Genomic DNA, 230,686 nt, shown 5'->3' with positions numbered 1-230,686 from the left:
TCTAATTCTTTGATTACGCCCACCGTTGCAGGACGAGCTACGAAAAATTGATTATCGTCTGTGCGGTATTCCCCAACGAAAGCATCTGTTTTTAGCTCCGGAGCAGAAATACGTGCATAGCGGTACATTTCTCTGTCTCCTTTTGGATATTGAAACGGCTCGTTTCCTATTTTCTCCACCTGACCTTCTGCATGAGATTCATCTCTTACATTGATGGCCTTAGCTCCTTGTTGGAAACTCAACATACCTATTGATAATTTTTTATCTGGAGCAAGGGTTGGATCAACCTTAATAATTCCATCTTGAAAATCAACAGTACCGTGTACCTCCATGTTGTTCTTTAAATCAAACGCCATTTTCTTGGTTGCGTTATTCAACTCCACATCGTGAAATTCTGACATTTCCGATCCGCTGATGAGCTGAGCTCCTTGTCCAGCTTCTCCAGTATAACGCGTGAAAATAGCTTTTCCCGTTTTGCGGTTGCTGGTAAAAGAATAATACCCATCGTTATTAAAATCGCGATAGTAATAAGCGGTTCCATCGTTGTGTACTTTTGCTCCTGCTTGGTTATCAAAATCGTATAAGGTTGAGATAACCCCACCAGTTGCTACGGATATTTCGCCTTGGTTGACAAAAGAACGTTCCTTCTCTTGTGCGACTGCTACTACACTAACTCCTAAAATACTTAGGAAAAGTAAACGGTGGTTGTATATTTTTTTCATAGCTTATAATTGCTTAACCTTTTGATAAATCATTGGATTGGTAATTAATAATCCACTTCCCTCTAAACGAACATACGTGTGGAATGATTTTGTAGCATCCCATCCTGGATCTCCTTCTTTATAAGGCGTTGGATCAGTTGACTGCTCATTTACTGTACGTTCTGATCGAGGTAAACGACCAACTCCTGTAACTGTTGCGCGGTTATATACCCCTTGATTGACATAAATATCATCCTGTGTTACTTGATACGAAACGGTAAACGTCCACGTTTCATTTCTATTCAAGACTCCATTGTTGTTGTTATCTCCTTCTAAAGTTACACCTGCTTGTATGGGTTGATGTGTCGTTTCATCTAACTTAATATTAAATCCAAACAATGGATCGTTAATATCAATATCGTAAATATCCATATCTCCCGCATTTTTCACTTTGAAAGTATACGTAATGGTTTCTCCTTCTTCTGCGAATGTGTTGGCATTCTCATCTGCAAAGACTCCATCTTTTTCCAACGTACAAGTTTCACACTCTTTTTGTTGTAAACCGTATCCGAAACCATACATCATCGTTTGTCCAATTACGTTTTGGGTAACATCCACTTTATTTACTTCCATTCCCGTTCCTTCCGAAATCCAGTGTACCACTTGTAAAGGAACAACGACATTATTATTATTTCGATCGTAAACTTCTAACTCTTCTAATGCGGCGTTAGTCGTTCTTTTACCTTCCAATTTCACATTCCCCCATTTGTCAATACTTACGCGAATAACAGGTGTAGGGTTGTTCAATCGATCTTCTAAATCCAAATTCGTAATATCTGATTCAACTCCATTTGAATGTTTATTCACATTCCAAACGGCACTTGTTCCTGTCTCTCCAAATCGCTTCCCATCTGATTTAAAACGCACATTTCGGTTAGCATGTCCTGTTTCAAATTCCAACTCTTCTCTATACAAAGGTACTCCGTTGATTACCATATTGAAAGAATTGTCTAGACGGTAAATATCCACGATGAAACCTCCATCAGTAGCTGGTTGTTCGAATTTCTCTACTACATTACTTCCTTCAGGTCTAGCTCCTGCACTATGGAACCATCCAAATCCTTTACCTACTACATCTTGATAACATTCATCTGCACACGTAATATTAGACACGTGGATTCCACAACTTTGATTCGCTGTACGTTTAGAGAAAGTAATATTATCAATTAACGTATGTCCAAATCCTTTACTTGTTTCTAAGGCTCTATCTTGACTTCCGCGAATGGCAATTTTCACTTCTCTTCCTAAAACATCCACACATTCTGCATCGGCAAACGTAAAACTAGCGGTTAATGGTACCCATCCTAAGCTAAATCCTTCTGGTGAAGCCCCTTCTGGTAAACCAGGTCCTGGGTATTTTAAAGGTACAGACGCATAGATATGTCCTGTTTGTTTATCCACTACATCCATCAACATATAGTCTTTGTCGTGGTAGGTTACATAGGAATAAATATCTAAGGTATAAATTCTGTCTTTTTCAATTCTTCCGCTTACTTCAAACTCGTAGAATGGCTTAATACTTTGTGCCGCTGAACTAGCTCCACGAACTAAGAAAGCCGAACCATTTACCGCTCCAGACATATCGCGAATTGCATTCACTTTGTCCCAAGCGGGTGTCCAGTCGAAATTACTGTTTGGCAATGTAGGATCATTGGTTGGCGCATTCGGCACCCAAATTCCTTCATTCCAAGAATCCGTTGTTGGAATTCCCATCTGTACGTATCCTGGAGGGTTTACCGAATAGTATCCGTTTTTGATACGCGCTACAGAAATCTCTTGACTGTGTGGCAATCCATTTGCACTAGCATAACGGCTATCGTTCATTCCTGGTGCAAATAGGTAGGTTGCTGTTGCTCCTCCTATTGGGCCTTGTCTCACGACTCTTCCATTCCCATCGGTCATAATAGCTCCTGTAGTCGGATTTATGCTAATCGACGCTTTATTCATCCAATCCGTTCTTCCAGAATTCACATTCCAGTACCCGCGATCAAAGTCTTCAAAATATAAAATCTGATCCACACATTCACCCAACGCCATGAATACCGCTTCTTTGATGTTGTTACAGCCAATCGATCCACTACTTCCTGGTAGATTTCCTGAATCGTTGTTGTAACACTCGTAGTGAGGATTCGTTGGTCTAACCGATGGATCTCCATTGGTTGCATCTGGATCTGAAACGTCTGCGGGTCTCATGATGGTAGATTCTGCCACCATAGATCCTGTCATTCCGTTTAATATTCCAGTTACTTTATAGGTAACAGTACAATCTTTTGGAATTTGCAATTTTGAACGAAAGGTACGCGTTGCTGGATCATAGACTAATTCAATCGATTCTTTAGCAATCTTTGATCCTGACGTACAAGACGATACCACACTCACTTGTGATGGATTTACAACATCCACCCCTGGAGGTAGCGTAAAACTAAAAGGTGCTCCGTGAATACCGTTAGGAATATCAGCGATCACATCATCAGGTCCTTTATTACCCGCTACAATCGTATATTCTACTGTGCTTCCTTTACGTCCACTTGCTGTAGTTCCACTACCATTAATCTTTTGAGTAATTTGTGTATATAAATCGGCTTCTTTAATTACTACCTGTGTTCTTTCTTCTTTTTTATTTCCCATTCGAAACGTCCAGGTATCCATAGACTTTTTATCTCCGAAGGTATTATTTCCTCCTGAACCACCTTCTCCCCATTTGTGTCCGTTGGAATTACTGCTAATTCCATTATTTCCAGGGGTTAAATGACTGTTGATTTTAGGACTAACATTTGAACCATTCGAAACATTTGGAATATTGGCATCATCCCAAAAGACTAGATCTGAAATAGCAGGTCCAGTTAAATTATTGTAGTTCAACAACTCAATAATGATTCCTCCTTTGTTGTATTCCATATCAAAGAAAGGGAAATGCACTTCAGCTCCTTGTAGTTGGATTTTTAAATCTACAGGTACTGTTCCTCTTAACTTTTGTCCACTCGCTCCAACACCATTCCAGTAAATCTTATTATGTCCTACTGTTGTACTTCCTTCTATGGCTTTAAAAACACTCCCGTTTACTACAATTTCAATCGTAAATTGTTGTCCTGCTACTGGTGCATCGAACTCGATATAGCCTCCTTTATGTCCAAAAACACCAGAGGTTCCTTCTGCACCAACTACTTTTACGTTGGTTACTTCAGGTTCTTCAACTCTTGGATTCAACCAGGTTGTTAATCCAGTTGTACTGCCTGAACTCACATTGACCTTCGCACTAGCTGGCATGTCATCAGCAGGTAAAGTATAATAAATTTTATGGGTAATATTGGATGCATCATCTGGTGTATTGGGGTTGTGAATTTGATCTCTTACACCACTCGCCTCACTATTCATACTTTTGTACAACGCATTTCTTGTCGTTTTATCCACAAACCCTTTGTTGTTGACAAAGAAAGCCCAAACAATACCTGAAGTTCCATTGTGTTTTACGCGATAGGTAAATCCATCATTCGTACGTACATAAAACTGTCCATTAAATTCTACATTTTGATAATTTGATCCACTTGAAAAATTCCCATTTGAAAAATTTAAATTTGTCGCATAAGTACGACCAGGTATAAAACTAGTCCTAGCAGAATTTAATACTGAAATATCCCATGCAGTTATACTAAAAGTATTTTCTTCTTTCCAATTTATATCAGCAACTTGAGTATATCCGGTTTCACCAATATAACCATCCCCAGATGTTCTTCTACCTGTAAATTCTATGCGATAAATCCCTGTCTCTTCTACCTTATGATAAATCGGAACATAACCTCCACTTCCATTTTCTGTCTTTTTGGGTCCTGCTAATTCTGCTGTACGATTAGGAATATTTCCAAAATATACTCTTCTACTTCCAGAACCAGTATAAGTAGTTAATTCAATAGGATTACCATTGGGTGCATATAATGCAATTCGCTTAGTAATACTATTATCATAACTCTGAGCAGAAGAAGCTAACGTAATGATCTCTCCCACCTTTGCATACACATAATGAGCACCTGCATTAGCAAAAGGAATTGCTTCTGGAGAAGAGTGTTCTTTTCCTAATAACATTGCACGATATCCGCTTGCTCCAGTTGGATATAAGTTTTTAGAACCATCTGCCAACACAGCCGTACTTACCCCTAGTACTAGGACTAAAGTAAGTAAAGCTTTTGTTGTTATTTTATTTATAATTGTATATATCATTGCTGTATTCGTAATTATAATTCATTTTAGATTTTGAAACTTTTGCTTCAAAATACCTCCATTATGATTCGTTACTTGATTACAAAAACGATATTCATATACGAAGCGGGTGTTGCTGTTCCGACAATATCGTATTTCAACTCTCCATTTGCATTGATGCTAATATTAGCGAATACATTTTTATCGTAATAGGTAACATAGTAGTGTAACTCTCCTCTTCCGTATACCTCCATTACAGCAGGTGCACCATCACTTCCAATTACACCTCCATCATATGCAAGACTTCCTCCATTTGCACCATGTGCAATATTATAGGCTGTACCGCTAGCTGTAGTGAATTGATTCACATAGTCTTGGTATAAATCTCTAGTTAAACCAGTTCCTCTTGTTTTCGTATTGAAAATCACCGCTGGCATATAGAAAAACTGAGGTGCCATTTTTTTGCGCTCCACGGTTTTTAATACTCCCGTTGCATCTGCTACTACCAGGTTATCTGTTGCTCCCCCTTTGAAGGCTGGCGTGTTGATGTTAACAACCTGAACGCCTCCATCAGCTTTTAGGGTCATAATCTTTTTTTCAACTGCTGATCCTGTTGCCCAATCGTATGTAGTAAAATCAATGTTTTTTAAATGTTCAGTACCAATCCTTAATCCTTTATCAGAATTAGCGATAATTTCAGATAATTCATTATCATGTTTTAGCTTCAATTTCGACTCCATATTATTCGATTTGACATTTGAAATCAAACCTATGGAAGATGTTTTGTCACCAAACATATTGATTCCCGTATGATTAGCATCATACGTAAACTGATGACTTTGCGTAGCCTTCTTAAACGTCATATTAATCAATGACCCGAAATCAACTGTTCTGGTTGTTCCTGTAGCGTGCACTAACGTACCATCATGTGTATAGATATTCTCATGCGTTGCAGGAGCTTTCCACTCTACACTTGGTGTAGTTGTACCTGCTTTTGGTGGAACCGTTGTCAATACTTGACCTTCTGTACCTGGAGCAATTTGCCCTGGATTTAACGATCCGCCAATCAAAGCTAAATTTAAATTTGCCTCTTCTACGCCTACCGTATATTCTGTATTGTTTACAGTTGTACCTACGCCGTTCGTTACTACAGACACTTTATTGTTTTTTGCTACTACAGAAGTTGTTTTTTGTGCCGCTTGAATGTCCTCATTCGAAACGTTCACTTTGTATTCTGTTGTATTACTTCCTGCAGGGTTTACTGAAGAAGTAACCGTTGTATTTACACCATCAACAACCGTTGTGATTTTTTGTCCGGCTTGAATGGCATCTTTTAGATCCACTGATGCTGAAACGACACCGTTTACCGTGGTTTGGATTGTTGTTCCAGTGATTGTATTGCTTACACCTTCAACAAGTGCTACTGAAGACTCTACTCCATTTACTTTAGAAACTAGGGTATTCCCATTTGAATTTGCTTCCTTAGTCAATTCATTTGTAGTGGCCGGTGCAATCGTTGATTGATCTACCCAAGTGGTTCCATTACCATCTGCATTAGTTACCATGACAAAGTTAGGTTTACCTGGCGTAATCGCTAATGTTACATCTTTCAATGTAGAATTTGCTCCATTTGTTTCTCCACCTACTGTAATTCCAGTTCCAGTAATACCTTTTGAACTTGTCAAGTTATTTTCTGTTAAGCTTACTGCTTTCCATTTTCCTTCCGTTGCATCGAACGTCAACACTTGATTAGCCGTTGGATTTACATTCGATACTTCAATACCTTGAATTGCTCCAACTATTGTTGCATTCGTTGGTCCTGTTACGTCCCCCTCTAAGTTAATCGCAGAAATATCCCCTTGTTGTGCAAAGCGAACCCAACGATCGGTATCCCAATAGTAGTATCCTGGTGTTACCCCTGTAGCGGTTCCTTTAGCATTCGTAGCTTGGTTATACACCATTAACGATTGCTTTGGGTCATTGATTGGAGTTACACCATTCGTTGTTGCCACTAAATCCACACGCGGAATCAACAATCCTCGTTTTGAGGATTGTATGTCTACTGCTGCTGATTTTGCAGGTTTATCTGTACCGAAACCTTGTTGTGCGTGAACTTGTTGCGTACCTAACGCCAATACTAAACCAAGCCCTGCAAATCCAATGTATCTTTTTTTCATCTTTGTTTTTGTTTTTTGTTAGTTACGACCTACAACGATCCATTTCGTTCCATTCGATTTGATAATCCATCCTTGGTGAGGCATTGCTCCATACGCTAATACTTCAGTTCCTGATTTGATGTTCAAATACCCTGCGTGATTTTCGTTTAGATTTGCGATTTTCACACTGATGGTTTGTCCTTCAGTACCGTCTACCACTGGTAAACTTAAGTTTGTATCTGTGTCAACTAAAGTAACTTCAATTACAATTTCACTCATTGAAGGGTGGTAGTTGTTTACTACTGAATTATCTGAAACAGAAACAGGTCCACCTTGGTTGATTGTCACATTTCCAGCTGCTGTATCAATCGTAGCTAATTTTCCATCTGCCTGAACGACAACTGTTTTATTTGTTTGATTTTTTGCAGCAGTTCCCAATCCAGTGATTGCTAAAGAACCTTTTGTATTGTCAATCGCCAATGTTGTTGGTGTATCAATTGCACCACCTAAAGTGATGTTATTTGTAGCAGCGTCTTTTGTTAAACCATTAGAAGCTGTTACTGTATTTCCTAAACTTTCTGGAGTTACCCATTCTGTAACATACGTAGTAGTAGTACCATCTATTACTTCTTTTGTAACTAATACTTGTCCTTTTGCAGTACCACCTTGAATATCAATTGTAGTTCCGTCTAATACCGCTTTATTTCCACCAACTACGCTAATTGATCCTGTTGGAGAAGTTAAGGCTTTACCGTTTAACAACTCTCCTGTTACTTGTTGGTATGTTACTCCACCATTTCCATCAGCTACTGGAATTTGTCCTTCTCCCGCAGGAGTTGCTGTTCCATTCGCAGTCGTATTTGATGTCATTTTATCCGCAGAAACCACTTGACTTCCCAAATCAACATTTGCAATTGTTCCGTCTGCAATTTCATTTGATGTAATACTTCCTGTTTTGATGCTTAAATGAGTCTCAACTAAAACAACACCTTCTGCAAGTTGTACAGCAGATGCATTATCTCCAATTACAATCTTACCATCCGTTTTTAAATCTTTACCGATAGCAGAAGATACACTTTGGTACGTCACTGTTCCATCCGTATTAGCAACAGGAACATAACCTGGAGTTACATTATTAATATCAGCAGCCGTATTTTTAGCTACCATTTTATCTGCTGTTACTGCTCCTGCACCAATTTTGCCATTGGTAACCGCTCCATCTGCAATTTTACTTGTACTTACCGCTCCTTCAGCAATACCTAAAGTCACATCTTTTAATAGAGCGTTCGCTACTGCTAAATCTGTTCCAACAACTCCACCAGCTGTAACGGTAATTCCGTCTCCTTTTAATGCTTTAGCATCAAGTCCACCATCAATCGCATCTTCGATTAAGTTCTTTGCTGAAGTTTCTTTTAATACTCCATCAGCGCCTGCCATAACAACATTGTTACCTGCCAATTTCGTTTTATCTAGTTCTACTAAACCTTCAATTGCTAACGTATTTGTTGGAGTTGTTTTAATAGCAGTCGCTTTACCTAAATCACCACCTAAAGCGATATCATTGTTTGTATCTTTCGTTAAACCGTTCGATGCTGTTACTGTATTTCCAAGATCTCCTGGAGTTACCCATTCTGTTGATTTAGTTCCATTATCATCTTTTGTCACTAAAACTTTTCCAGCTGTATCACCAGGGGTAATTTCAATATTCACGTCTTTTAAAAGTGATTTAGCTCCATTGGCTCCAATTGTAATTGAACCAGAAGTCAATGCTTTTCCATCGATTTCACCACCTTCAATTGCTTTATCCAACAATTCTTCTGGTGTAACTACTTTTAGAATTCCATCTGCCCCCATAATCACAATATTTTGTGTAGTTGCGTCAAATTCTTTTCCAGTAGAACCATCTAATTTTTCTAAACCTGTAATTGCTAGGGTGTTTCCTGGTTTTCCATTTGCATCAACTGTTGTTTCGATTGTTGTAGCTGTATTTAAAGCTCCACCTAATCCAACAGTTACAACCTCTTTACCATTTACAGTTTGGATATCAGTTGTAATACCGTTTTCACCAACTACCGATCCGTTGATAAAATCCTGTGGGTTTACCCATTGCGTTGTGTGAACAGTCTCACCATTAATTACCTCTATTTTCGTAACTAATACTTGTCCTGCTTCAGCACCACCTTTTACGCTTACGTTATAATCTGTATCGTGTCCGTTAGATGTAGGAGTAACCGTAACATTTGTTCCTGCTGAAACCGTTACTGCACTTCCTGAGTTAGAGGATACAAAACGCACCCATCTACCTAATCCTTGTTCTTTAGCGTTTGCTGCAGTCGATGCTTCCCAGTAATAGAAACCTGGCGTTACGTCATTCGCTGTTGCTTTATTGTATACGAATAATGCATTCTCTGGTTTAGAAACTGGTCCCGCTTCTGTTGTTTTTGTTAAATCAATTCTAGGAATCAATAAACCTCTTTTGCTAGACACGATATCTACAGCAGCGGAACGGTCCGGTGTGTTGGTTCCAAATCCTTGTTGAGCCACAACGTTTGTTGTTGTTAATACTGTAAAAGCTACTGCTGCTGATAATATAATTTTTTTCATGATAAATTTCTGTTTGAGTAAGGTGATTAAAATTTGTTAACGATTTGCCATTGTGTACCATCTGATACGAAGTCCCATCCTGAGTATGGTAAGCCTGTTTCTAGCTTTTTACCGTTTAATCCTCCGATGTTCCCTGCAACAACCACATAACCGTCTTCGTTCGTGTCTAGTTTTTTAATAGTGTATTTTTTTCCTTTGTTATTTGCGTCTGCTGTTGGTAGTGTAATGACAATACCTTCTGTTGGTGCTTGATCTGCATCGACCAATATCACGGCGTCTGCTGCTGCTAATGCGGTTGCGGTTGCTACTGTTTTCACAGCGTTTGCCACATCTACTTTCCAAATCGTTTCGTTTGGATTCGCTGCATCTACACGGCTTGATACTTTCGTATTGATACCATCTTCAAGTACCACTGTTTTTTGTTCTGCTTGCACCACCGTTTGTAAATCTTGGTAGGTTACGTTTCCATCTTGATCTGCGATTCCAACACGTGGTGCATCTGATGTACTTGTTCCTGCGTCTAATTTACCTGCGGTTACCGCTTTGTCTGCAATACCTAAAGTCACGTCTTTTAATAAAGAACTCACTACTTCTGTATTCAAATTCGTACCCGCATTTTCACCAGCAGTCACGGTAATTCCTACCCCTTTTAGCTTTTTAGCTTCTAGATCACCTTTTGTAATCACATCTTCGATCATGTTTTTCGCCGAAGTTTGTTTTAATACCCCAGAGGCATCTGCAATTACTAAGTTGTTTGCTGTTGGATTTGTTGTTACGTTGTCTAATCCTGCAATTGCTAAGGTATTAGTTCCAGTTGTTGTAATTACGGTTGCCGCATCTAAAGGCCCTCCTAATCTAAACTCACTGTTTCCAGCCGCATCATTCACTACTGTAATACCATTCTTCGCAGTTACGGTAGCAGCAACCACTTCTTTTGGATCTTGCCATTCTGTTACTTTGCGATTTTCTATGATATCATCACCATTTGAATCTTTTCCTATAACAACATCTTTCGTTACCGTCACTAATACTTGTCCGTCTTTCGCTCCTCCTTTAAGGTCTAATTTCGCATCTTTCAATAAAGCATCTGCTCCACCATCTACATAAATAGACGCTGACGTTAAATCACCTTTTGTCCCCTCAACCGCTGTAATTTTGCTTAGCAATTCAACTAAAGCATCTTGCACATTGGTTGACGTAAAGTTTATATCTCCGAAAGCAATTGCATTGGCATTGGCGTCAATTTCTCCAATTACATCTCCGTTTGCGTTTTTGAACTCGTATACATTGGTTGCTGGATTTAAAGCAACCGATACTTCTTTTGGATCAATCGTTACGCCTGTCGCACCAGATAAAGGTTGACCATCTGTACCAATTTGCTTTTCGTTATAGTACGTAAACGTTCCGTTTCCGTTTTTAACTAATACCGTTACCGTTTCGTTTGCTTTTACTACCGTATCAAGCAATTCATAGGTTACATTTCCATCTGCATCAGCAACACCTACACGTCCGTCTAATCCTTTTCCACCATCTAATTTAGCTGCGGTAACTCCTAAATCAGCGATTTCGATTCCAGCGTCTGCTAATAATTTAGCTGTTCCATCTGTTCCTCCTGTGAAGGCTAATCCACCTGCTACAGTTAAATCACCTGTTGTTCCTTCAATCGTTGTGATTTTTTCTAACAACTTCTCAATCGCTCCTTGTACGTTTGTAACGTTTAGGTTTGTTGTTGAGTCATCGAAAGTAATTGCATTAGCGTTAGCGTCAATTTCTCCGATTACATCTCCGTTTGAGTTTTTGAACTCATAGATGTTAGTTGTTGGATTTAAAGCAACTGATACTTCTTTTGGATCGATCGTTACACCTGTCGCACCAGCTTTTGGTTGACCGTTTGCATCAATCTCGCTTTCGTTGTAGTATGTAAACGTTCCGTTTGTATTTTCAATTAATACCGTAACTGTTTCGTTTGCTTTTACTACTTCGTCTAGTGTTTTGTATGTGATAGTTCCATCAGCACCCGCTACACCTACACGTCCATCAACTCCTTGACCTCCATCTAATTTAGCTGAAGTAACCGCTTTGTCTGCAATTTTATCGGTTGATACTCCACCATCTGCAATTTGGATTCCAGCGTCAGCTAATAATTTTGCTGCTCCATCTGTTCCTCCTGTGAATTCTAATCCACCTGCAATAGTTAAGTCTCCTTTTGACGTTGCAATTGTATTGGCTAATTCATCTAAAGCGTCTTTTACATTCGTTGATGTTAGACCTGAATCTGTATTGTCGTAAAGAATATTATCTGAATTGATGTCAATCGTTGCGATTTCATTTCCTTCAGAATCTTTAAAAATGTATTTACCTTCTGATTTAGACTTATCTTCTACAATAACTAAAGCTGGATCAATCGTTACACCTGTCGCACCAGCTTTTGGTTGACCGTTTGCATCAATCTCGTTTTCGTTATAGTACGTAAACGTTCCGTTTGTATTTTTAACTAATACAGTAACCGTTTCGTTTGCTTTTACTACTTCGTCTAGTGTTTTGTATGTGATAGTTCCATCAGCACCTGCTACACCTACACGTCCATCAACTCCTTGACCTCCATCTAATTTAGCTGAAGTAACCGCTTTGTCAGCAATTTTATCTGTTGATACTCCACCATCTGCAATTTGAATTCCAGCGTCAGCTAATAATTTTGCTGCTCCATCTGTTCCTCCTGTGAATTCTAATCCACCTGCAATAGTTAAGTCTCCTGTTGTTCCTTCAATCGTTGTGATTTTTTCTAACAACTTCTCAATCGCTCCTTGTACGTTTGTAACGTTTAGGTTTGTTGTTGAGTCATCGAAAGTAATTGCATTAGCGTTAGCGTCAATTTCTCCGATTACATCTCCGTTTGAGTTTTTGAACTCATAGATGTTAGTTGTTGGATTTAAAGCAACTGATACTTCTTTTGGATCGATCGTTACACCTGTCGCACCAGCTTTTGGTTGACCGTTTTCATCAATCTCGTTTTCATTATAGTACGTAAACGTTCCGTTTGTATTTTCAATTAATACCGTAACTGTTTCGTTTGCTTTTACTACTTCGTCTAGTGTTTTGTATGTGATAGTTCCATCAGCACCCGCTACACCTACACGTCCATCAACTCCTTGACCTCCATCTAATTTAGCTGAAGTAACCGCTTTGTCTGCAATTTTATCGGTTGATACTCCACCATCTGCAATTTGGATTCCAGCGTCAGCTAATAATTTTGCTGCTCCATCTGTTCCTCCTGTGAATTCTAATCCACCTGCAATAGTTAAGTCTCCTTTTGACGTTGCAATTGTATTGGCTAATTCATCTAAAGCGTCTTTTACATTCGTTGATGTTAGACCTGAATCTGTATTGTCGTAAAGAATATTATCTGAATTGATGTCAATCGTTGCGATTTCATTTCCTTCAGAATCTTTAAAAATGTATTTACCTTCTGATTTAGACTTATCTTCTACAATAACTAAAGCTGGATCAATCGTTACACCTATCGCACCAGCTTTTGGTTGACCGTTTGCATCAATCTCGTTTTCGTTATAGTACGTAAACGTTCCGTTTGTATTTTTAACTAATACCGTAACTGTTTCGTTTGCTTTTACTACTTCGTCTAGTGTTTTGTATGTGATAGTTCCATCAGCACCTGCTACACCTACACGTCCATCAACTCCTTGACCTCCATCTAATTTAGCTGAAGTAACCGCTTTGTCAGCAATTTTATCTGTTGATACTCCACCATCTGCAATTTGAATTCCAGCATCAGCTAATAATTTTGCTGCTCCATCTGTTCCTCCTGTGAATTCTAATCCACCTGCAATAGTTAAGTCTCCTGTTGTTCCTTCAATCGTTGTGATTTTTTCTAACAACTTCTCAATCGCTCCTTGTACGTTTGTAACGTTTAGGTTTGTTGTTGAGTCATCGAAAGTAATTGCATTAGCGTTAGCGTCAATTTCTCCGATTACATCTCCGTTTGAGTTTTTGAACTCATAGATGTTAGTTGTTGGATTTAAAGCAACTGATACTTCTTTTGGATCGATCGTTACACCTGTCGCACCAGCTTTTGGTTGACCGTTTTCATCAATCTCGCTTTCGTTGTAGTATGTAAACGTTCCGTTTGTATTTTCAATTAATACCGTAACTGTTTCGTTTGCTTTTACTACTTCGTCTAGTGTTTTGTATGTGATAGTTCCATCAGCACCCGCTACACCTACACGTCCATCAACTCCTTGACCTCCATCTAATTTAGCTGAAGTAACCGCTTTGTCTGCAATTTTATCGGTTGATACTCCACCATCTGCAATTTGGATTCCAGCGTCAGCTAATAATTTTGCTGCTCCATCTGTTCCTCCTGTGAATTCTAATCCACCTGCAATAGTTAAGTCTCCTTTTGACGTTGCAATTGTATTGGCTAATTCATCTAAAGCGTCTTTTACATTCGTTGATGTTAGACCTGAATCTGTATTGTCGTAAAGAATATTATCTGAATTGATGTCAATCGTTGCGATTTCATTTCCTTCAGAATCTTTAAAAATGTATTTACCTTCTGATTTAGACTTATCTTCTACAATAACTAAAGCTGGATCAATCGTTACACCTGTCGCACCAGCTTTTGGTTGACCGTTTGCATCAATCTCGTTTTCGTTATAGTACGTAAACGTTCCGTTTGTATTTTTAACTAATACAGTAACCGTTTCGTTTTCAGTAACAATCGTTTGGAATTTGCTATTATCTACATTTACCCATGAATTTGTAGAAGCATCCCATTCTTGAAAAATCGCATCTCCTGTTGTTTGATCGTAAACAATCTTGGTAAATCCACCCGTAGTTTCTGTCAAATACGTGATGTAATCGTTAATTGTAGGATAAGTACGTCCATCAACTGTGATTGGACCGTTCTTTACGATCTCTTCAAAGTTATTTACAACACCTCCTACTACATCTATCGCATAAATACCTGCTGGTAAGTTTGTAGGATCTACTGTTGTAGGAACTACTCCGTCATTTGCAGCTAAATAAGCCTCTGATACGTAATATTGTTTACCATTTACCGTAATGATTTGCGTTTGGCTCTCATTATCTGTAATGATTTTTTTGAATTTGCTGTTGATTACATTTACCCAGCCACCTGTAGCTTCATCCCATTGTTGGAAACTTGCATTTCTATTTTGGCTGTCGTAAACGATTTTTGTAAATCCACCAGTACTTTCCGTTAAATAAGTAATATAATCGTTTACTGTTGGATACGTACGTCCATCTACAGTAATAGGTCCGTGGTTAACAAACTCTTGGAAGTTATTTATCACCCCTCCTACTACGTCAATCGCATATACTCCTGCTGGTACAGTCCCTGCAGTCCAAGCGTCAATTGTCGCTTGTGTAGGCAATTGATTTGCTTGTAAATAGGCTTCAGAAATATAGTATTGTTGTTTCTTTAATGTATTAGAAACAATTACTGTTTTACTCTCATTATCTGTAACAATCTTTTTGAATTTAGCATTGTTTACATTTACCCAACTATTTGTAGCTTCATTCCATTCTTGAAAAATAGCATCCCCCGTTGTTGGATCGTAAACAATCTTAGTAAACCCACCTGTACTTTCAGTTAAATACGTGATGTAGTCATTAATTGTAGGGAACGTACGTCCGTCTACATTAATAGGACCATTATTTACAATTTCTTCAAAATTGTTAACAACACCTCCTACTACATCAATCGCATACACACCTGCTGGTATAGTACCTGCAGTCCATGCATCAATTGTTGCTTGTGTAGGAGTGTCGTTAACTTGTAAATACGATTCTGAAATATAATACTGTTGTTTCTTTGATGTATTAGAAACAATAACAGTTTTACTTTCATTCTCCGCAACGATATCGCCAAAATTGATTTCAACCTTGTCTCCATCGGCATTGATGTAATATAATTTATCCCCTTCATAAATTACATTACCTTCCGTATTTCTAACAATATTTTTGATAAGGTTTGTCACCTTATCACCTTCCATATTTAAGATATTTTCAAAGTTATTTACAACAATAGCAGGTATGTCATTTGCTGTTGTCAAACGCTCCCACTTATCGATATACCAATAGTAATACCCAGGCGTAACGTCTTGTGCTGTATTAATATTGAATACTAATAAGCTATTCACGTTTCCAGATTTAATTGTTCCTTTATCTTTTGTATCGGATAAAGACACACTTGGAATCAACACCCCACGATCTCCATCTTTTGCATGAACAGTTAATTCTGCAGACTTATTCGGTGTTGCTGTTCCAATACCTACCTGTGCATTTGCTGATATTGCACCCATTACAAGTGCAATTGGTATTAGTCTTTTTTTCATAACTTAATATTTTGTGTCGTATTAATCTTATTCTGTATATTTTCAACAATTGAAGCTATAAAGTATTCCTAACGTTTATTACTTCAATTTGTCAACTTTACTTTTACTATTCTCAAAACATCCCTTTCATTTTTTATTCGTCTTAAAACAAAAAAAACCTGAAGTCACTAGACGCTTCTCACGCTATTATTTTTCTATAACAAAAATCCACATTATATATATATATTGCGTTTCATTTTATTAGCAAGGACGACGTTCCAATAAATTGAATCCAATCTAAAAACATAACAATCAATACTTTACAAAAAACAAAAGACATTTGTTGTTTCATTTTCTATACGCACTAAAAAAAAGTGCTAAAACATGATATAAATCATATAATTAAATTCTCCATTGTCCTTTTTACTTATTCAAAAGAGTAGCAGAGGAGAACACATGCTCTTTTTCATTGACAAAAACAGAATACTAAAGCGGTAAACATGGACAATAACTGAATATTATTCGAAAATCACCTCTTCTTCCATTTGCATAAAAAACCATCCATTCACTTTTTCTTTTCCACTGTCTTTTTAACCCCAAAGTAGCATTTAATCCGCTCCTACTAAAAAAACAACCTTCATATTTACCCGTTAAGCGACTTTCTTATTTTTTTAAACACTAGACACATTTAACCACCTAATACTCTTATAGCGCGCTTTATTGTGCGTATTTTTCATTTGAGTCGTGTTTACTAAACTCCTATTACGTCAAAACAAATAGTATAGTATGTCGCATAATGTGAAGTGGTGAGGTGGTGAGGTGGTGAGGTGGTGAGGTGGTGAGGTGGTGAGGTGGTGAGATGATGAGATGGTGAAATGATGAGATGGTGAGATGGTGAGATGATGAGATGGTGAGATGGTGAGATGATGAGATGATGAGATGATGAGATGATGAGATGATGAGATGATGAGATGGTGAGATGATGAGATGATGAGATGGTAAGATGATGAGATGGTAAGATGGTAAGGTGGTGAGGTGGTGAGGTGGTGAGATGATGAGATGATGAGATGATGAGATGGTGAGATGATGAGATGATGAGATGGTAAGATGATGAGATGGTAAGATGATGAGATGGTAAGATGGTAAGGTGGTGAGGTGGTGAGGTGGTGAGGTGGTGAGATGATGAGACGATGAGATGGTGAGATGGTGAGATGATGAGATGATGAGATGATGAGATGATGAGATGATGAGATGATGAGATGATGAGACGATGAGATGGTGAGATGGTGAGATGGTGAGATGGTGAGATGGTGAGATGGTGAGATGATGAGATGGTGAGATGATGAGATGATGAGATGGTGAGATGATGAGATGGTAAGATGATGAGATGGTAAGATGATGAGATGGTAAGATGATGAGATGGTAAGATGATGAGATGGTAAGATGATGAGATGATGAGACGATGAGATGGTGAGATGATGAGATGGTGAGATGATGAGATGGTAAGATGATGAGATGGTAAGATGGTAAGATGATGAGATGGTAAGATGATGAGATGGTAAGATGATGAGATGGTAAGATGATGAGATGGTAAGATGATGAGATGGTGAGATGGTGAAATCGAAACGAAGTGTAGATTCATCGAACTCCAAAATAAAATATAAAATAGGAAAGAAGAAAGAAAGTGAGAATTCTAAATATTGAGAATTTATACAAAAAAGCGAAGAAGCAAAAAAACAAAAAAGCCCTTACAAAAAAGCAAAAAAAAAGAAACACAGCGTGTGCTAAGTGTTGCTTTTAGGTAAGCTTTGAGTGTAATTCCATTAGCCTGAAGGCACCTTGGACATTCCTTGGACAAGCCTTCGACAAAAAGGCTGTTTTTCCCCGTATTCTCCAGGGAAAGTCGAGGATAGGTCGAGCAAAAAGAAAGAGGAATCAAAACTTGGTACTAAGGAAACGCAAATAGGGAGCTAGTAACAAGAACAGTTATTCACAGCTATATCTTAGATAAAGCCAAAAAAAAACCACGTCGAAACGTGGTTTTGTCTAAATTCTTCTAAAGGAAATTATTTTTCGATAGTTTGATACACTTTCAAAGCTTCTTTTAAAACTTCGGCTGAGCGAATCAAATCTTCTTTCTTTAATACATAAGCCATACGCGCTTCGTTTAATCCTACGCCTGGTGTAGAATAGAACCCAGCTGCCGGAGCAATCATTACCGTATCCCCATTTAGGTCGTAGTCTTCTAGTAACCACTTCGCAAAATGATCGGCGTCTTTCACTGGGAATTTAGCCACACAGTAAAAAGAACCATTCGGAACGGTTACTTCTACTCCATCGATTTCTTGTAGTGCTTTAATAAACACATCACGGCGCGCTCTGTACTCTGTGATTACTTCATCAAAATACGATTGAGGGGTATCTAAAGCTGCTTCTGCGGCAATTTGTTCAAAGGTAGGAGGAGAAAGACGCGCTTGAGCAAATTTCATTGCTGCATCCATTACCTCTTTATTTTTAGAGACAATACATCCGATACGAGCCCCACACATGCTATAACGCTTAGACACTGAATCAATCATAATCGCGTTATTGGCTAATTCTGGCATACTCATTACAGAAATATGTTTAAATCCGTCATACGCAAATTCACGGTACACTTCATCGGCAATTAAAAACAAATCGTGCTTAATAACCAAAGCAGCCAATTGCTTCATTTCTTCTTCTGAATACAAGTATCCCGTAGGGTTGCCTGGATTGCAAATTAAGATTGCTTTTGTTTTGGGCGTAATCAATTTTTCAAACTCACTAATAGCCGGTAGAGCAAATCCTGTATCAATCGTCGACATCACCGGAACAATGGTAACACCATTTGAAATTGAGAATCCGTTGTAGTTAGCATAGAAAGGTTCTGGAATAATAATTTCATCACCGGGATCCATCGTGCTCCCCAAAGCAAACATCAAAGCTTCTGACCCACCCGTTGTGATGATAATATCCTGGGCATTCACATCAATTTGGTGTGCTTGATAATACTTTGCTAATTTGATTCTATAACTTTCAAAACCTGCAGAATGACTGTATTCAAGAACCTTAATATCTGCATCTTTTACTGCTTGTAAAGCGTCGACTGGCGTTTTAATATCAGGTTGACCAATGTTTAGGTGATAAACATAATGTCCTTTTTGTTTTGCTTTTTCAGCAAAAGGAACCAATTTTCTAATCGGAGACTCAGGCATGTCGATGCCTTTTTGAGAGATTTTTGGCATGGTTAATTTTTTATTAATTCACTAAATAGCGACCAAACCTTGTTGATTTTTTAATCATCGATCACATGAGGTAAAGATCTGTGCAAATTTAATTTTTTTTACGCATAAAAAAAGTTATTTTCAAACCTAAATAATAAGTTAAATATACCCATTTACTGGGCATTTTGGTTATTTTTGTTCCATTATAAAAACAACGTATCAACAACTCATGGATAAAAAAATCATATCTTTTTTTTCCTCAACCCGATTAATGGCTGTTCTTTTCATTGTATTTGCAGTAGCCCTTGCCCTGGGAACTTTTATTGAGGATCGCTACAATACGACAACCGCTAGGATTCTTATCTATAACACCAAATGGTTTGAGTTAATTATGTTCATTTTCCTACTTAACTTTATAGGAAATATCAAGCGCTACCGCTTATTGTCCAAAGAGAAATGGGCAACCCTTATGTTACACGCCGCCTTTATTTTAATCATGATTGGTGCCTTTATTACGCGCTATATCAGTTTTGAAGGTATGATGCCTATTCGCGAAGGGGAAACGGCAGATAGCATATTCTCAGATAAGACGTTCTTAACAGTTATGGCTGATGGGGAATATGAAGGAGAAACAAGAAGACGTACTTTTGAAATGGATCAATACTTCTCTCAAGTAACGAACAACCACTTCAAAATGAAAAAAGACTTCAATGGTATTCCCTTTGAAGTTGAATACAAAGACTTTGTAATGGCTGCTGAAGAGGTAATCGAAGCAGATCCAAACGGAACAAACTTCTTGAAACTCGTTGAATCTGGTGATGGTGAACGTCATGAACACTACCTAGAAGAAGGAAAAGCAGCGAGTATTCACGGTATTTTATTCGGCTATAACGCTCCTACAGAAGGCGCCATCAACATTACCTCCGAAAATGGTGAATTCTTTATCAATTCTCCTTTTGAAGGAAATTATATGGTCATGGCTGATCAATCTACAGGAAATGTAACAGCCAATGAGAAACAACCTTTAAATTTCCGTTCTCTTTACACCATGGCGGGTACGCAATTTGTATTGCCTGAACTACCGATGAAAGGAAAAACCACTGTTGCTTCAAATGGTGATTTCAAAGATCAGATGACTACGGATGCTTTGATTGTGACTGTTCGCGCTCAAGGTCAAGAAAAAGACGTTGTATTAAAAGGAAAAGCAGGAAGAATGGGCGAACCTCAAGCGATTCAACTGGGTGATTTAGAATTCACCTTGCTGTATGGTAGTAAGGTTTACACAACTCCTTTCCAAATACGCCTGAATAAATTTATCGCAGACAAATATCCAGGTACTGAAAAGAGCTACTCTGCTTTTGAAAGCCAAGTAACGGTTTTAGATGGCGAAAACTCTTTTGATGCGCGTATTTACATGAACAATATTTTAGATTATCAAGGATACCGCTTCTTCCAAGCGCAATTTGACCCAGATGAAAAAGGAACAATTTTATCTGTAAACCACGATTTCTGGGGAACTTGGATTACATATATCGGTTACTTCTTCTTATATGTAGGTTTAATTTGGATTTTATTTGACAAAAATTCGCGTTTCGCTGATTTGAGACGCAAATTAGATAAAATTAGAGAGAAGAAAGCAGGAATGCTAACGGCTCTAGTTCTCTTATTCTCTTTAGGAGCTTCTGCACAGCACTTACACGCACCTGCTAAACCTTCTGCAGCAGTTATTGACTCCATTATTCACGCCAACGTCATCGACAAAGAACACGCCGCTAACTTTGGTAATTTGGTGATTCAAGATTACGGTGGACGCATGAAACCCATCAATACATTCGCTTCAGAATTGTTGAGAAAAGTGTATAAAAAAGAAAACTATCAAGGATTAACTCCTGACCAAGTTTTCTTGTCTATCACCCAGTTTACAATCGCTCAACAAATGGAAGGAGCACCTAACTTCTGGTACTTCGCACCCATTATTGAATTGAAAAGAGGAAATGATAAAATTGTTGAAGTTTTAGGTTTAGAAGCTGGTAGTAAATACGCTTCATTTGTTGACTTTTTTGACGACAAAGGAAACTACAAACTTTTAAAATACGTAGAAGAAGCCAACCACGCTAGCGTAAAGAACCAATTCCAAAAGGATTACTTGGATCTTGATGGCAAGGTCGCTTTATTAAATGCAGCTTTTACAGGGAGAATTTTAACCATCTTCCCTATCCCTCAACACGACAACGACAAATGGATTTCTCCTTTGGAGTTAAATGAATCAGGGATGACGGGAATGGATTCTACCTTTACAAAAAACATTCTTTCTCGCATGTATGTTCCTGCTTTATTTGAAGCAAAACAAACACAAAGTTACGCGAAAGCAAACGAGTATTTAGAACACATCAATACGTTCCAACACTCGTATGGAAAAAGTGTTATGCCGTCAGATAACAAAATTAAATTTGAGATTTTATACAATCAATACGATATTTTTAAAGCCTTGTATAAATACTATATGTTGGCTGCTGTTCTTTCGTTTATCTTTATTATTTGGACGATTTTAAAACAAAGTAAGTTTGCCAGTAAGATGATCAAACTAGGTCATATCTTAACGCTTATCCTCTTTGTTACTCACACCTTAGGTTTAGCTGTACGTTGGTATGTTTCAGGACACGCTCCTTGGAGTGATGCCTATGAATCGGTAATCTATGTTGCTTGGGCAACTACTTTATTTGGACTTTACTTTGGTAGAAAATCAGAGCTTACCATTGCCTCTACAGCCTTTGTTACAGGTATGATCTTATGGAGTGCACACTTAAACTATATGGATCCAGCAATTTCCAACTTACAACCGGTATTGGATTCGTATTGGTTAATTATCCACGTAGCCATTATCGTTGGTAGTTATGGTCCTTTTACTTTGGGGATGATTCTAGGGATTGTATCGTTAATTCTAATGATTCTAACCAATAGTAAGAACAAGAAAAAAATGGATCTAAACATCAAGGAAATCACGTATATCAATGAGATGGCCTTGACTGTAGGTTTAGTACTACTAACCATCGGAAACTTCTTAGGTGGACAATGGGCCAACGAAAGTTGGGGTCGCTATTGGGGATGGGATCCAAAAGAAACCTGGGCTTTAATTAGTATTATGGTTTATGCTTTTGTTATCCACGCTCGTTTAGTGCCTGCCATGCGCGGTACTTGGTTATTCAACGTATTCAGTGTATTCGCCTATTACGCCATTATGATGACCTACTTTGGAGTTAACTTCTACTTAAGCGGATTACACTCGTACGCTTCTGGTGATAAAGTAATTACTCCTGCTATCATCTGGTGGTCCTTAGCATTTGTAACGCTAATCAGTGTGCTATCCTTTATTCAGTATAGAAAACACTTAAAAAAATAAATCCCTTTTTATATATAAAAAAAAAGCTACTCCTTATCGAGTAGCTTTTTTTTGCTTTTTACCTTATTGCTTTTGTATTCTGTTGGGGTACTTGATCAATTTCTACTGTGCTAAGTTTAACAGCGGATTCAAAATGAAAGAAAATGCCTTTTCCTCACAACACAACAATCACGCCTAATGCCCTATATATCCTACTGAATACAAAAGATACATGCAGTTACATTTCAGCCAAAGTTGAAGTATAAAGCTATTCTTGTACAGTACACACACAAAACACAAGACAATGTTAAATAACACTACTTAACATTTCTTTATTATTCCTACAGTTTCCTATCCTAATAAGGATAAAATTCAAGCATTCTGAAGAATAAAAATACTACTATTTTTTATTTCTAAAATATCGTACCAATTACACAACTACACCTAAAATAACATACAGATAATTTAATTTAATTTAGACCAGTTATAAATTAAATCAATTGTATTTATTATGAAGTACCCCAAACGGATTGGTACTTGGCTTATTGTTGCTGCATTAACAATACCAAGTGTAGTATTCTCTGAAACCTTTTCAAATTTATTTATCCCCTCCATTACTCCTATAGATGAATCTACAGAAATTGAACCTCCCCCAAATACGACAAGGAACTTACCTAATATCATAGTACACGAAACCTTTGAAAACAATGCTGTTGGATGGGAATTTGCTAATTCGCATACCAATAAATGGTGGGTAGGTTTTCCGAGTGCATTACGCGCTGAAAATGAACCTAATCACGGCTTATACCTTAGTAATATTGAAGGCCAATTTTCATATACGCGTGAAACCAGAGCAGTTTCACACGTATATAAAACAATCCAATTACCCGCTAACATAAACGATATCACAGTAAGCTTTGATTGGTTCTGCGAAGGATATGTTGACACAGATTGGATGTTAATGATCGAGGAACCGATGGATTATATGCGTGTTTGGATTGTTCCTAGTTCGTACACCCCTCAAGCAGATCAAGCGATTACGGTAGCAAATAGCGGGGGTATTAATTTAAATAACAATCGCTATGTTTCAAATTGGAATCTCTTGCATGAAAATCTAACTATTAACTTAGGAGATTTAGCAGGTGAAGAGATTAAATTTGTGTTTGAATGGACCAACGGTATAGTAGGTTGGCCTATGAGACCCGCTGCTATTCGAAATTTAAAAATAGATGCGATTCCCTGTAGACCCGTAACGCAATTTCCATTTGTAGAAACCTTTTCCCCTACCTCTACTACGCGAACTTGCTGGACAATTACCAATCAAAATGAAGATAATCGCAGCTGGTTATTCAAACAAGATCACACAAGAAATGAGGAAGATGAACGCATTACAACGGATGTTGTTTCATTGTATACATTGGGAACTGAGGGAGCTAACGACGATTGGTTGATTTCTCCACAAATTAACTTAAATGGAAACCAACGGCTGAAATACACCTACAAAGTAACGGATGCTAATTTACCCAATGCAATGTCAGTTAAGCTAGCTACGGCAGGGACTAATCCGACTAACTTCACTCATACCCTTGTTGCTTCTCGTTTATACAACAATACGGATTTTAGAGAGGATGTAATTGAACTACGCGATCCTCAAGGCAATTTATACTCTGGCGCAGTCCATATTGGCTGGCACGTTCCACAGCAAGATACAGAAGGAAAAGAAATTATGATTACTAACGTAATTATTGAAGATATTCCCCTGTGTTCCCCTCCTACTTCATTTAGTGTAACATCGTCCTTCATTCAATGGGACACGACTCCACATGCAGAGCATTGGGAAATCGTAATTCAACCTCTAAATACTGGTATTCCTACAACAAGTGGAATAAACTGTAGCGAGCCTAAATACAACATTGAACATTTGACTCCAAATACAGCTTTTGAATATTATGTTCGAACAAGCTGTATAACTTCAGCAGGTCAGTCTATTGTTTCTGATTGGCAAGGGCCAAATCACCTACGTACTCCAATGATTCCGGTAGTCTTACCTTTTATTGACAACTTTGAAAACACACAGGATTACGGCATCATCAACGATTCCATCAACAAATGGACCATAGGCAATGTAGTCAATCACGGTGGTAATAACGCTTTGTATATTACAGGATATAGTGAAGATTATAATTCTTATGCAACTACAATCAAACAAGCTTCTCATCTCTATAAAGATTTTATTGTTCCTGCTACAGTACAAGATCTATTAGTAACCTTTGATTGGAGAAATATGGGAGAAAGGGAAACAGACTTCTTTACTGTTTGGTTAACACCTACCTCTTTCACCCCAACAAAAGGACGCAAAATACAGCCACTTACTAGTGAATTTATTCAATTAGACGCCAATGCTTTTTCAAATTCATCAGATTTTCAATCTGCCGAATTACTGCGAAATATACAATCGTTAGCTGGTCAAAACCTACGTTTAATTTTTGAATGGGTAAACAATCATCGAAATGGTATTCAGCCTCCTGCTGCAATAGACAACCTCAAGATTAAAGCTACACATTGCGCAAGACCAGACAACGTACAACATTCAACAATCACACAAGAAACTGTTTCGCTTTCCTGGACAAACGCAACGGACATTGATCTTTATGACCTATATATCTCTACCTCGCCTACTCCACCCGCAGACAATACTGCTGCAACACATTCTCAAATAACCAACCCTTATAGGGTAACAAATTTAGAATCAAACACCCGTTATTATGTCTGGGTACGCTCCTCTTGTTCGAATACTAACAAGAGTTTCTGGATAGAAGGGGGAAATTTTATCACACAACAACAACCCGCAACCTTGCCGTTGAATGATGGCTTTGAAGCTCGACTAAATTGGAGCACGGATATAAAAGCAATTAACCAATGGTACAAAGGCAATGCAACGGCAAATAACAGTCGTCATGCTATTTACATTTCTTCCAATGAAGGTATCACCAACGAATATCATGTAGAAAAAGCAGCTGTTGCACATATTTATAGAGATATTGTTATACCAACAGATGTGGCAGAACTGACCATCAGTTATGATTGGAAAAACAAAGGTGAAATTTCAAGAAATAATCCCAAAGACTATTTTAGACTTTTACAAATCCCTATCGATTCAATACCACAATCAAATAGTAAAATAGAAAACAATAGCATCATTGCGACAGTAGGTAGAACCCTTCATGTAAATTCAACTGGATGGGAAACTACCCACACAACATTAGATGTTCAGGAATTTCAAGGCCAAACAATTCGCCTAGTATTCGAATGGATAAATGACGATAAACAGGGGGTTCAAACTCCTGCTGCTATTGATAATTTTAATGTACAAGCTTCTACTTGCTTAAGTGTTAAAAACCTGCAAGCAAACCGTGTACGACATACGGAAAATGTTAGATTAACCTGGACTCCTCAAGGAGGCGAAACAAAATGGGAAGTTTATACCATTGAACAAGGTGCTCCTGCTCCTACAGGCACAACAAGAGGGATTATCGTTGAACATACTCCCACATTACTGCTCGAAAATGTAGAAGCAGGTCAGTACTTTGAATACTATATCCGTGCAATTTGCGAGGGTGAAACAAACGCCTCACTTTGGACAGGCCCTGCTAAATTCTCCTATTTTATTCCACCGATGTGTGTGGATTTAGAAGGTGGAATTTCGGATATGCCTGTGTCAGAAAACAATACATACATTATTTGTGAACAAGGCCCTGTAACCAAACAGCTTGAAGCCCGTTATACTCCCATCAAAACAACAGATGATTATGTAGTTGAATCGATTGATTACGCTCCTCCATTTCCTTTCTTTGGTGGCGATTTGATTGATTTAACACAAGATGATTATTGGTCTCCAACCATAGACCTAGGTTTTAACTTTTGCTTCTATGGCAATACGTATGATAAGGTCTTAATCGGAGCAAATGGCATGATAACTTTTAGTATTGCAGGAGAAGTAGAAAATGGTCGTTATGCACCAGAAAGCCACACTCCTTGGTCATTTAATCAAAATATTCCTTTTAATCCAGAAGGAAATCGAGGTCCCTTTGTCAATACTATATTCGGAGTTATGCAAGATTTGGCACCTAATTATTCTCCTGAAGACTATTCGGTAAACTACCAAGTATTAGGTACCTTTCCTTGTCGCGCACTTGTATTCAATATCTACCACATGGGCTTGTTCTTTAATTCCTATAACCCTAGTGATATTGAAGGAAGTACCCAAACTTCACAAATTGTCTTATACGAAGGAACCAATATTATCGAGGTTTACGTAAAAAACAGACCAATCGCTGAGGATTTAGGTTGGGGAGCACACAATGGTAGTCGTGGTTTATTAGGCATACAAAATGAAGATGGGACTCGAGCTCATTATCCTGGAATGTACCCTAATGATACTATTTATCGAAATACAGGAGCCTGGACAGCCACCAATGAAGCTTGGCGTTTTACCCCCAACGGTGAAGTTGCTGTTGACTTTAAATGGTATAAAAATGGAGAAATTTATGCAGAAGAAGAAGTCATCAACGTTGAAATAACTGAATCAACCAATTACACTGCTAAAGCGATTTACAAAGCTTGTGAAGGAAACGAATTGGTTATTGAACGCGTTTTTAACTTTCTTAAACAGGATTTTAATTTAGAGGATATATCCGATTTACACTTATGTAACAGTAAAGGGAAATCAACGCATATTGAAGTTGAAACCTTACGAAACCATGTTCTCTCTCACTTAACCAATTTTAACCCCGAAGCCTTTACAATTGAATTTTACAAAGATGAAGATTTGACGCAAATAGTCAAAGGCAGTATCCCTTTACAAGCAAATCAACGATTCTATGTTAAATTAAACCATATTATTACTTCTTGTTTTCAAGTGAAATCTTTTGAAGCTATTCGCATTCCTGCATTATCCATAACTGCACTATCTGACATAACGGCTTGTGAACAAATCGTTCTCCCTAATTTAAAAGAAGGAGAAGGTTACTTTACGCAAACAAGCGGACAAGGTAAGTCTTATCAAGCAGGCACTACTTATGATATTACTGGAAAATCAACCTTGTACATTTACAAAAAAAATCAACAAGGTTGTGAGGCAGAAACATCCTTTAACATTACACTGTACCCTACAATCACAGCAAATACAATTGAAAATCAATTTATCAATTGTGATGATTTTTTCATCCTACCTGAGCTCTCAGAAGGAAATAAATATTTTACACTTCCCAATGGACAAGGGGAGGAATTATTTCCTGGAAAGGAAATAATAGAGCCTACGACACTCTATATTTATGCACAAAATGGAACTAAACAGGCATTTTGTTATGATGAAACTAGTTTTACTATAAACTTTGAAAACTGCAACATTCCAAAGGGAATTTCACCAAATGGAGATGGATTAAATGATTCATTTGATTTGAGTAACCATGGAATTGCAAAAATCCAAATTTTCAACCGCAATGGAATTGAGGTTTATTCTCATGGTTTAGGTTATAAAAAGCAATGGATGGGACAAGATAAATCAGGCAATAAATTACCAGCTGGAACTTATTATTATATCCTTATTTCTCATGGAAAACAACGTACAGGTTGGGTGCAAATTAATTATTAAAAGCATAGTCAACTGTGTGTAAAAACACACAGTTGGCTTTAACTAGATCAAAATTTAAATCGTATATGAAAAGAATATATTTAACAGTAGGGATGCTGAGTTTACTTAGTTGTCTTGAGGTGCAAGCGCAGCAGAATCCGCAGTATACGCAGTATATGTACAACATGAGTGTTGTAAATCCTGCTTATGCTGGCTCAAAGGATGCTGTTTCAATGGGAGCATTGTACCGCAAGCAATGGGCCGGCTTTGATGGGGCACCTGAAACGGGAACTTTTTTCATCAACAGTAGAGTAGGAAAAAAAGTGGGTGTAGGTTTGTCTTTTATCAATGATCGCATCGGTCCGGTTACGGAGAACAACATTTACGGAGATTTCTCTTATACTTTAGAGTTAGGAGGAGTTCACAAGTTAGCTTTGGGAATCAAGGCAGGCGCAACGTTCCACAGTGCCAATCTATTTTCTGATATTGGCGATGGTTATACGATTGACGCGGGTGACCCTGCATTTGGTCAAGACAGCAAATCGACCTTATTCAATGCTGGAATTGGAGCGTACTACTATACGGATAAATACTTTATCGGATTAGGGGTGCCCAACATGATAAAAGAATACTATTTGAATTACGATGGGAAGAACTTTGGTCAACGCGAGATTCACCTGTATTTGAACGGAGGATATGTCTTTGACTTGGATCAAGATTGGAAATTAAAACCCTCAACGATGATCAAATACGCGATGAATTCACCAGTATCCTTTGATTTGAATATGAATGTGATGTACCTGAACAAGATTGAAGCAGGAGTTAGTTACCGCTTAGAGGACGCTGTTGGAGGAATGATTAACTACCGCGTTACCCCACAGCTTCGCGTCGGTTATGCATATGATTACATCACATCGGATATCAACAAAGTAGCCAAGGGTTCTCACGAGTTTATAGTGTTATACGACATTTTCTTGTCTAAGAAAGTATCCAGTTCCTCTCGTTATTTCTAATCGAATAAAAAGTACAGCATGAAAATAAGAAAGGTTTATTTAGCACTGTTATTGGGTGGATTTTTATTCACTCAAAATGTTAGTGCCCAAGAGCCAATAAAAACTCCTTTAGAGATTGCAGATGAGCATTACAAGCACTACGAGTTTGTAGATGCAGCAAAGGTTTATCAGAAGTTAATCCGCGGGGCGAAGACAGATAATTATATTTATTTACAATTAGCGGATTGTTATTACAATGTGTTTAATACGGTCGAGGCAGCAAAATACTATGGCAAAGCTTTAGAAAAGAACCCAGATTTAGATTCTGAGTTGTACTATCGCTACGCACAGATGTTAAAAGCTAGTGGACGTTATGATTCGTCCAATGCGGCAATGCGTAAATTCTCAGAGCGCAATCCCGAGGACCAACGCGCTATCGCCTTTATGCGTGAGCCGGATTATATTCCTCGCTTACGCGCACAAGAGGAGCTTTTTACCTTTGAAGAGTCTGGAATCAACGACCGTCAAGGGAATGATTTTGGCGCCTTTTTAACGGTAGGAGATACGCTTTATTTTGCCTCTACGCGCAAAGGCAATAAGTCTAAGAACAAATACGGCTGGGACAACCAAGGGTATTTAGATATCTTTCAAGCGAAATACAAAAACGCTGAAGATCCGTTGTATGATGTAGAACCCGTATCGGAGTTGAACACGAAGTATCACGATGGACCAGCTACAGTAACAGGAGATGGTCAGACGATGTACTTTGCTACGGAGAGTTTCCGCGCCGGAAAGTTTACCAAGAACAAAGCTAAGTTGGTAAAGCTTGGTAAGGTTAGCGTATTTAGAGCTACGAAGAAAAAGGGTAAATGGACGGATTTCGAACCTGTACCGTTCAATGGCAGCGATTACTCGGTAAGTAACCCAAGTGTGAGCAAAGATGGACGTACGTTGTACTTTTCATCTGATATGCCAGGCACCATGGGTAGCACAGATATCTGGAAAGTGGATATCGATGAAGAGGGTAACTATGGAACACCCGTGAATATGGGTAGCCAAATCAATACAGAAGGACGCGAATCGTTTCCTTTTATCTCCGAAGAGGGCAAGTTGTACTTTGCTTCTGATTCCCGCAAAGGGTTTGGAGGATTGGACGTTTACGTAGTAGACTTGGCCATTCCCCAAGCAGAACCGAAGAATTTAGGATCGCCGATCAATACGGCCAAAGACGATTTCGCCTTTTCTTTTTACCCCGGTAAAGACATTGGATTCTTCTCAACGAACCGCATTGGTCGCGATGATATTTACAAAGCCAAACCAGTTTGTAATACGGAGATGTATGTGACGGTAACACACAAGGATACCGGACAGCTTTTACCAGGAGCTCGCGTAGATATTTACGACGATCGCAAGAACTTAGTTGAGACGAAGTTTGCAGATCAGCGTGGAATTGTGGAATACGTTGTAGATTGTGGTAAATTTTACCACTTACAGGTAGACATGGATGACTTTGAAGGGAAGTCGGTAGAGGTTCCATTGAACCGCAAAGGAGGTCGTCAATTAGTTCAGGTTGGCTTGAGACCTATTGAAGTACTCGTGACCAAAGACGAGATCATCCTAGGAGAGGTTTATTTTGAATTTGACCGATTCAACATCACCCAACAAGGTGCTTTGGAGTTGGATAAATTGGTAAAAGTAATGAAGCGCAATCCACAGATGCGCATCAAGGTAGGTTCTCATACGGACAATCGCGGAAGCGCGACGTACAACCAGAAGTTGTCTGAGAATCGCGCGAAAACGACGGTTCAATATGTGTTGTCAAAAGGCATTGAAGGCTATCGTTTAGAATCACAAGGCTACGGACCAAGTGTACCGAAGATTGATTGTAAAGCGAACTGCACCGAAGAAGACCACGCCATCAACAGACGCAGTGAGTTTGTAATTTTAAAATAGTTTTAGTTAGTTTTTTTTAAAAGTCCTTATCGCTTTTAGTGATAGGGGCTTTTTTATTTATAGTTTCCGCATTATTATCAAAAATAAAACATTAAGCCTACCTATTCAAACCTTTTTAAGGTCTAAAACCAAACAAAAAAAACAAGAAAACACATTTTTACTTTAATTTATGAAAAAAACGAGATTCTGAGTCATTCCCTATTTTCATTAACAACAATTACCCCATAATTAATCAAAACAGATGATATCTATACTGTTTTTAGACCAAAACCATAAAAAAAATACCAAAAAATCACAGAAAAATGATTTTAGACAAGAAGCACACCTCTCAACTTGTTAATTTTTTTTACAAAAAAACATATATTTGAAAACTAACAAACAGTAATCTAACTAACATGAACAACATCAAAGTATGTTTTTATTCTCTATTATTTTCTTTGTTTCTTTTTGGACAACAGATTGTTATAGGGAAGGAAAAAGATCCGCATCCAACTTCGTCTAATTCTTTAAGACCATTAACCATCCCCACATTCACTACCGACAGAACACCAAAATCTTTACCCTATTCTGAGGATTTTGAAGGTGATATTGATTTTGGCTATTCAAATACGACAGTAAATAAATGGACTGTAGGAAATGCTATAAACAATGGAGGGAATAAGTCAATGTATATCAGTAATGACAATGGAATTAGCAATATATATGACCTCTCGGGTACTCAAGTCACTCATGCCTATCAAGACCTTATTATTCCAGCAGGTACAACTAATTTAGCGATTTACTTTGACTGGAGATGTTTAGGTGAAGGTTATTCTATCCGCAGATACGATTTTTTTAGAGTTTGGGCAGTTCCAGCTGACTTTACTCCAGTAGGTGGAAGTCAAATTACTGCTACTACCAATAGAATTCGACTGGGTCAAAGCGAATATAATAATAGCGCTAGCTTTACGCATGCCTATATTACCATGGAAAATGCTGCTATTTTTGCGGGTCAAAATATGCGTTTAGTATTTGAATGGAGTCAAGATAGTCGCAATGGAAACAACCCTCCTGCAGCAATAGACAATCTTGAGGTTTCTATTCTTGAATGTGCTGCACCTCGTGATTTAAGTATTACCGCTACGGGAGAATCTAGTCTAACTGTTAGTTGGACACCGGCTACCAGTCAATCTACATATGAAATCTTTTATAGCACAACAAATACACGTCCTGGTACTAACAGTACAGGTAGTGTACAAACAACAAACATTCCATATACAATCGAAGGGTTACAACCGAATACCGTTTACTATATTTGGATACGAACGCGTTGTAGTAATACAAATAAAAGTACGTGGATTCCTATTTTAGGACAAACAGATCAAGCCCCTGCAACGACACCTTTTCAGGAGGGTTTTGAAGGAGATAATAATTGGACCATTATCAGCAATGCGGTGAACAAATGGACCATCGGTACTGCCATCCACAATGGTGGAACCCAGTCTTTGTATGTTTCAAAAGATGAAGGACAAACGCACAGCTATGATATTCTTCAACCTGCTGTAACACATGCCTATCGCGATATTGTAATCCCTCAAACTGCCATTGAAGGTACCTTTAAATTCGATTGGCTTGCCACTGGAGAAAGAATTCAAGATTACTTTAAAGTCTGGATTGTACCACATAGCTATAATCCTCGATTAGGTCAGCAAATAATACCAGGTTCAAATCGTTTACAACTAGGCGATACTTACGCTCTACAAAATTCATTTATAACCCAACAAACGCAAATTGACTTACTCCCTTACGCAGGTACAACCATTCGAATTGTCTTTGAATGGAGGAATAATGCTAGTAGAGGAACTCAACCTCCTGCTGCCATCGATAACATCCAATTGAGTATTTCAAGCTGTCTAAGGGTTACAGGGGTAAACGCTTGCGTTGCTGCAGACCGCATTAACTATGGCTGGGATTCTCAACAAGGGATAAACCAATGGGAAGTTGCCCTAGAAACGACCAACCTTCCTGAACCCAATGCTGATAACATCATTCTCGTAGATCAACCTAACTATTCTTTTACAGGACTTACTGTAGACACTACTTACTATTTCTATGTACGAAACGTTTGTGATGCCGACAATAAAAGTGCTTGGAAAAAATTAATTAGCACAACAAACAGTATCAATATTCTTGACGCAGCTCCATTCTGTGCTGGCAGTGAAGGTATAATTTTCCCGAACACCAATACCAACAGCGGTGTGGAAGAATTTCCTTATGGTGAAAATTTTGAAATTGCTTGTTTAAACTCCGTTCCATACCCAATTTGGTATTTCTTAAAAATAGACCAACCTGGTGATCTCGTCTTTGATATTATACAAAGTGAATCTTTTGATGCGAATGGCAATCCAACGGGCAGAGGAATAGATGTAGATTTTGTAGCCTTTGGTCCTTACGACAACCTAGAACAAGCGTGTATAGAATCAAAATTAGAGCCTTGTCCATTAAATGTAAACTGTGAAAATAACACAAACAACCCTACTTTTTACCCGTATGGCAACATCACCGATTGTAGTTATTCTAGAAATAGCACGGAAACTTTCACCATACGCAACGCGCAGCAAGGGCAAATTTACGCGGTTCTCATTACTAATTTCCGCGGAATCCCAGGCTTTATCAAATTAGTTCAAAAAAACATTGGAGAAGAAAATGCAGGTTCAACCGATTGTGATTTTTTATGTGAACTAGACTTAGGAGAAGATCAATATTTGTGTCCTGGAACCAATTCATACGAAATTACAGCTGTAATTTCTACTGTTGGGTCTACAGAAGAAATAGAATACACTTGGTTTAAAGACAATCAACTGTTAGACCCCACCGTGTTTAATACCAACAAATTAATTGTTTCTGAAACAGGAAGATACCGTGTCAAAGTGACAAAAGATGTCTGTGAGGAAAACCCTGAAGATGAAGTTTTTATTCAATTCTATGAAGAAATCGAACTTAACTTACCAAAACAGATCTTTTTATGTGATTTAGAAGAGGTAGGATATGCTTTATTCGATATTAATTCAGTCATTGAACAAGCGCTAATTGAACATCCTGAATCAGAAACTTTAAAGGTAAAATACTATCATTCTCTAGAAGATTTAGAAGCAAAAACCAATGCATTTGAACCTGGTGAATCCTATAAATCCTCAGGAAATGAAACTGTTTTTATCGCTATTTATCGCACTAACAATGAGAGTTGTTCCACGTATTACACCCTTGATTTAAAAATAAGAGAGAATTCAAAGCCTACGGTCGATTTTTCTTATGATGCTCCAGTTTGTATCAATAATTATAACGATCTACCTATTACTGCCGACCCTAATTTTACAAGTGGAGGAACCTTTAGTTATCAAGTTATTCACAGTACTGACCACAATAAAGCGGGTGAATTGGTATTAAATGAAAATACAGGAACAATAGATGTCGCTTTTAGTTCACCAGGTACATATGAGGTTACTTATTTGTATAAAACACCAGAAGGTTTCTGTGGTAGTGATAGTAGTCATACTACTACCCTAACTATTTTCGATCGCTTGGCTATTGATTTCACGGGCTCTTGCTCTAATGAAAGTTACCAATTGAAAGCTATCGATGTGTTAAACACAATAGAGGAAAAAACAACTCTATACAATTGGACTGGTCCAAATGGTTTTACTGCTGATACGAAAGAAATCACAGTATCCTCGGAAGGAGAATACACCCTTTATATCAAAACAAAAGACGGTTGCTATGAAGAAGAAACGATTCGTATTCAACAAGGTGAAATTAATTGTCTAATACCAAAAGGAATATCTCCTAACGGTGATCAAGTGAATGATAGTTTTGATCTTTCTAACTATGAGGTAATGAGTTTAAAGATATTTAATCGATACGGAAGTGAAGTCTACTCCCATGGTTTAGGTTATAAAAAGCAATGGACGGGTCAAAATAAATCGGGGAATCAATTACCATCAGGAACCTATTATTATGTGATCGAAATAGCACAGCAAACCCTGACAGGTTGGGTACAAGTTAATTATTAATACACACAGGCAACTAGGTGTACGATTACATCTAGTTGCTTTTAAAAAATATACCGTATATGAAAAAACTATATTTAACAGTAGGGGTGCTGAGTTTACTTAGTTGTCTTGAGGTGCAAGCGCAGCAGAATCCGCAGTATACGCAGTATATGTACAACATGAGTGTTGTGAATCCTGCTTACGCTGGCTCAAAGGATGCTGTTTCAATGGGAGCATTGTACCGCAAGCAATGGGCCGGCTTTGATGGGGCACCTGAAACAGGAACTTTTTTCATCAACAGTAGAGTAGGAAAAAAAGTGGGTGTAGGTTTGTCTTTCATCAATGATCGCATTGGTCCGGTTACGGAGAACAACATTTACGGAGACTTCTCTTATACTTTAGAGTTAGGAGGAGTTCACAAGTTAGCTTTGGGAATCAAGGCAGGCGCAACGTTCCACAGTGCCAATCTATTTTCTGATATTGGAAATGGCTATACGATTGACGCGGGTGACCCTGCATTTGGTCAAGACAGCAAATCGACCTTATTCAATGCTGGAATTGGAGCGTACTACTATACGGATAAGTACTTTATCGGTTTAGGGGTACCCAACATGATAAAAGAATACTATTTGAATTACGATGGGAAGAACTTTGGTCAACGCGAGATTCACCTATATTTGAACGGAGGATATGTTTTTGACTTGGATCAAGATTGGAAATTAAAACCCTCAACGATGATCAAATACGCGATGAATTCACCAGTATCCTTTGATTTGAATATGAATGTGATGTACCTGAACAAGATTGAAGCAGGAGTTAGTTACCGCTTAGAGGACGCTGTTGGAGGAATGATTAACTACCGCGTTACCCCACAGCTTCGCGTCGGTTATGCATATGATTACATCACATCGGATATCAACAAAGTAGCCAAGGGTTCTCACGAGTTTATGGTGTTATACGACATTTTCTTGTCTAAGAAAGTATCCAGTTCCTCTCGTTATTTCTAACAACAAAAAACAAAGACAATTTTATCAAAATGTAGAACAAGCCTATTCCCTCTCGGTAATAGGCTTTTTTTGTGCTTCACCTCTATCCTCCTTCCCTTCATTTAGACACAAGATAAAAATCACCTATTTTATCTTAATATTCAAAACAAAAAATAAACAAAAACCCAATTAAACTATTAAAAAAACTATATTTTTACAAAACAATATGTTATTTTAATAAAACACCTCATAATGGCATGTGTTTTGTCTGTATACGGGATAAGCGTAGGAGAATATCAGCATTCTAATCGAATTCTAATCTAGTTTTAATATGCTATTAATGCGACTCCAAAGCCCTTATAATATGAGAAATGTAATTTTGAACCTTAAATTATGAGTACAATGTTTAAACGTATACTAACACTATCCATTTTAGTTTTTTCTACTTGTATGCTACAAGCGCAAGAAAAAGGACAAACAATAAAATTGAGTAAACAAGAAATAGAAGGCATATTCCTGGAACAAAATTTAGATTTACTAGCCAAAAGACTGGAAATTTCTCAGGCTGAAGCACAGCTTATTCAAGCGCGCCTTTGGCCCAATCCCACTTTTGAAATTTCAGAAATAAACCTTTGGCGCACAACTGACATAGAAGAACAGCCCCTTATTTTTGGCAATTGGGGAACTTCGCAACAGATTTCGTTGCATTTGGAACAAGAAATAGAAACGGCTGGAAAAAGACGCAAGCGAATAGATCTACAAAAATTGACCATTGCAGAACGTCAAACGGATTTTGAGATCGTTTTACGCGAATCTAAACTTGCCTTGCGCAATACCTTAACGAATATTCAAATGTTGCAACAACAACAAGAAATTTACCAAAAACAAATCGACAATACCCAACGCTTACTTGCTGGATATAAAAATCAGTTAAATCAAGGGAATATTAGTCAAAGTGAATATATCCGTTTAAAAGCGGCTCAACTCCAATTCAAAAAGGAATTAGTTGATCTTTCCAAAGATTTAGAAGAGGCGATGAAGGAATTAAAAAACTTCATCAATATTGGTGCTAACACGCCCATTTACATAACCAATAACCTAGAGGCACCCATCAAAATGATTAGCGAATTGCAAATTGAAGATTGGATCATTCACGCCCAAGAAAACAGACCGGACGTCTTACTCAACGAAAACCTGATCAATCAGGCTAAAAAACAAGTAGAAATAGAAAAAGCAGAACGTACCCCAAACCTTACTGTAGCGGTTGATTATGATCGTGCAGGAAATATCATGCGCAACTTTGTCGGTTTAGGACTATCGTTTGATCTTCCCCTCTTTGATCGCAACAAGGGCAATATAAAAGAAGCGAAACTCGGGGTTCAAATTGCCGAATTAGAAGCAAAAAACAAGCAAAACGAAATTGCCAACGACATCATAGAAGCACTGAGAAACTACATGCAAGCCAAAGATTTATACGATCAGATCGATGCGGATTACGAAACTCAATTGGATCATTTACTCGACGCTTATGTCAAAAACTTTCAGAAGAAAAACGTCAGTATGATTGAGTATTTGGATTTTGTCGAAGCGTATGTAGAAAACAAAAACATTCTACTAGAAACAAAAAAAGAATTAAACGAACAAGTGGAAAATTTACAATTCGCTATTGGAAAAGATATTTAATATGAAAAGAATCAAAACATTCTCAAAACATACAATTGGTTATGCTGTTTTAGCTGCGCTAACCTTATCAGCTTGCAAACAACAAGAAAAAGAACCTCAAACTCCAGATTCATACTGTATTCCAGAAGAAATTGGCAAAGGCTTGAATTTCGCTAAAGTTACACAACGCCCCATTCAGCGAACCATGAGTTTAAATGGAACGGTAGAATACAACCAAGATAAAACCATTCCTTTTTACAGCTTAGTTGAAGGTATTGTCGTTAGTGCTAAATTTTCACTGGGCGATTTTGTCAAAAAAGGACAACTACTCGCTGAGATTAGAAGTACAGACCTCAATGAATTCAAAACAGAACTGCGAGCAACAGAAGCTGAATTAAAGGTTGCTAAGCGCGAATTAGAATCTGTTTCTTCCATGTATCAAGATGGTATTTCCTCCCAAAAGGAACTGCTAGAAGCACAAGAAGATGTTCAGGTATTAGAAAGTAAACTCCGTTCTGCTAAGAGCAATTTATCGATGTTTAATGGTCAAAATAAAGAGGGAATCTACCAAATTATCGCTCCACAAGATGGTTATATTGTTACCAAAAGTATTGTAACAGGTATGACCCTTACCGATACAGACGAACCGCTATTTACCATTGCAAATTTAAGTGACGTGTGGATTTTAGCCAATGTATATGCTACCTCCATGCGTTATGTCAACCTCCATGCAGAAGTACAAGTAAGTACATTAGCTTATCCAGATGATAAATTTCAAGGTACAATATCGAATATTTCTCAGGTTTTTGATGCAGAAGAACGCGTACTGAAAGCGCGTATTGTATTAAATAACAACGAGATGAAATTGCGCCCTGGCATGTCTGCAGAAATTCACCTCTTGATTGATGACAACCAAGGAGATGCATTAGCCGTTCCGAACAATTCGATCATCTTCGACAACAATCAAAACTATGTTGTGGTATACACAGATGCTTGTCATCAAGAAATTCGCCAAATTACACCGCTGACCAAAAATAAAGAGTACACCTATATTTCTGGAGGTGTACAAGAAGGTGAAACGGTGATTACAACCAATGAATTATTAATTTACGAGCAATTGAACAATCACTTGTAATTCAAAAGAAAAGTAACACATGCAAAAATTTGTCAAAAATATTGTAGCCTTTTCCCTCAAAAACACGTTCATCGTTCTTTTTGGTGTACTGTTATTGTTGTTTGGTGGAATTTACAGCTACATACACACGCCCATCGAAGCCTTTCCGGATGTAACCAATACCCGTGCGCGTATTATTACCCAATGGCCTGGACGTAGTGCAGAAGAAATAGAAAAGTTTATTACCCTCCCGATTTCCAAAGAGATGAATACGATTCCCAACAAAGCGGAAGTGCGTTCCATCTCCCTTTTTGGTCTATCGGTAGTAACGGTAATTTTCAATGATGAAATCGATGATTTTTACGCCCAGCAATATGCGTCAAACCGCATGGGAAATGTCAACCTACCGGAAGGTGCTGACTTTGAAATTGAACCGCCATCGGGTGCCACAGGGGAGATTTTTCGCTATATCATCCAAAGTGATTTACCCATCAAAGAAGTTACTTCTATTCAAGATTGGGTAGTAGAACGAGAACTCTTATCTGTGCCAGGTGTAGCCGATGTGGTGAGTTTTGGTGGAGAAGAAAAAATCTTTGAAATTCAAATTAACCCAACGGAATTAGTCAACTATGGTCTATCCCCTTTGGATGTTTACGAAGCGGTAGAAAAAAGCAATATCAACGTAGGTGGTGATGTCATCCAACGTGGTGATCAAGCCTATGTGGTACGCGGGGTTGGACTATTAGACAATGTAGAGGATATCGAAAATATCTTGATTGAAGTGAAAGGCAATACCCCTATTTTGGTGAAACACGTAGCCAACGTAGAAATCAATGCCAAACCGCGTTTAGGGCAAGTGAGCTATCAAGATGAAGACGATGTTGTACAGGGAATTGTCGTGATGCTTCGAGGTCAAAATCCAAGTGAAGTAATCAGTAACCTAAAACTAAAAATAGACGATTTAAACAATCGTATTTTACCAAAAAATGTAAAAATAGTACCGATTATTGACCGTACAGATTTAGTCAATACAACGGTGCATACGGTAACTAAAAACCTAATCGAAGGGGTTTTACTCGTTTCGGTGATTGTGTTTATCTTTTTGTACAATTGGCGTACTACTTTTATTGTAGCAACCGTAATTCCACTGTCTTTCTTGTTTGCCATCATCATGTTGAAAATTCAAGGATTGCCGGCGAATCTGATTTCTATGGGAGCCCTAGATTTTGGGTTATTACTAGAAGGAACCTTGGTTATCGTAGAGCACGTCTTTGTTGGGCTAGAGAAGAAAGCCCAGCTCGTCGGTATGAAGCGATTCAACAAAATGTCTAAACTGGGAACGATTAGAAAAAGTGCAGGCAGTGTAGCAGGGTATATTTTCTTTGCCTTACTCATTCTCATCGTCGCTTTAATGCCTATCTTCTCTTTCGAAAAAGTAGAAGGAAAAATGTTTTCTCCTTTGGCTTTTACCTTGGGATATGCCTTGTTAGGTTCATTAATATTGAGTTTGACCTACGTTCCTGCTATGTGTAAATTATTGCTAACCAAAGACATTCAAGAACGCGAGAATTTTATATCTAGATTCTTTAAGAACTCCATTTACAAGATGTTCAACTGGAGTTTCTACCACAAAAAACTGACGTTTGCTCTATTTGGTTTAATCTTGGTTATCTGCGGAGTTCGCTTCCATTATTACGGATCCGAATTCTTACCCAAATTAAACGAAGGAGCAATCTATATACGCGCAACCTTACCGAGTAGTATCAACCTCAACGAATCCGTTCGTTTAGCCAAAGAAATGAAAGGAATTTTGCGTGATTTTGAAGAAGTAGAATTTGTTCTCACCCAAACAGGACGTCCCAATGATGGAACCGATCCAACGGGATTCTTTAATATTGAATTCCACACCCAATTAAAACCTGAAAAAGAATGGAAACGCTCTGTTTCAAAAGATGAGTTACTCGAAGAAATGAGAGTTTCCCTAGAAAAATACCCCGGAATCAACTTTGGATTTAGTCAACCTATTCAAGACAACGTAGAAGAATATGTAGCTGGAGTTAAAAGTGCCTTGGTGATTAAAATATTCGGGGATAACCTCTTTGATTTAGAGCAATATGCGGCACAAGTGGCGCAAAGCATCAAAGATGTACCTGGTATTACAGACTTGAATGTCTTTAAAAACATTGGTTTACCAGAATTGCGCATTTCTTTGAGCGATTCTAAAATGGCAAAATACGCGGTTACTACCGCCGATGCTCAAGCGGTAATTGCCATGACGATTGGAGGCCAAGCAGCTACCACCTTTTATGAAGATGAACGCATGTTTGATGTCGTGTTGCGTTTTGACAAAAACTACCGCGATTCGGCAGAGAAAATTGAAAATATTTTAATCCCCAGTTTAGATGGCAAACAAGTGCCTCTAAAAGAGATTGCAACGATCGATTATCACACCGGACCTGCATTCATCTATCGCGAAGGAAATAGTCGTTATATCGGTATTGGTTTTAGTATCGAAGGGCGCGATTTGGGAAGTACCATTGCAGAAGCACGAGCTAAAGTAGACAAAGAAGTCCATTTACCTGCTGCTACAAAAATGGAATGGGCAGGAGAATTTGAAAGTAAAGAAAGAGCGGCAAAACAGCTTATTTTAGTAGTTCCTGTTTCTTTGATTTTAATTTTAATTCTCTTGTACTTTAACTTTGGGAATGTAAAAGATACAGCTATTGCTTCGCTTACCTTGCCATTTGCCTTTATTGGTGGTTTTATCTCCCTTTGGATTACTGGTACTACCTTTGGTATTTCGGCTGGAATTGGATTTATCATTCTCTTTGGGGTTTCTACCATCGATGGTATTGTACTCATTGGCGTGATGAAAGAAAACCTCAGGAAGCGCATGTCTTTGGAAGAAGCCATTCGAGACGGAGTGAAAAGTCGTATACGTCCTGTAATCATGATTGCCCTTATGGGATCCATGGGATTACTTCCAGCTGCATTATCTAATGGAATGGGATCTGAAATTCAGAAACCGCTAGCCATTATGATTGTTGGGGGGTTAATCATCGGAATGATCTTAGCCTTCACTATTTTACCACAGGTATTCTATTGGGCCTATAGAGGGGAAATGGAAAAGAGAAAGAAGAGAGAAGAAAGAAGAGAGGAGTGAACGTCCCTAAATATGGTTGACCGTTTTTAAACATTAACTTCATTATTAAATATAGTAATAAATGGTTTGGAAAAAGTACTTTTTCCAAACCATTTGTTTTCAAATTCAACTGGCGTCATTTTAGCTATTGAATTATGAGGTCTGGTATTATTATAGTGGTTGACTGCTTTTTTAATTAATCTTTTGAGTTCACAGAAGTTTTTAGGTTTCCAATATTCTAAATAATCATTTTTAATGGTTCTATTAATACGTTCAGCATAGGCATTATCTTGTGCAGAAAGAGCCATACTAATATTTATTCCTTTGTTTTTAAGCAACTGAACATATCCCTTATAAGTATATTGACTTCCTCTGTCCGAATGATGGATCAAAGGAGGAGTATTGTTTTTAAAAGCCATGTTTAAGGCTTTTATATTGGCTTGTGCTCTCATATTATCAGAGACGTGATAACCTACAATTTTCTTTGTATAAACATCTATAATAAAGACAGCATAATAAAAAGTTTCTCCTATTCTGATATAAGTTATATCTGATTGCCATATGGTTGAAGGAGCATTTACCTGCATGCCTTTAATTAAATTTGGATAGTGTATAGTAGAAGCTACTGTAGTTTTGATATAATTCTTGCGTTTGTGCAAACGATACCCTAAGCTCATAAAAATCTCTATAAACTTATCTCTACCTAAAAAACTGGGTTTTAAAGTATAGTACATCTTCTCAACCCCACAACCAGGATGTTCGCCTCGTAAATCATCCACCTCTAATACAAGTTTAGATACTTCTGTATCAAAAACAACTTGTTTCTTAGCATATTGATTTACGGCTTGTTTACTAATTCCAATAGTCCGATATAAACTATTTAAAGAATAGCTTATTTGTTCCTTTTCTTGGCGGAACCAGTTGATTGTGGGGTGTTTGAGTTTTTTAATATGTCATAATCTAACTCTTCACTAGCGATTTCTATAAGTTTAGAATAGAAATCTACCTGAATTTGTTTCTGACCAACCATGCGCTCTAGTTCTTTAACCTTAGCTTCTAGCTCTTTTACTTTGTTTGTGTTACTTGCTTTCATCTCTACAATTCTTTGTCCTGGTTCATTAAAGATAGAAAATTTATAAATCCATCGGTAAATTGCAGAGTTAGGAATTTTGTATAAACGACTTATTTGAAGGACACTATAGGTCCCTTTTTCAAATAAACTAACAATCTCGCGTTTGAATTCTTCAGAATAAACACGACTCTTTTGAATTTTTTTAACGTTTACTTTCATAGGAAAATTGACTTTTTTATGGTCAACCTATATCAGAGACGTACAGAGTGAATGATCTAAATGAGGAGATACACTTTAAAACAATGATTTTCACTATATTATATAAAATAAAAAAGGGGAATTGCAAAGCAATTCCCCTTTTTTTTGGCACTATATAGTAAAGTGATACGTTCAAAAAATGAAGCTTGGTTCGGTTTTGTGAAGATAATTTCCTCTCTTCTCTCCAATTCATTAATCAATAATTATCGGCACTGTCATCATGTGAAATCTCTTTGAAAGAATATTTCCTTACTAAGAAAAATTCACCCCTTTCCTCTCTCTTCTCTCTTCTCTCCAATTCATTAATCAATACTAATTGGTATTATCATCATGTGAAATCTCTTTGAAAGAATATTTCCTTACTAAGAAAAATTCACCCCTTTCCTCTCTCTTCTCTCTTCTCTCCAATTCATTAATCAATAATTATCGGCACTGTCATCATGTAAAATCTCTTTGAAAGAATATTTCCTTACTAAGAAAAATTCACCCCTTTCCTCTCTCTTCTCTCTTCTCTCCAATTCATTAATCAATACTAATTGGTATTATCATCATGTGAAATCTCTTTGAAAGAATATTTCCTTACTAAGAAAAATTCACCCCTTTCCTCTCTCTTCTCTCTTCTCTCCAATTCATTAATCAATAATTATCGGCACTGTCATCATGTAAAATCTCTTTGAAAGAATATTTCCTTACTAAGAAAAATTCACCCCTTTCCTCTCTCTTCTCTCTTCTCTCCAATTCATTAATCAATAATTATCGGCACTGTCATCATGTAAAATCTCTTTGAAAGAATATTTCCTTACTAAGAAAAATTCACCCCTTTCCTCTCTCTTCTCTCTTCTCTCCAATTAATTAGTAAACAATAACTCACGGTATTTTGTCAAGGTCCACAATTCATTATCAACCATCATTTCCAATTTATCACTGTGGTAACGAATGATATCGAAATAAGGTTTTACGATATGGCAATACATTTTTGCTTGTTCTTCAACGTCTTCAATCGCATTGGCAATCTTGCGTTGATCAACCATTTCCGCTACTTTGATATTTACTTGCGCAATGTGGAAGGATATTTTCTTTAAAATGCGCAATTGTTCTTCTGCGTACTCTTTATATTCTTCCTCACCAAAAATTTCTTTCAATCCTTTTACGTTTTCAATCACCAAGTTTTGGTACTTAATTGCGGTTGGAATCACGTGATTTTTCGCGATATCACCTAACACGCGTCCTTCAATTTGGATGCGTTTCACGTACTCTTCTAACTCGATTTCGTAACGTGCTTCTACCTCAACCTTCGTCATGACTTGCATTTCTTCAAATACAGCAATAGATTCAGGATATACTTTTGCTTTTAAGGCTTCAGGCGTTGTTTTGTGGTTACTCAATCCGCGTCGTGCCGCTTCTTCCTCCCACTCTTTGCTATATCCATCTCCTTCAAACAAAATACGCTCACTTTGTTTGATGTATTCACGTAAAACATTGAAGATTGCTTCGTCTTTTTTCAAACCATCTTGTTCTACTAAGCGATCTACTTCAATTTTGAATTCTTTTAATTGTTTAGCGACAATCGTATTTAAAACCGTCATAGGCCCTGCACAGTTCGCTGTTGATCCAACGGCTCTAAACTCCCATTTGTTTCCTGTAAATGCAAAAGGAGATGTTCGGTTACGATCCGTATTATCTAACAAGACGTCTGGAATTTTTCCTACGACATTTAACTTCAAATCTGTTTTCTCTTCAGGCGATAATTTACCATCTGTTACTTCTTTCAACTCTTCTAACACTTTCGTCAATTGTTGACCGATAAATACAGATACAATCGCTGGAGGTGCTTCATTTGCCCCTAAACGGTGGTCATTACTTGCTGATGCAATCGCTGAACGCAACAACTCTTCGTTGTCATTTACCGCTTTAATGGTATTGATAAAGAAGGTCAAGAACTGTAGATTGCTCTTTGGTGTTTTACTCGGGCTTAATAAATTAACTCCTGTATCAGTTGCCAAAGACCAGTTGTTGTGTTTTCCTGATCCATTTACTCCTTTGAAAGGTTTTTCGTGGAATAACACTTTGAAATGATGTTTCTCAGCCACTTTCTTCATCACATCCATCAACAAGGAGTTGTGATCCACCGCTAAGTTGATTTCTTCAAAAATAGGCGCTAACTCAAATTGATTTGGTGCCACCTCATTGTGTCTTGTTTTTACGGGAATACCCAATAAGATACAGTGATTTTCTAAATCGTGCATATAGTTTAATACACGTGTAGGAATAGAACCGAAATAATGGTCATCCAATTGTTGTCCTTTAGCCGCTGTATGTCCTAATAAGGTTCTACCTGTTGTCAAGATATCAGGTCTTGATGCAGCTAAAGCAGCATCCACAAGGAAATATTCTTGTTCCCAACCCAAAGTTGGGGTTACTTTTTTTACGTTTTTGTCAAAATAACGCGCTACTTCTGTTGCGGCATCATCAATGGCGTTGATGGCTTTTAACAGTGGCGTTTTATTGTCTAAGGCTTCTCCTGTATAGGAAATAAATACGGTTGGAATACACAAAGTCGATCCAAAGATAAACGCTGGTGATGTAGGATCCCATGCTGTATATCCTCTGGCTTCGAATGTATTTCGAATCCCTCCATTTGGAAAACTCGAAGCATCGGGCTCTTGTTGCACCAATTGACTTCCGTTAAATTGTTCTACAGGATCACCATCAAATTGTGTTTCAAAAAAAGCATCGTGCTTCTCTGCTGTTGTTCCTGTTAACGGTTGGAACCAGTGTGTATAATGTGTCACTCCTTTTGAAAGTGCCCATTCTTTCATCCCTAATGCGATGTAATCCGCTAATCGACGGTCAATTTTAATGCCCAATTGTGCATTCTTTACCGCCTGATAAGCTTCGGGTGTCAAAAATTGGCGCATCGATTTGTCATTAAAGACATGATCGCCAAATATTAATGATTTTCTACCCAGTTCTTCTACCTTCACAGCACTTCTTGAGGCTGCTTTTTCAATTGCTCGAAAACGAAATGTTGACATAATTACACTTTTTAAAGGGATACCCCCTATTTTTACTATGCAAAAATAATAAAAAATAGAAAAACAACACACATACCCCCTAAAAAAATCATACCTAATGCAAAATTAAACACCTTACCCCTTAAATCCACCTCCTCTATTACCTTGTAAAACAAAAAAAAGCTCCGAAAATTATTTCGGAGCTTTTTATATGCTAGTTTACAACGATCTACTCGTCTCTTTCTTCTTTAATTATTTAGAAAAAGGGAATTAGTACTTTTTGTGTACTTCTACTTTTTGTAAATTGTATTTTACTACAGCTTCGTCATAGCTTAATGGCGTTGCATCTGTACTTGTTGCTTGAGTAGCATTTCTATTTACTGGATCTAAAGCTGGTACAAATACTACGCGAAAAATACGATTTCTCAAATGATTAATTGGTCCATTCTCTCCTCTTGCATTGGCAAAGAAATCCAACATTGTACTACCGCGTGCAATAATTTCGAAATCATCTGCACTAAAATTATAAAAATATTCTAACTCTTCTGTTCTACCACTTGCCTCATCACCCACAAAATAACGAGCTGGTAATGGAACCCAAACCGGATTACCATTCTTGGTCTTGCCATCTTCTATAAAAATCAAAGCTACATCGCCAATATGAAGTTCAAAAGGATTTTTGACAACTTGAGACGCTATATCCACATTTAAGTTTCGATCAAAGCTCAAGCTGTATTCTGCTACATAAGGATATTCATATTCTCCCTGAGGTCCTTCAGGTCCAGGAGTGCCTTGAGGTCCACGAGGTCCTTCACAGCTTATTGTAAATAAACCTCCTAGAACTACTGCGCATAATAACATTATTTTTTTCATATCATTTCTTTTTTATCTTTTCAAATGTATTGTTTAAATGATGAGTTGATTCTTTTATTAAGACATTTTTAGCACTTTACGCTATTTTTCGAACTAAATCATCTTTTCTATTTCTAAAACTAAGATTCTTTTAGCAAAGAAAAAAACAAATCCCTAAAAAACGCATTTAATCACTTCAATCTTGTATTTTTATAGTATAATTCGTTTCAAATTGAAAGTACTACACCCATGAAAAAACTTGCTTGTATTTGTTTTGCTTTTTTAGGTTTATCTTCTCTTGCACAACAATTAAAGCCCACTGCAGATAAGTTAGAGATCAAACACAGCTTGCATTTGGCACAAGATATTCAAAAACCGTATGCGGCCGATACGCTGTATCAACTCACCCATTACACAAACATCTATCGCTCACCTGAAATGGGATTAACCAATCAATGGGGGTTATATTATAATGAGGAAAAGCAAGTAGCCGAGATTGTAATTCGCGGATCTGTAAATCGCGGCATTAGTTGGTTGGCCAACTACTACGCAGCCATGGTCCCTGCCAATGGAACAATATATCTCACCCCAGACCAGCCCGTTACGTATCAATTCTCAGCGGATGAAAAAGCGAGTGTTCACGCAGGATGGACCATTGCCTCTGTCTATTTACTGCAAGACATGAAACCCAAAATTGACAGTTTATATCAAGCGAATCACAAGGAAATCATCATCTCTGGTCACAGTCAAGGGGGTGTAATCGCTTACTTGATTACCGCTCAATTCAAACAGTGGCAAAAGCAAAATATACTTCCGCGAGACATCCAGTTTAAAACCTACACTTTAGCAGCACCTAAACCGGGGAATCTCTATTTTGCTTACCAATATGAGAAAGAAATGAATCAATGGAGTTATTCTGTAGTCAATACTCAAGATTGGGTTCCTGAAGTACCTCCTACTACACAGCGTTTTTTGGACTTCACCCCTATTAGTCCATTCAGTCAAGAAAATATAGACCATAGCATCAAAAAAATCAGTTGGCCTAAACGATGGTTTGCTCGTGGAATCTACAATCGCGTCAATAATCCGGCTGAAAAAAGCGTGAAGCGCTATGCCAAATTACTAGGTCCTTTTTTATTCAAGCAAATCAAAAAAACTTTACCTGACTTACAGGAGCCGAACTATCGTCAAGAAAGCAACTACAACCGCTGCGGAAACCCGATCGTTTTAGATGGTATCCAAAACGAAACGTATCAAAAGCAATTTAATAAACCCGAAAATACAATGTCGCATCACCTGCCTAATGCGTATTTGTACTTATTGGGAGAATAATATCATTTTAACCCTTGATAACCGCACTAAAACCGCACTAAAAATAGAATAACAAAAAAAAATATGTAAAAAAAATTAATTTAATTTACTCACAGTTTACACAATGATAATTAAAAATTAACGCTAAAAAAAACAGCTTCCCTTCTTGTTCGTGATAAAAAACAAAAATTTCTTTAGTAATTTAACAGATTAAAACCAACATATTGTCAGTTTTCAATTTGGAATCTTGAGAAAATCTAACTAAACTAGCGTTGAAATTACATTTACTACAGTCTTGTAATTTTAATCAAACAAACAACACGAGCTAACCTTATGAAACTTGAATTATTTGAAGAAGTACAACATACGCTTCAGCATTTTGTGCGGCATTTTTCTAAAATTGCCCCCTGTGGGAATTTAAATTCCCTTGCTTTTCAGCACTATCACTTTAATAATTTTAAAGCTATGACCTCTACTTTATTTGAAGCTTTATTGCATATTAATTATGCTCAACTTCAAAAAAGTGAAAATAAAATTACCTATAGAACTCCATTTTCTATCACGTTAAATCACGCATGCGAATTAATACGCGAAATTGAATTTTCGAAAATAGAGCAAGACAAACGAGAAAAAATACTCGCTGCGGTACAACAAGAGATCAAAGATAAGTATCACCATCTGCCAGTCAACACTTATACTTGCATTCACTTTAACTGTCTAGACCGAACCAAGCAGATGTGCTCTTTAGTTGGAACGATTCACCTCTCAGAAAATAGGGAATTCACAGTCAACTTGTTCTATTTAAAAATTGAAACTCAACTAGAAGACTTACTGTTGGACTTTAATTTTTACCTCAAAGACAAAAACAAACATCAAACCATTTATCACCACTTAGTAGAAACAGAAACTGCCGATGATATAAAACTACTTTCACTCTTACAACAACACAACTTATCGCTAGAAGATTTTAAAAACAATATCGTATATTTTTACGGCGATACCTTGGCAAACTATCAACGAAAAGAACGCTTCTTAAAATCACTTGAACTACTTCTTTTCTCTCCCAATTCTATGGAAGAGATTAATAGAACATGTGAAAGAACGCAATCACCTTATAGCTTAACTCAGTTTTTTAACAGCCCAAGAAGCGCTAAAAACAATGCAGTTATTCGATATAATGTTGGTTAACGGTTGACAGTTTACGGTTGACGGTTTGAACTGTCAACCGTAAACTATTTCCCTTTTTTGCAAATTATTACACCAATTAAGAGCAACTTTACTATTCAGAAGATTTGAACTGTAAACTGTAAACCGTAAACTATTTCGTTTTTTATCTCACTAGGTTTATACTTTGTTTTGGCGTTCGATGAATCTTCACTTCGTTTCGATTTGTATTTTTGTGTTTTCGCTTTTTCGCAAATTATTCCACCAATCAAAGGGCAATTTAACTATTCAGAAGATTTGAACTGTAAACCGTCAACTGTCAACCGTAAACTATTCCACCAATCAAAGGGCAATTTACCTATTCAGAAGATTTGAACTGTAAACCGTCAACCGTCAACTGTCAACCGTCAACTGTCAACCGTAAACTATTCCACCAATTAAGAGCAACTTTACTATTCAGAAGATTTGAACTGTAAACCGTCAACTGTAAACTGTCAACCGTAAACTATTCCACCAATTAAGAGCAACTTTACTATTCAGAAGATTTGAACTGTAAACCGTCAACCGTCAACTGTAAACCGTAAACTATTCCACCAATCAAAAGGCAATTTACCTATTCAGAAGATTTGAACTGTAAACTGTAAACCGTCAACTGTCAACCGTAAACTATTCCACCAATCAAAGGGCAATTTACCTATTCAGAAGATTTGAACTGTAAACCGTCAACTGTCAACCGTCAACTATTCCACCAATCAAAGGGCAATTTACCTATTCAGAAGATTTGAACTGTAAACCGTCAACCGTAAACTGTCAACCGTAAACTGTCAACCGTAAACTGTCAACCGTAAACTATTCCACCAATCAAAGGGCAATTTACCTATTCAGAAGATTTGAACTGTAAACTGTAAACCGTCAACTGTCAACCGTAAACTATTCCACCAATCAAAGGGCAATTTACCTATTCAGAAGATTTGAACTGTAAACCGTCAACCGTCAACTGTCAACCATAAACTATTCCACCAATCAAAGAGCAATTTACCTATTCAGAAGATTTGAACTGTAAACTGTAAACCGTCAACTGTCAACCATAAACTATTCCACCAATCAAAGAGCAATTTACCTATTCAGAAGATTTGAACTGTAAACTGTAAACCGTCAACTGTCAACCATAAACTATTCCACCAATCAAAGGGCAATTTATTTGAACTGTAAACCGTCAACTTCAGAAGATTTGAACTGTAAACCGTCAACTGTCAACCATAAACTATTCCACCAATCAAAGGGCAATTTACCTATTCAGAAGATTTGAACTGTAAACTGTAAACCGTCAACTGTCAACCGTAAACTATTCCACCAATCAAAGGGCAATTTACCTATTCAGAAGATTTGAACTGTAAACTGTAAACCGTCAACTGTCAACCATAAACTATTCCACCAATCAAAGGGCAATTTACCTATTCAGAAGATTTGAACTGTAAACCGTCAACTGTCAACTGTCAACTATTTTTACTTTTCTCCGTACACTCCTGTTGCACAACCAAAAAAATAAGATTGATACGTTGTTTTTAATCCTACGGCTTGAAAAGTTGCCTCGACTTGTTTTGCGTTTTTAAATCGATTGGTATATTCCCAAAGCATTTTGTATTCCCTTACACCTCCAAACAGCATTTTTCCCAATAAAGGAATAATCTTACTTAAATAAAAAGAATATAAAAATTTCAAAATAACACTATTTGGTTCAGAGACTTCAATAAAAGAAAATTGACCTCCGGGTTTCAAAATTCGCTTTACTTGTTGAGCTAAAATTTGAATTTGTTCTTCGTTTAGTGTTTTCAATCCAAAAGCACAGGTTACTCCATCGTAAAAATCAGAAGGCAAATCGTTACTTAATACATTTTGTAGCGTCACCTCTACTTGTGCATTAAATTTCTTTTTATTTTTAGTTTGCGCATACTGTAGCATTCCTTCTGAAAAATCCAATGCGGTAAGTTTAGCTTTGGGAAAAGTACGATGAATGGCTGTCCATGTTTCTCCCATTCCCGTCATTAAATCAATAATCTGCGCATTTTCAGCCGTGAGGTGTATTGGCTTTAGAAACTGTTTTCGCCAACGCAAAGAAAAACCAAAAGACGATAAATAATTCACTCTTTCATACGAACTACTCATTCGATTAAAAAGTCCTTGTATATAAACTTCACTATAAATATTTTCCTTCATTTTTCTTGAATTAAAAACAAAACGAATTAACTGAATAAATAAAAAAAAACCTAATCAAAAGAAAGTAAACCACTTGTTATTCCTATTAGACTAAAAAATGATATCTTTGTGTAATCGGTACATCACCTCTTTTAATCATTCATTCCAATTAATGAAGAAATTTTTATCCATCCTATTACTCTCTTTATCTGTACTGGTTACGGCCAATCCAATTATTAGTTGGAATTGCAACGACATGAGTACAGTTATGGCTGGTTGTATGGAAATGGAAGAAGATGTGATGCCTTGTTGTGCTGCGGAAGGTATGGATAGTCATACGAACATGGCAGATATGATCTGTTGTTCACCAATGGCGCGTATTCATACTGTTCAATCTAATTTGCAAATTGAACAAACCGAAGCAACACCAAAAACCAAAGAAAAAAGAGCAGCGATTCAAGTAAAATGGTTTAATTCCAACTACTTGACCGATCTTCAAACTGTTGATCCTACCGCTTCTTATTCTATTCCTTTTGCTAGTGATGGATTAAAATTTAATTCCGTCGACCGGCTTTCCTACATTTGTATTTATCGTATATGATACTGCTACTTCTTTGTTAGCGCTTATTTCTATGGAAACTTCTTTTCCTTTTTCTGCGCTAACTCAGATTATTTTATCCCTTTTTCGAAACACTGATTCTGTTTAGTTCACACTAAAAACAGAGCAACAACTGATTTATATTCAATCATTTGCGCTTACTTTTTTAGTATCTTTAACTAAAAAGATTGCTCAAATCGCATGGAATATTCTTCCTTGTGCGATATGCTCGGTGTTTCCTATAGCGTATTATTAACACTTTAAAGATATCCATATGCTTAATAAAGTCATTAAGTATTTCTTACATAATCGATTAATTACGATGTTAATCCTAATTATCGTTATCGTATGGGGATTAATCACAGCCCCATTTAATTGGCATCAAAATCTATTGCCAAGTGATCCCGTTCCTGTAGATGCCATTCCCGACATTGGTGAAAATCAACAAATTGTCGCAACGGAATGGATGGGACGCTCACCCAAAGACATACAAGAACAAATTACCTACCCGCTAACCACTTCTTTATTAGGAGTTCCTGGGGTAAAAACCATTCGAAGTAGTTCGATGTTTGGTATGTCCTTTATCTATATTATTTTCGAAGAAAATGTGGAATTCTACTGGAGTAGATCGCGTATTTTAGAAAAATTAAACTCCTTGCCCTCAGGAACTTTACCTGAAGGTGCTATTCCTACTTTAGGTCCTGATGCTACAGCTTTAGGTCAAGTATTTTGGTACACCTTAGAAGGTAGAAATCCTCAAACCGGAGAACCTACTGGGGGTTGGGATCCCGACGAATTGCGCACCATCCAAGATTTCTACACCAAGTACAGCTTAGCAGCTGCAGAAGGGGTATCGGAAGTAGCTTCCATTGGAGGGTACGTCAAAGAATATCAAGTAGAAGTCAAACCCGATGCCATGCGTGCGTATAGTGTTTCCATTATGGACATCATGAGCGCCATTCAAAAAAGCAACTTGGATATTGGTGCAGAAACCATCGAAATAAACAAAGCAGAATACCTCGTTCGCGGTTTGGGATACATCAAGAGTATCAAAGACTTAGAGGATGCTGTTGTTACCGTTCGAAACAATGTTCCCGTTAAGATCAAAGATGTTGCTTTTGTCAATTTAGGTCCTGCTACTCGTAGAGGGGGTTTGGATAAAGAGGGAATTGAAGCCGTTGGAGGGGTTGTTGTAGCTCGTTATGGCGCCAATCCGATGGAGGTAATCGACAATGTAAAAGGCAAAATCAAAGAAATGGAAGCGGGTCTTCCACAAAAGACATTAGCCGATGGCACAATTTCCAAAGTAACTGTCGTTCCTTTTTACGATCGCTCGGGATTAATTAAAGAAACTATCGGTACACTAGAAACGGCTTTAGCACATGAAATTTTAATCTGTATTATCGTCGTTATTGTTCTGGTCATTAACCTTAGGGCTTCGGTCATAATTTCTAGTATTCTCCCCATTGGAGTATTGGCGACCTTCATTATCATGAAATACATGGGGATTGAAGCCAATATTGTAGCCTTATCGGGAATTGCCATTGCCATTGGTGTCATGGTAGATGTCGGGGTCGTCTTTGTAGAAAGCATCATCCGACATATGGAAGAAGAGCGGGAACGCGGGGTCGAAAGCCGAGGACAAGCCTTTGTCAACCTGATTATTAAAGCGGTTTCTGAGGTTTCTGGTGCTTTGTCAACCGCTATGCTAACGACCATTATCAGTTTCTTACCTGTTTTTGCTATGGAAGCTCAAGAAGGGAAGCTCTTTAAACCTTTAGCTTATACAAAAACCTTTGCCTTAGTTTCTGCTTTTTTATTGGGAATCATAATTCTCCCAACCTTAGCCTACTACATCTATTCCATCAAAACAGACAAGGCCAAAGTACGTAAAATTGCCAACTATGCGTTGTGTGTTTTAGGTATTGCCCTGTGGATGTACACCGGTGTATTCACAGCAGTTGCGCTAACTTTCATTGGGATTAACAATCTGTATACGCCCACATGGCGCAATGAAAAAACGGCCAACTACATCAATGTTGGAATTACGCTATTTATCGCCGTATACTACCTTGCTATCGAATGGTTACCCTTAGGTACTCAAGCAAGTACAAGTCTTAACTTTGTATTCGTAATCTTGGCTATTGGCGTTATTTTAGGCATTTTATGGTTATTGGTCATTTACTATGAACAGATTTTGCGATGGGCTTTGGCTAATCGATGGAAGTTTATGGCCCTTCCTATCATCACCGTTATCTTTGGAATGCTGGTTTGGTTGGGCTTCAACACGTCGTTTGGATTTGTTGCCAAAGGGTTTGAGACGGTAGGTTGGAAATCCTTTCGAGAGACTGCTTTTTGGCAAAAATCATCTGAAACTTTTCCAGGGATTGGAGAGGAATTCATGCCGAGCTTAAACGAAGGTTCTTTCTTATTAATGCCTACAAGTATGCCTCATACAGGAATTGAGCAAAACTTAGCCTATATTCAAACCCTAGATAAGCGCATTCAAAATATACCCGAAATAGAACTAACTGTCGGAAAATGGGGACGTGTAAATTCTGCTCTTGACCCTGCTCCTACCCAAATGTTTGAAAATACAATTAATTATAAACCCGAATATTTTCTAGATGAAGATGGTCATCGAGAGCGTTTTAAGGTTACCAAAAGTGGGGATTTCGAATTACTCAATGGTTCAACATACAATGTAGCCCATGGTTATCGTCAAATTTCCAGAGACAGTTTAATTCCGGATAAAAACGGAAAATTCTTTAGACAGTGGCGTCCTGAGATTAAAAATGCAGATGATATATGGCAACAAATTGTCAACGTATCTCATCTTCCGGGATTGACCTCAGCACCGAAGCTTCAACCCATTGAAGCGCGTTTGGTGATGTTGTCAACGGGAATGCGTGCTCCTATGGGATTAAAAGTTTCAGGTCCGGATTTAGAATCGATTGAAGAAGGAGGTAAAGCGTTAGAAACTGCGTTAAAAGACATCCCTTCTATTATGCCGTCTACGGTATTTTACGACCGCGCAGTTGGAGCACCTTATGTTGAGGTTCACCTCAACCGAAACAACATGGCCCGCTATGGCATTACGGTTGCCGATTTACAAGAAGTACTAGGGGCTGCTGTTGGGGGAATGCAATTGACCACGACTGTTGAAGGACGTGAACGCTTTCCGGTTCGCTTGCGCTATCCTAGAGAATTAAGAGATAGCCCCGAAGCACTAGGTAAATTGTTGATTCCTACCGCTACGGGGGTACAGATTCCACTAAGCGATGTAGCAGATATTACGTATGCCAAAGGTTCACAAATGATTCAAAGTGAAAATACCTTCTTATTGGGCTATGTCATTTTTGATAAGATTAGTGGAAAAGCGGAAGTAGATGTAGTTCGAGAAGCGGATCAACTCTTAAAAACTAAACTGGAGTCGGGCGAATTAACCCTACCCAAAGGGGTTACCTATGCTTTTGCAGGAAATTATGAACAACAAGAACGCGCAACACAGCGTTTGCTCTTTGTAGTTCCGATGAGTTTATTAGCTATTTTATTGATTTTATACTTCCAATTTAAAACCATCACCGCTTCTTTGATTCACTTCTCTGGTGTATTTGTAGCCTTTGCAGGGGGATTCATCTTGTTGTGGTTATATGGACAACCGTGGTTTATGAATTTCGCTATTGGGGATATGAATATGCGGGATTTATTCCAAATGCACAGCATCAACCTGAGTATTGCCGTTTGGGTAGGATTTATTGCCTTATTTGGATTGGCAACCAATGATGGGGTATTAATGGGAACGTATATCCACGATACCTTTGAAGCGAGAGACCCCAAAACCAAACACGAGATCCGTGAGGCTGTTGTTTATGCGGGACTCAAACGTGTTCGACCAGCGGCCATGACTACAGCAACGGCCCTGATTGCCTTGCTCCCTGTTATGACCTCCACAGGAAAAGGAGCTGAAATTATGATCCCTATGGCCATTCCTACTTTTGGTGGAATGTTAATTCAATCGATGACCATGTTTGTGGTTCCAGTATTCCAATGCTGGTGGAGGGAATGGGCCATTAAAAAAGAACAAAAATCAACTGAAAAAACCATTGAAAATGAATAAGATATATGCGATACTTTTCGTTATTGGAGGATTATTTCCTTCTGGAACGACACTGTGGGCACAAGAAAGTAAAATAGATTCATTGGCCTACTACACCCAATTAGCTTTAACACATAATCCTGGATTAAAATCACAGCGCTTAGCTTATGAAGCTTTTCTTGAAAAAATTCCACAAGCGGGTGCTTTTGAAGACCCTGAGCTATCGATGGGATTTTATACGAAACCGATGGATATTGTAGGTGGGAGACAAGTTGGAGATCTTACGCTCATGCAAATGCTTCCTTGGTTTGGCACAAAGAAATCCGCCAAAAAAGAAGCCAATCACATGGCGAGTATGCAAATGCAACAATATAGAGAAGCAAGAGAGATGGTTATTTTACAGGTGCATACCCAATGGTATGTCCTTCAGAAATTGCAACAGCAAGTAAATAATGCCAAGCAAAATAAAGCACTCTTGGAGCAAGTAGAGCAATTGGCAATCCAAAAATTCTCTGCTCCTTCAGGTGCATCCGCCTCCAATAGCATGGCAACAAGTGCACCAACTGCTCCAACTAGTACAAGTAGTAGCGGTATGGGCGGAATGAATATGGGCGGTAGTGCAACAGCAAATGCGAATGCGCCTACCGCTACTCCATCTAGCAGTAGTGCCATGAGCGGCATGAGCAGTGGCGGAAGCGGTTCAGGAATGTCTGATGTATTGCGCATCCGATTGGAAACAATTGAACTTGAAAATACGATTGAAAGCCTACAAGCGCAAATCAAAGCAGAAAAAGTAAAATTCAATGCCCTCCTTGATCAAGAAGCACAAGCTGATGTAACGGTGTCTCAAAACATTGAAAAAGTACCCTTCTTTTTCACAGATGAAGAAGTTCAAACGATGATTGAAGCAAATAATCCCATGTTAGCTATGCTGACAGAAGAAGGATTGGCGTATCGCGCTAAATCAGAAATGGACAAGAAAATGAGTTATCCCATGATCGGAGTAGGCGTTCAATATATGATTATCGGAAAGACAAATGATCCCATGCTCGCTATGGGAGATATGAATGGAAAAGACATGATCATGCCCATGGTTACGCTCTCCCTTCCTATCTTCAGAAAAAAATACAAAGCCCAACAAGAAGAAGGTAAAAAATGGTGGAAATCCAGTGAGGAAAAATACAAAGACACCTATAATACGTTACTTGCTTCTTATTACAGCTTTAAAAATCAAGTGGAAGATGCGGCACGCACCATTGCATTGCTAGAAAAACAAACCACGTTGGCAGAGACAACCTTTAACCTGATCGTCAAGGAATTTGTAACAGGCAAAAGCGATTTAACGAATGTCATCCAAGTACAACGTCAGCTGTTGGATTATCAGCTAAAAAAAGCAGAAGCCATCGCCAATTACAACACATTTGTAGCTTCTATTGAAAATATTACAGCTACACCTAACGATTTATAAGACAGAAATCATGAGTAAACTAAACGATATATTTAAAAATAACGCAGTAAAATACGGAGCTATTTTATTGGTTGGACTTCTTTTGGGCTGGTTGATATTTGGAGGATCAGCTACCCATGAACACAATGGTGAAGAAGCCCCAACAGAAGAAGCGGCAGTAGTTTGGACTTGTTCCATGCACCCCCAAATTAAAATGGACAAACCCGGTAAATGTCCGTTGTGTGCCATGGATTTAATTCCCTTGAAATCAGCTGGAGGTGGCGATGACGCAATTGACGATGATGCGATTCAGATGTCCAAAGAAGCTGTGGCTTTAGCGAATATTCAAACGACTGTAGTTGGCCGTCGAGATGCCATCAAAGACCTCCAACTCTACGGAACCATCCAAGTGGATGAGCGTTTACAGCAATCGCAAACCTCACACGTCAATGGTCGTATTGAAAAATTATTCATCAATTTCACTGGAGAATCTGTCAAACTGGGACAGTTAATTGCAACGATCTATTCACCGGACTTACTCAATGCGCAGCAAGAGCTTTTAGAAGCGCAAAAGTTGGCTAATTTCCAACCGGCGCTTCTTGAGGCGGCCAAGGAAAAGTTGAGGTTGTGGAAGATGTCTGAGACGCAAATCAACAAAGTATTGTCCACAGGTAAAGCATCGCCTTATGTGAGTATTTTTGCCAACACTAGTGGTATTGTAACGGCTAAAAATGTCAATCAAGGCGATTATCTTACGCAAGGATCGGTTTTGTATACTATCGCTAATATGAGTAAGCTTTGGGCTGTTTTTGAGGCTTATGAAGCTGATTTGCCTTTTATTAAAGAAGGAGATATCGCAGCATACACCCTTCAAAGTGTTCCTGGAAAAGTGTACAAAGGAAAAATCTCATTCATTAATCCAATTCTAGACGCCACTTCTCGGACAGCAAAAATTCGCGTGGAGGTCGACAATAAAGACCAGGTATTAAAACCAGAGATGTATGCCACTGCAACGATTCAGGCACCTATAAAAGGAGGCAATGGTCAACAAATAACCATTCCAAAGTCAGCGGTTTTATGGACGGGAAAACGCTCGGTGATTTACGTCAAACAACCCAATACAGATACGCCTGCCTTTAAAATGAGAGAGATTGTACTAGGGCCATCCTTAGGAGATCATTACGTGGTAAGTACAGGCTTACAAGAAGGAGAAGAGATTGTAACACATGGGGTATTTACCGTGGACTCTAGTGCGCAATTGGAAGGAAAACCAAGCATGATGAATAACAATACTCCGACTGTTGCAAAAGCAGAAGACGAAAAACATGTGATGTTTACTGTTTCGGGTAACTGCGATATGTGCAAGGCGCGTATTGAAAAGGCGGCAAAAAGCGTAGCAGGGGTAATCCGTGCGACATGGAGTCCGAAGGACAAGATGTTACATCTTAATTTTGACAAAACGAAAACCGATCAACAGAACGTGAGCAAAGCCATTGCTGCGGCTGGTCATGATACGGAGCTACACAAAGCTACAGATAAAGCCTACGATGCGCTACCTTCTTGTTGTCTATATAGTCGAGAGCAAGCCAAGTCAACGCAACCCGTGAATCACGGTGATCACGCTACACACAATCAGCAACAAACAACTTCAGCACACCCGGTGACCAAAGAAGGTCATCAAGGGCATGCCATGCTCAAAGTAAAAGGCAATTGTGTGATGTGTAAAGAGCGCATCGAGACCGCTGCCAAAAGTGTAGCGGGCGTTTCTACGGCTACTTGGGATGTCAATGCAAAGGTATTGCACCTCAACTTTGACCAGACTAAAACAGATGAAAAAAAGATTAGCAAAGTCATTGCCGCAGCTGGACATGACACCGCTTTGGACAAAGCGCAGGACAAAACCTACAACAGTTTACACGGGTGTTGTCAGTATGAACGCTAATTTGACATAGAAACCGGAGATAATCGCCTAAAAAGAAAAGATACAATTTTCTAATTGTCAGTCAGTTATTTGATAATTTTCATTTTTATGCGATTATCCTTGGTGTTTCTGTAAAAAATAGAATATATTTGCACCATCAAAAGGAGAAAGTACAATGCTTTTTCATTTTGATGGTTTAAATCACTGGATGATTTAATGGTCCAATAGCTCAGCTGGATAGAGCAACTGCCTTCTAAGCAGTAGGTCTCAGGTTCGAATCCTGATTGGATCACAAAAGAAAAGCCTCAGCACATGCTGAGGCTTTTTTGTTTTTTTGTCGCTTTGCTATTTTGTTTTATTCTATCGATTAAAAATATAGCCTTCAAACAGAAAACTCTTTCTCAATTAATAGACTGAAGTGACTATACCTTCTTCGGAGGAAGATTAAATGCAACTGCTTCATGTTCAAAATGCCCTTTGTGTGCTCCGTCGCAAAACGGTTTATTTTGTGAAAGTCCACAACGACAGATTGAAAGTACGGTTCTACCTTCTAATCCATATACATTTCCATCTTTATCTACAATTTCAAAATCACCTTCTACTTTGACTGATCCGTTATTGTTAATTGTTAGTTTTGTTTTTGACATCTTTATTGTTGTTATTTAGTTTCTAACAAAACTAGACTATTAAATCAAATCCTATACGACTGCATTTCTATTTAGAAACATTCCTTTTAGCATTAGCTCTCTACGATAATTCACTGCTTAACTAAGTGCGCTCCCTCCATAGCCTACACCTCTCTTTTGATTTGATCACCTTTACACCCCTCCTACACCAACAATACACAGATAACCAATAACTTATGCTAATAAAAACATTTCACCTTAAGACTTCTAACTTCGTTTACTTCTTTACGTTTGAATCCGGATAGAACCACGAGAAAACCATTCTAGTCCTAAGAAAAGGCTTTTATTCTTTTTAACTCATTTCATTGCACACATAGCGCAATATATTTATATTTGCACTATGCATGCAATAATTGATTTTTTGCATGTATAGCGCAATAAAAACACTTCATCGAATAGAATTATGAAATATCCTATACTAATGGCTGATATCATTGACAGCAGAAAGGCAGATCAGACTTTACTCCTCAAAGAGTTTATACTCGCAGTAAACTATATCAATACTAAATGGAAAAAGGAAATCCTATCTCCATTAACCATAACTTTAGGAGACGAATTTCAAGGCATTCTAAAGAATATGGAATCTTGCTACAAATTGGTATTCGATCTAGAAGAATTTATCATAGTAAATTCCTTAAGTATAAAACTAAGATACGTTATGAATTACGGTCATATCGAAACTCCAATCAATAAAAAGATCGCTTATGCCATGTTAGGTAATGGATTAACTCAAACAAGAGAAGCCCTAAATATCTTAAAATCAAGCTCTAATAGATTTATGGTTCTAACAGAAAAGACGGAAAATGCAACCAAAATAATAAATGATTTATTTTTTCTGTATGGAAGCTACCTCGATTCTTGGAAACTAAATGAATATCAAATTATATCTGAATTCTTAAATGATAAAGACTATAAGGTAGTTGCTGATAAATTAGATATGAATAGATCGAGCACTTGGAGACGATATAAAAGTTTAAACATAGAGCAATACAACACAACAAAGAATCTTATTTTAACCCTAAGCAAAATCTTATGATCGCTAAATATATCCTATTTATATTAATCTTTACATTTGGTGAAATACTAATTAACAAAACCTGGTTCAAGTATCTGAAAAAAGTGTTTAACGAAAAGGATTCTAATAATGAACAAAATACTGCGACTACTATAGGGGGACTAAATATTTCTACATTCAAGGGTAGTATGGAACGATGTATTATAGCAATATGCTTAGCCATTGGCATCACTCCAATTCTCATCGTATTTGGAGCGCTAAAAATCGGGACAAGATTAAAATCTCCTGACGATAAAATCCAAAACGACTACTTTTTGATTGGAAATCTAAGCTCTATATTTATATCCGTAATCTACGTGTATATTTTTGAAAAAATAATACTTCTACAAAATATAAGTGATTAAAATTTAATGTCAGACCTCCTTTATCCATAGCCTATCAACTCATTCAATCGAAAATTGAGGACTACAAAAAAATGTCGGGGGTTGAGGTTGACAGTCGGGGTTGTTTCGGCATTGAATATCGAATAAAAAACAAACTTCCGATTCTTCTTCCAATCCCTCAATATCCAAATAAAATCCAATAAACTTATTTTTATTCAAAAATAACTTCTGTTTTGGAAAGTGTGTCTTTACTTTTAAAAAGAAATAAGATTTGCTTTGCTATAAAACTGTTTCAAAAACTTGATTATGCCAAAAACAAATTCGAACTTGCTCTTTCAATAGTAAAAACCAGCTGCGAACTTTATGCAACACCTTGACTCTATACTCCAGACCTACGAAGATACAGCACTGGGTATTTCAGCAATAAGAAAACTTATATCGCTTGATATCAATGCTACATTGTCGGAAGAAGAAGCCAAAACATATGAACCTTTTTATACAGGAACGACAGCCTTAATGTTGGCTAGCAATTTTGGTTATGAAGCACTTTCAACTGCGCTTATCAAAGCAGGTGCTGATGTGAATCAGGTGAATAGTCGAGGTTTTACGGCGTTGAGAGGAGCGTTACGCAGTGGTTCCCTTGATCTAATTAAGACGTTACTCCAAGCAAAAGCAGACCCTAATTATGTTGATTTTCTTGGAGAGACTCCCTTACATTATGCCTGTGCACAGCCTGACCCTGCTATTTTGAGTGTAATTATTCAAGCAGGAGCTCATCTCAATGCACAAGCAAAAGACAAACAAACCGCTTTGTTCTTACCTGCCTATACTGGTCGAATCGAACTCATTCAGCTGTTACTTGAGGCGGGAATTAATCCCAACATCAAAGATAAAAACGGATTTACAGCTTTAGCATGGGCGGCACAACAAGGACAAGCAGCAAGTATACAAGTTTTACTTGAGGGACAAGCAGCGGTTAATGTAAAAAGCAAGAAGGGTATAACCCCATTAATGTCCGCCTCCATCAAAGGAGATATCGAAAGCGTTAAAATCCTCCTTGCTGCTGGAGCTGATGTAACAGCGGAAGAAAAAGGGGGCTATACTGCTTTAACCTTTGCGATAAAAAACAAATGGGACGCCATTATTCAATTATTGACAGAAGAAGGGAAATAAAATCATTTTCTCCCCCTTCTTAATCGATACATATCATAAAAACAGCAATAAACAAGAATTAGAAACCCTATTCCAATAGCGTATTTATAATGGCCCATGCGATACCATAACAAGCCAACTTTATCTTCTACTACTTCTGTTTCTATCGTACCATCTTCTAACTCAAAAGGTGGATACATTTCTTTTAGTTCCTCTCTACTAAAATTGAGATTCATAGATTTTTCATCATTAGAGAACTTTATACTATCTGCATACATAATGACCTGTTTTCTGTGTTTCGATAAGAGCGTTAATACCTTAATATAGGTCGAATAGGGAACTGTTTCGAAAGTAAAAACTAAACCTTTTTTTTCTTTATCATATGAAAGAATCGTCTCTATTTTATCTTCTGCTAGTTGTAAAAGCTTTTCATCTTGTATCGACTCACCTGTAAATTCTAAGGTTTCAAACACTACACCTTCAAATAATCTACCTTCTATACAGGTAATATAACCTGTCTCTTCAAAATTCACTTCTATCATTCTATAATCTCGAGTAGGTATCGTTTTTTGGATATACCAATAACATAGTAGAGGCAATAACAATAGGGTAATCATTCCGGGAACGTAGTATTTTCTCATTTGTTAATGGGTTAGTGAGGTCTTGATCTAAATGAAATTTTATTCTTCTTTCTAAAGATAAGAATTTCAAGATGATCTATGGAGTAAGGCAAACAAGTTTTGAGTAAGTTACTAGGTTTCCTCATACTCGTTTTTTGCACCATGAATTAAAAATTTGAACCGCTTTCCCTACTAAATCTTCCGTGAGCTGTAAACTGTCAACTGTAAACCATCCCCCCTATTCTTCTTTAATCCAATAGCAAACCAAATACAAGATGTGACACACAAACAAAGCAATTCCCGTTAAGATCAGCAAATCTAATGGAATGAGATTGGTCATGGCTGAGATTATAAACGTCAACATCAACTGTAGGGAACCGAGTAAAGCAGAGGCCGATCCGCTATTTTCAATAAAAGGCTCTAAGGCTAATTTGGTTGTAGCGGGAAATAATACCCCTAAAGTAAAGATGATAAAGAACAAGGGCATCAACAGCCATTCGATGGGTTGTTGGGTAATACAGAATCCCAAGAATACCACACTACAAAGGAGTCCTAGGATTGTGGTGTAGAAGATAATCTGACGAATGGACCACCAACGGGTAAAGCTATTGGAAATCCACGCCCCAGCCATTAATCCCACGGCGTTAAACGCAAAGATATAGCTAAAGGTTGCAGAAGATAACTGACCATATTCCATGATTAAATAAGGTGCATTCGCCAAGTAAATCATCAAAATACTGTAAGTCACACTACCAATGAGGGTGTATTTCAAAAAGGTTTTCACCTGCAAAACGTCTTTAAAATCTTGGATGAGGTTGCGTTTTTGGGCGGTAATTGCTGTCTTTACTTTGGTTTCCGGCAAGAAGAAAATCACCAAAAGCAAGGAAATCACACCTAAAATAAATAGCGTTACAAAGGTCGATTGCCATTCAAAATGAGACACTAGGAAATTTCCAGCCACGGGCCCAATGATCGGTGCCACTCCAGCAATAATTGCCAAAAGTGAAAATACACGCATGGTATCGTCTTGTTCAAAATACTCATTGACAATCGCACGGGCGATCACCACACCTGCACAACCTGCAAAGGCTTGAAAGAAACGAGCCACCCAAAATTGTTCGATACTAGTCGCGTAAATACACGCCATTGTTGCTGCGATAAAAAGCAACAACGAGGCGATTGTGGGCCATTTACGACCATACTTATCCGATATGATTCCCCAGAACAACTGTCCTACAGCAAATCCCGCTAAAAAGGTGGAAATGGAAAACTGAACAGCCTTTAAATCCGTTTGATAGTATTGAGATATTTTTAAAAATCCCGGTAAATACAAATCAATGCTAAAAGGTTCTAAAGCGGATAAAAGCGCTAATATAAATACAACGACAAACTGTTTTTTCTTTAATTTACTCATCTTATTTTTCTAAAAGTGCAAAAATACTTCGAGAGAAAAGATACCTCCTTATCTAAATGAGACTTATTCTTGGACTTTTTTCACCTGTTCGCGAAACGCTTTGGGTGTTTGATGCGTTAATTTTTTAAAGAAACGATTGAAATACGATACTTCTGAAAAATTCAATTGATTGGAAATCGTCTGAATATTGTCTTCACTATAGCCTACTAAGCGCTTCGCCTCTAACAACAATCGCTCTTGAATCTGTTGCTTTAGGGTCTTGCCGATAGCGCGTAACAAAATTTCGTTCATTCGCTTAACGGAAAGCGACACCTGATCGGCATAAAACTCATTTTTTCGCTGGGTGATATAATGCTCTTCAATAAGTTGCAATAGTTTGTGTAAGCGTTCATCTAAAGCTATATGTGGTTCTTCTGTTCGCGGTAAATCTTGTAAATGAACAATACACAACTGTAAATATTGTTCTAAGACGGCAGGTCTTTTAAACGTATTAAATTCAATCTCGATGAGCAAATGTAAATATTCTAAGCGTTGGATTTCTGCTGTTGTAACTTCAAATTTCAACTGATTGTGCCCCGTAAAGAACTTTTGTTTTGCTTCTTTAAAAAGCACACTATTAAAATAATGCTTATCAATGACCAAGCAATAGCCCTTGCTATATCGTGGATCAAAATGGTGGACTTGGCCGGGATATACAATCCAAATTTCATTGGGGTGAACAGGATAAGAAATGAAATCAATTTCATGCGTATGCGGCACTAAAACGTCAGTGAACCAATAGATTTGATAAAAGTCGTACTGGTAATGCCCCTCAAATTCAAACAGGTCAATCGTATCTTCAATGCGGTAGAATTCAATAGGAATATTCTTATCCACTTGATGGACTTGAACGACTTTCATTTTTGCTTTCATACGTTATAGTAAATGGACTAACAACCGAAAAGAAACTTTGCTTCTCATTTGTACCACTAAATCGAAACAAAGATAGTTCTTTTAAAAAACAAAAAGACCCGAATAAACGAGTCTTCTGTTACCTTATAATTGCGTCATGCTAACGATATTGCTTGATGGGACTTTTATGTGTTGTCTGCCATCGCTAAAAATATAGTGTTTGACTTGCTGTTGATCCGAATAATCTAAAGCAATAAGTTTTTTATCACTTTGTACTGCTTCTTTCTTTTCCTTATTATTTTCTTTGTATGCAATTCTAAACCTTTTTCCTACTAATGCGCAAATGCTAGTGGTATCTAGCTCCAAAATCTCACTTGAGGTCATATTTGTAAATTTTAAATGATATAACTTGTAAGATACTAAAAATTAACTAGATAAAAAAATCACACTATGGTAAGTCCTAATAAAACAGGTAATTTGATTCAAAAAATACCCCCTATTATCGAACGACATATCGCTTATTCTTGTCCTTTTATCCACCAATTATCCTTGATCATTATATCTAATAAATAAACTATCTTTATTTTCTAATTCTAAATATCGATGGATAAGTCTCCTTCTCTTCAAATTGAATTCCAACACACAATAAGTCGATATTCAACAGATGAAACTCTCATACAATCTTATTGGCTTGAAATAAAAAGACAATACGAAACAGCTGGACGTTATTATCACAATTTAACCCATCTCAAGAATATACTCATGGAGCTAAATGAGATAAGCGCCGAAATAAACGATTGGGAAGTAATTCTATGCTCTGTTTTTTATCATGATATCATCTATGACGCCCGTGCTCAAGATAATGAAGAACAAAGCGCCCAACTTGCCAAAGCGCGATTGTCCAAGTTACAACTACCAGAATCAAAAATAGACTTGGTTTTCAATCAAATAATAGCAACCAAAAAACATCAGAAATCTACAGATTCCGACACCAATTACTTTTTGGACGCTGATCTTAGTATTTTGGGGAAAGACTGGGAGCAGTACAATAGTTATGGTCAAAATATCAGAAAAGAATATGCTATTTACCCTGATGATCTATATAACCAAGGTAGAAAAAAAGCACTTACTCATTTTTTAACCTTAGAAACTATATTTAGTACCCCTCATTTCCAATCAAAGTACGAACGTCAAGCGCGACTGAATCTGACAAGAGAGATTAATCTTTTATAAACTCCTTTTTACTTAAACTAGAAAGATGCTATTCCTTCTAGTTTAAATAAAAAAGTCTCTGGGAAACCAGAGACTTTTTTATTTATTTTGCTTGAATCAATTCATCTAAAGTCACTCTAAACTTGGAGCTATTCCAATCTGCGGCTCTAAATTTCTTCACTACAATATTACCTTTCTTGTCAATGACGTAAGAAGCGGGTAAGGAAGTCGAATACAACGCTGCAGGTGGAGCATCTTGTTGAAAATAGGTTGGTAACGTATACCCGTGTTTTTCTTTAAATGCTTTTACTTTATCTGCATCATCTGTTGTTACAAATAGAAAAACTACGTTGTTTTTATAATCGTCATATAAGGCTTGAAAGCTAGGTTTCTCTGCAATACAAGGAGGACACCAAGTGGCCCAAAAATTGAGAATTACCACTTTTCCTTTCGTTTGTGCTATATCAAACACACGTCCCTCTTCATCTAATAAAGTCCATCCATCCAAGCTTACTTGCTCGATATCTTCTTGCTTCTCTAAACTGGGACTCATGGCTACCAATTGATTCACCCATACTTTTAACGTTGTTCCTAGGGGGGTGAATAACAACACGAAAAGAATGACGATAAAAATCAGATTGCCTATCCATCCTTTTCTCTTTCTTTCTCCTTTATTAAACATACCTAAATTTATTTAGCATAAATATATAAAATTTACACTCTCAATGCCAAATAAAAATTATTAATTTTATTTTTAATATATTTTAACCTTTTTTATCCAATATATTCACAATATTATTCTTTAAACATATCATCAAAGGTAATTTCTTTCCTTCCTGGCAATACAATATTTAAAATTATACCGATAATGGAAGCCAATGCCATGCCTTCAATAGACATTAAATCACCAATATGAACCGCAGCACCGCCTATTCCTATAATTAAAATTACAGAAGAGATAATTAAATTGCGTTTTATTTTAAAATCGACTTTGTTTTCTACTAACATACGCAGCCCACTGGAGGCAATAATTCCGAACAACAAAATCGAAACTCCTCCCATAACGGGTGAAGGAATGGTTCCTAAAAGCGCGGTTATTTTGCCACAAAACCCAAATAAGATGGCAAAACAGGCTGCTCCAATAAATACGTAGATACTAAAGGCGCGTGTAATGGCTAACACGCCAATATTTTCTCCATAGGTTGTGTTAGGTGGACCTCCAATCAAAGAGGCAAGCATCGTAGCTACTCCATCGCCTAGCATAGAACGATCTAATCCTGGATCGTTAATTAAATCTTTATTCACTACCTTACTCAGCACCAATTGATGTCCGATATGTTCAGCAATAGGTACAATCGCTACGGGTAGCATAACAAAAACAACATATAAGGTTACTGTTGGAGTATAATCTACAAAGGGAATCGTAAAGTTGGGTACTTGAAACCAAGAAGCTTCCATCACAGGGGTGAAATTCACCACTCCCATAGAAGCAGAAAACAAATAACCACCTATAATTCCGACCAAAATGGGGATCACACTCAAAAAGCCTTTGGTAAAAATGGCGGCAATAATTGTAACAGCCAAGGTCACTAACCCAATGGTCACATACGTAATATCGTATGCTCCTGTGGGATTATTCGTCACCATTCCCACAGCCGTACTTGCCAAGCCCAATCCGATTACCATAATTACAGGGCCTACTACAATAGGAGGCAATAATTTCATCAACCAATTGGTTCCCGCTTTAGCAATTAAAAGGGCAACTAAAGCATAAACCACCCCCACTAAAAAGCTTCCTACTAAGAAACTGCCAACAGGTACTTCATTGGTTGTGACTTGCTCCATCGCTTTAATTGCAATAATGGGATTGATAAAAGCGAAAGAAGATCCTAAATACGAAGGGACTTTACCTCTCGTAATAGCAATAAAAACGAGTGTACCTATACCACTTGATATCAACGCTATGGCCGGATCCATTCCCGTAAGTGTAGGAACCAGTACTGTTGCTCCAAACATGGCAAATAGATGTTGAATACTCAACAACAACCACTGTCCTACTTTGGGTTTTTCATCAATGGCCAATACAATTTTTTGATCTATACTTTCGTTCATGTTGTCATTTATTTAAAAACAGGTACGAAAATAGAGCATTTTCACACAAAACGAAAACAATAAAGGTGTATACTTCTTATTTAGCGGTTCTACTTCTCGTTGTAGCATAAGTAGATAGCAAGGCAATAGAAGCTAAGGCGATAAGGGCAAGAAAAAATCCTCCCCAATTGTCGTTGTTAATAAAAAATCCCGTTGAACTTCCGATTAACGTAGACCCCATATAGTAGAAAAACCAATACAAAGCAGTAGCTGAACTCTTGGCTTTTCCCCCTAATTGGGTTACCACTCTACTCGCAATGGTATGTCCGCTGAAGAAAGCCACCGTAAAAAGGGTCAATCCCAATAGGATGACTAGCAAATTCGATATATACATCAAGCCCAGTCCCAAGAGCAATAAACTCAACGCCAATAAGAGGATGTTTTTTGCGGCATAGCGATCCGATAGTCGACCCGCTACTAAATTGCCGAAAATTCCAAAGGCATACATCAGGAAAATCAAGGCGATAATATAATGCGGTAAATTATAGGGTGGCGCTTCTAATTTGAATCCTAAATAGTTGTAAATACTGACAAAAGCTCCCATCAAACAAATAGCCACCACATACATCGCTAAGATTTTTTTATTTCGAAAAATACGCTGCATTTGACGCATTTTCTTGTTGAATTTTACTTTTTGTGGATGGAAGAATTGAGATTCAGGAAAGAGAAAATAAAACACAATTGCGATACCCAAAGCCAATATTCCAATGGTTAAAACCGCTACTTGCCAATTGAACCATCCGCTGACTAAGGCGGCAATAATACGGCCAAACATACCTCCAAAAGTATTTCCTGCGAGATAAAAACTAATCGCTGTCCCGATGGATTTAGCATCAATTTCTTCCGCCAAATACGCTAGCGTAACAGCAGAAACTCCTGATATACAAATCCCCTTGATAAAATTGATGTTAATCAACAAGGAGAATTCATGAACAAAAACAGAGGACAACGTCAATAAAGTTGAAGTAACCAACGAAAATAACATAATATCCTTACGGGGGTAACGATCGGCAATAAAAGCGAATAAAAGCAACCCTATTGCCATTCCAAAGGTAGAGGCTGAAACCAAATAGCTACTTTCAGCTGGGGTAACAGCAAAAAAATGCGTAATTTCTGACAAGAGTGGTTGGTAGTTATACAACTGTGCGAACACCGAAACTCCGATTAAAAAGATTCCCCATTTGATTCGCTTGTAGCGCACACTGCCTTTGACTGCTTTTTCCGTTTCCCTAAAGTCAATATAGGTGGTTGTTGCCATTTTTATGTTGAAATTTGAAGTAAAGTTAAGCTTAAGTTCTAAATTTGTAAAATGGTATTTTTCTATAACATCAATCGATAAAACCGATTAACTATGGAACTAAGGCAACTCAAATATTTTTTAAAAGCAAAAGAACTGCTCAATTTTACAGAAGCAGCAAGAGAATTATTCATCACACAAAGTACTTTATCACAGCAGATTAAACAATTAGAAGAAGAATTGGGTATTCCCTTATTTGATCGAATAGGCAAACGGGTGTCCATCACAGAAGCAGGTGAACTCTTTGCAACCTATGCAGAAAAAAGCATCCAAGCCTCAAATGATGGGAAATTGATTTTGGATGATTTAAAACAGGTCAACACGGGTACATTGAGTATTGGATTGACTTGGGGATTAAAATCCATTGTCATTAATTCGTTTAAAAATTTCATTGCGCAATTCCCTCACATAAAACTACAGGTCACTTTTGGTACAACTACTGAACTCATTGATGCTTTACTAAAGCAGGAGATTGATTTTGCTTTAACTTTTTATGAGGGGAAACACAGTGAGGAATTAATTCACGAGCCTATTATGTTTTCAGATATGGCGGTTATTGTAGCAGAGACGAGTGCTTTGGCGAAAAAGGAAAGTATCAACTTCAAAGAAGTAGAACAATTGACTTTAGCACTTCCTGTCAAAGGATTTAGTACCCGTGATTTCCTCGACAGGCAATTTGAAAAACACAAAATACGCCCCAATATTATTGTAGAGGTGAATTATACAGCAACCATTATCGACTTAGTGCGTACGGGTGCTTTTGAAACCATCTTAACCTTAGCCACGGTTCACGGAGAAAAAGACTTATGTGCCATTCCCATCCGAGGAACAAATATGAAACGAGAAGCGGTTACCTTGCGTTTAAAAGATAGTTATCAGAAAAAAGCAGCAATTTATTTTATTGATTTATTGAAAACGGAAAATAAGGAGGAGTATAATCAGTTGTGAATTGGAAAGAAGAGAGAAGAAAGGAGAAAGGAGTGAAATTCTGCTTTTCTGTGTTTGCGCTTTTTTGTGTTTTTGTAAACTTTCGTTTTTAAAAAAAGTCAATCTTATTTAGGGACGTTCACTCCCCTCTCTTCTAACAACAAACACCTAACAAAACAAAAAAAGGACGAGTGTAACTCGTCCCCTGTTTTTATACTAAGTAGAAACGGGTTTAAATTGAAAAATCACTCCTCTCTTCTCTCCCTTTTCCTCTCTCTTCTAACAACAAACACCTAACAAAACAAAAAAAGGACGAGCGTGACTCGTCCTTTTTTTATTAAGTAGAAATGGGTTTAAATCGAAAAATCACTCCTCTCTTCTCTCCCTTTTCCTCTCTCTTCTAACAACAAACACCTAACAAAACAAAAAAAGGACGAGCGTGACTCGTCCTTTTTTTTATTAAGTAGAAATGGGTTTAAATCGAAAAATCACTCCTCTCTTCTCTCCTCTTTCTTCTCTCCAATACGCTATTTACCAGCTGCAATTAGATTCAAGGCAGATCCTGCTTTAAACCATTTCACTTGGCTGGCATTGTAGGTATGATTAGCTGCAATCACATCTTTAGATCCATCTGCATGAACGAATTCAAGATGCAATTGTTTACCTGGTGCAAATTCAGTTAAGTCTAAGAAATTGATGGTATCGTCTTCTTGTACTTTATCGTAATCTGCTTCATTGGCAAACGTAAGGGCTAACATTCCTTGTTTTTTCAAGTTTGTTTCGTGAATACGCGCAAATGATTTCACCAATACGGCAGTAACTCCTAAATGACGTGGTTCCATTGCTGCATGTTCACGCGAAGATCCTTCTCCGTAGTTTTGGTCTCCCACTACAATAGAAGGGATTCCAGCTGCTTTATACGCACGTTGTACTGCTGGAACAGCATCGTAAGCGCCTGATAGTTGGTTTTTCACTTTATTGGTTAAGTGATTGAATGCATTTTCAGCTCCAATCAACATATTGTCTGATATATTGTCTAAGTGTCCACGGAAACGCAACCAAGGACCTGCCATAGAGATGTGATCGGTTGTACATTTTCCAAAGGCTTTAATCAATAGTTTTGCTCCTGTAATATTTTGTCCGTTCCATGGGGTAAAAGGCTCCAATAATTGAAGGCGACTTGAGGTTGGAGAAACGATTACTTCAACACTTGAACCATCTGCTGCTGGCGCTTGATAGCCTGGATCTTCCACATCAAATCCGCGTTTTGGCAATTCATCTCCCGTTGGAGGTAATAATTTTACTTCTTGTCCTTCGTCATTGATTAAGGTATCTGTAAGAGGATTAAATCCTAAATCACCTGCAATCGCTAAAGCCGCTACCATTTCTGGAGAGGTTACGAAGGCGTGTGTATTTGGATTTCCATCGGCACGTTTAGAGAAATTTCGGTTGAACGAGTGTACAATGGTGTTTTTCTCCTCTTTATCCGCTCCCGCACGATCCCATTGTCCAATACAAGGCCCACAAGCATTGGTAAATACTTTGGTTCCCATTTTCTCAAAGGTTTCAATAATACCATCTCGTTCGATGGTATAGCGAATTTGTTCTGACCCTGGATTAATTCCGAATTCTGCTTTTGGTGTAATTCCGTTCTTAACGGCTTGTTCTACGATTGAAGCGGCTCTTGACATATCTTCGTATGAAGAGTTGGTACATGATCCGATTAATCCCCACTCTACTTTTAAAGGCCAACCATTTTTCTCTGCATCTTCTCTCATTTTAGATACAGGTGTTCCTCTATCTGGTGTGAATGGACCGTTGATATGTGGTTCTAATTCCGATAAGTTGATTTCGATTACTTGATCAAAGTATTGCTCTGGATTTGCGTATACTTCCGCATCAGCTGTTAAATGTGCTGCTACTTTATCTGCAGCATCCACTACATCTTGACGTCCTGTGGCTGCTAAATAACGACGCATGGAATCGTCATATCCAAATGTAGATGTTGTTGCGCCAATCTCAGCTCCCATATTACAGATGGTTCCTTTTCCTGTACAAGACATGGATAAGGCACCTTCTCCAAAATATTCAACAATAGCGCCTGTTCCTCCTTTTACCGTAAGAATATCCGCTACTTTTAAGATAACATCTTTCGGTGCAGTCCACCCGTTTAATTTACCCGTTAACTTCACTCCGATTAGCTTTGGAAATTTCAACTCCCACGCCATACCTGACATCACATCCACGGCATCTGCTCCACCAACTCCGATGGCCAACATTCCCAATCCACCTGCATTTACAGTATGTGAATCTGTTCCAATCATCAAACCTCCTGGGAAAGCGTAATTCTCTAAAACAATTTGGTGAATAATACCCGCTCCTGGTTTCCAGAATCCGATGCCATATTTATTTGATACCGACGACAAGAAACTAAATACTTCTGACGATTGTGTTTCTGCTACTTTTAAATCGGTTGCTGCTCCTACTTTTGCCTGGATCAAGTGATCACAGTGCACCGTAGTAGGTACTGCTACTTTTTCTTTTCCGGCGTGCATGAACTGCAACAAAGCCATCTGTGCCGTTGCATCTTGACAAGCGACGCGGTCTGGTGCAAAATCTACATAGTCATTTCCTCTTGTAAATGTTTGCGAAGGCATTCCTTCCCACAAGTGCGTATATAAAATTTTCTCTGTAAGTGTCAAAGGACGCCCCACTAATTCACGTGCTTTCGCTACGCGATCAGGCATCTTTTCATACACTTTTTTAATCATTTCAATATCAAAAGCCATAATAACAATTCTTTTTAAATGTTTGATTTATAACACAATTTACCGATTTTCGTTCAGATAAAAATTATGAAAATGTTAAAAGCAAATATTTAAAATCATTCTATTTTATTGGAGAGAAGAGAGAGGAAAGAGGAAAGGGGTAAATTCTCGATTAAAAGAGTGTCCTTTTTTTAGAATTTTTCTCTCTTCTCACTTCTTTCCTCTCTCTTCTTTCCTCTCTCTTCTTTCCTCTCACTTCTTTCCAAAAAAAAAGCCCTTCAAAAGAAGGGCTTTTTAAAAACTATTTAGTAGAAATAGGTTTGAACTTTGTTAAGTTAATTCCTTCCACAGAAGCTTTGTATTCTTCCATTGTTGGAACTCGACCTAAGATTGCAGAAAGTACAACTACTGGAGTAGAAGCTAATAAAGATTCTCCTTTTTTGCGTTCTGAATCTTCTACTACACGTCCTTGGAACAAACGCGTTGATGTAGCCATTACCGTATCTCCTTTTGCTGCTTTTTCTTGGTTACCCATACATAAGTTACAACCAGGACGTTCTAAATACATGATATTCTCGTATTCTGTACGTGCATCGTTTTTAGGTAAAAGGTCGCTGAATTCGAAACCAGAATATTTTTGTAAGTATTCCCAATCTCCTTCTGCTTTTAACTCATCGATGATGTTGTATGTTGGAGCTGCAACTACAAGAGGTGCGTTGAATTTCACTGAACCTGTTTGTTTTTCGATATTTCTCAACATTTGAGAAACAATTTTCAAGTCGTCTTTGTGAACCATACATGAACCTACGAATCCTAAATCTACTTTTTTATCTCCACCGTAGAAAGAAAGTTCTCTAATAGTATCGTGTGTATAGCGTTTAGAAACGTCATCGTTATTTACGTCTGGATCGGCGATCATTGGTTCTTCAATGATATCAAGATCAACCACAACCTCCGCATAGTATTTTGCATTTGCATCTGGCATTAAAGCAGGTTTATCTCCTGTTCTAATTTCTTCGATACGCTTGTTTGCTTTGTTGATTAATCCTTGTAACACTTGGTTTTTGTTGTCCATTCCTTTGTCGATCATGATTTGGATACGGCTCTTCGCAATTTCCAATGATTCGATTAGGGTATCATCTTGCGAGATACAGATAGACGCTTTTGCTTTCATTTCAGCTGTCCAGTCTGTGAATGTAAACGCTTGATCCGCTAATAAAGTACCGATGTGAACTTCGATAATTCTACCTTGGAAAACGTTTTCTCCACCAAATTGTTTCAACATTTGCGATTGAGTAGCATGAACAACATCACGGAAATCCATGTGTTCTTTCATGTTTCCTTTGAACGTCACTTTTACAGACTCTGGAATTGGCATCGAAGCCTCTCCTGTTGCTAAAGCTAAAGCTACTGTTCCTGAATCCGCTCCAAAAGCCACTCCTTTAGACATTCTTGTATGTGAGTCACCTCCGATGATGATTGCCCATTCATCCACTGTAATATCATTCAACACTTTGTGGATAACGTCTGTCATTGAATGGTACTCTCCTTTAGGATCGCGTGCGGTAATCAAACCGAACTCATTCATAAACTTCATCAATTTCGGGATGTTTGCTTGTGCTTTTTTATCCCAAACGGATGCTGTATGACATCCTGATTGATAAGCACCATCAACGATAGGAGAAATTACAGTTGCAGCCATTGCCTCTAACTCTTGAGCAGTCATCAATCCAGTTGTATCTTGAGATCCAACAATATTAACTTCCACACGAACGTCAGAACCTGCGTGTAATACTTTTCCTTTTGTTACACCTACTGCATTTCTGTTGAAGATTTTTTCAACGGCTGTTAATCCTTGTCCTTCAACAGAAATCTCTTTTGAAGGAGCAAAAACTACAGGAGCTTCAATTCCCAATAGATTCGCTGCAAATGTTTGGATTTTTTTACCAAATACGATAGCATATGATCCACCTGCTTTGATAAATTCCATTTTTTGTGGAGTAAGTGCTTTCGAAATATCGATTAACTCTTGCTCTCCATTGTATAATTTTTTTGTTTTTGTATTAATTGTCAATACCGTACCTGTAGCTACTGAGTACACTTCTTCTAACACAGGCTCGCCTTTTTCATTGCGAACTACTTCCCCGTTAGCATCTGTTTTCTTCACCCAGTTTTTAAGGTCAATACCGATACCTCCAGTTACGTCAACTGTTGTTAAGAAGATTGGAGAAATACCGTTTGTACCTGCAACAATTGGAGCAATATTTACGAATGGAACATACGGACTTGCTTGTTTACCTGTCCAAAGTGCCACGTTATTTACTCCTGACATTCTTGAAGAACCAACACCCATTGTTCCTTTTTCAGCGATTAACATCACATTTTTACCTGGATGTAATTCTTGTAAGGCCTTAATTTGTTGTTGTGCTTCTGTACTGATCATACACAATCCGTGAAGTTCACGGTCTGCACGTGAGTGAGCTTGGTTTCCTGGAGAAAGTAAATCCGTAGAAATATCTCCTTCACCAGCGATGAAAGTAACCACTTCAATTTGCTCTGCAGCTTCAGGAAGTTTTGTAAAAAATTCTGCTTTCGCGTAGCTTTCAACGATTTCTTTTGCAATCGCATTTCCAGCATTAAAGGCAGCTTTTAAGCGATCCGTATCTGCATCGTATAAATACACTTGTGTTTTCAATACGTTTGCTGCTTGTTGAGCAATTGCTACCTCGTTTCCTAAAGCTAAATCCAATAGTACTTCGATCGAAGGTCCTCCCTTCATGTGTGACAGCAATTCAAAAGCAAAAGCAGGTGTGATTTCTGCTACTACTGTCTCACCTAAAATAATTTCTTTTAAAAACTTAGCTTTAACTCCAGCAGCACTCGTTGTACCAGGTAAAACATTGTAAATAAAAAGCTGAAGAGAATCTGCACGGTGTGCATTCGCTGCATCTTTAATCTGTGCTATAATTTCACTTAATAGCTCAGCTCCATCAATTGGCTTAGGGTTAAGTCCTTGATTTTTTCTTTCTTCAATCTCGTTGATGTAATCGGTATAAAAGCTCATAATTCAGGTCTATTACTTACAGGTTATTGAAAATCAAAGATCTCCCCTCTCCCATAACTGATTATTTTGTATTAGTTATTTTTTTATTGTACTTCTTCTCTCTCTGTTCTATACATTGTATGATTCTCGTTCTACTTCGAAATTATCACTTCTTTCTTTGTGTTTCACTTTTTAGGCACTTGGTCAAGGTGTTCTATTTTTCAACTAGAACTTGTGTAAACCACTCTTGAAGTGACAAATTTTAAACCTTCAATCTACTGCTCAAAAGAGAGAATTTGACTTGTATTTTATTTTTTGTCCTCGCAAATTTAATCAATCTAATTAATTTTCAAAAGTTTTTAATATTTCCCACAAATCCAAAAATTATTATTTATAAACATTCTACTTTAATGAAGAAACAACAGTACTTTTACTGTTTTTCATCAATTAATCTGAAATAAATTATTTTTTACCTTATAATTTTAAGATATTTCAATTTTTCATTCTTATTTAATAAAAAAACGACATTTTAGTCTATTGCTAAAATGTCGTTTTCAATCGTTTAGATTGTTATTTTCTTATTTTTTGAGCCAATTATTATGGAATTGACAGTCTCTATATTCTCCTTGAATGTTAATATAGGCATCATTTATCTTCTTTGTGATCCATTTTTGGAGTTCTCCTTCTTGTTTTTTGTTCAACGCCATGTTTTTAACCTTGGTATAATCGTCAACAAAGTCAATTTTATGTGAAGCAATCTTTTTGTTAATTGTCACGATGCGATAACTTTTTTGCTCTCTATAATCCGTTTTCAAAGCAACAGGAGAAATTTCTTTTTCTTTTAGTGAATTCACTAAGAAATACAATTCTCTATCTTCCATTTTGTTTAAATCAAAACGCGGATCCATTGTCATGGGGTCTCTTAAAACACCTCCGTTTTGCTTGGTGTCCTTATCATCCGAAGAGGCCGCTGCAGCTTCAGCAAATGTAATTTCGTTATTTACAATTTTTGCGCGAATATCTTCTAATTTTTTCTTCGCCTCATCTAGTGCTTCATTGGTCGGTTTGGGAACGAGTAAAATGTGGCGCACATCTAAATGTTGTCCTCTAATTTTCTCTAAATAGATAATGTGGAATCCGAATTCAGTTTCAAAAGGAGCTGATATTTCACCTTCTGCTAAACTAAAAGCTACCTCTTTAAATTCTTTAGCAAATGGATCTTTTTTTGTGATGGAATAAAATCCTCCATTAGCCGCTGAACCTTTATCATCTGTAAATAAAACAGCCTTACTAAAGAAACTCGCTCCATTGTTCAATACGTCACTACGCATTTCATTTAAGCGATCGATTACTTTTTGTTTTTGTTCTTTCGAAATTTCTGGTTTCACCACAATTTCGGCAATTTCTACTTCATCTCCCACTGTGGGTCTTTCGTCTTCTGGAATTGCTTTAAAGAATTGTCTTACTTCTTCGGGTGTGATAGTAACCTTCTCAACAATGTGCTTTTGCATTGCTTGAGTCAATTTGTTTTGCTTTACAATATCAAAAAAATACTCTCTAAAGTCTTCTTCTGTTTTTTTGTTGTAAAATCCTAATATACGTTCAATCCCCCCAACTTCTTCTACCATTCTATTGATTTGATCATTCATGAATCCAGTAACTTCTGCATCACTTACTTCGATACTGTCCTGAACCGCTTGGTGGGCATATAATTTATCTTCTAATAAACGCTCAAATAAATCACATTTTGACAAATTTTCAATAGGAATACGCTGTGCTTTTAGCTCCAACAAGGTTTTATCAATTTCTGATTCTAAGATTACATAATCTCCAACAACACCTACTACACCATCGATTTTTCGCTTCCCCGTTGAATTTTGTGCTTGCATACCTCCTATCATTACACATGATAACCCAAGCACAAACATGACCTTCTTACTGATAAATTTCATAATTTTTATCTTTTTTTGCATCTTTTAAAATATCTTCTTCTATCTGTTTTAACAATTCCATCTTTCGATTATTTAAAACCATTAATCGCAAGGACGGTTCTAAATAGGCATAAGGAACTATATCACCTTTTCTCAACACTTGTTTGATACGCACAAAGTACGTACTATTTTCATCCTTAACCTCAAAATAGGTATTATTTTTTAAATATTGTTCTCTGTTTTCTGAATTAATAAAAGGTAGTTTCTCATAAATTTGAGCAACATTCACCCAAAGCGAATCGTTTAATACATAGGATTTCATTTGCAACGACAATTGATCGAGCAATTCATACTTGACATCCTTCCCTCCATTAAATCCACTCTTTACTTTATTAAAATGGGTATTGGAGTTTAAGATATTGACATACGCTAGTTTAACTAACATATCATCAACGCGAAATCCTGCCTTAACTTGATCGTAATACGACTTGAGATCACTTGCATGAACTACTGTGTCTATGGATTGTTGAACTAGTTTCTCCAAATATCCTTTGATTAACAACTCCGATTTAAAGTTCGAAACCAACTCGTCGATTTCCTTCTTTTTTTCATCAGATAAATTAAATGCTGCTGCATCCATCAACAATTGTTTGGTTGCCCATTTGTTTATAAAAAGCTCTACCATGGCCACACTGTCCTTTACCGTACTTTGCGGAGGCACAATATTTTGCAGTGAAGAACGCTCTAAATATTTATTATCCACTCGAGCAACATATTGATCTCCATCGAGTTTCTTTTGCTTGTCACAACTAGTATAGCCCAAAAGTACCGCTAGTAAAACAACGCTGTATTTGATGAATCTAATTTCTTTAAACTTCATTACCTATACTTACTTTACATTTCTTAATCGCTAACAAAAATAACATTTATAAGCCATAAATGAGATTATTTTTAAAAAAACGAATCAAAATACACTTAAACAAACACGTTTAAAAACGCAATTAACAATATTACTAATACCTCATTTATTTACCTTAAGGATTAACATTCTATTGGGTATTTTCGATTCGATTTACTGTTTTTCACAACTATTCTTTCTTCAAAATAAAGTTAATTAGTCGTTATTTATATTGGATAAACTAGGCTCCAAAGAAACGATTACACTTAGCGATTATTATTTTCAGCAAATAATGAGTATTTTTGCCTTCTAATTTTTTTAGAGATGAGTTTTTTAACAGAAATAGAACGCAGAAGAACATTTGGTGTAATTGCTCACCCCGATGCTGGTAAGACAACCTTAACGGAGAAATTGCTACTTTTTGGAGGAGCAATTCAAGAAGCTGGTGCAGTTAAGAATAATAAAATTAAAAAAGGAGCTACCTCCGATTTCATGGAGATTGAGCGCCAAAGGGGAATCTCAGTTGCTACATCTGTATTAGCCTTTAATTATAAAGACAAAAAAATCAACATCTTAGATACACCTGGTCACAAGGACTTTGCGGAGGATACCTTTCGTACCTTGACAGCAGTTGACAGTGTAATTGTAGTTATTGACGTTGCTAAAGGGGTTGAGGAACAAACGGAAAAGTTAGTTGAAGTATGTCGCATGCGCAACATTCCGATGATTGTTTTTATCAATAAGTTAGACCGTGAAGGACGCGATGCTTTTGACTTAATGGATGAAGTAGAGCAAAAATTACAATTAAAAGTGACTCCTTTGAGCTACCCTATTGGAATGGGGTATGACTTTAAAGGTATTTACAATATTTGGGAGAAAAACATCAACTTATTTACGGATGACAGCAGAAAAAACATCGATGATGTGATTCGTATTTCCGACTTAAATTCGGAAGAATTAGATCAATTGATCGGCAACAAACCAGCTGGTAAATTGAGAGAGGAATTGGAGATTATCCATGAGATTTATCCTGATTTTGATCGTGAAGCTTATGTAAAAGGGGAATTACAACCGGTGTTTTTCGGTTCCGCTTTGAACAATTTTGGGGTTCGAGAGTTATTGGATTGCTTTATTCAAATTGCGCCATCTCCGAGAGCCAAAGAATCAGACACAAGAGTGGTTGAGCCAACAGAAAAAGGGTTTAGTGGTTTTGTATTCAAGATTCACGCGAATATGGATCCTAAACACAGAGATCGCTTGGCATTTATCAAAATTGTATCGGGTACATTTGAAAGAAACACCCCTTATTTACACGTTCGTCAGAATAAAAAATTAAAATTTTCAAGTCCAAATGCCTTCTTTGCGGAGAAAAAAGAAATTGTTGATATTTCTTATGCGGGGGATATTGTCGGACTACACGATACCGGAAACTTCAAAATTGGAGATACCTTAACTGAAGGAGAGATTATGAGTTTCAAAGGAATTCCTAGTTTCTCTCCAGAGCATTTCAGATACATCAACAATGCAGATCCGATGAAATCGAAGCAATTGGAAAAAGGGATTGACCAGTTGATGGATGAAGGGGTAGCTCAGTTGTTTACCTTAGAAATGAATGGTCGTAAAGTAATCGGTACCGTTGGAGCTTTACAATATGAGGTAATTCAGTACCGCTTAGAACACGAATATGGCGCTAAATGTACGTATGAGAACTTCCCTGCATACAAAGCGTGTTGGGTACGCCCTGAAGATCCAAAAAATGAGGAATTCAAAGAATTTAAACGCATCAAACAAAAATTCTTAGCTATCGATAAATCAGGTCAATTGGTTTTCTTAGCAGATAGTGAATTCTCCGTTCAGATGACACAGAGTAAATTCCCCACTGTAAAACTAGGCTTTACTTCAGAAGAGATTGACAAATAATTAGTTATATAGATACGCAAGTATTGTTCAAATAGAAAGAGGGTGTTTTTACATCCTCTTTATTTTTTTGTGCGGTTCGCTTTTTTATCGCACTAGGTTTATGTTTTATTTTGGTGCGCAATGAATTTCCACTTCGTTGCGATTTGCTTTTTTGTACCAATTCTCGATGACCCCACATCCTCCCCCCCTCAAATAATCAAATCATTCTTCTTCCTTTAACTGTTTCAAGCTGCGGTTTAAACTTCGAACCGAAATTCCCAAATAAGCGGCCATATCTTCCTTCGTTAAGTTGAGCGCTTGTTTTTTTTGCATTTCTACTAATTGATGTAAGCTGTATTCTATGGTGTATAGTTGTTGATACGAAGCTCTGCGTGCTGTATTGACAATGCGAGCGGCAAAGGCATCCAAGAGCAACGCATTCAGGGCAATATCTTTTTTCAATAGCGATTGAAAAAAAGAATACGACAAGACGTACGTTTCTACAACATCTAAGGCTTGTACATGACACAATCCATCAATCTTTCGGATGTATTCAATATCGCCAATAATTTCTCCTTTACCCAAAAACTCTACAATGTATTCTTTTTCATTTTCTTCTTCAAAGAAAACTTTAGTTACTCCCTTCTTGATCAACAAAACACAAGAAGCTTTTTCATTTTGAAGAAATAAATAATCTCCAGGGGCATAAGTCACAATAGCAATAGCATCATTGGGATAAGTATGTTGATGGTAAAGTTCATTGATATAATGCAAGAAAGTGTCGTTGGTTCGTATCATAGGGTTCTGAGACAATTGTCCTTTTTACTAATTTTTATTTGTAGAAATTTACCGCATAAATTGCAAAAATACAACTGATGCAGCTACAAAATAAAATAACGACCATTGCCTTTGACGCTGATGATACACTGTGGGTGAATGAACCCTATTTTCAAGAAGCAGAACAGCAATTCATCTATCTTTTACAAGAGTACCAAACAGCCGAACAACTATCTAAGGCATTATATCACACTGAAGTAAAGAATTTACCGCTGTATGGTTTTGGTATTAAAGGATTCATCTTATGCATGATTGAGACTGCCCATCAAGTAAGTCAGCATCGGGTATCCTCACTAATTTTATCAAAAATCATTGAGATGGGGCACGATTTATTACAACGTCCCATTGAACTTCTTCCAGGCGTTGAACAAACGCTTAATGCACTAAACGGAAAATACAATTTAATTCTCGCTACAAAAGGAGATTTACTCGATCAAAAGCGAAAAATAAAAAATTCCGCACTTGGAGGTTATTTTCATCACATCGAAATTATGAGCGATAAACAAACTGCTGATTATCAAATTTTGTTACATCGTTTGTCGTGTAAACCCGAACAGTTTTTTATGGTAGGCAACTCCATGAAGTCTGATATTCTACCAGTATTAGACTTGGATGCTCATGCTGCTTATGTTCCTTATGTTGTTACTTGGTCACACGAACAACTGGAGGCTCCCTTGCATCATGACAAATTAATTAGCTTACAAACTTTACCTGATCTCTTACAATTTTTATAGTTTATGAAATATCTTCTTTTACTTTTTTGCCTTTTTTGCTTTTCTGTTTTTTTATCTCCCTGAGTTATTATATTATTTTGGTGCGCAATGAATTTCCACTTCGTTGCGATTTGCTTTTTTGTACCAATTCTCGATGCCCCCACATCCTCTCATCCTCTCATCCTCTCATCCTCTCATCCTCTCATCCTCTCATCCTCACAACACACCTTCACCGCTCCTCAAAAAAAAACCATCCCTACAAAGGATGGCTTTCTTGTAACTGTAAGTATGCTGTAAACCGTTAACGGTAAACGGTCAACTGTTTCCTATCTAATTCCCGATTGATTCAACCAAGCGCTGTATTTTCTACTATTTTGGTTGTGTTGGGCTAATGTTTCTGCAAATTCGTGATATCCCATACGATCAACGCTTGCGCAGAAATATACATAATCGTGTTTTTCTGCATTTAGCACTGCATCAATGGTTCCCTTATCTGGCATAAAGATTGGACCAGGAGGAAGTCCAACATTTTGATACGTATTATACGGAGAAACAAGTTCTGTATCCTTATGGTACACTCTTTTAATCACTTGACCAAAATCATGGGTATATAACTTTTTCGCATAAACTACTGTTGGATCAGCTTGTAGTGGCATTCCAATACGCATGCGGTTCAAATAAACCCCTGCTACTTTAGATTTTTCGTCATTTTTACTTGTTTCTTTTTGAACAATAGATGCTAAAATTGCCACTTCAACAGGAGTTAATCCTAATGCAGTAGCCTTTTCTTTTCTTTCTTCGTTCCAGAATTTCAAATACTCTTTATGCATTCTGTTACGCATCTTCATAGGAGTAACTGTCCAATAAAACTCATATGTTTCTGGTAAGAACCCTACCAAAACACTTTCTTTCGTAAAACCGTTTTCTTCTAAGAATTGAGGATCATAAAACACCTCCATCATAGCGATACTATCCGCCTCGACTTGAGAAGCGATTCTTCCTGCCAAATCTTCAATGCGCTCTTGATTATTAAACGTCAAACGAACAGGGACATTTTTTCTCAACGCTTCAATTAAGCTATAACTATCCATTCCGTTGGTCAATTTGAAACGCCCCGCAATCAAATTACTGTTAAAACTTCTTTGACTGGCGATTTCTTCAAACCCTTCTGTATCATTAAGGTAAGGCTGTAAGGCTTTCAGTACATCCTGAAAGTTTTCTGACGTGCGAATATAAAAATACTCCTTCTCATCCCAATTTTTTAAATTAGGTGAAAAAGCTTTTTTATACCATACGTACAAATAACCAAAAAAGGCAAAAGCCCCCACAACAGAAAGTGCAATTAGTATGTTTTTAAATTTCATGTTCTATTAAAATATTAACTGGTACATTATTTCATCTTTATACGTTTGTCCCACTCGAGTCCACGCTTTTTTTATTCCGATTATTCTAAAATCGCATTTTTCAAACAGCTGAATGCTCGCTTGATTATCAGCTGCAATATTAGCATAAAGTTGATTCAAATACAGATATTCTCGGCTATAATTTATCACTAATTCCAAAGCCTGAGAACCAATCCCTTGTGCTCTATTTGTTGGTTCTTGAATTACAATTCCCACGCCTGCTCTTCCATTTTTAGGATCAAAATCAAACAAATCAATCAATCCCACTGTTTTTGCTGTCGTTTTGGAGCAAATGACCAAACGCAACTGTTTGGCTTCATATATATCCAGATGAGCATTTTCTAAGTATTGATGAATCAGAAATCGACTGTAGGGCGTTTGTGTATTACTCACTTCCCATAAACTCAAGTCGTTTTCTATTTGATAGATAAATTCTAAATCTTCTGGTTCTAAAGCGCGAAGATAAATGGTTTCACTTTCTAATCTAATCATATCTACTCCTTAATTGATCCTTGAAAAACTAAAGTTGCTGGTCCCTTCAAAAACACCTTTTGATACGTATCATTTACATAGTCAAAATGAACGGTAAGTTCTCCCCCTTCCACTTCTATTTTTACTTCATTATGATCTACTTTTCCCAGCGCATGCATAGCTAAAGCTACTGCTGTTGCTCCTGTCCCACAAGAGAGTGTTTCATCTTCTACTCCTCTTTCAAAGGTGCGAATTCTAAAGTGATTAGGACCTTCTTGCTCCACGAAATTGACATTTGTACCCTTTGGAGCATAAATGGCACTAGTTCGAATCTGTTTTCCTTTCTTATACACATCGAAATAGGCTAAGTCGCGGACAATTTCGACGTGATGGGGTGAACCTGTATTGAGGAAAACACCTTTTCCTTGAGGCAGTACTTGTTGCACATCAATCATCTGCAAAGCTACGATACCCTGCCCGTCAATTGTTGCATAATGTAATCCATCAACTGCATTAAAACGACACTCTTCTTGTATAATTCCCAATTGTTTTGCAAAGGCGACAATACAACGACCTCCATTTCCACACATCGTACTTTCTTTTCCATCCGAATTGAAATACACCATTTTAAAATCTACTTGTTCATCTTCCTCAACTAGAATTAATCCATCTGCTCCTATTCCAAATCGACGATCACATAAATAGGCGATGAGCTCTTGATTTGAAGCATCAAACCTTTGTTGACGATTATCTAGCATGACAAAGTCATTTCCCGTTCCTTGGTATTTCCAAAATGACAACATATACGACTGTTTTTTGTGTTTGGAACCAAATTTACAAATAATCCCTTGCATTTTATACTTTGTTCTCTCTTGGTTAAACACTTTTTAATTCCCTTCTACCATTTTTATTTTTACTTGAATCACTTTTTTATGCCTTTTATTATGAAAAAAAATCCTTTCCTATCAAGGAGAACTAGTCGATGTTATTTTACTTGCTATCAACGGTCAAAAAACAACCTCCATGGATCAAGCAAAAACGCTATTTAGTCAATTACGTAAAAATCAACGCATCAAAATGGATATTTTATCATCTAAGGGTAAACTAATTAAGGTTTATTTGTAAAAATGGGTTCGTTTAATTCAAAATTTAACTTTTGTTTTATTCATAAAAAAAGTGGACTTTTGCACTAATTTTATACAACACAATCTAACACAATATGAAAGATACAAGTTTATACGAAAAGGAATTGGCTTTTCAAGCAGACAGAAGAAAAGCATGTGTAGAGTTTATCAAAATCGTAAGTGATTTATGGTTTGATAAATCTATTGAATTATTAATGTTCCGCAATCAATTAATTGACCGTAGCGTTAGTGATATCATCAATTTACATGAATATGCTGCTAAGTTTGTTGAGAAACCGATTAACATTTTTGATACGGTTGAAATAGCGAAAGCGATTCAACAAGCTGATCTTCCACCTTCAAGAATCGACATTGGTCGTCTAACGTATGAATATCATTTAGAAGACAACAAGCACAGCAATGCGTTAGGTTTTGTTGTAAGCAAATTAAAAGATGCTAAAAATACAGGAGAAATTGTTCCTAAAGATGTAGTACTTTACGGTTTTGGACGTATTGGTCGTTTATTGGCTCGTGAGTTAATGAACAAAATTGGAAAAGGACAACAAATGCGTTTAAGAGCGATTGTTACCCGTGATAAAAATGATGCGGTATTATTAGAGAAGCGTGCTTCTTTATTGAAATACGATTCAGTACACGGAGACTTCGAAGGTTCTGTAATTGCAGATCCTGCAAACAATGCTTTAATCATCAACGGAACAACGGTTCACATGATTTCTGCTAGTACTCCTGAAGAAATTGACTATACGGCTTTTGACATTGACAATGCATTAATCATTGACAATACAGGAGCATTCACAACAGAAGAAGCGTTAAAACGCCACTTATCTTCAAAAGGAGCTTCAAAAGTATTATTGACAGCACCTGGAAAAGGAATTCCCAATATTGTACACGGAGTAAACCACACAGAATACAACCCTGCGGAAGTTAACATATGGTCTGCAGCATCTTGTACAACTAATGCGATTACACCTATTTTAAAAGTTATGGAAGATAACTTTGGTGTAGTAAAAGGGCACTTAGAAACCATTCACGCGTATACAAACGACCAAAACTTGGTTGATAATATGCACAAAAAATACCGTCGTGGTAGAGCAGCTGCTTTAAACATGGTAATTACAGAAACAGGAGCAGGAAGTGCTGTTGCAAAGGCATTACCTTCATTAGCAGGTAAATTGACTTCTAATGCAATCCGCGTACCCGTTCCAAACGGATCTTTAGTGGTTTTAAATTTAGAGATTGAAAAGGAAACTTCTATTGATGCATTAAATGAAGTAATGCGCAATGCAGCCTTAAATGGCAATTTAGTAGAGCAAATCAAATATTCATTAAACAACGAGTTAGTATCATCTGATATTGTTGGAACATCCGCACCTGCTATCTTTGATAGTAAAGCAACGATTGTTTCTGCTGATGGTAAAAACGTTGTACTGTATGTTTGGTATGATAACGAATATGGATACAGCCACCAAGTTATCCGCTTAGCGAAGTACATCGCACAAGTAAGACGTTACACGTACTATTAATCGATATAAAAATCCCGCTAAAAGCGGGATTTTTTTTATACAGCAAGATGCCGTTGTGGTACATTATACCCTATCAAAAACAAAAGAGAGCCCTAATAAAGCTCTCTTCTTTTTAACTAACTGTAACCAAAACCTACTTTTGTATGAATATTAACCTTTATACTTCCTGCATTTCAACTTGACTTAGTTTTTGATGTAAAATGGGCTTATCTGCTACATATTTTTCAACCCACTGCTCTAATCGATCTACATCATAGGGAACTAATTGTACGAGTGCTTTATTAAATTCTTTTACAAATAATTCGGAATCAAAACTTACATTCTCTAGTATTCTCGTTGTAAAGTCAAATCTTAATCTATTTTCCATTATTACAATTATTTTTCCCATTAAATTACATTCAAAAGTAATCTATTAACAAATAAAAAACAACTTCATTATTATTTTTTACATTTTTTTAAACTAAAATCAATATTAATAAAACATACCGTTACTTCTAATAGGTTAGCACTTGATTTGGTTGCTTTATTTTAATGAATTCTTCATTATTTCTAAACAAAGAATAACTGACCTGATTTTATTTTATTTGTTTGAATGCTGTAATCAAGTTGTTAAAAAAAAACAGAGGGAGTTTTATAGGCTCCCTCTGTTTTTTTTAAACTTTGCTATTGAACATTGTAATCTACATCTGTATGTTCTTGAACATATTTTATAGCCCAAGTAACGGCATTCGCATACATGATACTGTTATAGACAGTCACTCCTCCATAGTACGCTTTACTTATTGGCGCTCCACCTACTGCAGTCATTGGGGCTGGCCAAATGGTAGTAGAAGTATTGCTCGCATCACCAGCAATCCATCCTGAATCTCCACAATAAACATAACCTAACGATTCATGTTTCAAGAACCAAGAACGGGATGTATTTCCCTCTTGATGTGAGAAACTAGTAAATTCACTCGAATACCCTGTCACGTAGTAGGAGTTGTTCACATCACTTCCACTATGCTTATTACGAATATCTCCGAAAGGTCCATTCAATATAGGATCATCTACATTTAGAATTGGATTGACATAGGTTGTACCTGTTCCTGAAACAGCAGTAGCTGACGAATGAGCAATTGCATTAATTAAATTTCTGGTTCCTGGTGCATCATTTTCTTGCGAATGAAGTAGCACTCCTTTTTTATTCTTCACGAAGTCCGCTAATATTGCAATTGAACCCGCGTCTGGCTGATAATTATACCCAATAATAATCACATCAATTTTTTTACTATTAATATGATTTCTCAATGTCGCTCCTACTGAATATCCCCCATCAAAAATAATAAGACCATCTACTTTTACTTTTCCATTCGGGCCAAAATTAGCTGCAGCTTGTAAAATACCTCTAGAGGAATATGTAGCTGCTGCAGAACCTGGTTGATATCCCCCACCCCCTAATCCAAGGATATTAATTTTACGGTAAATAAACTCTACGTTTTTATTACATGTATTAGCTCCTAATGCACTATTGGTTGTAAGGGTATAACGATGTGTTCCTCCACTTGTTGGCGTACCGGAAGCTGTCAGTATGACCTCTTGTGTCCCTGTTAAAGCAAAACTACCGGATGCTGAGAATGTTACTCCATTAACGGTGTTCGTCGTTATGGTATACGCACCTGGATATTGTACATTAACGCTTACTTTCATAGTATTAGCAGCATTCATTGGGATGTTTGGTGCATACGTTCCGGCTATAGTTATTGTAGAACACGTTAAACTATACGCCACAGGCTGAGCTGTTATTGGTACATCAAAGGAACAAGTCGCTACCATACCTACTGCCAAATCTAACGTATACGTTTGATTACCAGCAGTTGTTGGTGTTCCAACGGCTGTTAATACCACATCTCTTTCTTCCAGTGTATCAAAAGATAACGGCCCTGAAGTAAAGTAAATTCCCGCAACGGTATTCGTTTTAATAGTCGTTTCCCCTGTCGCCTGCACAGTGGCTTTAATCGTCACTGTATTAGATGCTGTCATGGCTTCATCTTGTTTGTAAACGCCAGCAACAACAGCTTGAGCACAAGCTACGGTATATTTAATTGGCAGTACCGTCACCTCAATGTCTGTACAAGATCTTCGAGTATCGGTATCTGAATTCGTTGTAAAATTAAATTTATTTACTCCCGAAGCTAACGGTGTACCCGTTCCCAGTAATTCGATGGTATGAGCACCTGTTGTACTAAAAGTACCCGTTCCTCTAAAGGAGTATCCATTGATTGTGTTGGTTGCAATGCTCCAATAGCCTACCGTAGTAACAGCTACCTTGAGGATCATTTTATTTGCAGGAACTAAAGCCCTTCCAATCATATATTCTCCCTCCACAACGGTCTGTGGACAATCAACCGTATAACTCACATTTGCATTTTCAACAAAAACACGTTTTTGACACGTTGAGGGTTTATTGTTTAATGTAATGGTTAATAAATCACCTGGATCCGTAGAAGGATATCCCGTATTTGGCGTACCTACCCCATTTAGAATAATCGTGTATGTACCTGCTAAAGGAAAGGTTCCTTTGGTAGTAAAATAATACCCGTTGTCAGTTAAAGCAGTTACTTCATAGGTTCCTGCTTGCGTTACTGTAACAGGAATAGTCAAATAATTAGCTGTATCTAAATTTTTTCCTTGTTTGAATGTCCCACTAACCGTTATAGCACTACATTGAATGGTGCTAATATCGAATACAGCAGGCGGTGGAGTTCCACATAAACTCAACCAGGTGTCTTGAGCTTCACTCCAATAGTTAAAACAGCCTGTTGTTTTATTGTAAATTAACAATCCATCGGTTCGATTTACTACGGCAATTGCGTCGCGCTGTTGGGTAGTTAATCGCGGAGCTAGAAACCCTTTATTGGCACTTTCTAACTCCAAGATAACGCCTGGATTAGGCGTAGGACTGGTACCTGATAGGGTACCATCTTTTATTTTTGTCATATTGGTTTGTGCAATTCCTGAAAACACCCCAATACAAAGAATCAATAGGAAGGAAAGTATAGACTTCATTCTCTTATATCTTGTCTGATTATACTGCATAATTAATGGTTTTAAAAAGTTAGTTTTTTTGCATGAATTCCTGAAGCATAAGCTCTAATCGATCTACTTTTTGTAAAATGTCCTGATTGGCTTGTTCTAATTCTTTAATCCTAGCTTCTTTTTCTTCGAGTTCTTTGTTTTGATCGATCACGTGCAAATACAACTCTTCTGTTTTCTCTAAAAGTTGTATCGATAGTTCAGACACATTAATCGCATATCCCTCTTCCGTTTTATTCAACTCGTGAATTGGCGTAATTCCAGGTAAATGGCGATTTGTTTTGATAAACTCTTCTACTACATCCAAACTCTTGAAGTTGTAATCATACTTCAAAGCAGAATAGCCATCAAAGTAATTTTCAAATACATAATCGGCATAGTAACTATTTACTGCTGTGATACTACCATTGACTCTTAACTTTTCACTTGGTGCATTGGAAGGCTCTGTAAATCCGATGCCCACCCATCCTTTAGTATAAATATTAGCCGTATTGGATGTTGCTATTTTTTGTGTCGCTGAATCATACCAAGGATGCTTATTAATAGACTCTAAATCAACCGTATGAATAATCTGTTCCTCATCCGTAAACAACAGGGAATTCGTATTAGCATCAAATTCTAATTTGGTTAACGATTCACTACCTCCTACTAAATCTGTTAGCTCTAAAACGGTCTTTTCTCCTTTCTCATTGGTGTAGGTTAAAATATGAGCCGCAGGATCATAAACCAACGTGGTTAACGTTTCTGTTCCTTTTACCAATACTTTAATATCAATTGGATGTAAATCTCCCGCTTCATCTTTATAGGTTAGCGTATAAATATCAACAATCTCTCCACTCTCCTCGCTCTCTTGCGTTACTATATTTTCAAGAACCGTTAACGTTTCATTTGCCTTTACTAAAGTAGGAATGTTTAATTGCGTTGCTGTATTATCCTCACTTGTATACGTGAATACACTATTTACATTCGTAAATGTAGTTACCGTTTCTTTATCCTTTACTAATGCTGGAATATCTACACTAACAGCTGTATTACCCTCATTGGTATACGTAAGTACGCCATTGACATTGGCTAAAGTAGTTACCGTTTCATGCATTCTGACAAGATCTCCAATGTTTACCATCACAGATTGCCCATTCCCATCAATATAAGTGAAATATTCTCCATCAAACTTAACATAGCCGTTAACCGTGATAAACTGTTTTAATAAATTCTCGACATTGGTATTTTCTATAATCGTCTCGAAATTCTGAATCACATCTGCAGGAATGTTAATCACAACTGGAGTGCCTTTCTCGTTATTATAGGTATACTTACCATTACCTGATGCGTCTTTGACTAAGGTAGTTTCCGTTTCATTTGCCTTTACTAATGCTGGAATATCTACAGTAACAGCTGTATTACCCTCATTGGTATACGTAAGTACGCCATTAACATTGGCTAAGGTGGTTAGCGTTTCATGGTCTTTAACTAATGTTTCAACCGTTACAGTAACTGGATCCTCATTCGCATCCAAATAAGTAAATGCATTTCCATCAAATTGAACTCCTCCGCCATTAACGGTAATGAATTGTTTTAATAAATTCTCGACATTGGTATCACCTATAATTGTCTCGAAATTCTGAATTACATCTGCAGGAATGTCAATCACAACTGGAATACCTTTCTCGTTATTATAGGTATACTTACCGTTACCTGATGCGTCTTTGACTAAGGTAGTTTCCGTTTCATTTGCCTTTACTAATGCTGGAATATCTACAGTAACAGCTGTATTACCCTCATTGGTATACGTAAGTACGCCATTAACATTGGCTAAGGTGGTTAGCGTTTCATGGTCTTTAACTAATGTTTCAACCGTTACAGTAACTGGATCCTCATTCGCATCCAAATAAGTAAATGCATTTCCATCAAATTGAACTCCTCCGCCATTAACGGTAATGAATTGTTTTAATAAATTCTCGACATTGGTATCACCTATAATTGTCTCGAAATTCTGAATTACATCTGCAGGAATGTCAATCACAACTGGAATACCTTTCTCGTTATTATAGGTATACTTACCGTTACCTGATGCGTCTTTGACTAAGGTAGTTTCCGTTTCATTTGCCTTTACTAATGCTGGAATGTTTAATTGCGTTGCTGTATTATCCTCACTTGTATACGTGAATACACTATTTACATTCGTAAATGTAGTTACCGTTTCTTTATCCTTTACTAATGCTGGAATATCTACAGTAACAGCTGTATTACCCTCATTGGTATACGTAAGTACGCCATTGACATTGGCTAAGGTGGTTAGCGTTTCATGGTCTTTAACTAATGTTTCAACCGTTACAGTAACTGGATCCTCATTCGCATCCAAATAAGTAAATGCATTTCCATCAAATTGAACTCCTCCGCCATTAACGGTAATGAATTGTTTTAATAAATTCTCGACATTGGTATCACCTATAATCGTCTCGAAATTCTGAATCACATCTGCAGGAATGTCAATCACAACTGGAGTGCCTTTCTCGTTATTATAGGTATACTTACCGTTACCTGATGCGTCTTTGACTAAGGTAGTTTCCGTTTCATTTGCCTTTACTAATGCTGGAATATCTACACTAACAGCTGTATTACCTTCATTGGTATAAGTTAATACGCCATTGACATTGGCTAAGGTGGTTAGCGTTTCATGGTCTTTAACTAATGTTTCAACCGTTACAGTAACTGGATCCTCATTCGCATCCAAATAAGTAAATGCATTTCCATCAAATTGAACTCCTCCGCCATTAACGGTAATGAATTGTTTTAATAAATTCTCGACATTGGTATCACCTATAATCGTCTCGAAATTCTGAATCACATCTGCAGGAATGTCAATCACAACTGGAATACCTTTCTCGTTATTATAGGTATACTTACCGTTACCTGATGCGTCTTTGACTAAGGTAGTTTCCGTTTCATTGGCCTTTACTAAAGTAGGAATGTTTAATTGCGTTGTTGTATTATCCTCACTTGTATACGTGAATACACTATTTACATTCGTGAATGTAGTTACCGTTTCTTTATCCTTTACTAATGCTGGAATATCTACACTAACAGCTGTATTACCCTCATTGGTATACGTAAGTACGCCATTGACATTGGCTAAGGTGGTTACCGTTTCATGGTCTTTAACTAATGTTTCAACCGTTACAGTAACTGGATCCTCATTCGCATCCAAATAAGTAAATGCATTTCCATCAAATTGAACTCCTCCGCCATTAACGGTAATGAATTGTTTTAATAAATTCTCGACATTGGTATCACCTATAATCGTCTCGAAATTCTGAATCACATCTGCAGGAATGTCAATCACAACTGGAGTGCCTTTCTCGTTATTATAGGTATACTTACCGTTACCTAATGCATCTTTAACTAAGGTAGTTTCCGTTTCATTTGCCTTTACTAATGCTGGAATATCTACACTAACAGCTGTATTACCCTCATTGGTATACGTAAGTACGCCATTGACATTGGCTAAGGTGGTTAGCGTTTCATGGTCTTTAACTAATGTTTCAACAGTTACAGTAACTGGATCCTCATTCGCATCCAAATAAGTAAATGCATTTCCATCAAATTGAACTCCTCCGCCATTAACGGTAATGAATTGTTTTAATAAATTCTCGACATTGGTATCACCTATAATCGTCTCGAAATTCTGAATCACATCTGCAGGAATGTCAATCACAACTGGAGTGCCTTTCTCGTTATTATAGGTATACTTACCGTTACCTAATGCATCTTTAACTAAGGTAGTTTCCGTTTCATTTGCCTTTACTAATGCTGGAATATCTACACTAACAGCTGTATTACCCTCATTGGTATACGTAAGTACGCCATTGACATTGGCTAAGGTGGTTAGCGTTTCATGGTCTTTAACTAATGTTTCAACCGTTACAGTAACTGGATCCTCATTCGCATCCAAATAAGTAAATGCATTTCCATCAAATTGAACTCCTCCGCCATTAACGGTAATGAATTGTTTTAATAAATTCTCGACATTGGTATCACCTATAATCGTCTCGAAATTCTGAATCACATCTGCAGGAATGTCAATCACAACTGGAGTGCCTTTCTCGTTATTATAGGTATACTTACCGTTACCTAATGCGTCTTTAACTAAGGTAGTTTCCGTTTCATTTGCCTTTACTAATGCTGGAATATCTACACTAACAGCTGTATTACCCTCATTGGTATACGTAAGTACGCCATTGACATTGGCTAAGGTGGTTAGCGTTTCATGGTCTTTAACTAATGTTTCAACCGTTACAGTAACTGGATCCTCATTCGCATCCAAATAAGTAAATGCATTTCCATCAAATTGAACTCCTCCGCCATTAACGGTAATGAATTGTTTTAATAAATTCTCGACATTGGTATCACCTATAATCGTCTCGAAATTCTGAATCACATCTGCAGGAATATCAATCACAACTGGAATACCTTTCTCGTTATTATAGGTATACTTACCGTTACCTGATGCGTCTTTGACTAAGGTAGTTTCCGTTTCATTTGCCTTTACTAATGCTGGAATATCTACAGTAACAGCTGTATTACCCTCATTGGTATACGTAAGTACGCCATTGACATTGGCTAAGGTGGTTAGCGTTTCATGGTCTTTAACTAATGTTTCAACCGTTACAGTAACTGGATCCTCATTCGCATCCAAATAAGTAAATGCATTTCCATCAAATTGAACTCCTCCGCCATTAACGGTAATGAATTGTTTTAATAAATTCTCGACATTGGTATCACCTATAATCGTCTCGAAATTCTGAATCACATCTGCAGGAATGTCAATCACAACTGGAATACCTTTCTCGTTATTATAGGTATACTTACCGTTACCTGATGCGTCTTTAACTAAGGTAGTTTCCGTTTCATTTGCCTTTACTAATGCTGGAATGTTTAATTGCGTTGCTGTATTATCCTCACTTGTATACGTGAATACATCATTTACATTCGTGAATGTAGTCACAGTCTCTTTATCCTTTACTAATGCTGGAATATCTACAGTAACAGCTGTATTACCCTCATTGGTATAAGTTAATACACCATTGACATTGGCTAAGGTGGTTAGCGTTTCATGGTCTTTAACTAATGTTTCAACCGTTACAGTAACTGGAACCTCATTCGCATCCAAATAAGTAAATGCATTTCCATCAAATTGAACTCCTCCGCCATTAACGGTAATGAATTGTTTTAATAAATTCTCGACATTGGTATCACCTATAATCGTCTCGAAATTCTGAATCACATCTGCAGGAATGTCAATCACAACTGGAGTGCCTTTCTCGTTATTATAGGTATACTTACCGTTACCTAATGCGTCTTTAACTAAGGTAGTTTCCGTTTCATTTGCCTTTACTAATGCTGGAATATCTACAGTAACAGCTGTATTAGCCTCATTGGTATACGTAAGTACTCCACTGGCATTGGCTAAAGTAGTTACCGTTTCTTTATCCTTTACTAATGCTGGAATATCTACAGTAACAGCTGTATTACCCTCATTGGTATAAGTTAATACGCCATTGACATTGGCTAAGGTGGTTACCGTTTCATGGTCTTTAACTAATGTTTCAACCGTTACAGTAACTGGAACCTCATTCGCATCCAAATAAGTAAATGCATTTCCATCAAATTGAACTCCTCCGCCATTAACGGTAATGAATTGTTTTAATAAATTCTCAACATTGGTATCACCTATAATTGTCTCGAAATTCTGAATCACATCTGCAGGAATATCAATCACAACTGGAATACCTTTCTCGTTATTATAGGTATACTTACCGTTACCTGATGCGTCTTTGACTAAGGTAGTTTCCGTTTCATTTGCCTTTACTAATGCTGGAATGTTTAATTGCGTTGCTGTATTATCCTCACTTGTATACGTGAATACATCATTTACATTCGTGAATGTAGTCACAGTCTCTTTATCCTTTACTAATGCTGGAATATCTACAGTAACAGCTGTATTACCCTCATTGGTATAAGTTAATACACCATTGACATTGGCTAAGGTGGTTAGCGTTTCATGGTCTTTAACTAATGTTTCAACCGTTACAGTAACTGGAACCTCATTCGCATCCAAATAAGTAAATGCATTTCCATCAAATTGAACTCCTCCGCCATTAACGGTAATGAATTGTTTTAATAAATTCTCGACATTGGTATCACCTATAATCGTCTCGAAATTCTGAATCACATCTGCAGGAACGTCAATCACTACAGCATTACCCGCCTCATTCTTATAGGTGTACTGACCGTTACCTGATGCGTCTTTGACTAAAGTAGTTATTGTTTCATTGGCCTTGATTATCGGACCTAAATCTATCGTATGTGTACCCGTCGCATCCACGTAAGTGAAACTCGTTCCGTCATAGTGAACATTCCCTCCTACAGTGTTGATGATCGTATTTAAGATTTCTTGAACATCTGTATTGTTCAGAATATCTTCAAAGTTGTTGATCACATCGGCTTGAACGTCAATCATCACAGCATTACCCGCCTCATTCTTATAGGTGTACTGACCGTTACCTGATGCGTCTTTGACTAAGGTAGTTATTGTTTCATTGGCCTTGATTATCGGACCTAAATCTATCGTATGTGTACCAGTGGCATCCACGTAAGTGAAACTCGTTCCGTCATAGTAAACGTTCCCTCCTACAGTGTTGATGATCGTATTTAAGATTTCTTGAACATCTGTATTGTTCACGATATCTTCAAAGTTGTTGATCACATCGGCTTGAACGTCAATCACTACAGCATTACCCGCCTCATTCTTATAGGTGTACTGACCGTTACCTGATGGGTCTTTGACTAAGGTAGTTATTGTTTCATTGGCCTTGATTATCGGACCTAAATCTATCGTATGCGTACCAGTCGCATCCACGTAAGTGAAACTCGTTCCGTCATAGTGAACATTCCCTCCTACAGTGTTAATGATCGTATTTAAGATTTCTTGAACATCTGTATTGTTCACGATATCTTCAAAGTTGTTGATCACATCGGCCTGAACGTCAATCACCACAGCATTACCCGCCTCATTCTTATAGGTGTACTGACCGTTACCTGATGCGTCTTTGACTAAGGTAGTTATTGTTTCATTGGCCTTGATTATCGGACCTAAATCTATCGTATGTGTACCAGTGGCATCCACGTAAGTGAAACTCGTTCCGTCATAGTGAACGTTCCCTCCTACAGTGTTGATGATCGTATTTAAGATTTCTTGAACATCTGTATTGTTCAGAATATCTTCAAAGTTGTTGATCACATCGGCCTGAACGTCAATCACCACAGCATTACCCGCCTCATTCTTATAGGTGTACTGACCGTTACCTGATGCGTCTTTGACTAATGTAGTTATTGTTTCATTGGCCTTGATTATCGGACCTAAATCTATCGTATGTGTACCAGTGGCATCCACGTAAGTGAAACTCGTTCCGTCATAGTGAACGTTCCCTCCTACAGTGTTGATGATCGTATTTAAGATTTCTTGAACATCTGTATTGTTCAGAATATCTTCAAAGTTGTTGATCACATCGGCTTGAACGTCAATCATCACAGCATTACCCGCCTCATTCTTATAGGTGTACTGACCGTTACCTGATGCGTCTTTGACTAATGTAGTTATTGTTTCATTGGCCTTTACAAGTGTTGAAATGTTAATGGTTTCTGTTGTACCATCTGGTTTAAGATAAGTAAAGGAATTTCCATCAAAGTATACATTTCCCCCAACATTTTTGACAATGGTATTAATAATTTCCTGTACCTCTGTATTGTTGATAATTTCTTGGAAATTATGAATGACATCTCCCTTTACATCAATTATAACCTCATCGCCTACTTCATTCGTATAGGTGTATTTTCCATTACCTGAAACATCTTTGATTAAAGTAGTCACGATGTTTAATTTTTCAACATCGATCGATACAAAATCATCATTTTCATCGTATAGCTTTAGCAAGCCATTTTCTACAATAAAACTCTTGTTTTTTGTACCGCTCCATTCTTTCCCTTCTAACTCCGTCAACAATCGATTCCATGCTCCATTTTTCCAAAAATAGTACCCTGGTATTAATACTCCATCACTGGTAATATTGTATACCAATAAACTTTCAACATTTCCATTGTCTATTGTTATATCGTCTGTCAGGTTTTTTAGTGTTATTTGAGGGATTAAAACCCCTCTTTTATCAGAAGATATCTCAAGTTGAGAGGATGGATTAGGGGTAGTGGTTCCTATTCCAACTTGAGCGTAACTTACTGCCCCAGTGCAAAAAGCACCGAGTAAAATCCATCTCTTTTTCATGTGATTAGCTATTTAAATTATGTTTTTCTGTGTATTACATTTCGAGTATAATAAATTCACTTCGTCTATTTTCTTGGTGTTCTGTAGCTGTACAGGGTACACCATTACTACATTTGTTTAACAATTGACTTTCACCATACCCTTTTCCTGTCAAGCGACTTGGGTTAATACCTTGTTCAATCATCCACTTCATCGTAGATTTTACACGACGATCCGATAGCGTTCGGTTATACTCGTCATTACCTCTACTATCCGTATGAGAACGAACATCGATTTTTATCGAAGGATATTCTTTCATTACCTCTACTACTTTCATTAGCTCAATCGAAGCATCTCTACGGATATTCGATTTATCAAAATCAAAGTAAATGGGTTGTAATTGTAGTTTTTTAAATAAATCATCTTGTAAGCCAATTGGTTTTTCTGCTTTTTCTAAGCCGATATTCACTGTTTTAACCCCTGGTTCGCGGTTTAAATTAAAGGCTACTTCAACAGTATTATACAATTCTTTTCCTGCTTTGATGCGGTATTTATACCCACAATCTAGGAGTGAAGTGATATAATATCCTTTATTATTCGTATAAAGTGTATCTGATTTTTGATATAAAGCATCGGATATAACAATTAAGGTATTTGCTAATACTTCGTTGGTATCTTTATCATACACCATACCTTCAATCGTTTGCTTACAAGCTTTTTCTGCTAGGAAGTAAATATCATCTGCTCCTTGTCCATCCGCGCGATTAGAACTAATGAATCCTTTATTTTGTTTTGGATCTAAGTAGAATCCAAAATCATCCATGTTACTATTGATGGGCGTTCCCATATTCACTACTGGACCAAAACTTCCGTTGGGATACAGTTTAGCAACAAACACATCCAATCCTCCTAATCCAAGATGGCCATCGGACGAAAAATACAATTGATAATCGGACGAAATGAAAGGAAAACTCTCTCTTCCTTCGGTATTGATTGTATGTCCTAAATTTTCAATGGAACCATATCCTCCATTTTCATAAAGAGCCACGCGAAATAAATCGGATTGACCAACCGTACCTTTTCTGTCCGATACGAAATACAACCATTTATCATCTGGTGTTAAAGCGGGGTGGGCAGTATTGAAATTATCTGAGTTAAACGGCAATTCTACTACTTGTCCCCATCTTCCATCTTCCTGCTTTTCTGCCTTGTATAATTTCAACAAAGAGGTTTTATTTTTATTTTTTTTAATATTTCCGCTTTTCTTGGAATTATTTCGCGTAAAATACATGGTTTTTCCGTCCTGAGTAAAGACAGCAGTAGCATCATTTACTTTCGAGTCAATCTCTGGTGCAAACAGAACAGGTTCTTCAAAACCATTAGGTCCTATGGTTGAACGATACAAACTAGTATAGCTTTCATTGGTCCAGGTATGGATGTAATTATCGTTGAGTGAATCGGTTGCAGTTGCTCTTGCAGAGGTAAAGACAAACTGATCGCCGACTATTGTTCCCCCATAATCGGAATACGCTGAATTCCAATCCAAAACTGTAATATTATATCGATCGGCTTGATTTTCAATATGCGTTAAATAGTCGCGATTTTTGTTATACAAATCAGTTCGAGAATCTTCTTGCTCTAAAGAAGCAAACTGATCCATCATCTGTTTTGATTTTTTATAGTCCTGTACTGCTTTTAAAGTTTGCGCATAACGATAATAGTATTCTGAAGGTAATTTAGCAATGTTCTTATCCTCATATTCTCCTTCAAATAACTTAGTATACCATTTGTTGGCTTCTACTAATTTTCCATTAAAGTAATACGCATCTCCTAAGTTTTGTAAAACAGAGACATTGATATATCCTTTTTCTGCAATGCGTTCGTATACTTTGATTGCATCTACATAAGCCAGGCGATCAAAACTCTTATCGGCTTGTTTCTCTTTCTTTAGTTGACCGTAGCTTGAAACGCTGAAGCTTAATGCCACAGACAGAACTCCTACTTGTATTATTTTTCTTACCATCCTTATATCTTTTAGAAGAACCTTGGCGCAGCAACGCGCTTATAGCTATTAAACAAAGTAAATCGCATAAAAACTTCATGAGACCCTGAATTATAACGGGCCAATTTGGATGTTTCCGCATCATAGCTATAACCAACCATAATATTGTCCGATACTTGAAACCCCACTAAACCACTCACTGCAGCATCCCATCGATAAGCAACTCCAGCTGTAAACTTATCTACAAACATGAAATTTGCAGATACATCCATTTGCAAAGGTGATCCTTGTTCCATTTTCACCATTGCTGCAGGTTTGAACTTGATATCTCGATTCAAATCAAACACATATCCCCCTGTTACATATAGGTGCATTTTCTCGCGCATTGTTTTCACACTATTATCGTCATAGCGTGAACGAGTTAATAACGTAGGCACAGAAACTCCTACATACGCCTTTGTTGAATACAGGAATAATCCCGCTCCTATATTGGGTGTAAATTCATTTGTAATATCATCTTCTACCACAGGATCTGTTGGATTGTAAATATGTAGTTTGCTGTAATTAACATCCAACAAATTGGCAGACCCTTTCAATCCGAAAGCCAATTTATACTCATAGTTTAAATCCACTGCATATGATAAATCAACAGACAAGGTATTATCATCCATCACCCCTAAGTGATCATTGACAAAACTCACCCCTAATCCCAATCCTGACTCACCCAAAGGAGTATTCACCGACAAGGTAGCTGTTTTAGGAGCCCCTTCTAGCCCAACCCATTGGGTGCGATACAAACCAAAAATATTCAACCCTTCGCTACTTCCAGCATAAGCCGGGTTAATGTTCGAATGATTGTACATATACTGTGTATATTGTGGATCTTGTTGTGCATAGGATTGTTCTATACAAAACAAACCTACCCCTCCAAGAACAAATGTCTTTATTGTGTTTTTTAGTCTCATCTATTTTGGGATTTAATTGGTCTCTAAATGTAAATTAGCAGCCTTCTTAATCATGCGACTACCATTCGCATCTTGGTATTCGTAAGTCACTACATAGTAATAGGTTCCACTTGGTAATTTTTTACTTTTATCCACCGTAATTTTACCTCCTGAATATCCTGTAAAAACGTTTGAACTTCCATCGCCATTCGGATCATAGCCTGTTGTTTCATATACCTTTACTCCCCAACGGTTATAAATCTCTACCCGGTTATTCGGATGTTTTTTGATGTTCTCAATAATGAAGTAGTCATTTTTACCGTCGCCATCTGGTGTAACCAAATTATAAATCACAACATCGCCTTCTATAATCCAATCTCGTTTGACCGTCGCTAAAGTGAAATATCCAAAATCTTTAATTTCCGCTACAGTAGTAACTCTTTTCAAAGACATATCCACGACTCCCCCTTCATCTACCCATATTTGTTGTTTAGCATCCCAGCGCACAATGTGTAATTCTTCTTCTGCATTTTCGAGTAATTCAGAGGGCGTAATTTCCTCATTCCATTCTAAACTCAACACCACCATATTGGGTTGCTTCAAATTTCCTTCCAATCGCCAGTACTCTTTTTCGTTTAAAACCTTAATTAGCCCACTTGTATTCTTATGTGTAGCAAAAAAAGAAGCATCTTCTAAATAGTATTGCCCTACAATTGTTGCATTAATATTATCTGGTGCACTAATCAACGCTGGACGGAAGTTATTTTTATCCCCAATAGGGTACTCAAAGCGATCATTGCCCTTTTTCTCTACCGCACCTTCCACAAAACTCTGATTGCCAACATTCTCGTGTTGAGCCCCAGCAAGGAAAGTAACCATACCATGAGACAGTGAAGTGGTCTCATTTTTTGTTGGATCTACCTTTACAATACCATTTTTAAAATGAGCCATCCCCGCAATGTCAATATTGCTTTTTAAATCAAAAGCAACTCCATTTAACTCACTATCAAATTCCACATTGTAGAACGAGGCTAAATTATTCCCTGAAATGCGTTTAGCCTGCGTAGCGTTACTTAAAATAAAATAAGTAGAGGAACTTTTCAGTGACGAAGAAATCCCATAATAACCATCATTCGCAAAATCCTTATAATAATACGCACTTCCATCATTCACAAAACTACCAGAGGCTGTATTTGTAAAATCAAACCGAGTAGATAAAATGGTTTCTGGACGAACAATGAATAAACCTGTATTAACGAGCTGGATGTTCTCCGATCCCTCTTGCCCATAGGATAAGCTGTGAACACAGACAAGTAGTAATGAGGTTAATTTTAAATAATGCTGACTCATATAAATTTTATTTAATGGTTGGTATTCAGGTCTATCGCTTAGTATTGCTGTACTTTTCAATATATTGAATCACTAAATCATATCATAATTTTAATATATAAATACTAAAATTTACATAAATTTAAATAAAAAAATGAACAAACCGACAATCTAACAAAATAATAAAGTCAAGTTAATTTAATAATAACATTAAAAAATACCACCTATTTAACCAAAAAATAACACAAATTCATTAAAATACACGATATTTAACAAATTAAACAATGCTTTTACTCAAAAGCTAATTTTATGATAATTTTATTTTTATTTAAAAAAGCTGATTTTCTACCTATAAAAAAATTAAAACATCAAAATCAACAGAGTATCTTTATTTCATAAAAAAAACCACTAATAAACAAGTTTGTTTCTAGTGGTTTTCGATAGGTCTATGTTTTATTTTTTATAAGCGAGAAGCATTTCTCTTTTCCCAGGAGGCCCTGGTACAATTTCGATGGTAAATCCAGCCGTTTTCATATTTCGCTTAATTGGGTTTCGACAAGCATACGTTACTAAAACTCCGCCTGGCCTTAAACTGTCATACGCTGTTTTAAAAATCGCTTCAGACCACAAATGAGGCTGAAATTGATACCCAAAAACATCAAAATAAACGACGTCAAAATCGCATTTTTGTATTTTTACTGTCTCGAATGTAGCATTGAGTTTATGCACATTTACTTGCGGATGTAATGACACCTCCCTATTCCAAGGCACTCGATGCAACGCCTTAAATAGATCTTCTCCTTCTTGAAATTCTGGTAAAAGTGAAGGAAAAGTCAACAACTCATATTCTTCATGTAGTAATGGAAACGCTTCAATGGAGTAATACACTACTTTTTTTTGTTTGGGCACTGTTGTTGCCATGGTTAAAAAGGCATTCAACCCCGTTCCTAAACCGAACTCCAGTATTTTTATTTCTTCTTGGTCCATAAACTTCATCAGTCCTTGTTCGATGTAGACATGGTTAGATTCTTGTATCGCCCCATGAATGGAGTGATAGGTTTCTCCCCATTCTTCAACTTCTAAGGAATGAGATCCATCTGAAGTGACTATAATCTTTCTCTTCATTATTCAATTAAGGAATCAATAATTTTTTTATTCTCGGTATAGGTCCACCGCATTTCTTTTGATGACAATTTAAACAAGCTTCCACAATGGCATTGAATTTGTCTTTGGTCTGCTCCTTGGGATCCGCATAAAACTCTTCTTCTACGCGAATAAAAGCTTTCGCTTGCGTTTCGAAAAACAAATCTTTATCAGACGGATCCGTCATCACTGCAGTAAACAACCGCTGATGAATACTAGGCATCTCCCCTTCAATGGCTAATCCCTTGACAATACGCTCTCGAATACGTTGATTATCCACATACATCTGTTCCATTAAAGCTGCCATTTCTGACATCTCATACAGCTGGAAGGTAGTCTCTGTTTGCGGTGTTTTTACTTGTTCTTCTACTCGTTGTTCTTTTTTACAACTTACACCAAGCAAAAGAAATGACAAAACAAGTCCCAATCGAATCATAGCTCCCCTATTTAACAATTGCAATACCCTCTGCCTCGAAAGAATATGTCACCTTAGGTTCCGTAATGGCTGCAATTTCAGCTTCACTCTTTCCTGCATCTTTAGCATAGTGCTTTAACTCATCAATAGACACTACAGATACAAAAGCTTTTCCTTGCATAACTACTTCATGCCCTGCTGCGTTCATAGGTGCAAAAAAACCATAATCTTTAAAGCGAACAAAGCTACTTTTCTCCTGATCCAAAGCTACTTGCATCCAACATCCCTTTTTCTGACATACTTCTTTAATAGTAGAGGTAAAAGCCACGTGTAAGGTATCTCCCTCTTTTAAATGGTCATATTTTTTCCACATGTCTTCTTTAGACAAAACGGTTTGTTTTGCATCCAAATCTTGTCCAAAAGTTTCATATTCTTTTGCAAGAACAGTCGCTACTTCTTGATCTGCCTGTTTTTCTTGTTTCTTTGTACAACTAGTTGTTGCTAAAGCTAATAATCCTAAAGTTAATACGAAGTATTTCATCTGATTGTGTTACTATATAATTCGATCAAAGATAATTAAAAAATAAAATGAAAATATAAAGTTCAACATCCCCTTGCGCTTAAACTAGTTCTTTACTCCTGCTGACACAATCCTATTCAAAGTCCCACAAGGCTCTTTCATTCCTGTTAATCACCTAAACAAATAGCACAAACGAGTCTTTAACCAACAATTCATCCTTTATTAGATTTAAATGAGAATAAGACAACTATTACTCCTAATAGTAATGCATGTGAAAATAAAAAACGGTTTTGATTGGATATCAAACTACAGCCAGTCTAAGTAAATCAAAAAAATAAACTAAAAACGAAGAGTTTACACAAACAAATTGAAAGTATACTAAATTTTCTCAAGTTTTTTTTTGATAATATAATATTTTATTCAGCTACATAAATAATCTACAAATTAAATTGATAAATAGCGACTTTTTTTGCTATTTTTGTAAGGCAGTAAAAAAAACTGCTGGAACGTTTTATTTAATACAACAACAACTTTTAAAAAAATACTATAAAATGAGTTTAGAAACAAAATTTGAACTTTCTATTGACAAGATAGAAAAGTCTAGAGTCGATTCAATTGATTTCGAGAATGTAAAATTTGGATCTATTTTCACGGATCATATGTTGGTTTGTCATTATAAAGATGGTAAATGGGGAAAAGTGGAAATCAAACCTTATGGACCAATGAGTTTCGCACCTTCAATTAACGTGTTCCACTACGGACAAGCAATTTTTGAAGGGATGAAAGCGTACAAAGACAGCAACGACGACGTATGGTTATTCCGTCCACGCGAGAACTGGGCTCGTTTTAATAAATCTGCAGAACGTATGGCTATGCCACACATCGATGAAGAAAGATTTATTGATGGTTTAAAGGCACTTTTAAATTTAGATAGAGAATGGGTAAGAAAAGGAGAAGGAAACTCGTTATACTTACGTCCATTTATGGTTGGTACACACGAAGGTGTTGTTGCTGGTCCGTCTAGCGAATTTATGTTCTGCGTAATTTGTTCTCCTGCTCGTACTTACTACTCAGGAAAAGTAAAAGTACAAGTTGCAGAGCACTATAGCCGTGCAGCTAACGGAGGTGTTGGTTACACTAAATGTTCAGGAAACTACGGTGGACAATTCTACCCTACTCAATTGGCTCAAAAAGAAGGATACCAACAAATAATCTGGACAGATGATGCTACACATACAAAATTAGAAGAAGCTGGAACAATGAACGTATTCTTCAGAATTGGAGATACTTTAATTACAGCTCCTACTAGCGAGCGAATCTTAGATGGAGTAACAAGAAAAAGTTTAATTGACATTGCTAAAAGCAAAGGAATTAACGTTGAAGTTCGCTCTATCGTTGTTCAAGAGTTATTAGATGCTCACGCTAAAGGTGAATTACTAGAAATCTTTGGTGCTGGAACTGCCGTAACAATCGGACAAATTGAAGGTTTTGCTTACCAACAAAAATACTGCGAACTGCCAAATGTGAAAGATGAAGATTCTTACGCTATCATGTTGAAAACAAACTTACAAGGTATTCAACAAAAAGCAATTGAAGACACTTTCAACTGGACAGAAAAAATATAATGATCCTTTTAGGATACTATTTCAAAAACGGCGGGCTTCCTGCCGTTTTTTTATGCGCTATATTGGAGGTTTTTACTTATTTTTGCTAAAATCTTTATTATGTTTACACCAGGGCAAATCCAATTCGCACTTTTTTTTATTGTTACTTTCACGATCATCCTAATTATCATGTATCGTAAGGATCTTAATCTTCATCGAAAATATTATAAAAATAGATTGTGGATTTTGCTCGCTTTTTTAGCCTTTATCGGTTCTCTATTCATCTTAAAGAATGTGCTTAAATAATTTTTAACCTAAGGTGTCTACTGCTTACTATGAAAATTCTCAAGTATTTCCTTCTGCTTATTACCCTACTATGCATTTCGCTTATTGTTTTTGTATTAACACAAAGTGGTAATTTCAAAATAACGAAATCCTTTGAATTAGATGCTCCTCAACCCATTGTTTATCAATACATCCAAAACTTAGACAACTGGAGCGATTGGATTGCAACTGAAAAGCTAGCCAATGGGGTATACGCAATTGATTTACCCAATATAGGCTCTTACCAAATTAAAAAAGAATACGAGAAACTCAATGATAGTATTTCTCAAGATATTCTCTATGACAATAAATTATCTAATATTATCTGGCGTTTTAGCAGTGTAGGACAAAAAACAAAAGTCGATTTTTCCTTTGAAGGATCTATTGATCTTAGAACCAAGATTCTTACCTTTTTTTCAGGCTCTCCAAATAAAGTAGTTGGTGAAGCCATGGATAAAAATATCAATTCTTTGATTGTATTCTTTATAAAACAATACAAAGAATACGATTTAACTACCACAGGAATTAGCACAAAAACTACGTTGCGTTATATTTACCTCAACGGAACTTCAGATTATACAGAAATCAAACCTTCTATAGAGGCTTTAAACGCTAAATTAACGGAATTTTGTACGGCTCATCAGATTACAGTTGACAAAACACCATTACTTATTTTTGACAATACCCCACTGACACAAAAACTATCCTTTCAATATGGATTTAAATTACAAGATTCTATTTTCTTAAATGAAGAAGAACAATTTAAAACCGCCACTTTAGAGGCTAATTCTTATTTTGAGAGCACTGTTTCTGGTTATTATTCCCATTTGCCTAAAGCACTTAAAGAAATAAGATCCATCGTCAGTAAATCAGAAGTATTTACGAATAATCCAAACGGAAAAATGATTATTGAATTAAATCAATCGTCTTTTGACAATCGTCTACCTTCCGCTTGGAAAACAACCTTACTGATTCCCATCCTACAAAATCAACAGCCAACGACGGTCAATGATAGCATAAGACGCACGTATACGCGTACTTACTCCGCAACACCTAAAGAAGAAAATACAACAGATACTCCTCCAACAACGACAACGACAAGAGAACAAGAGGAAACCAACGGATAAAAAAAAGAGAATCTAAATTAGATTCTCTTTTTTTTATCCTTCACTTGCCAATAAAGCTTTGGCACGTTCTAAATCTTCTGGTGTATCAATTCCGACTCCAAGGTGATGTGAAATGGCCATTTTAATGCGCTTTCCATATTCCAAATAACGCAACTGCTCCAGTTTTTCTGTTGCTTCTAGGAATTTCATCGGCCAAGTTGTAAACGCTAACAAAGCTTCTCTTCGAAAAGCATATACCCCTATATGTTGATAGTATTGTACGGCTGTTTCTTTATCTCTGGGGTAAGGAATAACGGAACGAGAGAAGTACAACGCCATCATATTTTCATCAATTACAACTTTTACATTGTTTGGGTTTTCAATAATCGCCCAATCATCAATGGGAGTCATCAAGGAAGCTAAATCAACTTGTTTTTCGCTGTCTTCTATAAAAATTTGAATCAGCTGTTCTAGATTTTCTTTGTTGACAAACGGTTCATCGCCTTGTACATTAATCACAATGTCTGCTTCTATAGCTGCAACAGCTTCAGCAATACGATCACTGCCACTTTCGTGTTCTTTTACACTGCGAACCACTTTACCTCCGTGTTGTAGAATCTCATCAAAAATCAAAGGTGAATCCGTCACTACAAATACATCATCAAAAAGCCCTGTGGCTACAGTTGCTTCATACGTTCTTCGAATAATGGTTTTCCCTCCCAATTCCTGCATTAATTTCGCAGGAAAACGCGTAGAGGCATAACGTGCCGGAATAACCGCAATTACTTTCATACTCGTTGTATTAATTTCATTCAAAGATAAGAGATTTCGAGAATCTCTAACAAAAATATCCTGTCGTTTTATTGCTTTTACCTAATCCATTTCTTCCTCAAAATACTCCTCTTGAAAACCAATGAGATACAATTTACTCTTTGCACGTGTCATCGCGGTATACAACCATCGCACGTAATCTTGATTAATTCCCTCTGGCAAGTAGGGTTGTTCAATAAAAACCGTATCCCACTGCCCACCTTGTGATTTATGACAGGTAACTGCATAAGAAAATTTCACCTGCAAAGCATTAAAGTATTCGTTCTCTTTTACTTTTTGGTTCTTTTTGTACTTAGAAATCTCATCCTCATAATCCAACAATACTTCTTGATACAAGCGATTGCTCTCTTCATAGGTCAAGGCTGGTGACTCACTTGTCAGGGTATCCAATAGAATAACCGTATCAAAAGGAATCATCTCATCGTAATCAATCATGCGAATGCGCACTGAGGCAAATCGGAAACCATAAAGTTCAATCGTTTTGTAAATCTGTAAGATTTCAATGATATCTCCATTGGCTAAAAAATCAGTCACTGTCGAATCTTTTAACCAATAGTAATTGTTTTTTACTACCATCAACAAATCGCCTGCTGCTATTTCACTTTCTCGATCTAAAATGCGCATTCGAATTTGCTGATTATACGCATTGGCACGTTTATTTGATCGAACAATAAACATCGTTTCTTCTGGTCCAGCATTAGAATAAGACGAATAAATAGCATCTTGGATATCATAACTATCCGTTAGGCGAATTATATCTTTAAAACCGTATAGATTAAATTGAAACGTATCCATAAAATGAGAGTCCAACAACATACGCAATTCCGTTGCATTATAAAGAATACCCGAATCTTCCTCTTGACGCATTACCTCATCCAATTCAATATGATGAATGGGCATATTGTAGTGAAAACTCAATTGATCGGTATCTAAAGCAGGACTCACAGTCATATTGATGGGAGGAAGCTGCGCAACATCTCCGATTAAAACTAACTTGCAGTTTTGGCCTGCATATACGTAGTAAATCAAATCATCCAACAGCGATCCATGCGGATACATGCTACTATCTCCCGCAGATCCATCGCCAATCATCGAAGCTTCATCCACAATAAAAATTGTGTTCTTATGCTTATTTTGACGCATCGTATATTGCATGCCTCCGCCATTTTTTAATGGTTTAGGGTAGTAAATATACTTGTGAATAGTAAACGCTGGACGTTGTGCATAGCTGCTAATCACCTTCGCTGCACGTCCAGTTGGTGCCAGCATAACTGCGTATTTCTGAATCGAACGCAACTGATTGACTACGACAGATAATAACGTCGTTTTTCCCGTACCTGCATATCCCTTTAAAACAAACAACTCATCTTGCTGATCTGCGGTGATAAATTCCGCTATTTTCTGTAAGAAAATATCTTGTTTTAACGTCAGTTCGTACGGAAATTGATGTCGTAATACCTTGTAAAATTCAGTTCCTCTCATGTTCTTATTCTCCTAAATACACCTAAAACATCAAAGATACTAAGCTTTTTAGCCCAAGACTAATATACTCCCTTAAAATTGCTTAAATTTGTCCTTCGCATTCGCTAGTAGAAATTTAGCGCTAAAAAACTATGGAGCAAAGCTTACACAAACTTATCATTCAGGTTTCTCTTCAGAAATTTACGTTTATCGTTCAGCATATTGAATCGAAACAAGTTCTCCATTTTGTCTCAGAAGGACTCAACCAAAACAGAACAATTGAAGATCAGTTACATAGTCTCTTTGCTAAACATGAAATCTTAGCTTCTTCTTTTGAGGATATTTTAGTTTTACACGACAGCAATCTCAATACATTTGTACCTACCGCTCTGTTTGATGAACAAGCCTTAGGATCGTACTTACAGTACAATACCAAAGTATTTTCTACCGACTTCTTCGCCTTTGATGAGTTGACAGATAAAAACATCAACAACGTATATATTCCCTACGTGCAAATCAACAATTTCCTGTTGGATAAACTAGGAGAATTTACCTATCAAAACATCAATACCGCTTTAGTTCATTACGTATTAGATTTGTCTACTATACCGAAAGAAATGGAAGTGTATGCACACGTGCAAAAAGATCACTTTGAACTCATCGTTGCACAAGAAGGAAACTTAATTTTATTTAATTCCTTTTTATATAACACGGCTCAAGACTTTATCTACTACTTATTATTTGTATACGAACAGCTCAAATTAGATCCAGAAACAGTTGCTTTAAAACTGTTAAGTCGCATTGACAAAGATGACAGCTTATTTGAACAAGCCTATACCTATATTCGACATGTGGAAATTTTGGAGGAACAAGCAACCCTTGCCCCTTCTCTCCTATTGCATTATCAAGTACCCAAACAACATTATATTTTATTCCATCTATGAGAATTATTTCAGGAAAATTAAAAGGAAGAAGACTGAGTCCACCTAAAAACTTACCTGTTCGCCCTACAACAGACATGAGTAAAGAAGCTTTGTTTAACATTTTAAACAATCACTTTAATTTCACTGAACTACAACAAGTCTTAGACTTATTTGCAGGTACAGGAAGTATTAGTTATGAGTTTGCTTCGAGAGGTGTGGAAAATATTGTCAGCATTGATGCGGATTATGGTTGTGTCAATTTTATTAAGAAAACAGCAAAAGACTTTGAATTAAATATCGTTCCTTACAAATCGGATGTCTTCAAATTTCTTGAAAAACACCAAGGAACCTATGATATTGTTTTTGCGGATCCACCTTATGATTTCACTCAAGAACAATTTGAAAAAATCATTACCGATATCTTAAACAACAACATCTTAGACGAAGAGGGAATGCTGGTAGTAGAGCATTCTAAATTCACTAAATTAGAGCACTTGCCTCATTTTTCATTTGAGAAAAACTACGGAGGTTCTGTCTTTACTTTTTTTGAATATACAACTGAGGAAGAAGATACAGAAGACTAAAAATACAGAAGAGACTATTCTATAGAATAGTCTCTTCTGTATTTTTATCATTTTTACTTAACTCCCTACGAGAAAGATATATAAATATCTAAATCTCAAGAGACCTATTGCTTTTTTCAGACAGCTTCTTGTCTTATCTACTCATTCTTTACTGCATAGGAGGTTTTCCTGTTCCATCCCAAAGCGGTTGCTCTCCATTCAATTTTCGTTCTAAATTATCGCGTTCTAATTGAGTCATTAATGAATTATCACTTTTATAAACTCGATCATCAATTAAAACTCTTGTCCCATTTGGATTACTTTTGTACGGAATATAATATGTATTAACATAGCTCCTATCTAATTCGAACAATTGGCTATTATCGTAAAAAACGGAACCATCTTTTTTAGTGAGTATAGGTTGTCCATTTACACTAAAGGCATAGGAATCATATAACATAATTGAATTAAAATCAAATGCTCCAAGTGTCAAGTAGTTTTGGGTTACTCGATCAAAATTATGTCTATTTTCATTGGCTATGTTCGCAACATTTACATCAATATACGTATCTCGATCGGGTCTAGATTGCTCATGAAATAAACCTAAAGCATGTAAAATTTCATGCATTATCGTTTTCGAATTAAAGGATACTAGATTAATTATTTGTTGTCCGCCAACACTGCCTATTTGAGAATTATTGACATTACTACTATAAAAAGTAATATAATTATAATTAACACCTAGACTAGGATTACCTGTAGGTTCTCCTGTTGCGTTATAAAATCTAATATTAGTTAATTCTTGCAATTCATTCATCGCCTGCTGAATAGCGGCTATCTGAAGTGTATTCAGGTTAGAATCAAAAGTAAATCGAACCATTGCCCAATGGGTTCCTTGTGGCAATGCAACAACTTTAGTGTCATAAAAATCTTCCAGTTGCTTTCCGCTTTCCAATGGTAATCCCAAAGGAACTATTCCATATTCAGGTTTAAAAACTCCCTTATATCTTGGTTTATTTTTAAATGCAAAACATCTCCATATTGATCTAAGCCTTGTAGTTGCTTATCTGACAACACTAAATCCCCTAAATAAATATACTGATTATCCGTTTTTTCAACACGGGCTCCTGATGTTAAAGTCAAAACTTTTGTATTTTCATTTTTGTCATAAACTAGATGCTTCTCTTCTTCGTAAGTTGAGCAACGAACATAAACGAGAATCAATAAAAAAAGTACAATTATCTTCTTCATAACTCATTATTTTTTAATGTTAATATTTTTCTTTTCTAAAAATAGAACAAAAAAACACAACACCTTGAAATACAATTGAATAAAGTAAGGAATAGGTGATTTATATTTTATTTTTAAATACTTTTTTTAGACTTAAGTAATGTGTACATCAAAATCTCAAGTATACACAAAAAAAAAGATTGACTTGCATTCAAGTCAATCTTTTTATTCTTATACATTGATTTAAAAATAAATGCAGATCTATAAGCCGGATTCTGTATGCACCGAAGTGCACCCTTATCATTTATCCAGGCCATCAATTACTCAATGGCTCTATCTGCCTACCCCTAAAGCATCGGGCGAGCAGCCCTCGAACGCTAAATATACATGACATTTCACCGTATAGAGTTTACCTGATTTCACTACAGCCTTACCTGTACATCCTTTCTGTTGCACTTGTCCTCACGAATTGCTCCGCGGATGGGTGTTACCCACTATACTGCCCTATGGTGTCCAGACTTTCCTCTCGTTTATTGCTAAACCAGCGATAAGGCGATCTGCATAAGAATGCAAAAGTACAGCTTTCCACGAGAATGTAGATAAACTATTTACTTTATTTTTTATCTATTATGGAATCCACTTTTTAGGGAAATTTGGCTTGCGTTTCTCTAAAAAGGCATTGCGCCCTTCTATCGCTTCTTCTGTCATATAAGCTAAACGAGTCGCTTCTCCTGCAAATACCTGCTGTCCTACCATTCCATCATCTGTCAAGTTCATCGCAAACTTCAACATTTTAATCGATGTTGGTGATTTAGCCAATATTTCTTGTGCCCATTCATACGCTGTATCTTCTAACTCATCGTGTGGAATCACAGCATTGACCATTCCCATTTCAAACGCTTCTTGGGCAGAATAATTTCGTCCTAAAAAGAAAATCTCTCTGGCTTTTTTCTGTCCTACCATTTTAGCTAAATACGCCGATCCGTATCCGCCGTCAAAACTTGTCACATCAGCATCAGTCTGCTTGAAGATAGCGTGTTCCTTACTCGCTAAGGACATATCGCAAACCACGTGTAAACTGTGACCACCTCCAACTGCCCACCCCGGTACTACCGCAATAACAACTTTTGGCATAAAGCGAATTAAACGCTGTACTTCTAATATATTTAAACGATGCATCCCATCTTCTCCTACGTATCCTTGATGCCCTCGTGCCTTTTGATCTCCTCCACTACAAAAAGAATAAATACCATCTTTTGGAGAAGGCCCTTCTGCCGAAAGCAACACTACTCCTATTGACGTGTCTTCTTGCGCATCGTAAAAAGCACGATACAACTCACTCGTTGTCTTAGGTCTAAAAGCATTTCGAACTTCTGGTCGATTAAACGCAATACGAGCTACTCCATCACACTTTTTATAGGTAATGTCTTCAAACTCTATTGCCGTTTTCCATTCTATCTTACTCATATCTTTTACTATTTGCGAGTAAAATTACTGTTTTTTTACTTCATATCTAAACAAAGCTCCAGAGAATCCCTCTCCTCTTCTATCCACTCCTCTCAATAAAATTAAATCTTCAATCTTTCATTTAGCTTTTTTCAAAAAGAAGAGAAATTCCCCCTAACAAATGCCCCTTTTTTTGGGGAATATCTAAGGCCAATCGTGTACTTCCAATTTTTTTATGTTCAAATTGAAAGTTTAGCTAGATTTTCCTTTGATATTCGATAACTTTTACTAATTTGGTTTTTTCTAAAAAAAATCCCTACAAAGACAGCAAGACTAATGAATACCAAACTCGCAATCGCTTTAGTTAGCCTAGTAGCTCTCGCTTCTTGCAAAAAGCAACAAGAAGCCTCTATGGATTTAGCCTTGAACATGCCTATCATCAAAGAACACAATGTTTTTATTGATAAGCCATATGAATCGTCATTTCAAGAACTAAAACCCGAATACATCCTTGAAAAAGGACAACAAATTGAAGATTTCTACAATCAATATATCAAAAAAAGCGGATACACCGGAAGTTTTTTAGTAGCACAAAACGGTAAGATTTTATATGAAAATTACTCGGGTTATGCTAATAAGAGACAAAATGAAGCCATTACAGAAACCACTCCTATTCACGTAGCTTCCGTAGGTAAAGTAGTTACAGCTGTAACTATTTTGCGCTTAGTACAAGAAGGCTTATTGAGCTTAGATCAGCCCGTTTCGGAAATTATTGATGGCTTTCCGTATGATAATATCACAGTGCGTACCTTATTAAGTCACCGCAGTGGTTTAAAATACTACGGTTATTACCCCAACAAATGGTCCAATCAAAATGTGATTACCAATGACCATGTGATTGAAGTAATCAACAGTAAAACCGTATCCTTAGACTTTAAACCTAATACGCGTTTTACCTATAGCAACACCAATTATGTTGTACTTGCCTCTATCGCTGAAAAAGTGACAGGCAAAAAATTCAAACAAGTGGTACGAGATCTAATCTTTGACCCTCTAGAAATGAACCACAGTTTTGTCTTTGATGACATAACACACAAAAATCAAGTAACCCAATCTTATAATTCAAACTATCGCGAAATGCATTGGGATTATATGGATGGAACCTATGGAGATAAAAATATCTACACTACGCCAAGAGATATGCTCAAATTAGATACAGCCTTATACTCAGACGACTTTTTAAATGCTGACCTAAAAATGCAGATGACAGAAGGATATAGCTTTGAAAGTAAAGGTACACGTAACTACGGTCTAGGTTTGCGTTTAATCAAAATGAAAAACGACAAAAACTACACCTATCACAATGGTTGGTGGAGAGGGAATACTTCTTCTTATATTCGCTTAGCTGATTCGAATGCTTGTATTATCCTATTTTCAAACAAATATTCGAAATTAACGTATAAGACTATCGATTTATCTCATTATTTAGGAGATTATCCTGTCGGAAATGTTGAGTTGTAATTTACATTACAACTCTTTTTTTTACGCTATGTCACATTGTATATTCCATGCAAAAGTAAAAGGTCATCAAGGGCGAATTACCTTCGTCCCTACTAATCATTCAAAATGCGCTTGATATCTTTATTATCCCCGTAAATAACCATGATATCGCCTTTATGCAATACCGTATCATACGAAGCTATTCCTTGTACTTCGTGTATTTTACGCTGAGCGCCAAAGAAATTGCGCTCTTCGCGGACTTTTAACGTGGTAAGTACTACTAAGTTGTAATTGGTTCTAAAACCAATCTCTTCAAGTGTTTTGTTAGCAAAACGATCTGAGATTGTAATTTCTACAATACTATAACGTCCATTGATTTCATAAGAATCTACGACTCCTTTGATGCATAATTTTTTTGCCCAACGTTCGGCTGTTTCTTCTTCTGGATGTACAATCTCATCCACGCCAATCGCTTGTAGTACATTTTCGTGCAAAGGAGTAATAGCGCGACTAATTAGTCGTTTGACATTCAGATTCTTCAATACAGCGGTCGTCATAATATTTGCCCCTTGATCTTCTCCAATTGCAACAATCACGATATCCGTATTGGCCAAAGGCAATCCTGCAACCAAGTACTGATCGGTTGAATCGAGACAAATTGTATGCGATACTTTGTCTTTATTTGCATCTACACGAGCCATGTTTTTATCAACTCCGATGACTTCATTTCCTTGTTCGGTCAACTTCTGGGCTAGAGATGCACCAAAATTTCCTAATCCGATAATTATATATTTCATCCTAATCTTTTCTCTTAGTTAATCAAAATTTCTTCCGTTGGATACCTGTAATTGGTTATCGTTTCTTTTTTGCTAATCGCTATTAAAATAGTCAAGATACTTACTCGACCAACAAACATCAGCATAATCAAAGTCACTTTACTTGGGTCAGCCAATTTCGCAGTAATTCCCGTACTCAATCCTGCTGTACTATAAGCAGAAAAGGCCTCATAAGATAGGCGAATAATATCAATATTCGGTTCAAAAAAAGTCAAAGCAAATAAGGCTATACCAATAATAAACAAAGATAAAAAGATAATAGCAAAAGCTCGTCTCACAGCAGATTCATCTACCTCTCTTCGGTTAACTTCGATTCTGGTTTTCCCCTTCATTAAAGCCCAAATATTCAATAGCGCAATGGCAAATGTTGTTGTTTTAATTCCCCCACCAGTAGAAATTGGAGAAGCACCAATCCACATTAAAAGTATGAGGATTAAAAACGTCGGAACGGTAAATAGATTATTATCCACAGAAGCAAATCCGGCAGTACGCGGTGAAGTAGCCGTAAAAAAGGCCACGACTACCTTTCCAAACCCTTGATGTTCAGATAGCGTATTGTTGTATTCTAAACAGTAAACAAGCGCTGTTCCTCCTACAATCAAACCCGCAGTTGTGATTAAAATAATTTTCGTACTTAGATTAATAACCCTAGGTACATAAAAACTAGCTTCTTTTAAACTAAAGGGAAGTAATCGATCAACAATTAAATGTTTAATGTATTTGTATACGTTATAGACAATAGGAAATCCCAATCCTCCCATAATAAACAACCCCGCAATAATCAATTGCAACGGATAATTAAATCGATACTCTAACGTGTAGAGGTTTTCAGGTAAGGTTGAAAATCCAGCATTACAAAAAGCAGAAACTCCGTGAAAAATCGCAAAGAAAATGCGTTCAAATAACGAGTCAAACACCTGATTTCGAATACTGATAAAAATAGCAATCATTCCGATGAATTGAATAATTCCCGAAATAATCATAATGCGTTTTAATGTACCGAACACATCCCCTAATTTATCGATAGACGACATATCTTTTAGTACCAATTGATTGCCATAAGAGGCTTTTCCTCTAAAGAAATAGCTAAAGTAACTGGCGATTGTCATAATTCCCAATCCTCCACATTCCATTAAAAAGATCATTACAGTTTTGCCAAAAAAAGTAAACTGACTTCCAATATCTACTGTCGATAACCCCGTAACACATACGGCACTTGTCGCAGTAAACAAAGCATCTATATAGCGTAAACTCCCTGGAGTTACTGTCGCTTTAGGAAAAGAAAGCATAAAGGCTCCAATGAAAATAATCAATAAAAAACTGACAATAAACAGTTGTGGTGGCGTAAGTTTGGTCTTCTTCAGATTGAGCTGTAACATAGAAAATTCACGCACAAGCATAATGAATACAGCAAAGAAAATAACAGCATTGCTATCAAAAAAACGATTCGTATGTTCGGGTTGCCAGCGAACAACAACTAACGTCAAAAATAAGAGTATGCTAAATATATCAAATAATTTAACGCCTAAACTAGGGAATTTCTTTTGTCGAAATGCTTGGTAATAGCGATAAACGATAATAACCATACCAAACGTTAAACACACATTGTATAAATGGTGTAAATGCTTGTGGTAATCATTCAATGTATTGAATCCCAAATCGAAAATCAGGACAAACAAAGAGATAAAGCTGAGTAAAAATGGCAAGCGAACTAAAAAGTACTTAATTTTATTTAGAACGACATCCTTGATATAAAACAATGGCATAGCTACAAGACTAATTCTTCAAAAAGTTGATTAAATGTTTGCGTTGCATCTACTGTTAACCCGCAATGGGTAGGCGAAACCTGAAGGCATGAGCTCTTTGTAGCAGCCAACCATCGAAAGCGCTCAGCAGCGTCAAACCCACTAATGGGACTTGCTTCTGCTTCTGCTTGGGCAATCGCAATAAACGCTTGAATGTGTTTTTCTAATACATCCATGTCAATTTCTGTAGTAAAACACGCTAGTTTTTCGCGGTTTAAAGCATACTGTCCACGTAGCGTTCGCTTCTGCTTACAAAAAAGTAGAAGTCCAATATTAATAAACTCCTCACGTTCTACTCGAGGAACAAAACGAATTACTGCATACTCATACACCACCATGACGAACCTTTTTTGCTTCATTAACAAATAGCATCGCATGATCGCGTCTTACTTGTAAGAACTGATAATAAACGGCTCTTATTTCTTCTGGATTGAACTCCGATTCTTCCCACGTCAACCAATCTACAGGAATTTGTTCTACAATACCTTGTAAAACCTCATCCGTCAAAATACGAGTAAACACCTCGTTTACTTCGTCTAATTGAGAAGCTTTCGTCAAAAGCACATGATCCTTAATCAAAGTAAAGGGAGTCAAAGCACTTTTCTCCCAATTGGTAAACGAATGATGAAAATAAAAAGAAGCACCATGATCAATCAACCATAATTCTTTATGCCAAACTAACATATTGGTATTGCGAAAGGTACGATCAACATTGGTAATATAAGCATCCAACCAAACTACCTGAGAAGCCAAGGTTTCCTCTACTTCATAAGCTTGTGGATCAAATGTCAATGCCCCCGATAGAAAATGTAATCCCAAATTCAATCCTTGACTAAACTTGAGTAAATCTTGTATTTCCTCATCAGCTTCTGTACGTCCAAACGCTTCATCCAACGTAGCAAAAACCAATTCAGGCACCGGCAATCCTAAGGTTTTAGCCAATAGTCCACCTAGCAATTCGGCGATTAACGCCTTTACACCGTGTCCGGCGCCACGAAACTTAATGACATATTTAAAGCCATCATCGGCATCAGCTAAGGCAGGTAAAGAACCTCCTTCTCGCAAAGGAGTTACATAACGTGTAACCATTACACTTCTCAAATCAAGCGATTCTTTCATCAATTTATGTTCTTATTTATTCAAAAGACTTGTTCAACTAAAAGTAAGCTTTCTGTTGGGTTTTGCCAAATCCCGCTTATTCTAAAAGTAAAAAAGGGATAAATCCCTTCTTTCTATTCTGTCGTAAACGATAACGTTATTGCTGTTAATCAGCCCTATTTCATTGTTATTTTGGCGTTAGTCAAAATCTTTCTCAATACCCCTTGCTGCTCTTTTGTCTTTAAGTTGAAAATCTCTCTCACTTTGCCATTATTCAACTTCACTACTGCTTTTGTAGCTAAGCCCTTTGGCATTTTCACATACTTAATTGCAACCTTATCCAATTGCTCTGCCGCTGTTTTAGTCAAAAAGTTTTTATAAGCTAAAAACAAAAATACAGCCGCAATAATACAAAAGACGTAATCCATTTCTTTAGGGCTCTTCCAATCCGCCATAAATAAGCGCACCAAAGACATGCCCAATATAACAGCAGACATCAAACGAGAAGATGTCAGTCTTCCTTTGTAATTATCCTGAATAATCAGTTGTTTAGTCTCATTATTAAATGACAGCATAAGTATATTTTTTTTATTGTATTCAATCTGACAAAGTTAAGTATTTAACTTTGAAATTGCGCTTTTTTAACCTTTTTACAAGAGATTCTCTCCGCTGTACCTACCGGTGAATTACACTTAGTATTCCTTGGTAAAAATAGCGTCAAAAATAGGCAGCGGCCTATCGTCATTTTGTTCTAATAATTGCTTCAACAACGGAACATACCCCTTGTACAATTCCGCATATTCAAAGACAATTTGCTTGTTTTTCATAATGTAACCATCGTAAAAACACAGATGGGTCTGCCCTATCTTATTGACTACTCCAATTTTTAAATACGGGTGTTTACGGCTAAACGACGCTATTTTATCCTCCAAAAAAAACACAGAAACATTAAAACCGGTCCAGCATATTTCGTCTACATTGACAGATAACAACAACAGCGAATTCCCTTCATAGGCGACAACCTCCATCGTTGCGAAGGGAAATAAAACATTTAACTCATCCGTAAAAGCTTGCTTATTTTCTGCATGTAATACGATAACAACATAAAGGATTTCCATAGACTAACATCTTTTACTTAAAGCTAAACAGTAAAAATGTTAATTCCTTATTTTTAACCTTATGAAATGGTTATTATTTTATTATGGAAAAGAAAAAAGGGAAAGAAGAACGTTTTTCACCTCTCTTCTCTCCCTTTTTCTCTTTCCAATCAGTTATGTATTATCGAACTAATTTCTTGTATTTCAAACGCGTTGGAGCAACATCTCCTAAACGCTTCTTGCGGTTTTCTTCATATTCAGAGAAAGATCCTTCAAAAAAGTACACTTGAGAGTCTCCTTCAAACGCCAAAATATGCGTACAAATACGGTCTAAGAACCAGCGGTCGTGGGAAATTACTACCGCACATCCTGCGAAATTCTCCAACCCTTCCTCTAATGCACGCAGTGTATTAACGTCTAAGTCGTTCGTAGGCTCATCCAGTAACAATACGTTTCCTTCTTCCTTTAAAGTCATCGCTAAGTGTAAGCGGTTGCGTTCTCCTCCTGATAAAGTAGCGACCTTTTTATTTTGATCTGATCCACCGAAGTTAAAGCGACTTAAATACGCTCTTGAATTTACTTGACGACCACCCATCATAATCAATTCTTGACCATCACAGAAATTTTCCCAAATTGATTTTTCAGGATCAATATTAGAATGCGACTGATCGACATAAGCGATTTTCACAGTATCTCCAATAGCAAAAGTACCCGCATCTGGTGTTTGCTCGCCCATCACCATACGGAAGATTGTTGATTTACCAGCCCCGTTTGGTCCAATAATTCCAACAATTCCGGCTTGCGGTAATGTAAAGTTTAGGTTGTCATACAACAACTTATCTCCAAAAGCCTTCGCTACACCTTTTGCTTCGATTACATTCGTACCTAAACGAGGTCCATTTGGAATATAGATTTCTAAATTCTCTTCCAACTGTTTTTGATCCTCATTTAATAATTTATCGTAGTTCTGTAACCTCGCTTTTTGTTTGGTTTGACGTCCTTTTGCTCCCTGACGTACCCAGTCCAATTCGCGTTCTAATGTTTTACGGCGTTTTGATGCTGTTTTTTCTTCTTGCTCTAAGCGTTTTGATTTTTGGTCTAACCAAGAAGAGTAATTACCTTTCCAAGGAATACCTTCTCCTCTATCTAGTTCAAGAATCCATCCCGCTACATTATCCAAGAAATAACGGTCGTGCGTTACGGCAATCACCGTTCCTGCATATTGTTGTAAGTGTTGCTCTAACCAATGTACGGACTCTGCATCCAAGTGGTTGGTTGGCTCATCCAAAAGTAATACATCTGGATTTTGCAACAACAAACGACATAAAGCTACACGACGACGCTCTCCTCCTGACAACACTTTAATTGGTGTGTTTGGATCTGGAGTACGCAAAGCATCCATCGCAATTTCTAATTTCGTATCCAACTCCCATCCCCCAACAGCGTCAATCTTATCTTGTAGTTCTGCCTGTCTATCCATTAGCTTCTGCATTTTATCTGCATCTTCATAAACCTCTGGTAAACCAAACATATCGTTAATCTGATTAAATTCATCGAGAATAGCCACAATCTCCGCAGCACCTTCTCTAACAATCTCGATTACCGTTTTCTCTTCATCTAATTCTGGTTCTTGCTCTAAATACCCCACAGTATAACCGGGTGCAAATACTACATCCCCTTGGTAATTCTTATCAACACCAGCGATGATCTTCAATAACGAAGATTTACCTGAACCGTTAAGACCCAAAATACCAATTTTAGCCCCGTAAAAGAAGCTCAAATAAATGTCTTTTAAAACTGTTTTGTTTGTAGATGAGTACGTTTTGCTCACCTTCGACATGGAAAAAATTACCTTTTTATCGTCTGACATAAAGTAAAAAATTGATTGAATAATGATATGATGACGATATTGCTACTCACCCCGAGCAACAATAAATCCATCGAATACCCCAAAAATACACAATAATACGGAGATAAGAAATATTTTTCCTTATAGTGAAAAAACATCAACACTCCTAAAAAAAACAAAGTGCTCCAATTGTCTTACTTTTTTCGCGCGCGCCCCCCTACATCCAACATCAATGTTCACCTCTCCTACTTCTTTTTGCCCTTTACTTTTCTTCTCGCCCCTGCATCTAGCGAACTTATTTAGTTGCATTTCTGCCTTATTTATTTACTCCCTTTTCAAAAAAAACAAGAAAACAAACACAAAGAACTGAGTAACAACAATATAAAATCTTAATATTTTTATCAATATTTAATCTAAATAAAAATAATATAGAATACATTTGCGATATCATTAAATAATCAATTATGTTTATCAAAAAAATTATCAATTCAGCAGTTATTTTACTGCTTAGCGCTTTTGTTTTCGGTTGTAGTAGTGATGATTCAACAACAGAAGAACTAACCTTAACACTTAAAGCGAGTACTGAACGCATTTTACTTGGAGAAGACGTTTCTTTTGTTGTTTCTGACAACAAGGGGAAAGTAATCACAGATGCGACTATTCTAGTTGACAACAAAGCTATTGTGGGCTATACGTATAGAGCACCTGCAGCTGCAATATACCAAGTGGTAGCGACGAAACGCAACTATCAAAACAGTGCTCCTATTAGCATCACCGTTGCAAAAGAAACATTAACCATAAAAGCCAACAAAGAGGTGGCAAAGGTTAATGATATACTTACGTTCTCTGCTCTTAATAGCGAGCAAACAGACCTGACAACAGGAGTTATTTTTTACGTTAATGCTAAACCTATTACAGGCAATACCTATACCGTTAAAGCAACAGACATCCCTCTTCTCAAAGTTTACGCAGAGCGAACGAATAGTAAATCCAATGAAATTGCCATTCAAATAGAGCAAGAGCAACACAACCTAGCGCAACTAATCCATGGAAAATGGAAATTAGAAAATGCTGCTTCACACGATATTATCTATAATTTTTATGCTGATGATACGTTCAACTTTGTATACTTCGGTACATTAATGCAAGGAGAATACAGAATACTTGGAGATAAAGTTCACTTAGATGTGATTTCTTCTGGCATGAAAATGACTGATTATTCTATTATTGAGGTTAAAAAGTATATTTCTACTAATGAATTGGATGTACAATTAACCGTATCTGGCATTCATGAACAGGGACAAGCGGGTCGTTTAATTCGTCAAAAAGAAGATGTAGCACTAGATATCCAACAGCTTATTGGTACATGGAAAGCAGAGCTCAATGGGCAAAAAGTCTTTACCGTCACATTTAACGAAAATGGATCTTGTTCTGTGATACAAGCAGAAAATACGCAGGGTATTCCCAATATTGAAACAGTTCAATATATGAGTAAATATGCTAAATATTCTGCTAATACAGTGATATTAGAAAATCGAAATGGCGCTTATACTTATTATCTAACCGTTGAAGAGTTTGTCCATTCTAATGAAATGCAAGCAACTTTATTCGAATATGTACTATTTCCACAAAAATCAACGGCATTGATTTTAAAGAAAATGTAAATCGAAGCTAATCTATATTTCGAACAAGAAGCTACTTCATTTAGCTTCTTGTTTTTTTTAAAAACAGTACCAACCGATAAGGCTTTAATTAAAGAGAAACCACATGGATGCGGTACAAAAAAAAACAAAAGCCGTAAACATGACAAAATTATGATAGCGATTAACAGGAATCGGGTCAACACCCCATAAATTAAAAACGCTAATTCCACAAGAGACAGCGAGGATAACAAGTAGAACAAGTGTAAAACCATTAAAACCAGAAGCTAGTAATTTTGTATAATCTCTCGAAGGGGTTTTAATGTCAACAATTTCTTTAAACAATAACGTACGCTGTATTGTAACCTGATCTCCACGAATGTAATCCTTATTGATCGAAAATTTTGTTCCTTTATCTGTAAGATATCGATACCCTACCACTTCTTTTGTATTACCTTGGGTCAAAAATCCATAAGACTCGATAGTTTCTTCCGTTTTTTCATGGGGCAAAAACACCAAATCCACAACGATCAAAACGCTAAAAACCAATAGCGCGATCATCACCCAGATTGCGTATTGTCTATATTTTATATCAAACATACTACTTCACTTCTTTACTACTAGCATTAACTTCTTAAAGCCTCTAAATTTCTTAAAAAAAGTTAAACCAAACAAATCTTAAGATATCAAGTGCCTTAATATGTTAAAGTTTTTTAAAATAACAACTAATAATTCAAAAACACCCAAAATAATCAAATATTTTTCACTATATTTAAAGTAATTAAAATCACGTTAAATTGTATGGAAAAATTTTTTAGAACGATCCGTTTTAAAGACCTACAAGAGCAGGATGTAGAAACAAACCCAGCTGTAGGCGAAAACTTAAATTACCCGCTGAGCGAAGCTGAAATACCAGCAGGACTGTACGTAGAGTTAGAGAAAGAAGAAATAGAGTATTACGATGAGTACGAAGAGCACTTGGGAATTTAAGCAAATAGGATCTTGTAACTGATTCTTCGTTTTGAACCAAAACGACAATCAATTACAAGATTTTTTTATTTTTACTCCTCTCCTAGATTCCACTAGTTTTCTAGCTGTGAACTCCGTTAATTGAAAGTAGAGATAGCCCTACACACGCCCTTTTAAGGCATTAAACACCCAAGCAATGGCCAAGAAGCCAACGCCAACTGCTGCAAACCCCCAACCCGCTATTTCATAGTATTTTAATGTTCCTAAGGCAATTAACACAATTCCCATTAAAATCATAATCAAGGTAGCATACCCTAATATTTTATTCTTATTTAAATTATTTGCCATTTTGTTTCTTTTAATTAAAGATTTTCATCAACATTTCTTTTAACAAATCACCTTGTGGTAGTTGAGCAGCCCCTACTCCCTTCCCTTTCAAATCTACTTCCTTTAAATGCGCAATAATTTGACTGACGCGTTTCATTGGATAGGTTCTAAACCCCAACTCATAGTCTTTGATTGCATACTGAACGACTTTCAAATTCTTCATCGCATTTTGTGGTGATTTATCCGAAAGCCCATGATACAATAAAAGCTTAGAAAAATAGGCATAAACAATTCCAATAGTCACGACAAAAGGGTTATTCTTAGGATTTTGTGCAAAGTGATTTGCAATTTTATACGCCTGTAATTGATTGCGATCGACAATCGCTTTCATCAATTCAAAATTATTATAATCCTTACTGATTCCGATATTCTTTTCGATAACTTCTGCCGTAATGGGTTGTCCCTTAGGCAGAACAAGAGTCAATTTATCCAATTCCTTGACAATTTTAGACAAGTCATTTCCCAGAAATTCAATCAACATAGCTGCCGATTTCGGATCAATACTATACCCGCGTTTTACTACCGTTTGTTGCAACCACCCTTCGAGTTTATAGTCTTTCAAGCGATTACTCTCAAAGAGAACGGCGTGTTTTTGCAAGCTCTTGTATAACTTTTTACGCTTGTCAATCGTTTTGTATTTATAACAAAATACCAATACAGTAGAAGGTTGCGGTTGATTGACATAATCGTCCAATTGCTCAATCGTCTTGGCCAAATCCTGAGCTTCCTTAACAATAATCACTTGTTTATCTGCCATTAAAGGGAAGCGCTTCGCATTCGACACGATATCTTGAATAGTAACATCTCGTCCGTAAAGTATCATCTGATTAAATCCCTTTTCTTCTTCCGTCAATACATTATTTTCGATATAATCCGCAACGTTATCAATGTAATAAGGCTCATCTCCCATCAAAAAATAAACAGGTGCAATAGTCTTATTTTTAATATTCCTTACGATTTCTTTGAGTTGTTCCAAAATATAATTTACTTAAAATTGTACTATCCGCTTAAACAAATATCTTTGTAAGATGCAAAGATTAAACTTTCCATCTTTTAATTTCCGATTCAAAAATAGTGAAAATAAGATAGCTATTTTTGATGTGATCCGTAAAAAATTTATTCTACTAACTCCTGAAGAGTGGGTAAGACAACACGTCGTTCGCGATTTGATAGAGCACAAAGGCTATCCTAGCTCGCTTATCAGTGTTGAAAAGATTGTCAAGATTAACGGCATGAACAAACGCTATGATGTAGTGGTTTTCACTCCCAACGGAAGCATTGCTATTCTCGTGGAATGCAAAGCCCCTACTGTTGCTATTACACAAGAGACCTTTGATCAAATTGCACGGTACAATTTTCAGTTGCGTGCAACGCACTTGTATGTAACCAACGGATTACAGCACTACTTCTGTCAGATGGACTATGAGAAAGAAAGTTATTTCTTTTTACAATCACTGCCAAACTACACTTCATTCACCATTGAATAAACGAAAATTATGGGAAAACAATTTGCCTTAGTGGTCCTAAATTGGAACGGGAAAAAACTTTTAGAAACATTTTTACCTGCTATGGAGCAGTTTTCACCGCAAGCAAATTTGTACGTGATAGACAATGCTTCCACAGATGGGAGTCAAGCGTTTATACAGGATAAATTTCCCGAAGTAAAAATCATTCAAAATAAAGGAAACTACGGGTATGCTAAAGGATATAACGAAGGATTAGCTCATCTAACAGAACCCATTCTCATTTTAATAAATTCAGATATTGAAGTAACGGAAAACTGGTTAACTCCAATTGCCGATTTATTTCAAGCAGATCCAACCTTAGCTCTTGTGCAACCCAAAATACTCGATTACAAAAACAAAGCGTATTTTGAATATGCAGGTGCAGCAGGTGGGTATATTGACAAATATGGTTTTCCTTATTGTAGAGGGCGTATTTTTAACAGTATTGAAAAAGATGAAGGGCAGTATAATGATATTGTAGATATTTTTTGGGCTAGTGGCGCTTGTTTATTCATCAGAAATGAGGTTTTTCAGGCCTTAAAAGGATTTGACGAAGATTTCTTTGCCCACCAAGAAGAAATTGATCTATGTTGGCGTGCCAAAAACAAGGGCTATCGCATTCAATATTGTGGTTTCTCGACGGTTTATCACGTAGGTGGTGCGACATTAAATTACGACAATCCAAGAAAAACCTATTTAAACTTTCGCAATTCCTTGATGATGTTGTACAAGAATTTACCTGCTCAACATAAATTCAGCACCCTTTTCACTCGGCTTTGTTTAGATGGAATTGCGGGGATTCGCTTTATGCTTCTATTCAAACCCCAACACTGTTGGGCGATTATTCGCTCTCATTTTGCCTTCTATAAACGCATCCCTAAACTCAAAGATAAAATAGAATTTACGAATATTAACAATTATTTCACAGAAAAATCTGTAATTTTTTCGTACTTTGTGTGTAGAAAAAAGAATTTTATCACAATTCAAAAGAAACAATAAATATTTTTTACTCGGATATGCTAGAATCTCAATGCTTTTGGTATATTTGACTCAAAATTCAATCATTTTTTTATTTATGAAAAAAGTAGTTTTAGGTTTATCAGTTTTGGCTCTTACACTTACGTCGTGTGGTACAAAACAAAAAATTGCTGATTTAGAAGCAAAGAACAAAGAAGTACAAGATTTATTAAACACTTGTACAATTCAATTGAACTCTGCACTTGCTGAGAAGAAAGTTTTATCAGACCAAGTGCACGACTTAAAGAAAAACACATCTGATTTGATCAGCAACGTAGGTAACTTAACCATGTTATCTTCTAAAGGAGCTGATAACTTAGAGAAATCTTTAGAAAGTTTAAAAGAAAAAGATTTAAAAATTACAAGATTACAAGACGCCCTTACAAAGAAAGACTCTGTGACTTTAGCTTTAGTTAAGAGCGTGAAAAAAGAAGTTGGGTTTGACGATCCAGATATCGAAGTTAACGTAGAAAAAGGAGTTGTATATATTTCAATTGCCGATAAGTTATTATTCAAATCTGCTAGTTACCAAGTAAACGATAAAGCGAAAGCTGTATTAGCGAAAGTAGCTAAAATCGCAAAAAGCAAACCTGATTTTGAATTAATGGTTGAAGGACATACAGATAACGTGCCTATCAAAAACACAATGTTTGAAGACAACTGGGATTTGAGTGTTAAAAGAGCGACTTCTATCGTTAGAGTGTTACAAAAAGATTTAGGTTTAGACCCTAAACAACTAGTAGCTTCAGGACGTGGAGAATATGTGCCTCTAGTTGATAATGATTCTGCTGATAACAAAGCTAGAAACAGAAGAACTAGAATCATCTTGATGCCAAAAATCGATCAATTCTATGACATGATCGAAAAGGAAATGAAAGAAATGAAAAAATAATCATTCTTGATATTTTTAAAAGCCACTTGTTTACACAAGTGGCTTTTTTTATTTCCTACATTTTCAAAAATATCAGCTATATATTTGTTTATTTCCGTAAAAAACAGTATTTTATTCCTCATTTTAAACCAAGTATTAATCTTATTTCTCATACTTACTGCAACTATGAACCAAATTCCAAAAAACTTTAACAATTTTGATATCATTGGTGATATACATGGCCATAGCAATGATTTAAAAAAATTATTGGGCGCTTTAGGCTATAAATTAAAAGGTCATTACTACCAACATCCCGAAAGAAAAGTGTTGTTTCTTGGCGATTACATTGATCGAGGTGTAAATGTTGTTGAAGTCTTAGAGATTGTCAAAAATATGGTGGACAACGGAGAAGCAATCGCTTTGATGGGGAATCACGAATACAATGCCATCTGCTATAATACGATGACAGCTGAGGGAACCTATTTGCGAGAACACAGCAAAAAGAACTTCAACCAACATGCCATTACCATGGCAGCCTTCATGCAGAAGCCCAATTTGTATAAAATGTACATTGAGTGGTTTAAAACACTACCTCTTTACTATGAAAATGATTCCTTTCGCGCCATTCACGCTTGTTGGGACGAAGCAAGTATTGCGTATTTAAAAACTCGTTTACTGGATCATTGTTTGACAACAGATCTCTTAGAAGAAGCAAATACCGAAGGAACTCCTTTATATGACGCAGTTGAAATAGCACTAAAAGGAAAAGAAATCGACCTACCAAACAATCAATCGTTTATCGATAAGGACGGCATCATTCGCCATTCTTTTCGAGTGAAATGGTGGGAAGAACCGCAAAAACCACATACAGTAAATACTATTAGTGCCGCTGTAATCAAACACCATACCGATGAAGCCATAGATATTCAAGCGATCAACTTCTATGCTAAAGAAGCAAAACCCGTATTCTTTGGTCACTATTGGATGAAAACAAACATCAATCAAGCACCACTTATACTAACCCCCAATACCTGCTGCTTAGATTACAGTGTTGCTAAAAATGGGCACTTAGTATGCTACCGCTATAGTGGTGAGCAGCATCTAAATTCCTCAGCCATCAATTTTATTAAAGAATACAACTAATACACAGAAGGATTCAACAAATCAATCAAATCATATTGAAAGATTTTTGGATCCTTTTTCATTGAAAATCGCTTCGTTACAAACAAAGAAAAACTTTTACTCGATAATTCGGTGGTATATCCTTCTACTTTATCGAAGTACATTGCACTTAATGAAGATCGTATACCTACGCCCCATTCTTCTCCTTGGTAGGCTAAATTAAGCGTACTCGCTATTTCTCCATTAACGTAAAAAACCGTGTTTTTAGTCTGTAAGTTTTCGTCGAAAATAGCGTTTATTCCCACACTAAAAGATGGAGAGACTAAAAGCTTGCGCCAGAGTACCCAATTGTAGGCATAGCCAATTGTAGGGCCAAAACTAAAACCGCGTCTATCATTTCCCTGTATACCTTCGAGTAATTCGGGTGTGTTTTTAATCACAGTTAAAAAACTAGATCCACCAAGTAACAAGGCTCCAGCTGATTTTTTTTGAATGTTGTTTTTATTGTTCGCTGCTCCGATAGAAAACTTATCAGAATTGAATACATACGTAAATTTCCCACCATACCTATTAATTCTCAAATCATCGAAACTAAAGTATGCTTTACGGTCTTCATCAAAGCGATAAAATCCCTTATACTGTTGAAAGTAAAAATCGACCATAAACTTCTTTCCAACTAAATGATACTGTAAATCAACAGTGGTACTTTTCCCCTTTTGTTTATCTCGCATACCTGAAAAACCCTGGTTATAACTCAGGGATGAATTTTTCCACGAGAAAGCCAATCCTATGTTTAATGGCCGATTAGGTTCAAAATTAAACTCCTTCTTCTCCTCTTGGTAGTTTAGAGATAAAAATTCTTGCATCAAACTCCCAGTTACCCCATAGGTATGTTTGTATTTTCCGATATACAACGAATCGACTTGAGCCATGCTCCAAGTACACCACAATAAGCTAATGCTTAAAAAACACATGCACTTCTTCACAAATATTGGGTTGTTTACTAGGTGAATAATTCCTCTATTTTCTGAATACCATCGCGCTGACAAATAATGCGATAGCGCTTATATTCCGTATAATCTTCGTATTCAATTTGCGAGATAAAGTTAATGTAATACACCTTATCTGCATAAAATTGAATCACTTGTTCATTTTGTTCATCCAAGCTCAATACAGCAACTTTAGGATTATCCATGCGCTGCATCATGCGCGTTAAATTAAATCGAAATATATCGTGAACACCTTTAAAAAAATAGGTGCTATTCTTCATCACTTCGCCTCGATCAAGAGATACTTTTTTGCGATACAATAAAATCTTCTCGTTGTGAATGCGGTTTTCAACCTCTAATAAGACCGATCGATTTCTAATATTGAGAATTTCCGAAGGAACTTTATCATCTGTAATAAAGTCAACCGCTTCTTTAATCCAACCTATTGGCTTTCCCTTAATACTAATAGAAGTCTTGTTGTCAAAATATTTCCCTCCCAATTTCCCGGCAAAATAAAAGCGCATCAAATCCTTTATTCGATCTTTCAGCATATACCCCACAACCAAAGCGACAAATAATGGCATGGTAAAATTGCCGTATTTTTGTTGAAAAGAAAAAGCAACTATCGTAGCGAATATCATCGAAATTCCTGCAGCTAAACTATAGTACACTTGTTGAACAAAAACACCATCACTATCTTTTTTCTTATTCGATTCTAAGAGTAAATCCGATTCCACATATTTATTCAACATGGCATAACGATAAATAACGGCTTGATTTACAGCTTTCTCATTCGCCTTAATAAAGCTATATCCCTCGCTTTTCATATACGCTTGTTCAGACAAAATCAATTGCTTCACTTGATTTTGTAATAACTGAAATCGTTCATCTGAAATCAATATCAATTGATCTAACAACAAAAAACTATACCGCAACAAAGTATAAGACAAATATTCATCTGCAAAACTGAAGTAATTCAAATATTCCTTGCCTGTCACTTGTTCGTTTTGATGGAGTTCTTCTTTTAATGCTCTGTATTTATCGCGAATAGCTATACAGGAATCCACATAAGACTGTACTAAATCAAGAGGTTGACTTTCTGTTACTTGCTTAAACTCTGCGACTGAATTTCTCAAAGCACTTCTAAAAATAGCCATAAACATCTTTAGCTGAAACTCAATTTCATAAACATGCAATTCACTTTCCTCTCGAAGTAAGTCTTGAGTAGCAGCACTTAAATTATTAAATGGAATTGCTCCTTCATCAACAATTGCCCCCAATTTGTAAATAGGAGTAATAAAGCGAACTTTAGATTTTACATCAGAATAAAATTGATCTTTAGAATACGTTGTTTTATTTAAATCAAGGGTATTGGGAACAAAGATCCAAGTATTGATAGTAAAATCACTTTTATGTTGATTTTCGCCTTTAATAAAGCCCACTTTCATTTCTAAAGTAAAGGCATCATGCGATCGAACTTTAATATCTAGCATTTCAACAGTGTTTAAATTTAGCTTCCCTTTTTTTACCGCAGGCTATCACGGTCGTTACCCCACAGGGATTTAAACAAATTTAATTATAATAACTACATAATTATACCTTTAATCAAAACAAAGTTTAGCACTAAAAAAGTGCAGTACAGAAGAGAGTGGCCTCCAACACTGAATGCAAGAGAGAAGAAAATCACAGTTAAATTGGGGCAAAGTTTTTGTTTCAAACCCATCCTAAACAAAAATCTTTACTTATCTTTCAACCCTCAATGGGATTCATTTACCGTGATTTAAAAAAACGAAATACTATGAAGGGAATTATATTGGCCGGTGGTTCAGGAACACGATTACACCCACTTACCTTAACTATATCGAAACAACTTTTACCGGTTTACGATAAGCCAATGATTTATTACCCTTTATCGACCTTAATGTTAGCGGGAATACGCGATATTTTAATCATCTCAACGCCTAGGGATTTACCTTTATTTGAAGCCTTATTAGGCACTGGTGAACAATTGGGCATTCAGCTTTCCTATGCTGTTCAACCCCAACCTGAAGGAATCGCACAAGCCTTGCTTATTGCAGATGATTTTATTGGAAGTGATTCGGTTTGCTTAATTTTAGGAGACAACATTTTCTATGGCAATGATTTGAAAAACAAATTACAGCACGCGATTACTTCTGTACAAGAAGAGAAAAAGGCTGTTGTATTTGGGTACACCGTTAAAGACCCTCAACGCTATGGAGTGGTAGAATTTGACGCAAATCACAACGCCATTTCAATTGAAGAAAAACCAACAAACCCCAAATCTACCTTTGCTGTAGTAGGGTTATACTTCTACCCAAACAGCGCAGTGCAGTATGCCAAAACCCTTCAACCATCTGAACGAGGAGAACTAGAAATAACAAGCTTGAATAACCTTTACCTTCAAGAGGACAATTTATTAGTTCAACCTTTAGGACGAGGGTTTGCCTGGTTAGATACGGGTACGCATGAATCTTTAGTAGAAGCTACTGAATTTGTAAAAACAGTAGAAAAGAGAACCGGACTTAAGATTGCTTGTTTAGAAGAAATTGCCCTATACAAAAAGTGGGTTTCCATTGATGCGTTAATGCAACACATTGCCCCTTTTAAAGGAGAATACTACGATTATATTCGAGAGAATATTCGCTTCATTCAGCAAAAGTAAATCCTTTATTTTCGCTGCTCTAGGGCAGCAATCCAAGCTTGATTGGCTAAATACCAATCCACTGTTTTTTGCATGCCTTCTTGAATATTTTCAGCTGGCATCCACCCTAGGGCTTGTAGTTTTGTTGCATCTATCGCATATCTAAAGTCATGTCCTTTTCGATCTTCTACGAAGCGAATCAGCTGTTTACTCCTCCCTTTCTCTTGCTCCAATCGCTCATCTAGGATATCGCATAAAAGGTGAACAAGCTCAATATTTTTCACTTCATTAAATCCCCCAACGTTATAGGTTTCTCCACACTTTCCATGCTCTAGAATGAAGCGAATAGCTTCCGCGTGATCTTCTACATACAGCCAATCGCGAATATTTTCTCCCGTACCATATACAGGAATGGGCTTCTGTTGTATAATGTGTTGAATTGTCAAAGGAATCAGTTTTTCTGGGTATTGATTAGGCCCATAATTATTAGAGCAATTACTAATCAAATAAGGCATTTGATACGTTTCTCCATAGGCGCGAACAAAGTGGTCTGAGCTTGCTTTAGAAGCAGAATAAGGCGAATTAGGTGAATAGGCTGTGCGCTCTGTAAACAAACCTTCACTGCCCAGGGTTCCATATACTTCATCTGTACTGATGTGGTAAAACACCTTTCCTTCCCAGTTGTGTTCCCACAACTTTCGAAAAGCATTCAACAGCACAACAGTTCCCAATACATTGGTTGTAACAAAAGCCAATGGATCAGCGATGGAACGATCCACATGAGATTCGGCTGCTAAATGCACAACATGGGTAAATCGATAAGAATCAAATAATTGATGTACAAAAGACTCCTCTCGGATATCCCCTTGTACAAACTTGTAGTTGGAAAAATGAGCTATATCTTCAATGTTCGCTAAATTTCCCGCATAGGTCAATGCATCTAGATTGACAATGACCGCCTCAGGATAAGCCATTACAAATTTGCGTACCACGTGGCTTCCTATAAAGCCAGCTCCACCTGTAATTAAAATGCATTGTAAAGATTTCATTTGCTCAGATATTATCAACAACAAACAAATATAGCTATAAAAAAGCTACGCATACCTAGGTATGCGTAGCTTAATTTAAACAAAAAAGGTCTATTTACATAGACCTTTTCGTATTAGTTATTTAGCATAACAGGCATTACAAGCATCGTAACTGCTTCTCCATCTTCTAAACCATCTACTGGTGTTAAGATACCGGCTCTGTTTGGCAATGACATTTCTAATTGAATCTCATCCGATTGAAGGTTATTCAACATCTCCAATAAGAATCTTGAGTTAAATCCGATTTGCATATCGTCTCCTTGATAATCACAAGTCAAACGCTCATCTGCTTTGTTTGAGTAATCAATATCTTCTGCTGAGATATTCAACTCTGTACCAGCAATACGCAATCTAATTTGGTGTGTTGTTTTATTTGCATAAATAGCCACACGGCGAACTGAATTCAAGAATTGAACTCTGTTCAACAATAATTTATTTGGATTTTCCTTAGGAATTACTGCTTCGTAATTAGGATACTTTCCATCGATTAAACGACAAGTTAACGCGTAATTATCAAAGGTAAACTTCGCATTAGAATCGTTGAATTCAATTACTACATCTGCTCCTGAAGCCATTAAAATATTTTTCAAAATATTAAGTGGTTTCTTCGGCATGATAAAACTTGCCTCACTAGGAGAAGTAATATCTGTACGAGAGTATTTAACTAACTTATGTGCATCAGTTGCAACGAAAATTAATCCTGTTGGAGCAAATTGAAAAAATACGCCAGACATTACAGGTCTTAAGTCATCGTTTCCTGCAGCAAAAATTGTTTTGCTAATTGCTGTTGCTAATACTCCTGCAGACACTTCCGTTCTTGATGGATCTTCTAAGCTCTCTGCTTTTGGAAACTCATCCCCTGCAGAATACGCTAAAACGTACTTTCCAACATCTGAACTAATTTCAATCGTATTGTTTTCCTTTACTGAGAAAGTCAATGGTTGCTCAGGAAATGTTTTCAATGTTTCCAACAATAACTTAGCAGGAACAGCGATACTTCCTTGACTAGTTGATTCTATCTCTAGGCTAGCAGACATTGTTGTTTCTAAGTCAGAAGCTGAAACTCTCAAGATATTATGATCCAATTCAAACAAGAAATTGTCTAATATATGTAAGGTATTACTACTACTAATAACACTTCCTAACACCTGTAATTGCTTCAACAAATAGGAACTCGATACTATAAATTTCATATTAAAAATATTTTTATATGTAAAAGGCTTTACACCTACAAATATATTCGTTTAACTTCAATAATAAAAGCAGAATTTACACTACTTTTTAACAAAAGCCCTTCTTTTGAAGAAAGAAAATAAAAAACCGATCACTAATAGGACGACAATAGGAACAACCAACACGATAATTTGAATGGTTGAGTGCTGTTCAAAAACCTTCATTTTATCTAATACCGGAATTTTAACTTCCTTAGTACGAAGGTTAATCAGTCCAGAATCATCCAATAAATAATTTACTGCATTAAATAAAAACTCTTTATTTCCGTACAATTTATTGGTCCATTTATCATACCCTAACTCCATCGGTTGGTAGTTCTGATCCAGTTGATTTTTGATCATATCACCATCACTTATCACAATCATTTTGGTCTCCTCACTTTGTTTTTTCGCATTTTGTAAAGCAAATGGCAGAATTCTATTTTCAAAAACGGACTTAAATTGTCCTTCTAACAACACCCCCAACACGTAATTCCCCTTTCCCTCATAATGTTCAGGAGCAGTTTCTTCATTGAGAATATCCAAAGTAATTTCTGCTGGAGTACCAACAGTTAAGGAATATTGAGAAGATTGCAACAAGACCGTTTTTCGAATGTTATTTTTCAAGGTATCGATAGGCGAAACAAAATCCATGCGAACTCCTTCGATATTTTTCACAATAGGGTGATTTGATTCAGGATACACAAAAGGTGCAAACTTCCAAATAAATTCGCCGTATTGGGTTTCACTTCCTTGACGCCCCAGTGCTAATTTGATTGGTGTTGCTACCTCATCTTTCACCAAAAGTGGATTAATACGCACGCCATACTTGAACAACATTTCTCCTAATGATTGATCTTTAGGATAGGCTAACATATTGCCTTTGGCGCGTAAACTATCAAAATCAGCCTGTACTTGATCCAACAACCACAGCGTTTTTCCACCATTCATAATGAATTGATCCAAAACTTCTATTTGCTTTTCATCAAAAGCCTTTGTCGGTTTCGCTATAATAGCTAAATCAAATTCCCTGAGTTGAGCAAGTGTTTGCTCTGGTGCTTTTGCAACAGAGTCCAACGTAAATGGCGCAAGGTGATAATTATCCTTTGCGGACATTAAAAAATCGGCGATATATTGATCCTCTAACTGTCCATTGCCCTTTAGAATGGCTATTTTTTTTGATTTTGGCGTATTTATTTTAGCAATTGCTTCTGTAAAAGCATATTCTAAATGTTGAATAGACGTCAATACTTTTTCTTCAGTATTAGCGCCAATTCTATTTTTCAATAATTGCACTTTGACCATTTGCTCCCCTCTACTGACAAAAGCCCAAGGAAACACTAAGGACTGTGATTGAATCCCTTTGTCGTTAACAGTCAAGGTAACAGGTTTGGCCCCTAATCCATAAAGGTTGTTTATAATTTGTTCTTCTGTTCCGCCACCTTCCTCTAAAGGATTGACAAAGCGAAATAGGATATTTGAATTCTCAGCACTAAACTCTTCCAACAATTGACGAGTTTCACTTTGTAATTTGACAAATTCTTGAGAAAACTGACCTTCGAGTAGCACCTCGATTAAAATAGGTTCATTTACGTTAGCTACAATTTCATTGGTAATAGAAGATAAGGTATACCGCTTGTCTTGTGTCAAATCAAAACGGTGATACACAAAAGCCCCAATACTATTTAGCAGCACAATTCCAGCAATAAAACTTCCGAGCTGAACAATATTTTTCTTTGTTTCTCTTTTCATTATTTGCGCAATTGATTAATTCGGAATACGGTCAAACTTAAAAATAAAGCAGAAAAAGAGATAAAATAAAGTAAATCTCTAGTGTCAATCACTCCTCTTGATATACTGCTAAAATGAGCATTAATTCCCAATTTACCGATACCCTGTAGCGCTTGTACGCGGTCTAATAAGGTTAATCCATAAGAGGCAACCACACAAAACAAAACAGCTAGTATAAAAGACACCACTTGGTTGCTAGTTAAAGCAGAGGCAAAAAGCCCCATAGCTACATAAGCGGCTCCTAAGAAAAGCAATCCTAAATACGAACCAATCACGCTTCCCAAATCAAAGGTTTGCCCTGCTAAGAGGTACTCTTGTAGTACCCATACATAGACCAAAGTGGGTAAAATAGCTAAAAGTACCAATACCAATACCCCAAAAAATTTACCCAAAACAATTTGCCAAGGAGATAGCGGTTTGGTCAAAAGCAACTCGATGGTTCCTTGCTTTATTTCTTCGGAAAAACTTCTCATTGTTACTGCGGGAATTAAGAATAAGAATACCCAAGGTGACAAAAAGAAAAAAGGTGATAAATCGGCAAATCCACTTTGAGGAATGTTATAATTTCCATCCAAAACCCAAAGAAAAACTCCATTAATAATCAAAAAAACAATGATAACTAAATAGCCGATTGGCGATCCAAAAAAGGATTTAATCTCACGCAAACACAGTGCTTTCATATAATAAATGCGATTATTTTAAAGTAGCATATTTATCCACGCTCCACGCCTCAGCCTTTTCTTTGAATAGTTTTTTAAAGTAAGGCCAAACTTCTCCAAACAGCGTTGATTTTTTATAGGTTTCTAGATCGGACTCTTCAGACCAATAGCTATAGGTAAAAAACACATTCGGTTGTTGTTTATCTCTGTAAACCTCTAAGAATTGACAACCGGGAAAGTTTCGAATTTGATCCTTATATTTTTCGAAATGATTTAAAAAATCATCGACTTTTTCCTCTTGTAAGGTAAGTTTTACGATACGTACAAACATTTTTTTTTACTTTAGATTACTCTTCACTAAATTCTATAAACAACTGATCTTCTAGATGAACACCTAATAGCGTTCGAATAGAACCACCAGGTTCATTGGTTGTTGAATACATAATCGCCACAACCAATTGTCCAACTTCATTAAATAAAGCAAGTAATTCTCCTGCTTTATTAATTAGTTCACTTGGATCATTGACGTTAAAATCGGCGTAGTATTCATTTATTTTTGTAATTGTACGATTTTTTATTCGAATACCAAAGTTTCTCCCTCTTCCTACTTGTTCAAACAGTTCTCTCGAAATATTTGTCACTAGATTTCCGAATTTATCCTCATACACATAAGTTCCGATAATAAGATTAGGTTTAACCGTGAGATTGTCGAGCAATAAATTCATTTTATATAACGCATCGATAGGTTGTCCGATTGCTTGAAGTTCTTTTCCTTCACACAATTGATAAGCACAGTAGACAAAGACATCATTTGTACTCATCCCCTCTATGTGGTTAATGGCGACGGCTTCTTCAAATTCGTGTGTTCCCAATGCAACTGCGATTGCTCCATTATCCGTTCCAATAAAGTAATGATCTTGATATTTCACACAAATAGCAGCCGAAAAAGGCAAGATAGCAGAAGCAACAGATAAAATATGAATGCTTCCTTTAGGAAAGTGACTATAGGCCATGGAAAGCACAAAACCAGCATCGGCTACTCTATAATTTCTCACTCCATGGGAAATATCAACTACATTACAATTTTGAATATTAGAATATATCTTTCCCTTTAAAACCCCCACATAATAATCTGTATATCCAAAATCAGTTGTTAATGTAATTATTCGCTGCATTATTTTTTAGTCTCTATTTTTATAAGAAAAATCAATTTTTTATAGTAGATTTGAAATACAAAATTAGACTATTTTTTTAATTAATTCGTATTAGTATTGAACGAAAGAATAATAGAACTATCGGAAATGAGTCCTAAAGAGTTTTGGGGACCTCAAGACATTCACTTAGACGTTTTAAAAAAGCTTTATCCTCGTGTAAAAATAATTGCAAGAGGGTCTCTAATAAAAATTTATGGAGAAGAAGAAGTTTTAGATGAATTTGAACGAAAATTTGTCCGTTTGGTCAAATATTTCACTCGATATAATAAGATTGATGAGAATGCGATTGAGCGCATCGTGCTGGATAGCGACTTACAACAAACCACAGCATTAGATGATGTTTTAGTGCATGGTGTTGGAGGAAAACTCATCAAAGCGATGACAGACAATCAGCAAAAGTTAGTCAAATTTGTAGAGAAGAACGACATGGTTTTCGCCATTGGTCCCGCAGGTACAGGAAAAACCTATACAAGCGTTGCTTTGGCCGTTCGCGCCTTAAAAAACAAAGAAGTCAAACGCATTATTTTAACGCGCCCTGCGGTTGAAGCTGGTGAAAATCTAGGTTTTTTACCTGGTGATATGAAAGAGAAGCTAGACCCTTACATGCAGCCTTTATACGATGCCTTGCGCGATATGATTCCTCCTCAAACTTTAGAGGACTATCTCTTCAAGGGCGTTATCCAAATTGCTCCTTTAGCCTTTATGAGAGGTAGAACCTTAGACCATGCGTTTGTTATTTTAGATGAAGCGCAAAACACTACGCATTCGCAAATGAAAATGTTTCTAACGCGTATGGGAAAAAATGCCAAATTCATCATTACTGGAGATCCTGGGCAAATCGATTTACCTCGAAAAGTTTCTTCTGGATTAAAAGAGGCAATCGACATACTAAAAGATGTCGAGGGAATTGGCATGTTGTATTTAGATGACAAAGACATTGTACGTCACAAATTGGTGAAGCGCATTGTCAATGCTTATAAAGTTGTAGAAGATCGAAGAGATGCGATCAGACCAGACGATATAAAAAAGGTTGAAAACAATTAAGTTTTCAACCTTTTTCAATATTCAATTATTTACTCTCAAGATTATACATTATAAGTATCTCTGAAGAATTGCAGTTTTAATTCTCCACCTATAAACAAATTCAAATCATCTCCATCTAATTCATAACGATCACATTCTTCAAGGATTTCCAACAATTCTTTTTCTCTACTTTCATTTAAAGAAACGTAATCAGGAGATAATACAATTTTAAAAGCGACACTGTCTCCTTCACAACGAAGGTCACCGTAAATCATATGATTTCCACCACTTCCAGAAAAACTACGTGTATTGACATCAATACACACCAATGGAATTTGATTAATTCCCAACTCTTCTATTCGCTTGCTTTCAAAAGATTTAAACACCCAATTACCCGATAAGTTCTTATCGTATAAATAATGTCCAAAACAGGCAAAATCTGTCTCAACTCCATCTTTTTTACACAAGCTAACAGCAACAGAATGATCAAATCTCCCATCCAAAAATGAACGAGCACTATCATCCTTGTAAATGACAATTTCAATTTTTTCGTTTGCTGTAGCTGAACGATACACCCTACCTTCTCCTTCAATTAAAGGTTCTTCATAAGGAAAAACAATTTTTATATTCGGTTTCATACTAGCGTAAACAATACCTTTTTTACTAATTGTTATTGTTTGTAAAGAATCCTGCGCCAATATCTTAAAAAAAACCCCTTCTGAATCCTCTTTTTTCAAGAGGTCCAGTTGTTTTGTATCATTTTCTTTTTGTCCCTTTTCAGTTAAATTATCGCTTCCACAAGAGGGAAACAATGAAACAGTTAAAGCCAATATCATATTCTCAATCTTTTACGTTACAAAGATAATCCCAAACAACATACCAAAAAAAACGAACTTTTTTTATTTAGTAATAATTTAACTTTTATTACTCATTATTTTAGAATTTCAATTATAAATTTAAATAAATAATTGATAACAAAAAAATAATATAACTTAAAAATCAAAAGTAAAATCAATAATTTAACAAATACTAACAAACCAAGGTAAAATATTTACATTGAGACCAATTAACATTTTTAACTCCTCTTAACCTCAATCCCCTTAATAAAAACAAAAAACAAAAAAGCAATTCTTATATTTCTACTTCACTACCTCCATTAACTTCTACAAAAAGGAAGCTTATTTGAGGCCAACCTCCTCATTTTGGGGTAAAAAAAAACTGTTAACACCAAAAGGGTAAACAGTTCTAAACTAATGAATCAGTAATTTTAAAATGATGGGGCACTTCCATTTTTATAACAAGGCCGTTTTATATCCTGTTTGACGCAAGCAGAACATCAAATCCTCTTCATTATTACTTATACAGTATACGCGGATTGACGAATTATCTTTTTTCTGAAAAATCGGCTTGAAACTTTTAGGTAAATTCGCATAAAAAGAATCCATATCCTTTAATTCGTATTTTGGATCTACATCAACGGTAACCAACACTACGAATTCATTTGCTTTTAATACAATTGGTAATTTCATATATCTTATTTTTTTTATTTCTACTCGAAATTTAAAAAAAAATTTAGACAAATCATATTTCGTCTTACAAAATAGTTACTACTTGTCCAGTAAAAACACAAAAATAAAGGTATACTTCTAAAATAGAATTTGTTTTTTCTTATTATTTCCAGTAAATAAATAAAGAATCCGTAATTTAAAAAAGAATAAACACAGCTATCTTCCATTTGTATTATACTATTAAATAAATGTTATATACCAATACTGTTCGCAATTTTACCTACTTTTGTTTGATCTAAAAACAGTAAGAGAACATAACAACTTAGAAAATGCAAAACATTCCTAGTGTTAACTTACGTGATTTCCTATCGGATGACCCGGTACGTAAACAAAAGTTTGTAAATGAAATCGGCCAAGCCTACGAAGAAATTGGATTCGTAGCATTAAAAGGACACTTCTTAGATGATCAATTAGTTGAGAATCTATACACGGAAGTCCGCAATTTTTTCAACCTTCCCCTAGAGACTAAAGCGAAATACGAAATCCCTGGCATTGGTGGCCAAAGAGGATATGTATCCTTTGGAAAAGAGCATGCCAAAGGACGATCAGAAGGGGATCTAAAAGAATTTTTTCACTTTGGACAATATGTTGAAAACAATCCTGAATTAGAGAAAAGCTATCCTGCCAATGTAAGTGTTGATGAATTACCTCAATTCAACCCTATTGGTAAAGAAACGTATCAAATGTTAGAAAAAACAGGTGTTTACGTCTTGCGTGCTTTATCGCTGTACTTGGGACTTGACGAATTTTACTTCGATAAATTTGTCAAAAATGGAAATAGTATTCTAAGACCTATTCACTATCCACCAATCACAGACGAACCCAAAAATGCTGTTCGCGCAGCAGCTCATGGAGACATCAACTTGATTACCTTACTTATGGGAGCGCAAGGAAAAGGATTACAAGTACAGAATCACAAAGGGGAATGGATCGATGCGATTGCTGCAGAAGACGAATTAGTAATCAACGTGGGAGATATGTTATCTAGACATTCAAATAACCGCCTGAAATCAACAATTCACCAAGTGGTTAATCCTCCAAGAGAATTGTGGAGTACTTCTCGTTTTTCTATTCCTTTCTTTATGCATCCTATTAGTGAAATGCCTTTGAATTGTTTAGCGAATTGTATTGATGAAGCTAATCCTAAAAAATTTGACGATATCACCGCTGGTGAATTTTTACACCAACGCCTGGTTGAGTTAGGTTTGATTAAATAGCTAATTGGAGAGAAGAGAGAAGAAAGAAGAGAGAAATCGGAGCGTAGCGAAAATCGAAACGTAGTGAAGATTCATTGCTCACCAAAATAGCATATAAGTCTAATGAGGTAAATTTCTCTCCCTTTTTCTCTCTTCTCTCTATTAAAAATTCTTTCAACTCAAGGAGTAAATTAGTATCTTTGAGTTAGCCCAATACAATTTAAATCCATAAATCCAATTTACAATAATGGCAAAAAAAATCAGCAGTTTAGAAGACTTAGGAGGTTTTGTTTTTTCGACGAATAAAGATTTTGAATTTACTCAAGAAGAAGAAATGGAGACACTTACTCCGGGTAAACAACAACTGGAAGCTCATTTAGACAAGAAAAACAGAGGTGGTAAAATTGCTACGATTATCAAAGGTTTTGAGGGAAATGAAGATGATTTAAAAACATTAGCTAAAGACTTAAAGACGCTTTGTGGAGTTGGGGGAAGTGCTAAAGATGGAGAAATTATCATTCAAGGTAATTTTCGCGATAAAATCATGGAGTATTTACAAAAAAAAGGCTACAAGGTTAAGCGTGTAGGCAGCTAAAAAGAAAAAATATGAAAATAAAATCATCTGAACTTATTTTAAATCCTGATGGTAGTGTATACCACTTGAATTTAAGACCAGAACACCTAGCGGAGAATATCATCTTCGTTGGAGATCAAAATCGAGTAGATCGAATTTCAAGACATTTTGATACGATTGAATTTTCAACGCAAAAAAGAGAGTTCAAAACACACACAGGAACTTATAAAGGCAAGCGTTTTTCTGTTATTTCTACAGGAATTGGCCCAGACAATATTGATATTGTAGTAAACGAAATTGATGCATTATTCAATATTGACTTAGAAACTAGAGAAATTAAGAAAGAACTTACTTCAGTTAATATTGTTCGTATTGGTACATCTGGATCTTTACAAGCCGATATTCCTGTAAATAGTTTTGTTTTATCTCAATACGGTTTAGGATTGGACAATATGATGCGTTCTTATCGCATGGATGACATTACAGATTATGCTATGGAAGAGGCTTTTATTGCTCATACCCAATGGGATTTGAGAAAAGGACGCCCCTATTTCATTCAGAATAGCCCCTGGTTAGAAGAAAAGCTAAGCAGTGAGCAAACCTTCAAAGGGATTACGGGAACTGCAGGTGGTTTTTACGGACCGCAAGGACGCGTATTGCGCTTGGCGATTCAAGACCCTGAGTTAAATCACAAAATCGATAATTTCAAGTTTAATGACTACCGCATTACTAACTTTGAAATGGAAACCTCAGCCATTTACGGTTTAGCGAAATTGCTAGGTCATCATGCGGTTTCTTTGAATACCATTATTGCTAATCGAGCGAATGGTACTTTTTCGGAAGACCCCTATGCGGCAGTAGATCAATTAATCGTCTACACTTTAAATAAGTTAAGCGTAATATAGCCTTATCTTCTTTATATTAAGAAAGCTCAGCCTAGCTGAGCTTTTATCTTTTATAGTAGGCTCGAAGATCGAACCCCAACAAAGCATTGTATTTTTCATATTGCTCGTCTATGGTCGCCGTTAAGTGAATTAACACTTGCGTAATTGGATGCTCAAAAGTTAATTCGACAGCATGCAGGAGCATAGCCGAAAGTCCAAACTGATCTAACCACAGCTTATTTTGCTTATTACATCCGTGCGGCCTACTCCCTAAGATAGGATGAAAAATATGCTTAAAATGTTTGCGCAATTGATGTTGTCTACCTGTCTCTGGATAAGCTTCTACCAACGAATAACGCGAAGTAAGATGCTTGCCGAAAGGAATAGCAACTTCTACCTGTTGTAGCGTTTTATAGTATGTCTTTGCTTCTTGTAATTGTCCGTTATCATTGGTTAGTGCATAATCAATCGTCTCCTCCTCCACTGTATAACCTCGTACAATAGCCATGTATTTTTTCTCTACTTGTCGCGTGGCGAATATCTCGTTCAGTTGTTTTAGGACTTCTTTATTTAATGCGAATAATAGAACACCTGATGTCTTGCGATCTAATCGATGCACGGGATAAACATATTGTCCAATCTGATCGCGCAAAATCTGAATAGCATACTCTTGAATGTCACTGGCAATAAAAGATTTATGAACTAATAAATCACGGGGTTTATTAATAGCGATGATATATTCGTCTTGATACAAAATTTCCAACATTTTGCAAAGATACGGTACTGAAAATACTACAAAAGCCTTTTGTATAATTTATACGCTGACTGCTAAATAAAAGAATACCTTTACGCTCTTTTTAAACTAGATATGACCTTTCAATTCCGTAAAGTAACAGCAATTTTAGCACTTATTAAACAATCATTCTCCAATGAAAGTCTTGATTTAACGAAACTATCAACGAATAAAGCGGTACTGTTACTAGCCATTCCCATGATGTTTGAGATGCTGATGGAATCTGTTTTTGCCTTAGTTGATTTGTATTTTGTAGGTCACCTAAAAGAGAGTGCTTTTGCTATACAAACAGTGGGTTTAACGGAGTCAATGCTGTCGATTATTTATGCTATTTGTATCGGTATTAGCATGGCGGCTACAGCTATTGTAGCGCGAAGAATTGGAGAAAAAGACAAAGAACAAGCAGCTATATATGCAGCTCAAGCGATCTCAATCGCTACAATAATCACTATTCTTTTGAGTGTTTTTGGTTTTATCTATGCGAAAGATTGGTTGATATGGATGGGTGCTTCTGAAGAATCGGCTGAATACGGTTATGGTTATACGCGCATATTATTAGTGAGTTGTGTTTCCATTATGATGTTATTCTTGATTAATGGTATTTTTCGCGGTGCTGGAAATGCGGCAATTGCCATGAAAAGCTTGTGGTTTGGTAATTTATTCAACATTATCCTCTGTCCTATTCTAGTGCGTGGATGGTGGATATTTCCAGAAATGGGACTGGATGGTGCGGCTTATTCTACCGCAATTGGACGAAGTATGGGGGTTTTATACCAAATCTATTACCTCACGCGTAAAGACTCTCTAATTCAACTAAAATTCCACTACTTCAAGATGCAGTGGAATAAAGTATGGCATATCACTAAAATAGCGGTACCTGGTATGGTTCAGTATATGATTGCAACGTGTAGCTGGGTGATTCTAGCACGTATTGTAGCACAAAGCAGTGGTGAAATTGGTTCTTCTGGTTTCTTAACCTGCTTGCGCTTGATGATTTTCTTTATTCTACCTGCTTGGGGATTGAGCAATGCTGCTTCTACTTTGGTAGGGCAACACTTAGGAAATAAAGACCCCCAGCGCGCAACACAATCCGTTGTGATTACCCTAAAATACAACGTCATCTATATGCTCATCGTAACGGTCATTTTCTTTACCATGGCCAACCTATTAGCTTCAATATTTACTACTCAAGAAGATATTAAATCCGTGGCTATTCTCGCCATGTATATTGGTGCTAGTGGCTTTATCTTTTATGGAATCGGAATGACTTTAATGAATGCTTTTAATGGGGCAGGTGATACACTAACACCTTCTTTAATTAACTTTATTGGTTTTTGGGTGTTCCAAATCCCCTTTGCATATGCTATGGTTTATTACTTTAACTGGGGAGCTGAAGGAGTATTTATCGCCATCCCAGCCGCAGAAACGCTGATTGCCCTTTTAGCTTTTATTGCCTTTAAAAGAGGGAAATGGAAGTTGAAACAGGTGTAATAAATAGTTAACGGTTAACAGGGAACGGTTAACAGAAAATATGCAATGACTAGAAAACAATCCTTTGTAGCAGTTGTTTTTTGTACTTAATTAACCGTTAACCGTTAACCGATAACCGTTCACAGAAAATATGCAATGAATAGAAAACAATCCTTTGTAGCAGTTGTTTTTTTGTACTTAATTAACGGTTAACACCGTTAACAGTTAACAGTTAACAGTTAACCGTTCACAGTTAACCGTTCACCGTTAACGGATTTCTAATCATATCCACGTGTGGAATTCCATCTTCTACATATTCTGCTGAAGCAGGTTCAAATCCAAAGGACCCATAGAATTTCTTTAGATACGTTTGAGCGCCAATCTGAATGGGTTGTGCTCCAAATTCTTCTTCTATTTTCTCTAAGGTAAGGTCAATTAAAATTCTTCCTAAACCATCTTTTCTGTGATCTGCATGAACGACAACTCGACCAATTGAAATTTCTTTATAGCTCAAACCTGGAGGAACAATTCTAGCATATGCCACTACTTGTCCGTGTTGGGTAGCAAATACGTGTAAACAGTTTTTATCTTTTCCATCTAATTCTGGATAAGGGCAATTTTGTTCTACCACAAAAATATTGGTGCGCAATTGCATGATATCATACAACTCGTCTAACGTCAATTCTTCAAATGCTTTTGTATGCCAGTGAATACTATTCATAACTTCAATTATTTGGAACAAAATTAAAAAAATATAGGTATTTGTCTACCATTCCACATCATTTTATTAAATGAGTTTATCATTATTGCAGGAGTAAATAAATACTAACAGCAAAGCCATTATTTAAGACGTGAAATAGGTAGCCATACCAAAACCCAAAGCGCAGACGCAAATACCCCATTCCCAATCCCAATACAAATTGAGGTAAGGTAATTAAAGGCGCAAGGAGAACAACGCGCAAGGGAAATTCCTCAAAATTAAAAATGTGAATCAAAGCGAAGGAAACAGAAGCGACATAGAAAACAAGAGGAAAATGAGCAGTCCACCAATTCGCTAAAAGAGAAGGATATTTGGTACACAAAATAAGAAATCCGACCAAAAGCAGACCAGAAAAAGTATAGAGATATAATGTTCCATTAGAACTCATCTTTTCAGCAGGATAAGATGCAGCTTGAGTCATATAAGCTATAAAGGCAATAACACCCACTATCACATTTCTCAAACGGAAACGCATAGCCAAACGAAAAGCAATTTCTTCCAAAAAAGGGCCTAAAATAACTGCGAATCCAACGAATCCCCAAATACCTATTTGCTCCATGACCTCTTCAAAACGGTCATGCATAGGAATATCCACAAGAGAATCCAAAAACACTCCTCCAAAAATGATGAATACAAAAAGGTAAAGCCAAAGCTTAAAAGATAAAAACAGTGCTTGCTTTTTATGATGAAAAAGAGGTTCTGTATGAGGTTTTCTCAGAAATTGTAAAAAATCGAATAATAGGGCTTGGGTTGACATCATGCTTATTTATAACTCTTCAAGATAATCAAAAAAGGTTATTCCATGTGGAATAACCTTTTTATTATTTTTATTTGATCCTAGAACAATCCTTTTAATGCATCAATAGCTCCTCCTAACCCCTCTTTTCCTCCGGTAAGAGAACCGAGCATATCTTTTAATCCTCCGCCATTTCCGTTACTTAATCCTCCGATTAGATCGGTCAGTTGAAAACCACTCTCTCCTCCTTGTACTTTCGAAACAATCAGTTCAATAACAGAGGGAATTACAGTACCTGCAAAATTTGAGGCTACTCCTTCTGGTAATCCTATTTTCTCTGTCAATCCTGAGACTAAGTTTCCGATCATTCCTGACACCATTGGATTGGAAGTTAAATTACCTACACCTCCACTTAAAAGGTCTGTTAATCCACTGATATTACCACTGCTGATACTATCTTTAAATCCGTTGATGATGCTGTCTCCTGTTTCTTTTGTAACAGCCGAAGTTAAGTCGTTAGAAATTGCTGATCCACTGATTTCTTTTGCACTGACTTGCTCAATTAATTTTGTAATTTGCGCTACCATAGTTTTTATTATTTCAAATAAAACTAAGCAATTAATTCAACAATTCTTTTATTTTAACAGTTATTTCAGACCATACTTGGTGTTGACTTTCATGAGTCGCTGTTGCAATATTAGGTGACAATGAAAAAGCAGGTTGCATCAGAACTTGAATCACGGGATGAGGCTCTTCTTCAAAGCGATCTAATCCTGCAAAAAGAATAGTTTCTTTGTTTACCTCATCGACTAAATCTACTTCATTAATCGCTTCAGGATAGGCACAATTGATTACCCCAATAAGGTTCTGCGCTTTTTCAAAAGACTCTTTATTGACAACATAACGCTGAAAATATTTTGTGTGTACCGAGATAAAATGAGACTGCTCAAGTAGTGTATCCATCGCGATTGATTCCATATTGATTGGAAACACTAGTCCATTTGGCAATTCAAACTCTGTTTGCACTTGGGGTGTTGCTGTATCGGTATACACCACATGCATCCCTAATCCCAAGGCCTTTTGTGCTAAAAATTGCCCGGCTAAATTCATGCCGATAATTCCAAGCGTTTTCCCAGCTATTTCAATACCTGAACTATAGGATTGCTGAAGGGATTTAAACATCGTATCCCCTTCTAAAGGCATATTTCTATTGGCTTCTTGTAGCAATCTAGCACCGTTAAATAAATGAGCCAATACCATTTCTGCCGTTGCATTGGCCAACGATTCTTCGGCCCAAAGTACGGTTATCCCATTACTCTTGATGTAATCAATCAACTCTAAATTCACCACAACCCCTGCAAAAACAATGGCTTTTAAATGCTTTAATTCATCAATCATCGCTTTGTTCAACAAAGTTCCTTGCTGTACCAACAAAACGTCGATTTCATTTTTTTGAGTATACGCTACTACTTGCTCATGCGCTACGCGTACTTCCTTTATTTCAAATCCTAACGATTCTAATGCTTGTTTACTATGTTCTGGTATACCATCATTGGCTAATACTCTCATTATTCTCTAATTTAGCAAGTTAGACTAAAGTCTTCATTTGGTGTAATACTGAAGTTAGTACTTCTACACTTTGGAGGGATACGGCATTGTACAAAGAGGCACGATATCCTCCCACCGAACGATGTCCTTTGATATTGGCAACTTGAGCCTCCATACAAAGTTGATCGAAGATTGTATTCATTCCCTCTTCTTTAAACGTAAATGTGGCGTTCATTTTTGATCGATCTTCGATGGCTGCCGTTCCTGATACAAAATCCAATTCATCTATTGTTTGATATAACAGGGCTGCTTTTTTATTATTGATACCTTCAATAGCTGCAACACCTCCCTGTTGTTTAAGCCATCTCAGGTTTAACAAACAGGTGTAAACCGCAAATACATTGGCTGTATGATACAAACTATCTTTGGCGATGTGCTCTTGGTAGTCTAACATTTGCGGAATAGCTCGTTTTGTTTTTCCGAGAATTTCTTCCTTAACTAGAATCAAACTAACCCCTGCAGACCCAATATTTTTCTGAGCTCCCGCATAAATTAAATCAATCTTGTCGCAGTCAAATTCGCGTGAAAAAATATCCGAACTCATATCACAAACTAATGGAGCATTGGTTTGAGGGATATAAGTAAACTGCGTCCCATAAATGGTATTATTCGACGTAAAATGAACGTAATCAACAGCCTCCTCTACGCGCACATTTTTGGGAATATAGGAAAAATGCTGATCTTCCGAACTCGCAATAACCTTTACTTCACCAAGCATTTGTGCTTGTTCAATGGCTTTACTAGACCAGGTACCTGTATTGATATACGCTGCTTTTTGTTGCATTAAACTATAGGGAACACGTAAGAATTCCATACTTGCTCCCCCTTGTAAAAATAAAGCGACATAACCTTTTTGCTCTAATCCCAACAGCTCTAAACTCAACTGCCTCGCTTCTTCAAGAACGGCAATAAATTCTTTACTTCGGTGAGAAATAGACAAAATAGACATTCCCGTATCTTCAAAATTGAGAACGGCCTGAGCGGCTTGTTCGTATACCGTTTGAGGCAACAAACTAGGTCCCGCACAAAAGTTATGTACCTGTTTCATGGGGTTATAATTTTAGCAAAAATTCAAGGGTATCCACCTGATCGGCATAATCCCACAGCTGCGGATGTTGTGTTTGCCCAAAAGCAATACTATCCTCTGTTAAGTCATTGGACACAATACACTGTATCTTATCCTGATCCTTACGCAATTGATCCACCACCTCATCAAGTGTATCATAATATTCATAATATACAGAGGAGATTGGCGATGCATAAGAAGCATCTTCTTTTATCGTTAAAAAGCCATTATCTAACAATTTAAACTCGCTCATCAAGAAAACCGCTTTATTATAATCGTAATTATTGGCATATCTTTCGTATTCAATAACTTCTTTATACGCATACATTCCCTGGAAAAAAGCATCAAAATTATAGTCTTTTGGCACAAATAGTTTGGATACATTTCGACAACCTAATCCATAAAAAGTAAAGATATCTTTTCCTAGGGCAGTTAGTTGTTCTGGCGTTTCTGCTCCCGTTAATAGAGCCACTGAATTTCGATTTTTGCGAATCACGTGTGGAACACTACTAAAATAATAATCAAAGTAACGGGCTGTATTATTACTTCCTGTAGCAATTACAGCTTCAAAACCTTCCATTTTACCTTCTATAAAAACAATGCGCTCTTTCAATTGCGGTTCAACAGCAATAAGATAAGCAGCAAGAGTAGGTAAAAGCTTTTGATCATTGGATGACAACTTAACCAAGGCGATATTACCTGAAAGCAAGACTGACAAGAAATCGTGAAACCCTACCAAAGGAATATTACCAGCTAAAATTAGTCCTACTTTTTTACGGGGTTCCCTTGAAAAATCATACATCGAACACCACGTTTCAATATTTTCAGCTGTTAATGCATCAGCCCAAGATTTAACTGCGACAATAACTTGCTCTTTAATAAACCATCCGTTATAGTGTACTGAAGATTCAATTAAAGCTTCAAATGATGAAAAAAAAGCGTCATTATATTCAACTTCTTCACTTTTTACGAATTCGTTATTAGCAAATTGTCTTAAAAAATCTCCTAACGTTATAAATGCTTTTTTTTTAGCTTCTAAATCCATATTGATTTGTTTGTGAAATGTTTTGGGTGTAAATTTGTAGCAAAGTTAATACATATAAAACAAAATATAAGCTATGGCAATCATTATAACTGACGAATGCATAAATTGCGGTGCTTGTGAACCTGAGTGCCCAAACAATGCAATATACGAGGGAGCTGACGACTGGAGATATAAAGATGGTACAGCCTTAAGAGGAAGTGTAGTTTTACCTGATGGTACAGAAATTGATGCAGATGCAGCACAAGATCCTGTTTCAGATGAGTTCTACTATATTGTTCCTTCTAAATGTACAGAGTGTAAAGGTTTCCACGAAGAACCTCAATGTGCCGCAGTTTGTCCTGTTGATTGTTGTATTCCTGACGACAACCATGTTGAAAGTGAAGAAACACTCTTAAACAGACAAGCTTTCTTACACAATCATTAATTGATGTAGACTGAAAAAATCACAGCAATCAGCTGAGATATTTCATAACTAAAAAGAGATTTGGACCCTTTCCAAATCTCTTTTTTTGTTCGTTTATTTATTTTTACTCGGTGTTAGTACAAAATAGATCACATAAATCCATCCTAACAATCCGTGAATAATAGCCCAGAGCACAGATTTATTCCGCGACCAAGAAGCTACAATTGCAATAATAGTTCCTAATCCAACACCTCCTAAAATTCCTGCATTTCCGCCAGAACTGGCAAAAGCTTGTGTCCCTACTAACAAGAAAAACACAAGTAACAATAGATACTTTTTCATCGGTTTTGTTTTTTAATTTGCTTTAAATTAATTATTTACAATTAAAAAAACAAAAAAAGAACTACAGAACCTAGTTCGATTTTTGATGCTGGTTGATGCTCTTGTAAATTTCTACTGTTTTCATCACCGTATACGCTTGCATTTTATGCTGTAAATAAAGAGCATGACTAGACGAATTATCCCCTATTTGTAATTTTCTCTTTTCTTGGTTTGCCCAAGTATAATAATAGGGCTGATTATTTTCAATGGCAATAGCTCCTTTATCATCTGCAATAAAGTTATAATCATTCAATGCAAAGCGATGCTCTACCGCTGGATCAAAAAGATCATCACCCGTATAAAAATAAGAGGCATCAGACAGCGCTAAATTGAAAATAGTAGGAAAAATATCTTTGTGTGAAGCCAATACATTGGCATCAAAAAAGGCCGGTTTATACTTTTCAGGAATATACATCAAGATCGGTACACTTCTTTTCAAAAACCCTTCCTCTGGGGTATACTCAAAAACTTGACGGATATTATGATCTCCAGAAGCTACAATAATTGTATTTTCTCCTAAAGGAGAATTGCGAATTTCTTTAATGAAACGAGCCAATTCTGAAGCTGCATATTGGTGCGAATAAAAATTAGCATAGGCTGTTTGTTCGTCTACTCTAATTTTTTTCTTCATCTCTTCACTCATCGTAATCTTTTGCTTTTTATAATAAGCAGGCACTTCAAAAGGTGTGTGATTACTGATTGTCAATCCAAAAATAAATTTAGGCGTTTCGGACTCTTTCAATGTGGCTTGAATATAATCAAACAAATACCCATCGTGAATCCCCCAGGCAAATTCTGCCGCTTCTGGGAATTTCTCTTGAATGAAATTTTTTCCTTGAATCACATCAAACTTTTGCTTCTTAATCATATTATCAATATTTCTCCACGAAATACTGGCACCTGTTAAAAAGTACGTTTCATATCCACTTTGTTTAAAAGGCAAAGCAATTGAACTAGCAAAAGGGGTATCAAAATAAACCGATTGAGAGATAATCGTTTTTGGGGTACCCAAGATAAAATCCTCTAAGGTTTGAATCGTTCCGTTATAAGCAGATAAACTATTTTTAAAGTAGTAGAGATTCGGCAATTCTTTGCTTAAATCTCCAAGTAAATTTAAAGTCTCATTATTCAAATCAAAGTAATGATTACTCATACTTTCCATTTGTAAAAACACAACATTTGGTGGATTTTGAGCTAAGAATTCCTTGTGTTTTGTTTGAGTAAACAACGCTTGATTGAACAATTCGCGTTCACTCTCTGCTTTATAACTCAACTGTGCTTCTTCCGCACTAGCAAAGCCACTGGCTTGTAATTCACGCTCAATATCAGGATTAATTGCATTTTCTTTTCGTTCTGAATTAGCAAACTTCAAGGAATATAAAGCATTATAGCACAACGAATTGACAAATTCATTTTTTGAGATATTGGTATGTTCTCTTCTCAGTGTAAATACACCTACACTTCCTCTCATTCCAACGAAGAACAAAGGAAAAATCAACAATCCGATTAAACCATAGATTTTTGCACGAGATTGAGCGGGTTGAACTACACTTCGCTTGATACGCTTACTCCAATACAACCAAGCTATAAGTACAACGAGGTAAACCAAAGCAATAGATAACAAAGGATAATCTGTCCAAACGGAAGTTAATACAGCCGTTGTATCATCAGCAAAGATTCCAAAGAACAGCAAGTTGATGTGCGACTGAAAAAACTGATAAAAAAAGTAATCGACAATAATCAGTGTTAAGAAAACCACGGCAACAAACAACAAATAATAGCGAGCAAAACCAGCATAAACTTTACTGAAGCCCAACTCGTATTTTTTGGGTACAAATAACGAACTCAACCAAAAAAGCACAAGTGGCAAAAAACCATAACAGATAGCAGATACATCAAAACGCGCACCTACAATAAATGCTTCTACAATCTTTCCTTTTTCATTTTCAAAAACTTCAGATGCTCCATAACTCAAGAGAAACACGAAGCGACCCAGTGCAAATAAAACAACAAAAAACAAAAAATAACGCAGTCCATTCCAGACTGTTTTTCGGAAAAGATTAAGATTCATATACCTTTTTTTCAAATATTCTGTTCGCAAAAGTAAGGATTTAATAACAGTTCGTTCATCTATTTACAAAGAAATAGACACATATTGTCACAATCGTCTATTACTTTTTCTGCTCACTTCTCCATCTATCACAAAAAAGGATTCCTTTTTTAATTGTGCGGTTTAAATTATTTACCTTTTAAAGGTTCGTGCGAAAAATAACTATAATTAGGGATTTCGCAATTAGCGAAAATATGTGAATTTTGACTTAAGTAAGATGAAGTAAAAATTGCGCTGAAAAAAACTATATTATTACTTACAATTTTGTTCTGAATCGCTCGTAGTTTACTAGGAGCGATTTTTTTGTGCTATCTTAGAAGAATGGAATTGCTCCTCTTTTCACTAACCTTGTGAAAACAAACCGCGTCATATTCCCCTATAATTAGGGATAAACGCACCCAACAATTTAAAGTAATTTTATACTCATCAAAAAATAGAATGATGACAATAGAAGAATATAAACAAACATACAACGAAGAAGATGCTGTGGGATGGGATTGCATTACAGCCACATTGGATCAACTATACGGAAATCAAAAACCGCAACATTTTGGCAATCGATTACCTTTCTCCTTAGGAGGAGAAAATCCTTTAGATGGATTAAGCGTTTACCAAAGTGCACAACAAGAAGATCACTTTCACTTAGTGAGCTATGGTTTTTCTAATTTGTACTACGATGAAGAAAAATTAGGTGCGGAATACAGTGGCTTTGGTTTTGAATTGACATTTCGCTTCAAACAGCAGGGCGATGACAATATCCATTGGGCGATGAACTTGATGCAAAATCTCGCTAAATACGTTTTTGATTCGGGTAAATGGTTTGAAGAATTTCACTTCATCCCTACCAATAGCCCTATCCGATTAGAATACAATACCGATTTAGTTGGTATCGCATTTGTTCAAGATCCGGAATTAGGTTTCATTGACACCCCACACGGACGGGTAGATTTTTTGCAAATGGTAGGTATCACACAAAAAGAACTGGATCAATTATGGGGAAATCCCAAGCTATCAGAAACAGAAAAATTAATTATAAACTTACGTCAAAACAATCCGCTACTACTTACGGATTTAGATCGAAAATAAAGAATAACAGCATGAAATTGTTTTGTATGTCTTTCTTTTTCTTGGCACTTATAGGATGTAGCTCTTCTCCTTTGATGCTCACTCCTACGCAATATACGTACAGTGGAAAAGAACAGACGAAACAGCTCGACAAGGAGAACCCTCAGTTAGAGCCTACGATTAAACTTCTCGAAATAAGAAACTCATTTTGGGGACGTCAGGCTATTGTAGCAATACAAGGTTGGTATAGTTCTTCTGGACTAAGGGCAAGAAAATTAAACCGCATTCAAATGATTGAAGAAATTGAGGGAAATCAACTAATACTAACTTGTTATGTTGAGCCAAAAAGTGGTTTTGGAAAAGAAGGTAATTTAATCTATGGATACAATTACCGACAAACAATAAAACTAAAGATTCCTGCTGAAGTTGATCAATTGCATTTTAAATTAATTGAACAAACCTTAACACAAGAAACCACTTTAAGTTTTAAAGCAACTGTACCTTTGATGAATAAAGAAGAATAAAAATGAGTTGAAGCAAACGACACAGGAGGAATGAATACGAAATAAAATGATAGATAAGGAGTCATCCCTCTGGAGGATAGTTGCTTTTGTCAACTCTTTTTTATTGTGTGGCAACTCCAACTTCTGTTACAGAAAAAAGAAAAGTAATCGGGTAAAACACGCGAAAATACTTTGTTTTTTTTCTTTTTTCATTATCTTCACGAATCATAACTCAATCAATATGAAGCCTTACACATTTAGATTAAATTATTCCTTATTGACATACTGTCTTGCTGCAATAATAGGAACCTTGCTCTTTTTTTTTAATAATGCCGATCCCCGGTACATGTATATTTTACTATCATTGGCCTTTATATTCATTTTAACAGCTAGTTGTTTCAATGCTTTAACATTTAAAAGATATCACACGGTACTATGGCCTTTCTTCCTCAATGTACTGCTATTATTTACTTTTCTCGTTCTCAATGGTGGAATAGGTGATGTTCCTTTTTTCGGATCAGATTATACCGCTTTAACCGTGTTTTTTCTGCTTACGGGTTTTAATTCTCATTGGTATACGTTAGTCGAATCAGCAGCCCTTTCTGACTTTAGTTTTTTATTGATCAATAGCCTCCTTTCTTTTATTATTCCAAGTTTAGGCTATGGAATGGGGTATTTATATGCGTCTAAAATCAAACAAAACAAAACAGCTTCTTGTTCTAATTAACAATAGAATATGTTGTTTGGTTCCATATTTTTCAACCACAGAAATTGATGTACCTAGTTAACTATCGCGCTAAACTTTGTGTTAATCGCGAACAAACAATAGTTTGTTGATTTTCAGCATAAGTTGGATTGTGCTTCTTGTTGGGATGAAGCCAAAAAAATAAAAGCGCGATTCAGAGTTGAATAGCGCTTTTTGTCTTATCCTTTATAATGTTCAAAAGATTGCCAATATTTATCTTTGTAAATAACATAATCCATTTGAAATGCGTCACTATACTTGTCTTTCAGTTGATCTAAGGTACGGGCTGGACCCCTAAAATCTTTACACGCAAAGAAAACATCTCGATTTCCATCCACTGTTTCCCTACCAATATTTAAATAGCCTTGTGCATCTGGTAACATTTTAATCAACTCATCTTCCACTTGATTTAGTAATTGATAAGTTTTTTCATCCGGAAAACCACTTTCATTGGCTGGATAGGTAATTTCTACACGTACAATCCAAGGGTGTGATGCTTTAGCATCCCAATCTAAAAGTGTTCTATTAATCATAGCAATTAAAGGCATTCCATTTTCTATAGTCGTCTCAAGCCCTATATACGAATCATTTGCTGTATTGTAACGTGTTCCTTCGTATTTTTCAACAAACTCTTTCTCTCTCCAAACTAGGTAATCTTTTAGCTTATCAATGGGAATCAATGTTCCTTCGGCAGTATCAGGTCCGATTACTTTTAACGTATCAATCGAAGTAATGGCATGTAGTTCTCCAAGATAATTATCTAAAAAAATCCATATACCATCTCCAATTGATGCCTCGTCTTGTTGTACAAAATCGTCATAAACAAGCATCAAATCGACTTCATCTGGGTATGTCGGATTTTCAATTGCATAAAAATTAATTTTCTCTTTAGAGAATCCATAATTATTCATCTCAATATTAAACGATTCAATATCTACTGCTGGTTTTAACGCTGTGAACTTCCAATTAGACAAATCTGGAGCTGCCGCCACTAGATCCTCAACAAAAGCAACATTTTTAACACTGCCATCTGGCGTAAAGATTAATTCAGCAACTTGATCATTCATCATTCCGCATAAAAAGTAAATTTCTTCTTTCACTTCTTTTAGCTTAGGACCTAAACGACTAAAAAAATCGGATTCAATTCTCTTGTGTTCTTTCACCACCTTGTAAAAAGCCTGTTCATTTTCTAGAAACCAATTCCAGAATTCTTCAGGCGTGTTAATGTGTGTTTCTTTTTTAGCAAAAAATTTTTTTAATATACTCATGTAACTAATATTATAATACCTCGCTTATACTAACACAAGCAAGGAGTTGTTATGATTCAATTTTAGCTTGTATAGCCTCAAGCCATAGTTGCGGTTGATTGACTATCAATTTATGCCTCATTTTCCCTTGAGTTTGAATCAAAATGCCATGATTAAACAAACCTAAGAATTTGTAGATTTCGACATCTTCAATGTTTTTCCAATCGAGTGTCCAATTACTCGATATAAATTCTTTGGTATTGGGTTCAAAAATCAATTGCTTTTCTGTGCCATACAGCATTCCCACAACTGCTGATGTTTTAATCATTTGATGTGCTGCTCCGTAGAAGGAAAGGGATGATTCATCTACTGAATCAGCAGCAATCTCTTGTTTCTTTCGTATTAATCGAAAGAAAATAAAATACCAAAAACCAGTAAAAAAAACCACTTGAAAAATCACTTGAAAAAAGTGAATTGGTTCTCCACTCGCTATTCGAAAAAAACAATGAACAAGTCCATAAATCAATCCAGACAACAAACTGAAATACACTTGATATTTCAATTCTAATTCTACCGTATTTCCTCCTATTTTCATCCTATTAGTGTCAATTCGTTTAAAGATACCTAAAAATAAAATAACTGTAACCGTCTCTTATTTCTGTTTCTTCATTTTAGCTTTGATAAATTCGAAAATAATAGGTAAAATGGAAATAAAGATGATTAATAAAGCTACTTTAGAGAAATTATCTTTAATAATCGGCAAGTTACCTAAAAAATAGCCGGCTAAAGTCAATCCTACGACCCAAACAATTCCACCAATAACATTATACGTCATAAAAACGCGGTAACGCATACTTCCGACACCTGCAACAAAAGGTGCTAAGGTGCGAACGATAGGAATAAATCGCGCAATAACAATGGTGCGTTCTCCGTATTTTTCATAAAACGCATGTGTTTTATCTAAGTGTTCTTGCTTAATTACTTGTTTGCCAAATAAGCGAATATTTGTCATGCGCATTCCGACTTTTCTTCCGATGTAGTAATTGAGTGAATCTCCCAAAATAGCGGCAATTAACAGCAGTACAATAGCTACAATAATATCTAGTTCGGACGATTGAGCTACAAGCATTCCTGTTGCAAAGAGCAAAGAATCACCCGGTAAAAAAGGCATAATAACCAAGCCTGTTTCTACGAAAATAATTAAAAATAAAATAGCGTAAATCCAAGCTCCATAGTCTGCAATAAGCATATGTAAGTATTGGTCAATGTGAAAGATAAAATCTAATAACTCCATGTTTTCTTTAAAGTGAGTATAAAATTGAACGATTTAGTTTGTCTCACAAAGATGTAAAGATTATTCTAATTAGAAAGAAAAAAATCAACCTTTCTACCTTCTATTTTTTTACAATCAAATCCCTTCATTTTAACCTAGAATAGGCTATTTTTACATTGATTCCATTAAATTAAAATCCTATTTACCCCTACTAAAGATGAGTATAGTATTCTGGCAATTATTTCTAATCAGCCTTCTTCTCTTTACGATATACAGCTTATACAAAGTGAGTCAATCAAAAGCAAGCTCCAGTCAAAAGCTTTTGTATGCCTTTCTAATTTTGTTTTTTCCCCTTTTGGGAAGTCTCTTTTATTTTTTTATAAGTCGAAGTCAATCAAGAAACAAATAACACCTAATTGCCTTCTTTTTTTCTGTTTCCGTGATTGATTGGGAAAAATTAAATATTTTTATATATTCAATAGTAGATTAAAATCGGAATCATGATGTTGTTATCCCTTCTTACACACACAATCCTAGGAACAAATCTCGCTTCGCTAGAGGCGATTACGGCTATGTTACACCTTTGTTTTTTGATTGCTTTTTTAGTTATATTTTTGCGCTTTTGTCGGGATTATTTCCTGTATAAACACCGTTTTTCACAAGCTATCCAAAGGAGAACCGCCCCTTTCATTGTGTTGGCCATCGTTTATGCCGTGACGATGTTCGCGATTTATTTTTTATGGTAAGGGAGATGGAGAGAAGAGAGAAGAGAGAAGAGAGAAGTGAAAAAATAAAACTCATCATCTCATCGCCTTACAACCAACAACCAACAAAAAAAGGAAGACCTATCAGCCTTCCTTTATATTTTTTTTGCATTATTTACTCTCTAGTATTACGTGACGTTCACGTGGTTTAGACCTTGTAAAATAATTGATAAAGTTTTAATTAAAGCACTTATTTCTTACAAGAAAACCATTAACTGTAAACCAACTAATCTTCGTCTTCTTCGTAAAAATCGAGCCATTCTACATCTTCACTCATTGTTTTATCAACGAACATATCCAGTTGTTCAATGTAATCAGTTCCAAGATAAACGCGTTGTGTTTTACCGATACTCTCTGACAAGCGATATAAGCGTGGTTCATGTCTATTTCTCAATTGTTGATCTACATCGTCAATGACATACATTTTCAATTGATTCACATCAAATCCTGCCCCACTAAACATTAGATTTAGTCGTTCTGCAGTTCCAATCAAAATATCATTACCTAAAGACATTTGATTTTTATCGTCATCGAGATCCGTAAAATCGTGAACACCAAATACGCGGATATCCATTTTATCGCCAATGCGATCAAATTCTTCTACTAAGCGTTCTACTTCAAATTTGTCTTTTACAACAATTAAAACACGAGTTGAAATCATATCGTCAACAGGAGCTTCCACACGCTGTAAAGCGGCTATAATGAGTGCTGTAGTTTTCCCTTCTTCTTTGGGTGCAATCAAAACGAAATCTTGTCCACTTTTTATACGTCCAAAAGTTGATTTTTGTAAGGTAGTAGGTTCTTCAAATCCAAGTTGACTCAAGTTGTTTTGTAGAACTGGGTGTATTTTTTTTAATTTCATATTATTTTGTAGCAAATAGCTTTACGTCTTCTAATGTTACTTCGTTTCCTCCTAAGATAATCAATCGTTCAATGACGTTGCGCAACTCACGTATATTTCCGCTCCAATCATATTGTTGCAACAAAGCTACAGCCTCTGCCGTAAATTTCTTAGGTGCAGTTCCTTGTTCTGTGGCAATTTGTTTGACAAAATGCTCCAACAGCAAAGGTATGTCATCTCGGCGTTCATTCAAAGCGGGTACGTTGATTAAAATGACAGCTAATCGATGATATAAATCCTCTCGAAAACGTCCTTCTTCAATTTCTTTGCGCAAATCTTTGTTGGTAGCTGCCAATACGCGAACGTCAATCTTTTGATCTTTTTCTGCCCCAACACGGGTAATTACATTTTCTTGTAATGCGCGTAAAACTTTAGCTTGAGCGGGCAAACTCATATCGCCAATTTCGTCTAAGAAAATTGTTCCCTTATCTGCTAATTCAAACTTTCCTGGACGATCTTTAACCGCTGAAGTGAAGGCTCCTTTTACATGGCCAAATAATTCACTTTCTATTAATTCTGCAGGAATAGCTGCACAGTTTACCTCAATCAACGGTTTTACTGATCGTGGACTTTGTGCGTGAATTTGATGAGCCACCAATTCTTTTCCAGTTCCATTAGGTCCTGTAATTAACACACGAGCTTCTGTCGGTGCTACTTTTTCTATCATGGCTGTAATCTGCTCAATCCCCTCGCTTTTTCCTATTATTTCGTATTTCTTAGAGACCTTCTTCTTTAAAATTGTATTTTCAACAACCAATTGACTTTTGTCTAAGGCATTGCGAACCGTAGTGAGAAGGCGATTTAAATCGGGTGGTTTAGAGATATAATCAAAGGCCCCTAATTTCATGGTATTAATGGCTGTTTCCAAATCCCCATGCCCTGAAATCATCACGAAAACAGTTTCTGGTTTGATTTTCTTTGCCTCCACTAATAATTCATCTCCACTCATTTTGGGCATTTTAATATCGGAAATAACCAAGTCGTAATCTTCTTGGCTAATCTTCTTTAATCCCTCCGCTCCATCTTCTGCGGTATCTACTTTATACGATGGAGACTCATCTTCTAAGATACGAGTCAAAACGCGTCGAATCGCCGCCTCATCCTCTACAATTAAGATTTTAGATTCTTTACTCATCAGCTTTTATTTTAGCGTGGGAATTTAATATTTTAACCACTTATACAACTCTTTCCACGACGGGCGTTTTCCGTACATCAAAATACCGATTCGATAAATTTTTGCAGCTAACCACACCGTTAAGATAAAGGTAGCAAATAACAACACAATAGACAGAATTATTTGCCAAATCGGAACACCAAAAGGAATGCGCATTAACATCACAATCGGAGATGTAAATGGAATCATAGAGAATACGGTTGCAACCGTACCATGCGGATCTTTAATTACGGTGAAGAAACCGATGTATACACCTAACATCAATGGCAACATTACTGGAAACAAGAATTGTTGTGTATCGGTTTCATTGTCTACTGCGGCACCAATTGCGGCATATAATGAGCTATATAAAAAATAACCTCCAATAAAGAAAATGATAAAATATACAAACCACGTCAACAAAGGTAGGCTCATAATTTCAGTTATGTAATTCTGTATATTACTCATTACACTTGTATCTAGGGTCGTTGCCATTTGAGCGGCTTCTAAATTCGGCGCCCCCGCATTTAATCCAAAAACGGAAGTTGCCACCAACATCAAAATTCCACCTACAACACCCCAAATTAAGAACTGTAACAACCCCGCCATTGAAGTACCAATAATCTTCCCCATCATCAGCTGAAATGGTTTTACCGATGAAATAATTACTTCGATAATGCGATTGGTTTTCTCTTCAATTACCGAACGCATCACCATATTTCCATAAATAATAATAAACATCATAATGCAATAACCGAATAAAGATCCGATGAAGATTTTAATTTCATTCAATCCCTTTACCGTTTGTTCACCGGAAGCTTTCTCTAAATGTAGATTTACCTCTGCTTGATTTTCTTTGATAATTTCTGGATCGATTCCCTTAGCGATTAAATTCAAACTAGAAACTTTATTTTCGATGGTTGATTCAATCTTACTGATAAAAGCAATGCCTGGACTTTCGTTCGAAATATAGTAAATCGAATTTTCATAGGCAGTTATTTGATCTTGTTTGGGAATATACAACAAGCCATCGTACTTTTCTGCCAACACGCTATCCTTTATGATTGCAATAGGCACAGCAGATAAATTCTGATATTCATATTCTTCTGAACTTTCGAAATCCCCACTAAAAATTCCACTTTCATCGTGAATAGCGATTACCTTAGTAGCAGACTTCATGGTGCTTAAATAACCGATAAGTACAGCAATTGCTACGAAAAAAAGAGGCGCTAAAAAAGTCATGACAATAAAAGCTTTATTACGAGCTTTTGCGATAAATTCTCTTTTTATAATTAGTTTTAAAACACTCATAATTATTTACTTACAGTTTGAATAAAAATATCATTTGCCGTTGGCAATTTTTCGATAAAATGGGTTACTTGTCCATTGTTGGCTAAAATATGCAACAACTCATTTGGCAAGGCTTGTCCAAGATCAATTTCCAATTGTAATTCGTCATTTAAAGATTTAAAAGACGTCGGTTGCACGGTAAATTTTTGAGATAATTCAAACATCAATCGGTGTACATCGCTAGAAAGGATTCCCACTTGATATAAATTCGTGCGAAAATCTCTTTTCACATCTACTAGCCGTCCTTCGATTAGTTTATTTGATTTGTGAATCAAAGCAATATAATCACACATTTCTTCTACGCTTTCCATACGGTGAGTAGAAAAGATAATTGTCGCTCCTTTTTCTTTGAGTTCTAGTATTTCATCCTTAATGATATTGGCATTTACAGGATCAAAACCAGAAAACGGCTCATCAAAAATCAGCAATTTAGGTTTGTGTAAAACGGTGACCACAAATTGGATTTTCTGTGCCATTCCCTTCGATAGCTCTTGGATTTTTTTATCCCACCATCCTTTGATATCTAACTTATCAAACCAATAGTCCAATTGTTCTTTAGCTTCGGCTTTACTCAATCCTTTTAATTGAGCCAAGTAAAGCGCTTGTTCTCCCACTTTCATGGTTTTGTACAGCCCTCTTTCTTCCGGCATATAACCGATGTCTTTAATATGATGAAGACTCAAAGGCTGACCATCTAAAATGATTTGTCCTTGATCGGGATAAGTGATTTGATTTATGATTCGGATTAGGGATGTTTTTCCTGCCCCATTAGGGCCCAATAAACCGTAAATGGATCCTTTCGGCACGGTTAGAGAAACATTATTTAAAGCTATTTTGTCAGAATATCTTTTTTCTACATTCTTAACTTCTAAGATAGGTTGCATCAATGGATCTTTTATATTTCTTGTAAAAATATATCTTTTATTTCAACTTGCGAAGAACAAGGGATATTTTGATTGGAATAGGCATAAAAAAACCCAACCTTATATTGCTATAAGGTTGGGAAAAATTGCTATGAAAAAGAAAATCCACTGTTTAATAAGTGTGCGTCAAATGTATGACTTCTTTTCTAATTATGAAAACATTTCTTTGACTTTTTCGAAAAAAGATTTATCCCCTTTTCCAGGAGTTGGTTTGAAGTTAGAATCTTCTTCCATTTTTTCGAAAAACTCTTTTTGTTCTTTTGTCAATTTCTTCGGTGTCCAAACATTGATATGAACCAATAAGTCACCACTGCCGTAACTATTTAAATGCGGCAATCCTTTTCCTCTTAGGCGAAGAATTTTACCCGATTGGATTCCTTCCTCTAATTTGATTCGCACATTACCTGTTACGGTATAGATTTCTTTATTTCCTCCTAAAGCTGCTTCAGAGAAGTTAATGTAAAGGTCATAATGTAGGTTGTCTCCCTCTCTTTTTAACGTATCGTGTTCCAATTCTTCTACCACAACCAATAAATCACCTGGTACACTGTTGTTTCCTGGTGCTTCATTTCCTTTACCTGCCACTTTTAGTTGCATGCCTTCTGCTACACCTGCAGGAATTTTGATTGATACCGTTTCTTCCTGCAAAATCATTCCTTCTGCATCGGATCCCGTTGGTTTTTGGTCGATCATTTGACCCGTTCCCTGACAAGTATGACAAGGGGATGCAGTTTGCATACGTCCAAATACGGTATTAGCAATCTTGGTTACTTGTCCGGTACCGTTACAAGTGGCACAGGTTTTATAAGTAACGCCAACTGCTTTTATTTTTCGTTTTACTTTTACTTTCTTTTCAACACCATTGGCGATGTCTTCTAACGTTAATTTTACTTTTATACGCAAGCTCGTTCCTTTGGCTCTGCGTTGACCGCCACCACCGAATCCGCCAAAGCCACCAAAACCGCCGCCGCCGAAAGCACTGCCAAAAATATCTCCAAACTGACTGAAGATATCATCCATATTCATGTGACCGCCACCAAATCCGCCACCGCCTTCAAATGCAGCATGACCATACTGATCGTAACGCGCTTTTTTATCTGCATCACTTAACACTTCGTATGCCTCTGCCGCTTCTTTGAATTTTTCTTCCGCTTCTTTATCCCCTGGATTTTTATCTGGGTGAAATTCAATCGCTTTTTTGCGGTATGCCTTTTTAATAGCAGCAGCATCTGCTCCTTTGTCAATACCTAATATCTCGTAATAATCTTTCTTCATTTGGATTCTGAGTTTCTATTAATAAATGGGCACAACAAGTTGTCTTATTGTCCAATAACAACTTTTGGAAAACGAATAATCTTCTCTCCCAATTTATACCCTTTTTCTACTACATCAACTACTTTTCCTTTTAGCTCGTCACCGGCTGGAATTTGTGTAATCGCTTCTGACACATCCGCATTGAAAACATCTCCATTTTGAATAACGACTTCTTCTAGGCCTTTAGCCGCCAAAGTGTCAATTAACTTAGTAGAAATTAAACGCACTCCCGTTAGATGATCACTTTCTCCTTGTTTTTCTAACTCAGATAAGGCACGACTGAAATCGTCTAAAATAGGAAGCATGGCTGACATCACTTCCTCATTTGCGGTTTTAAACAAGTCTAAACGCTCTTTTGAAGTTCTGCGCTTGTAGTTCTCAAACTCAGCGAATAAACGCAAATACTTGTCTTTTTCTTCTTCAATTTTTGCATTCAACGTCTCTTCAACTGACTCTACATCTACTGTTGCTGTTTCAGTTTCTTGCGTATTCTCTGTGTTTACATCCACTTCTTCCTTGTTTATATCTTTATTTTCCATACTGATCGCATACTTTTTATATGCTATCGTTTAATCAAATCCTTTGCCAACTGTGTATTTATGTCATAATGACAGTTTTTTTGTTTTTTGTGAGGTTTGTGCTTTGTGAGGTTTGTGCTTTCTTCGCTTCGATTTCTTCTTACACATAAAGATTTTCAAGTGCTTGAGGTAAAGTTGAAAAATGAAAAGTAAAATTTAATTTCAATAATTTACTACAGCTAATGCGTTGTCCTGTTGTAACAAGCATGGCTTTTTCTCCCAAAACGAGACGCAAAACAAAGGAAGGAACAGCAGGTAAAATCATTTTTTTTCCTACTGCCTGGCATAAGGATTTTGTAAACTGCTTATTGGTTTCTGGATTGGGGGCAACTGCATTAAACACACCTTGTAAGTGGTGATCCTTAACAAAAAGGAAGATTCTTGCCAAATCTTGTAAGTGAATCCAAGAATAATACTGCGTACCTCTACCTAAGGGGGAAGCTAGATAATAGTTTGCCATCTGTTCGATATGAGGTAAAGCTCCTCCTTCGCGAGATAACACTAGACCAATGCGCAAAAGAGCAACGGAGATTCCCAGTTGTTCAAAACGCCTATTTTCTCCTTCCCATTGTTGAACAACTTGTCCTAAAAAATTGGTTGCAGGCGTATAATCTTCTTCTGTTTGTATATCGTCTAGGGTATCATAAATACCCACTGCCGAAGCACAAATGATTTGCTTTACTTTGTGCTTTTGTTCACTGAGGAGTTGGTACAGGGTTTGAGAAGCCTCTACCCTGCTATGAATAATCATCTGCTTCCCTTGTTTGGACCAAGATCCGTCAATAGAACTACCTGCTAAGTGAATGATAACCTCTACATCAACGAGACAATTGGAATCAATCTCCCCTGTTTTAGGGTTCCAGTAATAGCCTTGGCAATCTTTTAAAACATTCCGTTTATCTTTGTCTGTAGTCAAGAATACAACTTCATCTCCTTTTGCTTGCAATTGCCTTAGCAACTCCCGTCCTACCAATCCTGTTGCTCCTGTAACTAAAACTCTCATATCTTGTTTTTTACTTTTATTTTTTTACGCGCACCTTTAGTGTCCATTCAAAATTAAATACAGATACCTCATCACCTTTTTCATCTATTCCTGTTGATTTCATCCAAATTGTAACCCCTTCATTTGTGTCGATCGCCTTTTGAATAGCTTCATCCAATAGCTGGCCATCCACACAAGTAAACGAGATTTTTCCCGTAGCTTTTTTGACAAAAACTGAATTATTCTGAGCAACTAACATCGAAATACGAGCACCACGCTCCTGAATCTTTTTCATGACCAAAGCACCTGTAGATAATTCTGCAGCCATCGCTTGTACTGCAAAATACATCGAGCGAAACGGATTTTGATTCACCCATTTGTGTCGAACCGTTGTAGTAGCCGTTGTAGCTGAAATACTGCTTAAACGCACCCCCGTCCAATAGGCTGAAGGCAACTTAAAGAATAAAAACTTATTGATGGATGAAACTGAAAATTCCATAGTATGTCTATTTTAATTCCCCTAAATATACAAAATTATACCGTTGTATGCCGCCTTAATTAAAATATCCGCGCCATTTCTCCCCCTTCTACTTCCTTACTTACATGACAAACACCTTTAACAAACCCATGCGAGATTCATTCAAAAATAAACACAAACCACTACAAAACAATAAATTACAATAAATATTCATTTTTTAAATTGTTTTATACTTGTTAAAATAAAGTTAATAATTAGTACTTTGCAATACATAGTACATGCTTTTAGCCATATCTTTGCATAAGATAAATCATTGAACCTATGAATAGTGAAAATACAAAAGCTCAAATGCGCAAGGGTATCTTGGAGTTCTGTATTCTATCCATTCTAAAAGAACGCGATTATTATACCTCTGAAATATTAGAGGAGCTTAAAAAAGTAAAGCTTTTAGTGGTAGAAGGAACGGTTTACCCTTTACTAACAAGACTCAAAAATGGAGATTTGTTAACCTATAGATGGGAAGAGTCCAACGCAGGACCACCGAGAAAATATTACAAATTGACCGAAAAAGGCGAATTGTTTTTAGAAGAACTAACAGAGACATGGCAAGAACTAGCAAATGCTGTTCAAGAGATAACCACAAAAAATCAAGACAATGAATAAGACATTAACAATAAATATCGGTGGTTTAGTTTTTCACATAGAAGAGCAGGCTTACCAACGCTTGGATCAATACATCAAAGCGATCCGCAGATCGATTGCTATTGAAGAACAAGATGAAGTTGTTCAGGATATTGAATTGCGCATTGCAGAAATATTCAACTCAAAAATAACAACCAGTAAACAAGTAATCACTTCAGAGGACGTAGATGAAGTAATTCAGATCATGGGTCGCCCAGAGGATTATTCGATAGATGATGAGGCTACTTATCAGCACACAGAACAAACGTACTATAGAGAGAAAAAGTTATTTCGAGATACGGATAATCGCATTTTAGGGGGTGTTTTGGCAGGTTTAGCTCATTACTTTAAAATTGATACGATTTGGGTTCGCTTACTTTTTATCTTTTTAATTTTCTTTTATGGAACGGGTATTCTATTGTATTTTGTCCTATGGATCATCATTCCCAGTGCTAAAACAACCAGTGAAAAACTGGATATGATGGGAGAACCGGTCAACATAGACACCATTGAGCGCAAGATACGAGAAGGGGTGGATTATACGACTAGTAAAATTAATTCCATTGACTATGATAAGTTCAAAACCCAAACGCAAAGAGCCACCAATCAAGGGACGAAAGTCATTCGCTATATTTTGGGTATTGGTTTCATTATTGTGTCTGTCATAGGGATGTTGGTCAGCTTTTTTGTCAACTTGATGATTATTGTCAACACCAACTTCATGATCAATGAATTGGACATTCCTACTGAATTACTTGACCCCAACATTCCGAAATGGATCTTCCATACGTTTATAAGCCTCATTACGTTTTTACCCTTTATCATTATGTTGTTGTTGGGGTTAAAATTGCTATACACCAATATGAAGTACATTTGGATTACCGCCATTACTATATTCATTTTGTGGATTGGAAGTTTAATTGGATTATCCGTAATTATTATCAATGGAGATGCGAGTAATTTCATCAAAACCGAAAAGGAATACAGATACAGTGTTACCTATTCTTCTGATGATAAAGACCGTAGACTTGAAGAGGCCTTTTTGTTTACGACGAGCAAGGACATTGTTTTAGAATTAAGTGATTCTATCACCACGGAAGAGGGGCTTACTAATAAGATAGAAATTGTTCCTTCTTATCAAGAGGAGATTTACGGAAAATTAGGTAATACAGGACATCAATATAAAGATGTACTACAAACCAAAGAAGGAGAAAACTTTACTCTTGTTGTGACAGAAGAGCAACTGAATCTTGATCCGACCTTTACGTTATACTTGCCTATGGGGAAAAAAGTTAGGATGGATGACAAGGTAAAACCTTATTTATTTTATGGACTTCAATCCAGCATCAAACCAGGTACACACTGGTATGAAATGCGAGATGATTTTAATTTACACTGCGTGGATTGCAACTAAAAAGAGGGAGCCAAATGGCTCCCTCTTCTATTTTTAGTGATGATTACATTGTTGCAGCTTCGTTTTGCGCATCGATAATCATTTGTTCGTTTGCTTTAATTGCAAATTCTACGCGACGGTTTTTTGCTCTTCCTGCATCTGTATCATTACTTGCAATTGGATCTGCAATTCCCATTCCTTCTGTAGCTAAACGTTTATTAGACACACCATTTTGCATTAAATACGTTTTCACAGCATTGGCGCGTTGTCTTGATAATTTCAAGTTGTATTCTTCTCTTCCTGTATTATCAGTATAACCAAAAATACTAATATTAGTATTTGGATTTTCTTTGAATACAACGATTAACTTATCTAAGTTTTGTTTTGCTTTATCTGTTAAAGTTGCTTGATTCAAGTTAAAGTTAACTGAACTTTCTCCCAGTGTCAATTTGATTCCCTCTCCTACGCGCTCTACTTGTGCACCTGGAACGGTTTGTTCAATTTGGCGGGCTTGTTTGTCCATATTGTTTCCAATAACACCTCCAGCAGCACCTCCGATAACACCTCCTAATACAGCTCCTAAAGCACTGTTGCCTCCTTTTCCGATATTATTTCCTAATATTCCTCCAATGATAGCTCCTCCAGCAGCTCCAATTGTAGCTCCTTTTTGTGTATTATTCGCATTTTTTACAGCATCACAGCTAGTCAGCGATAAAGATCCTGCTAGCAAAGCTCCTGCTAATAGGGTTGTAGTTGTTTTTTTCATAATATTATACCTTCTTGTTGTTCCTTAATTCTTTACAAAGTGATACGTTACATCATACCCTTGTCCATCTACATAAAAGTTATCAATCAAATCAAAACTAGTAGCCGTTTGATTTTTAACTTTCATCTTATAACCTGTAGACACATTTTTTGCTTTTAAGCCAGCATCTACAAATTTAAATTCAAATTCACCATTGGGATTAACAAACCACTTGAAGTTACTTTCAAACATTGGACATGAACTTCCCCCCATTAAACTCACTACACCTGTGTTGTTGTTTGAAACAAATTTCCATTGGCTTCCATTAAAACAATGGGCATCAGCAATATTAAAGGAAGTTACCTTTACAAACTCTCCTCCAATATGAGAAACAGAAGTCAACGTCCAATCTCCTTTAATTCCGTATTGGGACTGTTTATCCATCGTCGGTTTACACGAGGCTAATGCTAAGCCTATAAAACTTAATAAAACTAACTTTTTCATAATAATTCTTCTATTTTTTACAATAATACAAACTTTCTAGTTATTATAAGATTTTACTGCCCAAAAAGAATCAAATGACAAATTGACATCTATCTTCAGCTTGGTATCTTTTTTGTCTAGTATCTTGTACATAAATTTATTAAAAATAATAATACCAAAATAAATATGACATCTGGAAAAATTAATGTTACTGTAGAGAATATCTTTCCTCTGATTAAAAAGTTTTTATATAGTGATCACGAGATATTTTTAAGAGAATTAGTTTCAAATGCAACTGATGCTACATTGAAGTTAAAACACCTAACTAGTATTGGTGAGGCGAACGTAGCATATGGCCATCCGATTATTGAGGTTAAAATCGACAAAGACAATAAAAAACTTCACATCATTGACCAAGGATTGGGAATGACCAAAGAAGAAGTTGAGAAATACATCAATCAGGTTGCCTTCTCTGGTGCAGAAGAATTCTTAGAAAAATATAAAGATAGCGCCAAAGACACGGGAATCATCGGACATTTTGGATTGGGATTCTACTCTGCTTTTATGGTAGCAGACAAAGTGGAAATCATCACCAAATCATTCAAGGATGCACCTGCTGCACACTGGACGTGTGACGGTAGTCCAGAATACACCTTAGAAGAAGCGGACAAACAAGAAAGAGGAACAGAAATCATTTTGCACATTGCAGAAGATTCACTTGACTTCCTAGAAGACTATAAAATCCGTGAGCTTTTAACGAAATACAATAAATTCATGCCGGTGCCAATTAAGTTTGGAACACATGAAGAAGGTGAAGGCGAGGACAAAGTAGAGGTTGATACCATCATCAACAACCCTACTCCTGCTTGGACCAAACAACCAGCAGACTTAACGGATGAAGACTACAAAAACTTCTACCGCGAGTTATATCCGATGCAGTTTGAAGAGCCTTTGTTTCACATTCACTTGAATGTAGACTATCCATTTAACTTGACAGGAATCTTATATTTTCCTAAGTTGAGTGCAGATATGCAAATGCAAAAGGACAAAATTCAATTGTACCAAAATCAAGTTTTCGTAACGGATAACGTAGAAGGAATTGTGCCTGATTTCTTAACGATGTTGAAAGGGGTAATTGATTCGCCAGATATTCCGTTAAACGTATCTCGTTCTTACTTACAAGCGGATGGTAACGTAAAGAAAATCTCCAACTACATCACGCGTAAAGTTGCCGATAAATTAAAATCGTTATTCAACGAGAATCGCGCTGATTTTGAAAGCAAGTGGAACGACATTAAAGTGGTGTTGGAATACGGTATGTTGTCTGAAGAAAAATTTGCTGAAAAAGCAGGTGCTTTTATGCTATACCCAACAACAGACAATACTTATTATACAATAGAGGAATTACAAGAAGCAACAAAGGATCTACAAACCGACAAAGACGGAAACCTGGTTGTTTTATATACGTCGAATAAAGATGCGCAACACAGCTATATCAGTGCGGCAAAAGAAAAAGGATACCAAGTAATTGTTCTTGATTCTCCAATTGTTTCTCACTTGATTCAGAAATTAGAGAGCGAGAATGAGAAAATGACCTTTGCACGTGTGGATTCAGATCACATCAACAACTTGATTAAGCAAGAGGAAAACGCAATTTCTAAGTTATCCGAAGAAGAGCAAACGACATTGCAATCGTTCATTGAACAAGTGGTACCAAAAGAAAAATACACGGTAAAATTAGAATCCATGGACAGCCAAGATGCTCCATTAATCTTGACTCAACCGGAATTCATGCGTCGTATGAAAGAGATGAGTCAATCAGGTGGTGGTGGAATGTTCGGTATGGGTAATTTCCCAGAGATGTACAATTTAGTAGTAAACACCAACTCGGAATTTGCTTCTAAAATCTTAAACAATACCAATGAAGCAGAACGTACAACGGCTTTCAGTCAAGCCTTAGATTTAGCGAAATTATCGCAAGGTTTACTAAAAGGAGAAGAGCTTACAGCTTTCGTGAAAAGAAATTTTGAAAAACTGTAAGTAGTTGAAAAACTATTTTTAAGTATACTTCATTAAAAACCCCGTCCAAAATTGGACGGGGTTTTAGTTTTCTAGGCTTTTTAAACAACCTTATTTATTTTATGAATCTTTTAAAGCTTTACACTCACTTTTGATAGAACTTCGATTGCTTCGCAGTAAAAACCAATGCAGTCATTTTCATTCTCTTCAATTTGAAAATGGATATTCTCCCAACCATTAGCTGAAACAGCTAGGATATCGAACCCAAAAGCAGGTTGCAAGGTATCACCTTCGAAATTCAATTTGAACTGTGTACAATTTTTAAATTGTACTTCAACGGCAACAAATACCTCTTGTCGATTGGGCCATCCCTTTTCTTCTTCCTTTTCTTGACAAAAAAATGTAATGGTTACGTCTTTTTTGGACCAGACAAGAGATTGAATAAAAGCTACGGTTGTTGGTTGCCAATTGTTATTTTTAAATGTTATCATTTTAAATGAACTTAAATCTATCTTTATTCTCGATTCACTGTACTTATATAACTCAAAGCTTGATACAAGCCTTGAAACGGTTTTCTTTTTTCTACTTGTATGATATAGTCAACGCCTAATCTAACTTTGACTAACATAAATCAACACCGATTAAACCACCTAAATTAACTATTATAAACTAAAATTTAATAAAAGCAGAAGAACAAAAACTACATTTACGCTGTTTTTATCTTTAACCACCCCTAGACATTTGTCCTAGACCTCCCCAAAAATAATACCTACCTTTGCCCCGTTAAAATTTGAGCAATGAAAGAACAAAATTTGATAAAAGGCGTCTTTTTAGTAGCCATTGGAGCTTCTAGCTTTGGGATGTTGGCTTCCTTTGTAAAATTGGCCTATTCTTACGGTTATACGACAGCCGAGGTTACCTTATCTCAAGTGCTATTGGGGTTAATTGGCATGTTTATTATTAACCTAATTCGCAAGAAACAACCCCATGAAGTAACGGCAACAAAGAAAGACATCCGCAACCTAGTTCTAGCGGGTACATCCATGGGATTTACTTCTGTATTATACTATATGGCAGTTAGTTATATTGATGCCTCTATCGCGGTTGTGTTGTTGATGCAGTCGGTATGGATTGGCGTAGTCATTGAAAGTGTGGTAACCAAACAATTTCCGAGCTTGCTTAAAATTACCGCAGTTGCCCTTATTTTATTCGGAACAGTCTTAGCAACCAATGTATTAGCCAATGAAATTGAGTTGGATTACAGAGGGGTGATTTTCGGATTCCTCGCATCTTGTTCTTTTGCAATGACTATGTTTGCCTCAAATGTCGTAGCGAATCATTTAGCTGCACCTAAACGAAGCTTATTCATGTTATGCGGTGCCACAGCCATCGTTCTACTTTTTTGCTTTATTACGCAAATAGGTCCCAACAATTCAGATGCCATGCTGTCTTTTTATCAGCTATTTACAGATAATACGAGCGGTATTCGCGCTTTCGATTGGAGTATTTTTTACTCTTGGGGGTTATTATTAGCCCTTTTTGGTACCATCCTCCCTCCTATTTTCTTAAATATGGGATTTCCCCATACGGGAGTTGGATTGGGAAGTATTGTTGCCTCCATTGAATTACCTGTTTCCGTTACCGTTGCCTTTATGGTGCTACAAGAACAAGTAGTCTTGGTCCAATGGTTGGGTATTCTACTGATTCTAAGCGCTATTTTCTTAATGAATAGTCGATTAATCTTCAAGAAAAAAAACACAATTGCCTAGTTGTCCTACAACTGAAAAAATAACCTAAAAGTCTTTGTATCAAACACAAAGACTTTTTTTATACGCAATGCTGAAATATTTTACATTCACTAAAAGTAGTGATATTGTTTTTCTGTGGTTTTATCTACATTTGTTGTACAATAAAAACAAACAGGAAGATGTATAAAAAATTATTACCTATTGCCTTGTTATTCTCTTCTGCTATCTACAGTCAGACAGCAAAAGATACGTTATGGGTCAATGCTTATGATGAAGTAACCACCAAAGCGTTAGCTTCTTCTTTTAGGCTTTCAAAACCAACAAAGAAGAATGGTTTGGAAGAAATCACAACCTATAACAAAGACACAAAAGCCATTGAAATTAAAGGTTTAGGAAGTTTTGATAGTCAAAAAACAATTACCTACGACGGTAAAGTAACCTACTACAATGCAGATGGATCGATTAATTTCGATATGTTTTTTGAGCAAGGTAACGCAATAAAAATTACGTCTACTGACCCTTTTACGCAAGAGGAATACATCTTAACGTATGAAAATGGTTATCCTTATGACGGAACCATGGTTCAGTTGTATAAAAACGCCTATTTCTACTATGCGATTAGTGAAGGTGTTTATTTATCTTATATCTATGTCAACAAAGACAATGCAAATGAAAAATATATCTTTGCGTTTAATGAGGACAACAATATCATAGAAGAACAGTTTATCAATGCCAAAGGAGAAGTTGTTTATACGGCTACTTATGACGATGGTATCGTTCAAAATGGAACTGCGATTATTCTCGATTACGATACTTTCCGTCCAAGTACAACAAGCACTTATGTTGATGGAGTCAACACTGAAACCATTTCTTACTTTAAATCGGGACAACTAAAACTTAAAACAACAGCTACTGCAACCAAAACAACCACTGTTTTCTACGATGACAAAGGAAAAGTATTGGGTACATACAAAGCAGATTTAGATGATTATGGTACAGAATCCAATCAAGAGGGAACCTATCTATTCTACAATGAATATGCAGATACTCCAGACGTACCAACGAGTCAATCAGAATACAAAAAAGGTAGCTTAGTTAAGGAAACTATTTTCTATGAACAACCTACAGCTTTCGTTCCTAAATCAACAAAATTCTACAAAGGAGATTATTACCTAGAGAAAATTGAATACTTCAACGAAAATGGAAGTAAAAAAGGAGAGTTAATCTACGACGAAGATGGATATACCCCTCAAAATGGAGTTTTATATGACGATGACTCTGTTACTACCTATAAAAATGGAGTTCTAGTAGAGAAAAAAACATTTTATTCTACAGGAGAAATTTTTGAAGATGCGACTGAATTCACTTCTACTTACTACAACAAAAAAGGAGTTGTAATTGGTAAATTACAGTCTAAAAAAGGGACTTACGGCTATACAGAACCTTTCAATGGGGATTTTATTACCTTGACTAATGATGAAATTGGAACAAAGGTAAAATATGAAGCTGGTCAAAGTGTTTATTCAGCAACTTATGAAGCTTATCCTTCGTATGACAGTAAACCTATTTTAAGAGACGAAATTTTTACACCGACGACTGGAACAGCGAAACGCGTACACTATACCAGACAAGGAAAAAAAAGCAGTGAGGAGTTATTCAATAAGAACGACTATGACCAAAACATCTTAAAAGTAACCTACTTTGATACTAAAGGTAAAGTAACAGGAGTTTTTGACAACATTGAAAAAGAGGGAACACATTATACGTTCTTTGACAATGATGCCATTGAATCAACAAGCACCTACAGCAAAGGAGAATTGATTTACAAAAAAGAGTATGTAAATAAAAATGGAATGTACAGTACCGAAGTTGATCCCTATTTAGCTTCTGAGATCAATTACAACAAAGAGGGGGTTTTCTACGATATGGAGGGCAATCAAATTGCAAAAGCTTCGTATAAAGCAGGAAAACCATACACCGGAACGGTTAGTGTGTACGATGGTTATGCTACAACGGTTACCACCTATGAAAAAGGATTAAAAGAGGGAATCGAAACCTTCAAAAGTGATTATGCAGATTATATAGCAACGAAAACCTACTATAAAGCAGATGAACTTGTAAAGGAAGAAAACTATATAGATAATTATTTACAATCGTCTAAACTGTATGAAAATGATGAATTGCACGGCCCTACAACATTTTACGATGAAGAAGGAGAAGTAATTGCCACGTTAGAATATAAAAATGGGAATGCACTTAATGGTACAACCATCTCCTATGGGTATGACAGCAATGCGTACACAACCTATAAAGATGGGGTAATTACCTATGAAAAAACGGTAAGTACATATACTGGATTATTGCTTTCTGAAGAAAGTATACTAACAGATGGTTCGATGCAAAAAAACATTTACGATGAGAATGAAGCTTTAGTTTACCAATATGGCATGAAAGATTACGTTTTGCACGGTACCTATACCTATTATGAAAACGGCAAAGTAAAATACAAAAGTACCTTTAATGAAGGTCGCCTTGTGGAGGGAGCGGTAGCTCTAAGAGCATGGGGAGATCCTTATAGCTATTACGACCAAGATGACAGCTCTTACTTTGTGTGTACGATTCAAAAGAACAGTATGACTATCCAACGCTTAGCGACGGATACCAATAAAGTTATTTTTGAATTAACCAGTAAGCTTAAAAAGGGCAAGATGGAAGACAATCCAATTTTCCAAAATAAGATTGACAGCAGCAATCTTTACCCCTATAACGAAAATAATTCATCCTATTAAAAAGAAAGAGGCTGTCAAGTTTGACAGCCTCTTTCTTTTTGCTTTTTTGTTGTTTGTTTTTTTGGTTCAATACCTCATTCAGCAAAAACGTTTTTCTTTTATCAGAATAAATAATGTTCTATTGAGAAGTTAATCAAAGTGCAAAAAAGCCCTTCCCATTACTCCTATACTCTAAAAATTCTTTGATGAATTATAATAACCATAGGTTCTTTTCTCATTTAATTCTTTTTGTTCTTCAACAAATTCTTGTGGAAGAACTTTTAAGAAAGAGGGATGTTGTTCGATAGCCATTTCAATTTGTTCTACAATTTGATCAATACTATCATTTTCATAATCAATGTGCAAGGGTTCTTTGATTACCATGGACTGCAAGATGCCTTTCTTTTTCAGGTGTAGTCCTTTTTTGTCAAATGAGCGACGAAATCCGTCAATAACAATTGGCACGACAATCGGTTTATAATTCTTGATGATGTGAGCTGTTCCCTTTCGAATAGGCTTGAATGATTTGGTTGTTCCTTGCGGGAAGGTAATCACCCAACCGTCGTCCAACGCTATTTTAATACTTTCTACTTGCCCTTGATCTACTTCTCTTTTCTCATCTATATCTACCCCTTGGCTTCTCCAAGTACGATCTACCTTCACTGCCCCGACATAAGCCATAATACGCGGTAAAATACCCGATTTCATTGTTTCTGCTGCCGCAACATAGTATAGATTCAATTTGGGTTTCCAGATATACATGATATTCTTAATCGAATTATCTCGTCCCTTTAAACTGGCGTTAAACACGTGATACATCGCTACCACATCCGCAAAATAGGTCTGATGATTGGATATAAACAATACATTTTTATCCGGTAAACGGCGTAAAATATCGGAACCTTCGATTTGTAAGTCGTTAAATCCTCTATAACGTTGATGGGTTAAAAATCCAAACGTTCTAATGATCCACTTTTTTAGCCATAAAATATGTCCAAATGGATTCCTCTTAAATAATCCCATACTCCTTCATCCTGATTTAATGAACCACAAATTTAATGCTTTTACTTCTTTTACTAAGTTAAAATTTGCTAATTGCGTTTTACATTTCTGTTTTTAGTGCTTTTTTCAAGGTTTCTTTCAGTTCACTCAACATCATAGCCGTGGCTCCCCAAATGGTATACTCCTTGTAAATAAAAGCAGGTACTTCCGTCCAAGAAGCATAACTCGTTTTCATTTGAACTTCTTGCACCAATTGATCTTGTAGTAAGATATCCAAGGGCAGTTCTATGATATTGGCGACTTCAAAGGCGTCAGGCGTAAAAGAAAGTTCCTTTTTTGAAATACCTAAATACGGTTGTACATAGAAATTACTGGGTGGAACATAAATTTTAGTATAGGGTTGAATGATTTGTATGTCGTGATCTACGATGCCCACTTCTTCTTGTGTTTCTCTCAAAGCCGTATGTTGTAAATCGACATCCTCTTGCTCATACTTCCCCCCTGGAAACCCCACTTGCCCTGAATGAATCCCTTTGTAAGTAGCTCGTTCAATGAGCAGTACATGTGTTTTCAACCCTTTGGGATACAGCAACATCATCACAGCGGATTCTTTGGGATTGCGTTGTACAAAATCTTCTGCATACAAATACGGGATCCTTTCTACGGGGATCATCAATCGATGCGCATCAATACCCACAGGAGTTGCACCTTTAATTTGTTCTATCTTATGCAAAAAAGAATCAAATGTCATAGATTTGCTTTATCAAATTAACATGTACCTAAATTTACGACTTTATCAATTATGTATAGTAAAGAAGATGCTAAAAGAATAAAAAAAGAATTTTGGATTCAATTTGCCACTGAATATCCGAGAAAATGGTTGTTGCACAATACGAAAATCAAAGACGTTTCTTTTAAATTTTATGCAGACAATAAAAAGGCAGCAATACTTCTTGATATTGAACCAAAAGATGAGGAAAAGAGAACCATCTACTATGAGAAAGTCGAATCTCTTAAAACAATTTTACTAGAAGAACATCTCCCAGATGCCATCTTTGAGCGCAATTATTATCTCGAAAACGGCAAGTTAATCAGTCGTATCTGGGTCACTATGGAAGGCGTTTCTATTAACAATCCAAAGACATGGGAGGATATTTATTATTTTTTCAACGAAAAAATGACGGCTTTCGAAATTTTCTTTTACGAATACGAAGATTATATTCGAGATTTAGAAATAAATACTTAACTTTTCCGTTAGAATAATCTAATTTCTTCGAAAAGATTCAATGCTACGATTCATCTACTTTTTAATTTTCGCTTGTCTTATGGTGCAATTCACTTCTGCACAAGTCAGACCTATTCTAAAAGTGGATACCGTAGTTCCAAAATTCGACAGCATTTACTCCAATAAACTACCTTTTCAAGTAGAAAAAGACACGACGCAAATTTTCTCCAATTTAAAAGAGAAGAATAAAGGCAGTAAGGTAGGTCGTTTGTTCAACCGTTTGGTATATAAGAGCAACAAACGCCTTGTAGCCCATGCACCTGAAATCCAAATAAATAGACACTTGGATCAAGGAGAAGGAAAGATTATTCGCAACATCAATATTACCACATTAGATCCTTTTGGTTATTCGGAAAAAGACACGCTCAAAAAACCGACAAAATCATTGGAGATCTGGGGGAATCGCGCGCACTTGAAAACGAAGAAATTCACGATACGCAACTTTTTACTCTTTACAGAAGGCGATGTTTTTGACTCGTTAAAAGTCAAAGAATCGGAGCGTTTGATTCGTACACAACGCTATGTTCGCCGCGTAATGATAACGGCAGTTCCGACCACTTCTCCAGATTCAGTTGATATTGCTATCCGAGAGTTAGACTCGTGGACGATATACCCTAGTGGATCTATTTCTACCTCTTCTATGCGCATTAAATTAACGGATCGAAACTTTGGTGGGTTTGGACATGATGTGACCCTACAATACGTTACGCGTTTTAAGGAAGACAAACAGGGGGCATATTTTAGCTATTCTGTCAATAACATTCAAAATACCTTTATTCGCTCCAATATTTTGTTTAACCAAGACCCGTGGGGCAATTATGTCAAGGGAATATCCCTCAATCGTCCGTTCTATTCTCCTTATGCGAAATGGGCTGGAGGTGCTAGCGCACAACAGCGTTTTAGACGAGATTCACTCCCTGATCAAAACATGAAATACAGCTTGGAATCTATCAAATACAATACGTATGACTATTGGGCGGGCTATTCTATCCCTGTAGCGACTAAGAGTCCTATTATAACGAATTTGCGCACCTCGCTTCGCTTTGTCAAAGAAAACTACCACACGACACCGGGAAAGGAATACGATCCATATGATTACTACCGTGATCAGCGTTTATATTTAGCATCTGTTAGTTTAAGCTCAACGAATTATATTCAAGATCGCTTTATTTTCAACTACGACATCATTGAAGACGTTCAGGTAGGTAAGACACTAGCCTTAACTGGAGGGATGCGCGATAAGTACAACAAGAGACGCGCTTATTTTGGTGCGCGATTTGCCATGGGAGGCTATACTAAATTGGGATATTTTGCTGGTAATATCGAATGGGGGAGCCACTTTCACGGCGGAAAAACAGAACAAGGAGCTTTCCGATTGGAAGGGACCTATTTTACCCGACTTTTTGTATTGGGAAACTGGAGATTCCGACATTTCTTCGTTCCACAGCTAGTCATCGGATCACACCGCTACGACCACATTGGAGATGAATTAAAAATAGAAGGGATCATTCAAGGCATACGAGCCCAAAAGATTACAGGAACAAAGCGACTTTCCCTGGCTTATCAATGGCAATCCTACGCCCCTTATGAGTGGAAAGGATTCCGCTTCAATCCGTATTTTAGCTTTGAAGGTGCCTTTATTGGTGATAGTAGCAACCGCTTACTCGATCCAAAACTGTACTCTCGCTTTAGTTTAGGTCTAGTAGCCAATAACGATTACCTCGTATTTAGTAAAGTAACAGTTTCTTTGGTGTTTTATCCAACGATGCCCGATTCAGGAAATAGTGTGTTCCGCGCCAATTCTGTACAATACAACATGGATTTACCTAACTTCAACTACGACAGACCGCAAACGGTTTCGTATTATTAGAAAGAAGAGAGGGGAGAGAGGAAAGGAGTGAATTTTCAATATTTAGAAATATTTATTCTTTGCCTTTTGTATTTTTGCTTTTTGTGTTTCCGTATATTTTCATTTAAAAATGGCCAATCCTATTTAGGAACGCTCATTCTTTGCCTTTTGTGTTTTTGCTTTTTTGTGTTTCCGTATATTTTCATTTAAAAATGGCCAATCCTATTTAGGAACGCTCATTCTTTGCCTTTTGTGTTTTTGCTTTTTGTGTTTCCGTATATTTTCATTTAAAAATGGCCAATCCTATTTAGGAACGCTCATTCTTTGCCTTTTGTGTTTTTGCTTTTTTGTGTTTCCGTATATTTTCATTTAAAAATGGCCAATCCTATTTAGGAACGCTCATTCTTTGCCTTTTGTGTTTTTGCTTTTTGTGTTACCGTATATTTTCATTTAAAAATGGTTAATCCTATTTAGGGACGTTCATTCTTTGTCTTTTGTGTTTTTGTGTCAATTTCCCATGAGTTTTTCTTTCTCAAACTCAAAGCGTCACAAAACACACAAAACCACCCATTTAGAGGTGGTTTTGTGTATTTATTATCTTATTCTTTTACCTAAAAAATTTACTTCTCTCCCCTTTCTTCTTTCTAATAAGCCAGTTTTGCTTGAAAGCGTTCTAGTTTATTTTCTTCAGCTAAATGGCGAATGATATTTTCTTCCACTGCTGTCCATTCAATATGGCGGCGACTCATCACGATTTGCATGGTTTTGATTGCTTTATCCACATCGTATACATCGTCCAAATCTTTTCCTCCCCAAGTAAAGCTTGGTAAAAACGTCTTTGGAAAACCTCCTCCAAAAATACTACAAGCCACCCCAACTACGGTTCCGGTATTAAACATGGTATTGATTCCACTTTTACTGTGATCGCCCATCATCAATCCACAAAACTGCAAGCCTGTATTTTCAGTGGTATTTGTTTCGTAATTCCACAATTTTACGGGTGCATAATTATTTTTCAAGTTTGAATTATTCGTATCTGCACCGAGGTTACACCATTCGCCCAATACTGAATTTCCCAAGAAACCATCGTGACCTTTATTGGAATAGCCGAAGAGTACTGAATTACTCACTTCCCCACCTACTCGACACTCAGGTCCGATTGTTGTTGCTCCATAAATTTTAGCTCCCATTTTCACTTGAGCCCCTTCACATAAAGCAAAAGGTCCGCGAATAATCGCCCCTTCCATGATTTCCGTATTTCTACCGATGTAAATAGGCCCAGTAGTCGCATTTAAGGTAACAAAATTCAATACGGCACCTTCTTCAATAAACACATGTTCTCGACCAAGTACTTGAACCGTTGAAGGAATAGATTCTGAAATGCGATCTTCTGTCAACAATGCATAATCTTGGCGAATAGCTACGTCATTGTATTGAAAAATATCCCAAGTATGCTCAATCTTGATTAGCGACTCTGAAAAATCTAAAATTTCATACGCATCAAAATCAATTTCCTCTTGTTCTTCTTCCGTAAAGAAAGCCACAATATCATCCTGGTATGCAACGGCTTGATTGGGTTGTAAGGCTTGAATTAGTTCTACCAATTGTTCATTAGGCAAAAAGGCACTGTTAATCATGATATTTTGTGCCGCTTCCACCATCGGATACTTTGCTTCTAAATATTCCTCGGTTACTGTAGTAGTTGTATATCCCAAATATTTCTCCCATTTCTCGCGGATGGTTAAAATTCCTACGCGTATATCAGCTACGGGTCTTGTAAAAGTAAAAGGCAATAAGGCATTTCTTACCTCTCCGTCAAATAAAATATAATTCATAACACTAAATATCGGTTCATAGATTAGTCAAAGTTAATCGAATCTCCCCAAAAAATAGCATTTTTCAAGCAGATATAAACAAAAAAAAACCTTCCAATGACTTGGAAGGTTTTCGTTATCTTGAATAAATTCAGACTATTTGTTGAATTTAGCATATTTGTTTTTGAATTTATCGATACGTCCTGCAGTATCAATAAGTTTAGATTTACCTGTGTAGAAAGGGTGAGATGTACGAGAGATCTCCATTTTGAACACTGGGTATTCTACTCCATCAACCTCAATTGTTTCTTTTGTATCAACTGTTGATTTTGTAATGAATACGTCATCATTTGACATATCTTTAAATGCTACTAATCTGTAATTTTCTGGGTGAATACCTTTTTTCATGATAAATCTGTTTTAAAAATTTGAGCTATTCTCTATTTCGAAGCTTCCTGTTCTCAAGAAAGGTGTAAACGTCAAATAACTTTTGGGTTATACTTATTTATTAAGCATGCAAATTTACAATTTAATTTGAATCTACAACTATTTTTTTGTTTTTTGTTTGTTGTTTTTTTGTTTGTCGATTTTTGAACTCCCAACTTCACAACAAACAACATCTCATCACCTCACCGCTAGTATAAACTTTCTGCTTTAAAGCCTTTTTTCTTGATGATGTTCACTACTTCCTCAGCTGTTACTATATCGTTTTTCACGGTTAAAATTTTATCGTTTACCGAAGTATCTACCGTCCATTGACCTTCTCCTACAGCTTCGTTTAAATCAGCAGTTACTTTTCCGACACAACTTGAACAATTTAAATTGGTCTTGAATTGATTATTGATATGACTCATTTTATATCTTATTTTAATGATTATTACTACAACAAAATTCTCCCTTTTCGTCTTATAATCTGTTATATTATTCTTCCTATCTTTTGTGAAATTTCTCGATTTCTCTCCCTTCATCTGTATTTTAGTCGCGTAAAACTCGAACTCCAAACCAAACGACCTCTCGGTATTTGCTGTTTTAATCTTCCTTTTATTTCACTGTGTTTATTCAAAATTCATTTCGCGTTTGCTTTGGGTTTAGTCAGGTTTTGTTCGATGCTCACTCACTAAAACCCGTATTTTCCAAACAAACACCGAAGTCACTGTATATTAACTGTGTAAAAACTAGCCCTTAACTTCTTATGAGCTCCGACTTCCTTTAATGAAACACACTGTTAATTAAGATAAGATGGGGTGGTGAGACCTCGTTAGGCTATAAAAAAACAGTAGCAAACTAAAGTCTACTACTGTTATATTTTATAATTTAAAATTATCAATCCTGTATCGGTTTTTAAGGACTAATCACTTCTTCCATTTTAAGCGCAAGCTATTACTCACTACACTCACACTACTCAGTGCCATAGCAGCTCCTGCAATCATGGGATTCAACAGAAATCCATTGACAGAATATAAAATACCTGCTGCAATGGGAATTCCAATCAAATTATAGATAAACGCCCAGAATAAGTTTTGCTTGATGGTATTTACCGTTTGTTTGGACAAGCGAATCGCCTGTGGAATCTTTGTTAAATCCGAAGAAATAATGGTCATTTTGGCTACATCCATGGCGATATCACTCCCTTTTCCCATGGCAATACTGACATCAGCTGTTGCTAAAGCCGTACTGTCGTTAATTCCATCTCCCACCATGGCCACTACTTTTCCTTCTTGTTGTAGTTTTTTGACAAAATCCGCTTTATCTTGTGGCAAGACCTCTGCCTTATACTGTTGAATACCCGTTTGTTCCGCAATTGCTTTTGCTGTTGCTTCGTTATCTCCAGTGAGCATATACAACTGAATGCCCATGGCTTGAAGCTCTTGGATTGCCTGAACTGATGTTTGTTTGATTTGATCCGAAATTGCAATCACGGCTAATGCTTGCTTACTATCAGAGAACCACACTACTGTTTTAGACGCTCTTCCCCATTGATCCGCTTGTTGTTGCAATACGGCAGGAATAGTAATTTGATTTTCGTTCAGTAATTTTTTATTTCCGACAAAATATGTTTCTCCCTGATATTCGGCTTTTGCTCCTTTTCCTGTTATGCTCTCAAAAGCTGTAATTTCAGTCTGTTCTTCCGTTTTTAAATAGGTAACTACAGCTTCTGCTAACGGATGTTCGGATTGTTTTTCAATACGGAGTAAAACATCTTTTCTCGTATCCTTGTCATTGAACCATTTCATCCCAGTTACTTGAGGTTTTCCTTCTGTAATGGTTCCCGTTTTATCTAATACAATTGCCGAAATGCCTTTAGCCAATTCTAAGCTCTCTGCATCTTTAATCAAGATTCCATTTTCCGCTCCTTTACCTACTCCAACCATAATTGCTGTAGGCGTTGCTAATCCCAAGGCGCATGGACAAGCAATTACCAAAACCGTTACAGCTGCTAATAACCCTTGAACCACACCGTGTTCACCGCCGAGAATGAACCATAAAACAAAGGTTACTACCGCAATTCCGATAACGATAGGCACGAATATTCCCGCAATTTTATCTACGAGTTTTTGCACGGGTGCTTTACTTCCTTGGGCATCTTGTACCATGCGAATAATCTGTGCTAACATGGTTTCTTTCCCCACTTTTACTGCTTCAAATTGGAAGCTTCCCTTCTGGTTAATCGTTCCTGCAAATACTTTTTCTCCTTCTTTTTTCAATACGGGTACAGGCTCTCCACTCAACATACTTTCATCGACGTATGAATTACCTGAAAGCACCATGCCATCCACAGCAATTTTCTCTCCTGGTTTGACAACCAATACAGCGCCAACCTCTATTTCTTCAATTGGAATTTGTTTTTCTGTTCCATCTGCCTGAACAACCAATACCGTTTTGGGCTGAAGTCCCATTAGTTTCTTAATCGCAGAAGACGTATTTCCCTTCGCTTTTTCTTCTAATAATTTTCCGAGTAAAATAAAGGCAATAATTACCGCTGCGGCTTCAAAATAAACGTGTGCTTCTAATCCACGACGTGCCCAAAAATCTGAAAAAAGCATATTGAATACACTGAAGACATAAGCAATCCCTGTACTCAATGCAACTAGCGTATCCATGTTGGCAGATCGATTTTTCGTTTGCTTCCATGCATTTACAAAGAAATCCTTTCCGAAGTACAACAAAACTGGGGTGGAAAACAACCACATAATCTCATTCCCGTAAGGCATATCCATAAAAAACATTCCAATAACGACGACTGGAATCGAAAGAATAACCGCACCAAATGTTTTCCTTTTTAGTTGTTTGAATTTTTCTGCGTGGATAGCTTCTAATGATTCTTGTTGTTTTGTTTCATCTACAAGTAATAAGTCATATCCAGCACCTTGTACGGCTTTTTGCAGTTGAGTGGCACTAGTCAAGGTAGGTAAATACTCTACGGTTAAATTCCCTGTTGCAAAATTAACCGAAGCACTTACTACTCCTTCTTCAAAACTGACAATACTCTCTGCGCTTCCCGCACAAGAAGCACAGGTCATACCTAAAACAGGAAAGGTTTGCTTAACTGTGGGTACAGCATAGCCCAAATCGCGTACTTTTTTTACCGCTTGCCCTATAGTTTCAGAATCGGCAATTGAAATCGCCACTCGTTCATTGTTGAGTTCAACCCGAGGTGACGCTATGCCTTTAACTTGCGCTAACCCCTTTTCTACAATTAAAGCACAATGTTCACTGTGAACTTGCTCTAGCGGTAGATACACTACTTTATGTTTACTATTCGTTGTCATAATTCTACTGGTATTTGTCTGGTACAAATTTGACAACTATCTACTAGTAAACTGTTATGTAATTTCGGGTTTGATTTGTAACTTTTACTTATACTTCGTCTAGTGGTTTTCTTTTATTTTCGCGTATTTTCTTGAAATGACTAGGTGTTAACCCTGTCACTTTCTTAAACTGATTGCTTAAATATGCCACACTAGAGTAATTAAGTTGATGGGCAATCTCACTTAGTGTCAATTCATCATACACCAATAACTCCTTTATTTTCTCTACTTTTTGAGCAATCAAATACTTCTCTATTGTTTTTCCTTCCACTTCCGAAAACAAATTAGATACATAGTTGTAATCATGTCCCAGCTCTTGACTCAAAAAATCAGATACATTCATTTTTAATGCATTATCTCGATGGTGTACCAGCTCAACAATACTTGTTTTAACACGGGCAATTAGCTGACTTTTTTTATCATCGATTAGATAGAACCCCAAGGCCAACAAAGCTTCATTTAATGCATCTCTTTCTTTAGGACTTGGTTCCTGTTCTACTTCTACTTCCCCTAATTTAATCGCTTTGATTGTCAATCCCAGTTTTTCAACTGTTTGTTGAACCATTAACGTGCAGCGATTACACACCATATTTTTAATAAATAGTACGCTCATACTCTGTTTTTAGCCACAAATTTCACTTTGCTCTTGTTCATGTAAAAATAACAAAATCAATACTCCTAAAAAAAAGGAATTCTATTCATCGCTCTTGGCAAGCAGAGCGGAACAAATCTCCTCTTTTTAAAAAAGCCCTTGGTTTTTCTATCTTTTACCTTTATTCCTTTATCACACAAAACTAAAAGGGTATTTTAGTATATTTGTAACTTACATTTTTTGAAAACACACTGATGAAGAACCCTCTCAACAAAGTAGGCATAATATTCGGAATTGTATTAGCGATTTATTACATTCTATTTAACTGCACCTTATTTTTTACAGATCAAACGCTTTTTGCGAATAAGTTTGTTGGCTTTTTTAATATGGCCATCATTATTATCATTGGCGTACTATGCGTTTTTACGGCAAAAAGAAAAATGGGGGGGTATGTTACGTTTAGAGAAGCTTTTACTCCCTTTTTAGTTATGATTGTCATTGGTGTAACGGTTAATTACCTGATGTACAATATTCTATTCAATTTGGTTGACCCTTCAGCAAAAGAACTAATCAACAAAGTACTATACGATATGTTAGTGGAAACCCTGAACAATTCAGGATTACCGCAAGAACAGATTACAGAACAATTGACAAAAGCAAAAGCAATTAGTCAATTTGAGCCAAAATCACAGCTATTTATGTGGGCAGGTAGTATTTTGAGAAACTCGATCTTAGGGTTATTACTAGCGGCTATTTTCAAGAATAAATCGGAGTTTACCGACACAAATAATGAAGAAGCGCAACAAGCATCAACAGCTACTGATCAAAACAGTTAATCCATGCGTATCAATATATCCATCATCATCCCTTTACTAAATGAGGAAGAATCGCTACCTGAGTTATACACTTGGATAAGCAGGGTCATGCACGAGCACAACTTCACCTATGAAGTTTTGTTTATTGATGACGGTAGTACAGATGATTCATGGAACATCATTGCGAAGTTATCACAACAACATGCGGCTGTAAAAGGAATTAAATTTCAGCGCAATTTTGGTAAATCTCAGGCTTTACATGCGGGTTTTGCACAAGCTGAAGGCGATGTAGTCATCACAATGGATGCTGACTTACAAGACAGTCCGGATGAGATCCCTGGATTGTATCAGATGATTACCCAAGATCAGTACGATATGGTATCTGGATGGAAAAAAAAGCGATACGATTCAGTACTAGCCAAAAATCTTCCTTCCAAATTATTTAATTGGGCTGCGCGCAAAACCTCTGGGGTACATTTACACGATTTTAACTGTGGGTTGAAAGCCTACCGAAAAGAAGTCGTGAAAAGCATTGACGTATCAGGAGAAATGCACCGTTATATTCCTGTATTGGCCAAGAATGAAGGCTTTGATAAAATTGGAGAAAAGGTTGTACAGCATCAAGCGAGAAAATACGGAACAACCAAATTTGGAATGAATCGCTTCATTTATGGTTTTTTGGATTTAATTACCATTTGGTTCTTGTCCAAATTTGGCAAAAGACCCATGCACCTTTTTGGCACCTTAGGGGTCATGACTTTTATGATTGGTTTCTTGGCTGCAGCTGGAATTGGAGCGAATAAATTAATCAAGTTATATCAAAACAAACCAGCGATTTTGGTAACGCAAGATCCATGGTTTTACATCGCATTAGCAACCATGATTATCGGAACACAATTGTTCTTAGCTGGTTTTTTAGGCGAACTTATTTTACAAATGAAATCGAATACGAACCGATATAAAATTGCTACTTACAGTGGTTTAAACGAACGCTAAATTAAAAGGAAATGCACAAAGAAAAAGAAATTTTAGCAAAAGCAGAACAATGGTTACAAGAACCTTTTGATGCTGAAACGCAAGCGATTGTACAACAATTACTTGACCGTGACCCGACTCAATTGCAAGATAGTTTTTACAAAAACTTAGAATTTGGAACAGGGGGAATGCGTGGAATTATGGGTGTAGGTACCAACCGCATCAATAAATATACTTTAGGAAAAAACACCCAGGGATTATCTAATTTCATCAAAAAATCTTTTCCTAATCAAGAATTAAAAGTGGCCATCAATTACGATTGCCGTCACAATAGTAAAGAATTAGCCAAAGTAGTTGCCGATGTTTTCACGGCGAATGGCATTCACGTCTATCTATTTGGGGATATGCGTCCAACACCTGAGTTATCCTTTGCAGTACGCTATTACGGCTGTCAAGCGGGAATCGTTTTAACGGCCTCTCACAACCCACCAGAATACAACGGATACAAAGTATATTGGTCTGATGGAGGGCAAATTGTTCCACCAGAGGACGGAGCCGTGATTGACGAAATCAATCAATTGACGTATGAGCAAGTTAATTTTGCAGGAAATGATGCGTTGATCACGACAGTTGGTGAGGAATTAGACCGTGCCTTTATTGATTCAACTCTTGAAAATGCAAGTTTTAATACGCCACAAGCCGTAAAAGATGGCTTAAAAGTAGCGTATACGTCTCTTCATGGAACATCAATCAAATTGATTCCGAGAACCTTAAAAGAAGCGGGCTATAACAACGTTTATATTGTCAAAGAACAAGAAGAACCCAACGGAGACTTCCCTACGGTTGAATCACCGAATCCAGAAGAACCAGAGGCATTAACCATGGCGATGGCACTAGCGGAAGAAAAAGGAGCTGATATCGTTATTGGTACAGATCCTGATTCGGATCGCATTGGTATTGGAGTTCGCGATTTGGACGGAAAGATGATCTTGTTAAACGGTAACCAATCCATGGTGATGATGACGGCGTTCTTATTGGAGCAATGGAAAGTAAACCGCGGTTTTACAGGGAATGAATTTATTGGTTCTACCATTGTTTCTACTCCAATGATGCTAGATTTAGCCGAGAGTTATGGCGTAGAGTGTAAAGTGGGATTGACGGGATTCAAATGGATTGCTAAATTCATCAAAGAATTCCCTCAACAACAATTCATTGGCGGTGGAGAAGAGAGTTTCGGCTATATGGTGGGCGACAACGTGCGCGACAAGGATGCAGTAGCTTCTGCCCTATTGGTTTGCGAAATTGCAGCCCTAGCCAAAGCAGCGGGTAGCTCTTTCTACCAAGAACTAATGAATCTATACATCGACCATCGTTATTACAAAGAACACTTGATTTCCCTAGTTAAAAAAGGAATTTCTGGCGCAGAAGAAATCAAACAAATGATGGTGGAATTACGCGAAAATCCGTTAACTGAAATCATCGGACAACGCGTAGTATGCGTAGAAGATTACCAAAGTGGTGAAGCAAAAAACCTATTAACTGGAGAAACGGAATCAATTAACATTCCCAAATCAAACGTATTGATTTACTATTTAGAAGATGGAACAAAAATAGCGGCTCGCCCAAGTGGAACAGAACCGAAAATCAAATTCTACTTCAGTGTAAATGAATGGTTAGACCGCTTGAATGACGTTAATGAGGTGGAACAATTCTTGACCGACAAGATTCAATCCATCATCGATGAAATGAAACTGAACTAAACAGCATCAAAGGACTGGTCAAAAACCAGTCTTTTTTTCTTTATTTTTGCCTTTTATATTTTACAAATATGAACGAATATTTCAAAAAAATACTTTATTTCGCTAAGCCGTATAAATCTTACGCTTATCTGAATGTTTTTTTCAATATCCTCTATGCGCTTTTTAGTGCTTTGGGCTTTTTGGCGCTAATTCCCATGTTAACCATTCTCTTTGGCGATGGTAAAAAAGTAACAGAACAACCTGTTTATACAAGCATTGGTCATCTAAAAGAATACATATCAGACTTGATGTCCTTTTACCTTACCCAATATACGGCAGAACATGGAGCACAACACACGTTGATGGTCATGGCTACTGTAGTCATCACAATCTTCTTGTTGAAAAACCTATTCAACTATTGGGCGATGTACTTCATCACCTTTTTGCGCAATGGCGTTTTAAAGGATATTCGCAATGCTATGTACAAAAAATCAGTGGATCTTCCGCTTTCTTTTTTCTCAGAAAAACGCAAAGGAGATGTGATTTCTAGAATGACTTCCGATGTATTGGAAATTCAACACTCCTTTCTATCCATCTTAGAGGTTTTAGTAAGAGAGCCGTTGACTATTGTCTTTACCATCATTGGTATGTTTGCGATTAGTACAGAACTTACGATTTTTGTCTTTGTCTTTGTGCCTATTTCGGGAATTATTATCTCTAAAGTGGGAAAAACATTGAAACGCAGTTCTCAGAAAGCTTCCGAGGAACAAGGATATTTCTTGTCGATTATTGAAGAATCTTTATCTGGATTAAAAGTGATTAAAAGCTTTAATGCGGAGAAGAAATTCAATACAAAGTTTCAAGATTCCACGCAATCGTTCTATGAATTAAACAATACCATTTTAAATCGTCAAAACTTATCCTCTCCTTTGAGTGAGTTTTTGGGGATTGTAACTATTGCGGTTTTATTAGTTTATGGTGGACATTTGGTCTTGGGTGAGGGAACGTTAACGAGTGCTTCTTTTATTGCTTATATCGGAATGGCTTATAACATCTTAACCCCTGCTAAAGCGATGTCTAAAGCATCATACTCCCTAAAACGAGGAAATGCCGCAGCAGAACGCGTATTGGAAATTTTAGAAGAGGAAAATCCAATTGCCAGTTCAGAACATGCCATCCAAAAAGAGCGCTTTGACGATAAAATATCCATTGAACACATTGATTTCAAATACGAAGATGAATTAGTGCTCAAAGACTTTAGCTTGACCATTCCCAAGGGAAAATCAGTCGCTTTAGTGGGGCAATCGGGAAGTGGTAAAAGTACACTGGCCAATTTATTGACTCGTTTTTGGGATATTAATGAAGGAGCCATCAAAATTGACAACGACGATATTCGCGATTTAGATTTACACAGTTTGCGTAATCTCATTGGTTTAGTGACCCAAGATAGCATTTTGTTTAACGATTCGATTAAAGCCAATATGCTAATTGGCAATGACGATGCAACCGATGAGCAAATTATCGAAGCTTTAAAAGTAGCCAATGCGTATGAGTTTGTCAAAGACTTACCTCAAGGTATTCATACCAATATCGGAGATGCAGGAAGCAAATTATCAGGTGGACAAAAACAGCGCTTATCCATTGCGAGAGCCGTATTGAAAAACCCACCGATCATGGTCTTGGATGAAGCTACTTCTGCTTTGGATACCGAAAGCGAAAAACTCGTACAGGACGCTTTGGAAAACATGATGAAAAACAGAACTTCTGTGGTAATTGCACACCGTTTGTCTACCATCCAAAATGCAGACTTAATTGTCGTAATGCAAAAAGGAAGAATCGTAGAACAAGGAACACACGAAGAATTAATGCAAAAAAATGGCACGTATACGAAACTCGTATCCTTGCAATCCTTTGAATAAAGAACCTAAATCAACCCGCTTTTAAATCATTTACGAGCGGGTTTGTTTTTTTATCACTTTTTTAAGTAATAGCCTTTCTACTTTTTGTATATTGTATATTTGCGTCTGAATCTGATTGAACTCATCTTGACTTTTTTGATTGAAGTGAAAATTAGCTATTTTGAGTCTGATTAAAGGCATTTTTAAGTTGCATAGCAGGGCTACGGAATGAAAAAATGGCAAAAAGCAGGCTCAAAAGAGCATTTTTTTTTACCAATCAGAGAAAGTCAAGATGAGTTCATTATAGAGATTCATTCATTTAATAAAGCTATGGAAACAACAAATTCTCCCCAAGTCATTCCTTCTATTTTGGACAATGACTTCTATAAACTCACCATGCAACATGCAGTGGTAAAGCAATTTCCCTACGCCAAAGCATCGTATATTTTCATCAACCGCGGACAGCATAAATATCCGCCAGGATTTGCAAAAGCCTTGCGTGCTGCTGTAGATGAAATGGCCAAACTCAAACTGACCCACCAGGAGAAAATGTTTCTTCAAGTGACTTGCCCCTATTTGGATCCAACCTATTTGGATTTCTTACAAGGCTATCACTTTGACCCTTCCGAAGTAGAGATTATCCAAGAAGGAGAAGATTTGGAAGTATCGATCAAAGGCTATTGGTATCGAACAATTCTTTGGGAGGTACCCCTGATGTCCATCATTTGTGAATTATATTACCAATTGACGGGTTCCCTAAGAGAATCAGACGATATCATTCGCGCTAAGACGAAAGAGAAAATTGAAAATTATAAAAAACTAGGCATTACCATTGCTGAATTTGGCACGAGACGCAGGCATTCGTATGCGGTACATCAAGTGGTAGTGGAAACCTTACAACAATATGGAGGCGGAACCTTCATCGGGACGAGTAATGTGCACTTAGCGATGAAATACGGCACCAAACCCATCGGAACCCATGCCCATGAATGGTTTATGTTCCACGCTGCTAAATACGGCTTTAAAATGGCAAATACCATGGGGTTAGAACATTGGGTTGACACCTATAGGGGAGATTTGGGAATTGCGTTAACGGATACCTACACCAGTAAAGTATTCTTCGAACAATTCGATAAAAAATTCGCTAAGCTTTTTGATGGGGTTCGCCATGACAGTGGAGATGCCATTGAATTTGCCAATCAAACGATTGCTCACTACAAAAAGATGAATATCGATCCGCTTTCGAAAACGATTATCTTTTCGGATGGATTAAACCCCGAAAAAGTAGAGCGCATTGCGACTTATTGTAAAAATCGCATTGGCATGTCGTTTGGTATTGGAACCGACTTCACCAATGATGCAGGCTTACCTGCCTTGAACATTGTGATTAAAATGACACAAGCCTTCCCAGAGGGTGGTCCCTGGACGGATGTGGTCAAGCTATCAGATGAGCCCAAAAAACATACGGGAACTCCTGAAATGATTGATTTGGCACAGCGTTTATTGGATATTCCAACAACCTAACAACATTACTTCACTTTGAACGTGAATATTTTGAATCAAAATTTAATATATTAGACATAAAAGTCTATTTTTGCAAAAAATTTAATTTTAGAACAAATGGCAACGAACAGAACTTTTACAATGATTAAACCTGACGCAGTAGAAGCAGGTCACATCGGTGGAATCCTTAACATGATTACAGAAGCAGGATTTAAAATTGTTTCAATGAAGTTAACTCAATTAACAGTTAGAGACGCACAAAAATTCTACGAAGTACACGCTGAGAGACCTTTCTATGGTGAATTAGTTGAATTCATGTCAAGAGGTCCAATCGTAGCAGCTATTTTAGAAAAAGATAACGCTGTTGAAGATTTCAGAAAATTAATCGGAGCTACTAACCCTGCTGATGCAGCTGAAGGAACAATCCGTAAAAAATACGCTAAATCAATCGGAGAGAACGCAGTTCACGGATCTGATAGCGACGAGAATGCAGCTATTGAAGGTGCATTCCACTTTGCTGGTAGAGAGCAATTCTAATTTATTTAGAATTTAAAAATACTAAAACCACGAGCCTTGCTCGTGGTTTTTTTTATGTATTTACTTGATAATTGTAATACGATTATCGCGATGCGATCGATCCCAAACAAGCACATCATTTTCTGCCGTATTTACAAAATGACTTGTTTTCTCCTCCGTAATCAGAATGGGAAATCCATTGTCATCCATAGCAAAGAATTGAATCTCATCCATTTTCCATGCTCCTGCTATCAAAGGGTTTAGTGATTAGGAGAAACTTCAATTTTAATTAATAAAAAAATAACGATGTCTTTTCTTATCCTATTTAAAATACAAATTACTCTTCCTCTAGGGGCAATCTGAAAATATACATAACCAAACAAAAAACAGTATTAGCTACTAAAACCAAAATACTTTAACATTAAAATTTTCCATACAACAAACCGAATCCGTATATTAGACTCATTTACAACCCATTAATAATCTAGTGATGACAAGATATGATGCATGTTAAGCTTACCTTGTAAAGAACTCCAATCGGCGCGTTTTCATCTACCCTAACCCATTGAGGTAGTTTTGCTGTTCTAATTGAAGGTGATGCGATACATTCCTATTTAGTTTCTCGTTCAACCAAACCGTTCAATTATGAAAACCGTACACCTCAAACTCCTCTTTCCCCGAAATTGGTATCACGCCCGAAAACTCAAAATTTATGCTGATGGCAAAAAACTGACTTGGATTATGCATAATCAAACAATTGAGATTCAAATTCCCGAAGATATCAAATCATTACAATGGAAACTTGATTACTTTAAGAATACTATTGCTCTTCCTTATAATGAAAAGTCTATCTACATTCTTTTATTTATGAATGTTGGAAATGGAATACTACAATTGTATTTAAAAACACTCAAACGAAAATGTATCCAAGGTAAAATTGTTTCTCAAGAAGAATTTGAAAACAGTACGAGTACTACCATTTATCAAAATAATCAAGAATGGCTTCCTATCGCTCGATTAGACAAATCCATTCTTTTCATCGGGCTTCTAATAGGCATTATCAGCTTAGTGTACGCCGTCTTCATGCAAACCGAATGGAGAGATGTTGTATTTTTATTAGGAGGTGGAACAATACTATCCTTTTTGATTCTTATTTTCGAAAAAGACAGGGTCGTTCTGGGCGAATATAAAAATCGAATGTGGGCTTCGATTGGTTGCTTTATCCTAACTATCTTTCTGATTCCCACTCCTGATTTTGCTATCCAAATGCTATTAATAATCCTAACAATAAGTTTTACCCTTCGCTTTATTCTTCAAATTCAAAAACTAGATGCTAAATAATGGACTACTTCAATTATACTAAAAGCCCCAGTACATGAAATGTTGGATTGGGGCAATCTAAAAATACACATAACCAAACAAAAAACAGTATTAGCTACTAAAACCAAAATACTTTAACATTAAAATTTTCCATACAACAAACCGAATCCGTATATTAGACTCATTTACAACCCATTAATAATCTAGTGATGACAAGATATGATGCATGTTAAGCTTACCTTGTAAAGAACTCCAAACGGCGCGTTTTCATCTACCCTAACCCATTGAGGTAGTTTTGCTGTTCTAATTGAAGGTGATGCGATACATTCCTATTTAGTTTCTCGTTCAACCAAACCGTTCAATTATGAAAACCGTACACCTCAAACTCCTCTTTCCAAAAAACTGGAATCGAACCAAACAGTTAGAAATTTATTACCAGCAAGAACTCGTTGCTTCTGTCAGTCCGAATACGTCCATCCTGATTCAACTCCCTCAAGAAGCGACCTCCATTCATTGGAAACTCAGTCATTTTAAAAATTCCATTGCCCTTTCAGATGATCCGATAACCTACTTACTTTTATTTATGGATGTGGGGGAAGGATTTGTGCAATCCTACATAAAAACGTGGCAATCCAACTGCATTCAAGGCAAACTGGTATCTCAAGAAGAATTTGAAAAAAGTACGAACGCGACTATTTACCAAAATAAACAAACCTGGTTGCCCATAGCCAAACTCGACAAGCCCATTCTCTATATTGGTCTTTTGATTGGAATTATCAGTTTACTTTATGCTATTTACGCTCAAACGGCTTGGAGTGCTCTATTGTTTCTATTGGGTGGTGGATCCATCGTTTCCTTACTTATCTTGATCTTTGAAAAAAACAACATTCCCATGGGAGACTACAAAGGGAGAATGTGGGCTTCAATAGCTTGTTTTATTTTAATCATTCTCATGATTCCGCGAAACGACTATCCCATTCAAATCCTATTAACGGTACTAACCCTAGGTTTTACCTTGCGTTTTTTATATCACATCAGAAAACTACATGTCCAATAACAAGTATACGAAACCACACTAAAAAGCCCTACTAAAATGCAAGCATTAGCAGGGCTTTTCTCTTATTCGTTTTATGCGCTCTTTTTATCCTCTTGTCTATTAAAACAAACTCAAATCCAATTGGTTGACAAAATCATACAACATATGATAGCCTACAACGGAGTTTCCATGTTGATCTAAAGCAGGATTGAAAACACCAATTCCCATTTTATTGGGTACACTTACAGCAATTCCTCCTCCAACACCTGATTTACTTGGTAAACCCACCGTTCTCGCGTATTCACCACTGAAGTCATACATACCTGCAATAAGCATTTGCGCTTGAATTAAACGAGCTAAATCTTTATTTCTAAATCGCTTATCTCCATCAAAACGCGTGCATTCATTTGCGAAAAAATAACCGATTTTAGCCAAATCTGTTGCGGTTACCTCAATGGAGCATTGTTTGAAATAATTATCTAATTTATTTTCTTCTCCCTCAATTAAACCGTTATTTTTTAATAGATAGAAAATACCTCTATTGCGGTGTCCCGTTTCTTTTTCGGATAGATATACTGTTTCATTGATATCGATCGTTTCGTTTTTGGTGATGTAGCGAATCATATTCAAAATCTTTTGATAAGCTTCATCCTCTTCTCCTTCAATAAAAGCGGTCGTTAAGATGGCTCCGGCATTCATCATCGGATTAAGTGGTTTACCTGCTGTTTCCAGATTGGCATAATGATTAAATGCTTTTTCTGTACCATAGTAACCTATACGCTCATACAAGGCCTGTTCTCCCTTTTCTTGTACGGCGATCATCAAGGCAATGACCTTTGAAATACTCTGAATGGTAAACGTTGCCTTTACATCCCCTACACTGATGATTTCCCCATTGGATTTTACCACAGCGAAAGCCACGGCTTGCGGGTTTGCTTTTCCCAATTCAGGAATATAGTCTGCGACCTTTCCGGCTTTGTAATGCGCTTGATTCTTATCGACTATTTTTTGCATGAGATCCACTGTAATTTGCTGATCTAATTTCGTTTGCTTTTGCTGTGCTACACTTTGATTCACCTGACCGATTCCTACCAACATAACCAATAGTACTATTTGTTGTAATTTTAATATTTTCATCTTTCTTAACGGGGTTTATTAGTTTATATTTTTACTTCTAATAACCTTGCCTGATTCTGTTTCAATAAATTGATTCACAAATTGAACTTCTTTTGGCTTTTCGTATTTTGTCAATCCTTCGAAAATATCCGCTTCCAAAGCATAGGGCTGACTTTCAATGACTAATACCACAATCGTACCAAAATAATCATGGGGTTTACCCCCTATAAAAAAGCGCGCTTTTATTTTATCGGCTAATTTTTCTTCAATTTGTTCCGGAAACAACTTTACTCCTCCGCTGTTGATTACATGGTCAAAACGCCCTAACCATTCAAACGTTCTGTCATCAATCCATTGGACCAAATCATTCGTCACAATAGGATTCGGATTTACTGCGGGTGCATTTATAACCAAACAACCGCGTTCATCCGTTTGTATCTGTGCGTGAGGCAATACTTCAAAATAAGGTAGGCCTATTTTCTTCGCTGCAATATGAGTAATGGTTTCCGTCATGCCATAGGTTTCATACACACGCGTTTTTATATTCATCAATTTTTGTGCTAAAACGGGGGATACTTTAGCTCCGCCAATGATGAGTGTATCAATCTGATTCAGTTCCTCCAGGCTATTTTCTACTTGCATGGGTACCATGGCAACAAAATTATAGTGGGTAGCTGTATTAGCTAAGGGACGTGCAGTAGGTTGGACTACATCGAGTTCCCATCCAAACAAAAGGGCTCGAATAAACATCAGTTTTCCACCAACAAATTGAGTAGACATACACAACAAAGCTTTGCTTCCTGGTTTCATATCAAAGAAAGTAACTGTGGCTTCAGCTGAAGCACACATAGCTGCTTTGTTTAGTTGAATTTCTTTCGGCGGACCAGTAGTTCCGGATGTTCGTTGTAGGATATATTCCTTGTCATCCAACCAATCGTGGATTAACTGCCCTAAATCGCGAAGGTAATCCTCTGGTGCTTGCTGCATCCGAAGAGCTTCATTCGCAAGAGAATCCATACTCTGTATCACCCCATTCAATTTGAATTGAGGGTGAATATACGTATTGTGCATAAATTAAAACTTCAAAAAATTAAGCGAGTCGACCGAACAAGCGATTTTTCCAATCCTTCCATTGGTATTTTTTAGCAAAAATCAGCAGCAGTATTGGATAAAAAACAAATACTTGCCAAATAAATTCCCAAACAGATACTTGTGCTTGTTCTGCAATATTTAAAAATAGGGAATTTGTTTGAAATACCGTCCAACTAGATGTAACTAATAAAGCACCTATCAAATTATTGGCCGCGTGAAATCCCAAAGCTAGTTCCAACCCATCATCCATCAAGGTTACAATACCCAGAAAAAAACCAGTTCCAATATAGTAAACCATAATTCCACTACCTAGGGTTTCTACTTCGGGATTAGCCAGATGTAACAATCCAAAAATAACAGAGGTAACAAGTAATGCAATTCCTCTATTTTTCGTTGCTAATCCTACACCTTGCATTAGATAACCTCTAAAAAAATACTCTTCAAAACTGGTTTGAATCGGAATAAAAATAAGGGCTATAAAAAAGAATCCTAGAAAAGCGGGTGCATTAAAATTAAAAACAAAGTTTGTTGGATTCAACAAATAACTGATTGCAAAGCTCACTAGAATTAAAATGGCCTGGCATGCAAAAGCAAACCCAAAGCGCTTACCATCGATTTTTGCTCTTGATGTAGTTAAACGCACCAAAGATTGTTTGTGAACAAATAGCACCCACAAGGCTAATAACAACAAAAAAATAGCAAAAGGAATGATTAATTGAAAAAATGCTATGTTTTTTCCTAAAATCTCAATTTGAGAATTAATTGTTTCTTTGGTTGATATTGAAGAAAATTTTATAACTAACCAATTTATAAACATAATCATCAAATAAAAGCAAGTAAACGGAACATAATACAGAATTTGTCTCTTACTTACTTGAGATTGTAGTTGATCGATGTATTTCATTTTTCAAAAAAATTGCTATATTTGAGAACAAACCCTAACACTTATGATTACAATTTATCACAATCCTCGTTGCAGCAAATCCAGAGAAAGTATTGCATTTATGGAACAACAAGGTGTAGCCTACAAAATTATAAAATATTTGGATGCAAACCTCAGTTATGACGACATTAAAGCGTTGTTACAGAAATTAAACTTCTCTCCTATTGAATTGGTACGTGTCAAAGATGTTTTTTGGCAAGAAAACTTTGCTAATAAGTCCCTTTCGGATGAAGATATTATCCAAGCGATGGTAACACATCCTCAAATTATGGAACGACCAGTTGTTGTCAACGGTTCCAAAGCAATTGTTGCACGACCTACTGAAAAAATTTACCAAATCTTATAATTAACTTTATTTTAACAAATAAGTTATTAAACCAATCCTTCAAATTATAGTCTAAGTTTAAGAGAAATAAACTAAACGACTATAAATGAAAAAACAAACGCCTTCATCAGTTCTTCTGCTGTTGTTCGTATTTTTAACGGCACTAACAACAGCAGCTCAGAACCGCGCTCAAAGTACTGTAACGGGTACTATCATTGAAGCCGCGACTAACACCCCCCTTGAATACGCGAGTATTTATGCTCAAAACGAAAGCAACCCTAACCTTGTTTCTGGAGCGATGACTGATGAAAAAGGTCATTTTTCTTTTGATATTCCCGATGGAAACTACTATATTAAAATTGACTTTCTAGGTTTTAAAACACTGGAGCTAAAAAACATTAGCGTACAGGGTAACACCAATATCGGTGTACACAAAGTACAAGATGATACGCAAATGTTAGAGGAGGTTACTGTTATAGCAGAACGCTCTACAGTGGATATTAAACTCGACAAAAAAATATACAACGTCGGACAGGATATGATTGTCAAAGGAGGAACTGCCGCAGATGTATTAGATAATGTACCTTCTGTTGTAGTAGATAGCGAAGGAACCATTAGCCTGAGAGGAAATGAAAACGTCAAGGTATTGATTGATGGCAAACCAACGGGATTGGCGAATAACATTCAAGAGGCCATGCGTATCTTACCTGCAGAATCAATTGACCGCGTTGAAGTAATTACCAATCCATCGGCTCGTTATGAGGCTGAAGGTGGTGCGGGTATCATTAATATTATATTGCGAAAAGGAAAAGCTTTAGGTATAAATGGAAGTGTAACTGGAACCATTGGAGATCCTCGCAACTACGAATTGAATACGATGTTCAATTTTAGAAGTGAAAAGTTCAACTTTTTCACTTCTTTGGGGTATAGAGACTCTAAGTCAGAAGGTTATAACTTAAACGACAACCGCTACCTAGATCCTGCAACAGGTGAACCAACACAACGCATCTACGAGTACAAAGACAACAACAGAGAAAGACAAGGCTACAATGGTACTTTTGGTTTAGAATGGTATTTAACGCCTTCTATTACTTGGACCAATACCGTGACAGCTCGTCGCAATACAAGCTATAATCCAAATCGCGTAAGCTACGACTACTTCGATGCTTCTAACAATTTTTTATACAATCGCTATAGAAATGAGGAAAAAAACGGCACGAGAAACAATGTAGATTACACGACTACTTTTGAGAAGAAATTTAATAAAGAAGGCCATATCTTGACGATTGAAGGGTCAATTGCTCAAGACAAAGACAACGAAAATGCGGGAATTGACGATATCAACGAGCATTTAAATCAAACTTCTTTTGAACGTACCTTCAATAAAGAAAGAGAAAAAAGCGGTCTAGCGAAATTAGATTATACCTTGCCTATTGGTGAACATGGAAATTTTGAAGCGGGTTATTTGGGAACATTCAAATCGACAAATACGGCTTTTAATCTTCAACGTTTGAACAACGACAGCTGGCACGTGGATAATCGTTTATCCAATACGTTAGAATACAAAGAAAACATTCATGCGCTTTATGCTCAATATGGAGATCGCATTACTTCTCAGTTGAGTTTTATGGTTGGTTTACGTTGGGAGGATTCCAACATCGATGTAAATCAAATGGACACTAAAAGTTACAACAACAAAAAATACAACGATTTCTTTCCTAGTGCTTTTTTAAACTACGAATGGAATGAGAGTACAAGCACTAGTATCAGCTATAGTAGACGTGTAAATAGACCCCGCGGTTTTTTCTTAAATCCGTTCTCTAACTACACGAGTGACATCAACTTTTTTCAGGGAAATCCAGATTTAAATCCCGCAAAAACGGATGCGGTTGATTTAGGGTTTATGAAGCGTTGGACTGGCTTTACGTTGAATGCATCGGCTTACTACAACAAAACGGATGATACCTTCCAGTTTGTGCGCAGAATTGCTGGAGAAACAGCAGATGGAACGCCAATTTCAATTAGTTCGCCTATTAACTTAGCAACAGAACACCGCTATGGGGTAGATATTACGTTAAACTATTCTCCATTTAAATGGTGGAGATTGAATGGTAACTTTAACTTTTACAGAACAGAGACTAGAGGAGATTATACGTTTACTCATTTAGATGGCACGTTAGAGACACAGAATTTTGACAAAGATACTTATGCTTGGTTTACGCGTATTTCCTCTAAAATCACCTTGCCTTATAAGATTGATTGGCAGCTAAACGGAATGTACCGCGCACCATACAATACGGCACAAGGAAAAGTATTAGGAAACGTATCTGGAAACGTAGCCTTGAGTAAAGATGTTTTAAAAGATAAAGGAACGATTACATTTAATATCAGCGATATCTTTAATTCGAGAAAAAGAGAACAAGATTTAGTATTGCCTCAGTCAATTTCACACAGTGAAATGCAATGGAGAGGAAGACAGATTAATCTTTCGTTTACGTATCGATTTAATCAAACAAAGAAATTAGAACGTAAAAACATGACTCCTGGTGGCCCAGAAGGCGGTGGTGATATGGAAGGCATGGAAATGTTATAACAAAAAAAAGCTGAGCTAACGCTCAGCTTTTTTTTGTTATAAATTTGTGAAGGTGAGGTTGTTTTTAGGCAGATTTCCATCTGCCTGTACACAAAATATTATTCAATGATATTCAATTGATAAAGCATAAAAACATTGAGTTGTTCATTCAATTCATTCGTTGCTTGATTAAACGAATAATCTTCTGGATGTTCTTCCAAGTATTGGCTTCGCAACTTGCTTATCTTTTGTGAGAAGAAAAAATCTTTAAATCCTTTGGTTGATTTACTTCCCTTCATATCCAACCATTGTTCAAAGGCTATAACTTGATTGTCAATTTCTTTTCTGTAGGCTTCGTCCTTGATTTCTTTGTCCTTCGTCAGGGTAAGTTTTACTTTTGGCAAATCGGCATACGGTATTTTTTCTTGTACAAACGCAATTTTATCTTCGCTTACTTCTTGGATGAAATTGATAAAATCTTGTTCTCTATAGATTTTATATACAGTTTCTTGAAATCTTCCTGCTTGATAATTCGGATCATCTAGCAACTGACGGTTTCTCCTTGTTACCATCGGATTAGATAAATCTACCGTTTGAGGCAGAGGTTCATCCACATTGTACTTCCAGTCAAAATCAGTTTTGCTGATAAACACTTTATTGGATACTTGAAAAGGAACGAATAAGGTCATGAGGGTATCATTGACAACAAAGCGAAGCGAATCACTTTGCGTTTTCAATGTCCATTCAAAAAATTCATCCGTTGAACGCGCATCGCTTTTATCCATAAATATTTGCTTGTAGAAGATGTAATTGCTCTGTGTGGGGTTAATCATTGCTTGTGATTGATTCACCCGTCCTCCATTGTGAAAGTTTACTGTTTGATCCTTGTACTTCAATTGGTGTTTCCCGAACTCCAAATCAACGGCAATTTTAGTGTTTGCAGGTATCTCGAAAGCTTGTTCATCAATGTAAACCGTGATGGGTTCATTTGTGGGGTTATCCATCCAATAAGAGGCCATACCCGAATCACAAGCGCTTACTAATACACTCAGGCATAGCAAACTAAATACAATCATTTTTTTCATGTTTTTTCTTTTTAGCAACAACAAAGATAGGGTTATTTGGTGGGATGAGCGGGTGTGAGGATGAGGAGGTGTGAGGACCCAAAAAAAGCCCTTCTCAATAAGTAGAGAAGGGCTTTTTTACTAGGTGTATTGTCCTTTTTATTTTCTTAAAATTTTCACGTCCTGTCCAGCGCTATTTGCTTTCATCTCAGGTGCGTAAACACTTTGCAAAGATGTTATTCCATTAGAGAAATATCCTGCGTTATTGGCGCGAACATCGTATTCAAATACATACGTTCCTTTGCGTAAATGGGTAATAAAGAAATTGGTTGCCGCATCACGTGTTTCTTCGTAATACCCAAATTCTCCTTTTCTCTTATACCCTGATTGAACATTCATTGGTTCAAATCCGCTGGCGCGCATATCTTTTAAGTGTACATAATCCATATCGCGATCTACCGTAATTTCTAAACGAACCGTCACTACATCACCTACTTTAATGGGTGATTCATTGGTGATTTCACGCAATACTTGTCCTTTATCTGTAGTAGCTTTGATAAACAATTGCTTGTTGAATGTAATACCTGATCCTGATTTTGATACTTTGTTCAAGTCTTCAAAATACTGCCAGTACATTGCCCCATAGGCTACTCCTGTTGATTTCTTATCAAGTTCAACAATACCCATTTTTTCTTTAATCGCAGCTCCATCCCATACTTTTTTGTAGTATCCTGAGTTGAACTGTTCTGATTTAGTAAAAGTCACTGGATAACCTCCAACTTTTACTTCGAGTCCTTGATCTGTATTCATCCAGCTTTTTCCTAAGTACAATAAAGCATATACGGCACGTGTAGTGGCTTTAGTAGAATTCCACGCTACCGTTTGTTTGTTTTTCAACAACCACACCTTCATTTCCTCAATAGCATTGGCATATTTTATTGGATCTACTTCATGCGCTGCTTCAATCAACATAACCTGCGTTTCGATTGGTGCATTATACCACAACCATCCTGCGGCATTTTCTTTCCAATACATCCCCATCTCATCGCTCTTCACTGCCATTTCCATGACTCCTTTCACCAAGTTACTCGCAGCTTTACTCTCGCCAAAACGATGTAAAACTACAGCTTTCATTCCCGTTACATACAAATTATCCACGGCTTTTTGATTGGCCAATTCTTTGCGGTAATCCACAATCATCTTCGCGTATTTGTCTTGTATTTTCAACTCGTCTTTGAACAAGCTACGCACGTATAGGTAGTGCACATCAATAGCAGGTAAATCTGTTGTATTTTTATTTTTTTGATAAGTAGCATAATGCTGCTCATCTAAATACGCTACTGCTTTTTTCAGCATTGCCATTGCTGTTGAATTTAATGAACCCGCTTGTTTCATTTGACCAAATCCTTCTACAATGGTTTGTGTAATATACACATTCGATTGATCTCCGCTAAACCAAGGGAAACCTCCATCGCTGTTTTGTTGGTTGTTCAAACGCTCTAATTCGGCATCTAGCTCTGTCTTCATTTTATTCAAGTCGAATAACACGGCCAAACGCTTCATCTGTTCTGTTTCATCTGCTGCTTGGCGTACCCAAGGTGTTTCTTCAATTAACACCTGTTTCAACTCTTCGTTTTGTTCTAATTTCGATTGAATCGCTCCTTGTTTCGTCCAATATTCAAACACGGATTGAATGCGCAAATTGCTATTCAACAACTGGCTTGCGATTGTATTAGCAAATACTTTACTGAATGTTTGCTCTGTTCCCTTATACGGGTATTCTTTCAAATAGGGTAAAGCTAAGATAGCGGTCCACATAGGGTTTGCTGTTACTTCTAACGTCAACTTATAGTTGTCGCGTAAGGCTGATCCTGGATGTTCTAATGATTCAAATGTAAAGATTTTATTCTGTCCTTCTTTGATGTACAGTGGCATGGTTTCCGTCACTAAGGTGCGGTTTGACAACACTGGAATTGCCGATTCTTCTCCATCGCTAAATGAACCTGATTTTGCTAACACACGATACCCTAGAGCAACGATGTTTTTCGGAACATTAATTGTCCAAGCTACTTCTGTATTTCCTTTTGCGCCAACGCTAAAGTTTTGTTTTGCCTGACTGTTTCCGTCTAAAATCGTTGTAATTGGCGTTGCTGTTAATGCGTCAAAGAATTGAATTTCCACTTCTCCATTTAAGGCTTTGTCGTTCAGATTGGCAATTTTCGTCGAGACGATCATTTGATCTTCTTCACGCACAAAACGCGGCATATTGGGTTGAACCATCAATTCCTTTTGGGTGCGAACCACTTGCTCTACATAGCTACTTTCTAAGTTTTTCGTATGTGCAAAGGCCATGAACTTCCATTGTGTTAAAGCCTCTGGTGTCGTAAAAGAAAAACTAACATTTCCTTTCTCGTCTGTATTTAACATCGGATAGAAAAATGCTGTTTCTTTTAAGTTCGTTCTGATTTGAATATCCTTTTGATTTTTTTCTTCTTTTGAACTAGGTGGTGAAGGAACAGCTTTATCTTCCGATATCCCCTGTCCTGCAGATTCTTCGACAACTCTATTAGCGCTTGCATCCATCGTATCTCCTTTCTTTGCCAACATAGTTGGAGCACCCGTACTCGCAATTCTATTAACAGCAAAGTATACAGTTCTTCCACTAGTAAACCCAAATAAATTTAATTCAATCGGGGCTCCATAAGAAATCAAACTTGGGTAAGCGTTATTGTACAAAAGATGTTGTCCAAAGCTTTTTCTACTCAAATTATAGGTACTGAAATCGGAATCTTGTCCGTAACTAAAAGAATAATCAAAACTCGTTTGGAAGGAAGTATTACTTCTAAACTGATCCAACGACGCGTCATACATGGCAGCCACTACCTCAGCGGCAAATTTATCCTTTGCCATACCCGATACTTTTAAGCGCCAAGTTTCTTCTTGTCCTGGGGTTAATTTGTCGCGGAAGGTAACGAGTTCTAATTTTAAGTCTTCTTGTGAAGCATCCAATACTAATTGTGCTGATTTTTGTGTAGCAAAGTTGTATTTGATGGCAGTAAAGCTAACTCTTACATCGCCCATTTCTCCACTCATTGGGTATTCGAAATAGCTTGCTTTTCGGTTTACTTCGAGTGTTTTCTTTTGTTTTAAATGTCCATTCACAAACACAGAAGCAATCACTATCGTTTGGTTTTCACCACTTTGTAAACGAATTTTAGCTAAATCGCCGACTTTGTATTTGTCTTTATCTGCTTTTACTGAAAGTAATTGATAAATTACGCCTGGTTCTTCTTTGGTATTGTCGTAATAGAAATACTGTTCTACTTCTGTTTTTTCCCCTTTTTCCCAAACAAATCCCTTCAATAAATAGAATCCTGAATTTAGTATTTTGGCATTTGGAAAAGCTACGGTATTTTCTTTTGCTGTATCGAAGGCTTTGGTAAACACTACTTTGCCTTGCTTCCATTTGGTATGATCATTTTCATTTCCGTACGCTACATAAGGGAATTTAGCAATAAATTCTTCGTATGAATACAGCTCATAATCCTCTTTTTTGTAGTTATCATACGGCAATAGCATTCTGCGCGCGTAAGGAGCTTCTAATTCTACGATACTCACTTCTCCTTTGGCCGCAAAAGTTTCTCCATTGAGGTTGGTTGTCGCTACCTTGATTGCTTCCAATTCTTTTGTTGACACCATTTCATTTGTAATAATGGGCAATTGTAAGCTGATATTTTTATCTCCTACATAAATGGTTTGTGTAGTGCTATGGGTTTCTCCTTTGATATCCATTACATCTACATATACCGTGTAAGAATTCACGCGTAAAGCGTCGGCTTTGTATTCTTTTTGTTCTGGGATAGCTGTGAAATCCACTGTAAAATTTCCTTCAGCGTCTGTTTCTACTTCTCCTTGTGCAATCGTTACCGCTTGATCAGGACGCGGCCACCCGTAATGTCCACGAATATCATAGCGATACCCTGAGTTGCGAACGACGCGATAGCTCACTTTACTTTGAGCAACCGTTGCTCCAGAATAATCCACTGCTTTTCCTTTGGCTTCTACTTTTTCATTGAAGTAGTACACCCCTTTTACAACGTCCATTGTTACTTCAAATTTTGGACGTTTGTACTCTTCTACTGAGATAGTGGCATATTCTCCTATATTGGTATCTTTTAAAAGAACTTCGAAGTAAAAATTCCCCAATAATCCCGTAGTGGGTAGAATAAATTCTCCTTGAACGGATCCAAAAGCATTGGTTTTCAGCGCTAAATTCCCCACTTCTTGTTGGGTTTCTTGATTCATCAATTTAACGGTCACCATTTGGTTGGCTCCTACTTGTCTTGTTTTTCCTTTTTGACGGAAGACAATCGATTTAAAATACACGACTTGACCTGGGCGATAAATGGCACGATCAGTTAAAACTTTAGCGTTCCAATTGACAGCTTCCACTCCTTCTTCTACTCCTGAATTTTTAGGATAGGAATAAGTTGAATAGTAAATCGACTCTCCTTTTACGCCGTAAAACAGGTTGGTATTTTCTTTGACAAAATCTGTGGAGAACTCTCCATTAGCATCCGTATTTACAATGGTTTCCCAATAGGCTTTACTCAACTCTTTTTGTGGTCCATTGGCTAGAAATACGGGTTGATTTGCTTTGGGTTGTCCTGTTTTACGGTCGTATAATCGAAACTTATTTCCATTGGTTAAAAAGGCATTAGCGGTAACATTGACCAACGCCATGCTTACTACATCTTGATCTTGTGTTAAATAATCAAAATCGCGATTCGCTATCAACACAATGTAACGACCTGGTGCAAGAGGTTTCAACTCTACATTGGTGGTATGCGCTTGATAATCCGTGAAAGGTTTTAAAGCAATCGTGTAATCCGTTACCTTTTCATAAGCTGAGGCAATCTTTTTATACCCAGCTAATGTATTGGGTTCATTGACTGAAAAGATTCTATCTTCGCTATTGTATTTTAAAACTTTAAAATAAAGGGTATTTACATTCTTATGTGTTACGGCTAGCACCGAACTTAAGTCGGGCAATTCATATGTATTATAACTCACCTCTAATGAAGGAGCTTCTACTACTTTCTTTAGATCTAACAGTCGCTGTGCTGTTTCGGTTTGCGGAAATTTTTCAGCCGTTTGACCGATAAAAGCCAAGAGTGTAGCAGCGGCCGTTTTTTCCAATTCTTTGTCTTGGGTATCGCGATAGGTGTAGTACATAAATTGAGCTACAGCTTCGTGAACCAAAGCAGATTTTGGATTTTGCTTCAGCAGTTCTTGGTAGATTTTATTCAGTTCAGCTTCTTCTCTTCGATCTTCAAAATTATTCAAAGCATAGATTCGAACATAAGCTGCTAACTCTGTTTGTCCTTTTTTATTTAGATCTTGAATCACTTGATTCATTAAGTCCGTGGCCTGTGTTCTCTTGAGTTCTCTTTGTTCGACAGAAGAGCGATAAGAAAATCCATTGCTTAAGAAAAGAGCATAATCCATACGCAAAGCATCGTATACGCCGAATTTAGAAAAATCTAAATTGTATTGTTCTACGGTTTGGAAGATGTCATTCCATCCCCCTACAGTAGCCGAGGTCTGTTTTTTAGCTGTATCTAAAGCGGCTTCCCAATATTTTGTACACTCTCTTTCGAAATCTTCTTTCCCCCAAAAGCGAACATCGGTACCTTTTTGTTGTTCTACAGCTGTTCTATTGCTGATTTTATACGCATTTTCCTCATAGTACAACTGGTATAAATGAGCGATGTATGCCTGAACAATTGCTTTGTACTCTCCTGTTGCTGTTTGTAGTTCCTTGTCAAATTCACTTAGAACTAGATTGATGTCGTAGTCTTTGTCTTCTTGGATTGTAATATTAATTTTCGCTTCATAAAACATTCCTTTCAAAAGACTGGCATAGGCTTTTGTTTGACGAGAAAGTGAAATCACCTCTTGTACTTCGGGCAACAAGCTTCTTACCTCTTGCTGTTGCTCTTTGTGTTCGATACTCTTCCACAACTCCTGTATCTTTTTATTGGGTTGCTGAGCGAAACCTAAGATAGGAGCAAGTATCATTAAATACATATTTAATTTTTTCATAAGAAATAATAAATTGGGTGCATAAATATATGACTATTCGCAATGATATCTGCCGTTTCCTTGCTAAAAAACACTGCGTTCTAAAAAAGAGAATTGATTTCTTAACATCATTTTATACAATAGTGCATAAAAAAAGCTTTTACGCATAGTAAAAGCTTTTTTCTATTAATACTGATCTGAATTGCGTTGTGGTTCTTTGGACACGGGCCATTGTTGTTGTTCTCCTTTGTCATTGGTAGGGAGAACAATTTTTTCTCTTGAAACCAATTCGGGTTCTTCACTGGCTTTATACACCATAATCGCTAAGAGAATGGCATTATTTTGCACATCGTCAAAAACGATTTTATCTGCTGTATCTCGGTTGGTATGCCAAGTGTAGTTTCCATATCCCCAACTGAGTGAGCTCATCATGAATCCGGGAATATCTTGACTGACAAAAGACACGTGATCGGATCCTCCTCCAGAAGGTGAACCTGGGTAGTGGGTCTTGAGATCTTTTTTGTAATTATCGGGTACTGCAGACAACCATCTTCCTAAAAAATCATAGGCATGTAAGAATCCTTGCCCCGTTATATTGGCAATTCGCCCTGTTCCGTTGTCTTGATTAAAAACAACCTGTATTTTTTCTAGCACTTCTGGGTGATCGGCCACAAAAGCACGGGATCCGTTTAACCCTTGTTCTTCACTTCCCCAGTTTCCGATTAAGAGGGTGCGTTTGGGATTTGGTAGTACTTGTTTTAGAATACGGGCTGCTTCCATCATGGTGATAATTCCCGTTCCGTTGTCTGTGGCTCCTGTTCCACCATCCCAACTATCAAGGTGAGCGGATAAAATTACGTATTCATCTGCTTTTTCTGTTCCTTTTAATTCAGCGATGGTGTTATACGTTTGCGCTGTTCCCAGATTCTTAGATTGTACATTCACGTTGATTCGCGGTGCTTTTCCGCCTTCCGCCAAACGATATAACAATCCATAATCTTCAAAAGCAATATCAATGGTAGGCACTTGTGTTGTTTGCGCACCAAAGATGCGATTCGCCCCCATAATACCCGTCCAAAAAGACATCACAACTCCCGCTGCTCCTGCTTTTTCTAGTACTTTAGGCAATTCTTTTGCTGTATATCCCGTATGGGTTATGCGTTGATTCCACGCTTGCTCAATCGCTTCTCTTTCTTTTTTCATTTTCTCATACGACTCCGGAGTGGCGTACTCTTTCCATTGATACTCTGGTCGTCCACTAGGCGGAAGCTGAGAAATCATCACGTATTTTCCTTTTATCGTCAACAACCAAGCTTCGAAATCGGCTTTATTTTTTGCATCCACCAAAACAACAACCTCTCCTTCTACTCCACTTTTCTTGGTTGCTGGACTCCAAGCTAATTGTGTTCCTTCTAGCGACTTGATACGAGGAGTAGTCATCGTGATTTGTGAAGTTCCTCTTTCCCAGGCTTTCCATGTTCCATAGGCTTCATTACGTGCTTCCAATCCCATCTTTTGATAGGTGTCTTTTACCCAATTGTGTGCTTGCATCATCTGAGGGGTTCCTACCAAACGCGGCCCTATTCCGTCTAATAATTCAAAAGCATAGGTCTTGAGTTGAGAATTTGTAGTACCTTCTTTGATAATAGCCTCCACAATGGGATCTTGATTTTGAGCGATTGTTAAACTACTCGAAATAAGGGCAATTCCCAATAAGCTGTGCTTGAGCGTTTGATTAAGCGCGGGTATAAATTTCATGGCTCTGTTGGTTTCATTTGTTTTTGGCAAAATACTCGAATATCTACTGCCAAACAACATTTTTTTTACTGGCTTTATACCGCAAAAAAAATAGGCGAGAAAAATCCCGCCTATCTAACCAAATTAACACATTCACTTCATGAAATTACTTTCACTTCGCCTTGACTTACTTTATTTTTGAGCGCGTGCTTCTACTCTAAACGTTTTTACTGTGGAGAATACGCGTTGAAACATATCTTTTGTTCGGATTTCTACTTGATGGGTTCCCACAGGTAAATTTGCAGGAATTCGCGCACTCCATAAATGGGGGCTATTTACTGGATTAGAAGGTCTTTTTCCGTCCACTAGCGTTTGAGAAAGATCATATTTTTGCACTTTAGCGTATAAAGCGGGATCTAACGTCACTTCTCGATTCATTTTTTTCCATTCCTGTTGATCAATGCGGTATTCGACCTCATCAAATTCAGTTCCCATAAATATATTAGCGTATACGAAAGAGTTTCCTCCTTTTTTATCTGCAACCACTTGAGGTAAAAATATTTCCATGCGGTAATCTTCCGATTTTCCTGCTACTTTATAATCTAATTCATAGGTATTGTCGTTGACTGATAGAATAGCATATCCTTTAGGTGTACCATCACGCATGGTAGCTACAGGCACATTTTCTTCGTTGTATTCTCCTGAATACCAATCGCCAGACGTAGTACCAACATTGTATTCATGGAGTAATTTAGCTTTATTCCATCCGTGTTTTTTTCCGTAAAACTGATGGGTTTGTGTATGCATATGAGCGGATAACAATAAAACATGGTCAAAATCCGCCAATATATCCAAGAGTTCTTGTCTCGCTTTGGCATCAAAGTGCTGCTCGTCTCCTACGTATAGAGGAATGTGAAAGGACACAACGATTAAGCGATCTTTATCTACAACTTTTAAATTGTTTCGCACAAAATCCAATTGGTCTTTTCGAAATCCTCCCCAATAGCCCTTTTTGGTAATGGGATGTGGATAAAGCACATCGTCTAAGACAATAAAATGAGCTTTTCCGTAGTTAAAAGCATAATTCGCAGGACCAAAATTGCGTTCGAAGGTTTCATCTGAATGAATATCTTCAGTTGCATCATAATTCATATCGTGATTTCCCAGTACATTATACCAAGGCAACCCCATGCCCTTCATTACTTCTTTATACGGTTGATGTAAGCTCAAATCGTCTCCTACAATATCTCCTAAACTAATTCCAAATGAGATTCCTTCTTTTTGTTGTTTCGCTTCATCGACAATGGCTTTTTTATAGTATTCCATTTCAGCCATCGTATAGGGTTGTGGATCTCCGAAAACAAAAGCTTTAAACTCCTTACTTTCCTCTTGTGACAGTAGTCCAAAATTAATTTCTTTCGGCAGTTTTCCCGTTGGTTCTATCCCTTTATATTTAAAGTGTTTAGGAGAACCTTTGGGTTTGTGCATATAGAAATAGCGCGGTAAATTATACTCGTCCAACGCAAAACCGTAACCCGCTGGCTTAATAACAAATATGGGATTGTCCTCCGATACGGGTAATTCGTATTTTCCATTTGCATCGGTCAATACTACTTCAGTTCCATTACTCACGGCTACGTTTGCCAGTGGTTTTTCTTTTCTATCTTTTTTTCCATTGGCATTGGCATCTTCAAAGACGTAACCTACGGCTTTATTTTGGGCACATAGCGCTAAAGAAGATAAAAGCGCAAGGCTTACTATAAAATTTTTCATTCTTTACAATTTAATTAATCGATCTGATATTTTTGCTGCTGAAACATAATTCCACGCAACGATAGGCTCTCCTAATTGAACAGGAGACTGCCCATACCAAGGAGATTCTTTTCCCGTTAGTTTTAATTCGTTCGACTCTATTTGTACATGAGCCCATAAAGGTTCTTTGTAATATCCCATATTTTTTAAATACGGATACTTTTTATACGCATCAGGGGAGAATGATGTATTGTTATAGGGTTCTCCCAACCATCGATAGACGGCACTGTTTATCTGTACGTACTGAATTCCATTAATGACATTGGTATAATCCATGTGATGATGTCCTGAAAAAACAACTTTCACCTTGGTGAAACCTGCTTTTTTATTACAATTCTCCAATAGAATTCGCACGGCTTCTCTGTTATATACGCCATTGTGATCCAATCCTTGATGTATAAAGACAATGGTTGGTAGTGAAGAACTGTTAATATCGTTTTCTATCCACTCCAATTGTTCCTTATAAAAATAAGAAGGGTAACGTACACTATCATTACCTGGTATTTTTCCATTTCCATCCAATACGACAAAGTGATAGCCTTTGCAGTCAAAACTGTAGTAATTCTTTTCAAGAGAAAAGAAATCCATGATTTGCTCCAATGACTTATTCTCGTCAAATTCATGATTTCCTATCACGTGAAAAGCATCACCTTGAAAAGAATTCCATATATCTAAAATGACTTGATTTTCCTTTTTAGGTACACAAAAATCTCCGAGTTGAATAATAAAATCGACTTGTTTTCGATTCATTTCATCCACGAAAGCGCTTAACCGCTCAGGTGCATCAAAGGTTAAATCTTGATGTAAATCTGTAATAATTCCAAAACTCAGCATTTTGTTTTTATTTTCCTCTGCCCTTTCCTTCGCTTGGATATCAAAAGGAATAGCTGTAGCTAAGGTCCCTAAGGCAACCGTTCGCAAAAATTCACTTCTCTTCATCTCGTTACTTGATCCACCAAATTTTTGAATTCATTTCATCTCCTCCTATGCGCTGACTTGCTTCTGAATAATTCGTCGGATTGTACACTTTTTGATCTGAATGATACAACAAACGATATGGCATTTTTCCGTCATTTAACATAGAAGAAGTTGTAGGCAATACAGGTAAACCAGTACGTCTATATTCAGACCACTGTTGAAAATCTGTAAAGTAGAGCGAGATGTATTTTTGCAACATAATTTGCGCTAAATCGCCGTTATATTTTACTTTTTCTTGTTCTAAGTAAGTAGGTTCAACCGCTTTTCCTGTTACAAATAGGATAGCACTTTTTATTCCATTACTGTAATATTGTGCTGCATTACTGCTATTATACAAACCGCGTTGCGCTAACTCTGCTTTAATAAATTCCACTTCTGAATGCATCAAGATGGGAATACTCATGGGAGCCACTACTTGTTTATTATTCATATAAGATGGAGAAAATTTAAATTGAGAATTATCTCCTACATAAGCACTAGGAATTCCTACATATCCCATTGATTTTCCTTCTAAATCTTTTGCTTCTGTTGCATATACAGCAATACGCGGATCTTTCAAACCATTTAAATGGTCAAGTAAGAAAGCTGATGCTGCTTGATTGGTAGAAAAATCTAAAGCTCTAGACCAAGGCGATAAATTTGGTGTGATTCCCGTGACTTTTAAAGCTGCACTTTGCGTAAAATCACTAATGATAGGGTATTTATCTTCTTGATTTAACATCGTCACCATTTCTCCAAAAGCTTGTGGATACACATTGGAAATTCTCAACAACAGACGCAAGCGAAGCGAATTGGTAAATCGCTGCCAATTTTTAGTATTGTTATCAAATAGAATCTCTTTTCCGTATAACATGGGATTGGCGTGATTATACAGTGCATTGGCGTCTTCTAGATCTTGCAACAACGTCATGTAAATCTCTTGTTGGGTATCGTATTTTGGTTTTACGCCTCCTTCATCTCCTTTGGATGCTTCAGAGAAGGGAATATCTCCAAATGAATCCGTTAGGTTGGAATACACCCAGGCACGTAAAGTCAAACCGATAGCTTTATAATTGGCATCATTAGGGTTAGCTTCTGAAACGGCTAACATTTCACGGATATTTTTTGCCCATTTATAACTGGCATTCCATTGAGAATTACCTGTGTTATCTAAAATTTCATACCGATGTATCCCTCCATAAAAACTAGGGTAAGGCAATTTTACTTGCATAAGCTCTGCCGTGATACTATAATAATTTCTCACGTTGTTGTTTGCCATATTATAAATTACCTCATTTAAAAGGGTACCTGGACTAATTTGATCAATTAGATTGGGGTTGCTATTGACTTCTTCAAAGTTTTCTGTACAAGAGAGAAAGAAGAAGACCGAAGCGGCTATGTAAATTATTCTTTTCATTTGAGTTAATGCGTATTAAAATTCTACTTTTAAATTAAATCCATAGGAAGCGGTTGAAGGCATTTGCCCTGTTTCCATTCCGGGTACAATTACACTTCCGTTCATTGTTGCTGCTTCTGGATCATAAATTGGGAAATCGGTAAACGTTTTTAAATCACGTCCATATACGGTTAGCGTTAAGCTTTCTAATCCCATGCGTTTCAGTTGTTTTTTCGCAAAAGAATACGACAAAGAAAGTTCTCTAATTTTCAAGAAAGACGCATCGAACGTATTGGATTCTACGTTTTGATATTCATAGTATTTTCTGTAGTAATTATCTACTCGAATTGGCGTTGTATTAGCAGAATAGGATCCATCAGCATTTAACACTACCCCTTCGCCGATTAGTTCTCCAGCGTCACGTCCTTTAAGTGTGTGTTTTAATTGTCCTGCCTCTGTGGCTTTATGGTGCGTATGCGAGTAAATTTTTCCTCCATATTGACCGTCAAGAGTAAAACCAAAATTCCAATTCTTGTATTTAAAATTATTGACTAATCCCGCTTTCCATTTTGGGGCTACATCACCAATATATTCTGGATCAGCACCTAATACTGGAACTCCATTGTTATAAACAACTTGGCCTTCTGGATTGCGGACGAATTTTCGACCATATAAAGCTGTTGTCGTTCCCCCTACCTTTGCAATTAATCGTCCATTGACAACAGTAGCCAACACTTGCTCTTCTAAATTGTCTTTTAATTCCAGTACTTCGTTTTTATTTTTAGACCAGTTCGCAGAAACATTCCACGAGAAATCGCTGTTTTTTATCGGTGTTCCGTGTAGCACCAACTCTACTCCTTTGTTTCTCACTTTTCCTGCATTAATCACTTGAGAACTAAACCCTTCTGCTATATCCATGGGTAATACTAAAATTTGATTCTTCGTATCTGAATTATAGAAAGTTACATCAAATCCCAATCTATTTTGCAGCATTTTCATCTCCACTCCTGTTTCCCAACTGGACGTAATTTCGGGTCTTAAGTTTGCATTGTACAACGTACTTGGCATAATAGCCGAACTTGGGAAATTACTTTGTGCATAATATTTGGAAACTTGATACGGATCTGTGTCACTTCCTACTTTTGCAAACGATACTCTGTATTTCAAATAATCAATTGTTGTTGGCAGCGCAAACATATCCGACAGAATAGCACTTGCACTCACTGAAGGGTAGAAATAAGAATTATTTCCGCTTGGTAATGTACTAGACCAGTCGTTTCTTGCAGTTACATCCAAGAATAAGAAGTTGTTATAACCAAAGGTCATCATTCCATAGGTACTATTTACTTTTTTCAACGCATCGGATGTATTGACAATCGGATTGTTTACACCATTAGACAATTTATACACCCCTGGAACAACTAAAGCATCTACAGAAGTTCGCAAATTTCGATGGGTATATGACATGTGATTAGCTCCTACCATCACTTGATAATCCAAAACTTCTGAAATTTTATCTTTGTACGTCAATAAGAAATCTGCATTTATTTCTCTACTTGATATATCTTGGCGTGCATAAAATCCTTCGGCATGACGTTTACTGGAAAAACCGCGTTTCGTTTCTCTAAATTGAGTCAGGTTATTTATGGCTAAACGCCCCATAAAGTCCAATTTATCCGTCAGTTTAATATCTGCTTTTGCGTTTCCAATAAATTGACTGCTATCCAAGGTATTTTGATCGACATTTGTAATAAAGTATGGATTACTAGACCAAGGAGAAAAAGGGTTTAACTGCTCTCTATCCTCTTTTCCATTTTTCCACATGGGTTTATACCAGTTAACATCCACGTTAGGCAATAAGAACATCATAAAATAAGCTAATGATCCATTATTATATCCCAAAACAGGTAAGTTATCACTCTTGCGGTTATTGTAATTCATCACTGCGGTTAATTTAACTCGATCTGAAATCTGGTAATTTCCATTAAATGAGGCACCGTATTTTTTGTACCCTGTATTGGGAACAATCCACTTATTATCCGTGTGAGAAATATTCAATCGCATAGAGCCTTTGTCGTTTCCACCCTGAAAAGCAATGGCATTATTAACGGTTACTCCTGTTTCAAAAAAGTCTTTTCTATTATTTTTATAAGGTCTCCACAAAGTGCGTTCAGGGGTTTGACCTTGTGTAGCTGGATCATACTGATAAAAATATTGATCTTGGAATTTAGGCCCCCAAGCTTCTGGATGATTTCCTGTATCAGGACCATCTGCTGAATTGCCAAAAGAATAGTATGGATTTCCATTCTTGTCAAAATATCCACCTGATCCTTGTCCATACTCATATTGATAATCAGGCCATTTATTAATCACATCAAACGCAACTGAGCTGTTATAAGCAATACCAAACTTATCGTTTTTCTTTCCTGATTTTGTCGTGATAATCAAGGCTCCATTCGCCGCTCTGGATCCGTATAAAGCAGCGGCTGTTGGTCCTTTTAGAACCGTTACACTTTCAATATCATCTTGATTTAAATCGGAAATAGCATTTCCATTATCCACTGGAGAGTCATTGCCAAAAGCAGCTGTATTGTATCCATTTGAATTAATTTCTTGATCCATCGGCACTCCATCAATAACAATCAACGCGTAGTTTTTACTGGCATCTAAAGAGGTATTTCCCCTCAATTGAATACGTTGTGAGTTGATCGGGCCTGTTCCACCTGATGCGATATTCAATCCGGCTACTTTTCCTTTTAATCCGCTTGACCAGTTATTGGCCACCGCTGTAGATAGCTTTTCCGCATTAACCGTTTCTTGTGCATATCCCAAGCGTTTCTCCTCACGCTTAATTCCCAATGCTGTTACTACCACCTCATCCAAACTCGTTTGATCATCTTGTAAAACAATGTTTAAATTTTGTGTAGCTCTAACTACTTGTGTTTTATACCCAATAAATGAAAATTCTAACTCATCTACTCCTAGATTCACTGTAATACTAAAAGCTCCATTGATATCCGTGGCTACTCCTTTATTTGTTCCTTTTATAGTAACCGTAGCACCAGGAATAGTAAAGCCATCTTTATCCTTTACCACCCCTTTAATCTGTTGATGGTTTTGTTGTTCTTTAACCGAAATCGTCGTACCTGAAATTTGATACGTCAAGCCATATTCACTTGAAACCTCATCAAGTACATCTGTAATTTTTCTGTCCTTTACTGCAATGGCAATCTTCTTGTTGGTTTTCAAGACATCGTCAGAAGCGACAACCGTGTAATTGGTCTGCTTTTTAACGTCTTCGAATACTTCTTCGATAGACAATCCATCTGCATAGCCCGGAAGAGACTTCCCTTCTTTTTGTGCGTGTACACCTAGGCTGAACGTACTGCTCAACGTTATGACATACATCCATGTTGGGTAGGTTTTCCTCCTACTTTTTAATACTTTTCGATACATTTTATTATCTTTGGTTTTTAGTTAATCAATATTCTTTTGATAATTAATTGAATACCCCTGTTTATAGCTGCAACTATAAGCAGGTTTTTTTTTGCTATTTCATACTTATCGCTATGATTCCGTCTGCTTTTTTCGCATAGTTTATCCCATATAAAAAGTTCAAACTGTTTAGTATTTCGTCTATGGTATTGTATTTAAAATCTCCAGTAATCGTCAACGTTGGTACTTCCTGTCCTTGCCAACTAATTTTTGTGTTTAACCTTCTATTGAGTACGTGAATTACTTCTTGAATGGTGGCTTTTCTAAATTTCAGATTACCTCTATGCCATTGATCTAGGTCTTTCTCCTCCATCGCATAGGATACAAACTGTTGTTTTGCGGTTTGAAAATCTACTTTTTCATTGGCATGTAAGATTACGCGCTTCGATTGCTCAGCATCGCTTACTTCGACCTTTCCCTCGTGCACACTCACACTGATAGTTTCTCCGTTTACATCGTTAACGTTGAACTTTGTTCCCAATACCTTTACTTGTAAATTTTCACTTTCTACTCGAAAAGGTTGTTGAGGGTGTGTTCGCTTCACTTCAAAAAAAGCTTCTCCTTGTAAGTGAACGATACGTTGATCTTCATCAAATTGAGCGGGATATTGTATGGAACTTCCTCCACTGAGGTACACCAAGGTTGAATCACTCAAGTGAAAAACTAATTGTTCTCCTTTTTGAGCTTGTTGGGTAATCCATCGGGCATCTGTTTTAAGAACTAGAAAAAAATACAACACACCTACGCTGGCCAAACATGCAGCAAGTGCGGTATAACGCAACAAATATGATTGAAAAAGAGAGGGTTTAGTTTTGGAAGAGATGGTGTGGTGCAGTCGATGATATAACGCTTTATCTCGTTTTACTTCCTCTGCTGTAATTCCCCCCGTCTGAAGGGTATTGAAAAATTGATTGACCACAGCTTGTTCTGTTACTGAAGCTGTTCCTTTGCTGTATTTGGCCAATAGCGATTTAAATTTCTTATACATTATAGTCTTGTGATCTAGTACTATAATGAAGTACAGCAAAAGGAGGCAATCCCCTATGCGAAAATTAAGGCTTAATCATTCCTTAAAACAGCCAACATTTAGGTAACATTACTCAAAAGTAGCAACAGCATTGCTCCGGAAATATCTGCTACATAAGGGGTCGATTCTTTCAGCATTCGCAGGGCTTTAGTAATTTGATTTTCAACTGTACTCTCGGTGATTCCCAAACATTGAGCAATGTCTTTGTAGGTGCGTTGTTCGTAAAAGCGCATTTTAAAAATCAACAAGCAGCGATCGGGAAGAATGGCTAGGGCCGTTTTTTCAATTTCATCGAGTAAAATCGCTTTGACTTCATCGTATTGTGTATCCTCTAAATCGGGAATTAAAGTGGCTAGTTTCTCTACTTGGACAGAATCAAAACGGCGATTACACAAGGCTTTGGCACATTGATTTCTCGTGGCTTGAAATAAATAGGCCCGTGGCAATTCAGCAGAGACTTGTCTATTCCAAAAATCGATAAATACTTCTTGTACAATATCTTCTGCTACAGCCTTGTCTCGCATTACATTATAGGCAAAACTGTATAATTCAGCCCAGTGTTTTTGAAAGATTTTATCAAAATCAGGGTTATGACTTAGCATTTGTATATGAATTAATAGATTTATTCAAACAAATGTAGGGGTAAAGAATGCTTTGGATTTTAATTCACTGTTAAGTTTTAGTGATTCCTAAGCACCGATTTATTCATAATAGACATACTCAAAAAACGTTTTTCCGTACAGTTGACCATTTGTCTTATATTCTTCTCTTTGTAACACATTCCCTTGTGCATCAAAAGCCACATTGACCATTTTGATAACTTGTGAATCACCATACGGTTGCAAAGTGCGTTGATCCAATTGGATTTCATATCCCTTAGCATCATATTCATGGATGGAGCTTGTTTCGAATAACGTTTCACCAGTATGCGTATGGGTCAATATAAAATGAATTTCCTTCAATCTCGCTTGATTGGAAAACAACCATTCCAGGGTACCTGATTTTTCTGGTGTATCTCGATAGGTATAGGTCAAGGTACAATGCGTTTCGTCCTTCCACTGTTGTACAAATTCCGAAGCTTTTACTCCATCGGCTAATAAACTCATACCGCGTCTTTGTTGTCCTTGGTATTCAAAATACTGCAATTCTCCTATCTTCTCCTCATTGAATTCACTACTTCCATCCAGGCTAATTGGACCTGCATAAATTACTTTCAATGTAAACAATCCGCATTCATCAAAATGAACCACCTGCTTTTTTTGTTTTTCCGCTTCAACAGGGATCGTAATACTGGTGATTTGCTTTACTTTTCCTTTGACATTTTCCGTTTGCCAATCCGTTAAACGTTGGGCATAACTAGAAGAAAAGCTCCCTACAAAAAGAAAAAGGAAAAAAAGACAAACAGTGGATTTCATGTTGACGTTGAATTATTGCTCAATCAAAGACGATAAAGCAGTAAAAATACGTCTTTTATAAAAAAAATACGAAAACTAAAGGGATATTCTATTATCCGATTCGAACTATATTCAGACTTAAATTAGGGAGTTGCTTTTTATTTGATTGAATTTCATTTCACATTACTAGGCAACATCGCCTTGCCTTACGATGTTGATAATAATGTCATTGAACCCATTCTCCCCACATAGAAGCTGTATCTTTGCGCGGAATTTTTATCATTTTATTTACAATGAAAAACCTGAAAGGAATTTTGTTCGCCTTAATTTCCTCTGGTACGTTTGGATTGGTTCCGTTGTTTTCGTTACCACTCTTAGTACCGAGTTTGCGACCAGAAGGAGTGGCGGCTATCGGCATACCGACCATTCTATTTTATCGATTTTTGTTTTCATCCGCAACGATGGGTGCTGTTTGTATCTACAAAAAAACAAGTTTAAAAATTTCTATTCAGGATTTAGCAGTCGTCATTTTCTTGGCTCTATTATATGCCGCCACCGCCAAGTTTATCGTTGACTCCTATGAATATATTGCTAGTGGGTTGGCAACAACCGTGCACTTCTTATATCCCCTTTTTGTAAGTATTGTCATGATTGCCTTTTTCAAAGAAAAAAAATCAACCGTATTGCTTATTGCATCCCTACTCTCTCTTTTAGGAGTAGGCATGATGTGTTGGCATGGAGAAGCTTCTCCTGCTTTATTTAAAGGACTGATATTGGCTTCGTTGACGATATTTACCTATGGATTGTATATTGTAGGATTAAACAAATCAAGGGTATCCAACATGAACGTTGATTCCCTGACGTTTTATGTTCTAGTCATGGGATGTCTGATCTTTTTGTTTTATGCACTACTGACAACAGGGATTGACACCATTACACTCAAAGCAGACTGGATGAATTTAATTCTCTTGGGATTCTTTGCTACCTTTATTTCTGATTTGTGTTTGGTCTTGGCTGTAAAACACGCCGGATCTACCATCACCTCTATTTTAGGATCAATGGAACCCGTAGTAGCGGTACTCGTTGGTACCCTATTCTTTGGTGAATTCTTCGATTGGATGTCTGCACTCGGTTTGTTCTTCGTGCTACTCTCCGTCACCTTGGTGATTGCATTTAGCAAACAAAAAGCTACATAAAACAAAAAAGTCTTTGGTCAAAAACCAAAGACTTTTTTTATCTAAACAAGGAAAATATATTATTTTTTTACATCTACATTGTGCTGCCCGTGAGCTCCATGTCTGTGTTCGATTACTTGTAAGTTTTCATCAATAAAGTAAGCACTTCCGAATCCATTTACATACGATCCTTTGATTGGTTTTAAGTTGAACATAATAAAGTCCTCTAAGTTTCCTAAAACTTCAATTACTTTTCCGTGTCTTTCTCTTAAATCAACCATCGCTTGATCGTATAAAGGATTTTCTTTTCCAATCAACTCAGCTTCTGTTTCAATCGTTAAACGATGTCTAGCATATAATTGTTTCGATGAACTCTCATCTTCTACAAACATAAAAGATACTTTTTTGCGATCTCTTAAGTTCTTTGTATGCTTTGCCATGAAAGAAACTAAAATTTGGAACTCATTTCCAACTCTAGAATACGGAGCTGTACTAACCAATGGAGAACCATCTTCATTAATTGATGCAATCATGACGGATTTACATTCATTAATTAGTTCTTCCACTTTAGGTGCTTTTGCTTTTACTTTATGTTGATCGAAGTTTGGATTAAGTGTATCTGTACTCATTGTAATTGTATTTATATTGTTGCGCTAAGATACTAAATTATTTAAACTAAATAAAAATAATAAATTAATCTGTTTCTTCCAATTCAAACAAATCTTCCACCTTTATCTTGAGTGTTCTCGCCAATTTTAATGCCAATATGGTAGACGGAACATAGCGATTTGACTCAATCGAATGGATTGTTTGACGAGAAACCTGAATGGCATCTGCCAACTCTTGTTGCGTTAAATAACAGCGTACGCGTTCTTCTTTTACTTTATTCCGCATCGAAACTATTCTTTATTTTTCTATATTCTACTTCATACATCAAATTAATAAAAATCATAATCTTCATCACAGCTCCTGCTGTATTTTCTTCAAATGCATCGGGTTCAATACAGTTCCAGATTGCTTCGATAAATATACTGATAATAAGAAGTAATACACCCCCTGCTAAAGTTTTAAGTCGCATTAAAGCGAGCATTTCATCATCTTCTTTTCGTCTTGAAAAGAAATACATTAACAACCCTAAGTTGATTATGTTAATCGAAATTGTACTTGCTTCAACTCGATAATCCTGCAAATAATCTTTCAAAGCAAAGCTCAATAGCACAGAGGATAGAATAAGGGCTAAAGCAATCCACTTAAATCGACTCGGTAGTAAAGGAAATTGTTTCATCAATTTTTTCGTTTTTAGTTGCAACAAATGTAAAACAAACTTTACCATAATGCAAAGTAAACTTTACATTATGATTCAAAGAAAAATCACCTCTTATTCCTCATCAATGTTTATGCATGCTGTACTGATTCTCTGTTCTATAGACTCTTTAGTTCCCTTAACGTTTCAGAACCTAACCATAGAGCGTATATGAAAGGGATCGCGAATGATTCTTTTCTCTTACAATATCTTGCTAAGTTTTAAACTAAAAAAAAGGCTCAAGAACTAGTTCTTGAGCCTTTTTTAGTCCTTTTTACTTCTAAAGTAATATGCATCAGCAAAGTACTTATTCGGTTGAATATAAGCATACCCTCCCTTTATATCAATAATCCAATTGAAGCGATGAATAAAATCCGCACCAAAATAGCTTGTGGGTTGATTCTTGATTTCTCCGGTAAAAATATTAATGGGTACCTGCTCAAAACGAAAGGAATCCACTACAATGGCGGGCATTTCAACAATTAAATTGGTTAATTTATCTCCCGCTGAATTCATCAATGTTTTTTCATCCAAACGCGGTAATGCTTCTGCCCATTGATTTTCATCAGCTACTTGATTGTTGTACAACAGCATACCAGAAAATCCAGATTGTAAAAGAAACGTTGTTTTTATTTCCTTCTGGTTTACTATACTCGACACTTCGATAAATAATCGTCCTTGTTCCTGGGTTAACGGCAAGGCAACAAATCCACGAGTATCGGGCAAATGAGTATCTATTTCAAATTGTGATTGGTCGTAATTAATCGCAAAAATCTGTCCGTTAAACAACTGAGTTCCTATTTTACCTTCTGCTCCATTGCCTGTATACTCCTTGTCCCAAATCCATATAGGCTCTACGATGGCATTTCCGACCTGAATGCGATTACCTTTACTCAATCCTTCTGGAAAATCGCTTGTATCAAAAACGACAGATTCTACTTTACTTTTTCGATCAGGCGCTAAAGAAGCCTCTCTCATGGCAATTTGAAACATCAGCACCACGCTATCTCGTTGATTGATTAGACCATCAACCAAAATATTGTAGTGTTCATTTAATCGAAAAGGTATTTTCTCCTGACTTTTTACCGTTGAAAAAGAAAATAGAAAAGCACACCACAAGAATATAAACTTAGTTTTCATTTCTTCCTTAAATGAGGTTGATCCTACTTGTTTTTTTTACTCCAAAGACTTGAATGATTCAATCACTACAGATTTATTTGATAGATATAATCATCCATCACATAGCCGTTTCCAATATCGAACGTTTTAGATTCAATACATTGAAATCCATTGCGTTCATAAAACTCAATCGCTTTGGCATTGTATTTATTCACTGTCAGATACACCGCTTTTGCTTTGTTTTGACGGGCAAAATCGAGTACATGGGTTAACATCAGTTTGCCCAATCCCTTTTGTTGCTGATCGGTATCCAAATAAATCTTAGACAAAAACACGCGATGATCCTCCATCACTTTATAGTCTAAGTACCCCAAAACCTTGTCTTCGACCACAAACAATTCCCAAATATACCCTTCCTTTATTTCATTGGTAATACGTTCCTGGCTATACATCATAGGCAGCATATATTCAATTTGTGCCGGATCTAATAAAGGTCCGTATGTTTTCTGCCAAATTTTTTCAGCTAAAGGACGAATTAAGTGCATATTTTCTGGCGTAACTGTCTGATATTGAATCGAAATATTCTCCATTTTTGTATTGAATTAAATAGTGGAAGAATCAAAGGTACGTTTTTTCTGTTTTTTGCTAGGTCGAGATCAGAACAAAAAAAAAGCAGCAAATCGAAATTTACTGCTTCATTTATTATATTGTATGTACGATTACGCTTTATAGTTGGTTAAGAAATCAACCAAAGTACGGACTCCACTTCCTGTACCTCCATTTCCTTTGTAATCTCTTGGTGCATCCATCCAAGCTGGACCTGCGATATCAATGTGTACATAAGGTGCTTTTGCAAAATGCTCTAGGAATTTTCCTGCTGTGATTGTTCCTGCAAAACGACCTCCGATATTTTTCATATCTGCCACACTAGATTTCAACAAATCTTTGTAATCATCCCAAAATGGCAATTGGGCTAAACGTTCGTGTACATGGTATCCAGAAGCTACAATGGCTTGAATTGTTTTTTCGTCATTCCCCATAATACAAGAAGCCATATCTCCAGCTACCACCAAGGCTGCTCCTGTTAATGTCGCTGCATCAATGATTACTTCAGGCTCATATTGGGTTGCATACGCAATAGCATCTCCTAAAATCATGCGTCCTTCCGCATCTGTATTCAATACCTCAACGGTTGTTCCATCATACATCGTGATTACATCTCCAGGTGCATACGCATCTCCCCCTGGGCGGTTATCTGTTGCTGGAATCAAACCAATTACGTGTACGTTTACTTGATTCAAAGCTGCAGCATAAATTGTTCCAGCCATACAAGCTGCTCCTCCCATATCGCTCTTCATCGAGTCCATCGATCCAGCAGTTGGCTTCAAACTCAACCCTCCTGTATCATACACCACTCCTTTTCCAACTAAAACAATTGGTTTTTTATTGATTGGATTCGCTGGTTTATATTCCATAATCGTAAAAGTCGGTTGCTCTACGGATCCTTTGTTTACCGCTAGTAAACCTCCCATACGCAAAGCTTCAATCTCTTTTTTACCCAATACTTTTACTGAAAATTGCGCTTCGTTTCCTAACACTTCAATTTCTTTTGCCAATTGAGTAGCTGTTAAGTAGCTCACAGGTTCGTTTACCATCGTACGTGCCCAATAAACCGCTTTAATCGTATTATTTAAATCACTGATTTGTTTAGCATCCACGTTTCCTTTTAGGCTAATGTTCGCTAAAGCAAATTTCATGGTCTCCGCTTCTTTGAAATACTTCAAAAATTGGTAGTTTGAAAGAGCAATTCCTTCTGTCAAAGCCAAAGTAGCTTCCCCATGTCCAACAACAGTTAGGTTATCTGCTTTTTTATCTAATTGTTTGCGGATGTTGAATCCAGCCAAACGCATCTTTTCTAAATTGGTATTTTCCTTTACAAAAAAGAAATATTGATTTCCGATTTTTGCAAAGTCTTCTTCTTTTTCTCCTGCTTTAAATGCTTGTACAAAGTCATTTAAAAGTGCTGGTACTTCAACAGTATTCTCATTTCCTAAAACGAAAACTAGATTTCCGTTTGCTTGAACCTCATTTACAAGTTGTATCATGTTTGTTGTTTTTTTAGTCCTACAAATATACC

Annotated in this window: 173 protein-coding genes, 1 tRNA gene and 1 other RNA gene (1 of these 175 running past the window's edge); 63 read left to right on the top strand and 112 right to left on the bottom strand. The window is 36.7% G+C overall.

Translation table 11 applies throughout. The features are described from left to right. From FBR08_RS11930 to FBR08_RS11905, 6 genes are all read right to left on the bottom strand, one after another. Positions 1 to 722: the 5' portion of a gliding motility-associated C-terminal domain-containing protein gene (locus FBR08_RS11930; protein ID WP_158962917.1), read on the bottom strand. 601 nt of this gene lie to the left of the window's left edge; only the first 722 of its 1,323 coding nucleotides appear in the window; its start codon is at positions 720 to 722; its stop codon lies beyond the left edge, outside the window. Positions 723 to 725: 3 nt separating this feature from the next. Next, positions 726 to 4,976, bottom strand: a complete 4,251-nt coding sequence (locus FBR08_RS11925; RefSeq protein WP_158962916.1) for a DUF7507 domain-containing protein — start codon at positions 4,974 to 4,976, stop codon at positions 726 to 728. Positions 4,977 to 5,047: 71 nt separating this feature from the next. After that, on the bottom strand, positions 5,048 to 7,132 hold the full coding sequence (locus tag FBR08_RS11920) for a hypothetical protein (protein WP_158962915.1): 2,085 nt from the start codon (positions 7,130 to 7,132) through the stop codon (positions 5,048 to 5,050). Positions 7,133 to 7,150: 18 nt separating this feature from the next. Further along, positions 7,151 to 9,715: a beta strand repeat-containing protein gene (locus tag FBR08_RS11915; RefSeq protein WP_158962914.1), complete on the bottom strand. Its 2,565-nt coding sequence runs from the start codon at positions 9,713 to 9,715 to the stop codon at positions 7,151 to 7,153. A 26-nt stretch (positions 9,716 to 9,741) separates the two neighbouring features. Continuing rightward, complete coding sequence (locus FBR08_RS11910) at positions 9,742 to 16,089, bottom strand: beta strand repeat-containing protein (protein ID WP_158962913.1); 6,348 nt, start codon at positions 16,087 to 16,089, stop codon at positions 9,742 to 9,744. Between the two features lie 2,045 nt (positions 16,090 to 18,134). Continuing rightward, positions 18,135 to 19,334: a pyridoxal phosphate-dependent aminotransferase gene (locus FBR08_RS11905; protein WP_158962912.1), complete on the bottom strand. Its 1,200-nt coding sequence runs from the start codon at positions 19,332 to 19,334 to the stop codon at positions 18,135 to 18,137. Positions 19,335 to 19,542: 208 nt separating this feature from the next. Between FBR08_RS11905 and ccsA the strand changes: the two genes are divergently transcribed. The 9 genes from ccsA to FBR08_RS11860 all read left to right on the top strand — a co-directional run bounded on the left by ccsA (position 19,543) and on the right by FBR08_RS11860 (position 42,222). Beyond that, positions 19,543 to 22,713, top strand: a complete 3,171-nt coding sequence (gene ccsA, locus FBR08_RS11900) for a cytochrome c biogenesis protein CcsA (RefSeq protein ID WP_158962911.1) — start codon at positions 19,543 to 19,545, stop codon at positions 22,711 to 22,713. Positions 22,714 to 23,203: 490 nt separating this feature from the next. After that, on the top strand, positions 23,204 to 28,345 hold the full coding sequence (locus tag FBR08_RS11895; protein ID WP_158962910.1) for a T9SS type B sorting domain-containing protein: 5,142 nt from the start codon (positions 23,204 to 23,206) through the stop codon (positions 28,343 to 28,345). A gap of 65 nt (positions 28,346 to 28,410) precedes the next feature. Continuing rightward, positions 28,411 to 29,337, top strand: coding sequence for a PorP/SprF family type IX secretion system membrane protein (locus FBR08_RS11890; RefSeq protein ID WP_158962909.1), 927 nt, complete (start codon positions 28,411 to 28,413; stop codon positions 29,335 to 29,337). Positions 29,338 to 29,355: 18 nt separating this feature from the next. Beyond that, positions 29,356 to 31,269, top strand: coding sequence for an OmpA family protein (locus FBR08_RS11885; protein ID WP_158961933.1), 1,914 nt, complete (start codon positions 29,356 to 29,358; stop codon positions 31,267 to 31,269). A 395-nt stretch (positions 31,270 to 31,664) separates the two neighbouring features. Next, a complete protein-coding gene (locus FBR08_RS11880) occupies positions 31,665 to 35,318 on the top strand; it encodes a T9SS type B sorting domain-containing protein (protein ID WP_158962908.1) in 3,654 nt (1,217 codons plus the stop codon). A 59-nt stretch (positions 35,319 to 35,377) separates the two neighbouring features. Further along, positions 35,378 to 36,304, top strand: a complete 927-nt coding sequence (locus FBR08_RS11875) for a PorP/SprF family type IX secretion system membrane protein (RefSeq protein ID WP_158962907.1) — start codon at positions 35,378 to 35,380, stop codon at positions 36,302 to 36,304. A gap of 381 nt (positions 36,305 to 36,685) precedes the next feature. Beyond that, a complete protein-coding gene (locus tag FBR08_RS11870; protein ID WP_158962906.1) occupies positions 36,686 to 37,966 on the top strand; it encodes a TolC family protein in 1,281 nt (426 codons plus the stop codon). Position 37,967: 1 nt separating this feature from the next. Continuing rightward, positions 37,968 to 39,080: an efflux RND transporter periplasmic adaptor subunit gene (locus FBR08_RS11865; protein WP_158962905.1), complete on the top strand. Its 1,113-nt coding sequence runs from the start codon at positions 37,968 to 37,970 to the stop codon at positions 39,078 to 39,080. A 19-nt stretch (positions 39,081 to 39,099) separates the two neighbouring features. Next, positions 39,100 to 42,222, top strand: coding sequence for an efflux RND transporter permease subunit (locus tag FBR08_RS11860; RefSeq protein ID WP_158962904.1), 3,123 nt, complete (start codon positions 39,100 to 39,102; stop codon positions 42,220 to 42,222). A gap of 26 nt (positions 42,223 to 42,248) precedes the next feature. Here FBR08_RS11860 and FBR08_RS11855 read toward each other — a convergent pair whose 3' ends face one another. The 4 genes from FBR08_RS11855 to FBR08_RS11840 all read right to left on the bottom strand — a co-directional run bounded on the left by FBR08_RS11855 (position 42,249) and on the right by FBR08_RS11840 (position 47,418). Further along, positions 42,249 to 43,058, bottom strand: coding sequence for an IS3 family transposase (locus FBR08_RS11855; protein WP_233266307.1), 810 nt, complete (start codon positions 43,056 to 43,058; stop codon positions 42,249 to 42,251). Between the two features lie 35 nt (positions 43,059 to 43,093). Next, entirely contained in the window at positions 43,094 to 43,492 is a 399-nt protein-coding gene (locus tag FBR08_RS11850; RefSeq protein WP_158961336.1) for a transposase, read from the bottom strand. Positions 43,493 to 44,379: 887 nt separating this feature from the next. Then, complete coding sequence (locus tag FBR08_RS11845) at positions 44,380 to 46,566, bottom strand: glutamine synthetase III family protein (RefSeq protein WP_158962903.1); 2,187 nt, start codon at positions 46,564 to 46,566, stop codon at positions 44,380 to 44,382. A 249-nt stretch (positions 46,567 to 46,815) separates the two neighbouring features. Then, a complete protein-coding gene (locus FBR08_RS11840) occupies positions 46,816 to 47,418 on the bottom strand; it encodes a hypothetical protein (RefSeq protein WP_158962902.1) in 603 nt (200 codons plus the stop codon). 228 nt (positions 47,419 to 47,646) lie between these two features. Here FBR08_RS11840 and FBR08_RS11835 point away from each other — a divergent pair, with 228 nt between their 5' ends. Together FBR08_RS11835 and FBR08_RS11830 are read left to right on the top strand one after the other, a co-directional pair. Next, positions 47,647 to 48,729 (top strand): lipase family protein, encoded by a 1,083-nt coding sequence (locus FBR08_RS11835; protein WP_158962901.1) that lies wholly within the window; start codon positions 47,647 to 47,649, stop codon positions 48,727 to 48,729. Between the two features lie 312 nt (positions 48,730 to 49,041). Then, complete coding sequence (locus FBR08_RS11830) at positions 49,042 to 49,896, top strand: hypothetical protein (RefSeq protein ID WP_158962900.1); 855 nt, start codon at positions 49,042 to 49,044, stop codon at positions 49,894 to 49,896. Positions 49,897 to 51,378: 1,482 nt separating this feature from the next. Here the strand turns inward: FBR08_RS11830 and FBR08_RS11825 are convergent. Further along, a complete protein-coding gene (locus tag FBR08_RS11825; protein WP_158962899.1) occupies positions 51,379 to 52,089 on the bottom strand; it encodes a class I SAM-dependent methyltransferase in 711 nt (236 codons plus the stop codon). Positions 52,090 to 52,186: 97 nt separating this feature from the next. Here FBR08_RS11825 and FBR08_RS11820 point away from each other — a divergent pair, with 97 nt between their 5' ends. From FBR08_RS11820 to FBR08_RS11800, 5 genes are all read left to right on the top strand, one after another. Then, on the top strand, positions 52,187 to 52,669 hold the full coding sequence (locus FBR08_RS11820) for a hypothetical protein (RefSeq protein WP_233266106.1): 483 nt from the start codon (positions 52,187 to 52,189) through the stop codon (positions 52,667 to 52,669). Between the two features lie 271 nt (positions 52,670 to 52,940). Then, entirely contained in the window at positions 52,941 to 56,786 is a 3,846-nt protein-coding gene (locus FBR08_RS11815) for an efflux RND transporter permease subunit (protein WP_158962898.1), read from the top strand. Beyond that, complete coding sequence (locus FBR08_RS11810; RefSeq protein ID WP_158962897.1) at positions 56,779 to 58,233, top strand: TolC family protein; 1,455 nt, start codon at positions 56,779 to 56,781, stop codon at positions 58,231 to 58,233. Before FBR08_RS11815 ends, FBR08_RS11810 begins: the two co-directional genes overlap by 8 nt. Before the next feature lie 10 nt (positions 58,234 to 58,243). Beyond that, positions 58,244 to 60,154 carry an efflux RND transporter periplasmic adaptor subunit gene (locus FBR08_RS11805; protein WP_158962896.1) on the top strand — a complete coding sequence of 637 codons (1,911 nt, stop codon included), beginning with the start codon at positions 58,244 to 58,246 and terminating at the stop codon, positions 60,152 to 60,154. A gap of 197 nt (positions 60,155 to 60,351) precedes the next feature. After that, positions 60,352 to 60,425: transfer RNA gene (locus FBR08_RS11800), tRNA-Arg, on the top strand. A 130-nt stretch (positions 60,426 to 60,555) separates the two neighbouring features. On the opposite strand, the gene FBR08_RS11795 is transcribed toward FBR08_RS11800, so the two are convergent. Then, positions 60,556 to 60,780 (bottom strand): CDGSH iron-sulfur domain-containing protein, encoded by a 225-nt coding sequence (locus FBR08_RS11795; protein WP_158962895.1) that lies wholly within the window; start codon positions 60,778 to 60,780, stop codon positions 60,556 to 60,558. 460 nt (positions 60,781 to 61,240) lie between these two features. On the opposite strand from FBR08_RS11795, the gene FBR08_RS11790 reads away from it, so the two are divergent. Together FBR08_RS11790 and FBR08_RS11785 are read left to right on the top strand one after the other, a co-directional pair. Next, entirely contained in the window at positions 61,241 to 61,855 is a 615-nt protein-coding gene (locus tag FBR08_RS11790) for a SatD family protein (protein WP_158962894.1), read from the top strand. 725 nt (positions 61,856 to 62,580) lie between these two features. Further along, positions 62,581 to 63,390 (top strand): ankyrin repeat domain-containing protein, encoded by an 810-nt coding sequence (locus FBR08_RS11785; RefSeq protein WP_158962893.1) that lies wholly within the window; start codon positions 62,581 to 62,583, stop codon positions 63,388 to 63,390. Positions 63,391 to 63,392: 2 nt separating this feature from the next. Here FBR08_RS11785 and FBR08_RS11780 read toward each other — a convergent pair whose 3' ends face one another. From FBR08_RS11780 to FBR08_RS11765, 4 genes are all read right to left on the bottom strand, one after another. Continuing rightward, entirely contained in the window at positions 63,393 to 64,010 is a 618-nt protein-coding gene (locus tag FBR08_RS11780) for a hypothetical protein (protein ID WP_158962892.1), read from the bottom strand. Between the two features lie 217 nt (positions 64,011 to 64,227). Beyond that, positions 64,228 to 65,403: a multidrug effflux MFS transporter gene (locus FBR08_RS11775; RefSeq protein ID WP_158962891.1), complete on the bottom strand. Its 1,176-nt coding sequence runs from the start codon at positions 65,401 to 65,403 to the stop codon at positions 64,228 to 64,230. 63 nt (positions 65,404 to 65,466) lie between these two features. Continuing rightward, on the bottom strand, positions 65,467 to 66,315 hold the full coding sequence (locus tag FBR08_RS11770; protein WP_158962890.1) for a helix-turn-helix domain-containing protein: 849 nt from the start codon (positions 66,313 to 66,315) through the stop codon (positions 65,467 to 65,469). 123 nt (positions 66,316 to 66,438) lie between these two features. Further along, a complete protein-coding gene (locus FBR08_RS11765; RefSeq protein ID WP_158962889.1) occupies positions 66,439 to 66,678 on the bottom strand; it encodes a hypothetical protein in 240 nt (79 codons plus the stop codon). A gap of 219 nt (positions 66,679 to 66,897) precedes the next feature. Between FBR08_RS11765 and FBR08_RS11760 the strand changes: the two genes are divergently transcribed. Beyond that, positions 66,898 to 67,527, top strand: coding sequence for an HD domain-containing protein (locus FBR08_RS11760; RefSeq protein WP_158962888.1), 630 nt, complete (start codon positions 66,898 to 66,900; stop codon positions 67,525 to 67,527). Positions 67,528 to 67,609: 82 nt separating this feature from the next. Here FBR08_RS11760 and FBR08_RS11755 read toward each other — a convergent pair whose 3' ends face one another. The 3 genes from FBR08_RS11755 to FBR08_RS11745 form a co-directional block, all read right to left on the bottom strand. Continuing rightward, a complete protein-coding gene (locus tag FBR08_RS11755) occupies positions 67,610 to 68,188 on the bottom strand; it encodes a TlpA family protein disulfide reductase (protein ID WP_158962887.1) in 579 nt (192 codons plus the stop codon). A 113-nt stretch (positions 68,189 to 68,301) separates the two neighbouring features. Next, complete coding sequence (locus FBR08_RS11750; RefSeq protein ID WP_158962886.1) at positions 68,302 to 69,618, bottom strand: solute carrier family 23 protein; 1,317 nt, start codon at positions 69,616 to 69,618, stop codon at positions 68,302 to 68,304. A 76-nt stretch (positions 69,619 to 69,694) separates the two neighbouring features. Then, positions 69,695 to 70,915 (bottom strand): MFS transporter, encoded by a 1,221-nt coding sequence (locus tag FBR08_RS11745; protein WP_158962885.1) that lies wholly within the window; start codon positions 70,913 to 70,915, stop codon positions 69,695 to 69,697. 93 nt (positions 70,916 to 71,008) lie between these two features. Here FBR08_RS11745 and FBR08_RS11740 point away from each other — a divergent pair, with 93 nt between their 5' ends. After that, positions 71,009 to 71,902: a LysR substrate-binding domain-containing protein gene (locus FBR08_RS11740; RefSeq protein ID WP_158962884.1), complete on the top strand. Its 894-nt coding sequence runs from the start codon at positions 71,009 to 71,011 to the stop codon at positions 71,900 to 71,902. A gap of 506 nt (positions 71,903 to 72,408) precedes the next feature. Here FBR08_RS11740 and FBR08_RS11735 read toward each other — a convergent pair. The 4 genes from FBR08_RS11735 to FBR08_RS11720 form a co-directional block, all read right to left on the bottom strand. Continuing rightward, the gene (locus tag FBR08_RS11735) at positions 72,409 to 74,670 is read right to left on the bottom strand and encodes an aconitate hydratase (RefSeq protein WP_158962883.1); all 2,262 of its coding nucleotides are present in this window, start codon (positions 74,668 to 74,670) and stop codon (positions 72,409 to 72,411) included. A gap of 280 nt (positions 74,671 to 74,950) precedes the next feature. Beyond that, positions 74,951 to 77,713 carry a bifunctional aconitate hydratase 2/2-methylisocitrate dehydratase gene (locus FBR08_RS11730; RefSeq protein ID WP_158962882.1) on the bottom strand — a complete coding sequence of 921 codons (2,763 nt, stop codon included), beginning with the start codon at positions 77,711 to 77,713 and terminating at the stop codon, positions 74,951 to 74,953. 557 nt (positions 77,714 to 78,270) lie between these two features. After that, complete coding sequence (locus FBR08_RS11725) at positions 78,271 to 79,644, bottom strand: peptidylprolyl isomerase (RefSeq protein WP_158962881.1); 1,374 nt, start codon at positions 79,642 to 79,644, stop codon at positions 78,271 to 78,273. Next, on the bottom strand, positions 79,628 to 80,503 hold the full coding sequence (locus FBR08_RS11720; protein ID WP_158962880.1) for a hypothetical protein: 876 nt from the start codon (positions 80,501 to 80,503) through the stop codon (positions 79,628 to 79,630). The genes FBR08_RS11725 and FBR08_RS11720 overlap by 17 nt, the downstream gene beginning before the upstream one ends. Positions 80,504 to 80,845: 342 nt before the next feature. On the opposite strand from FBR08_RS11720, the gene FBR08_RS11715 reads away from it, so the two are divergent. Next, positions 80,846 to 82,441 carry a peptide chain release factor 3 gene (locus tag FBR08_RS11715; protein WP_158962879.1) on the top strand — a complete coding sequence of 532 codons (1,596 nt, stop codon included), beginning with the start codon at positions 80,846 to 80,848 and terminating at the stop codon, positions 82,439 to 82,441. A gap of 201 nt (positions 82,442 to 82,642) precedes the next feature. Here the strand turns inward: FBR08_RS11715 and FBR08_RS11710 are convergent, their stop codons facing one another. After that, positions 82,643 to 83,218, bottom strand: a complete 576-nt coding sequence (locus FBR08_RS11710) for a Crp/Fnr family transcriptional regulator (RefSeq protein ID WP_158962878.1) — start codon at positions 83,216 to 83,218, stop codon at positions 82,643 to 82,645. 77 nt (positions 83,219 to 83,295) lie between these two features. Between FBR08_RS11710 and FBR08_RS11705 the strand changes: the two genes are divergently transcribed. Next, positions 83,296 to 83,991 carry an HAD family hydrolase gene (locus tag FBR08_RS11705; RefSeq protein ID WP_158962877.1) on the top strand — a complete coding sequence of 232 codons (696 nt, stop codon included), beginning with the start codon at positions 83,296 to 83,298 and terminating at the stop codon, positions 83,989 to 83,991. A gap of 305 nt (positions 83,992 to 84,296) precedes the next feature. Here FBR08_RS11705 and mltG read toward each other — a convergent pair whose 3' ends face one another. Genes mltG through dapF form a run of 3 tightly spaced genes read right to left on the bottom strand, consistent with a single transcriptional unit; the run spans position 84,297 to position 86,647 of the window. After that, on the bottom strand, positions 84,297 to 85,334 hold the full coding sequence (gene mltG / locus FBR08_RS11700) for an endolytic transglycosylase MltG (protein WP_158962876.1): 1,038 nt from the start codon (positions 85,332 to 85,334) through the stop codon (positions 84,297 to 84,299). A gap of 6 nt (positions 85,335 to 85,340) precedes the next feature. Beyond that, complete coding sequence (locus tag FBR08_RS11695) at positions 85,341 to 85,865, bottom strand: GNAT family N-acetyltransferase (RefSeq protein ID WP_158962875.1); 525 nt, start codon at positions 85,863 to 85,865, stop codon at positions 85,341 to 85,343. Positions 85,866 to 85,867: 2 nt separating this feature from the next. After that, positions 85,868 to 86,647 (bottom strand): diaminopimelate epimerase, encoded by a 780-nt coding sequence (gene dapF, locus FBR08_RS11690; protein WP_158962874.1) that lies wholly within the window; start codon positions 86,645 to 86,647, stop codon positions 85,868 to 85,870. Positions 86,648 to 87,063: 416 nt separating this feature from the next. Here dapF and FBR08_RS11680 point away from each other — a divergent pair, with 416 nt between their 5' ends. Beyond that, entirely contained in the window at positions 87,064 to 88,512 is a 1,449-nt protein-coding gene (locus FBR08_RS11680) for a glyceraldehyde-3-phosphate dehydrogenase (RefSeq protein WP_158962873.1), read from the top strand. 157 nt (positions 88,513 to 88,669) lie between these two features. Here FBR08_RS11680 and FBR08_RS11675 read toward each other — a convergent pair whose 3' ends face one another. The 9 genes from FBR08_RS11675 to FBR08_RS11635 form a co-directional block, all read right to left on the bottom strand. After that, complete coding sequence (locus FBR08_RS11675; RefSeq protein ID WP_158962872.1) at positions 88,670 to 88,879, bottom strand: hypothetical protein; 210 nt, start codon at positions 88,877 to 88,879, stop codon at positions 88,670 to 88,672. A 296-nt stretch (positions 88,880 to 89,175) separates the two neighbouring features. Next, a complete protein-coding gene (locus FBR08_RS11670; protein ID WP_158962871.1) occupies positions 89,176 to 91,590 on the bottom strand; it encodes a hypothetical protein in 2,415 nt (804 codons plus the stop codon). Positions 91,591 to 91,609: 19 nt separating this feature from the next. Beyond that, on the bottom strand, positions 91,610 to 99,925 hold the full coding sequence (locus FBR08_RS11665; protein ID WP_158962870.1) for a beta strand repeat-containing protein: 8,316 nt from the start codon (positions 99,923 to 99,925) through the stop codon (positions 91,610 to 91,612). Positions 99,926 to 99,959: 34 nt separating this feature from the next. Further along, positions 99,960 to 101,927, bottom strand: coding sequence for an OmpA family protein (locus tag FBR08_RS11660; RefSeq protein ID WP_158962869.1), 1,968 nt, complete (start codon positions 101,925 to 101,927; stop codon positions 99,960 to 99,962). A gap of 11 nt (positions 101,928 to 101,938) precedes the next feature. Beyond that, on the bottom strand, positions 101,939 to 102,871 hold the full coding sequence (locus tag FBR08_RS11655) for a PorP/SprF family type IX secretion system membrane protein (RefSeq protein ID WP_158962868.1): 933 nt from the start codon (positions 102,869 to 102,871) through the stop codon (positions 101,939 to 101,941). Between the two features lie 12 nt (positions 102,872 to 102,883). After that, positions 102,884 to 104,200: a gliding motility-associated C-terminal domain-containing protein gene (locus tag FBR08_RS11650; protein WP_158962867.1), complete on the bottom strand. Its 1,317-nt coding sequence runs from the start codon at positions 104,198 to 104,200 to the stop codon at positions 102,884 to 102,886. 432 nt (positions 104,201 to 104,632) lie between these two features. Continuing rightward, positions 104,633 to 105,304, bottom strand: a complete 672-nt coding sequence (gene mnmD / locus FBR08_RS11645; protein ID WP_158962866.1) for a tRNA (5-methylaminomethyl-2-thiouridine)(34)-methyltransferase MnmD — start codon at positions 105,302 to 105,304, stop codon at positions 104,633 to 104,635. 7 nt (positions 105,305 to 105,311) lie between these two features. Next, a complete protein-coding gene (locus FBR08_RS11640) occupies positions 105,312 to 105,758 on the bottom strand; it encodes a hypothetical protein (RefSeq protein WP_233266105.1) in 447 nt (148 codons plus the stop codon). 7 nt (positions 105,759 to 105,765) lie between these two features. After that, complete coding sequence (locus FBR08_RS11635; protein WP_158962865.1) at positions 105,766 to 106,278, bottom strand: DUF4920 domain-containing protein; 513 nt, start codon at positions 106,276 to 106,278, stop codon at positions 105,766 to 105,768. Positions 106,279 to 106,808: 530 nt separating this feature from the next. Between FBR08_RS11635 and FBR08_RS11630 the strand changes: the two genes are divergently transcribed. Both FBR08_RS11630 and FBR08_RS11620 read left to right on the top strand, forming a co-directional pair. Then, on the top strand, positions 106,809 to 107,882 hold the full coding sequence (locus tag FBR08_RS11630) for a branched-chain amino acid aminotransferase (RefSeq protein WP_158962864.1): 1,074 nt from the start codon (positions 106,809 to 106,811) through the stop codon (positions 107,880 to 107,882). A gap of 314 nt (positions 107,883 to 108,196) precedes the next feature. Further along, the gene (locus FBR08_RS11620) at positions 108,197 to 109,312 is read left to right on the top strand and encodes a hypothetical protein (protein WP_158962862.1); all 1,116 of its coding nucleotides are present in this window, start codon (positions 108,197 to 108,199) and stop codon (positions 109,310 to 109,312) included. Positions 109,313 to 109,345: 33 nt separating this feature from the next. Here the strand turns inward: FBR08_RS11620 and kdsB are convergent, their stop codons facing one another. Next, a complete protein-coding gene (kdsB, locus tag FBR08_RS11615) occupies positions 109,346 to 110,083 on the bottom strand; it encodes a 3-deoxy-manno-octulosonate cytidylyltransferase (protein ID WP_158964277.1) in 738 nt (245 codons plus the stop codon). A gap of 81 nt (positions 110,084 to 110,164) precedes the next feature. After that, a complete protein-coding gene (locus tag FBR08_RS11610) occupies positions 110,165 to 111,604 on the bottom strand; it encodes an ATP-dependent DNA helicase (RefSeq protein WP_158962861.1) in 1,440 nt (479 codons plus the stop codon). 131 nt (positions 111,605 to 111,735) lie between these two features. On the opposite strand from FBR08_RS11610, the gene FBR08_RS11605 reads away from it, so the two are divergent. Both FBR08_RS11605 and rsmD read left to right on the top strand, forming a co-directional pair. Beyond that, on the top strand, positions 111,736 to 112,527 hold the full coding sequence (locus FBR08_RS11605; RefSeq protein WP_158962860.1) for a DUF3822 family protein: 792 nt from the start codon (positions 111,736 to 111,738) through the stop codon (positions 112,525 to 112,527). After that, positions 112,524 to 113,090, top strand: coding sequence for a 16S rRNA (guanine(966)-N(2))-methyltransferase RsmD (gene rsmD / locus FBR08_RS11600; RefSeq protein ID WP_158962859.1), 567 nt, complete (start codon positions 112,524 to 112,526; stop codon positions 113,088 to 113,090). Before FBR08_RS11605 ends, rsmD begins: the two co-directional genes overlap by 4 nt. Positions 113,091 to 113,238: 148 nt before the next feature. On the opposite strand, the gene FBR08_RS11595 is transcribed toward rsmD, so the two are convergent. The 4 genes from FBR08_RS11595 to FBR08_RS11580 form a co-directional block, all read right to left on the bottom strand. Beyond that, positions 113,239 to 114,024, bottom strand: coding sequence for a M12 family metallopeptidase (locus tag FBR08_RS11595; RefSeq protein WP_158962858.1), 786 nt, complete (start codon positions 114,022 to 114,024; stop codon positions 113,239 to 113,241). A gap of 17 nt (positions 114,025 to 114,041) precedes the next feature. After that, the gene (locus FBR08_RS11590) at positions 114,042 to 114,320 is read right to left on the bottom strand and encodes a hypothetical protein (RefSeq protein ID WP_158962857.1); all 279 of its coding nucleotides are present in this window, start codon (positions 114,318 to 114,320) and stop codon (positions 114,042 to 114,044) included. Positions 114,321 to 114,547: 227 nt separating this feature from the next. Then, positions 114,548 to 114,863: RNase P RNA component class A (gene rnpB / locus FBR08_RS11585), an RNA gene on the bottom strand. 63 nt (positions 114,864 to 114,926) lie between these two features. Then, positions 114,927 to 115,766, bottom strand: coding sequence for a 1,4-dihydroxy-2-naphthoyl-CoA synthase (locus FBR08_RS11580; RefSeq protein ID WP_158962856.1), 840 nt, complete (start codon positions 115,764 to 115,766; stop codon positions 114,927 to 114,929). A 315-nt stretch (positions 115,767 to 116,081) separates the two neighbouring features. Between FBR08_RS11580 and FBR08_RS11575 the strand changes: the two genes are divergently transcribed. Next, a complete protein-coding gene (locus FBR08_RS11575) occupies positions 116,082 to 117,266 on the top strand; it encodes a serine hydrolase domain-containing protein (RefSeq protein WP_158962855.1) in 1,185 nt (394 codons plus the stop codon). 92 nt (positions 117,267 to 117,358) lie between these two features. Here FBR08_RS11575 and FBR08_RS11570 read toward each other — a convergent pair whose 3' ends face one another. From FBR08_RS11570 to ettA, 7 genes are all read right to left on the bottom strand, one after another. Then, a complete protein-coding gene (locus FBR08_RS11570; protein ID WP_158962854.1) occupies positions 117,359 to 118,042 on the bottom strand; it encodes a potassium channel family protein in 684 nt (227 codons plus the stop codon). A gap of 14 nt (positions 118,043 to 118,056) precedes the next feature. Continuing rightward, a complete protein-coding gene (locus FBR08_RS11565) occupies positions 118,057 to 119,847 on the bottom strand; it encodes a TrkH family potassium uptake protein (RefSeq protein ID WP_158962853.1) in 1,791 nt (596 codons plus the stop codon). Positions 119,848 to 119,849: 2 nt separating this feature from the next. After that, positions 119,850 to 120,245, bottom strand: a complete 396-nt coding sequence (locus tag FBR08_RS11560) for a DUF3037 domain-containing protein (protein WP_233266104.1) — start codon at positions 120,243 to 120,245, stop codon at positions 119,850 to 119,852. Next, entirely contained in the window at positions 120,211 to 121,005 is a 795-nt protein-coding gene (locus tag FBR08_RS11555) for a HipA family kinase (protein WP_158962852.1), read from the bottom strand. The genes FBR08_RS11560 and FBR08_RS11555 overlap by 35 nt, the downstream gene beginning before the upstream one ends. A 155-nt stretch (positions 121,006 to 121,160) precedes the next feature. After that, the gene (locus FBR08_RS11550) at positions 121,161 to 121,559 is read right to left on the bottom strand and encodes a hypothetical protein (protein ID WP_158962851.1); all 399 of its coding nucleotides are present in this window, start codon (positions 121,557 to 121,559) and stop codon (positions 121,161 to 121,163) included. Between the two features lie 117 nt (positions 121,560 to 121,676). Further along, positions 121,677 to 122,102 (bottom strand): hypothetical protein, encoded by a 426-nt coding sequence (locus tag FBR08_RS11545; RefSeq protein WP_158962850.1) that lies wholly within the window; start codon positions 122,100 to 122,102, stop codon positions 121,677 to 121,679. Between the two features lie 160 nt (positions 122,103 to 122,262). Then, on the bottom strand, positions 122,263 to 123,951 hold the full coding sequence (ettA, locus tag FBR08_RS11540) for an energy-dependent translational throttle protein EttA (RefSeq protein WP_158962849.1): 1,689 nt from the start codon (positions 123,949 to 123,951) through the stop codon (positions 122,263 to 122,265). 443 nt (positions 123,952 to 124,394) lie between these two features. Between ettA and FBR08_RS11535 the strand changes: the two genes are divergently transcribed. Further along, positions 124,395 to 125,594 carry a hypothetical protein gene (locus FBR08_RS11535; protein ID WP_158962848.1) on the top strand — a complete coding sequence of 400 codons (1,200 nt, stop codon included), beginning with the start codon at positions 124,395 to 124,397 and terminating at the stop codon, positions 125,592 to 125,594. 84 nt (positions 125,595 to 125,678) lie between these two features. Here FBR08_RS11535 and FBR08_RS11530 read toward each other — a convergent pair whose 3' ends face one another. Further along, on the bottom strand, positions 125,679 to 126,170 hold the full coding sequence (locus FBR08_RS11530; RefSeq protein ID WP_158962847.1) for a hypothetical protein: 492 nt from the start codon (positions 126,168 to 126,170) through the stop codon (positions 125,679 to 125,681). A 201-nt stretch (positions 126,171 to 126,371) separates the two neighbouring features. On the opposite strand from FBR08_RS11530, the gene FBR08_RS11525 reads away from it, so the two are divergent. After that, complete coding sequence (locus FBR08_RS11525) at positions 126,372 to 126,560, top strand: hypothetical protein (protein ID WP_158962846.1); 189 nt, start codon at positions 126,372 to 126,374, stop codon at positions 126,558 to 126,560. Positions 126,561 to 126,698: 138 nt separating this feature from the next. On the opposite strand, the gene FBR08_RS11520 is transcribed toward FBR08_RS11525, so the two are convergent. Both FBR08_RS11520 and holA read right to left on the bottom strand, forming a co-directional pair. After that, positions 126,699 to 126,887 carry a CAL67264 family membrane protein gene (locus tag FBR08_RS11520; protein WP_002986661.1) on the bottom strand — a complete coding sequence of 63 codons (189 nt, stop codon included), beginning with the start codon at positions 126,885 to 126,887 and terminating at the stop codon, positions 126,699 to 126,701. A 10-nt stretch (positions 126,888 to 126,897) separates the two neighbouring features. Further along, positions 126,898 to 127,902, bottom strand: coding sequence for a DNA polymerase III subunit delta (gene holA, locus FBR08_RS11515; protein ID WP_158962845.1), 1,005 nt, complete (start codon positions 127,900 to 127,902; stop codon positions 126,898 to 126,900). A 52-nt stretch (positions 127,903 to 127,954) separates the two neighbouring features. Between holA and FBR08_RS11510 the strand changes: the two genes are divergently transcribed. The 4 genes from FBR08_RS11510 (at position 127,955) to FBR08_RS11495 (ending at position 131,462) form a co-directional block, all read left to right on the top strand. Continuing rightward, on the top strand, positions 127,955 to 128,413 hold the full coding sequence (locus tag FBR08_RS11510) for a type I restriction enzyme HsdR N-terminal domain-containing protein (protein WP_158962844.1): 459 nt from the start codon (positions 127,955 to 127,957) through the stop codon (positions 128,411 to 128,413). A gap of 9 nt (positions 128,414 to 128,422) precedes the next feature. Further along, positions 128,423 to 129,430, top strand: a complete 1,008-nt coding sequence (locus FBR08_RS11505; RefSeq protein WP_158962843.1) for a glycosyltransferase family 2 protein — start codon at positions 128,423 to 128,425, stop codon at positions 129,428 to 129,430. Positions 129,431 to 129,506: 76 nt separating this feature from the next. Then, positions 129,507 to 130,340, top strand: a complete 834-nt coding sequence (locus tag FBR08_RS11500; RefSeq protein WP_199268595.1) for an OmpA/MotB family protein — start codon at positions 129,507 to 129,509, stop codon at positions 130,338 to 130,340. Positions 130,341 to 130,505: 165 nt separating this feature from the next. Next, positions 130,506 to 131,462 (top strand): metallophosphoesterase, encoded by a 957-nt coding sequence (locus tag FBR08_RS11495; protein ID WP_158962842.1) that lies wholly within the window; start codon positions 130,506 to 130,508, stop codon positions 131,460 to 131,462. Here FBR08_RS11495 and FBR08_RS11490 read toward each other — a convergent pair. Both FBR08_RS11490 and FBR08_RS11485 read right to left on the bottom strand, forming a co-directional pair. Next, positions 131,459 to 132,391, bottom strand: coding sequence for a DUF4421 family protein (locus tag FBR08_RS11490; protein WP_233266103.1), 933 nt, complete (start codon positions 132,389 to 132,391; stop codon positions 131,459 to 131,461). The two genes, FBR08_RS11495 and FBR08_RS11490, sit on opposite strands and share 4 nt — an antisense overlap. Before the next feature lie 53 nt (positions 132,392 to 132,444). After that, positions 132,445 to 133,923, bottom strand: a complete 1,479-nt coding sequence (locus FBR08_RS11485) for a hypothetical protein (protein ID WP_158962841.1) — start codon at positions 133,921 to 133,923, stop codon at positions 132,445 to 132,447. A 305-nt stretch (positions 133,924 to 134,228) separates the two neighbouring features. Here FBR08_RS11485 and rfbA point away from each other — a divergent pair, with 305 nt between their 5' ends. Then, entirely contained in the window at positions 134,229 to 135,113 is an 885-nt protein-coding gene (rfbA, locus tag FBR08_RS11480; RefSeq protein WP_158962840.1) for a glucose-1-phosphate thymidylyltransferase RfbA, read from the top strand. A 5-nt stretch (positions 135,114 to 135,118) separates the two neighbouring features. Here the strand turns inward: rfbA and rfbB are convergent, their stop codons facing one another. The 6 genes from rfbB to FBR08_RS11450 form a co-directional block, all read right to left on the bottom strand. After that, complete coding sequence (gene rfbB / locus FBR08_RS11475; RefSeq protein ID WP_158962839.1) at positions 135,119 to 136,141, bottom strand: dTDP-glucose 4,6-dehydratase; 1,023 nt, start codon at positions 136,139 to 136,141, stop codon at positions 135,119 to 135,121. 113 nt (positions 136,142 to 136,254) lie between these two features. Then, positions 136,255 to 137,373 carry a DNA polymerase III subunit beta gene (gene dnaN / locus FBR08_RS11470; RefSeq protein WP_158962838.1) on the bottom strand — a complete coding sequence of 373 codons (1,119 nt, stop codon included), beginning with the start codon at positions 137,371 to 137,373 and terminating at the stop codon, positions 136,255 to 136,257. 81 nt (positions 137,374 to 137,454) lie between these two features. Then, on the bottom strand, positions 137,455 to 139,143 hold the full coding sequence (gene gldG, locus FBR08_RS11465) for a gliding motility-associated ABC transporter substrate-binding protein GldG (protein WP_158962837.1): 1,689 nt from the start codon (positions 139,141 to 139,143) through the stop codon (positions 137,455 to 137,457). Next, positions 139,143 to 139,862 carry a gliding motility-associated ABC transporter permease subunit GldF gene (gldF, locus tag FBR08_RS11460; protein ID WP_158962836.1) on the bottom strand — a complete coding sequence of 240 codons (720 nt, stop codon included), beginning with the start codon at positions 139,860 to 139,862 and terminating at the stop codon, positions 139,143 to 139,145. The genes gldG and gldF overlap by 1 nt, the downstream gene beginning before the upstream one ends. A gap of 13 nt (positions 139,863 to 139,875) precedes the next feature. Further along, positions 139,876 to 140,172 carry a putative quinol monooxygenase gene (locus tag FBR08_RS11455; protein ID WP_158962835.1) on the bottom strand — a complete coding sequence of 99 codons (297 nt, stop codon included), beginning with the start codon at positions 140,170 to 140,172 and terminating at the stop codon, positions 139,876 to 139,878. A 16-nt stretch (positions 140,173 to 140,188) separates the two neighbouring features. After that, positions 140,189 to 141,016: an SAM hydrolase/SAM-dependent halogenase family protein gene (locus FBR08_RS11450; RefSeq protein WP_158962834.1), complete on the bottom strand. Its 828-nt coding sequence runs from the start codon at positions 141,014 to 141,016 to the stop codon at positions 140,189 to 140,191. 96 nt (positions 141,017 to 141,112) lie between these two features. Between FBR08_RS11450 and FBR08_RS11445 the strand changes: the two genes are divergently transcribed. After that, complete coding sequence (locus FBR08_RS11445) at positions 141,113 to 142,099, top strand: PhoH family protein (RefSeq protein WP_158962833.1); 987 nt, start codon at positions 141,113 to 141,115, stop codon at positions 142,097 to 142,099. Positions 142,100 to 142,140: 41 nt separating this feature from the next. On the opposite strand, the gene FBR08_RS11440 is transcribed toward FBR08_RS11445, so the two are convergent. Both FBR08_RS11440 and FBR08_RS11435 read right to left on the bottom strand, forming a co-directional pair. Continuing rightward, the gene (locus FBR08_RS11440; protein ID WP_158962832.1) at positions 142,141 to 142,914 is read right to left on the bottom strand and encodes a hypothetical protein; all 774 of its coding nucleotides are present in this window, start codon (positions 142,912 to 142,914) and stop codon (positions 142,141 to 142,143) included. Between the two features lie 456 nt (positions 142,915 to 143,370). Continuing rightward, positions 143,371 to 143,607, bottom strand: a complete 237-nt coding sequence (locus tag FBR08_RS11435) for a hypothetical protein (RefSeq protein WP_158962831.1) — start codon at positions 143,605 to 143,607, stop codon at positions 143,371 to 143,373. Positions 143,608 to 143,915: 308 nt separating this feature from the next. On the opposite strand from FBR08_RS11435, the gene FBR08_RS11430 reads away from it, so the two are divergent. From FBR08_RS11430 to FBR08_RS11420, 3 genes are all read left to right on the top strand, one after another. Next, a complete protein-coding gene (locus tag FBR08_RS11430) occupies positions 143,916 to 144,863 on the top strand; it encodes an isopenicillin N synthase family dioxygenase (RefSeq protein WP_158962830.1) in 948 nt (315 codons plus the stop codon). Between the two features lie 226 nt (positions 144,864 to 145,089). After that, the gene (locus tag FBR08_RS11425; protein WP_158962829.1) at positions 145,090 to 145,437 is read left to right on the top strand and encodes a translation initiation factor; all 348 of its coding nucleotides are present in this window, start codon (positions 145,090 to 145,092) and stop codon (positions 145,435 to 145,437) included. Between the two features lie 11 nt (positions 145,438 to 145,448). After that, positions 145,449 to 146,321 carry a nucleoside phosphorylase gene (locus tag FBR08_RS11420; protein ID WP_158962828.1) on the top strand — a complete coding sequence of 291 codons (873 nt, stop codon included), beginning with the start codon at positions 145,449 to 145,451 and terminating at the stop codon, positions 146,319 to 146,321. A gap of 43 nt (positions 146,322 to 146,364) precedes the next feature. Here FBR08_RS11420 and FBR08_RS11415 read toward each other — a convergent pair whose 3' ends face one another. Further along, positions 146,365 to 147,066 carry a pseudouridine synthase gene (locus tag FBR08_RS11415; RefSeq protein WP_158962827.1) on the bottom strand — a complete coding sequence of 234 codons (702 nt, stop codon included), beginning with the start codon at positions 147,064 to 147,066 and terminating at the stop codon, positions 146,365 to 146,367. 102 nt (positions 147,067 to 147,168) lie between these two features. Between FBR08_RS11415 and FBR08_RS11410 the strand changes: the two genes are divergently transcribed. Beyond that, on the top strand, positions 147,169 to 148,584 hold the full coding sequence (locus tag FBR08_RS11410) for an MATE family efflux transporter (RefSeq protein WP_158962826.1): 1,416 nt from the start codon (positions 147,169 to 147,171) through the stop codon (positions 148,582 to 148,584). Positions 148,585 to 148,816: 232 nt separating this feature from the next. Here the strand turns inward: FBR08_RS11410 and FBR08_RS11405 are convergent, their stop codons facing one another. The 6 genes from FBR08_RS11405 to FBR08_RS11380 all read right to left on the bottom strand — a co-directional run bounded on the left by FBR08_RS11405 (position 148,817) and on the right by FBR08_RS11380 (position 153,778). Continuing rightward, positions 148,817 to 149,284, bottom strand: coding sequence for a GNAT family N-acetyltransferase (locus FBR08_RS11405; protein WP_158962825.1), 468 nt, complete (start codon positions 149,282 to 149,284; stop codon positions 148,817 to 148,819). An 82-nt stretch (positions 149,285 to 149,366) separates the two neighbouring features. Beyond that, entirely contained in the window at positions 149,367 to 150,083 is a 717-nt protein-coding gene (locus FBR08_RS11400) for a CPBP family glutamic-type intramembrane protease (protein ID WP_233266102.1), read from the bottom strand. A 77-nt stretch (positions 150,084 to 150,160) separates the two neighbouring features. Next, complete coding sequence (locus tag FBR08_RS11395; protein WP_158962824.1) at positions 150,161 to 150,646, bottom strand: hypothetical protein; 486 nt, start codon at positions 150,644 to 150,646, stop codon at positions 150,161 to 150,163. 31 nt (positions 150,647 to 150,677) lie between these two features. Continuing rightward, positions 150,678 to 151,628, bottom strand: a complete 951-nt coding sequence (locus tag FBR08_RS11390; RefSeq protein WP_158962823.1) for an NAD(P)-dependent oxidoreductase — start codon at positions 151,626 to 151,628, stop codon at positions 150,678 to 150,680. A gap of 19 nt (positions 151,629 to 151,647) precedes the next feature. Beyond that, positions 151,648 to 152,715 (bottom strand): 3-phosphoserine/phosphohydroxythreonine transaminase, encoded by a 1,068-nt coding sequence (gene serC / locus FBR08_RS11385; RefSeq protein ID WP_158962822.1) that lies wholly within the window; start codon positions 152,713 to 152,715, stop codon positions 151,648 to 151,650. Between the two features lie 4 nt (positions 152,716 to 152,719). Then, positions 152,720 to 153,778 (bottom strand): acyl-CoA reductase, encoded by a 1,059-nt coding sequence (locus tag FBR08_RS11380; RefSeq protein ID WP_158962821.1) that lies wholly within the window; start codon positions 153,776 to 153,778, stop codon positions 152,720 to 152,722. Positions 153,779 to 153,851: 73 nt separating this feature from the next. Here FBR08_RS11380 and FBR08_RS11375 point away from each other — a divergent pair, with 73 nt between their 5' ends. Continuing rightward, the gene (locus FBR08_RS11375) at positions 153,852 to 154,202 is read left to right on the top strand and encodes a 4Fe-4S dicluster domain-containing protein (RefSeq protein ID WP_158962820.1); all 351 of its coding nucleotides are present in this window, start codon (positions 153,852 to 153,854) and stop codon (positions 154,200 to 154,202) included. Between the two features lie 93 nt (positions 154,203 to 154,295). Here the strand turns inward: FBR08_RS11375 and FBR08_RS11370 are convergent, their stop codons facing one another. Together FBR08_RS11370 and FBR08_RS11365 are read right to left on the bottom strand one after the other, a co-directional pair. Beyond that, positions 154,296 to 154,523, bottom strand: a complete 228-nt coding sequence (locus FBR08_RS11370) for a hypothetical protein (RefSeq protein ID WP_158962819.1) — start codon at positions 154,521 to 154,523, stop codon at positions 154,296 to 154,298. Between the two features lie 70 nt (positions 154,524 to 154,593). After that, positions 154,594 to 156,633 (bottom strand): LTA synthase family protein, encoded by a 2,040-nt coding sequence (locus FBR08_RS11365; protein ID WP_158962818.1) that lies wholly within the window; start codon positions 156,631 to 156,633, stop codon positions 154,594 to 154,596. A 480-nt stretch (positions 156,634 to 157,113) separates the two neighbouring features. Here FBR08_RS11365 and FBR08_RS11360 point away from each other — a divergent pair, with 480 nt between their 5' ends. The 3 genes from FBR08_RS11360 (at position 157,114) to FBR08_RS11350 (ending at position 158,967) form a co-directional block, all read left to right on the top strand. After that, positions 157,114 to 157,758 (top strand): suppressor of fused domain protein, encoded by a 645-nt coding sequence (locus tag FBR08_RS11360; protein ID WP_158964266.1) that lies wholly within the window; start codon positions 157,114 to 157,116, stop codon positions 157,756 to 157,758. 11 nt (positions 157,759 to 157,769) lie between these two features. Beyond that, entirely contained in the window at positions 157,770 to 158,261 is a 492-nt protein-coding gene (locus FBR08_RS11355; protein WP_158962817.1) for a hypothetical protein, read from the top strand. A 325-nt stretch (positions 158,262 to 158,586) separates the two neighbouring features. Then, positions 158,587 to 158,967 carry a hypothetical protein gene (locus FBR08_RS11350; RefSeq protein ID WP_158962816.1) on the top strand — a complete coding sequence of 127 codons (381 nt, stop codon included), beginning with the start codon at positions 158,587 to 158,589 and terminating at the stop codon, positions 158,965 to 158,967. Positions 158,968 to 159,164: 197 nt separating this feature from the next. On the opposite strand, the gene FBR08_RS11345 is transcribed toward FBR08_RS11350, so the two are convergent. Genes FBR08_RS11345 through FBR08_RS11335 form a run of 3 tightly spaced genes read right to left on the bottom strand, consistent with a single transcriptional unit; the run spans position 159,165 to position 161,526 of the window. Then, entirely contained in the window at positions 159,165 to 160,253 is a 1,089-nt protein-coding gene (locus tag FBR08_RS11345) for a DUF695 domain-containing protein (protein WP_158962815.1), read from the bottom strand. A gap of 49 nt (positions 160,254 to 160,302) precedes the next feature. Beyond that, on the bottom strand, positions 160,303 to 160,827 hold the full coding sequence (locus FBR08_RS11340) for a hypothetical protein (RefSeq protein WP_158962814.1): 525 nt from the start codon (positions 160,825 to 160,827) through the stop codon (positions 160,303 to 160,305). A gap of 57 nt (positions 160,828 to 160,884) precedes the next feature. Next, positions 160,885 to 161,526: a DedA family protein gene (locus tag FBR08_RS11335; RefSeq protein WP_158962813.1), complete on the bottom strand. Its 642-nt coding sequence runs from the start codon at positions 161,524 to 161,526 to the stop codon at positions 160,885 to 160,887. A 196-nt stretch (positions 161,527 to 161,722) separates the two neighbouring features. Here FBR08_RS11335 and FBR08_RS11330 point away from each other — a divergent pair, with 196 nt between their 5' ends. Then, the gene (locus FBR08_RS11330) at positions 161,723 to 161,914 is read left to right on the top strand and encodes a PLDc N-terminal domain-containing protein (protein WP_158962812.1); all 192 of its coding nucleotides are present in this window, start codon (positions 161,723 to 161,725) and stop codon (positions 161,912 to 161,914) included. Positions 161,915 to 162,495: 581 nt separating this feature from the next. On the opposite strand, the gene FBR08_RS11320 is transcribed toward FBR08_RS11330, so the two are convergent. From FBR08_RS11320 to FBR08_RS11285, 8 genes are all read right to left on the bottom strand, one after another. Beyond that, positions 162,496 to 163,131, bottom strand: coding sequence for a DEAD/DEAH box helicase (locus tag FBR08_RS11320; protein ID WP_158962811.1), 636 nt, complete (start codon positions 163,129 to 163,131; stop codon positions 162,496 to 162,498). A gap of 1 nt (position 163,132) precedes the next feature. Next, positions 163,133 to 164,305, bottom strand: coding sequence for a sigma-54-dependent transcriptional regulator (locus FBR08_RS11315; protein ID WP_158962810.1), 1,173 nt, complete (start codon positions 164,303 to 164,305; stop codon positions 163,133 to 163,135). A 24-nt stretch (positions 164,306 to 164,329) separates the two neighbouring features. Further along, complete coding sequence (locus FBR08_RS11310) at positions 164,330 to 165,634, bottom strand: ABC transporter permease (protein ID WP_158962809.1); 1,305 nt, start codon at positions 165,632 to 165,634, stop codon at positions 164,330 to 164,332. A gap of 2 nt (positions 165,635 to 165,636) precedes the next feature. Further along, positions 165,637 to 166,557 carry an ABC transporter ATP-binding protein gene (locus FBR08_RS11305; RefSeq protein ID WP_158962808.1) on the bottom strand — a complete coding sequence of 307 codons (921 nt, stop codon included), beginning with the start codon at positions 166,555 to 166,557 and terminating at the stop codon, positions 165,637 to 165,639. A 189-nt stretch (positions 166,558 to 166,746) separates the two neighbouring features. Next, the gene (dnaJ, locus tag FBR08_RS11300; RefSeq protein WP_158962807.1) at positions 166,747 to 167,871 is read right to left on the bottom strand and encodes a molecular chaperone DnaJ; all 1,125 of its coding nucleotides are present in this window, start codon (positions 167,869 to 167,871) and stop codon (positions 166,747 to 166,749) included. Positions 167,872 to 167,915: 44 nt separating this feature from the next. Next, positions 167,916 to 168,449 carry a nucleotide exchange factor GrpE gene (locus tag FBR08_RS11295; protein ID WP_158962806.1) on the bottom strand — a complete coding sequence of 178 codons (534 nt, stop codon included), beginning with the start codon at positions 168,447 to 168,449 and terminating at the stop codon, positions 167,916 to 167,918. A gap of 139 nt (positions 168,450 to 168,588) precedes the next feature. Further along, positions 168,589 to 169,491, bottom strand: a complete 903-nt coding sequence (locus FBR08_RS11290) for a TIGR01777 family oxidoreductase (protein ID WP_158962805.1) — start codon at positions 169,489 to 169,491, stop codon at positions 168,589 to 168,591. A 16-nt stretch (positions 169,492 to 169,507) separates the two neighbouring features. Continuing rightward, a complete protein-coding gene (locus FBR08_RS11285) occupies positions 169,508 to 169,969 on the bottom strand; it encodes a DUF4442 domain-containing protein (protein ID WP_158962804.1) in 462 nt (153 codons plus the stop codon). Positions 169,970 to 170,269: 300 nt separating this feature from the next. On the opposite strand from FBR08_RS11285, the gene FBR08_RS11280 reads away from it, so the two are divergent. Both FBR08_RS11280 and FBR08_RS11275 read left to right on the top strand, forming a co-directional pair. Then, positions 170,270 to 170,611 (top strand): PadR family transcriptional regulator, encoded by a 342-nt coding sequence (locus FBR08_RS11280; protein WP_158962803.1) that lies wholly within the window; start codon positions 170,270 to 170,272, stop codon positions 170,609 to 170,611. Next, positions 170,604 to 172,043, top strand: coding sequence for a PspC domain-containing protein (locus tag FBR08_RS11275; RefSeq protein ID WP_158962802.1), 1,440 nt, complete (start codon positions 170,604 to 170,606; stop codon positions 172,041 to 172,043). The genes FBR08_RS11280 and FBR08_RS11275 overlap by 8 nt, the downstream gene beginning before the upstream one ends. A gap of 43 nt (positions 172,044 to 172,086) precedes the next feature. On the opposite strand, the gene FBR08_RS11270 is transcribed toward FBR08_RS11275, so the two are convergent. Both FBR08_RS11270 and FBR08_RS11265 read right to left on the bottom strand, forming a co-directional pair. Further along, a complete protein-coding gene (locus FBR08_RS11270) occupies positions 172,087 to 172,788 on the bottom strand; it encodes an OmpA family protein (protein WP_158962801.1) in 702 nt (233 codons plus the stop codon). A 24-nt stretch (positions 172,789 to 172,812) separates the two neighbouring features. Beyond that, positions 172,813 to 173,271: a lipocalin family protein gene (locus FBR08_RS11265; protein ID WP_158962800.1), complete on the bottom strand. Its 459-nt coding sequence runs from the start codon at positions 173,269 to 173,271 to the stop codon at positions 172,813 to 172,815. A gap of 165 nt (positions 173,272 to 173,436) precedes the next feature. Here FBR08_RS11265 and htpG point away from each other — a divergent pair, with 165 nt between their 5' ends. Continuing rightward, positions 173,437 to 175,290 carry a molecular chaperone HtpG gene (gene htpG / locus FBR08_RS11260; protein ID WP_158962799.1) on the top strand — a complete coding sequence of 618 codons (1,854 nt, stop codon included), beginning with the start codon at positions 173,437 to 173,439 and terminating at the stop codon, positions 175,288 to 175,290. 110 nt (positions 175,291 to 175,400) lie between these two features. Here htpG and FBR08_RS11255 read toward each other — a convergent pair whose 3' ends face one another. Continuing rightward, on the bottom strand, positions 175,401 to 175,760 hold the full coding sequence (locus FBR08_RS11255) for a hypothetical protein (RefSeq protein ID WP_158962798.1): 360 nt from the start codon (positions 175,758 to 175,760) through the stop codon (positions 175,401 to 175,403). Between the two features lie 306 nt (positions 175,761 to 176,066). Here FBR08_RS11255 and FBR08_RS11250 point away from each other — a divergent pair, with 306 nt between their 5' ends. Together FBR08_RS11250 and FBR08_RS11245 are read left to right on the top strand one after the other, a co-directional pair. After that, entirely contained in the window at positions 176,067 to 177,038 is a 972-nt protein-coding gene (locus tag FBR08_RS11250; protein WP_158962797.1) for an EamA family transporter, read from the top strand. Positions 177,039 to 177,196: 158 nt separating this feature from the next. After that, positions 177,197 to 179,806: a toxin-antitoxin system YwqK family antitoxin gene (locus tag FBR08_RS11245; RefSeq protein ID WP_158962796.1), complete on the top strand. Its 2,610-nt coding sequence runs from the start codon at positions 177,197 to 177,199 to the stop codon at positions 179,804 to 179,806. A gap of 171 nt (positions 179,807 to 179,977) precedes the next feature. On the opposite strand, the gene FBR08_RS11240 is transcribed toward FBR08_RS11245, so the two are convergent. Then, the gene (locus tag FBR08_RS11240) at positions 179,978 to 180,808 is read right to left on the bottom strand and encodes a lysophospholipid acyltransferase family protein (RefSeq protein ID WP_158962795.1); all 831 of its coding nucleotides are present in this window, start codon (positions 180,806 to 180,808) and stop codon (positions 179,978 to 179,980) included. A 79-nt stretch (positions 180,809 to 180,887) separates the two neighbouring features. After that, the gene (locus FBR08_RS11235; RefSeq protein ID WP_158962794.1) at positions 180,888 to 181,538 is read right to left on the bottom strand and encodes an NUDIX hydrolase; all 651 of its coding nucleotides are present in this window, start codon (positions 181,536 to 181,538) and stop codon (positions 180,888 to 180,890) included. A gap of 51 nt (positions 181,539 to 181,589) precedes the next feature. Here FBR08_RS11235 and FBR08_RS11230 point away from each other — a divergent pair, with 51 nt between their 5' ends. Together FBR08_RS11230 and FBR08_RS11225 are read left to right on the top strand one after the other, a co-directional pair. Next, positions 181,590 to 182,033 carry a DUF4268 domain-containing protein gene (locus FBR08_RS11230; RefSeq protein ID WP_158962793.1) on the top strand — a complete coding sequence of 148 codons (444 nt, stop codon included), beginning with the start codon at positions 181,590 to 181,592 and terminating at the stop codon, positions 182,031 to 182,033. Positions 182,034 to 182,073: 40 nt separating this feature from the next. Then, positions 182,074 to 183,942, top strand: a complete 1,869-nt coding sequence (locus tag FBR08_RS11225) for a BamA/TamA family outer membrane protein (RefSeq protein WP_158962792.1) — start codon at positions 182,074 to 182,076, stop codon at positions 183,940 to 183,942. A gap of 623 nt (positions 183,943 to 184,565) precedes the next feature. Here FBR08_RS11225 and FBR08_RS11220 read toward each other — a convergent pair. From FBR08_RS11220 to FBR08_RS11200, 5 genes are all read right to left on the bottom strand, one after another. Further along, positions 184,566 to 185,756 carry a GlmU family protein gene (locus FBR08_RS11220; RefSeq protein ID WP_158962791.1) on the bottom strand — a complete coding sequence of 397 codons (1,191 nt, stop codon included), beginning with the start codon at positions 185,754 to 185,756 and terminating at the stop codon, positions 184,566 to 184,568. A gap of 135 nt (positions 185,757 to 185,891) precedes the next feature. Beyond that, a complete protein-coding gene (locus FBR08_RS11215; protein ID WP_158962790.1) occupies positions 185,892 to 186,143 on the bottom strand; it encodes a type B 50S ribosomal protein L31 in 252 nt (83 codons plus the stop codon). Positions 186,144 to 186,370: 227 nt separating this feature from the next. Next, positions 186,371 to 186,589 (bottom strand): heavy-metal-associated domain-containing protein, encoded by a 219-nt coding sequence (locus tag FBR08_RS11210; RefSeq protein WP_158962789.1) that lies wholly within the window; start codon positions 186,587 to 186,589, stop codon positions 186,371 to 186,373. Positions 186,590 to 187,087: 498 nt separating this feature from the next. Then, positions 187,088 to 189,505 carry a heavy metal translocating P-type ATPase gene (locus FBR08_RS11205; protein ID WP_158962788.1) on the bottom strand — a complete coding sequence of 806 codons (2,418 nt, stop codon included), beginning with the start codon at positions 189,503 to 189,505 and terminating at the stop codon, positions 187,088 to 187,090. An 88-nt stretch (positions 189,506 to 189,593) separates the two neighbouring features. Continuing rightward, positions 189,594 to 190,157 (bottom strand): helix-turn-helix domain-containing protein, encoded by a 564-nt coding sequence (locus FBR08_RS11200; RefSeq protein ID WP_158962787.1) that lies wholly within the window; start codon positions 190,155 to 190,157, stop codon positions 189,594 to 189,596. Positions 190,158 to 190,390: 233 nt separating this feature from the next. Here FBR08_RS11200 and FBR08_RS11195 point away from each other — a divergent pair, with 233 nt between their 5' ends. The 6 genes from FBR08_RS11195 (at position 190,391) to FBR08_RS11170 (ending at position 197,603) form a co-directional block, all read left to right on the top strand. Beyond that, the gene (locus FBR08_RS11195) at positions 190,391 to 190,972 is read left to right on the top strand and encodes a DUF4199 domain-containing protein (protein ID WP_158962786.1); all 582 of its coding nucleotides are present in this window, start codon (positions 190,391 to 190,393) and stop codon (positions 190,970 to 190,972) included. A 9-nt stretch (positions 190,973 to 190,981) separates the two neighbouring features. Next, positions 190,982 to 191,947, top strand: a complete 966-nt coding sequence (locus tag FBR08_RS11190) for a glycosyltransferase family 2 protein (protein WP_199268669.1) — start codon at positions 190,982 to 190,984, stop codon at positions 191,945 to 191,947. 11 nt (positions 191,948 to 191,958) lie between these two features. Beyond that, positions 191,959 to 193,686, top strand: a complete 1,728-nt coding sequence (locus FBR08_RS11185; RefSeq protein ID WP_158962784.1) for a phospho-sugar mutase — start codon at positions 191,959 to 191,961, stop codon at positions 193,684 to 193,686. Positions 193,687 to 193,754: 68 nt separating this feature from the next. Further along, entirely contained in the window at positions 193,755 to 195,584 is a 1,830-nt protein-coding gene (locus FBR08_RS11180; RefSeq protein ID WP_158962783.1) for an ABC transporter ATP-binding protein, read from the top strand. A gap of 309 nt (positions 195,585 to 195,893) precedes the next feature. After that, the gene (gene pncB, locus FBR08_RS11175; RefSeq protein WP_158964262.1) at positions 195,894 to 197,087 is read left to right on the top strand and encodes a nicotinate phosphoribosyltransferase; all 1,194 of its coding nucleotides are present in this window, start codon (positions 195,894 to 195,896) and stop codon (positions 197,085 to 197,087) included. A 96-nt stretch (positions 197,088 to 197,183) separates the two neighbouring features. Further along, positions 197,184 to 197,603 (top strand): nucleoside-diphosphate kinase, encoded by a 420-nt coding sequence (locus FBR08_RS11170; RefSeq protein WP_158962782.1) that lies wholly within the window; start codon positions 197,184 to 197,186, stop codon positions 197,601 to 197,603. Positions 197,604 to 197,663: 60 nt separating this feature from the next. Here FBR08_RS11170 and FBR08_RS11165 read toward each other — a convergent pair whose 3' ends face one another. Continuing rightward, positions 197,664 to 197,837, bottom strand: a complete 174-nt coding sequence (locus FBR08_RS11165; RefSeq protein ID WP_158962781.1) for a hypothetical protein — start codon at positions 197,835 to 197,837, stop codon at positions 197,664 to 197,666. 390 nt (positions 197,838 to 198,227) lie between these two features. On the opposite strand from FBR08_RS11165, the gene FBR08_RS11160 reads away from it, so the two are divergent. Continuing rightward, positions 198,228 to 198,923, top strand: a complete 696-nt coding sequence (locus FBR08_RS11160; RefSeq protein WP_158962780.1) for a hypothetical protein — start codon at positions 198,228 to 198,230, stop codon at positions 198,921 to 198,923. A 343-nt stretch (positions 198,924 to 199,266) separates the two neighbouring features. Then, positions 199,267 to 199,959 (top strand): UbiA prenyltransferase family protein, encoded by a 693-nt coding sequence (locus FBR08_RS11155; RefSeq protein ID WP_158962779.1) that lies wholly within the window; start codon positions 199,267 to 199,269, stop codon positions 199,957 to 199,959. Positions 199,960 to 200,058: 99 nt separating this feature from the next. On the opposite strand, the gene glsA is transcribed toward FBR08_RS11155, so the two are convergent. The 3 genes from glsA to FBR08_RS11140 are packed head-to-tail and all read right to left on the bottom strand — an operon-like array spanning position 200,059 to position 203,050. Beyond that, positions 200,059 to 201,075 carry a glutaminase A gene (gene glsA / locus FBR08_RS11150; protein WP_158962778.1) on the bottom strand — a complete coding sequence of 339 codons (1,017 nt, stop codon included), beginning with the start codon at positions 201,073 to 201,075 and terminating at the stop codon, positions 200,059 to 200,061. A gap of 18 nt (positions 201,076 to 201,093) precedes the next feature. Further along, on the bottom strand, positions 201,094 to 202,125 hold the full coding sequence (locus FBR08_RS11145) for an AMP-binding protein (RefSeq protein WP_158962777.1): 1,032 nt from the start codon (positions 202,123 to 202,125) through the stop codon (positions 201,094 to 201,096). A 19-nt stretch (positions 202,126 to 202,144) separates the two neighbouring features. Continuing rightward, positions 202,145 to 203,050, bottom strand: a complete 906-nt coding sequence (locus FBR08_RS11140; RefSeq protein ID WP_158962776.1) for a CPBP family intramembrane glutamic endopeptidase — start codon at positions 203,048 to 203,050, stop codon at positions 202,145 to 202,147. A gap of 43 nt (positions 203,051 to 203,093) precedes the next feature. Between FBR08_RS11140 and arsC the strand changes: the two genes are divergently transcribed. Together arsC and FBR08_RS11130 are read left to right on the top strand one after the other, a co-directional pair. Beyond that, positions 203,094 to 203,435, top strand: coding sequence for an arsenate reductase (glutaredoxin) (gene arsC, locus FBR08_RS11135; protein ID WP_158962775.1), 342 nt, complete (start codon positions 203,094 to 203,096; stop codon positions 203,433 to 203,435). A gap of 85 nt (positions 203,436 to 203,520) precedes the next feature. Then, entirely contained in the window at positions 203,521 to 206,007 is a 2,487-nt protein-coding gene (locus FBR08_RS11130) for an outer membrane beta-barrel family protein (protein ID WP_158962774.1), read from the top strand. 98 nt (positions 206,008 to 206,105) lie between these two features. Here FBR08_RS11130 and FBR08_RS11125 read toward each other — a convergent pair whose 3' ends face one another. From FBR08_RS11125 to FBR08_RS11080, 10 genes are all read right to left on the bottom strand, one after another. Next, complete coding sequence (locus FBR08_RS11125) at positions 206,106 to 207,071, bottom strand: hypothetical protein (RefSeq protein WP_158962773.1); 966 nt, start codon at positions 207,069 to 207,071, stop codon at positions 206,106 to 206,108. 138 nt (positions 207,072 to 207,209) lie between these two features. Beyond that, entirely contained in the window at positions 207,210 to 213,155 is a 5,946-nt protein-coding gene (locus FBR08_RS11120; RefSeq protein ID WP_233266101.1) for an alpha-2-macroglobulin family protein, read from the bottom strand. A gap of 165 nt (positions 213,156 to 213,320) precedes the next feature. Next, a complete protein-coding gene (locus FBR08_RS11115; RefSeq protein WP_158962772.1) occupies positions 213,321 to 214,892 on the bottom strand; it encodes a M20/M25/M40 family metallo-hydrolase in 1,572 nt (523 codons plus the stop codon). A gap of 171 nt (positions 214,893 to 215,063) precedes the next feature. Further along, positions 215,064 to 216,644 carry a calcineurin-like phosphoesterase C-terminal domain-containing protein gene (locus tag FBR08_RS11110; RefSeq protein ID WP_158962771.1) on the bottom strand — a complete coding sequence of 527 codons (1,581 nt, stop codon included), beginning with the start codon at positions 216,642 to 216,644 and terminating at the stop codon, positions 215,064 to 215,066. Positions 216,645 to 216,647: 3 nt separating this feature from the next. Beyond that, on the bottom strand, positions 216,648 to 217,622 hold the full coding sequence (locus FBR08_RS11105) for a metallophosphoesterase family protein (protein WP_158962770.1): 975 nt from the start codon (positions 217,620 to 217,622) through the stop codon (positions 216,648 to 216,650). A 4-nt stretch (positions 217,623 to 217,626) separates the two neighbouring features. Further along, positions 217,627 to 219,057, bottom strand: a complete 1,431-nt coding sequence (locus FBR08_RS11100) for a SusD/RagB family nutrient-binding outer membrane lipoprotein (protein WP_158962769.1) — start codon at positions 219,055 to 219,057, stop codon at positions 217,627 to 217,629. Positions 219,058 to 219,072: 15 nt separating this feature from the next. Further along, the gene (locus FBR08_RS11095; RefSeq protein WP_158962768.1) at positions 219,073 to 222,492 is read right to left on the bottom strand and encodes a SusC/RagA family TonB-linked outer membrane protein; all 3,420 of its coding nucleotides are present in this window, start codon (positions 222,490 to 222,492) and stop codon (positions 219,073 to 219,075) included. 94 nt (positions 222,493 to 222,586) lie between these two features. Beyond that, positions 222,587 to 223,519 carry a FecR family protein gene (locus tag FBR08_RS11090; RefSeq protein ID WP_158962767.1) on the bottom strand — a complete coding sequence of 311 codons (933 nt, stop codon included), beginning with the start codon at positions 223,517 to 223,519 and terminating at the stop codon, positions 222,587 to 222,589. Positions 223,520 to 223,617: 98 nt separating this feature from the next. After that, positions 223,618 to 224,160: a sigma-70 family RNA polymerase sigma factor gene (locus tag FBR08_RS11085; protein ID WP_158962766.1), complete on the bottom strand. Its 543-nt coding sequence runs from the start codon at positions 224,158 to 224,160 to the stop codon at positions 223,618 to 223,620. 99 nt (positions 224,161 to 224,259) lie between these two features. Further along, complete coding sequence (locus tag FBR08_RS11080) at positions 224,260 to 224,973, bottom strand: hypothetical protein (protein WP_158962765.1); 714 nt, start codon at positions 224,971 to 224,973, stop codon at positions 224,260 to 224,262. A gap of 272 nt (positions 224,974 to 225,245) precedes the next feature. Between FBR08_RS11080 and FBR08_RS11075 the strand changes: the two genes are divergently transcribed. Further along, positions 225,246 to 226,148, top strand: coding sequence for a DMT family transporter (locus FBR08_RS11075; protein ID WP_158962764.1), 903 nt, complete (start codon positions 225,246 to 225,248; stop codon positions 226,146 to 226,148). Between the two features lie 59 nt (positions 226,149 to 226,207). On the opposite strand, the gene FBR08_RS11070 is transcribed toward FBR08_RS11075, so the two are convergent. From FBR08_RS11070 to FBR08_RS11045, 6 genes are all read right to left on the bottom strand, one after another. Then, positions 226,208 to 226,756 carry a HugZ family pyridoxamine 5'-phosphate oxidase gene (locus FBR08_RS11070; protein ID WP_158962763.1) on the bottom strand — a complete coding sequence of 183 codons (549 nt, stop codon included), beginning with the start codon at positions 226,754 to 226,756 and terminating at the stop codon, positions 226,208 to 226,210. A gap of 64 nt (positions 226,757 to 226,820) precedes the next feature. Further along, positions 226,821 to 227,021: a helix-turn-helix transcriptional regulator gene (locus FBR08_RS11065; RefSeq protein ID WP_158962762.1), complete on the bottom strand. Its 201-nt coding sequence runs from the start codon at positions 227,019 to 227,021 to the stop codon at positions 226,821 to 226,823. After that, positions 227,011 to 227,412 (bottom strand): hypothetical protein, encoded by a 402-nt coding sequence (locus FBR08_RS11060; protein WP_158962761.1) that lies wholly within the window; start codon positions 227,410 to 227,412, stop codon positions 227,011 to 227,013. The genes FBR08_RS11065 and FBR08_RS11060 overlap by 11 nt, the downstream gene beginning before the upstream one ends. A 282-nt stretch (positions 227,413 to 227,694) precedes the next feature. Continuing rightward, positions 227,695 to 228,570 carry a hypothetical protein gene (locus FBR08_RS11055; protein ID WP_158962760.1) on the bottom strand — a complete coding sequence of 292 codons (876 nt, stop codon included), beginning with the start codon at positions 228,568 to 228,570 and terminating at the stop codon, positions 227,695 to 227,697. A gap of 65 nt (positions 228,571 to 228,635) precedes the next feature. Then, positions 228,636 to 229,139, bottom strand: coding sequence for a GNAT family N-acetyltransferase (locus tag FBR08_RS11050; protein ID WP_158962759.1), 504 nt, complete (start codon positions 229,137 to 229,139; stop codon positions 228,636 to 228,638). Positions 229,140 to 229,268: 129 nt separating this feature from the next. Continuing rightward, positions 229,269 to 230,654 (bottom strand): leucyl aminopeptidase family protein, encoded by a 1,386-nt coding sequence (locus FBR08_RS11045; protein WP_158962758.1) that lies wholly within the window; start codon positions 230,652 to 230,654, stop codon positions 229,269 to 229,271. Positions 230,655 to 230,686: the final 32 nt, after the last annotated feature.

The organism is Myroides fluvii, assembly GCF_009792295.1.
Lineage (GTDB): Bacteria > Bacteroidota > Bacteroidia > Flavobacteriales > Flavobacteriaceae > Flavobacterium > Flavobacterium fluvii_A.
Note: the sequence above shows the minus strand (reverse complement) of the source record. Positions and strands in the feature narration are given on the sequence as shown.

What these genes read in the sequence shown, in the direction of transcription:
- FBR08_RS11675 (WP_158962872.1), bottom strand. Translation starts at nt 88,879, where the DNA reads ATGGAAAATAGATTAAGATTTGACTTTACAACGAGAATACTAGAGAAT.
- FBR08_RS11745 (WP_158962885.1), bottom strand. Translation starts at nt 70,915, where the DNA reads ATGGCAACAACCACCTATATTGACTTTAGGGAAACGGAAAAAGCAGTC.
- FBR08_RS11835 (WP_158962901.1), top strand. Translation starts at nt 47,647, where the DNA reads ATGAAAAAACTTGCTTGTATTTGTTTTGCTTTTTTAGGTTTATCTTCT.
- FBR08_RS11265 (WP_158962800.1), bottom strand. Translation starts at nt 173,271, where the DNA reads ATGAAAAAGTTAGTTTTATTAAGTTTTATAGGCTTAGCATTAGCCTCG.
- FBR08_RS11105 (WP_158962770.1), bottom strand. Translation starts at nt 217,622, where the DNA reads ATGAAGAGAAGTGAATTTTTGCGAACGGTTGCCTTAGGGACCTTAGCT.
- FBR08_RS11215 (WP_158962790.1), bottom strand. Translation starts at nt 186,143, where the DNA reads ATGAAAAAAGGTATTCACCCAGAAAATTACAGATTAGTAGCATTTAAA.
- FBR08_RS11635 (WP_158962865.1), bottom strand. Translation starts at nt 106,278, where the DNA reads ATGAAATACTTCGTATTAACTTTAGGATTATTAGCTTTAGCAACAACT.
- FBR08_RS11065 (WP_158962762.1), bottom strand. Translation starts at nt 227,021, where the DNA reads ATGCGGAATAAAGTAAAAGAAGAACGCGTACGCTGTTATTTAACGCAA.
- FBR08_RS11655 (WP_158962868.1), bottom strand. Translation starts at nt 102,871, where the DNA reads ATGAGACTAAAAAACACAATAAAGACATTTGTTCTTGGAGGGGTAGGT.
- FBR08_RS11095 (WP_158962768.1), bottom strand. Translation starts at nt 222,492, where the DNA reads ATGTATCGAAAAGTATTAAAAAGTAGGAGGAAAACCTACCCAACATGG.
- FBR08_RS11920 (WP_158962915.1), bottom strand. Translation starts at nt 7,132, where the DNA reads ATGAAAAAAAGATACATTGGATTTGCAGGGCTTGGTTTAGTATTGGCG.
- dnaJ (WP_158962807.1), bottom strand. Translation starts at nt 167,871, where the DNA reads ATGAAGAAAGATTATTACGAGATATTAGGTATTGACAAAGGAGCAGAT.
- FBR08_RS11550 (WP_158962851.1), bottom strand. Translation starts at nt 121,559, where the DNA reads ATGCTGTCATTTAATAATGAGACTAAACAACTGATTATTCAGGATAAT.
- FBR08_RS11790 (WP_158962894.1), top strand. Translation starts at nt 61,241, where the DNA reads ATGGCTGATATCATTGACAGCAGAAAGGCAGATCAGACTTTACTCCTC.
- FBR08_RS11250 (WP_158962797.1), top strand. Translation starts at nt 176,067, where the DNA reads ATGAAAGAACAAAATTTGATAAAAGGCGTCTTTTTAGTAGCCATTGGA.
- FBR08_RS11285 (WP_158962804.1), bottom strand. Translation starts at nt 169,969, where the DNA reads ATGGAATTTTCAGTTTCATCCATCAATAAGTTTTTATTCTTTAAGTTG.
- FBR08_RS11650 (WP_158962867.1), bottom strand. Translation starts at nt 104,200, where the DNA reads ATGAGTCAGCATTATTTAAAATTAACCTCATTACTACTTGTCTGTGTT.
- FBR08_RS11520 (WP_002986661.1), bottom strand. Translation starts at nt 126,887, where the DNA reads ATGGCAAATAATTTAAATAAGAATAAAATATTAGGGTATGCTACCTTG.
- FBR08_RS11545 (WP_158962850.1), bottom strand. Translation starts at nt 122,102, where the DNA reads ATGGAAATCCTTTATGTTGTTATCGTATTACATGCAGAAAATAAGCAA.
- FBR08_RS11730 (WP_158962882.1), bottom strand. Translation starts at nt 77,713, where the DNA reads ATGAGCTTTTATACCGATTACATCAACGAGATTGAAGAAAGAAAAAAT.
- FBR08_RS11320 (WP_158962811.1), bottom strand. Translation starts at nt 163,131, where the DNA reads ATGAAATTAAAAAAAATACACCCAGTTCTACAAAACAACTTGAGTCAA.
- FBR08_RS11565 (WP_158962853.1), bottom strand. Translation starts at nt 119,847, where the DNA reads ATGCCATTGTTTTATATCAAGGATGTCGTTCTAAATAAAATTAAGTAC.
- FBR08_RS11580 (WP_158962856.1), bottom strand. Translation starts at nt 115,766, where the DNA reads ATGAGTAAGATAGAATGGAAAACGGCAATAGAGTTTGAAGACATTACC.
- FBR08_RS11435 (WP_158962831.1), bottom strand. Translation starts at nt 143,607, where the DNA reads ATGAAATTACCAATTGTATTAAAAGCAAATGAATTCGTAGTGTTGGTT.
- FBR08_RS11870 (WP_158962906.1), top strand. Translation starts at nt 36,686, where the DNA reads ATGTTTAAACGTATACTAACACTATCCATTTTAGTTTTTTCTACTTGT.
- FBR08_RS11760 (WP_158962888.1), top strand. Translation starts at nt 66,898, where the DNA reads ATGGATAAGTCTCCTTCTCTTCAAATTGAATTCCAACACACAATAAGT.
- FBR08_RS11785 (WP_158962893.1), top strand. Translation starts at nt 62,581, where the DNA reads ATGCAACACCTTGACTCTATACTCCAGACCTACGAAGATACAGCACTG.
- FBR08_RS11705 (WP_158962877.1), top strand. Translation starts at nt 83,296, where the DNA reads ATGCAGCTACAAAATAAAATAACGACCATTGCCTTTGACGCTGATGAT.
- FBR08_RS11680 (WP_158962873.1), top strand. Translation starts at nt 87,064, where the DNA reads ATGAAAGATACAAGTTTATACGAAAAGGAATTGGCTTTTCAAGCAGAC.
- FBR08_RS11850 (WP_158961336.1), bottom strand. Translation starts at nt 43,492, where the DNA reads ATGAAAGTAAACGTTAAAAAAATTCAAAAGAGTCGTGTTTATTCTGAA.
- FBR08_RS11725 (WP_158962881.1), bottom strand. Translation starts at nt 79,644, where the DNA reads ATGAAATTTATCAGTAAGAAGGTCATGTTTGTGCTTGGGTTATCATGT.
- gldF (WP_158962836.1), bottom strand. Translation starts at nt 139,862, where the DNA reads ATGAAAGCACTGTGTTTGCGTGAGATTAAATCCTTTTTTGGATCGCCA.
- arsC (WP_158962775.1), top strand. Translation starts at nt 203,094, where the DNA reads ATGATTACAATTTATCACAATCCTCGTTGCAGCAAATCCAGAGAAAGT.
- FBR08_RS11660 (WP_158962869.1), bottom strand. Translation starts at nt 101,927, where the DNA reads ATGGTAAGAAAAATAATACAAGTAGGAGTTCTGTCTGTGGCATTAAGC.
- FBR08_RS11810 (WP_158962897.1), top strand. Translation starts at nt 56,779, where the DNA reads ATGAATAAGATATATGCGATACTTTTCGTTATTGGAGGATTATTTCCT.
- FBR08_RS11890 (WP_158962909.1), top strand. Translation starts at nt 28,411, where the DNA reads ATGAAAAGAATATATTTAACAGTAGGGATGCTGAGTTTACTTAGTTGT.
- FBR08_RS11230 (WP_158962793.1), top strand. Translation starts at nt 181,590, where the DNA reads ATGTATAGTAAAGAAGATGCTAAAAGAATAAAAAAAGAATTTTGGATT.
- FBR08_RS11805 (WP_158962896.1), top strand. Translation starts at nt 58,244, where the DNA reads ATGAGTAAACTAAACGATATATTTAAAAATAACGCAGTAAAATACGGA.
- mnmD (WP_158962866.1), bottom strand. Translation starts at nt 105,304, where the DNA reads ATGAAGAGAAAGATTATAGTCACTTCAGATGGATCTCATTCCTTAGAA.
- FBR08_RS11375 (WP_158962820.1), top strand. Translation starts at nt 153,852, where the DNA reads ATGGCAATCATTATAACTGACGAATGCATAAATTGCGGTGCTTGTGAA.
- FBR08_RS11360 (WP_158964266.1), top strand. Translation starts at nt 157,114, where the DNA reads ATGACAATAGAAGAATATAAACAAACATACAACGAAGAAGATGCTGTG.
- FBR08_RS11405 (WP_158962825.1), bottom strand. Translation starts at nt 149,284, where the DNA reads ATGAATAGTATTCACTGGCATACAAAAGCATTTGAAGAATTGACGTTA.
- glsA (WP_158962778.1), bottom strand. Translation starts at nt 201,075, where the DNA reads ATGAAAATATTAAAATTACAACAAATAGTACTATTGGTTATGTTGGTA.
- FBR08_RS11640 (WP_233266105.1), bottom strand. Translation starts at nt 105,758, where the DNA reads ATGATTCGATTGGGACTTGTTTTGTCATTTCTTTTGCTTGGTGTAAGT.
- FBR08_RS11120 (WP_233266101.1), bottom strand. Translation starts at nt 213,155, where the DNA reads ATGAAAAAATTAAATATGTATTTAATGATACTTGCTCCTATCTTAGGT.
- FBR08_RS11710 (WP_158962878.1), bottom strand. Translation starts at nt 83,218, where the DNA reads ATGATACGAACCAACGACACTTTCTTGCATTATATCAATGAACTTTAC.
- FBR08_RS11845 (WP_158962903.1), bottom strand. Translation starts at nt 46,566, where the DNA reads ATGTCAACATTTCGTTTTCGAGCAATTGAAAAAGCAGCCTCAAGAAGT.
- FBR08_RS11525 (WP_158962846.1), top strand. Translation starts at nt 126,372, where the DNA reads ATGGAAAAATTTTTTAGAACGATCCGTTTTAAAGACCTACAAGAGCAG.
- FBR08_RS11485 (WP_158962841.1), bottom strand. Translation starts at nt 133,923, where the DNA reads ATGCTAGATATTAAAGTTCGATCGCATGATGCCTTTACTTTAGAAATG.
- FBR08_RS11885 (WP_158961933.1), top strand. Translation starts at nt 29,356, where the DNA reads ATGAAAATAAGAAAGGTTTATTTAGCACTGTTATTGGGTGGATTTTTA.
- FBR08_RS11160 (WP_158962780.1), top strand. Translation starts at nt 198,228, where the DNA reads ATGAAAACCGTACACCTCAAACTCCTCTTTCCCCGAAATTGGTATCAC.
- FBR08_RS11695 (WP_158962875.1), bottom strand. Translation starts at nt 85,865, where the DNA reads ATGATTAGATTAGAAAGTGAAACCATTTATCTTCGCGCTTTAGAACCA.
- FBR08_RS11370 (WP_158962819.1), bottom strand. Translation starts at nt 154,523, where the DNA reads ATGAAAAAGTATCTATTGTTACTTGTGTTTTTCTTGTTAGTAGGGACA.
- FBR08_RS11365 (WP_158962818.1), bottom strand. Translation starts at nt 156,633, where the DNA reads ATGAATCTTAATCTTTTCCGAAAAACAGTCTGGAATGGACTGCGTTAT.
- FBR08_RS11415 (WP_158962827.1), bottom strand. Translation starts at nt 147,066, where the DNA reads ATGTTGGAAATTTTGTATCAAGACGAATATATCATCGCTATTAATAAA.
- FBR08_RS11330 (WP_158962812.1), top strand. Translation starts at nt 161,723, where the DNA reads ATGAGTATAGTATTCTGGCAATTATTTCTAATCAGCCTTCTTCTCTTT.
- FBR08_RS11830 (WP_158962900.1), top strand. Translation starts at nt 49,042, where the DNA reads ATGAAACTTGAATTATTTGAAGAAGTACAACATACGCTTCAGCATTTT.
- pncB (WP_158964262.1), top strand. Translation starts at nt 195,894, where the DNA reads ATGGAAACAACAAATTCTCCCCAAGTCATTCCTTCTATTTTGGACAAT.
- FBR08_RS11155 (WP_158962779.1), top strand. Translation starts at nt 199,267, where the DNA reads ATGAAAACCGTACACCTCAAACTCCTCTTTCCAAAAAACTGGAATCGA.
- FBR08_RS11820 (WP_233266106.1), top strand. Translation starts at nt 52,187, where the DNA reads ATGATATCTTTGTGTAATCGGTACATCACCTCTTTTAATCATTCATTC.
- FBR08_RS11875 (WP_158962907.1), top strand. Translation starts at nt 35,378, where the DNA reads ATGAAAAAACTATATTTAACAGTAGGGGTGCTGAGTTTACTTAGTTGT.
- FBR08_RS11665 (WP_158962870.1), bottom strand. Translation starts at nt 99,925, where the DNA reads ATGAAAAAGAGATGGATTTTACTCGGTGCTTTTTGCACTGGGGCAGTA.
- FBR08_RS11130 (WP_158962774.1), top strand. Translation starts at nt 203,521, where the DNA reads ATGAAAAAACAAACGCCTTCATCAGTTCTTCTGCTGTTGTTCGTATTT.
- FBR08_RS11410 (WP_158962826.1), top strand. Translation starts at nt 147,169, where the DNA reads ATGACCTTTCAATTCCGTAAAGTAACAGCAATTTTAGCACTTATTAAA.
- dapF (WP_158962874.1), bottom strand. Translation starts at nt 86,647, where the DNA reads ATGTTGTCATTTTGGAAATACCAAGGAACGGGAAATGACTTTGTCATG.
- FBR08_RS11335 (WP_158962813.1), bottom strand. Translation starts at nt 161,526, where the DNA reads ATGGAGTTATTAGATTTTATCTTTCACATTGACCAATACTTACATATG.
- FBR08_RS11510 (WP_158962844.1), top strand. Translation starts at nt 127,955, where the DNA reads ATGCAAAGATTAAACTTTCCATCTTTTAATTTCCGATTCAAAAATAGT.
- FBR08_RS11750 (WP_158962886.1), bottom strand. Translation starts at nt 69,618, where the DNA reads ATGAACGAAAGTATAGATCAAAAAATTGTATTGGCCATTGATGAAAAA.
- ccsA (WP_158962911.1), top strand. Translation starts at nt 19,543, where the DNA reads ATGGATAAAAAAATCATATCTTTTTTTTCCTCAACCCGATTAATGGCT.
- FBR08_RS11530 (WP_158962847.1), bottom strand. Translation starts at nt 126,170, where the DNA reads ATGTTTGATATAAAATATAGACAATACGCAATCTGGGTGATGATCGCG.
- FBR08_RS11100 (WP_158962769.1), bottom strand. Translation starts at nt 219,057, where the DNA reads ATGAAAAGAATAATTTACATAGCCGCTTCGGTCTTCTTCTTTCTCTCT.
- FBR08_RS11860 (WP_158962904.1), top strand. Translation starts at nt 39,100, where the DNA reads ATGCAAAAATTTGTCAAAAATATTGTAGCCTTTTCCCTCAAAAACACG.
- FBR08_RS11505 (WP_158962843.1), top strand. Translation starts at nt 128,423, where the DNA reads ATGGGAAAACAATTTGCCTTAGTGGTCCTAAATTGGAACGGGAAAAAA.
- FBR08_RS11455 (WP_158962835.1), bottom strand. Translation starts at nt 140,172, where the DNA reads ATGTTTGTACGTATCGTAAAACTTACCTTACAAGAGGAAAAAGTCGAT.
- FBR08_RS11390 (WP_158962823.1), bottom strand. Translation starts at nt 151,628, where the DNA reads ATGAGAGTATTAGCCAATGATGGTATACCAGAACATAGTAAACAAGCA.
- FBR08_RS11495 (WP_158962842.1), top strand. Translation starts at nt 130,506, where the DNA reads ATGAACCAAATTCCAAAAAACTTTAACAATTTTGATATCATTGGTGAT.
- FBR08_RS11735 (WP_158962883.1), bottom strand. Translation starts at nt 74,670, where the DNA reads ATGGCTTTTGATATTGAAATGATTAAAAAAGTGTATGAAAAGATGCCT.
- rsmD (WP_158962859.1), top strand. Translation starts at nt 112,524, where the DNA reads ATGAGAATTATTTCAGGAAAATTAAAAGGAAGAAGACTGAGTCCACCT.
- FBR08_RS11915 (WP_158962914.1), bottom strand. Translation starts at nt 9,715, where the DNA reads ATGAAAAAAATTATATTATCAGCAGCAGTAGCTTTTACAGTATTAACA.
- gldG (WP_158962837.1), bottom strand. Translation starts at nt 139,143, where the DNA reads ATGAAAAGAGAAACAAAGAAAAATATTGTTCAGCTCGGAAGTTTTATT.
- FBR08_RS11905 (WP_158962912.1), bottom strand. Translation starts at nt 19,334, where the DNA reads ATGCCAAAAATCTCTCAAAAAGGCATCGACATGCCTGAGTCTCCGATT.
- FBR08_RS11245 (WP_158962796.1), top strand. Translation starts at nt 177,197, where the DNA reads ATGTATAAAAAATTATTACCTATTGCCTTGTTATTCTCTTCTGCTATC.
- FBR08_RS11590 (WP_158962857.1), bottom strand. Translation starts at nt 114,320, where the DNA reads ATGAAGAAGATAATTGTACTTTTTTTATTGATTCTCGTTTATGTTCGT.
- FBR08_RS11085 (WP_158962766.1), bottom strand. Translation starts at nt 224,160, where the DNA reads ATGCTAAGTCATAACCCTGATTTTGATAAAATCTTTCAAAAACACTGG.
- FBR08_RS11620 (WP_158962862.1), top strand. Translation starts at nt 108,197, where the DNA reads ATGAAAATTCTCAAGTATTTCCTTCTGCTTATTACCCTACTATGCATT.
- FBR08_RS11075 (WP_158962764.1), top strand. Translation starts at nt 225,246, where the DNA reads ATGAAAAACCTGAAAGGAATTTTGTTCGCCTTAATTTCCTCTGGTACG.
- FBR08_RS11380 (WP_158962821.1), bottom strand. Translation starts at nt 153,778, where the DNA reads ATGGATTTAGAAGCTAAAAAAAAAGCATTTATAACGTTAGGAGATTTT.
- FBR08_RS11765 (WP_158962889.1), bottom strand. Translation starts at nt 66,678, where the DNA reads ATGACCTCAAGTGAGATTTTGGAGCTAGATACCACTAGCATTTGCGCA.
- FBR08_RS11080 (WP_158962765.1), bottom strand. Translation starts at nt 224,973, where the DNA reads ATGAAATCCACTGTTTGTCTTTTTTTCCTTTTTCTTTTTGTAGGGAGC.
- FBR08_RS11770 (WP_158962890.1), bottom strand. Translation starts at nt 66,315, where the DNA reads ATGAAAGCAAAAATGAAAGTCGTTCAAGTCCATCAAGTGGATAAGAAT.
- FBR08_RS11430 (WP_158962830.1), top strand. Translation starts at nt 143,916, where the DNA reads ATGCAAAACATTCCTAGTGTTAACTTACGTGATTTCCTATCGGATGAC.
- FBR08_RS11775 (WP_158962891.1), bottom strand. Translation starts at nt 65,403, where the DNA reads ATGAGTAAATTAAAGAAAAAACAGTTTGTCGTTGTATTTATATTAGCG.
- FBR08_RS11110 (WP_158962771.1), bottom strand. Translation starts at nt 216,644, where the DNA reads ATGAAAAATTTTATAGTAAGCCTTGCGCTTTTATCTTCTTTAGCGCTA.
- FBR08_RS11440 (WP_158962832.1), bottom strand. Translation starts at nt 142,914, where the DNA reads ATGATATTGGCTTTAACTGTTTCATTGTTTCCCTCTTGTGGAAGCGAT.
- FBR08_RS11395 (WP_158962824.1), bottom strand. Translation starts at nt 150,646, where the DNA reads ATGGTAGCGCAAATTACAAAATTAATTGAGCAAGTCAGTGCAAAAGAA.
- FBR08_RS11070 (WP_158962763.1), bottom strand. Translation starts at nt 226,756, where the DNA reads ATGAGTACAGATACACTTAATCCAAACTTCGATCAACATAAAGTAAAA.
- FBR08_RS11555 (WP_158962852.1), bottom strand. Translation starts at nt 121,005, where the DNA reads ATGAAAGAATCGCTTGATTTGAGAAGTGTAATGGTTACACGTTATGTA.
- FBR08_RS11240 (WP_158962795.1), bottom strand. Translation starts at nt 180,808, where the DNA reads ATGGGATTATTTAAGAGGAATCCATTTGGACATATTTTATGGCTAAAA.
- FBR08_RS11290 (WP_158962805.1), bottom strand. Translation starts at nt 169,491, where the DNA reads ATGAGAGTTTTAGTTACAGGAGCAACAGGATTGGTAGGACGGGAGTTG.
- FBR08_RS11045 (WP_158962758.1), bottom strand. Translation starts at nt 230,654, where the DNA reads ATGATACAACTTGTAAATGAGGTTCAAGCAAACGGAAATCTAGTTTTC.
- FBR08_RS11340 (WP_158962814.1), bottom strand. Translation starts at nt 160,827, where the DNA reads ATGAAAATAGGAGGAAATACGGTAGAATTAGAATTGAAATATCAAGTG.
- serC (WP_158962822.1), bottom strand. Translation starts at nt 152,715, where the DNA reads ATGAAACAGGTACATAACTTTTGTGCGGGACCTAGTTTGTTGCCTCAA.
- FBR08_RS11825 (WP_158962899.1), bottom strand. Translation starts at nt 52,089, where the DNA reads ATGAAGGAAAATATTTATAGTGAAGTTTATATACAAGGACTTTTTAAT.
- FBR08_RS11125 (WP_158962773.1), bottom strand. Translation starts at nt 207,071, where the DNA reads ATGAAAAAAATGATTGTATTTAGTTTGCTATGCCTGAGTGTATTAGTA.
- FBR08_RS11275 (WP_158962802.1), top strand. Translation starts at nt 170,604, where the DNA reads ATGAATAAGACATTAACAATAAATATCGGTGGTTTAGTTTTTCACATA.
- FBR08_RS11180 (WP_158962783.1), top strand. Translation starts at nt 193,755, where the DNA reads ATGAACGAATATTTCAAAAAAATACTTTATTTCGCTAAGCCGTATAAA.
- FBR08_RS11720 (WP_158962880.1), bottom strand. Translation starts at nt 80,503, where the DNA reads ATGAAGTTTAAAGAAATTAGATTCATCAAATACAGCGTTGTTTTACTA.
- FBR08_RS11400 (WP_233266102.1), bottom strand. Translation starts at nt 150,083, where the DNA reads ATGATGTCAACCCAAGCCCTATTATTCGATTTTTTACAATTTCTGAGA.
- dnaN (WP_158962838.1), bottom strand. Translation starts at nt 137,373, where the DNA reads ATGAAATTTATAGTATCGAGTTCCTATTTGTTGAAGCAATTACAGGTG.
- FBR08_RS11865 (WP_158962905.1), top strand. Translation starts at nt 37,968, where the DNA reads ATGAAAAGAATCAAAACATTCTCAAAACATACAATTGGTTATGCTGTT.
- FBR08_RS11355 (WP_158962817.1), top strand. Translation starts at nt 157,770, where the DNA reads ATGAAATTGTTTTGTATGTCTTTCTTTTTCTTGGCACTTATAGGATGT.
- FBR08_RS11305 (WP_158962808.1), bottom strand. Translation starts at nt 166,557, where the DNA reads ATGCAACCTATCTTAGAAGTTAAGAATGTAGAAAAAAGATATTCTGAC.
- FBR08_RS11350 (WP_158962816.1), top strand. Translation starts at nt 158,587, where the DNA reads ATGTATATTTTACTATCATTGGCCTTTATATTCATTTTAACAGCTAGT.
- FBR08_RS11280 (WP_158962803.1), top strand. Translation starts at nt 170,270, where the DNA reads ATGAATAGTGAAAATACAAAAGCTCAAATGCGCAAGGGTATCTTGGAG.
- FBR08_RS11185 (WP_158962784.1), top strand. Translation starts at nt 191,959, where the DNA reads ATGCACAAAGAAAAAGAAATTTTAGCAAAAGCAGAACAATGGTTACAA.
- FBR08_RS11295 (WP_158962806.1), bottom strand. Translation starts at nt 168,449, where the DNA reads ATGGAAAATAAAGATATAAACAAGGAAGAAGTGGATGTAAACACAGAG.
- FBR08_RS11670 (WP_158962871.1), bottom strand. Translation starts at nt 91,590, where the DNA reads ATGCAGTATAATCAGACAAGATATAAGAGAATGAAGTCTATACTTTCC.
- FBR08_RS11200 (WP_158962787.1), bottom strand. Translation starts at nt 190,157, where the DNA reads ATGAGCGTACTATTTATTAAAAATATGGTGTGTAATCGCTGCACGTTA.
- FBR08_RS11270 (WP_158962801.1), bottom strand. Translation starts at nt 172,788, where the DNA reads ATGAAAAAAACAACTACAACCCTATTAGCAGGAGCTTTGCTAGCAGGA.
- FBR08_RS11420 (WP_158962828.1), top strand. Translation starts at nt 145,449, where the DNA reads ATGAAAATAAAATCATCTGAACTTATTTTAAATCCTGATGGTAGTGTA.
- FBR08_RS11740 (WP_158962884.1), top strand. Translation starts at nt 71,009, where the DNA reads ATGGAACTAAGGCAACTCAAATATTTTTTAAAAGCAAAAGAACTGCTC.
- FBR08_RS11605 (WP_158962860.1), top strand. Translation starts at nt 111,736, where the DNA reads ATGGAGCAAAGCTTACACAAACTTATCATTCAGGTTTCTCTTCAGAAA.
- rfbA (WP_158962840.1), top strand. Translation starts at nt 134,229, where the DNA reads ATGAAGGGAATTATATTGGCCGGTGGTTCAGGAACACGATTACACCCA.
- FBR08_RS11090 (WP_158962767.1), bottom strand. Translation starts at nt 223,519, where the DNA reads ATGTATAAGAAATTTAAATCGCTATTGGCCAAATACAGCAAAGGAACA.
- FBR08_RS11210 (WP_158962789.1), bottom strand. Translation starts at nt 186,589, where the DNA reads ATGAGTCATATCAATAATCAATTCAAGACCAATTTAAATTGTTCAAGT.
- FBR08_RS11115 (WP_158962772.1), bottom strand. Translation starts at nt 214,892, where the DNA reads ATGAAATTTATACCCGCGCTTAATCAAACGCTCAAGCACAGCTTATTG.
- ettA (WP_158962849.1), bottom strand. Translation starts at nt 123,951, where the DNA reads ATGTCAGACGATAAAAAGGTAATTTTTTCCATGTCGAAGGTGAGCAAA.
- FBR08_RS11840 (WP_158962902.1), bottom strand. Translation starts at nt 47,418, where the DNA reads ATGAAAAAAATAATGTTATTATGCGCAGTAGTTCTAGGAGGTTTATTT.
- kdsB (WP_158964277.1), bottom strand. Translation starts at nt 110,083, where the DNA reads ATGAAAGTAATTGCGGTTATTCCGGCACGTTATGCCTCTACGCGTTTT.
- FBR08_RS11780 (WP_158962892.1), bottom strand. Translation starts at nt 64,010, where the DNA reads ATGAGAAAATACTACGTTCCCGGAATGATTACCCTATTGTTATTGCCT.
- FBR08_RS11050 (WP_158962759.1), bottom strand. Translation starts at nt 229,139, where the DNA reads ATGGAGAATATTTCGATTCAATATCAGACAGTTACGCCAGAAAATATG.
- FBR08_RS11715 (WP_158962879.1), top strand. Translation starts at nt 80,846, where the DNA reads ATGAGTTTTTTAACAGAAATAGAACGCAGAAGAACATTTGGTGTAATT.
- FBR08_RS11880 (WP_158962908.1), top strand. Translation starts at nt 31,665, where the DNA reads ATGAACAACATCAAAGTATGTTTTTATTCTCTATTATTTTCTTTGTTT.
- FBR08_RS11170 (WP_158962782.1), top strand. Translation starts at nt 197,184, where the DNA reads ATGGCAACGAACAGAACTTTTACAATGATTAAACCTGACGCAGTAGAA.
- FBR08_RS11570 (WP_158962854.1), bottom strand. Translation starts at nt 118,042, where the DNA reads ATGAAATATATAATTATCGGATTAGGAAATTTTGGTGCATCTCTAGCC.
- FBR08_RS11310 (WP_158962809.1), bottom strand. Translation starts at nt 165,634, where the DNA reads ATGAGTGTTTTAAAACTAATTATAAAAAGAGAATTTATCGCAAAAGCT.
- FBR08_RS11815 (WP_158962898.1), top strand. Translation starts at nt 52,941, where the DNA reads ATGCTTAATAAAGTCATTAAGTATTTCTTACATAATCGATTAATTACG.
- FBR08_RS11205 (WP_158962788.1), bottom strand. Translation starts at nt 189,505, where the DNA reads ATGACAACGAATAGTAAACATAAAGTAGTGTATCTACCGCTAGAGCAA.
- FBR08_RS11795 (WP_158962895.1), bottom strand. Translation starts at nt 60,780, where the DNA reads ATGTCAAAAACAAAACTAACAATTAACAATAACGGATCAGTCAAAGTA.
- FBR08_RS11895 (WP_158962910.1), top strand. Translation starts at nt 23,204, where the DNA reads ATGAAGTACCCCAAACGGATTGGTACTTGGCTTATTGTTGCTGCATTA.
- FBR08_RS11345 (WP_158962815.1), bottom strand. Translation starts at nt 160,253, where the DNA reads ATGAGTATATTAAAAAAATTTTTTGCTAAAAAAGAAACACACATTAAC.
- FBR08_RS11235 (WP_158962794.1), bottom strand. Translation starts at nt 181,538, where the DNA reads ATGACATTTGATTCTTTTTTGCATAAGATAGAACAAATTAAAGGTGCA.
- FBR08_RS11450 (WP_158962834.1), bottom strand. Translation starts at nt 141,016, where the DNA reads ATGCAGCGAATAATTACATTAACAACTGATTTTGGATATACAGATTAT.
- FBR08_RS11315 (WP_158962810.1), bottom strand. Translation starts at nt 164,305, where the DNA reads ATGAGTAAAGAATCTAAAATCTTAATTGTAGAGGATGAGGCGGCGATT.
- rfbB (WP_158962839.1), bottom strand. Translation starts at nt 136,141, where the DNA reads ATGAAATCTTTACAATGCATTTTAATTACAGGTGGAGCTGGCTTTATA.
- FBR08_RS11220 (WP_158962791.1), bottom strand. Translation starts at nt 185,756, where the DNA reads ATGAATTATATTTTATTTGACGGAGAGGTAAGAAATGCCTTATTGCCT.
- FBR08_RS11500 (WP_199268595.1), top strand. Translation starts at nt 129,507, where the DNA reads ATGAAAAAAGTAGTTTTAGGTTTATCAGTTTTGGCTCTTACACTTACG.
- FBR08_RS11425 (WP_158962829.1), top strand. Translation starts at nt 145,090, where the DNA reads ATGGCAAAAAAAATCAGCAGTTTAGAAGACTTAGGAGGTTTTGTTTTT.
- FBR08_RS11145 (WP_158962777.1), bottom strand. Translation starts at nt 202,125, where the DNA reads ATGCACAATACGTATATTCACCCTCAATTCAAATTGAATGGGGTGATA.
- FBR08_RS11610 (WP_158962861.1), bottom strand. Translation starts at nt 111,604, where the DNA reads ATGAGAGGAACTGAATTTTACAAGGTATTACGACATCAATTTCCGTAC.
- mltG (WP_158962876.1), bottom strand. Translation starts at nt 85,334, where the DNA reads ATGAAATTTAAAAACATACTAATTGCACTTTCTGTTGTGGGGGCTTTT.
- FBR08_RS11910 (WP_158962913.1), bottom strand. Translation starts at nt 16,089, where the DNA reads ATGAAAAAAAGACTAATACCAATTGCACTTGTAATGGGTGCAATATCA.
- FBR08_RS11755 (WP_158962887.1), bottom strand. Translation starts at nt 68,188, where the DNA reads ATGTTTAATAAAGGAGAAAGAAAGAGAAAAGGATGGATAGGCAATCTG.
- htpG (WP_158962799.1), top strand. Translation starts at nt 173,437, where the DNA reads ATGACATCTGGAAAAATTAATGTTACTGTAGAGAATATCTTTCCTCTG.
- FBR08_RS11195 (WP_158962786.1), top strand. Translation starts at nt 190,391, where the DNA reads ATGAAGAACCCTCTCAACAAAGTAGGCATAATATTCGGAATTGTATTA.
- FBR08_RS11925 (WP_158962916.1), bottom strand. Translation starts at nt 4,976, where the DNA reads ATGATATATACAATTATAAATAAAATAACAACAAAAGCTTTACTTACT.
- FBR08_RS11060 (WP_158962761.1), bottom strand. Translation starts at nt 227,412, where the DNA reads ATGAAACAATTTCCTTTACTACCGAGTCGATTTAAGTGGATTGCTTTA.
- FBR08_RS11560 (WP_233266104.1), bottom strand. Translation starts at nt 120,245, where the DNA reads ATGAAGCAAAAAAGGTTCGTCATGGTGGTGTATGAGTATGCAGTAATT.
- FBR08_RS11535 (WP_158962848.1), top strand. Translation starts at nt 124,395, where the DNA reads ATGTTTATCAAAAAAATTATCAATTCAGCAGTTATTTTACTGCTTAGC.
- FBR08_RS11575 (WP_158962855.1), top strand. Translation starts at nt 116,082, where the DNA reads ATGAATACCAAACTCGCAATCGCTTTAGTTAGCCTAGTAGCTCTCGCT.
- FBR08_RS11225 (WP_158962792.1), top strand. Translation starts at nt 182,074, where the DNA reads ATGCTACGATTCATCTACTTTTTAATTTTCGCTTGTCTTATGGTGCAA.
- FBR08_RS11055 (WP_158962760.1), bottom strand. Translation starts at nt 228,570, where the DNA reads ATGAAAACTAAGTTTATATTCTTGTGGTGTGCTTTTCTATTTTCTTTT.
- FBR08_RS11255 (WP_158962798.1), bottom strand. Translation starts at nt 175,760, where the DNA reads ATGATAACATTTAAAAATAACAATTGGCAACCAACAACCGTAGCTTTT.
- FBR08_RS11140 (WP_158962776.1), bottom strand. Translation starts at nt 203,050, where the DNA reads ATGAAATACATCGATCAACTACAATCTCAAGTAAGTAAGAGACAAATT.
- FBR08_RS11630 (WP_158962864.1), top strand. Translation starts at nt 106,809, where the DNA reads ATGAGTTTAGAAACAAAATTTGAACTTTCTATTGACAAGATAGAAAAG.